Here is a 230686-nt window from a genome sequence, read left to right as displayed (position 1 = left end):
AAATCGAGAACTTCAATCAAAAGCAGCTGATCGATCTGTATGCCTGCGTGGAGTGCGGACGCTGTACCAGCGTGTGTCCCGCTGCCGGTACCGGAAAGATGTTATCGCCGATGGACCTGCTGGTGAAAATGCGGGACCACCTGACGGAAAAAGGGGCCGCCATCACCTCCCGCAGCCCGTGGATGCCGGCTTTTGCCTTCAGCGGGGCCAATGCGGCGTCAGAAGTGGCGGTGACGAAAGAAGAGGACGGGACCTACAACTACCCGGTTCAGCTGATCGGCGACGTGATTACCGAAGAGGAGCTGTGGGCTTGTACCACTTGTCGCAACTGTGAAGATGCCTGTCCGGTGTCCAACGAACATGTGGACAAAATCATCGACATGCGCCGCCACCTGGTGTTAACCCAAGGGAAGATGGAGGGGGAGGCCACCCGTACTTTCCAAAACATCGAGCGTCAGGGCAATCCCTGGGGGATCAGCCGCAAAGAGCGGGACAAATGGCGCGAAGGGCTGGATGACGAGGTGAAGGTGCCCACGGTGAAAGAGGAGAAAGATTTCGAGTATCTTCTTTTCGTCGGGTCGATGGGTTCCTACGACAACCGCAGTCAGAAAATCACCCGGGCATTGGCCCAGCTCCTGAACCATGCCGGCGTCAAATTCGCCATCTTGGGCAACAAGGAGAAAAACTCCGGGGATACCGCCCGCCGCATGGGGAATGAGTTCCTGTTCCAGCAGTTGGCGATGGATAATATCGCCCAGTTCCAAAAGTATAACGTGAAGAAGATCGTCACCATCGATCCTCACGCTTTCAACGTGTTTAAAAATGAGTACCCGGACATGGGGCTGGAAGATGTGGAAGTGTACCACCATACACAGCTGTTGGCCAAACTGGTGAAGGAAGGACGGATTACTCCGACCAAGGAAGTGAAGGAACGGGTCACTTATCATGACTCTTGTTATCTGGGCAGGTACAATGACGAGTACGATGCTCCCCGTTTCATCCTGCAGTCGATTCCCGGCATCGAACTGGTGGAGATGGACCGCAACCGGGAGAACGGGATGTGCTGCGGTGCTGGCGGCGGGATGATGTGGCTGGAAGAGCAGTCCGGGGTACGGGTGAACGTAGCCCGGACGGAGCAGGCCTTGGCTGTAAGTCCGAGCTTGATCGGAAGCGCTTGCCCGTACTGCTTGACCATGCTGAGTGATGGAACCAAAGCCAAAGAAGTGGAAGACGACGTAAAAACGATGGATGTGGCCGAAGTACTGGCGATGTCCGTGGATTTCAACAGCCAGTCGGAAACGGCGGCTGGCGTTCACTGAGCATTACCAAAACGTTGCTCCCCCCATGTGGAGAAGGTCTCTCCTGTGGGGGCTTCTTTTGTATTTAGGCCGATCGGTCTATTTTCCTTGGAATGCGGAAAACGCATTGAATCCCTTTCTCAGTGTGTGCTACTGTTGGATGGGGTGTACTCGTCACCCGGATTCCGCCCGGAGGTTTCCTTCCTTTTTTCCACGTTTTTAGTGATTTTCTTCTTTTCCCCATGCCTAGCTTGTCCGTATCAAGCGGGTATTTTTACCGGCCCACACGTTCATATATATCAATCAATCCAGCATAGGGGCGATACATCATGAGAGACTGCTATGAAGTGCTGGGTATTGGCCGGGATGCGTCACCGGATGAAGTGAAAAAAGCCTACCGAAAGTTGGTGCGCCAATATCATCCGGACGTAAACCAGTCTCCCGAAGCGGAGGAGAAACTGAAAGAAGTGCGTGCCGCGTACAAGGAGTACCTAAGCCAAACCCAGCCGGGAATGCTGATGGTGATGGATGAGGAAATGGCTGACAGCGATACTTCCTTTGATCCCGCCCAATTTTTTCACGGGAACAAGGGCAAGGGAAGCAGCGCTTACGAAGAAGAGATTCATGTCGATCCGTTTGAACAAGAGGAAACCGCTGAAACGATGGGAGACTCATCGGCCGGAGATCCTGCCGGGAGCTGGGATTGGGAAAAAGGAGAGAAACACCGGAAAGCGGAATTCCAGGCGGAATCGACGGAAACCTCCCCCTGGGGAGAACCGGTATGGATCAAAAGTGACGGTGCACGCGACAACGTCACACCTTTCGAAGACCGCGATATTCCGGTAGAGGAAGGATCACCCAAACGCCGCTCGGGATTTTGGACGGTTGCATTTTTTCTATTATTGGCAATATTTTCGGGGTGGGGAGCTTATCAATGGCTTTTTCCGTCGGATCAACTGATTTTGACGGATGGACAACGCGAGTGGATATTGAATCTCGATGACGTCGGATACGACGGGAACAATCCACAGACGATCGACCGGTTGCAATTAAACCAATGGTTGAATCAGGTGCGAGTACAAGTGGACAAGCCTGCACAAGATGCAAAAATGCCTCGCTTGGGTGACCCGATTCAGCCGGCCAAACCGGGAAAAGTAATGGATGTAACCCTCATTCAAGAAAAGTGGGTGCCCCAAGTCGCCCGCATTGCCAACAAGCCGCAGCGCATCCCGATGAAGGCCGATCGCCCGAATGTGACGGAGACCGATTTGAAACAGGTGGGGCAAAAGAAAATCAGCTCTTATACCACTTATTTTTCGTCTGATAATGCCCCCCGGGTCCACAATATCCGTTTGTCCGCCCAAGCATTGGACAAACGGGTCGTCAATCCGGGTGAAGTGTTCTCCTTTAATAAGACCGTAGGGAAGCGCTCCACCGCCAAAGGCTATCAAAAAGTGGATCGGTTGGTGGTCGGGGAATACAGTGACGGAGTGGGCGATGGCGTATCCCAAACCGCATCCACCCTTTTCAACAGTGTGGACGAGGCCGGACTCCAAGTGGTTTCCCGCTATGCGTACAGCAAACAAACCACCTATGTGCCCGAAAAACGGGATGCCGCTGTCGGCTGGAAGACGCCGGATTTTCAATTCCGCAATACATTGAAGGAGCCGATTCTCATCGAGGCCGAGGCGGGCGACCGATCGCTGACCGTCGCCATCTACTCCACGCCGGAAGCCCAACCGGTGACCAAACAGATTCCGGATGCACCCCAGGATGTGAAGGAAGAAGCGGGTGACTCGTCCGGGGCAACCGAAGAGCAATCCTCCGAGCCTGTGGATCATGGAGACACGGGGGCAGGAAGCCTATCCGGCAGCACAGGAGGGAGTAGCTCCAGCGGTACTGCCGGCGGGGAGGAAACCGGCGGCAGCAGTACAGGCGGCGAAACGACCGGTTCCAGCACCGGATCAGACAAACCGGATGAACAGACCTCAGGCGGAAGCACTTCGACCACCGGCGGGAGCACAGGATCTGCCAGCGACAGCGGTTCCACTACCGGTGGGAGTACGGGTAGCGACAGTACCACAGGTGACCCGAGCGGCACCGGGGACACAACCGGCAGCGATCAGACCAGTGGCGACGATTCCTCAACGAGCGATTCGACGACCGGGGGCAGTACCGCGGACAGTGCCAGCAGCGATACAGGTACAGCCGATGCCGCTGATGGAGATACCACCGGAACGGCCCATATATATTGGATATAAGAGCAATGCTGAAGCCCAGAGGTTAATGACAAAGTCCTGCGCCAAAAGGCGACAGGGCTTTGTTTCTTCCAGAAACAGAGAAAAATAAGTTTATAATATAACTGCGTGCTAAGAGGCTTCACAACAAGCGAAAGCGCTTTCCTCCCTGTTACATGCCCATCCAAGCACTGGATAGTTAACGCTGAAAACCCTTGTCATATCCGGGGTGAGCGGCGCTTTTACGATTGGTAGCCCTCTTAGATCAACAACGTTTCAAACTCGATCCGATGTACATAAAATGAGCGATCCTGACATGGTAGGAGAGGTATTTTCATAATTATACGATTTCCGGGCCATGCGGGTACAACTTCAAAGGATTTTCCGTTGTTATGGATTCCTGGGGGAATCCCTTGCTTGGAAACCGGATCAAAAATGTGAAAGCAGACGATGTATTGTTGACTTGATCGGACAGATGCATTTCTGATCGGTTCCGTCTTTACGACGGGACCAAAGAGGCCGTACAGGCTGTGGTATCCAGGATCGCGTGAGCCTTTATGCAATTAATGGATCATTCTAATCGGAAAGATTGGTATTTATCATACTTCCGAAGAAGTAGGAAATTCATAGTCGTTCCGTTCTATCGAGAAGGAGGACAATACGCAGGATGGTGGTCTTGATGGGGAGGATGTACTGCGAGAAGATGTTTTTGCAAAGGTTTTAAGGGGGACACATTGCATGATTGGATGACGGTAAGGGGAAAAGAGCGTGCCGGGAGTATGCCCGGGGCGCTTGGCAAACCGACGGCCTAACCTGAACACAGTAAGCTGTACCTATGGAGGCTATCAATGTGGAATGGATTGTTGGATGTTTAGGGGTGCTATCTACACTGGCCGGTGTTTTCGTCGGGGTGCGCGTTGCCGCGGTGGAACAGCGAAAAACGGAAGAGTACAAACGAAAAAAAGAAGCATTGGAAACGTTGTTTGAATTGTTGGTTCGCTGTATGAAACGTTCCTTTGCACCTGCGGAGGACTGGTACCGTGTACGGGCGGAATTGCAGCGGCTGGCTCGGGAAAAGAAAGCATTGGAACAGCGGGGCCTGGTGCCGGTGACAGAGGATGGGAAGGAAGGAGAGACCGACGCTTCCCCCGCTTTGGAAGAGCAGGAAGCGCGGATTCCTTTTTTACCTGACGGGAAAATGCTGGAGGAAGCCAAGCAACAGTTCGAGTATTGCGCCATGCGCGGGCATTTGAAACGAAAAAAAGAAATATACCAAGTGCTTCAACTGCTGGATCGGTATCGCCTGGGCGGACTGACGGATCCTCTGCAAGTGTTCGATGTGTACGGAGAGACGATGGAAAAGGTCCTATGGGAAAATCGGCCCGCTTATTCGCCGGAAGAGGTGAAGTGGGCCAAAGAACGGATGAAACAAGCGATCTATACCGTTAGACAGGAGATCGTGGAGTTGGAAGAGGAGTACCGTCCAGTATGGCCGCGAAAAAACCGACAACCCTTTTGAATCGAGGTACTCTGCCTGATCTTTCCTCTGTCAAGTAGACAAATAAAAAACAAGCTACTTTATGTTATAAACCACCTGAGCCCTTGGAGAACGAGACTCAGGTGGTTTATACGTGTTTGAAGTTCTGGGTCTTTCATCATCCGGTTCGCCCGCTTATCGCCGGGTGTTACTCCCTTAAACAATAGCCACTTTCTCCGGTAAGTAGGAAAAGCGGCGAATTTAAATACCATATATTTCAATGTAATGGTATACATCCAAATACATAAAATGTTCTTGCCATTCTGTTGATTGCAAGGTACGCTAATAGTTGAAGGCGCTTTCATTTTTTTTGCAAAAAAACTGAACGAGCGCTCGGTAGGAATCCGGGTAACGGCGGAGGTGCAACCACGTGAGCGAGACAGTGATTTTGGGAGGGGCGCGGACGCCCTTCGGCAAGTTTGGCGGCGGTTTGAAGGATTTGTCTGCGGCGGATTTGGGCGGGATTGCCATCCGCGCCGCGTTGGATCGTTCCGGTGTATCGGATGACCAGGTGCAGGAAGTGATCATGGGAATGGTGCTCCAGGGAGGAGCCGGCCAAATCCCTTCCCGGCAGGCAGCCCGGAAAGCGGGATTGCCCTGGGAAGTGCAGACGGAGACCATCAACAAGGTGTGTGCCTCCGGGATGCGGAGTGCGACGCTGGCGGATCAGGTGATCCAATCCGGGGGTGCCGATGTGGTAGTAGCTGGCGGAATGGAGAGCATGTCCAATGCTCCCTATATCCTAAAAAACGCTCGCTGGGGCCAGCGGATGGGCGATGGCCAGATGACGGACTTGATGATCCACGACGGTTTGTGGTGTGCTTTTGACGGTGTTCATATGGTGGTTCACGGAAGCAATACGGCAGCGGAGTACGGCGTTACCCGGGAAGAGCAGGACCGGTGGGCGCTGCGTAGTCATGAGCGGGCCATTGCTGCCATCGAATCCGGCAGGTTAGCGGAAGAAATCGTGCCTGTCACGGTCCGAGGGCGCAAAGGGGAGACGGTGGTGGATACGGATGAAGCCCCCAGGAAGGATACCAGCTATGACAAGCTGAGCACTTTGAAGCCGGTTTTCCTCAAAGACGGTACCATCACAGCCGGGAATGCACCGGGCGTGAACGACGGGGCTTGCGCGATGGTGCTCGCTTCGGCGGAGAAAGCCCGGGAGTTGGAAGTACTGCCCTTGGCACGGATCATCGGCCATGCGGCGATCGGTTTGGAAGCGAAGCATTTTCCGGTCACCCCGGCCTATGCGATTCAGAAATTGCTGAAAGAACAGGGATTGACCCTGGATCAGATCGATCTGTTTGAAGTAAATGAGGCGTTTGCTGCGGTCGCACTGTCCAATGGAAAAATCCTCGGATGGGATCCGGAGAAGGTGAATGTGAACGGTGGGGCTGTGGCCCTGGGACATCCCATCGGGGCCAGCGGTGCCCGTATCCTTCTCACCTTGGTGCATGAGCTGCGCCGCCGCGGCGGCGGTTTGGGGATTGCCGCCATTTGCAGCGGAGCTGCTCAGGGGGATGCCGTACTGGTACGCGTGGACTGATTTTGAAAGGAGGTGTGTCATGAGTATTCAACGATTTACTGTGATCGGTGCCGGCCAGATGGGAAGCGGGATTGCCCAGGTGGCGGCCCAGTCCGGTTTCGAGGTGCGGCTGCACGATGTGAAAGAAGAGCTGATCCGCAAAGGGCTGGCAGGGATCGAGAAGAATTTGAACCGCCAGGTCAGCAAGGAGCGGATCAGCGAAGCCGACAGGGACGGCGTTCTCAGCAGAATTCAACCGGCGGTAACGCTGGAGGAAGCGGCAAATGAGGCGGATATCGTCGTGGAGGCCGTGGTGGAAAACATGGAGGTGAAAACCTCGCTGTTCCGCCGATTGGATGGGATGTGCCCGACTCATGCGATTTTGGCCAGCAACACGTCCTCCCTGCCGATCACGGAGATTGCCGCGGCCACCCAACGGCCGGAGCAAGTAATCGGGATGCATTTTATGAATCCCGTACCCGTGATGAAGTTGGTGGAAGTGATCCGGGGTCTTGCAACCAGCGATGCCGTTTACAAGACGGTGGAAGAGTTGGCCCGCGCGATGGGCAAAACACCGGTGGAAGTGAACGATTTCCCCGGGTTTGTGTCCAACCGGGTGTTGATGCCGATGATTAACGAAGCCATCTACACCGTGTATGAGGGAGTGGCCACTCCGGAGGCGGTGGACGAAGTAATGAAGCTGGGAATGAACCACCCGATGGGTCCCCTGACGCTTGCTGATTTTATCGGGTTGGACACTTGCTTGTACATTATGGAGACCCTCTATGAAGGCTTCGGCGATTCCAAATACCGTCCGTGCCCACTGTTGCGTAAATACGTAAAAGCGGGATGGCTGGGCAAAAAGAGCGGCCGGGGCTTCTACGTCTACGAAAAATAAAAAAAAAAGCGGCGCTAATTTGTGCCGATTGGAGAGAAACCTGCATTTGTACGGAAGCCATAGAAAGAGAAAAAATTCCGATGATCCGAAAAGATACGAAGAGAGTGGGAATCCAAAAGAGTGACCCCCGGATCATCGGTAGCTATCCTCTTGCCCTGTGTTTTGAACGTGGCGGGTTTGTTTTTCCAGCGAGCCTATTTGCCATCGCCAAAGGGCGAGAGGGAAAAACACCGCCATAAACAAGAGAGAGAAGGACGGCAGCAGGAGGAGTGGAGAGATGAACTTTCGACTGACGGAAGAACAGGAGATGATGCGGAGGATGGTCCGGGATTTTTCCCGGACGGAAATTCCTCCCTTCTTGGAAGAAATGAACGAGCGGGATCGGTTCCCTCGGGAAATCATCCACAAAATGGGGGAACTGGGCTTGATGGGGATTCCGGTGCCTGAGGAATGGGGAGGAGCCGGCGGGGATTTCTTGTCCTATATCTTGGCGTTGGAGGAAATCTCCAAGGTGAGCGCCACCGTGGGAGTGATCCTGGCGGTGCATACTTCCGTAGGAACCTTCCCGATTCTGCGTTACGGAACAGAGGCACAAAAACAAAAATATGTGCCCAAACTGGCAAGCGGGACGTACTTGGCTGCTTTTGCCCTGACGGAACCCCATGCCGGTTCCGATGCGTCGCGGATTCGGACAATAGCCAAGCGGGACGGGGACAAATACCTCCTCAACGGCAGCAAAATGTTTATCACCAATGCGGGAGAGGCGGACATCTACGTCGCTTTTGCTGTGACGGATCCGGCGAAAGGGTCTAGGGGAATCTCCGCCTTTATCGTAGAGAAGGATACCCCCGGTCTGCATATCGGAAAAAAAGAGAAAAAAATGGGGTTGGGGGGATCCAGCACCTGTGAGCTGATCTTCGAGGGAGCGGAAGTACCGGCGGAAAATCTGCTGGGGGCAGAAGGACAGGGGTACGAAATCGCCTTGTCCAATCTGGCCGGCGGCCGTATCGGCATAGCCGCCCAGGCTTTGGGGATTGCTGCAGGTGCACTGGAACACGCTCGGAACTATGCCCGGGAACGGCATCAGTTCGGAAAGCCCATCGCTAAGCTGCAAGCGATCCAGTTCAAACTGGCGGATATGGCGACCCAGGTGGAAGCAGCCCGGCTGCTGGTCTACCGGGCGGCACACATGCGCCAGGAGGGCCACTCTTGCCGGAAAGAAGCGGCTATGGCCAAGATGGTCGCTTCGGATACGGCGATGAAGGTGGCGACGGAGGCCGTGCAGATCTTTGGAGGTTACGGCTATACTCGGGAGTATCCGGTGGAACGCCTGTTTCGGGATGCCAAGGTGACCCAGATTTACGAAGGGACCAACGAAATCCAGCGGATCGTGATTGCCCAGGAAATGCTGGATAGTTGAGACGGGTGGGTTGACCATTCAGCCATGGATCGACCTTGAGGGATTGGGCCTAAGGCGTGTCCGGTAATTCAAGCTTCTTCGATAAATGGGGAGGGTCGGTGTAATCGGCGAAGATCCTTTGCACTCACAGAGTACAAGTCTCGCCAAGGTCGCTCCGCTCCCTGGTCTTGCTATGCGCTTTTAGTAAGAGATCGGAGACACCGGACCGGACTCCCTGTAACAAATGATCAGATACGCCCTAGTGGAGGTCACGGGTAGCTGAGGTTTTGGGGTGTGACGACACTGAAGATGTCGCAACCGGCACCACGGGTGCGGCGCAACGTTTCCAAATGAGATCCTTTAACAGAAGGGCAAGAGAGAGGAAAATAGCGCCAAACCCTGGGACTGTGATAAAGAGAGGAGCGGTTACACCATGAACTTTCGCCTGAGCGAAGAACATGAGATGATGCGCAAGATGGTCCGGGACTTTGCGGAAAAAGAAGTGGCTCCGACTGCGGCGGAGCGGGATGAAAAGGAAGTCTTCGATCGGTCCATCTTCGATAAAATGGGAGAGCTGGGGATGACCGGGATTCCCTGGCCGGAGGAAGAAGGCGGCGTCGGTTCGGACTATCTGAGCTACGTCATCGCAGTGGAAGAGTTGTCCCGGGTGTGTGCCTCCACGGGGGTGACGTTGTCTGCCCATGTCTCCTTGGCGGGATGGCCGATCCATAAATTTGGCTCACCCGAACAAAAAGAAAGGTTTTTGAAGCCGATGGCGGAAGGGAAGAAGATGGGCGCTTACGGGCTGACGGAACCGGGTTCCGGTTCAGATGCTGCCGGAATGAAGACGACAGCTGTGCGGGATGGGGATTCCTATGTGCTGAACGGTAACAAAATTTTCATTACCAACGGCGGGGAAGCGGAGATTTACGTCGTCTTTGCCGTTACCGATCCGGGGAAAAAGCATCACGGGGTGACCGCTTTCATCGTGGAAAAAGACACACCGGGCTTTTCGATCGGCAAGAAGGAGAAAAAACTGGGCATCCGTTCTTCTCCGACCACGGAGATCATTTTTGAAGATTGCCGGGTGCCGGTTGAAAACCGTCTCGGTGAAGAAGGACAGGGATTCAAGATTGCGATGATGACCCTGGACGGCGGGCGCAACGGAATTGCTGCCCAAGCAGTAGGGATCGCCCAGGGAGCTTTGGATGCGGCTCGTCAGTATGCCAAGGACCGTCACCAGTTCGGAAAGCCCATCGCCAAGCTGCAAGCGATCCAGTTTAAACTGGCGGATATGGCGACCCAGGTGGAAGCAGCCCGTTTGCTGACCTATCAAGCGGCCTGGCTGGAGTCCAACGGCCTGCCCTATGGAAAAGCGTCAGCGATGGCCAAACTGTACGCCGGGGATGCGGCGATGAATGTCACCACCGAGGCGGTGCAAATCTTCGGCGGTTACGGCTATACCAGGGAATACCCCGTGGAACGCATGATGCGGGATGCCAAAATTACGCAGATCTATGAGGGGACCAACGAGATCCAACGCCTCGTCATCGCCAACCACCTCCTGAAAGAGAAAGAAACGGTCAAGAGCTGAAACATCACCCTGTTTCTTTTGCACGCGAATCAGAAGGGGATGCGATTACCTTAAACAGATGGAGCCGCATACAGCACCCGATACATGCTCAACGAGAGGGGGGGGACCATGGAATCATGGGTGGAAGCCATTCGCCGGGGTGAGCGCCGACGGATCGCTCGCGCCATTTCGTTGATCGAGAGCGCCAGGGAGGAAGACCGTTCCGATAAAGAAGCCTTGTTGGAAGCCCTTTATCCACATACGGGGAACGCTTGGCTGGTGGGAATCACCGGCTCGCCCGGCGCGGGGAAAAGCTCCCTGGTGGATCAGTTGGTCCAGCATGTCCGCCAGGCGGGCTGGACTGTGGGTATTCTTGCAGTGGATCCCACCAGCCCCTTTACCGGCGGTGCGTTACTGGGGGATCGGGTGCGGATGACCCGCCATGCACTGGATGACGGAGTCTTCATCCGCAGCATGGGTTCCCGGGGCAGCCTGGGCGGGCTTGCCCGTGCCGCCAAAGAAGCCGCCCGGGTGCTGGATGCCGCCGGATTTGATCTGGTGCTGGTGGAAACGGTGGGAGTTGGCCAGTCGGAAATCGATGTGATGCATACCGTAGATACCGTCGCTTTGGTATTGACGCCCGGCAGCGGAGATGCCGTACAGGTATTCAAAGCGGGCATCATGGAGATCGCCGATGTGTTTGTAGTCAACAAAGCGGACCTCCAAGGGGCGCAGAAATTGTTGCGGGAAGTGGAAGATCTGCTTCACGTGATCGAGGGACAATCCAGCTGGCTCCCCCCTGTGTTGACCACCGTGAGCAAGAACGGACAGGGGATCGGGTGTCTGTGGCAAGAGCTTTGTCGCCACCGGGATTTTTTGAAGCAGAGCGGGGAGTGGGAGGCGCAGCGCCAATACCGTTTGCTCCAGGAGGTTCGCGAGATGTTGGAGTCCCGGTTGCGGATGCGGCTGCTGGAGCGGATGGCCGCTCCCGATTTGCAGACAGATCTGGAACAGGTACGGGAGCGGAAGATGGCCCCCCATCAGGCGGTTAATAAGTGGTTGGATACGGTTTTTAAAGGGGGAGGATCCGTTTGAGCCGGCGTGTAAAGTCGATCCCGTCCATGGTGAAAAATCCCCGGCTCGTGGAACGGCGGAGACGGCAGATTGTGTTGGGAGCCTGCCGCCTGTTTATCGAGAAGGGGTTTCATAAAACTACCACCCGGGAGATTGCCAAAGCCTGCGGACTCAGTATCGGCACCATGTACGAGTATATTCAGAGCAAAGAAGATGTTTTGTATCTGGTGTGCGAGTACATCCACGATGAGCTGGAATCCCGGTTGAAAGAGGCCGTGGTGGATACGGATTCCGGAAGAGAAAGTTTGGCCAAAGCGGTCGCCCAGCATTTCCGCGTCATGGGTGAAATGAGTGATTACGTCCTTTTCATCTACCAGGAGACCAAATCCCTGCCGCAGGAAGCGATGCGGTACGTTCTCTCCAAAGAGGAAGAGATCACCGGCATCTTTGAGAAGATTCTGTGCAAAGGAATCCGGGACGGTACGCTGCGGTTGGATCCCTCGGCTGCCAAACTGATGGCCCACAACATCATGGTGATGGGCCAGATGTGGACCTTCCGCCGGTGGGCGCTCGCCAAACAATACAGCCTGGAGGAGTATACTCGGTATCAAACCGCTTGGTTGTTGCATGATTTGACAACGGAGGATACGGGAGGGAGAGAGAATGGATAAGGAAGTGTACCATCCCAAGCACCCGGTGCGCTTCGTGACGGCCGCCAGTCTGTTTGATGGGCATGATGCCTCGATCAACTTGTTCCGCCGCCTGTTGCAGGCGAGCGGGGTGGAAGTGATCCATCTGGGACACGACCGTTCGGTTGATTTGATCGTGGAGGCGGCCATTCAGGAGGATGTGCAGGGGATTGCCGTTTCATCCTATCAAGGCGGTCATATGGAGTTTTTCAAATATATGATCGACCGGCTGAAAGAAAAGGGAGCCGGCCATATCCGGGTGTTCGCCGGGGGCGGCGGGGTGATCGTTCCCCGGGAAATAAGGGAGCTGGAAGCTTACGGGGTGGCCAAAGTCTTTTCTCCGGAAGACGGCCGGCGTCTGGGGCTGCAAGGGATCATTAATCATATGGTCCAAGCCTGTGATTTCCCGACGGTGGAAAAGGTGACCTGGGAGCTGGACAAATTGGCCGAAGGGGATAGCCGTGCGATCGCCCGGCTGATTACCGTCGCGGAAAAAGGAGCGGCCGGGGAAGGGGCGCAGGAAGCTTCTGCCTCCCTGTTCACGGCGTTAGCGGAATCGGATCAGACGGAGCGTACCGTGCCTGTCGTCGGTTTAACTGGAACCGGGGGAGCGGGGAAGAGCTCCCTGACCGATGAGTTGGTCCGCCGTTTTCTGGAGGATTTTCCGGAGAAAAAAGTGGCGGTCCTCTCCATCGATCCTTCCAAGCAAAAAACCGGCGGGGCCTTACTGGGGGATCGGATCCGGATGAACGCCGTCCACCATCCCCGGGTATACATGCGCAGCCTGGCTACCCGCCGCACGCGGTCGGAGCTTTCCGGCGCGACAAAGGATGCCATCGCCGTGATGAAAAAAGCCGGGTATGACCTGGTGATCGTCGAAACCAGCGGGATTGGGCAGGGAGACGCCGATGTGGTGGAGGTCTGCGATTTCTCGATTTATGTGATGACCTCCGAGTTTGGGGCGCCTTCTCAGCTGGAAAAGATTGAGATGCTGGACTACGCCGACATGGTGGCTATCAACAAGTTTGACCGCAAGGGTTCTCAGGATGCCCTGCGGGACGTGAAAAAACAATACCGGCGAAACCACCAGCTCTTTGATGCAGCGGAAGAGGAGATTCCCGTTTTCGGCACCATGGCTAGCCGTTTCAATGATCCGGGAACCAACCGGTTTTACCGAGCCCTGATCGACCGACTCTCCGACAAGCTGAATCTAGGGTGGGAGTCGAGTATGGATGTGGAAGGGGAGCAGGTGGAAGTCCGTTCTATCATTCCGCCGGAGCGAACCCATTATCTCTGGGAGATCGCCAATACCGTGCGCCAATACCGCAAATATGTGCAAGAGCAGTCGGAAGCCGCACGGAAGCTGTTCCAGCTGGACGGAACACGGCAGCTCCTGGAGCAGGAATCCGATACCCCCGACGAGCTGGAAGTATTGGAGCAGACACGGAGGAAAATCGAGGCGAAGCTGGATTCGGAAAGCAAACAGCTGCTGGAAGAATGGCCAAAATTGAAAGAAGCTTACCGTCAGGATGAGCTGGTGGTCAAAGTGCGGGACAAGGAGATCCGTACGCCCCTCTTTACAGAAACACTCTCCGGCAACAAGATTCCCAAGGTGGCTCTACCCCGTTATCAAGACTGGGGTGAAATCCTGCGCTGGTGTTTGATGGAGAACGTCCCTGGGCGTTTCCCCTATACCGCCGGGGTATTTCCGCTGAAACGGGGAGACGAAGATCCCAAGCGCATGTTTGCCGGGGAAGGGACACCGGAGCGGACGAACCGCCGTTTCCATTATCTGTCCAAAGAAGAGCCAGCCAAGCGGCTGTCCACGGCTTTTGACAGTGTCACTCTCTATGGCCGGGACCCGGATACGCGGCCCGACATCTACGGGAAGGTGGGCGAGAGCGGGGTCAGCATCTGCACGTTGGAAGACATGAAAAAGCTGTACGCCGGATTTGATCTGTGTGCTCCCAATACCAGCGTTTCCATGACCATCAACGGGCCGGCCCCGATCATTTTGGCCATGTTCCTCAATACCGCCATCGATCAGCAAATGGATCGGTTCAGGGAAAGAGAGGGTCGGGAGCCGTCGCGGGAGGAAGAGGAAACCATTCGGGCCGACGCCTTGCGCCGGGTGCGGGGCACGGTGCAGGCGGATATTCTGAAAGAGGATCAGGGGCAGAATACCTGCATTTTCTCTACGGAATTTGCGCTGAAGATGATGGGCGATATCCAGGAGTACTTCATCCAAAACCAGGTGCGCAACTATTACTCTGTCAGCATCAGCGGCTACCACATCGCCGAAGCGGGAGCCAATCCCATCTCCCAGCTGGCCTTTACCTTGGCCAACGCCTTCACCTATGTGGAGTATTATCTAAGCCGCGGCATGGATGTGGACGACTTCGCGCCCAACCTATCCTTTTTCTTCAGCAACGGACTGGACGCGGAATACAGTGTGATCGGGCGGGTGGCCCGCCGCATCTGGGCAGTGGTGATGAAAAAGCTGTACGGCGCCAATGAACGGAGCCAAAAGCTGAAATATCACATCCAAACGTCGGGCCGGAGCCTCCACGCCCAGGAAGTGGACTTCAACGATATCCGTACCACGTTGCAGGCATTGATGGCGATTTACGACCAGTGCAACTCCCTTCATACCAATGCCTATGATGAAGCGATCACCACTCCGACGGAGGAATCCGTGCGCAGGGCGATGGCGATCCAGCTGATTATCACCAAGGAGCTGGGCCTGGCCAAGAATGAAAACCCCCTGCAGGGCGCCTTTATCATTGAGGAGCTGACTGATCTGGTGGAGGAAGCGGTGCTGGCGGAATTTGAGCGGATCAGCGAACGGGGCGGCGTGCTGGGGGCGATGGAAACCCAGTACCAGCGTGGTAAAATCCAGGAGGAATCCCTGTACTACGAAACCAAAAAGCACTCCGGAGAACTGCCCATCATCGGGGTAAACACTTTCCTGAATTCCCGGGCCGAGGAAAAGGAATACGAGCTGGAACTGACTCGGGCCACACCGGGAGAGAAGCGGGCCCAGATCCAAAACCTTCGCGATTTCCAGGAGCGAAACCGCGAGCAAGCGCAGAAAGCCTTGGCTCGTTTAAAGCAGGTCGCTCGGGAGAACGGCAACATCTTTGCTGAGTTGATGGAAACGGTGCGATACTGCAGTCTTGGTCAAATCACCGATGCGCTGTTTGAAGTGGGCGGGCAGTACCGGCGGAATATGTAAAGGAAGGGGGAGCAGACAATAGCCGCGGCAGCTTTCACTGGGAATTCCCCGCTGCCCATCGGGTCTATTGTTGACTTCCCCTTTTTTTTGGATAAAATAGACGTACGAAATCAATATGGACGAATAGGCCCACGAGGCTATTCCATATGGAAGGATGTGCCCGCAATGCCTCAAAATCTGGCTGAACAGTTTTCCCCTGAGGAAATCCGGGAGACCGCCATGGTGGATTTGGCTTTTCATATATTGAAGGAAAAAGGCGAACCGATGCAATACCGGAACATAATGGAAGAGGTAGCCCGTCTGAAAGGATTTACCGACGCAGAGATCCAGCATTATATTGCCCAACTGTACACCGAGATCAATATTGACGGCCGTTTTGTCTGTGTAGGCAAAGGCACCTGGGGCTTGAAGAGCTGGTACCCCACCGAACAGGCATCGGATTCCGCCGTGGCGCAAAATGTGAGAGACGACTATTTGGATGAGGATTTGGAAGAAGAAGAGCTGTTTGAAGATGACGCTAATTTCTCCGAAGAGAGCGAAGACGGCGAAGAAAGCTATGAAGAAGACTTCAACGGCTTTGAAAATGACGAGGATGTGGACGAACCGGAAGATGAGGAAGACTGATCTTGACAAACGGAGAGCCCGAGGATAAACTATTCCTTGGGCTAATTGTAGTTGATTCGGACAAGATTGTTCTCAGACAAGATTGTCTTCAGTTGAATAGTCTTTTCTAACCATAAAAGAAAAGTGCCCCCTTATTAGGGAGGCGCTTTTTCTAATTGGATTGAAAATGGGAAACATACATCTAGGAGGGGCGAGCCATGACCAAATTTATCTTTGTTACCGGCGGTGTCGTATCGTCCTTGGGGAAAGGAATCACGGCGGCTTCCCTGGGACGGCTGTTGAAAAATCGCGGCTTGTCGGTTACCATCCAAAAATTTGATCCATATATCAATGTGGACCCCGGCACGATGAGTCCATATCAGCATGGGGAAGTATTTGTCACGGATGATGGTGCGGAGACCGACCTGGACTTAGGCCATTACGAGCGGTTCATCGATATTAACTTGTCCAAGAACAGCAACGTAACCACAGGGAAAGTGTATTCCGCCGTCATCAACAAGGAGCGGCGCGGGGATTATCTCGGCGGTACCGTTCAAGTGATCCCCCACATCACCAATGAAATCAAGGACCGGGTCTTCCGGGCTGCCCGAGAAACCCATGCCGACGTGGTGATTACGGAAATCGGGGGTACCGTCGGCGACATTGAAAGCCTGCCGTTCCTGGAAGCGATCCGGCAGATCAAGAGCGATGTGGGCAGGGAGCATGTGATGTACATCCACTGCACACTGATCCCTGAGCTTTCCGCCACGGGTGAACTGAAGACCAAACCGACCCAGCACAGTGTCAAAGAGCTCCGTAGCATCGGGATTCAACCCAACGTGATCGTCTGTCGGACCGAACGGCCTTTGTCCGAAGAGATGAAGCAAAAGCTGGCTCTTTTCTGCGACATTGACCGGGAGGCTGTGATCGAAGCCCGGGATGCGGAAACCTTGTATGAAGTTCCGCTGATGATGCGGGATGAAGGGTTGGATGAAATCGTCGTCAAACATCTGGGCTTGGAGTGCGGCGAGGCCCGGATGGATGAATGGATTGCTCTGGTGGACAAAGTGAAAAACCTCAGCCACACCGTTAAAATTGCGATTGTCGGCAAATACGTGGCCTTGCGGGATGCCTACATGAGTGTGATGGAAGCACTCAACCATGCCGGCTTCGCCAATGATACGGAAGTGGACTTTCTCTGGGTCAATTCGGAGGATGTTCGGGAAGACAATGTGGATGAGCTTTTGAAGGATGCCGACGGCATTTTGGTGCCGGGAGGATTTGGCGATCGGGGTATCGAAGGCAAGATTACGGCCATTCGCTATGCCCGGGAAAAACAAATCCCTCTCCTGGGAATCTGCCTGGGTATGCAGCTTGCCTGTGTCGAAGGGGCCCGCAATGTTTTGGGGTTGGAAGGGGCCAACAGCTCCGAGATCGATCCGGAGACTCCCTATCCGCTGATCGACCTCCTGCCGGAACAGAAGGATATCGAGGACTTGGGCGGTACCATGCGTTTGGGTCTGTATCCTTGCAAACTGGAGCCGGGCACCAAAGCCCATGAAGCGTACCAGGACGATCTGGTCTACGAACGGCATCGCCACCGTTACGAATTTAACAATGAATATCGAGAACAAATGGCGGAAGCGGGATACGTCTTTTCCGGCACTTCCCCCGATGGACGTTTGGTGGAAATCGTGGAGCTGAAAAACCACCCCTGGTTTGTCTGCAGTCAGTTCCACCCGGAATTCACTTCCCGTCCCAACCGTCCGCAACCGCTGTTCCTTCACTTTGTGGCCGCCTCATTGAAAGCGAAGGTGGATGCCAGCCGGGTGTAACAGCCGACGGAGAATTCTCCGTCGGCTTTTTTATGGGGGCAGTGCAGGGAAAAAAATATCGAAATACGAATACATATAGGTAGATCCACTTTAGCGGATTGGCAGGTTTCACCGTCCTTCTGTCCGGCAAGGGAAAAGCGCTGAGGAGGAAAGGGGGAGCGAGGATGACGCAGTCGGAGAAAAAAGTGTTGGTGGTGGATGATCAATACGGTATCCGCGTATTGTTGAAAGAGGTTTTTTCGCGGGAAGGATTCTACGTTTATCAAGCCGCGAACGGTCGTGTAGCACTGGATATTATTCAGCGGGAAGAGCCGGACTTGATTTTGTTAGATATGAAGATGCCGGGTATGGATGGTTTGGAGTTGCTTCGACACATTCGTCAGCGGGAAGAGGCCACCGATACCAAAGTGATCATGATGACGGCTTACGGGGAATTGGATATCGTGGAAGAAGCGATAAAACTGGGGGCTTTGGCGCATTTTACGAAACCCTTCGACATTGAGGAGCTTCGATCAGAAGTGGTCAAGCAGCTGGTTTCTTAAAAAGTGATTTCAACATACATACTGGGTGCCATATAGGGATGAAAGGAGAATTCGCAGTGTCTGAACAAGCCGTTATGGAAGCAAAAATCCGGGTACGCATGAGCCAAGCGGATGCGCATTACGGCGGCAATCTGGTCGACGGAGCTCGGGTGTTGGCGCTGTTTGGCGATGTAGCCACGGAGTTGCTGATCCGGCATGACGGGGATGAAGGATTGTTTGTCGCTTATGATCAGGTGGAGTTCAAAGCCCCGGTTTATGCGGGGGACTATATCGAAGCAGTCGGCCGGTTGGAAAGGGTGGGCAAGACCTCCCGCGGGATGAGTTTTGCTGCCTATAAGGTGATCGAAGCAGCAGCGGATCCGGAGCATCCGTCCGCTGCCCGTGTGTTGGAGGAACCGCTGTTGGTTACACGCGCTTCGGGCACCTGCGTCGTGCCCAAAGAACGGCAGCGCGTCAAGCATGAAAGCTGAGTGCATCAAACGGATAAGCACATGGGGGTGCTGTATGGACAAGCTGATCATCACCGCTGCATTGGTTGGAGCGGAAGTAACAAAGGAGGAGACTCCCCACCTCCCTGTGACACCGGAAGAGATCGGCGAGGCAGCGGCGGAGGCATGCCGGGCCGGGGCATCCATTGCCCATATACACGTGCGGGACAAGGAGGGCCGTCCCAGTCAGGACCGGGATTTGTACGAAGTGGCCATCAACGAAATCCGCCGCCGGTGCGATATCATTATCCAGGTTTCTACCGGTGGTGCGGTAGGCATGACGGCGGATGAGCGGTTGCAACCCCTGAGCCTGCGTCCGGAGATGGCTACGCTGACGACGGGAACGGTTAATTTTGGTGCCGGTGTTTTCTATAACCCGCCATCGGATATCGAAACTTTTGCCCAACGGATGAAAGAGTATGGAGTGCGGCCTGAATTCGAAATTTTCGATGTAGGTATGGTAAATAACGCTTTGCATCTGGTAAAAAAAGGGCTGGTAAGCGGTCATCTTCACTTTGACTTTGTGATGGGTGTCCCGGGTGGGATTCCTGCTTCCGCTCAGAACTTGCTGCACCTGATCGCACTGCTGCCGCCGGAGGCGACTTGGACCGTAGCCGGCGTCGGACGATATCAGTTAACCATGTCTGCGTTGGGTGTGGCTCTCGGCGGCCATGTCCGGGTGGGTTTAGAGGACAATATCTATTACCGCAAAGGGGAGCTGGCGACCAATACGCAGCTGGTGGAGCGGGTGGTGCGCATCGCTCGGGAGTTGGACCGAGGGATCGCTTCGCCGGAAGAAGCCCGGCAGATACTGGGGATTTGCCACCCATCATAAACCAATTGATGGAATAGCCTACTTTTGGCAGAGAAAGTGGTATAATCAAAAATTGAATAAAATATTATTCCCCGGGAAAAGACATACCGAAGGTGCTTTTCCCATTTTCCTGTACCACCCTTCGACAGATTTGTCGACAGGTGGTATGATTTCAACTGAACACCCGAAAAAGATCCGCGCGTCTACATAAAGGGTCTTTTTTTGCGTGTAACTACCAACTCATCATGCATGGGAGGAAGGATTTATGCCTTTGGTACCGATGACCGATTTTCTGCCGCGAGCTAAAAAGGAAGGGTTTGCGGTAGGACAGTTCAACATGAACAACCTGGAATTTACTCAAGCGATCGCTGAAGCGGCGAAAGAGGAACAATCCCCTTTTATTTTTGGTGTGAGTGAAGGGGCCATGCGTTACATGGGGATCGAGTATGTGGTCGCCATGGCTGAAATCGCTGCGAAACAATCCGGTGTCCCGGTGGCCCTCCACTTGGATCATGGCAGCAGCTTCGAAGTGGTAATGAAATGTATCCAAGCCGGATTCTCTTCCGTGATGTTTGACGGTTCGCACTATCCTTTTGAAGAGAACATCCGCCTGACCAAAGAAGTGGTGAAAGCAGCTCATGCTGTGGGTGTTTCCGTGGAAGGCGAACTGGGCACGATCGGTGGTGTGGAAGACGATCTGGTAGTGGATGAAGCTTCCGCTGCGTTGGCAAAACCGGAGGAAGCGATCCGCTTTTGGGAAGAAACCAAAGTGGACGCCTTGGCCATTGCAGTGGGTACCGCTCACGGTATGTACAAAGGTGAACCGAAGATCCACTATGGTATCATCGAAGAGGTCAGCAAACAGGTAGAGGCCCCGATTGTGCTCCACGGTGGTTCCGGCGTGCCGGATGAAGCCATTCAAAAATCGATCTCCCTCGGTGTGGGTAAAATTAATGTGAACACGGAAAACCAAGTGGCTATGACCAATACGATCCGGGAAAAACTGAACGGCAATCCGGAAATGATTGACCCCCGCAAATATTTGGGACCGGGCCGGGAAGCTATCAAAGAAGTAGTCAAAGGAAAAATGCGTCTCTTCGGCAGCTCCAATAAGGCCTAAGGATTAGACACAAGGGTTGACGGATGCTTCGCATGCGAAGACCAGACACTGGAGGTGGACCGTTGTGAAGATTTTTATCGATACAGCGGATGTAAACGAAATACGCAAGGCCAATGAATTGGGCGTTGTGTCCGGTGTTACCACCAATCCCAGCCTGGTGGCCAAATCGGGACGCTCTTTTACAGAGGTGTTGAAGGAGATCGTCGACATTGTAGACGGCCCGGTCAGTGCTGAAGTGATGAGCGATGACGCTGAGGGGATGTTGAAAGAAGCGGAACCTCTGCTGGCCATCTCGGAACAGATCACCATCAAGGTACCGATGACCCTGGAAGGATTAAAGGCGGTCCATCGCTTTTCCCAACAGGGTGTCCCCACCAATGTGACCCTGGTTTTCTCTGCCAACCAGGCGCTCGTGGCTGCCCGGGCGGGTGCCGCTTATGTGAGCCCCTTCCTGGGAAGGCTAGATGATATTAATCACGACGGGATCCAGTTAATCGAGGATATTGCCCATATCTTCTCATTGCACGATATTGATACCCAAATCATCGCAGCTAGCGTACGTCATCCCTTGCATGTGACGCAGGCTGCATCCGCAGGAGCCCATATTGCCACCATGCCGTTTAAAGTGTTGGAGCAATTGGTGAAACATCCTTTGACCGACCAAGGGATTGAACGGTTTAAACGGGATTGGGAAGAAGCCCAAGGGCGGTAACCATTTTCACTCCATGATGAGGGATGCCCTTTTGTACCAGTGAGCAAAAGGGCTTCTCCTGTCTATTTTTAGCGGTTTCGTCCGGCATTTTTGCTCCTGTCATGACAGCGTTTCCTCGGGAAAACGGAAGGAATCTCCAAACCGCCAGCGAAGTTTGAATTTGGAAGAGTTGGGTGATGCTTCTCCAAAGACAGGTGACATGCCCGTTTTATGACATCCGGGCGAGGCGGAAAGGGAGAGAGGATACATGGAAAAGTTGATGGTAAAGGGCGGTCGCCCGCTAATGGGGCAAGTGGAGATCAGTGGGGCAAAAAACAGTGCTGTGGCGTTGATTCCTGCTACGCTGTTAGCCGACGACGGTCTGACGGTCATCGAGAACTTGCCTGCCATCCAGGATGTCCGGATTTATAAAGAGATCCTGGAGGATCTGGGGGCGAAGGTGGAGCATGCAGGAGATGAAATGACGGTCGATGCTTCTCAGCTGGAAAATGTGATGATGCCGAACGGTAAGGTGAAAAAATTGCGTGCCTCCTATTATTTGATGGGGGCTTTGCTTGGACGCTTCGGTGAAGCGGTCATCGGCTTGCCGGGAGGCTGTGACCTGGGTCCCCGCCCGATCGATCAGCATATCAAAGGCTTCGAGGCATTGGGGGCGCATGTAGCCCAGGAGGAAGGAGCGATCTGTCTTCGCGCCGCCCGGCTCCGCGGGGCGCGGATCTATCTGGATGTCGTCAGCGTCGGAGCTACCATCAATATCATGTTGGCCGCTGTTCGTGCCGAGGGGCAAACCGTGATTGAAAATGCCGCGAAGGAACCGGAGATCATCGATGTTGCCACGCTGTTAAGCTCGATGGGTGCCCGGATCACAGGTGCCGGAACGGATGTGATCCGGATTCAGGGAATGCCGCGCCTCTCCGGATGTCGGCATTCCATCATCCCGGACCGGATTGAAGCGGGTACCTATATGATTGCTGCCGCGGGAACCCGCGGCAGTATCACGCTGAACCAAGTGATCCCCAAGCACTTGGAACCGGTTAGCGCCAAGTTGCGGGAAATGGGTGCGATCATTCGGGAATCCGGTGAGTCAGTTTTGGTGCAGGGGACCGATTATTATCGAGGGGTGGACGTTAAAACGCTCCCTTATCCCGGTTTCCCGACCGATCTGCAACAACCTTTTACCGCCTTACTCACTGGAGCAGAGGGAACGAGCATGGTTACCGACAATATTTACTCCTCCCGTTTTCGCCATGTGGGCGAGCTGTGCCGAATGGGGGCAGACATCCGGGTGGATGGGCGCACGGCAGTGATTCGAGGGGCCACCCCCTTGTACGGTGCGGAAGTCAAAGCGACGGACTTGCGGGCAGCTGCGTCAATGGTGGTGGCAGGCCTGATGGCACGCGGCGTGACCGAAATGGCCGGTGTGGAACATATCGACCGCGGCTATGAACACTTGGAAGAAAAGCTGAAGCAGTTGGGTGCAGAAGTATGGCGGGAACACTCTTATCAACGGGTGTAACTCCTCCGTCTCCTCAAAACAGTGTAACATATCCTATAAATATGTTACTCTATTAGGGGGTTCATTCCTGTCGAATCATCATAATCTAGACAGTAACGAAAAGGATATAGCAGAATGATGAGGGGATGGAGGAGCTTTCATGGAAAGAAGTTTGACGATGGAACTGGTTCGCGTGACGGAAGCTGCGGCAGTAGCTTCCGGACGCTGGATGGGTTTCGGTAAAAAGGATGAAGCGGATGATGCCGCTACTACCGCGATGCGGAAAGTATTTGACACCATTCCCATGCGGGGTACCGTTGTCATCGGTGAAGGAGAGATGGATGAAGCTCCCATGTTGTATATCGGGGAGCGTCTGGGATTGGGCTATCTCCCGGAAGTGGATGTGGCCGTTGATCCGTTGGAAGGGACCAATATCGTGGCCAAAGGGTTGTGGAACGCCCTGTCCGTGGTGGCTGTTGCCGAACGGGGCAATCTGCTCCACGCTCCAGACATGTATATGGATAAGCTGGCGGTGGGCCCCGGTGCGGTCGGTCATGTGGACATCGATGCTCCGGTAAAAGACAATATTCATGCGGTTGCCAAAGCCTTGGGCAAAGATATCAATGACGTGGTGGTCACTGTTTTGGACCGTTCGCGCCATGCCAGACTGATCGAAGAGGTGCGGAGCATCGGTGCCCGCATCAAACTGATTCCCGACGGCGATGTAGCCGCCGCGATCAATACCGGCTTTCCGGATACCGGCGTCGATATCCTGATGGGCTCGGGGGGAGCGCCGGAGGGTGTACTGGCCGCTGTGGCGCTCAAGTGTCTGGGCGGGGAGATCCAGGGCCGGTTGATGCCGGAGGATGAGGTGCAGTTTGAACGCTGTCGCAAGATGGGGATATCCGATCCGAAAAAAGTGCTGCGCATGGATGATCTGGTCAAAGGAGACGATGCCATCTTTGCCGCTACCGGTGTGACGGATGGAGAGCTGTTGAAGGGTGTCCGCTATAAAGGCACGGAAGCCACCACTCATTCATTGGTCATGCGCGCCAAAACAGGCACCGTCCGCTTTATTGACGGAAAACACCGCTTGGAAAAGAAGCCCAACCTCGTCCTGGAATAACGGGGCGGGGTTTGGGATAGGATGGATGGGACAGTTGACATAGAAAAAGAGTGGTGAGATAGACGTATGGAGATGTCATTAAGCGGTTTAGAACATCTTCGGTTAACCGATTTATACAAATTGGCGAAAGAATACAATATTTCGTATTACAGTCAGATGAAGAAAAAGGAACTCATTTTTGCGATCTTGAAGGCCAAAGCGGAGAAGGACGGCCTAATGTTCATGGAGGGAGTACTGGATATTTTACCGGAAGGATACGGCTTTCTCCGGCCCATCAATTATCTCCCTTCCTCTGAAGATATCTATATCTCCGCTTCCCAGATTCGCCGCTTCGACCTTCGATCCGGCGATCTGGTTTCCGGAAAAGTTCGCCCGCCCAAAGAGAATGAGCGTTACTTCGGCCTCCTTCATGTGGAAGCAGTCAACGGTGAAGACCCCAACCTGGCGGCTGAACGATTGCATTTCCCCGCGCTGACCCCCCTGCACCCCCAGAAGCGTCTTACCTTGGAAACCGCTCCCGAGAAGCTTTCCACCCGTATTATGGATCTGGTGGCACCGGTCGGTTTAGGACAACGGGGACTGATCGTGGCCCAGCCCAAAGCGGGAAAGACCATGCTCTTGAAGGAAATTGCCAACAGCATCACCACCAATCACCCGGATATTGAGCTGTTTGTGCTGCTGATCGATGAGCGGCCGGAAGAAGTGACGGACATGCAGCGCTCCGTTAACGGGGAAGTGGTCAGCTCCACTTTTGATGAGATGCCGGAAAACCATATCAAAGTGGCCGAGTTGGTATTAGAGCGGGCACAGCGCCTGGTGGAACACAAAAAGGATGTCGTCATTCTTTTGGACAGCATTACCCGTCTGGCACGGGCGTATAACCTGGTCATTCCTCCGAGCGGACGCACGTTGTCGGGCGGGATAGACCCGGCGGCTTTTTACCGCCCCAAGCGCTTTTTCGGTTCTGCCCGCAACATTGAAGAAGGCGGCAGTCTTACCATTCTGGCCACTGCTTTGGTGGATACGGGTTCGCGGATGGATGATGTGATCTATGAAGAATTCAAGGGAACCGGCAACCTGGAGCTTCACTTGGATCGCCGCTTGTCTGAACGCCGGATCTTTCCGGCGATCGACATCCGCCGCTCCGGCACCCGGCGGGAGGAACTCCTCTTGTCCAAGTCGGAGTTGGAAAAGCTGTGGATGGTTCGCAAATCCCTCAATGACGGAGTCGAACACACAGAAGCTTTTCTGCGCAAATTGGCAGATACCAAAACCAATGCCGAGTTTTTGGATTCATTGGAAACGCCACAGAACCGCCGTTCGACCAATGCTTCCTGATTTTCGGCATAAGCTCTTGTCCCCTCGCATAACCATGGAGCAGAGGCGTTGGCTGGGTTGTGAGCCGGTTACGCTTTGCGATTCTTTATGTGAGGTGGTGTGATGCCGGGTAAAACCGCATTGGTCGCTTCTTCTTTGTCATTGTCTGCAACTTGGATGACAACGGGTTCCTATGATGCGGTGGCTGCAGAGCCGTTGACGGAACCCAAGGCCCCGGACTGGCCAAAAGAACAAGTGGCGCAAGAGGCATTGTATCAATATCTCAACCCCATTCATGCGGTAGCTGAAGGTAATCTGGCGGTCAAGACCGATGCCAAACCGCTGGAGTACCAAGTGAAGCCGGGAGACAGCTTGTTCAGCATCGCCGCCACTTACGGAGTGAAAGTAGAGAAACTAATCTCCGTCAATAAACTGAAAAATCCTTCTCTGATCCAGCCGGGGCAGAAGTTGAAAGTCCCGGTGAAGCTGAAACGAATCCGTGTCAAAGAGGGACAAACCTTGTCCGATATCGCCGAGGCGTTCCAAACGACGGTGGAAGCGTTGAAAAAGCTAAATCCGGATGTGGACTTTTCCGATGCGACCTATGTCGGTCAGCTGATTACGATTCCCCATCCCCTGACCGAGAAGCCCCGCATCCAACCGGCTCCCGCCAAATCCGGAGTGAAGTTGGCTTCGGCAGCGGAAGGAGCCGCTGACCGCGTGTATGCTTTCCATTGGCCGGTGACAGGAAGGATCACCAGTGGTTTTGGATGGCGTCATGGAAAAATGCATACCGGCATCGATATTTCCAACACACTGAGAGAACGCAACGTGATCCGGGCCGCATTGGACGGTGTCGTGGTACGGGCAGGATATGCAGGAGCTTACGGCAACTTGGTAATCGTGGACCATGGCAACGGCTGGACCACCTACTATGCGCATTTGAGCCGGGTCATCGTATCGAAAGGACAATCCCTGGGTACTGGTTCAGCGCTGGGCTTTATGGGAACTACGGGAAACTCGACCGGGGTTCATCTGCACTTTGAAGTAAGGCGAAACGACCAGCCGCTGAATCCTCTCACCATGCTCCCCTGAGGCAGGAACCGGACTTTTCTCATTTTCTTGTAAATGGAATGTCAGGACCTCGATTCCTCTTGCGGCAGAGAACAGAACATGCTATAATATCAAAGTGTTTGCATGGAACGTGCTCATGTACCCGGATGGAAAAGAGGTGAAGTATCGATGAAAGCGGCGATTCATCCCCAATACAAATTGACCACCGTCACCTGTGCGTGCGGCAATACCTTTGAAACGGGTTCGACCAAAGAAAACCTGCGTGTGGATATTTGCTCCGCATGCCATCCCTTTTTCACCGGCAAACAAAAATTGGTCAGCGCCGGTGGTCGTGTGGATCGATTCAAAAAGAAATACAACCTCTAATGTTCACATAGAGATTCAAAGACGTGACAGGCAAGCGGACTTTCGCTTGCCTGTTTCGCTTTTTTGGAGTACCTGCATCGGCTGGTTACTTGATCGTCAGGGTGGGCGTTTTTCCCGCTTCCATGGATGCACAGCTCTAATCAAAAAGATAAATAACCTTTCCATCGATGGGAAGGATGGCAGCCTTTGTGAGGAAGATGAATGTCTGGATAAAACTTACCGTTCGAATCCCCCGTGACCCTTCGATAAACCTGTTACAATCTTAAAATAGAAGGGTGTGGACGGGAGGAGAGACAACATTGCAACAACCCATGACTGTCGCACAGATATTAAAACGTCCTCATTTTCAACACGCCAAAGTAGTGGCAGGTGCCCAAGGGTTGGATCGACCGGTTCGCTGGGTGCATGTACTCGAAATTATGGACGGGTCCTCTTATGTTCATGGCCATGAATTGATCTTGATGACCGGTGTGGGATTGGGAAATGAAAAAGAGCTGAAACTGCAATTTGTCCGGGAGCTGGTGGAAAGCCAGGTCTCCGCTTTGTGTATCGAATTGATCCATCAATATGTCGAGCTGCCGGAAAAAATCAAGCAGTTTGCGGATGAACATCATTTTCCCATCATCGTTTTTGAAAAAGCCGTCTCCTTTATTGGGATTACCCAGGATATCCATGCTCTCTTAATCAACCGCCATCATCATCAACTGTTGGTTCTGGAACGGATATCCAACAAGTTTTTACAGTTGACTCTCCGCCCGAAAGGGGTTACCCAGATTTTGCAGTTGCTTCACAAAGAGACCGGGTGCCGCGTTTGGTTGAAAGATCATCTAGGGGAGGATATCGCTTACCCGGAAAAAAGCTCCCTGCCGGATCGATCTTCCCTGATTCGGCAGCCCATTGTGGCTTTGGATGTGAAAGTGGGCGATCTGTATGTGGAGTATGAGGGAGAACCGCCGGAAATGGTACGTTTAGTGTTGGATCGTGCTGCAACGGCGATGGCCCAGGAATTGCTGCGTCGGATTTCTTTGGAAGAAAGAAGGTTGCGAGACGGTCGGCAATGGGTGGATGATTTGTTGAACCGAGGCACCGCAGATGTTCCTGCCGTAATTACCGCAGGTGTATCTTCGGGCAACCGGATGGCGGTATGCGCCGTAGTATGCACCATTGCCGAGGACGATGCGGGTGCTGACGGCGATGTTTTGGAACAGGATGAGAATATTGCTGTTTTGCAGTGGGCCCGTACGGTTCCGCAGGTGTTTGAACCGTTGGGAATACGCTCTTGGCCCGCCAACCGGGAGAAAAAGCAAGTGATACTGTTGATGGATCAGTGTCCTTTGTCTTCTTCCCCTTTTATGGAACGTATCCGAAAAGGATTGGGCAGGTTATTTGAACGGTTGGGGGAAACACCGCCAGCAGTTCGTTTTCGGTGGCAAGCTGGCGTCAGCTATGAATTTGGAAATTTGAACCAAGCCCCCGAAGCCTGGCGCCAAGCTTCCTTAGCTCTTTCCATCCCGCATAATGCTTGTCATCCCGGTCACGGGGTGATCTGCTATGACGATCTTCAGTCCTGGCAGCTTTTTTTGCAAGTCCCGCCCGCCGCTTTGGCCGGATATGTCCAATCTCAATTGGGCTCCTTGCTGGCATATGATCGGAAACATGGAACGGAATTGGTCCGAACACTGGAAGCGTTCCTGGAAGCAGGACAGTCCAAGCAAAAAGCAGCGAAAGATTTGTTTATCCACCGTCAAACCCTTTATTACCGTCTGGAACAAATCACGTCCCTGCTCGGCGAAGGGTGGGAGTCTTCTCCCCGGCGTGTCGCTTTGGACATGGCATTGGCCGCCCATCGGTTCCTCGAGATCCGCGCTGCCTCTTTTTCGCCTCAAGATAAAGCAAACCCGACACCGGATCGGTAATATCCGGGTCGGGTTTTTATCGATGGGTTATGCGATCACATGGCCGAACATGGCTTTTTCAACAGGGACGTATTCCAACCCGAACGCATCGGCCACGCCCCTGCAGGTCACGTTTCCATTGGCCGTATTGACCCCTCGAAGCAGAGCCGAGTCCGTTTCCGGAGTCAATCCTCCGGAAGCCAGTTTTAATACATACGGCATGGTAACGTTGGTTAGGGCCAAAGTGGAAGTGCGGGGGACGGCTCCCGGCATATTGGCCACGGAGTAATGCACCACACCATTTACGGTATAAGTGGGATCGTCATGAGTCGTGGCCCGGTCGGCAGTTTCCACGCATCCTCCTTGGTCGACTGCTACATCCACCACGACGGAGCCCGGTTTCATTTGCGCAACCATATCCCGGGTGACAAGCTTGGGAGCACGGTTCCCCGGGATGAGGACTGCACCGATGACCAAGTTTGCATCGCGTACAGCCTGGCTGATATTGAAAGCATTGGACATCAGCGTTTTGACGCGACCGCCAAACTGGTCATCCAATTGACGCAGGCGTTGGATATTTACATCGATCATGGTTACATCAGCACCCAGACCCAGTGCCATCTTTGCAGCTTGCGTTCCGACCATGCCGCCGCCGATGATGGCGACACGGGCTGGCGGAACCCCCGGTACGCCGCCGAGAAGCACGCCGCTGCCGCCCTGGGGTTTTTCTAAGCAATGAACCCCTACCTGCACAGACATGCGTCCTGCTACTTCGCTCATCGGCGCAAGAAGCGGCAATGCGCCGTTTTCCAGCTGAACCGTTTCATATGCTACCGCTGTCATGCCGGATTGCACCAGGGCATCGGTCAACGGACGGTCCGCTGCCAGGTGCAGGTAAGTAAACAGGAGCAGATCCTTCCGGAAATACCGGTACTCTTCTTTCACAGGCTCTTTTACTTTTAATACCATGTCTGCTGCCCAAACATCTTCTACGGTTCCCACCCGGGCGCCGGCGCTGATATACTCTGCATCGGAAAAACCGCTCCCGATACCGGCATCTTTTTCAATGATCACCTCATGTCCGGCGGTTACCAGGGATTGTACTCCTGCCGGCGTAATCGCAACGCGAAATTCCCAGTTTTTTATCTCTTTCGGTACTCCGATTTTCATCATGGTTCCCCCTTGCCGTGATAAGCTATTTTTTTCAACTTATCAAATAAACCCATTTCTTTGCGTCGGACAAAGTGTATGAGAATTCCGGAGTGTTTTTGACACTGTTGGTGGGCTAATGAAACCTATTCCTCCCACAGGCTCTTAGTGTTACAATAATCGGCGTAAGTTTTAATACATAGGTAAGGGAAGAGAGGAATCATGAAAAAAGGGAGTCATTTTGATACACACGGGGACGGGTGGATTGAGGTGATTTGCGGCGGCATGTTTTCGGGGAAAAGTGAAGAGCTGATCCGGCGGATCCGCCGGGCCCGGATTGCCAAACAAAACGTGGCGGTGTTCAAGCCGAAGATTGATGACCGCTACCGGGCCGAGGCAGTCACCTCCCACAATGGGGTGTACACGGAATGCCAGACGATCACCCGTGCCCGGGAGATTCTTGATGAGGTGGCACCTGAGGTCCATGTGGTGGCTATTGACGAGGTGCAATTTTTGGATGAGGATATTATTGAGGTGGCGCAGCAGTTGGCAGACAGAGGTCTGCGCGTGATTTGCGCAGGATTGGATCAAGATTTCCGGGGACGTCCTTTCGGTCCGACCCCGATCTTAATGGCGGTAGCCGAATATGTGACCAAACTGCAAGCGATCTGTATCCAGTGCGGCAAGACTGCCAGCCGGACACAGCGCTTGATCGACGGCCGTCCGGCCAGCGAAGACGATCCGATCATTCAGGTGGGCGCATCGGAACATTATGAAGCCCGGTGCCGCCATTGTCACGAAGTTTCTAAACGGGAATCATTGACAAAAAACTTTTTGCCTTCTTGACGCACACTAGTGTCAGGGAGGTGTTTTTTTATGAGACGATTGTTGATCTGGTTCCTGCTTTTTACCATCTTCGGTTTGGGTTTGACCGCTTGCACGTCTCCTTTGGGAACGGATGAAGGACCCGAGTCAACCCATCCACAAGCTCAACAAAAGGGCAAATTCCGATTTCAAACGGATAATTACCGCTATATGACCGATGACGGACGACACGGCATCACCAACCGCAACCCCAACCTCCGGGTGGGTGAGTGGTCCCGCCCCTCCACCGGCGGAGATGAGCGCCGCATTCGCGAGAAGGTGAAGCAAATTAAGGGAGTGCGAGATGCCAAAGTCAGTATCACCGGCGGACATGCCGCGATACGGGTGATCCCGGATGCCGGTTTTCCTAAAGATAAGTATGAAGAGCTCCAAGAACACGTGCTTCGAGAAGCCACCTTCTTGATGCCGCGGTATGAAATTCGGGTTCGCGTGGGCATGAGCAAGTGGAATCCGATGCGTTTTTTCAATAAAGGAGCTTGAGTCTTGGATTTAAGCTAAAATAGAACACGAAAAAGCTCTTTCACCTGTTGCTCTCTCCCCGACGTTACAGATGCGATTCTATCCGCTCCAACATAGCGTGATTTTGGAGTGGAGCGATAAAAAGACGACTTGTGAGTGTGGACCGAGGCGCGAGCAAAAGAAAAGCCTGTTTGCGCCCATGCAAGTACTCACTGGGCATACGTGACGCCTTGATCGTGCTATGCTCGCTTATTGCCTCGGTCCCACTTCAAAGGGGGAGTCGTTCCTGTGTCCACCTTGTGAGATGCGCTCTCATCTCCGGAATACAGATGTTGTCAGCAGCCTCGGATGAATCTGGATTCCAACTTTTTTGTGTGCCTAGAAGTTTATCGACAAGCCGGCCAAGATGCCCAGCGTAATGTTATACGTGGCATGAACAACCATTGAGGTGGAGGTGTTATGCCGTTTTCGGATGACACCCAGAATCAAGCCCACCACAAACACAATCAGCGTCGACAAGCTGAGTCCGTAATTGCTGTGGACCAGAGCGAACAATAATGTAGTAAAGAACAGCCCGAAACGCGGTAACAAGGCTCCCCGGAAAATGGATTCTTCCCCCAATGCCGCTGCTAGGCCCAGAGTCAAAATACCCCAGACAGAACCGTACATGGGACCAATCAGCTGACGGGTCAGCTTTTCCACATGGGGATCGGTGGGAAAACCGAGCATTCGGGCGGCATTTTCCAACACCAGGGCAACCACGACCAGTATAAGTCCGGTACCGATGCCGACCAAGATCTGGCGGATATTGGGGCGGACGATTCCCAGCCGGTGCAACGCGCTTAAAAAATCGCGACGTGACAGCCAGCCGACACCAATCACAGCCAATAGGAAGAACGTTATTTGCTGGGCCCACATCGACGGCAACGGGTTGGATTCCTTCATGCCGGAGGTGAGATCCACCATTTTGTCCAGCCCGATCGCCACCATGGAAAAGAAATAGACTCCGATCAGCGTGGAAGAGGCCAGGGCGACAGTATGGACCCGGTTCTCCGGATCGATCGGAAGCAGGCGGGAAAGCGTCCGCCGAAAATAGGGGATCAACAAAAGCATCCCTAGTAGTGCAGGTATAGCCCAGCTCAGGCCCAACCGGGTCAGCAGGCCGTGATCCAGCTGGCCACCCGGTGGCAGAGGTGCCTGGGTTTCCGGCGGCAGAGGGATATGTTGCAAAAGGTTACCCAACAGGGTAAGCAGCACGCCGAACAGCATGAATCCTCCCAACACAAAGAGAAGAAGGGTATAAGTGGTAATAATGAACCCGCGGCCCCCTGTGGCTAATTTTGCTGTTCGTCGGCCTTCCGCGAGATTGCCGAGCCACAGAAGAAAAAGCAGGGGGACAAACTGCAATACGGTCAACAGCGCTTCGATGATGATCAACCCCCAATATTGGAAAAGTCATGGTAAGATGCCAAGAAAAAATGAATGCTATGGCTAATGATACCACATTTTACAGCAGTCCCGGAGAGGAAAAGGTCAACATTTCCAGTATTAAATGAGGGAGGTTTTTGACGAAGGGTCAGCCATAGCCTATAATAGATACGTTATGCAGGCTCGATAGAGGGGATCGCCATGATAATGCGGGATGGGAGTGATATGATGTGTTGGAGCGGTTGGAATCGATTCGTGAGCGTTACGAAGAATTGAATCGGTTGCTCAGTGACCCCGATGTAATCGGCGATTCAAATAAATTGCGGAAATACTCCAAAGAACAATCGGATCTGGAACCCAAATACCAGGCCTATATCGAATACAAAGAAGTGACGGAACAGCTGAAAGACGCGAAGGCGATGCTGGAAGAAGAGACCGATGCAGAGATGCTGTCCATGGTAAAGGCGGAAGTGGATGAACTCTCTCGGCGAAAAGAGGAGCTGGAAGAGAGAATCCGTATTTTGCTGTTGCCCAAGGATCCCAACGATGAGAAAAACGTCATCGTCGAAATTCGCGGAGCCGCCGGCGGCGAAGAAGCGGCACTGTTTGCCGCGGATCTGTATCGCATGTATACCCGGTATGCGGAACGGCAAGGGTGGAAAGCGGAGATTTTGGAAGCGAATACCACCGGGTTGGGCGGATTCAAAGAAGTGGTTTTTTCCGTCCAGGGACAGGGTGCTTACAGCAAATTGAAGTATGAAAGCGGCGCCCATCGGGTGCAGCGGGTTCCTACGACGGAGTCGGGAGGCCGGATTCACACATCTACGGCGACGGTGGCGGTCTTGCCGGAAGCAGAAGAGGTGGAAATCGAAGTCCAGGACAAGGATTTGCGGATCGATACCTTCTGTTCCAGCGGACCCGGCGGACAAAGTGTCAATACCACCAAATCGGCCGTGCGGATTACGCATTTGCCTACCGGGATCGTGGTATCCTGTCAGGATGAAAAATCCCAGATCAAGAACAAGGAGAAGGCGATGCGGGTACTCCGCGCACGTCTTTTGGATCAGAAGCAGCGGGAGGAGCAAGCCAAAATGGCTGATGCTCGCAAAACCCAGGTCGGAACGGGCGATCGCAGCGAACGCATCCGGACGTACAACTTTCCCCAAAGCCGGGTGACAGACCACCGGATCGGGTTGACACTGCACAAACTGGACATGGTTCTCGACGGAGAATTGGATGAAATCATCCATGCTCTCACTCTGGAGGAGCAGGCGGAACTTCTCAAGAAAGCCGAGTGAGTGCGGGGAGGCGACAAGGGTTGAATCCACAGGTGACAATCGGGGAAGCCTATCGGTGGGCTTCTTCTTTTTTGCAAAGGTTTCGAGGGGAAGACGCGGCCTTTGAAGCGGAGCTGTTGCTACGTTCCGTTTTGGGATGGGATCGTACCCGCCTGTTTACGCGGATGGATGAACCGATCCCCGCTCCGGCGCTGCAGCAGTTGAACGAGTGGTTGGAACTGCGCAAGAAGGACGTCCCGCTGCAATATATCCTCGGTGAACAGGAGTTTTACGGCCGTCCTTTTCATGTGAACCAGGGGGTATTGATTCCCCGCCCGGAGACGGAGATCCTGGTGGAAACTTTTTTGGAACTGGGAGATTCTTTGAAAAAAGAAGGGCTGGATGCGGTGGATGCAGGGACTGGTAGCGGTGCCATCGCGGTGACGGTGGCTCTGGAACGCCCGCACTGGCATGTTCACGCAGTCGACCGTTCTCCCGATGCGCTGAAAACCGCCCGAAAGAATGCCGAGCGTCTGGGTGCCGTCCGTTTGACCTGGCATCAGGGGGAGTGGTTGGCCCCCCTGATGCAACAAGGGATACAGGTGGATGGTTTGATCTCCAACCCGCCATATATTCCGAGCGGGGTGATTTCCACGCTGGATAAGCAGGTAAGGGAGTATGAGCCTCGTCTCGCCTTGGACGGCGGTGAAGACGGCCTGCACCCGTACCGCATCCTGCTGACTCAGTTGCCGCAAGTGCTGCGAACACCCGGTTTGGTCGCTTTTGAAGTGGGAGAAGGCCAGAGCCGGGATGTGGAAAACATGATGCGAAGTTTGCCGGCAAAAGTGGAAACCTTCATACGCCGGGATCTGGCGGGAATCGAGCGGGTCGTCGGGTGTATGGTGAAGAAATGGGTCTAATGTTTGTCAGAGGAATTTTTCCAGCAGAAAGTGCGTCAACCATGATTAATCCTACTGCAGCCTGTCCATACTGGTTGATATAGAAGGACAAGGAGGGCAATAATCATGGGTTTGCGCACTTATATTTTTTTTATTGCTGCTGCAATAGGACTGTCCGGTTTTATGACAATGGTGAACGGCACTTCTTCCTTCGGGGGAGATACGATGGTTACTGCGGCGTCCTCTCCGGCTGCCGCCGACGAAAAAATCCCGGATCAGGCAATTCGTCTGCGGATCTTGGCCAACAGTGACCATGTGAAAGACCAGTGGCTGAAACGGAAAGTACGGGATGCCGTTCTCGATGAAATGGGCAGTTGGGCGCATCGTCCTGCCAACATCCACGAGGCTCGTCGGCACGTCCGCTCTCATTTGCCGGAGTTTGAGAAAATCGCTAAAAAAACGATCCGAAGCCATGGATATGACTATCGTGTACAAGTGAAATTCGGCAAAGTGCCCTTTCCGACCAAATTGTACGGAAACCGTGTATATCCCGCGGGCGAGTACGAAGCTCTTTTGATCACCATCGGAGAAGGAAAGGGGGACAACTGGTGGTGCGTGCTTTTCCCTCCCCTCTGCTTTGTCGATATGAGCAACAGCGATGCAGTATCGGCAAAAGGTAGGGAGCAATCCGCCCCGACCCAGACGGCTGCTTTGAATCAAGCGATGGCCGCACCGGCGGGAGAGAAGCCAGAAACGTCTTTGAAACCGACACAACCGCAACAACAGAACCAAATGAAAGTCCGGTTTTTCTTCCTGGATTCATTGGAGGACTTTTTCTCCGAATTATTCGGATGAACAAAAAGACACCGCTCAGGTGTTTGAGGTTAATGACAAAGCCTATCTTCGGAAAAAGAGAGCACATCTCACAAGGAGCGATTTGAACGACGTACCTAGCGTTGATAAGTGGGACCAAGGCAAAAAAAGCGAGCATAGCACGATCTGGAACGAAAGCGACAAGGCGTGACTTGTGCCCTGTGGGTGCTTGTGCCCGTGGGTGCCATACAGGCTTTTCCTTTTGCTCGTGCCTTGGTCATCGCACTCACGGAGCGCAAGTCGTGCCTTTTGTTGTTCCGCTCCAAAGTCACGCTATGTTTCGGAGCGGAAAGTATCACATCTGTGACGTCGGAGAGGAAGCGACGGGCAGAAGAGCTTTTTGCTGAAACCAAGAGGTTTGTCATCAATCTGGACACCGCCCGGGCGTTCTTTTGTCGTAGCCGGATCTGTCGATGAACACCTGATCGGGCATCGATCCTTTGGGTGGAAAGGGTAGTCTCCTTGCTGTAATTTGCTTCTATAGGCTGTACGAACCTCTTTTCACTGTCTAAAATGGAATCATCCCTCTCGCAAGGAGTTGGACACCCCATGGCAGAGTGTAAAAAAGAATGGGAAGTCGAGATTGAAGATGGAGAACTGGAGATTGAGATCGGCGGAGTGGAAATCGAAATCGATGGGGATGGCATTGATTTTGAAGTAGGAGATGACTGAATCCGGCTTGTTACCCCTTGCCAACATCCGTGGATGGATAGATATCATGTAACAGCCTTCTGAAACAGAGGGCTTTTTTTATATCCACGGTACTATAACCGGATGGTTTCGCATATCTTTTCAAGGAGGACAAACCTTGGGGAGGTATGCCTATGTTTGCCATACGAAAAGCCTGTACGTCGGATGTGCCGGCCATCATGCATTTGTTGAAAGAAGCGGGGATGAATGAGCAAGGAGTGGACAAGCATCCGGAACACTTTCTGGTGGTGGAAGACCCCGGAAAGAGTCCGGTTCGGACAGTGGGAACCGTCGGGTTGGAAGTGCATGGCGATGTGGGCTTGCTCCGCTCCTTTGTATTGGATCAAACGTGTTGGAACGGAAAAACCAGCATGGAACTTTTACATGTGGTGTTCCAATTTGTTCGACAGATGGAGTTAACGGCTGTCTATCTGTTTGCCGGGATTGATCCGCGGGTCTTTGAGGCGTTTGGTTTCCAGGGCATCAGTCCGGATGAGCTGCCGGAGGCGATTCGGAACTCGGACCATGCCGTTCGCCTTGCCGGGTCCGGGAGTCCCATGGTGCTCCGGTTACGGGAGGAATCCATGTCCGGCTCGGGAAATGAGCATGAACCTCGGTCATCGCACCCATAGGGCATTTAGTCGTGCTTCGTGTCGCTACTTTCCACAGTCACGCTATAAATCTGTGCGGACAGGATCAGATCTGTGACTTTCGGAGAGGGAGCGACGGGTAAAAGCAACTTTATATCGGGTCAAAAGGTTTTGTCAACAAGCCTCCGATTCAAAGTTCCCCCGATGCGACAGACTAAAGGATCATCCGAGAATATGCTATGATGTTGGAGAAACGATGGGGAAGCGGGGGTAAGCAAGTTGGATCAGTTGGGTCAACCGTATCAAACGATCCGGTGGCATGTGGATCCCGAACAATCGGTGGATACACTGTCGCGGAATAAGGATATACATGAAGCTGCCCGGATGCTGCGGGAAGGGAAGCTGGTGGCGTTTCCTACGGAAACCGTGTACGGCTTGGGAGCCGATGCGGCCTCTCAAGAAGCAGTATCGGCTATTTATACAGCCAAGGGACGCCCCTCGGACAATCCGTTGATCATACATATCGGGGAGAAGGAGCAGCTATATACGTTAGCTGCCGAGGTTCCTCCCGCAGGGGAGGTGTTGATGCGCCGGTTTTGGCCGGGGCCGCTCACCTTGATCTTGCCTCATCGTGGGACGCTAGCTCCCAAGGTAACGGCGGGATTGGATACGGTCGGAGTCCGTATGCCGTCCCATCCCGTTTCCTTGGCATTGCTCCGAGTCTCGGGAGCTCCTGTGGCAGCGCCCAGTGCCAACCGCTCAGGCAAGCCCAGTCCCACGGATGCCGATCATGTGTGGCACGATTTGCAAGGACGGATTCACGGATTGGTGGACGGCGGGCCGACGGGTGTCGGCGTGGAATCCACCGTCGTGGATGTGACCGGTGAAGTTCCTCTGCTGTTGCGTCCGGGAGGAATCACCTGGGAGGAATTGCAGGAAGCGGTCGGGGAGGTGCAGGTGGACCCCGCGATCGTCCAAGAGGGGACGGCTCCCCGTTCTCCCGGCATGAAATACCGCCATTATGCACCCCAGGGAGAGATGTGGGTAGTGGTAGGGGAAGGAGCAGCCCAGATTCGCCGGGTACAGGCCTTGGCTGATGAGGCGCGAAGGCAGGGAAAAAAGGTCGGTATCTTCTCTACGGAGGAACACCGGGCTTACTACCAGGCAGATTGGGTGCTTCCCTGCGGCAGCAGGCAGGATCCTGCCAGTATCGCCCGGGAACTGTACAGGGGATTGCGCCGTTTTGATCAACTGGGGGCGGATACGATCGTGGCGGAAGGGTTTCCGCCGGAAGGACTTTTTCACTCGGTGATGAACCGATTGTCCAAAGCGGCGGAGGGCCGGGTCGTCCAGGCATGAGGCCAAGGAGACGAGACAAAAAGCGGCGCACCCCGCATTGTGCCGCGTCTCGTTGAATCTCTTGGAGCGGACAGTATAACTTCTGCGTCGGAGGAAAGGGAGCAATGGGCAAAAGAGTCGAAGCGATCATACAGGTTTGTCATTAATCTGAGGCTTCTGCGCAATGCAGAAGCCTTTTCATATGGCTGAACAACATCTACGACATCGAAGAGGGAGCGGCGGGCAGCAAAGTGTTTACTGTCTTGAAGAAGTTTGTCGTCAAGTCGAGCCTCCCCGTGGCGGGTTCTTTTTTGGGCCAGGCCCGCATACCTTGTCTAACGACGAGCAGATGCGGGGAGGAGTGGGAATGGAGCTTTCTCTGCCCCAGTGGGGCCAGCTGTTCACACTCGGGATGATCGCCATTGCACTGGGGATGGATGCCTTTTCCCTGGGGATCGGGATGGGCATGCGCGGTCTGCTCAAGCGTCAGATTGTGATTGTCAGCAGTGCGATCGGACTGTTCCATATGTTGATGCCTTTGCTGGGGATCGGAGTAGGCCGGTTTCTCAGTGTACATGTGGAGAATATCGCGGTGATGGTGGGGGGTGGTTTGCTCTGTTTTCTAGGAATCAACATGCTGGTCCATAGTATTCGGGGCGGTGAGGACCCAGTGGTGTTGGACGTCACCACGCTGTGGGGCGTATTGTTTTTTTCTCTGAGCGTCAGCTTAGACTCCCTTTCCGCGGGGCTTTCTTTGGGTTTGTTTGATGCCGATGTGATTCTCGCTGTACTGCTTTTTGGCATGATGGGTGGACTGATGGGGGGAATCGGAATGTGGCTGGGACGAAACATGGGAACTTGGATCGGCGTTTACGGGGAAGCAGTAGGAGGGCTTATTCTGCTGTTCCTCGGACTCCGGTTCATACTGTGAGGGTCCGTCGATGACTGAGGCGATCTGGTATAGCGCATTGTCCGGTTTCTCCACGTTTTTGGGTACCATGGTCGTGGTGTTTTGGGGCACTTTGTCTGCCCGCACGATCGCTCTTTCTCTCGGCCTATCATCTTCTGTTATGATGATGGTGGCTTATGTGGAATTGCTCCCTACCGCTGTGCAAGCCAGCCGGGGCTCCTTTTTCCATGTTGCTCTGGGTATGTCGTTGGCGCTCCTGTTGATGTACATCCTACATCAGGGATTTAGTCGGTTGCAGAACCGGACGGGCGTTGAAGTGGAGCAGGACCTGGGACGGCTGGGTTTGGTCTTGTCCGCAGCCGTCATCGCCCACAACGCTCCGGAAGGGGCGGCGATCGGAATCGGGTTTGGGGCGACGGAAGAGCTGGGAATCACATTGGCTGCAGCGATGGCCGTACACAATATTCCCGAAGGCGTCGGCATGGCGGCACCGATGATGGCAGCCGGGCGCTCTCGTTGGTTTGTGGTCGCTCTCAGTCTCTTGTCCGGAAGTGCTTTGCCTTTCGGAACTTGGGTGGGGATGAGGTACCTCCTATTTTCACCGGATGTGGTGGCGGTCGGATTGGTATTTGCCATGACGGCGATGATGTGGGTGGTGGCGATGGAAGTCGGACCTCGTGCATGGAAAATGGACCGCCGATTTGCTTGGATCGGGGCATTGTTGGGTATCTTGATGATGTACCTGTTACACGAGTTGCACTCTGGACACGGATGAACAAAAATAAAAGGAAGCCCTGGTTAAAAGTGGAGGGGGTGAACACACTGAAAAAGATCCTGTTTGTTTGTACCGGAAACACCTGTCGGAGCCCGATGGCGGAAGCACTGTTGCGCAAGCTGGCAGAAGAGGAGGGACTGGCTCTGGATGTTCGGTCGGCGGGTGTGGCGGCGGCTCCGGGCTCAGGTCCGGCTCAGCAAGCGGTGGATGTAATGAAGGAATGGGAGATTGACCATTCCGCACATCGATCCCAACCCATCTCTCCGGAATTGATTCAGTGGGCGGATGTGATTTTTACGATGACTTCAGGCCATCGCCAACTGTTGGCCCAGGCTTATCCGGAAGCGCTGGAAAAAGTGGTACCGTTAAAAGAATACGTCCATCGCGACCAGGAGTCGGAGGCGCTTCTGCAACAGCTGAACGAAGTGTTGACCGAGATCGAGATGCGCCGATCCATGATGAACGACCAGGCAGATAGGGAACAGGAGAAGAAACTGCGCCGAGAATTGGAGCAACTGAAGGAGCAGCGCGAAGCATTGAGCCGACAGCTGTTGGAACGGATACCGGAAGTGGATATACGGGATCCCTTCGGGGGTTCTGTGGAGGAGTACCGTGCCTGTGCGCAAGAGCTGGATCAGCTGTTGCGCCGGTTGGTGAAGATGTGGAAGAAGCAGGAAGAAAGGGGATAGGGGGAATCACACGGGAGGTATCTTCCTTCCACCTTTATTCCCACGGTACTTTCTTTTTTCTTTTACCTATTGGAGTATACTGATAGTGAGTACGGATACAGGGGGAACATCATGAAAGTTGTACTGGGATCGGATCACGGCGGGATCCATTTAAAAGAAGCGATCAAGTCGGTGCTGGAAGATATGCATATTCCTTTTGAAGATGTGGGCTGCGATTGTCCGGATTCGGTTGATTATCCCGATTATGCTCTGCCGGTAGCCAAACGTGTTGCCGATGGGGAATTTGACCGGGGAATCCTTATTTGCGGGACAGGACTCGGGATGTCCATCACTGCCAATAAAGTGCCGGGAATCCGCTGCGCTGTCGTGAGCGACGAATTTTCCGCCCAGATGAGCCGGGAGCACAACAATGCCAATGTATTGGCCTTGGGTGAACGGGTGATTGGTCCCGGGCTGGCGGAAAAAATCGTGCGCACATGGCTGACGACGGAGTTTGCCGGAGGCCGGCACGCGCGGCGTGTGGAGAAAATCCATGCAGTGGAAAAGGAGCACGGCAACCGATGACCGACGGTAACGCAAACATCCGGGAACAAACCTCCCGAGTGGTTCGAGAGCTCATGCAGGCCATGCCCCTTTCGGAAAGCCATGTGCTGGTAGTAGGGGTCAGTACCAGTGAAGTGGCGGGAGAGCGGATCGGTACGGCAGGCAGTGATTCAGTAGCGGCAGCCTTGTTTGCCGGTGTGATGGACGAGCAGCGAAAGTACGGATTCCACCTTGCGTTCCAGTGTTGTGAACATTTGAACCGTGCCCTGGTGGTCCGGCGCAGCACCGCAGAGCGCTTTGGATTGACGGAAGTCACCGTGGTGCCGGTACCCAAAGCCGGTGGAGCGATGGCTTCCTATGCTTTCCGCCACCTGGACGATGCGGTGATGGTGGAGTCCATTGCGGCAGATGCGGGTATCGATATCGGGGATACATTCATCGGGATGCATCTCAAGCCGGTCGCGGTTCCGGTGCGGCCGTCGATCCGGCAGATCGGACAAGCCCATGTTACCATGGCCAAAACACGTCCCAAGCTGATTGGCGGTGCCCGTGCCGTCTATGTGCTGGAAACAGAATGATACAGAACGATTTTCTCTTGGCTTTTTAATCGAAACGAAAAGAAAGAGAGGCTGCCGGTTTGTAAACGAACGAAAATAAAAATATATACGCAATCGTTCGGATATCAGGCGTTTGGAGCAGCTTTTCAATGAAAATAAAACGATATATCCAGAAAAAAGCGGTCGGGTTTCCCTTCCGCTTTTGTTACAATGGGGAATGAAGGCAGCGGAAAAGGAGGAAATCGATGTGCAACATGTAAGACAAACAGATCCCGAAGTGGCAGCAGCGATTAGTCAAGAATTAGGCCGGCAACAAGGAAAAATCGAACTCATTGCGTCAGAAAACTTCGTCAGCCGCGCTGTGATCGAAGCACTGGGTACAGTGCTGACGAACAAATACGCAGAAGGCTATCCTCACAAGCGCTATTATGGCGGCTGCGAATATGTGGACCAAGTGGAAGACCTGGCACGGGATCGGGCCAAACAGCTTTTCGGCGCAGAACACGCCAACGTACAGCCCCATTCCGGCGCTCAAGCCAATATGGCGGTCTATTTTGCCGTGTTGGAGCCGGGCGATACGGTTCTCGGCATGGATCTGGCCCATGGAGGTCACTTGACCCACGGTAGCCCGGTCAACTTCTCCGGCAAGCTGTACAATTTTGTTTCCTATGGGGTGGATGAGAAAAACCACCGCATCGATTATGACGTTGTACGGGAATTGGCTCTGAAGCACAAGCCGAAGCTGTTGGTAGCTGGAGCCAGCGCTTACCCCCGGACCATCGACTTCGCCCGCTTAAAAGAGATCGCCGATGAAGCCGGCTCTCTCTTCATGGTGGATATGGCCCACATCGCCGGTCTGGTGGCTACGGGGCATCACCCGAACCCGGTTCCTCACGCCGATTTTGTTACCACCACCACTCACAAGACCTTGCGCGGCCCCCGGGGCGGTATGATCCTCTGCAAAGAGAAGTACGCCAAACAGATCGACAAGTCCATCTTCCCCGGCATCCAGGGCGGTCCGCTGATGCATGTCATCGCCGCCAAGGCTGTGGCGTTCAAAGAAGCTTTGAGCGAAGATTTCAAGGCCTACTCCCAACAAGTGGTGGACAATGCCGCTCATCTGGCCGAATCCCTGACCGCGCGCGGATTCCAACTGATTTCCGGGGGTACGGACAACCACTTGATCCTGATCGACGTGCGCAACTTCAACCTGACCGGGAAGCAGGCGGAGCACTTGTTGGATGAGATCGGCATCACCGTGAACAAAAACGCCATCCCCTTCGATCCGGAAAGCCCCTTTGTCACCAGTGGAATCCGGATCGGCACCCCGGCGGTCACCTCGCGTAATATGGACCAAAAGGCGATGGAGGAAATCGCCGACATCATGGCATTGACGCTGAAAAATCCGGAAGACGAACAAGCCCAGCAACAAGCGCGGGAGCGCGTCGCTTCTCTTACCCGCACCTACCCGTTGTACGCGGACTTGGATGTGTAAAAGAATCGTACATGTGAAAACAGGCAGACTTGTCTCAGGCTGTTGACCCCAGGGGCCAACAGCCTGAGGCTGCTGATACCATCCGTTCAGAAGAAAAGAGCACGCTTTACAAGAAATGGCCTTTTGAACGACGTACCCAGCTTGGATAGGCAAGTAGAGAGCCATAGCACGACTTGGAAGCGAAGCAACTAAAGCGTGACGTGTCTTTGGGTGCTTTTGCCCGTGAGTACATATACCTTTTCCTTTGGGCTTGGGCTTCGGCGAGAATCATAGCTTGATGTCGGAGTGACGGGTAGGAAGAGCTTTTTGCTGGGTTAAGAGGTTTGTGATCTAGCATATTAGAGCTTCTTGATGGGAAAATAGGGAAAGGGGCATGGGGTCGAAGGAAGGTCATACATACTGCAAAACTCCCTCCAACTTCCTGATCGGCCGCATGGACAAACCAGTTAATGACCAGTACAATGTACAGGGAATTTGAAGGGAGTGACGGGAAATGGGAAACGTGTACGTGTTTGATCATCCGCTGATTCAGCACAAGATGACCTACATACGGGATAAAAACACCGGTACGAAAGAGTTTCGGGAGTTGGTCAATGAAGTAGCTGCACTGATGGCTTATGAAATTACCCGGGATATGCCTTTGGAGGAGATCACGGTGGAAACGCCGGTGGCCAAGGCCAAGTGCAAAGTGCTTTCCGGGAAGAAGCTCGGCCTGGTACCGATTCTTAGGGCGGGACTCGGTATGGTGGACGGGATTCTGGAGCTGATTCCCGCAGCCAAAGTGGGTCACATCGGACTGTATCGTGATCCGGAAACGCTGGAACCGGTGCAATACTACGCCAAAATGCCGTCGGACATCGGTGAACGGGATCTCATTGTGATCGACCCGATGTTGGCGACAGGCGGTTCCGCCTCCGAAGCGATTCGCATGATCAAGGAGATGGGCGCCCGCAATATCAAACTGATGTGCCTTATCGCCGCTCCAGAAGGCATCGAGCGGGTGCAAAAGGACCATGACGATGTGGATATCTTCGTCGCCGCGGTGGATGAAAAACTGGACGAGAAGAGCTATATCATTCCCGGCCTCGGCGATGCCGGCGACCGGCTCTTTGGTACACGGTAGGCCGTTCGAACACCCGGAAAAGATCAGCGCCGACGGCTTTTCCAACGGGAGATACAGCTGACTGTTATGCGTCTGCCGTACCGGCGATGCCTGATACGAACCGGGCGGGATTGCGACGCAAGGAAATGATGACGTTGCTAAAAAGGTTCAACAGGTGCATATGAATAGCTAGATGCCCCTCTGCCCAATCAGCGGCTTTTGAACGGTGTCGCAGTACTTCACAGTCACGCTATATTTTGGAGCGGACAGTTTGACTTCTGTGACGTCGGAAAGGGAGCGATGGGTAGAAGGGCTTTCTGCTTTATTTGCGAATGGTGCGCCAGGGAATACAAATCTCCTTCTATTACCAAACTATGAGTAAAAGGAATGATGGGTACCTTTTATCGGCAGTCTCCTCGTTTTACCCCGTCTAAAGAGAAGGGTTTAGTTGAGAAGCCGAACATCACGCGGGGGGTATGCTGAAAGTTCTAGGAACAGACAAGAAGTTTGTTCAGCAGGAGAAGTCTCTCGCGCTGCAGGATTTCCATTTGAACAAAAAAATACCAAGGAATTTCCATTCCGTGGCAACGCTCGGAATCCGGAAGAATCAAAGGAATCACGCTGTATTTCTTCGGGTTGCGAAAGGATTTGACGCTTCCTTTTGAATGAGATGAAAATTGTGACAGAGTGTTCAAATTCCATCCCGGGGTATGCGTTGACAACGATTTGGGGCTTCGGTAGTATGAAACGGGGAAGACTGATGGGTCACCGGCTCAGGTGTTGAGGGACGGTAGTTCCTCCGGATGGAAAGTTGGAAATCGCCGGTTGACGGGGGTGCCTTTTTGTGAACAAGCACACGGACAACCCTTGGAAAATGGCCGCTCTCATCAGTATGATGGGCTTGGAAGTCGTGCTGCTTACTGTGGCGGGCGCTTGGACCGGACGTTTCCTTGACGCCAAATGGCAGATGCACCCCGTTTTCCTTGCCTCGGGTGTGCTGTTGGGGTTGGTTGCCGGATTTGGCAGCGCCATATACACGCTGCGGTCGTTTGTCAAGTAATCGTTTTTTGGAAAGCGGTTCATGGATGTCCCCGAACACGGCATTTGTTAATAAAACATGTCGGCGTTGATAAGTCAACCCCTCGCCATCCCCCCAACCAACCGAAGGTCCATCAAGGAACCTAAAAGGGTGACAGTACATGATCGCTTTGGAGCGCAGGCGTTGGCGTGTCACAGTCCTCTCTCTGGTTTTTGTTGCCATTTTCTCCTTATTGTGGCTGTCAACTCCCTTTAAACCCTTCTTCGGCGGTTTGATTCTTGGTGCATTGGTAAGCCTTTACAATGTGATAAACATCGCCAAAAAGGTGCGTACCAACGGGGAAGCAGTGTTGTCGGGGAAAGGGAGAGGCGGGGGCACGGGGCTGATCTACCGCATAATGATGGTTGTCTTCTCCGTTATATTGGTGGCCCGATACCCAGCGTGGTTCGATTTTCGTTCCCTGCTGTTGGGATTACCGATCAGCTATGTGCTTCTTATCGCAGTTGAGTTTTGGAGTACCAGACGCAATGAGTAGAAAGGGGTGAACACGAAGAATGGAAGCGACGCCGAAGGTGGAATTTCTGGGGCTGACCTTTGACGTGACGGTGATGATCGGCACGCTTTTTACGGCAGTCGCGGTTTTCCTCCTCACTGTACTCGCGAGCCGCGGTTTGCAAATGCGTCCGGGGAAACTGCAGAATCTCGTGGAAATGATCATCGAGTTTGCTCGCGGAATTACCCGGATGACTCTGGATGCCAAAAATGCTGAGAGATATCTGGGTTTTGCCCTCACGCTCTTCTTATTCATCCTGATTGCCAACCAATTGGGGATTATCATGATGGTGTCGGCGGAAGTCCATCACCCGATTCCGGCGTTGGGCTTGACAGAGGATGTCTTGGAAAAGGTACACGGGCATGTCGGCTTGTTCAAATCGCCGACGGCGGATATCAACGTCACGGTGGCCATGGCGTTGGCGATTGCCCTGTATGCCCACTTCCTGGGTATCAAGAAAAGCCCGAAAGATTACCTGGCCCACTACTTCAAGCCGTTTAAATGGATGGTTTTTCTGCATCTGATCGATGAGGTTGCCAAGCCGACCACTCATGCTATGCGGCTTTGGGCCAACATTTTCGCAGGCGAGGTCATGATCTTGATCCTGCTGAAATTCGGAACCCCGTTGGTTTCCGGGGCACCTCTCCTGATCTGGATGGCATTCTCGCTGTTTGTGGGCGCCATTCAAGCATACATCTTCACAGTTCTGGCAACCGTTTATATATCCCAGAAAATATCAGATGAACATTGATTTTACACATTTAAAGGAGGATTCACTCAATGAGTATTCTTGCTGGTGGCATTATGATTGGTTTGGCAGCATTGGCTGCGGGTGTCGGTAACGGTCTTCTGTTCAGTCGTTATCTGGAAGGGATTACTCGTCAACCGGAAGCACGGGGCACCTTGTTTGGTCAGGCGATGATTACTCTCGGTCTGGTAGAAGCCCTGCCGATCATCTCCATTGCCTTCGGGATCTTGGTGCTGTTCAAGATCATTGGATGAGCTGTCGCATCCTGGCGGCGGGGGTCTGTTGAAACCCCGCCTTCGTTGCTGTTGATACCGCAGTGACAAGGAATCGAAGGGAGTGAAGCGCGCATGTTGGAGTTCACATGGGGGACAATGTTATTTCAACTGGGAGTCTTTATCGTCCTGATGTTCTTGGTGACCCGCTACGCCATGAAGCCCTTGCTGGGCGTAATGAAGCAGCGGCAGGACTATATCGACGAACAGATTTCCACAGCGGAGAAAAACCGTTCCCAAGCAGAGAAATTGGTTGCCGAGCAGCGCGAAGCGCTGGATCAAGCCCGCCAAGAAGCAAAAGAGATCGTGGATCGGGCCAAGGCTCAAAAAGAACGGGAAGCGGAAGAGATTATCAAACAAGCCCAAGAGCGGGCTGAACGCATGATTCAGGAAGCGACCGCCGAGATTGCTTCCGAGAAAGAAAAAGCGTTGAAGCAGCTGCGGGACGAAGTGGGCCACCTCTCGGTGCTCCTGGCTTCCAAGATGATGGAAAAAGAATTGGATGCCAAGGATCAATCCAAGCTGGTGGATCGCTATCTTGAGCAGGTAGGCGAATTGCAATGAGCCAAACGGTGGTAGCTAAACGGTATGCCAAAGCGTTATTCGAAGCTGCCCAGGAACGCCAACTCCTGGAGCAGGTGGAACGGGAATGGCGGGGGATCGCTGAGACATGGGCCGGATCGGAAGAATTGCGGGGTTGGTTGTCTCACCCCACCGTCAATCTGGACCAGAAAAAGCAAACCGTGAACCAATTATTCGGTGAACTGTCGGATATCAGCCGCAACCTCCTGTATCTGCTTTTGGACCGGGGTCGTGAAGCCATCATCGGCGAAATCTATGCCGAATATAAAGCGCTGGTTTTCGAAGCAAAGGGAATCGCTGAAGCGGAAGTGATTTCCGCCGCACCGCTTTCTCAAGAGGAGAAGCAAGCACTTTCCCAAGCCTTCGAACAACGGATCGGCAAAAAGCTGAACATCACCAATCGCGTGGATTCTGACCTGTTGGGCGGGGTGATCGTTCGGATCGGCGACCGGCTGTATGACGGCTGCCTGAGAGGCAAGCTGGCTCGTTTTCAAAAACAGTTGGCCAAAACCCATGTGGGATAGATTCGGACTGGAAGGATAGGGGTGAAAAGATGAGCATCAAGCCGGAAGAGATCAGTTCTCTTATTAAACAGCAAATTGAGCAATATCAAGATGACATCGAAGTAGTCGACGTCGGCACCGTGATCCAGGTCGGTGACGGGATTGCCCGCGTTCACGGCTTGAAAAATGTCATGGCCGGCGAGCTTCTCGAGTTTCACAACGGTGTGATGGGCCTGGCCCTCAACCTGGAAGAAGACCACGTCGGTGTGGTTATTCTCGGTCCTTATACCGAGATTCGGGAAGGCGACCAAGTCAAACGGACCGGCCGCATCATGGAGGTACCGGCAGGAGAGTCCCTCTTGGGCCGTGTGGTAAACCCGCTGGGTCAGCCGCTGGACGGTAAAGGACCCATCGAAACCGACACGTACCGTCCCATCGAATCGGAGGCTCCCGGCGTGATCGACCGGAAATCCGTGCATGAACCGATGCAAACGGGGATCAAAGCCATCGATTCCATGATTCCGATCGGTCGGGGTCAGCGGGAGCTGATCATCGGTGACCGGCAAACGGGGAAAACGACCATTGCCGTAGACACCATCATCAACCAAAAAGATCAGGACATGATCTGTATTTACGTCGCCATCGGTCAGAAGCAGTCCACCGTGGTCGGCGTGGTGGAGAAACTGCGGAAAGCAGGTGCGCTGGACTACACCATCGTCGTGGCCGCCAACGCATCCGACCCAGCTCCGCTCCTGTTCCTGGCGCCCTATGCCGGCTGCGCCATGGGCGAGCACTTCATGTACCAAGGCAAACACGTGCTGGTGGTGTATGACGATTTGTCCAAGCAGGCAGCCGCATACCGGGAGCTGTCCTTGCTGCTCCGTCGTCCGCCGGGCCGTGAAGCTTATCCCGGTGACGTTTTCTATCTGCACTCCCGCTTGCTGGAACGTGCAGCAAAACTCTCCGATGAAAAAGGCGGCGGCTCTCTGACCGCACTGCCCTTTATTGAAACCCAAGCCGGCGACGTGTCCGCCTACATTCCGACCAACGTGATCTCCATCACCGACGGCCAGATCTTCCTGGAGTCCGATCTGTTTTACTCCGGTGTGCGTCCGGCGGTAAACGTCGGGATCTCCGTTTCCCGTGTGGGTGGAGACGCGCAGATCAAGGCGATGAAAAAAGTGTCCGGAACCCTGAAGCTGGACTTGGCCCAGTATCGTGACCTGCAAGCTTTTGCCCAGTTCGGTTCCGACTTGGATAAAGCCACCCAGGCCAAATTGGCCCGCGGGGAGCGCCTTGTGGAAATCCTGAAACAGGATGAAGGCAAGCCGATGCCGGTGGAAAAACAAATAGTCTCGATCTATACCGCTACTCGCGGTTATCTGGATGACATCGCGGTGGAGGATATTCTCCGCTTTGAAAAAGAATTGCACGCTTTCATGGAAGCGGAGCATGCCGATGTGTACAAACAGATCCGCGAGAAGAAAGTGCTGGACGACGAAATCGAAGCCGGCATGAAAAAAGCCATCGAAGCGTTTAAGAAAACCTTTGCCCCTTCCAAATAACAACGTTTAGGATGAAACCAACGCCGCGGGACCTCTGTACCGGTCTGGGACACCGATGGACCGAATCACAGGGGACCGCGCCGCTGGACGAAAGGCGGTGAAGAATGCGTGCAAAACATGCGGGACATCAAGCGGCGGATTTCCTCTTTTCAAAATACGAAACAGATCACCAAAGCGATGGAAATGGTCGCCGCTGCCAATCTTCGCAAAGCCCAGCAGAAGGCGGAATCCGCCCGTCCTTATGCCGACAAGATGCGTGAGGTGATCGCCAGTGTGGCGGCAGGCACCCAAGGCATCCAGAACCCGATGCTGGTTTCCCGTCCGGTGAAAAAGACCGGTTATCTGGTAATCACTTCGGATCGGGGCTTGGCCGGCGGTTTCAACGCCAACCTGCTCCGCTCCCTGATCAAAACGATCCGGGAGAAACACAACAGCAGCGATGATTATGCCATTTTCGTGATCGGCCGCAAGGGACGGGATTTCCTGAAACGCCGCGGATATCCGATTATCGGGGAAGTGACCGGGCTGTCGGATTCCCCGGAATTCGCTGATATCAAAACCATCGCCAAGCAAGCGGTGGAACAGTACGCGAAGGAATACTACGATGAACTGTACTTGGTGTTCAACGAGTTTATCAATCCGGTAACACAGCGGCCCGTCGTAAAACAGCTGCTTCCCTTGAGCGATGTAACGGAACAAAAGGAGACCGGTACTCAAGCGCTGTATGAGTTTGAACCCTCTGCGGAGGAAGTGCTGGAAGCACTCCTGCCCCAGTATGCGGAAACCTTGATCTACAGTGCGGTGCTGGAATCCAAGGCGAGCGAGTTTGGCGCACGGATGTCGGCGATGGGCAGTGCCACCGACAACGCTACCGAAATGATCGCCAACCTGAGATTGCAATATAACCGGGCGCGCCAGGCCGCCATCACCCAGGAGATCGCTGAGATCGTCGGGGGAGCCAACGCCCTCTCCTAATCCGAGGGACCGGTTGAAACGATAAGCGAAAGACTTGAAGACTGAGGAGGGAAACGGATGAGCACCGGACGCGTCATTCAGGTGATGGGCCCTGTCGTGGATATTCAATTTGAACGGGGTCATTTGCCTGAGCTCAACAACGCGATCAAGATTGAATACAAAGCCCAATCCAGCAGTGAACAGGACATCAATCTCACCGTTGAAGCAGCGCTTCATCTGGGGGACAACATGGTGCGCTGTGTGGCCATGTCTTCCACCGACGGACTGGTTCGGGGAATGGAAGCTGTGGACACCGGCAAACCGATTTCCGTTCCCGTGGGCCGTGCTACCCTGGGACGGGTGTTCAACGTGCTGGGCGAACCGATCGATGAAGCCGGGGATGTGAAAGCGGAAGAGAAGTATTCCATTCACCGTCCGGCTCCGAAATTTGAAGACCAATCCACTCAGGAAGAAATCCTGGAAACCGGGATTAAGGTTGTAGATCTGCTCGCCCCTTACGCCAAGGGTGGTAAGATCGGCCTCTTCGGCGGTGCCGGTGTGGGGAAAACCGTGTTGATTCAGGAGCTGATTCACAACATCGCGCAAGAGCACGGCGGTCTCTCTGTATTCGCCGGTGTGGGTGAGCGGACCCGTGAAGGGAACGACCTCTACCACGAAATGAAAGACTCCGGCGTAATTGACAAAACCACGATGGTGTTCGGTCAGATGAACGAACCGCCGGGTGCCCGGATGCGGGTGGCCTTGACCGGTTTGACTATGGCGGAATATTTCCGTGATCAAGAAGGTCAAGACGTGCTCTTCTTCGTGGACAACATCTTCCGGTTCACCCAGGCCGGTTCCGAAGTGTCCGCGCTGTTGGGCCGTATGCCTTCTGCCGTGGGATACCAGCCGACCCTGGCTACCGAAATGGGTCAGCTACAGGAACGGATCACCTCTACCAAAAAAGGATCCGTTACCTCGATTCAAGCCATTTACGTGCCGGCGGACGACTATACCGACCCGGCTCCGGCAACCACTTTTGCTCACTTGGATGCTACCACCAACCTGGATCGTGCCTTGGCCGCGAAAGCTATTTTCCCGGCGGTGGATCCGCTGGCATCCACATCCCGGATCCTCTCCCCGGCTGTTGTGGGCGAAGAGCACTACAAAGTAGCCCGTGGTGTGCAGGAAGTGCTGCAACGCTACAAAGAGCTGCAGGACATCATCGCCATCCTGGGGATGGACGAATTGTCCGAGGAAGACAAGCAGACAGTGGCCCGTGCCCGCCGGATCGAAAAGTTCCTGGCACAACCTTTCCACGTGGCGGAGCAGTTCACCGGCATGAAAGGGAAATACGTACCGGTCAAAGAAACCGTGCGCAGCTTCAAAGAAATTCTGGAAGGCAAGCACGACGACCTGCCGGAAGATGCCTTCTACATGGTGGGCAACATCGACGAAGCCGTGGAAAAAGCGAAAACGCTCGTTTAATCCCGGCGTAGAAGGAGAGAGTGCCCGTGAGTACCATGCAATTGGATATCGTGACACCGGAGCGGACTGTGTACTCTGAACAAGTGGAGATGGTGATCGCTCGGGCCGCAGAAGGGGATATCGGGATCTTGCCCCATCACTCCCCCTTTGTCAGCCCGCTGAAGATTACAGCAGTTCGCGTCAAAAAGGACGGAAAAGAGTTTCTCGTCGCCATCAGCGGCGGCTTTATCGAAGTCCGCGGGGACAAAGTGACGATCTTGGCCGAAACAGCCGAACTTCCCCAGGACATTGATGTGGAACGGGCCGAGGCGGCCAAAGAGCGCGCCGAGAAGCGCCTGGCCGACAAGAAAAAAGAAGACATCGACTTCAAACGGGCGCAGCTGGCTTTGGACAAAGCCATCAACCGCATCAAAGTGGCCCGCTCCCGATAATATGCAGGATACAAACAGGCAGCTCTTCTCAGGCTGCCTGTTTCATTTTGATAGGATGTCATCCAGACGGGTGATTTTTTTGTACTTATAAACGATATATATTATAATTTAAATAATTCAATATGTAAGCGCTGTCATTTTCTTGGTTCTCTCTGATCATTTGTTATAGGGGGTCCGGTGTGGCCGTCTCCGATCTCACAAAAAGCGCAAAGGGTCTTCGCCGATCACCCCCGCCCCTTTTCATTAATCGAATCTTGAATTACCAGCCATGCTTAAAAGGGTGGGTAAATCAGGTATCTTTTGGTATAATCAAAAAGTAAGAGAAGCGGAACAATTTTTATAACTGCGGATGAGTTCCGGGTTATATCATGAGGTGTACAGATATTTACATTCACCCTTCCCTTTTGGGGCAAGGGCTCATGGTGCGCATTTCATTCGATGGGGTGACCGGGATGGAATACTGGGCAAATTACTCAATGACGGCGATCTTTTTTCTGTTGGGTTTGGCACTGCCCGCAGCTGCTTTTACCGTAGGGCGTTGGCTTCGGCCTCATCACCCGTCAGCGGCCAAAATAATCACATATGAAAGCGGTGTGGATCCTTTCGGCGATAGTCGGGTGCAGTTCCATGTCCGCTATTATTTGTTTGCGCTTCTGTTTGTCATTTTTGATGTGGAGACGGTCTTCCTGTACCCATGGGCTGTGGCTTATGACACCCTGCGGCAGGATGTCGGTCTGTTTGTCCTAGTTGAGATGTTGATTTTCGTGTTGTTCTTGTTCATTGGACTGATCTATGCCTGGAAAAAGAAGGTGTTGGAATGGAAGTGAACCTGGAATCCCTCGCAGTGGGAGAATATAAAGAGCTGGAACGCAATGTCTTCACCACGACGCTGGAGAATGTAAAAGCCTGGGCTCGTAGCAACTCCCTGTGGCCGATGACTTTCGGGCTGGCCTGCTGTGCCATCGAGATGATGGGAACCGGTGCGGCCCATTATGATTTGGATCGGTTTGGCACCATTTTCCGCGCTTCTCCCCGGCAATCCGATGTGATGATTGTGGCTGGGACCGTGACCAAAAAAATGGCCCCCTTGCTTCGGCGTCTCTATGATCAGATGCCCGAGCCCAAGTGGGTGATTGCCATGGGCTCCTGTGCCACGGCCGGCGGACCGTATGTGAAGTCCTACTCCGTCGTCAAAGGGGTGGATCAGATCGTGCCGGTGGACGTCTACATCCCCGGATGTCCACCCAATCCAGCGGCACTGATCTACGGGATCCACAAGCTGCAAGAAAAAATCCGCTATGAAGCCAAAACCGGGAAGAGGGTGACCGACACGTGACGGAGAAAGACCGGGAGAAGGAGAAACAGCATGAGACCCATCCGGGTGGGGAACCGGCCGGGAAAACGGAATCCCACAAGGGAGGGAATGACCGTTTTTTACGAGACAATCAGCCGGATGAGCAGAAAGGCGCGGTTCAGTCGCAAGGAAAGGGAGAAACCGATTCGGATACGGTTGATTCTTCCGATGTGAAACAGCCGGCGGATTCCGCTGCCAAAAAAGCCGCCGCTGCGGCCAAAGCAAAAGCGGCAGCTGCCGCCAAAGCCAAAGCCGCCGGAGCAGCCAAAGGGGGCAGTATCCCGGGGAGGGCATCCGCCAAAAAGAAGAAGGAGCCGCCGGAGCCGTCTCCTAAACAGCCTGTATTGGACCGGTGGGTTCGCATCATTCGGGGAGCCCTTGGTGAAGAGGCGGTGGAGGACGCGATGATCAACCGCCCCAATGGTCATCTCCCCACCCTTTTCATTTCCAAAGACCGCTGGTTGGAAGCGGCCCGTTTGCTCAAAGAGCACGAGGAATTGGCTTTTGATTATCTGCAAAATCTGGCCGGTGTCGACTATGAAGAGCATATGGAAGTTGTGTTTCATCTCTTTTCCATGCGCCATCGCCATGCGGTAGGCGTTCGCGTGAAAACGGAACGGGAAAATCCCGAAATTCCCTCGGTTACTTGCGTGTGGGCCGGTGCCGATTGGAACGAGCGGGAAGTCTACGATTTGTTGGGAATTCGCTTTACCGGACACCCCGACCTGCGACGCATCCTAATGCCGGATGATTGGGTGGGGCACCCGCTTCGTAAAGATTACGAACCTTTCGACGAGGGGGTTTGAACCGGATGCTCAGAACAGAAGAGATGCTACTCAATGTGGGTCCGCAGCACCCCAGTACCCACGGGGTGTTTCGCCTCGTCATTACCATTGATGGAGAAACGATCACAGAGGCAAAGCCGGTGGTCGGATATCTACATAGGGGTACGGAAAAACTGGCGGAAGATCTGACCTATACGCAGATCGTTCCCTATACCGATCGGATGGACTATTTGTCGGCGATGACCAACAATTATATCGTCGTCCATGCTGCGGAGACCTTGATGGAGGTGGAACTGCCGGAACGGGCAGAATTTTTGCGCGTCATCGTGATGGAGTTGAATCGGATTGCCAGCCACCTTGTCTGGTTTGGGACCTATCTGTTGGATATCGGGGCAATGAGTCCCTTTTTGTTGGCGTTTCGGGAGCGGGAGCAAATCCTGGATCTCTTCAACGACCTGTGCGGTGCCCGCTTGACCTACAATTACATGCGGATCGGCGGGGTGAAGTGGGATGTACCCGAGGGATGGCTGGATCAAGTCCGAGCGTTTATCTCTAACATGCGCGAAAAGCTGAAGGAGTACGAGGATTTGGTTGCCGGAAATGAGATTTTCCTGAACCGGACCCGGGGGATCGGGGTATACAGCGCGGATGAGGCGATCGATTACGGTTTGTCCGGTGTCAATCTGCGGGCTGCCGGAGTGGATTGGGATCTTCGTCGGGACCGCCCTTATTCGGTCTATGACCGGTTTGAATTTGATGTGCCGGTGGGCAAAAACGGGGATCTCTACGATAAGTTTACCTGCCGGATGGAGGAGATCCGCCAGTCCCTTCGGATTGTGGAACAAGCGGTGGATCAGTTCCCGGAAGGTCCGGTTATGGCCAAAGTGCCCCGTGTGATTCGAGTGCCTGAGGGGGAGGCATATGTACAGATGGAATCGCCTCGGGGGGAACTGGGCTGCTACCTGGTGAGCAGGGGCAAAGACAAACCGTATCGGCTGAAGTTCCGCCGGCCCTCCTTTTACAATCTGCAAATCTTGCCCCGTCTGCTGAAAGGGGAAAACGTGGCTAACCTGGTGGCTATCCTGGGAGGTATCGACATCGTGCTGGGGGAGGTAGATGCCTGATGCAGGCCTGGATGTGGCTCGGACCCGTCATCATGCTGTTTGTTGTGTTGGGATTTGTCACCCTGGCCATTTTGTTCGAGCGGAAAGTGATCGGCTGGATGCAGAGCCGGATCGGTCCCAATCGGGTGGGGCCCTGGGGCCTGTTTCAAACAGTGGCGGATGTGTTGAAGCTGCTGTTAAAGGAAGATATCGTTCCGCAAAAAGCGGATGAAACGCTGTTCAAGTTGGCGCCTGTGATCGCTTTTGTACCGGCTTTTGCTGTAGTGGCAGTCCTGCCTTTTACGGATTCGCTGGTATTTGCCGATATCGGCGTGGGGCTGCTCTACTTCATCGCTATTTCCAGCATCACCACCATCGGCATCTTGGCGGGGGGATGGGCTTCCAATAACAAATACGCCTTGATCGGGGCGATGCGTTCCGCCGCGCAAATGATCAGCTATGAAATTCCGCTGGTCATGGCATTAGTCGGGGTGATCATGGCTGCGGGAACCCTGAATCTGTCGGGGATCGTAGAGGCTCAAAAGGAGATGTGGTTCATCGTTCCCCAGTTTATCGGGTTCGTGGTTTTTTTCATCGCTTCGCTGGCGGAGTTGAACCGGACGCCCTTTGACCTGCCGGAAGCGGAGTCGGAGCTGGTGGCAGGGTATCACGTCGAGTATTCCGGCTTTCGGTTTGCTTTCTTCATGTTGGCGGAATATGTCTACGTTTTTGCCATGTCCGCATTGACCACGGTCTTGTTCCTGGGCGGATGGAACCCGCTTTTCGGGTTTACTTTTCTCCCCCCGTTGATCTGGTTTCTGCTGAAATTTTCCCTGATTGTATTCACCCTGATTTGGATTCGGGCCACCTTGCCCCGGATCCGGGTGGACCAACTGATGCAGCTGGGGTGGAAAGTGCTCTTGCCCCTGGCGCTGTTCAACATCTTTTTATCGGCGCTGTTAAAAGAGATTCCGGGGATCGGGTCCTACTACTAAACCGTCGTACAGAAGTTATTTCCCGGAAATGGAGGGAAAGCCATGCTGGGTCTTTTGAAAGGAATGGGTGTCACCCTGAAAAACATGACCAAGAAAAAAGTAACGTACAAATATCCCGATGAACCGGTCAAGATGCCGGAGCGATTTCGGGGTATTCAGCATTTTGATCCGGAGAAGTGCATCGTTTGTAACCAGTGTGCCCGGGTATGTCCCACGGACTGCATCACATTGACCGGCCGTAAGCATCCGGATCCCAACAAACGGGGAAAAATCATCGACACCTACGACATCAACTTCGAGATCTGCATTTTGTGTGATTTGTGCACGGAAGTGTGTCCGACGGAAGCGATCGTTATGACGCGCAATTTTGAGTTGGCCGCCTACAGCCGGGATGAATTGTTCAAAGATATGGAATGGCTGCATGACAATAACACCAAAATCCGGGGTGGGTCGCAGTGATGCAATGGAACGGAGAATTCCTCGCCTTTTTCCTGCTGTCGGTGATGGCCATCGGCGGAGCCGTGTTTATGATCCACTTCACCCGTGTCGTGCATATGGTGTTGGCGCTGGCTTTTACATTTTTAAGCATTGCCGGTATCTATGTGCTGCTCCATGCCGAGTTTGTGGCAGCCGTGCAGGTGCTGATCTATACGGGGGCCGTCTCCATCTTGATGCTGTTTGGGATCATGTTGACCAAACACCGCACCTCCGATCACTCCGACAGCCGCTCCCGCCATCAACTGCTCAGCTTTGTGGGAGTGGCGGCCTTTTTCGGCGTGATCATGTGGGTGATCTATCATACACCCTTTTCCGGCGGCAAGGCGGAGACAGCGAAATATACGGTCGCCAATCTGGGGGAGTGGGTGTTCAAGCAGTACGTGATTCCCTTTGAGTTGACTTCGGTCCTGTTGTTGGCCGCGCTGGTGGGGGCCGTTATTCTGGCGAAAAAGGAGCGGGATGCTTAATGCCGGTCACTTCTTATCTCGCTTTGGGCGCGATCTTGTTCAGTATCGGTTTGTACGGGGTACTGACTAAACGAAATGCGGTGATCGTTCTCTTTTCCATCGAGTTGATGCTGAATGCTGCCAACCTCAACCTGGTGGCTTTTTCCAAGTTTGGATTGCATCCTTCCCAGGTGGGGCAAGTGTTTTCGCTGTTTTCCATCACAGTGGCGGCAGCGGAAGCTGCAATCGGGATTGCCATCCTGTTTGCCTTATACCGCAATCGTGGCACGGTGGAAGCAGACCGGATGAATTCCCTGAAGGGATAAAGATTCCCCCGAGACGGTACGGGGCATGAAGCACAAGGATGCAAATGAGCTTGGACACATTCTACTGAAGGATGGGTGATTCCATGTTGGCAAATGCGTGGGTGATCCCCCTGCTTCCTTTGGCCGCCTTTGTTCTGCTGCTGGCGGGAGGACGAAGGTGGAAAGAAGGGGTTGCCGCTTGGGTAGGAAGTATCGCCGTGTTGGCTGCTTGTGTGTGGTCGTTGGGGGTACTGGCTGTCGTGCCGGGGGGAACGGGAAGAAAAATGGAGATTCCTTGGCTTTCCCTCGGAGACACGGTGATTACCATGGGAATGGAAGTCAACCGGTTGAATGCCTTGATGCTGTTGATTGTGAGCCTGGTCAGCTTTTTGGTGCACGTGTACTCCCGGGGATATATGCGGGGGGATGAACGATTTTCGGTGTTTTACGCCTATCTGGCCTTGTTCACCTTCTCCATGTTGGGTTTGGTGATCTCTCCCAACTTGCTGCAGTTTTATATTTTTTGGGAGTTGGTCGGCGTCTGCTCCTTCTTGTTGATCGGGTATTGGTATTACAAGCCGGAGGCAAAAGCGGCGGCCAAAAAAGCTTTTATCCTTACGCGGATTGGGGATGTCGGATTGTTTATCGCTGTCATCCTGGCGTTTTGGCATACCGGGACGTTGGAGATCAGCGGGGTGATCCAGGCGGTGCAGGACGGTAAAGTGGAAGCCGGGATCGTTACCCTGATCGCACTCCTTATCTTTGCCGGTGCGGTGGGAAAATCGGGTCAATTCCCCTTACATACTTGGCTGCCGGACGCGATGGAAGGTCCGACGCCGGTGAGTGCATTAATTCATGCCGCCACGATGGTGGCGGCCGGGGTTTATCTGGTAGCCCGCACCTTTCCGTTGTTTGAAGCTTCCCCGGTTGCCATGGATACCGTGGCCTATGTAGGGGCGTTCACGGCCCTGTTTGCGGCCAGCATCGGTCTGGTTCAAAACGATATCAAACGGGTGTTGGCCTATTCCACCGTCAGCCAGCTGGGGTACATGATGCTGGCGTTGGGATCGGCGGGTTATACGGCGGGCGTATTTCATCTGATGACCCATGCCTTTTTCAAAGCCCTCCTGTTCCTGGGAGCAGGCGCGGTGATCGTCGCCCTTCACCATGAGCAGGATATTCGCCGGATGGGAGGACTGTGGAATAGGCACAAAGGAGCAGGCGTTCTCTTTTTGATCGGATGCCTGGCCATCAGCGGGATTCCTCCCTTTTCCGGATTTTTTTCCAAGGAGGAAGTTCTCCTCTCCGCCTGGCAGGACGGGCGGTGGGGCGTCTTTGCGGTAGGGGTTTTGGCTTCCTTTTTCACCGCCTTCTACATGTTCCGTCTCTTTTTCCTGGTCTTTGCCGGGGAATACCGGGGCAAGGGGCAGCCGGGGCCCGTATCCTCCGGCATGATGTGGCCGATGGGGGTGTTGGCGGCACTTGCTCTGCTGGCAGGGTTTGCTGAGTTTCCGGGGGGATGGTTGAGTCATTGGCTGACAGAGGAAACGGGGATTCCCGCCGGCCATGGATCGGCCCCAGTTTGGCTGCCGCTGTTGACCGTGAGTATTGCCGCCGCAGGCATCGCATTGGCCTGGGGCATGTACGTCAAGCAGTCTGTCTCCCCTGAGCAATGGCGTGCACGAGCCCCTTGGGGGTATCGGGTGTTGCTCCATAAATACTATGTGGATGAAGGATATGCTGCGGTCATCGCTCTCCCTTACAAGGGGCTTTCGATCTTTTTGCGTGGATTTGACCGTTATGTGGTGGAAGGGCTGGTCCGGCTGGCAACGGCGGCGGTGCAGACGGCAGCCCGTGTCAGCACACGGTTGCAAAACGGCCAGGTGCAGACCTACGCTTTGATCAGCGTGATCGGGTTGGTTCTGTTGATGATCGGACTGGCTGCGGGGAGGTTGTTTTGATGGAGATGCTGCCGAGTTGGATCACATGGGCTCCATTGTTGGGTGTACTGGTGCTGTTGTGGATTCCCCGGGAGCGAACAGCGGCCATCCGATGGGTCGGCGTGCTGGCCACCCTTCCTTCGTTGGTATTGTCCTTGCTCCTTTACGTGTCTTTTGACACAGGGAAAGATGGCGTTCAGTTCGCCCATTCCTTACATTGGTTCTATTTGCCCGTGCTTGGAGAGAAATGGGACTTTCAGTACAGCATGGGCGTCGATGGTCTGTCCATGCCGCTAGTGGCCATTACCGGCGTGATCGTCACGTTGGCAGCGCTGGCTTCCCTCTACATTCGCCAGCGACAAAAGGGATACTTCCTCCTCTTTTTGCTGTTGGAAGTGGGGATGATGGGCGTTTTTTTGGCCCGCAACTTGTTTCTGTTCTTTCTCTTTTTTGAAATCACCTTGGTAGCCGCCTTCTTCCTTATTGGAATCTGGGGATATGTCAACCGGGAAAAAACGGCCATCCAGTTTCTGTTGTACAACGGGTTGGGATCGGCATGTATGCTGCTGGCTTTTATGGGCCTCTTGATCTTGTTCCGGTCCTTGGAACTTTCCCGACTCCATGAAGTAATGCATCATTCCGGCGCTCTGGCCCAGTTGTCCCAGTCCGGAGGCGATACGCTGCTGTGGGGGATTTTTATCGCCCTGGTGATCGCTTTTGGCATCAAGTTGCCCATATTCCCTTTCCATACCTGGATGCTGCGGGTTCACGCAGAGGCACCGCCTGCCGTAGTGATGATCCACTCCGGCGTTTTGCTGAAAATGGGCGCTTACGGGCTGATCCGCTTCGGGGTGGAGCTTTTTCCTGTGCAGACGCAGGCAGCGGCCGGGGTGTTGGCTTGGCTCGGTCTGGTCAATATCCTGTACGGGGCGGTGCTGGCCTTCTCCCAGCGGGACCTCAAACGGGTACTGGCCTATTCCAGCGTCAGTCACATGGGAATCATCCTACTCGGAATCGCTTCCCTCAATGTGTACGGATTGCAAGGGGCAGTCTTCCAGTCGGTTTCCCACGGGTTCATCTCAGCATTGCTCTTCTATTTCATCGCGGCACTCTATGAACGAACAGGAACAACGCAGATCGATCAGCTGGGCGGTTTGGCCAAACAAATGCCGGTGCTGTCGGGAATATTCCTGGCAGGCGGGATGGCGTTGTTGGGGCTGCCGGGCATGTCCGGCTTTGTCAGTGAATTCCTTGCCTTTCTCGGCTTGTTTGAAACCCGCCCGTGGGTGGCGGCTACAGGTACGCTGGGCCTGATCTTGGCGGCGGTTTATACCCTGCGTGCCGTGATGCAGACCACCTTCGGCCCCTTGCATGCGGGTCGGGAACGAGTGAAGGACAGCCGGTGGACAGAGGCCGTTCCCATGCTGGTGTTGCTCTTTTTCATCGTGTTGATCGGGGTGTATCCGGATGTGATTGGAAAGCCGATGCAACTCACCTTGCAAACCATAATATCCCGGATGGGAGGGTAGGCGATGGAGAAAGTACTCTTGGACTATGATTGGACCGTGATGGCACCGGAGATCATCATCGCTGCCGCGGCGGCCCTGCTTTCCCTGGCGGATCTCTTTCTCAGAGAGAATACGGACCGGCGTTTCTTCAGTTGGTTCAGTTTGGCGGCAGTGATTGCCGCAATCTTCTTTACAGTTTCCCGTTTCGGACAACAACCCTACGAGATTTTGGGAGATACGTACCGAGTAGATGATTTCGCCCTGGCATTCAAGACGGCGGTGCTGTCGGGAGTCGGGCTGGTATTCTTGCTGTCGGCGTGGGGGGTTCGGCAAGAGGAAATCCGGTTCAGGGGAGAATACGATTATCTCCTGTTGGCCGCTGCGCTGGGAGCCATGATCATGACCTCCTCGGCGGATCTGATTACGCTGTTTGTGGGGCTGGAGCTGTTGAGTATCTCCTCCTATATCCTGGCCGGCATTCACCGGGAACGGTATGCTTCCAACGAAGCGGCCTGGAAATACGTGGTGCAGGGAGGGGTTGCCTCCGCCTTTATTCTCTACGGGATGTCTTTCGTATACGGTCTGACGGGTTCCACCAACCTATATACGATCCAGCAGCGTTTGGTGGAAGCCTACCAAACCGGTTATGACGCTTTCGTTTTGTTATCTCTGTTCCTGATGCTGCTGGGCTTTGGTTTTAAAATCGCTTCCGCTCCGTTTCATATGTGGGTTCCGGACGTGTATCAAGGGGCACCAACCCCTGTCACTTCCTTTCTTGCTGTCGTTTCCAAAACAGCCGCCTTCGCCTTGGTCCTGCGGATTGTTTTGGTCGGCTATATCTTCTTGTACCAAATGCAGATCTGGCAGCAAGTGGTGGAACCAGTTCTGCTGGTGTTAGCCGGGTTATCGATGGTGATCGGCAACACGGCTGCGTTGCACCAGACCGACACCAAGCGTCTCCTGGCCTACTCCAGTGTAGCGCATGCGGGATATCTCCTGGTTCCGTTGTCCACGTTAGGGGCGGTTCTCTTTGAAAGTACCTTCTATTATCTGATCGCCTATCTCGTGATGACGATGGGTGCCTTTACGGTAGCCGCACTTCTCGAAAGGGAAGCCGGACACGGCAATATCAGCGGATTTGCTGGTCTGTCTCGCCGCTCGCCGGGGACGGCTGCTGCCATGACCGTATTCCTTCTTTCCTTGGCGGGGATTCCCGTAACCGCTGGCTTTTTCGGCAAGTTTTATATTTTGATGAACGCTCTGTCTACCCAGCACTTCTGGATTGCGGGAATTATGGTGGGAACCACGGTGATTTCCTATTATTACTACTTCGGAATTATCCGGCAGATGTACTTTCGGCCGCCCGCATCGAAGGATAGGATGCGTGTACCCATGGTACCGGCGTTACTCTTGGTGATCGGGATTCTGGGGACTGTGGGATTAGGTGTGGTTCCCGAGTGGGCGGTTCACTGGATCGGTGATTTGCAGTGGATGTCGGCGTTGACACCGCTTAACGCAGGTCCTCCCGGACCGTAACCCTTAAAGGCATCGCCGTTCTTCATCGAAAACCGTTGGTTTGATGAACAATCATAAAATAGGAAAGGCGACGTCGGAAATGAAGCGACGGGTAAAAGAACTTTCTCTGACAGGTTTGTCATGAAGCTGGAAGAAGAGTCTCTTTTGTTCCGTCGCTTTCAGCAGCATCATCCGTCTGGAGAGGTTTGAAACGATTCGGTCTCCTCACCTTCGCCGGCGCCAATACAAAAGCGAGCGGTGGTGCAGCCATTCCAGACAAGCAATCAAGAGGCCGGCAGTCAGTGCTCCGGAAGAATCCATATAATACAGCGGTAACAAAAATTGCAGTCCATACAGCACCAAAGCTGCGACAAAAAGGTCGATCAGTGCGGAGGTGGTCTGGCTGAAAGATTCCAGCAGCCGCTGATCCAGCCAGGTAACAATCGCTGCTAAAATCACGGAAGCGGCTAAAAGCTGTTCCCAGTTTTCAATGTTAATTTCCACCAGCAATGGATTCAGCACGATCAGCACGATGGCAATGGCTGTGAATTTCAAAGCAAAATGCACCCACATCTCCCATCAGCTCGCTTGTTTTGAAGTTTCCGTTTTAGTATGCCCGCGGGGAGGTGTTTCTATCTGACAAAAACTTGTGAAACCTTTTGCTTTCTGCCTGGTTTTACGTTAACATGGGAATATCGCGAACTACGCGAACTAATGGTTTAGGGAGTGCATAGCATGATGGATGGAGCGACAAGCTTCGGCGTCACTGCACTCGTCAACACATTTCTGTCATTATTGTGTATCGGGTTGAGTTGGTGGGTGTTGATGAACGTTCGGCTGGATGCTTTTTTGCGAGATCCGGACGGTATACAGGCGAAAGCATTGTACATCATTTTGTCCATCGTACTGGGACATGGGCTGGCTACGTTTCTGATCGATTATACGGGCTGGTCCCGTATGGTTGGAAACCTGTTCTAAAAACACGGACTCATCGTCATCAAACGGTATATCCTCTCTCTGAGCAGTTAACAATGGAGGAAAAGAGCGCAGGGAGAGGAAAATCATGTTTTTCAAATCCACGATTCATATGTGTCTGATGCTGTGCGTATCTTCTTTTTTAGTGGCATCTGCTCCATCTTCCCAGACAGAATCCTCGCTGATCCATGCCTTTGATGCGACCGGAGCCCGGGCGGAGCTCTATATGTTGCATTACGGGAGCCGGATGAACCAGCCGCAATCTTCTGATGCCATCCCTCAATGGGTGAACCGAATGGCTCACGAATGGGGGTTAAACCAACCGGTTCAAGTACCGGTGGTTGAAGGGAAGCGATGGAGTGCATCGGGCACATGGGAACGAAACCTCCAGGTGGAATTGACCGTTATCAACGATGAGCCTGACCAGCAACGGGTGTACCCTTATGTGTCCGTCAAAATCACCGGCAAAGGACATCCTGACGTCTCGTTGTTGAATGCCAAAAACCGTTTGAACCGTGAGCTGCAACGATTTCAGTTGAATAAAAGCACTCATTTTTCCATCCAAGGCAGTCTTTCGGTTCAGAAGGGGCAGTATTCCAAAAAAACCGCCTTGCTTCAAAAGGTATTAGGCGGTCTGCAAGCCCGTGAAGTGGAAGCGATGAAGACCGACCGGGTCATCAGCGTTTCTGCGTACACCCCCCGTTTGTCCGGGGGACTTCAAACGCGAGGCGGGACGATGAATGTCCAGGCAGCGGCCAAGGACGGCTATGACAATCAAAAGATCATCATCACCCTGGGTACCCCGATTATCACCATAGAATACTAGTGTACGCGGAGGGAAGAGTCTTGGAAAAGATCATCGTACGGGGTGGCAAGCGATTGAAAGGACGGGTGAAAGTCCACGGTGCCAAGAACGCCGTTCTGCCCATTATCGCTGCCTCCATCCTCGCGTCCCGTGGAGAGATCCTCATTCGTGAGGTACCTTTGCTGGAAGACGTAAAAACGATTTCGAAACTGCTCAACAGCCTGGGGGTGCCGGCTGAACTGGGTGAGGAGACAGTTCGGATCAACGCGGAACAAGTAGACAGCACAGAGGCACCTTACGACTTGGTCCGTAAAATGCGAGCATCCTTTTTGGTAATGGGTCCGCTTTTGGCCCGTAAAAAGCACGCGCGCATTCCGTTGCCCGGAGGCTGCGCGATCGGCAGCCGTCCCATCGACCAGCATTTGAAAGGGTTCGAAGCGATGGGAGCCGAATTTGAAATCGGACAGGGCTTTATTGAAGGGCGCGTTCCCGATCGGCTGCGCGGTGCCCGGATTTATCTGGACGTTGCCAGCGTTGGTGCTACGGAAAATATCATGATGGCCGCTGCATTGGCGGAAGGCCGCACGATCATCGAAAATGCGGCTTGCGAACCGGAGATCGTGGATCTGGCCAACTTCATCAACGCCATGGGCGGCAATGTGCGGGGGGCAGGCACCGACACCATCCGGATCGAAGGGGTCGATATTCTGCGCGGTACAGAATACAGCGTGATCCCCGACCGCATTGAAGCGGGAACTTACATGGTGGCGGCAGCGATCACCCGGGGCGAGGTGTTTGTGGAAGGAGCGATCACCGATCATCTGAACCCGCTGATCGCCAAGTTGCGGGAAATGGGCGTGCACGTCCTTGAAGGAGAGAACGGAGTTCATGTCCGGGCTGAAGGTTCGTTGAAACCGGTGGACGTCAAAACGCTCCCGTATCCTGGATTCCCGACAGATATGCAGTCCCAGATGATGGCCCTCTTGTTGACTGCCGATGGAAACAGTATGTTGACGGAGACCGTGTTTGAGAACCGCTTCATGCATGTGGAAGAGATGAAGCGCATGGGGGCCAAGATGAAAATCGACGGCCGCAGCGTACTTATCGAAGGAGGTCATCCCCTTTCCGGCGCCCAAGTAAAATCCACCGACTTGCGTGCAGGCGCTGCCCTGGTGCTGGCCGGACTGGTGGCCGAAGGCACCACGGAAGTGACCGAGTTGCGCCACATCGACCGGGGATATGTGGGCTTGGTGGAAAAAATGAAAGCGCTGGGTGCCGATATCGAGCGCGTAACCGTAGAAGAAGATGCTGAGAAGCCCAGTGTACAGCACTCATATGCTTAATAGATCCTATTTACAGGCACCGTCCTGAAGGACTGTTGAGGCTATACTTGATCAGAAAAAAAGAGAGCTCTTCTGCTGTGCTGGAAGAACTTTGTCATGAAGCTGATCGCCTGAAAGGGCGATCTTTTTTATTTTCTGTCGGTTCTAATCCTGTCTATTCCGATCATAGTTTGATAGGGAGGTTGTCCACCGATTGAGCTTTCACGGAGAGGCGGGGTTGCATGCATAAAGGATTGGTAATGGCGGCAACGGTCTTGATTTCCATCATGATGGCAGTGCCTGCGCTGTTGGTCAGTTTTCAAGCCGACGCCCCTGATAAGAAGCCGGCACGAAAGGAGGTATCCGGCATTCAGGATTATCCTGACCATCCGAAAGTCAAAGTGTATCTTACCAAAGAAAAACGGACGGAAGAAATACCCCTGGAATTGTACATTCGGGGGGTAGTGGCGGCAGAAATGCCCCATGATTTTCAACTGGAGGCACTCAAGGCACAAGCGATGGCTGCACGGACCTATATCGTGGATCGGTTGGCCAAGGGCAGTTTCTCAGACATGGCGAAAATGGGACCGGAAGCAAAAGGCGCTCAGGTAAGCGATACGGTGGTCCATCAGGTGTACGCCACTCCGAAACAGTTGAAAAAGGAGTGGGGCAAGGATTACAAAAAAAATCTGGCTCGGGTGGATCGGGCGGTTCGGGAAACACAGGGAAAAGTGATCCTTTATCAAGGCAAACCCATCTATGCTGCCTTCTTTTCGACCAGTAACGGATACACCGAAAACTCCGAAGACTATTTTCGACAGAAATACCCCTATTTAAGGAGTGTCCCTTCTCCGTGGGATCAAGCATCCCCTAAATTTAACGCTACGAAGACTTTGACGGTAAGTCGGTTTATTCAGGTGTTGGAGAGGTATACAGGCAAGCAGGTGGCAGTGGCGACAACAGCGGGAAGCAAATGGCTGCAAATCACTCGTCGGACGAGTGGAAGTCGTGTTGCACAGGTAAAAGTGGGGGATGAGCAATTTACCGGACGTCAAATCCGGGAGGCATTACAGTTGGCCTCCACGGATTTTACCTTGTCCCAAAACAAGGGGCGGCTCACTATCCATACCAAAGGATCCGGGCACGGGGTCGGCATGAGCCAGTGGGGAGCCAATTTGATGGCCAAACAAGGGAAAAGCTGGCAAGAGATCCTGCATCATTATTATAAGGGGGTAGAGTTTGGCGATATGGATCAGGTGTTGAAATAGTCCCTTAGCCATTACACAAAGCGCGAGGGGTTACAAACGCCAGGAAGGTTAGAACAGTGGATCTAAATTGCCCACAGGTTTTCCACAGTGATTGTGGATAACTTGTGGGCAATTTCTTGGTTCAGGTAAAATACTGAATCTCCGCTTGTGGAAAATAACGGCCGATTTCGGATTCCATATGATTTTGCAGTTGCTTCATTTGTTCTTCAGGGTAGACATACTTGGTTCTTCCATATCGGCCCCATTTTTTCTTTCATTTTTCTTCGTCCATCTCGAGCTTCGTTTTGGGATAACGTTCTTGATCACTCTTTTAGCAGCCTTTGTAAACCGATGGGTGATCAATTCAAAGGATAAGTCGGACCGAGCCCTCTGTAACAAATCATCATACAAACCTAGTTTGGCCTGTATGAAATCCAAAATATGCCCCCCGTTTTCTTAATCTATCAACAGAAATAAATGAAAGAGATTCAATTGGACAGACCACCGAAAAACATACGGCTTTCATGGATTGAAAAAATATGAAAAATGCCGAAAGGCGAGGTATAAAAGGGGTTGCCTCTGTCCACAATGGATGCTGAGGTGATAACCAAATGAAACCTGAAGAACCTAAAAATGTGAAAAATGTCGAGAAAATGCCGCGACTCAAGTGGAAGCGTCTCTTTGCGAAAAAGTGGTTTTTCCCGGCGGTATACATGGCGGCTGCAGCACTCATTCTAACCCTGGTGTGGTGGTATCAAAACGCCCAGGATCAAGGCGTTACCCAGCCGAAAACCGGGTTGGAAGAACTGAAGCAGGAGATTCTGCCCGCTGACGAAAAGCGAGAATCTATGATTTTGCCGACAGATGCCGGGGCTGAAGCCAAACAGACCATGGGCTATTATGAAGAAGCCGGTTCGGAGAAATCCAAAGAAGCCTCGCTGGTGAAATACGCCAACACCTATTGGCCCCATACCGGGATCGATTATGCCCGCAAAGACGGCAAAAGCTTTGAAGTCGTTGCTGCGATGAGCGGAAAAGTAATTCGCGTAGAAGAGAATCCGCTGAATGGCCAACAAGTGGAGATCCGTCATGACAATGGTTTGGTCACGGTGTACCAAAGCTTGGCTGATGTTCGTGTAAAAGAGGGGCAGAAAGTGGCCCAGGGCGATGTGATCGCCAAAGCCGGGAGCAATCAGTTTGAAAAAGAAGCTGGCGTTCACTTGCACTTTGAAGTCCGAAAGGGCGGAGAACCCGTCAACCCGGAAACATACCTGAAGCAAGCCCGCTGAAAAAGGCATATACTGAAAAAGCCCTTCCCCCTGAAAACGGGGGAAGGGTTTTTTCAATTGCTCTGTGAACGCCCAATCGGTGGACAACCTTCCTATTAAGAAAATAACGTTGCGAAAGGGTTTGGTAAATAAAGGATAAAACCTGTAAGGGCTCATTTTTTGGATTTGATGGGTTGGTTGGGGGCGAAGAAGCGCTTTTTTGGCTTGTCACGGCTTGTTAGATGAGAATAACCGTCAAAACGCCTCATATAATGTACCAGACATTAGGGAGAAGGAGGCGAAGGCCGTGCACGACTACATCAAAGAGCGAACGATCAAGATCGGACGCTACTTCGTGGAAACCCGAAATACCGTTCGCACCATCGCGAAAGAATTCGGGGTTTCCAAGAGCACGGTGCACAAAGATTTGACGGAACGATTACCGGAAATTAACTCCGAATTGGCCAATCAGGTCAAAGAGATTTTGGAATATCACAAATCGATTCGTCATCTTCGTGGGGGGGAAGCAACGAAAATCAAGTATAAGCGGCAAAAGCCGCATAAGGAAAAACGGCCGGTGGAGACAACCTGATTCGTCGCATGAAACGATGTACCTGTAAACCATCGGCCAACCGTTCAGCATTGTACTGAGAATATACATAAACCAGGGGTATCATATCCGGGGGACAACAGCGCTCATGTCTCAGGGCTGTGGTGTACGGCTGGCCTTTTGGGTGGAAGTTCCTTTCCACCTAGTTTCTTTTTAGGGAGTAGGCTTGGATTTTTTTTCAGACAACGTTTTCCTTTTTCAATTCCCGTTATCTAGTAGACTTCATTCAGGAGTTGCGATATATTCTATCTATAGAAAGAGTGCGTTTCCATAGGCAATCGTTCGATTATCAGCGTGCTCCTTTTTGAGGTGGACGAGCTGCCCCCGTTGAAAATTCCTGCATGGAGTGGATGCCTATGCAGCGGGAACAGAATGAACAACCGCGCGATGATTCCGAAATGACCTTGAACGACAGCGGCGGGTCTGATGAGGAGAAGCAGGAGGCGGTCACAATAGCCAAGCCAGCAGTGAAGGACGGCGTTGAGGACCTGCGCGGCGAGGAGAGGAAACAGACAGAAACCCTATCCGCAGATCAGGTGATACCAGACAAGTCCGGTGATGAGTCAGAAGCGCCGCACACAGAAGAGACACAGGTTGCCCAGAAGGAAAGCCCTTCTTCCCCTGATACAGCCAAAGAGCTTTCGGATAAAAGGAAACCTGCGGGTGAACTGAAATGGCATAAAAAGCAGTCTTTGCAGTCTTTGCCGGAAAACCAGAAGCCCCTGCCGGCTTCGGATCAGGATACGTCTGCTGCTGCGTTGGAAGCGGAAGTTCTTCTTGAGGAGAAGATGGAGGAAAGAGAGGAAGCGGAACCCGGTTCTTCCCGCCCTCTGTGGAAAAAAGGGCTGATCTACAGCTTGACCTGGTTGCCGCTCATTTGTTTGATTGCTTTGATTGCCGGACTGATTCTCGGTTACAGTATTATAGGAGACCAACCTATAGGGGATTTATTTACCCGGAACCTATGGGAGCATTTATACAATTTGATCTACGGGTAAGAAGACCCGTCTCCGCCGTAAACCTTCTCGGCAGGGCGGGGTCTTTCATGTTATCCGTCGTATCCAGCTTCGTACCGGGTATACTACCATCAGGACCGTAAGGAGGGACCCCGATGAATTTGCCCAATCTACTCACGCTGCTTCGTTTTGCACTCATACCTTTATATTTAGCATTATTCTTTTCGGAGTTGCCGGGGCGGATACAATGGGCTTTCGGGGTTCTCCTCTTGGCTGGGTTGACCGATGTCATCGACGGATATCTGGCAAGGAAACACCGTCAAGTGACGCAGCTGGGGATCATGTTGGATCCGCTGGCGGATAAGTTGATGATGTTGGCGGTCTTTTTATCCCTGTTTTTGACGAACCGCATCGGGATTGCGGCGGCTATCGCCATTATCCTCCGGGATGTAAGCATGATCGTGGCATCGGCGTTTTTCCACTTCCGGGGCAAAAAGACCGTGCCGGCCAATGCCATGGGGAAGCTGACGACGGTGTTGTATTATGTGGCATTGTTTTTGCTGATGTTTGACCATCCGGTGGCAGGCGAGTTTTTGTGGGGCGTCATCATTTTTTCCTTTTTGACGTCGCTGATTTATCTATTTCAATTTAAACTATTGAACGAGAAAACGATGTAAGCGGGATCCGTTTCGGAGGTGTCTTGGTTGGCAGAACGCAATATTATCCGTACTATGTTGGTGGAAACTCCGTCGATTCCCGGAAACTTGGGCCGGCTGGCGACCGCAATCGGCTTGGTCGGTGTAGATATCGGGGAAATCGAAACGGTTCAAGTTGGACCTACTTCCACCATGCGCAACATCACGATTCACTGTGAAAGCGAAGAACAACTCGAAGAAGCGGTACAAGCCATTCACGACTTGGACGGCGGCATTCGGCTTCATGCCGTTTCCGATGAAGTGCTGAAAGCCCATGAAGGCGGGAAAATCCAAATGAAAAGCCGGATGGATATCCGCTCTCTGGCTGATCTCCGCAGGGTGTATACTCCGGGTGTGGCCAACGTGTGCAAAGTGCTGGAAGAAGAGCCGGATAAAGCTTGGGTATATACCAGCATTGGCAACACCGTGGCGATTGTGACTGACGGGACGGCTATTCTCGGATTGGGGGATATCGGCCCGATCGCCGGCATGCCGGTCATGGAAGGCAAAGCGGCGCTTTTTGACCGGTTTGTTGGCATCAGCGGGGTTCCGATTCTGTTGGATACCAAAGACCCCGATGAAATTGTGGAAACCGTAAAGCATATCTCGCAAACCTTCGGCGGTGTCTTGCTGGAAGATATTGGATCTCCTCATTGTTTTGAAGTGGAAGAACGGTTGAAAAAAGAGCTAAAGATCCCCGTCATGCATGATGATCAGCACGGAACCGCCGTAGTGACGCTTGCAGCGGTCATTTCCGCATGCCGCAGTGCGGGAGTTGACCTGAAAGAAGCGGAAGTGGGACAGATTGGACTGGGGGCTGCCGGCCTGGCGATTTGCCGGATGTTTAAAGCTTACGGGGTAAAAGGTGTCTATGGTGCCGATCTGTCAGATGACGCCAAGGCGCGCTTGGCGGAATACGGCGGCACACCGGTGGATTCCCTCTCGGAATTGATGGAACAATGTGATATTGTGATCGCAACTACCGGTTGTCCTGGGTTGATCAAGCCGGAAATGGTCCGCAAAGGGCAAGTGATTTTGGCTTTGTCCAATCCGAAGCCGGAGATCCGGCCGGAAGAAGCGCTGAAAGCGGGGGCCGCCTATGCCGCTGACGGAAGATCTGTCAACAACGTCCTGGGCTTCCCGGGCATTTTCCGCGGAGTTTTGAATGCCCGGGCACGGGAAATTACCCACCCGATGCTGGTAGCAGCAGCTGAAGCGATCGCTAACAGTACGCGCCCGGGGGATCTGGTTCCCCATCCGCTGGATCCCCGTGTCCATGAAGCGGTAACCCAAGCGGTAGAACGGGTGGCTAGAGAAGAATCGGTCTAAAGTTCTTTTAGCCGGATTTTCCGTGGACATCAATCAGACACCGGAGGATTTCCTCCGGTGTCTTTTATTTGAACCCTCCGGTTCCTAGGTAACCGGGGGACGTTTTTTATTGTAATGCGCCCCCGTTGCTTTCATACGGGTTTTTGGGTGGAGTATACGGGATACTATGGTACAATCACGGAAACGGCACAATTGGATCTGCCCCACAACTCGACATTCTCGGATGATTATTGGAGAAGTGGGGTTTTTCTTCGGTTTTCGGTATAATGAAAACGGTGATTTGGAAAAGGAGATGACATCATGGAAATGGATATACGGGCGATCCAGGAAGTGATCCCCCACCGTACCCCTTTTTTGCTGGTGGATAAGATTGTGGAATGTGAGATGGGTAAACGGGCAGTGGGTATTAAAAATGTCACAATGAATGAACCTTTTTTTCAAGGCCACTTTCCAGACTATCCGGTCATGCCCGGGGTATTGATCGTAGAAGCGCTGGCACAGGTCGGAGCGGTAGCCGTATTGGGGCTGGAGGAGAACCGCGGGAAAATCGGCTTTTTTGCCGGGATCGACAAATTCCGTTTTCGGGGACAGGTTAAACCGGGAGATACGTTGACGCTGGAAGTAGAGATGCTTCGTTTGCGTGCATCCATGGGCAAAGGAAAAGCAGTGGCCCGCGTCGGTGACAAGGTGGTGGCAGAGGGCGAAATAATGTTTGCCATTGCTGATCCTGCAGAGTAGACATAAGTAGGGAAAGTGCCGTGAGGGGCGGAGATTTACATGAACAGGCGGACACACAGGTACAATATGACCCACAAGGGTAAACTGAAGAGGACACCGTTAAACAGCCCGATGGTCCAGGCTCCCGGATGTTGTTCTCTGCTATCTTCCGCTTCCATGTAACTTCCCGCCTTTCGCGCAGCTGATACATATAGTATCGGATGGGTGCCGGTCATTCATCCGCTCATCACGGGAATGTAAAGTTCCTGTAAACCTTTTGTAATCAACGGAACCATCCGCTTCATCGCACCGTTGTCATGTATCAGGACTTTTCATTGAATCGTATGCTTTAAAACCGGCAAAGGTGCCAGTTCAATTTTGAGATCGCAGGAGGGTTTGCGATGAAAGTGGTGACAGTGGTCGGTGCACGACCTCAATTTATCAAAGCGGCTCCTGTTTCCCGTGCACTGCGGAAACACGGAGAGGAAGTATTGGTTCATACCGGTCAACATTACGACCAAGCGATGTCGGATGTGTTTTTCGACGAATTAAAAATCCCGGCTCCGGATTACCATCTTGGAGTCGGTTCCAAATCCCACGGTGCCCAAACAGGAGAAATGTTGGCGAAAGTGGAAGAAGTGCTGATGAAAGAACAGCCGGATGCCTTGATGGTGTATGGGGATACCAACTCCACGCTCGCGGGGGCTTTGGCGGCGTCCAAGCTGCATATCCCGGTGGCTCATGTCGAAGCCGGTTTGCGCAGCTTTAATCGGCGGATGCCGGAAGAGATCAACCGGGTACTGACCGATCATGTTTCTTCCTGGCTCTTCTGTCCCACTGAAACCGCCGTGCGCCATTTGGCCAAAGAAGGTGTGACCCGGGGAGTTTACGTGACCGGCGATGTCATGGCGGATGCCGTCCAATTTAATCGGCAGCTGGCCGATCAACAATCAACGATCTTGGATGAATTGGGTTTGGAGAAAAAAGGGTATCTGTTAATTACTCTTCACCGGGCAGAAAATACAGATGATCCCCGAAGGTTGTCTCAAATCGTGTCTGCATTAAACGAGCTGGAAGTGCCGGCAGTGCTGCCGCTTCATCCTCGAACCAAAAACAAAATGAACCAACAGGGGTTGTCTTTTGATAATCCGCATCTCAAAGTGATCCAACCAGTGGGCTATTTGGATATGCTTCAATTGGAAGCCCATGCCCAAAAGATTTTGACCGACTCCGGCGGTGTGCAAAAAGAAGCCTTTTTGGTTCAAGTTCCTTGTATCACCATGCGGGACGAAACGGAATGGGTGGAGACGGTTGAGAAAGGGACCAATGTGTTGGTCGGTGCGGACAAAGATCAAATTCTCCACGCTGTTGCATCCTTCAACGTGGATTTCACCCAGGTGGAAGACGTGTTTGGTGATGGTCGGGCTGCCGACCGGATCGTAGACCACCTGTTGAACGAAGCTTGAGCGGAAGAAGGGAAGGATCACTTCCGCTGAAGTGTCTGGTCGAGCAGAGAGTTGCCGGCTTTGCGGCAAGCCGTTTTGCCATCGATCCCCACCGTTTGACAAAAGAGCAAGTGGGAAAACGGAGCCGCAAAAGCGCAGGGTCGATCGAAGAAGCGTTTGGATTTACATGCCATGCAGTGTGAGAAAAGAGCGTTTATTCTTGTGCGGCTTCCTTGATGACATTGAGATCAAAATAGAGGGAGACGGTTGGTTGCCATGAGCCTTCAAGTATTGGTGATTTCCCACATGTATCCCAACCCGGCGAATCCCATGTCAGGGATTTTTGTCCACAACCAGGTGAAAGCTTTGAAGGGGGAAGGGATTCAGTGCCGGGTCGTGTCACCCATTCCCCGCTTTCCCTTTTATCCAAAGTGGAAAGGATACCGCAACTTTCCCGCCAGCACCAAAATGGACAACATCTCGATCCGATATGTTCCCACCTGGATGTTTCCTGGGGGTATGTTTTTTTCCGCTTACGGCCGTCTTTATTACAACAGTCTGGTAAAGGAAATCACGGAAATTCGCAAAAGCTTCCCCTTCGACCTGATTCATTGTCATACGATTTTCCCCGATGGTTATGCAGGAACCAAACTGAAAGAGGTCTTCGATGTTCCTGTTGTCAGCACGATTCACGGTTCCGATATCCGTCTTTATCCCCAACGGAGCAAGGGGGTTTACATCCGAACGGAGACAGCGTTGCGCCTGAACGATCATGTTGTGACGGTAAGTGAACGGTTAAAGAGGGATGCCCAAGAGATTGTTGCCGGTGTGGAAGCTACCACCATTTACAACGGGTATGACCCCGACAAGTTTTATCCTACCTCCCGGGAGGAAGCGCGTACCAAGCTGGATCTGCCGTTGAAGGAAAAGGTGGTCTTGTTTGTCGGCAATCTGTATCCGGTCAAAGGTGTTCCCTATTTATTGGAGGCTTTTGCCCGTGTCGCCAAAGAAGATCCCGATTTCCACCTGTATCTAGTGGGAGACGGCCCGCTTCGGTCGGAGCTGAAGCGAAAGGCGAGGGAAACAGGGGTGGGTGACCGGATTCGTTTTATAGGCCGGCGTCCCCATGATGAGATTCCGGTATGGATCAATGCGAGTAACGTTGTGACACTGTCCAGTCTGAGTGAAGGATTGCCTTCTATTCTGCTGGAATCAATGGGTTGCGGCAAGCCGGTGGTTGCCACGGATGTGGGGGGCATTTCGGAGCTGTTGCAACACCAGAAAACGGGTTTTTTGGTCAAGCCGAAGGATTCCGAGGAGATGGCCCATTACTTGGGGATCATTCTTCGCAATGAGAACGGGATCGCTCGGGATATGGGGGAGCGGGCATATATCGAATCCGGCAGCCTGACATGGCAGCAGAATGCCAAGAGAATGCGCAAGCTATATGAAGAAGTGGTGGGTAAGGTAAAGTCAAAGCTAAAGAAAATATGAGATTTTGTTAAGACTCTCCTCAGGGGATACCCAAAACATTGCAGCTATGTTACATTGGAATCGAGTTTTGTAATCTTTGTGTAACATTTCCCTGCCGGCCGGTCGGCTGGCTGTTCATACAAAAGTTCGGAGCTGGAAGAAAAGAGGGACGATCGTTGATACGATACGGTATTGTCGGTTGTGGACATATTGCAAAAAAACACGTGGATGCCATTGCTGCCGTTAAAGGTGCAGAGTTGACGGCAGTGTGTGATAAGGATCCAGATCGCCTGGAGCCTTTTCTTCAAGAGGGAGTAGAAGGCTATACCGACCTGGCAGACATGTTGCAATCGGATCGGTTGGATGTCGTCAACATTTGCACACCCAGCGGGTTGCACCCGGCACTTACCATCCAAGCCGCAGAAGCGGGCAAACATGTCGTGGTGGAAAAGCCGATGGCATTAACACTGGAAGATGCGGATCGGATGATTGAAGCGTGCGAAAAGAATGGAGTGTTGCTGACGGTGGTTCACCCCAACCGCTTCCGTCCGGCGATGAAGGAGTTGCGCCGTAAGATGGAAGAAGGGGCGTTCGGCAAATTGAGCCATGCCAACGCCACCGTGCGTTGGAATCGAAATCAAGAATACTATGACCAGGCTCCCTGGCGGGGAACCCGAGCTCTCGACGGCGGGGTGCTGATGAACCAGGCGATTCACAACCTGGATTTGCTCCTGTGGATGATGGGAGAAGTGGAAGAGGTTTCTTCCTATCATGCCACCCGTCTGCGCAACATTGAATCTGAAGATACTTCGGTGTCCGTGTTGCGTTTTAAAAACGGAGCGCTGGGCGTGATCGAAGCGGCGGTCACCATCTATCCCCGCAACTTGGAAGAATCCCTGTCCGTGTTCGGTGAGAGTGGAACGGCAGTGATCGGCGGGCGTACCGCCAACTGGATCAAAACCTGGAACTTCGAAGGGGTCTCCGAAGAAGAAACGGAAAAAACCGTTCAACGTATCGAAGAGGACCCCTTTGGTGTGCCTGGACATCAATGCATCATTCAGGACATGACGGAAGCAGTGAAAGAAGGGCGCCAACCCGTGGTCAGCGGAGAGGACGGGCGGCGGGCACTGGCCTTGGTGATCGCTTGCCAGACGGCGGCGGAAACCGGGAAAGCCGTGAAGATGTCGGATCTGGAACGAAAAAGCAAGAAAGCGGGGGACCCTCAATGAAGCAGACACCTTTGTTGGATCTGAAAGCCCAATATGCCGGGATTAAAGAGGATGTGGAAAAAGCTGTATTGAACGTATTGGAAAGCGGCCGTTACATCCTGGGTCCGGAAGTGAAAGCGTTGGAGGAAGAAGTGGCTACCTTCAGCGATGCCCGGTATGGCATCGGTGTCGGAAACGGTACCGATGCACTGGTGCTGACCTTGGATGCTGCCGGGGTCGGACCGGGAGACGAAGTGATTACTTCCCCCTTCACTTTCTTTGCTACTGCCGAATCCGTATCCCGTTTGGGAGCCAAGCCGGTATTCGTCGATATCGACCCGAAAACGTTCAACCTGGATGTATCCCAAATCAAAGATAAAATCAACGAGCGGACCAAAGCGATTATCCCGGTGCATATCTTCGGCCAGCCGGCGGATATGGACGAAGTTATGGCTTTGGCTCAAGAACACAGCCTGTTCGTTCTGGAAGATGCGGCTCAGGCGATCGGTGCCGAGTACAAAGGGCGCAAAGTGGGCTCCCTGGGTCATGCGGCCACCTTTTCCTTTTTCCCGACCAAAAACCTGGGCGGATATGGAGACGGCGGGATGATCGTCACCGACGATCCCGAGCTGGACAGTAAGCTTCGCAGCCTGCGGGTCCACGGACGGAGTCCCAAGTCCAAGTATTATAACAGCCTGATCGGCTATAACAGCCGTCTGGATGAAATGCAGGCCGCCATCCTGCGGGTTAAGTTGAAACACCTGCAAAGCTGGAACGAAGCCCGGCGGAAACATGCCCGGCTCTATGATGAGCTGCTGAAAGATACGCCGGTGGTGACCCCCTTTGCCGCAGAGGACCGGAAGCACATTTACCACCTGTATATCATTCAGGCGGAAAACAAAGAAGGGCTGATGGAGCACCTCAAAAACAACGGGGTGGCTACCAACGCCTACTATCCGGTGCCGTTGCATCTGCAGGAAGTCTACCGGGATCTCGGATATCAAGAAGGCGATTTGCCGGTAGCGGAGGCCGCTTCCAAACGGACCATGGCCCTGCCGCTTTATCCGGAGCTTTCCGAAGAGATGATCCGACACATTGCCAACCTGGTAAAAGTCTTTTACCAATAAGTGAGGATGATGGATAGTGAGCATGGAAAATACTCTCGCAAAAATCAACGATAAATCGGCTGTGATCGGTGTTGTCGGTCTGGGTTATGTGGGTCTTCCCCTGGCCGTGGAAAAGGCGAAAGCCGGATATCGAGTCATTGGTTTCGATGTGCAACAAAAACGCGTCGACATGGTAAACGACGGGATCAACTACATCGGGGATGTGGTGGATGAGGAGCTGGCCGCGATCGTGAAAGCCGGCAAACTTAAAGCCACCACCGATTATTCTCACATCGAAGAAGTGGATGCCGTCGCCATTTGCGTACCGACGCCGCTGGATCTGTACCAACAGCCGGACACTTCCTATGTGGAGGCGTCCACCCGGGAAATCGCCAAACGGCTGCATCCCGGCATGCTGGTGGTTTTGGAAAGCACCACCTATCCCGGAACCACCGAAGAAGTGGTGAAACCGATCCTGGAAGAAACCGGACTGAAAACCGGCGAGGATTTCTATTTGGCTTTCTCCCCGGAGCGGGTGGACCCCGGCAACAAGGTGTATAACACGAAGAACACCCCCAAAGTGGTCGGCGGGATTACGCCTGCCTGTACCCGGGTGGCGGCAGCACTGTACCGCAACGTACTGGAAGGGGAAGTGTTTGAGGTATCTAGCCCGGCAGTGGCGGAAATGGAAAAAATTCTGGAGAACACCTTCCGCAATATCAACATCGCCCTTGCCAACGAGATGGCTATTCTTTGCAACAAGATGGGCATTGACGTGTGGGAAGTGATTGAAGCGGCCAAAACGAAACCCTATGGCTTTATGGCTTTCTACCCGGGGCCGGGTCTGGGTGGACACTGTATCCCGATCGACCCCTATTACCTCACCTGGAAAGCCCGGGAATACAAGTACCACACCCGCTTGATTGAACTGGCCGGGGAAATCAACAACTACATGCCGGAATTCGTGGTGGAGCGCACCATGAAGATTCTCAACCGTTACGGCAAAGCGATGAACGGGGCAAACGTGCTGATCTTGGGTGTCGCCTACAAGCGGGATATCGATGATATGCGCGAGTCGCCGGTGCTGGACATTATCCGGCAGCTGGAGAAGTACGGGGCCAACTTGACGGTGAACGATCCGCACATTCCTTCTTTCAAAGTGGACGGACGCACCTATGAGAGCGAAGAGTTAACGGCCGAACTTCTGGAAAAAGCAGATATCGTGCTCGTCACCACCGATCACACTGCCTACGACTATCAGCTGATTGCCAATAAGTCCAAAGTGATCTTTGATACGCGGAATGCACTGAAAGATGTGAAGGAAATCCGCGCCGATTACGAAAAGATTTGAGGGGTTTTCCATGAATCACGTGATTCATCCGACTGCGACCAAAGGCGTAAATGTATCGGTGGGCCATTTCTCCGTTATTGAAGAAGACGTCATTTTAGGCGATAATGTGACCATCGGAAACCATGTGACGATTCATGCCGGAACCCGTATCGGTTCCAACGTCACCATTTCCGACAACAGTGTGATCGGACGCTGGCCCAAGCCGGCCAAAACCAGCACGGTCAAAGTGGATGCCGAACTACCTCCCCTGGAGATCGGGGAAGGTTCCACCATCGGTTCTCAGGTGGTGCTCTACCGGGGCAGTCGACTGGGCCGTGACGTGCTGGTGGCGGACCAGGCGTTTATTCGGGAAAAGTGTTCGATCGGAGATGCTGTAGTCATCGGCCGGGGAGTTGCCGTAGAGAACCAAGTCCGAATCGGTTCCTACACCAAGATCCAAACCAATGCTTATATCACCGCATATACCACATTGGAGGATCATGTTTTTATCGCACCTGCGGTTACGACAACCAACGACAACTTCATGGGGCGCACAGAGGAACGCTTCCGCTATGTCAAAGGACCTCATGTAAAGACGGGGGCTCGGGTCGGCGGCGGAGCTGTTCTGCTTCCCGGTGTGACTGTTGCAGAAGAGAGCTTCATCGCCGCAGGTGCCGTAGTCAACCGGGATACGGAGCCGGCCCAAGTGTACGTCGGTGTTCCGGCACGGCTTTTACGACCGGTTCCCGAAAAGGAGCTGCGCCCCAAGTGAAAAGGTAAAGGGGCATTGTATGCTACAGAAAATCAAACAACTTTTCTCTGATTCCGCGGCCTTTGCGATCGCGATGATGGGAAACAAACTGGTCGCCCTTTTTCTGTTTCCCATCTACACCCGAAGCCTGGAACCTTCCCAGTTCGGGGATTGGGATATGACCAACACGATTGCAATGGTCGTCACCTATTTGTGTATACTGGGCACGGATACAGCATTGGCATTTTACTTTTTTGACGCCAAGGACGAAACCGACCGGCGCGCATATTTCACATCCTCCGTGTTGTTTCCCACGGCCATCAGCCTCATCTTTTTATTACTTGCTTTGCTTGCCGGCGCGCCTTTGGCGAATGTGCTCTATGAAAATCCGACCGGGTATGAAGCGCTGATCTTTTACGCGATGTTGACCATTGTCGCCAATGTGATCATTCAGCAAGTGTTGGCCTATGCGCGATTCAGCCGCCGCGTGTGGACCTTCAATATCGGGAGCATGGGCTACGTGATCGGCTCTTCCGTTCTAAGCATTTACTTTGTAGTTTATGAAGGGGCCGGTGTTGTCGGCATTTTTGTCGGCCAGGTCATTGGCCAATGGATCGTCGCTTTGATCCTGATGTGGATGTTCCGTAAAGAATTTACACGTCATATCACCCGTAAGCATATTACGGATCTTCTCCATTACGGAGCTCCCTTACTGCCGACTTTGTTGGCTTTTTGGGTGATGAACGCCCTGAGCCGTCCGATGATATACCATATGATTTCGCCAGAACAGGCAGGGATTTTTGGCGCAGCGGTCCGGTTGGCCAGTATGATCGCCCTGCTGACAGCCGCATTTCAGTTGGCGTGGCGCCCCTTCTCCATGTCGATCAAGGAGAGGGAAGATGCCCCTCGGATATACAGCTTGTTGGGACGTGCCTTTTTGGTGATCGGCACCTTCTTCATCATGGGACTGACCTTCATTATCGAGCCGCTGGTCAGGCTGATTACCGGTTCGCCCGAATATTTCGCGGCGTATCCCTACGTATGGATGCTGTCACTGGGCACAGTGCTGAACACGATGCACTTGATCGTCGGTGTGGGTCTTTTGATCCACAAACAAACCAAAACCATCTCCAAAACGTTCATGGTTGCATCGGTCCTTTACTTTATCGGGAACTTCATCCTTATCCCCGTGGTTGGAGTATGGGGCACAGCGGCCATGTCCGTCATCACGTATCTCTTCGTTTTCCTTTCGATTTATCGAAAAGCTCAAGCCGTATACACCGTTGATTTTCGGATGCGGTCGATGCTGAGCTATTTCGCACTGTATCTGGGATTGATGGTCGGCATTACATGGCTTCAGGTGAATGACTGGCAGGGATTGTGGTTCTACTATGTGATAGCAGTCATTGTATTGGTTACGGCTGTGTTTGTCACGGGACTGTTTGATTTCCGGTCTCTCGCCGTCATTCGCCAGCGGTTGCTCAAACCTGCACGAAAAAGGTGAGTGTCAATGAGTACTCTTCCTCTGCCGAGACAACAAAAACTGAATATGTTGTTCAATTTGATGGTGATTTTCGCCGTTTTGGGGCCAACGTTGGGAATCCCGATGCCGGGTTTTAAAATGACATTTTTCCGTCTGGCGTTTATCCTCCTGGCAGCAGGGTTGATTCTTCGCTGGGTGAATCAGCAGCGGCTGGAGTCCTTTCATATGTACCCCATACGGTGGTACACGGGCTTTTTCGCTTTCTGGGTTACCTATGCCGTACTGTCGTTGACCTGGGTGGTCAACATGGGAATGGGAATCAAGTATGTCGTTTTCCTGTTCACGATGCTCCTATTATGTCTTTCTTTTCCTTTCTTTGTAAAGTCGGAAAAGAACCTGGAGCAGACCAGCCAGGTCCTGTTCGGCGTGTTTTCCCTGATCGTTGTCTACGGTTTGATTGAAGCCGTTACTTTTTGGCACTTGCCCTCTTCCCGGTATTTCGGAAAAGACAGCGGAGATCCCACTTCCTTCTTCAGCAACCAGAACGACTTTGCTACGGCGATTACCTTGGGTCTCCCCTTTCTGGCAACGGCGATGTATATGATCCCGATGCGCAGGAAGCTGCGGACGACGGTATATATCATCGGCGTGATTGCCCTGTGTTGCTTGTTTGTGACCGGCTCCCGCAGCAACTCCGGTTTCGCCCTGCCGCTGGCGTTTTTCACCTGGTTGGCGATTCTCCCCTTCTCGGTGAAACGGGAAGACCTCAACCGAAAAAACGTGACAAAAGGTATTGTGTTGGTGCTGGTGGCGGCAGTCATCACCGTCGGTCTGACCTCGACACTGTTATCGGATAAAACCCGAAGCAAACTGGGAACGACCTTAGGGGTTATTCATGATTTGCGGCAGCCTTGGAATTTCCAAGAAGGTGGGCAACAACCCCAGGGTGAAGAAGAGCCGGCCTCCGGGGATAAAAGCATCGCGATCCGGAAGTACCTGATTATGAACGGCCTTCATTTCCTGCGGAACAGCCATTACATGGGAGTGGGCGCCGGAAACATCGAAGCCCTCATGAAAGGGGCCCCCGGTGTGGAAGGTAAGACCAACATGCACAATTGGTGGGCGGAAGTGCTCGTCAACTTCGGCGTTCCGATTTTTGTGATGTACATGGGGCTTTATTTCTGGCTGCTGTACCGCTTGTGGCGGTTGGCCAGTTTGAAGCGGTCACCCCAGATTTCGCCATGGATCCGGTGGGGAGCAGCTGCTTCCTTCATCTCCTTGATCGGATACTTCTTTGGCGGGATGTCACCCAGCACAGCGATTCATTTTACACCGATGTGGGTTGTTTACGGCTTTGCCCTGGCGGTGGTGGCTACGGGAGAGCGAGAAATCGGACGGAACCGAGAGGAATCATCGACAGCATGACGGAAACGGAAAGGGGACCGACGATGGCGGAGAAAGTAATGATAATGAGCTCCGTTCACATCTACAACGATTCGCGGATTTTGCACAAACAGGCGGTATCCCTCGCCCGTGCCGGTTATGATGTGGAGCTGCATGCGTTGGCGGATTTTGGAGAAAAGTGGATCCAGGGAGTGAAAGTGGTGGGGCTTCGGCCCCATCGTTCCAAGTGGGAGCGTCTGGTGAACGGGTGGCGGCTGTATCGCCGTGCCCTGTCAAGCGGAGCAGACCGCTTCCATTTTCATGATCCGGAGTTGCTCCCCTGGGGCTGGCTTCTCAAGCGGAAGACCCGTTCTTCGGTCATCTACGATGCCCATGAGGATCTGCCCAAGCAAATCCATACCAAACCCTGGATTCCGAAGCCCATGCGTTCCCCTTTGTCTAGGCTGGTACACCGGGTGGAGAAGGGGTTGGCCAAATCATTGTCGGCGGTGGTGACCGCCACCGAATCCATTGCCCGGCAATTTACGGATGCCGGTGTACGCAGGGTGGAAGTGATCAAAAATTACCCCTTACCGATGGAAGTGGAACCGGCCGGCGAGCGGGACGAGGTCAACCGGATCTTGTATGTGGGCGGTATCTCCTATTTGCGGGGATATAAAGAAATGATCGAGATGATGGATCATCTTCCAAAAGAGTTGGAGGCAGAGCTTCATCTCATCGGCCCCCTGCAGCACATCCGGGAAGAAGATCGTGATGAGGAGCGGTTGCGGGAGAAGAAGGTTTTCCTGCACGGCCGGATTCCGTTCGAGGAAGTTAAGGGGTGGCTGTCGAAAGGAAAGGTGGGGCTGGTTTGTCTCCATCCCATTGAAAACTACCGTGAGTCATTGCCGATTAAATTGTTTGAATATATGGCTGCCGGGCTGCCTGTCGTGGCCACCGATTTTCCGCTGTGGCGGGAAATCGTCACCGGGAGCGATTGCGGACTGATGACGGACCCGCTTAACCCCGAAGAGATGGCAGAGAAGGTGGCTCGGATCCTGCAAGATCCCGAACGACGTGAGGAAATGGCCGAGCATGGCCGCCGCGCTCATCGGGAAATCTACAACTGGCAAGTTGAGGAGAAAAAGCTGCTCCAGCTTTACCAGGAGTTATCAGGGGAATAAGGAAGTGAATCTGTTGCGTATCTGGATTGCTAACCACTATGCCGTTCCGCCGAATCTCGGAGGGATTACCCGACATTATGAACTGGCCCGGGAGTGGGTGGAGGAAGAGGGAGCGGAGGTTACGTTGTGGCTCTCTTCCTTTAACCATTCCCGACGCACCTTTGTGACGGACAAGGACAAACAGGAAATCGAGAAGGTTCCAGGTCTCCGGCTGCGGTGGCTGTGGTCGTTTCCGCATGCCCGGAACGATGCCCGACGGGTCATCAATATGGTTAGCTTTGCCGCTCTGTTTTTTCTCAAAGGCTTGTTTCAGGGGCGGCCGGATGTGCTGATCGCTTCCTCGCCGCATTTGTTGACCGGATTTTCCGGTTGGCTCCTGTCCAAATTGAAGCGTTGTCCGTTTGTATTCGAGGTGCGGGACTTGTGGCCCGATACGTTGATTAAGATGGACGGTTTGAAGAATCCGTGGGTGATTAAAGCGCTTACTTGGATGGAATCCTTCCTGTATCGTAAAGCGGATAAAATCGTCGTATTGACGGAATATCAACGGAAGTTCGTTCAACAGAAAGGGATTGATCCCGAAAAAATCAGTCTGATTCCCAACGGGATCGTTGTGGGATCATGGGAGCCGGACCCCTCTTTGAAATCGGAGTACCGGCGGTTGATGGGCGTGCCGGAGGATCATTACGTGGCTCTCTATGCCGGGGCTCACGGTCCGGCCAACGCATTGGAGTATGTGGTGAAGGCGGGGGAGCACCTGCCTGACGACATGTCCATCGTCCTGATCGGGGACGGTCCGGAAAAAGCCAAGTTGAGACGGATTGTGGAGGAAAAGGGTTTGACCAATGTCCGTCTCTTGGATCCGGTTCCGAAAGGGGAAGTCTACAACTACATTCAAGCAGCGGACGCTGGTATCATCTCTTTGGCCGACAATGAGATTTTCCGCGGTGCCCGACCCAACAAGCTGTTTGATTACATGTTTGTGGGCAAGCCCATTATTACCACGGTAGACGGAGAAGTTCGCGAGATTGTGGAAGAGAACCAAGTCGGCATCTTCAGCGGGGCCGAAAATCCGGAAGGTTTTGCCCGCGCGATGATACAGCTGAGGGATACTTCCCGGGAAGAGCTGGATGCTATTGCCCAACGGGGGCGCAATTATATCGACCGTGCCGGCGACCGGAAGAAGCTGGCCCATCAGTTGTATGACGAACTGACCTGGGTGGAAAAGAAAGCGGAAGTGGAAGCACAATAAAAACACCCCCTGTACTTCTGAGTACAGGGGGTGTTTTTTAGCGCCGGGTATTCATGCTGTCCAGTCGCAGATGGTGTTTCAGTTTATGTTGAATCCGTTGTTTCTCCTGTGGATCCACAACGAAATAGTAGATGCCGCCGATGGTGCGGTCAGTGCCATTGATGTGGAGGCTTTTCATCTGTTTGCGATCCATTTCCGAATAGATGCGTTGCAGTTGGATCATCTCGATGGGCGAAATGTCCGTCACCACGTTTTCTCCCACGTGCTTCAGGATATTGTCCAGTTTGGGAATGGCGTACACGGATGTGCCTTTTTCCAGGATGCCTTTGATCACTTGTTGTTGTCGGTCGTTGCGGCCGAAGTCCCCTCGAGGATCCACTTTCCGCATTTGGGCAAAGCCGAGGGCCTCGTCGCCGTTCAGGGTCATTTTGCCTTTTTGATATAGTTTCCCTCTGAATTCGAAAGTGAAGGGGACATGGACGGTGACGCCGCCCAGTTCATCCACGATCCGGCGGAATCCTTCCATGTTGACCTTGGCATAGTGATCGATCGGAATGTCCAGGAAGTTCTCTACCGTGCGGATGGTCAGATCGGTTCCGCCGTATGCGTAGGCGTGGTTGATCTTATCATATCCGTGACCCGGAATCTCCATATAGGTATCCCGGGGGATATTCATCATCTGCACGGTTTTTTCCTTGGGGTTGATGGTCATCACCATCAATGTATCGGAGCGGCCGGAGTCATGTTGCCGTTTGTCCACTCCCATCAACAGGATGGATACCGGCTCTTCGGATATATCCACCGCACTCGGCCGCTTGTCCGATTTTAGCCGTTCCGAAGGTTGATACGCTTTATTAATCGCATCATAGAGATGATATCCATAATATCCGATGATCCCCGCGCCGATGACGATCAGCGTGAGAAAGATCTTCAGCCACTTTGCCATAGAATATGAACCTCTCTTTCTTTCTTAAGCGTCTGTAATACCACAAAGATGGTTTATACCCGCATTCCGTCGAATTTAAAACAAAAAACAAAAATGGTTCAATATGACATCTCTATTGTAAAATGCCTTTGAGAAAAAAGATCAACCGTCAATTACTGTAAATGGATGGACTGCCATTTGAAATCCAGCATCATGTTTAATCAGATATCGAGAGGGAATGGGTTATTATAACAATAATAGTCCCGCTATCATCGTCTAAGGACTGGACAAAGGAGCATCCTATGGATATGAAGGTTGCAGAGTTATTCGTCCGTTCATTGGAGAACGAAGGGGTTCGCTGGATTTTCGGTGTTCCCGGTGAAGAAAATCTGGATTTGATCGATGCATTGCGCAACTCGTCTATTCAGTTTGTGGTGACCCGCCATGAGCAGGGGGCGGCGATGATGGCTTCCGCTGTGGGAAAGATAACGGGAATCCCCGGGGTTTGTCTGTCCACCTTGGGGCCTGGTGCCACCAACTTGGTGACGGGAGTGGCCAATGCGAACATGGATCACGCTCCTTTGGTAGCCATCTCCGGTCAGTCGGGGCTGGGCACGTTTCATAAGGAATCCCATCAATATCTGGACTTGGAGGCGTTGTTCCAACCGGTGGTAAAGTGGCGGACGACCATTCATCAACCGGAGAGCGTGCCGGAAATCATCCGTAAATCCTTCCGTACGGCAGCCAGTGAGAAGCCAGGAGCCGTACATATCAGCCTGCCGGAAGATGTGGCGGCGATGGAGGCCGATGGCCGGCCGCTTCCATGGAATGTGGTGTCCCAAGGTTTGGCCTCCCCTTCGGAAATGGAACAGGCCGTCCAGCAGGTAAACCGTGCTAAGACCCCGGTGATTTTGGCGGGCAACGGCGTATCCCGGGCCGGCGGGGAAGAGGGAATCCGGAAGCTGGCCGAGAAACTGCAGGCACCTGTGTTAGAGACATTCATGGGTAAAGGGTCTCTTCCCTGCTCCCATCCCTTGAGCCTGCCCATGGGTTTATATCCGGATGATCTCCCGCTGAATGCAGCACTCCGGGCGGACCTGATCATCGCTGTCGGGTATGACATGGTGGAAACTCCGCCCGAAATGTGGAATTCCAAGGGAGTACCTGTGGTTCATATCGACAGCCAGCAACCGGAAGTAGATGCCCATTATCCGGTGTCCGCCACTGTGGTGGGCGGCATCCCGTCCAATCTCCACCGATTGGCGGAAGCCGTGGAACCGAAAGAAAAAGATCCCTATTGGGAATCCCTGCATGAACGAATATGGAAGGAACTTCGTTCTGGAGAAAAGGACGACTCCTATCCGGTGAAACCGCAGCGGTTTTTGCTTGATTTAAGGGAAGTTATGAATCCGGAAGACCGTTTGTTGGTGGATGTAGGAGCCCATAAGGTATGGGCGGGGCGACTGTTTCCCTGCTATCATCCCCAGACCTGCTTCATCTCCAATGGACTGGCTTCCATGGGGATTGCGTTACCCGGTGCGATCGGAGTCAAACTGGCCGATCCCGGGAGAAAAGTGGCGGCATTGTGCGGCGATGGTGCCTTTCAGATGAATGTACAGGAGTTGGAGACGGCGGTTCGGTTGGAGTTGCCGATCGTGATTGTTGTATGGCGGGATGGAGGGTACGGTTTAATCGAATGGGAGCAAGAGGTACACTTTGGCCGCTCTGCTCATGTTCGATTTGGCAACCCGGATCTCGTCAAATTGGCAGAAGCTTACGGGGCTCGCGGATACAGGGTGGAACGCACAGAAGAGCTGCAGCCGCTACTGGAACGGGCGTTTAAACAGGACGGCCCCGTGGTCATCGATTGTCCGATAGACTACGGCGAAAACATGAAGCTGACGCAACGGTTGAGAGGACACGATAAACGCAGTTGATCAATTGTTGCGAGGGCCAATGGCCAACTTGATTTTTCTTTCGCGAAGATAGATTTTTGCCGCTTTCCCTATTCTAAGGGAGCTTTTTTTGCTGCCGAAGTTCACGGAACTGTCACATAAAAATGCGGAACATCCGAATGAACTGGTGTAGGGTGGAAAATGAGCAGCGGGAGAGGATTGGTAACCATACCCTCAACACAGGAAAAAGAGACTATTGTCGGTTGTCCTCTCATATAAATGGGAAGGTGAACGGCCATCGATACATTCATCTTCCGGACATCGGGCAAAAAGAAGGTTTTTTCCAATTGGACGGTCAGGGGAACCTAACAGGAGAGAATCGCGTTGAATGGATTGAACCCCGTAAAACGCCTTTCGTCGGATAAGGGGAATGCACAGGTAGGTTCCAACCGTTCTAGATGTTGAGAGAAGGATATATTGACGGGTGAAAGGGAGTTGTATGTACGATGAAAGTGCTGGTCACAGGTGGAGCAGGTTTTATCGGTTCACACATCGTCGACAAATTGATCGCTCGTGGAGACGACGTAGTCATTGTAGATAATCTCAGCACGGGAGATGAAAGCTACATTCACCCCGAAGCTTCATTTTACCGGATGAATATCGAAGACGAGCGGATTTTGGAAGTGTTTGAACGGGAGCGGCCCCAAGCAGTCATCCATCAGGCGGCTCAATCTGCGGTACCGGTTTCGGTGGAGGATCCGATCCGGGATGCACAGATCAATATCCAGGGCACCATCCGAGTGCTAGAAGGCTGCCGCCGTTACGGAGTGGAAAAGGTGGTCTACGCTTCTTCCGCGGCCGTCTACGGCAACCCGGAGTATTTACCCATCGATGAAAAGCACCCCGTCCGACCGCTTTCTCCCTACGGCATTTCCAAATATACGCCGGAACACTACTTGCATGCCTATCATGAATTGTACGGCTTGCGGTACACGATTTTTCGGTATGCCAATGTATACGGCATCCGTCAAGTAGCCAAAGGGGAAGGCGCCGTCATTTCCATATTCATCGACCGGTTGCTGAAGGGTGAGGATCTCATTATTTTCGGTGATGGAGAGCAAACGCGGGACTACATTTATGTAGATGACGTGGCAAACGCCAATGTGGCTGCTCTCAGTCAGGCGGACGGAGAAGTGCTCAACCTGGGTACCGGGAAAAGCACCAGTCTGAACGATTTGGTAAAAACCTTACAAGCCGTGAGCGGAAAAGAAATCCAGCCGGTATATGGAGAAGAGCGTCCGGGGGATATTAAGTACAGCTATTTTGACAATCGCCGGGCTTTGGAACGATTGGACTGGACACCTGCAGTCGGCCTGGAAACCGGACTGAAGCAAACATACGAATACTACAAAGAGTGTATGGGCAGATAGGTCTAACCGCTGACGGCCCGTTGATTGCTCTCCGTACTGCCTTCTCTTGTTTGTAACATGATTGTAAAGTGATTGTAAAATACGTTACAGGACCTATTGTAAAACGGCGGGTTCTGCAGTATACTTGGTACCAGTTGACGAGGAAGTCACGTGCTGGTACCGTAACATTCCCGTAAAAGACAGATCCGTCGGGAACGGAATTTTCCCGGCGACATACAACACACGACTTCAAAAACGGCAGGAGTGGTTTGCGGATGCAATCCAAAGCGGCTTACGAGAGAGATTCGCAAGCGCGCACGGAGGGGCTGTCACATCCTCGTACCACCGGTGCTTATCCGGTGTTTAAGCGGGTATTTGAAATCATTTTTTCCATCGCTCTTTTGCTCTTTACGCTTCCCGTGCTGATATTGACGGCGATTGCAATCAAGCTGGAGTCCAAAGGACCCGTTTTCTACAAACAGGAACGCGTCGGGTTGCAAGGAAAGAAATTTTACGTGATCAAGCTGCGGTCTATGCGGACGGATGCTGAGAAAAACGGTCCGCAATGGGCCTCCAAAGATGATCCGCGGGTGACTCGCGTCGGCAAGTTTATCCGTAAAACCCGGATTGACGAAGTGCCCCAACTGATCAATGTCCTCAAAGGGGATATGAGCCTCATCGGTCCGCGTCCGGAACGTGAGGTGTTCACGGAACAGTTTGCCAAAGAGATTCCCGGATTTAAGCAGCGTCTTTTGGTAAAACCGGGATTGACGGGATGGGCTCAGGTGAATGGCGGTTATGAAGCCACACCGGCTGAAAAGTTCTCCATGGACATGTATTACATCCGAAAACAATCCTTTGCCTTGGATATGAAAATCCTGTTCCGTACCGTGTGGGTTGTTCTAACGGGCAGCGGTGCGCGATGATGATCAATAAAATGGAAACAGAAAGGCTGCCAGCAAAAATGCCATCGGCAGCCTTTTTTGACGTATCCGGAAGCTGTTTATACCGATCTATCTAAACGGTCCACATAAGGATCAGAAGAACATGCGAAGGGTCAAATAAAAGAGCAGCCACAACGGTACGCTCATGAAGCTTGCGTTGAAAATGCCCAGCCAAAACGATTTTCCTACTGCTACGTAGTTCATAACGGGCACCTCCGAGTACCTCTTGGTGATACTTATTATACGGCAAAACCTTCGCTCATAGTGGTGAATCGGGCATTTGTAAAGGAAATGTAATGTCGGAGTAAAGTCGTCAAAATTTCGTAATATAGTGCAGATAGGGGATCATCCATCAACTACCATTGACGGATGTCCGCGGATCGTGTACGATGTGATATGAACATTTGAATACGGATAAGGAATTTCTCTTATCAAGAGTGGCGGAGGGACTGGCCCTATGAAGCCCGGCAACCGACCGCAGCAAGATTTGCGGTAAAGGTGCCAATTCCTGCAGGACTTTTGTTCTGGCAGATGAGAGAAGGATTGAAAACATCCATCCTTTCTGCATCTGCGGAAAGGATTTTTTATTTATTTTGAGGCGGTGAAAGCAATGATTCAGTTAAAGAGAGTTAGCAAAGTATACGATGCAGGAAAAAACGAGCAAGTCACCGCGTTGCAGGATATCAACTTCGAGGTGGAACGCGGGGAAATATACGGGATCATCGGCCGCAGCGGTGCCGGGAAGAGCACCCTGTTGCGATTGATCAACGGATTGGAGGCGCCTACCCAAGGCAGTGTGCGGGTAGACGGACAGGAGATCTCCCGCTTGGGTGAAAGAGAACTGCGGGAGGCCCGAAAAAAAATCGGAATGATCTTCCAGCATTTTAATCTGCTGTGGTCCCGTACGGTAGAAGATAACGTGGCCTTTCCCCTGGAAGTAGCGGGAAAATCGAAAGCGGAAATCAAGCAGAAGGTGGGAGAACTGCTGGAGCGAGTAGGGCTGGCCAATAAAGCCAAGGCTTATCCGGCACAGCTTTCCGGCGGTCAGAAGCAACGGGTCGGTATTGCCCGGGCGCTGGCCAATGACCCCCACGTTTTGCTGTGCGATGAAGCGACCTCCGCCCTGGATCCGGAAACCACACAGTCCATTTTGCGTCTGTTAAAGGAGATTAATCGCGATACCGGGATCACGACACTTCTTATTACCCACGAAATGAGTGTGGTGGAGGCGGTTTGTCGCCGGGTGGCGGTCATTGATAATGGACAAATTGTGGAAAGCGGGAAAGTGGATGAGATTTTCCGCAATCCGAAGCAAACCATCACACGCCAATTGATCCGTCAAACGCTGAAACGAGAGGAAGAGGCGACGGAAACCGGTACGGTGCTCCGGCTGACATTCCCCCGTTTGTCCGAGGGATTGGCCCGCATCGAAGAGGAAGCCGCGAAGCACGGGGTGTCGTTCCGGATTGTGCAAGCCGAAGGGACTGCCGATCATCAACATCCTCTGACTCTCCAGTTGACAGGAGATAATGAAAAAGTGCAGCAATCCGTTGAAGCGTTGAAACAAGCTGCGGAAGCAGAAGTGAAGGTGGTAGCCGATGTTTAATGAGGTGGATTGGAATCTGGTGACGCAAGCCACTTGGGAAACCGTCTATATGGTGGGGATCTCCACCTTTTTCACCGCGTTGTTCGGTATTCCCTTGGGCATCCTGTTAGTGATAACGGATCGGGGACACATTCTGGAGCTACCGTGGCTGCAAAAAGCGGTCGCCGCCGTGGTTAACTTTTTCCGGGCCGTACCCTTTATCGTGCTGGTATTATTCCTCTTTCCTCTTGCACAGTTGTTGGTTGGGACTTCATTGGGGCCGACCGCAGCTACGATTCCGCTGATCGCCGGTGCAGCACCCTTTTATGCACGGATGGTGGAAACGGCGCTGCGGGAAGTGGACAAAGGAGTGATCGAAGCAGCACGGGCCATGGGTACCACCCGGTTTGGGATAGTGACCAAGGTACTATTGCCTGAGTCAACTCCCGCCTTGATCTCCGGTTTGACCGTGACGTGTGTCACGCTGATCAGTTTTTCTGCTATGGCCGGTGTGGTCGGCGGCGGTGGATTGGGAGATGCCGCATTCCGGTTCGGTTTCCAATCCTTTAATGACGGCATGTTGTATGTTTGCGGCCTCTTGCTTATCATCTTGGTGCAAATCGTGCAATTGATCGGGGACTTTGTTTCCCGCCGATTGGATAAACGTTAATCAAAAGCTCCTTTCCTTTGGATTAAAAACTTATTAAACCGGGAGGAAAAAGAGACATGTGGAAAAAGATGATGACTCTCGTACTGGCGCTTGCGCTGGTATCGGTCACCGCGGCTTGCGGATCTGTCGGCAAAGATGAAAACACCATCACGGTGGGAGCCAGCCAAGTGCCTCATGCAGAAATACTGGAACATGTAAAACCTCAGCTGCAGAAAAAAGGTATTAACCTGCAGGTGAAAGTCTTTCAGGATTATGTTCTTCCGAACAAAGCGGTGGAAGAAGGTCAGCTGGATGCAAACTTCTTCCAGCATGTACCGTGGATGGAAGCGACCAATAAAGAGCGCGGTTGGCATCTTACCAAAGTGACCGGAGTACACATTGAGCCGATGGGGGCTTACTCCAAGAAAATCAAAAACATTTCGCAGTTGAAAAATGGCGCTACCGTGGCGCTCCCCAACGCGACCAGCGAAATTACCCGTGTCTTGCTGTTGCTGGATAAAGAAGGGTTGATCAAGCTGGACAACCGCAAAGGGGATAAATCCCTGAAGAACATCAAGTCCAACCCGAAAAAGCTGAAGTTCAAGCTGTTGGAAGCAGCGGCTTTGCCCCGGGTGCTGGATCAAGTGGACGTGGCCGTGATTAACACCAACTATGCCCTGCAGGCAAAGCTCAACCCCCAAAAGGACGCACTGATCCTGGAAGGGACGGACTCTCCTTATGTGAACGTGCTGGCGGTGAAAAAGGGCAATGAGAACAAAAAAGCGGTCAAAGAGCTGGCCAAAGCCCTCACTTCCAAAGAGACCCAAGAATTCATCAAGAAAAAATACAAAGGAGCCGTTGTTCCGGTCTCCGAATAACGACAAAAAAAGCCCGCACAATCAACGGTGCGGCCTTTTTTCTTTTTCTACATATTTGGTTTCCCCGAGTTTGACCCTGCCTTGGCCGCTGGTCCACTCCGCCACTTTCTCGACAAGGAGTTCCTCCTGGCCGACAGGCACCCAGATTTTCCAGGAAACTTTGTCCGTGAACTCCGGTGATTCCAGTACAAAGTTGAAGGAGCGCAGTTCATGTTCCACTTTGCCCACGGCGGGATAGTCAATAATCAGGGTTACTGCCCGGTGCAGCAGGCATTCCACTTCTTTGGCCGCTTGGATTCCGGCAGAAGCGGACTGGCTGTATGCACGGACGAGTCCGCCTGCTCCCAGCTTGATGCCGCCGAAATACCGGGTGACGACCACTACCGTATTGATCAGTTCCCGGGATTTGATCACTTCCAGGATCGGCCGTCCAGCTGTGCCTGCAGGTTCTCCGTCATCGGAGGAGCGCTGAATCTCTACCTCTTCTTTGACCACAAAAGCATAACAATTATGGGTGGCATTCCAGTGTTTTTTTTGAATCGATTCGACGAATTGCATGGCTGCCTGTTCCGTTTCTGCCCGATCCACATAAGCGATAAAACGGGAACGTTGAATGTGAATTTCCGTTTCGCCGTATCCTTTGACTGTGAAGTAGCGTGTTTCAGGGGGCATTGTACCACCTCCTTGTGGATGTTGTCGGATGCTGTATGAACAGCAAAGCATTACGCGTTTTGAGAACCTTTGTCGAATGCCTAGCCGCAAAACCCGCCATGCATTATCCTGAAATCACCAACGGACAAGCTGTCCGAAGGAGGACTGATTCGAAATGTTTATGATGTGGATTTCTCCATTATATCAAAACTGTTTTCAAGGCGGGGATCCAGGCGGGGCAACACTTCGAGAGGATCAAAAAGAGAAAAAGGTTCGCCGACGATCGGGGTTTCCAGTGATGATTCCTCCCCCCGAAAATCCCCAACATGTCGGGGAAGAGGGTGAGAAGGGGGAGGGAGCGGGAATCCTCTGTGCCGTCCGACGCGGACCGCCGATCTGACAGCATATAAAAAAACAGGAGCCTTGCTGAGGCCCCTGTTGAAATCAATAGGCTTGTCCTTGATCGGAAGTTTCCTGGGTACCGGTATCCGCAGTACTCATTCCGGATCCTTGATTATTTTCAGCGTCTTGAAGCTCTGTGTGCATCGGCTCGATCGGCTCTTTTTTCAGCTCGAGTTGTTTCCGTAAGATGTCGCTGAGGCGTTGACGTTCGGAATCGGGGATAAAGTAATACCAGAGGTCCAACCGTTTGTTTTCACCGTTGATTTGTACGTTCTGGATGTTCTTCTTGGGAATTTTTTTGTAGATGGATTGCAGTCTCGGGATATCTTTAGGATCGATTCCCAGTTGCAGGTTGTCGCCCACGGCCTTAATCAGTTCGTCCACCTTGCCGAGAGTGCTAAGACTCATCGCACGGTCCATGAGATTTGTCATCACTTCCCGTTGTCGTTCGTTACGTCCAGCGTCGCCCCGGGGATCCTGCTTCCGCATCCGCACGTAGGCCAGAGCTTCGTTCCCGTTTAAATGTTTCGGGCCCGGTTTGAACGGAATGACCTCTCCGCCGAAGTGTTGCTGCGAGAACGGGAATTTGACGTTGACGTCCACGCCGCCCAAGGCATCCACGACGTCGATAAAGCCTTGGAAGTTGACACGTACATAATAGTCCACCGGCACGTTCAGCAGGTGTTCTACGGTCAAAGCGGTGTTGGTAACGGGGCCAGGCCCTTTCGGGTTGACTTCCGGTTTCCCCCAGTATGCAGAGGCGTTGATCTTGGTTTTTTGATCCGTGTTGGCGATTTTTGTGTAGGTGTCCCGCGGGATACTGACCATTTTCACCGAGTTGGTGTGCGGGTTCACCGCCGCCAGAATCAACACATCCGGCCGCCAGTCACTGGAAGCTTTTCGGTTGTCGCTCCCGATCAGGAGAATGGTGAAGGGATCGTCCATGGTAACCGCCGTATCCCGCTTGCTCGATTTCCCCCGGTTCAGCGGGTCGTACGTGCCGGCTAAAGCCCCCCACACTTGATAAAAGAGATAACCGCCAATAATAAATACCGCCAGAATACTAAGGGTGATCACACGATACACCCATTTTCTTTTTTTCTTTTTTTTCTGCAAGCGTTTTGAACGACTCCACTCGATTTTTTCCATCCTGAAAACCCCACTTTTCCGTCCGTTCATCCGCATTTTTTTCAATCATACTATCATATGAGCACCCTCACAAGTGGAGGGTGCCAAATCGTTAAGGATTTTGTCACAAGGATGTGCAACGGTTAGTGCAAAGGATCTTTCTATAGTTCCAATTGTCGACGCAGGACACGGGAGACACGGAGTCTCTCCTTTTCTGTAACGAGAAAATAGTAATGTGGGTTCCATTGATCTGTTCCGTTAAGGTGAAGAGTTTCCACGCGCTCAGGGGGGACTTGGCGTATGGTTGCTACCAATTTCCACAACTCCGTAACTTTCATCGAGGTCTGCACGTGATCCATCACGATATGTAAAAGATCTCCCATCTTGAAAAGGGTGGACCAGTCCTTTGCCTGGTGCCACAAGCTTTGCATCACTTGCTGCTGACGGCGGTGGCGCTCAAAATCGGTGGTGCCGGTCCGATCCCGCACATAGGCCAATGCTTGCGCTCCATTCATGTGCATTTGTCCTTTGTGAAAATGTTGTCCTTTGTAGGAGAATGCGTGGTCTACATCGACATTCACACCGTCAAACAAGTCAATAATGGACCGGAATCCCTTCATATCGACCTTGACGTAATAGTGAACCGGGATCTGCAAAAAATCTTCTACAGTGCGCACAGTAGCGTTTACTCCGTCGCCGAGAGCGTAAGCGTGGTTGATCTTGTCCAAACGTACACGCCCGTCACCCAGATGGAGACGGGTTTTGGTGTCCCGGGGGATGTTCAGAATCGTGACGTGATGATCATCCGGACGAATGACAAGCAACATGAGGGCATCGGAGCGACCGGTGTCTTCTTTTCGTTTGTCGACTCCGATCAATAGGAGGGAAAATGGGGTTTGATAGGGGGAAGGAAGAGATGACTTGCGAAATATCGGGGTAGGGTTCGATGCTTTGTTGTTCCCGTGGGATGGCTGGTTATTCGTCGAATGAGGGGCAGCAATAACCCACCACCCGGTTGTAGCTGCCAACAGCCCGATCAGAAAAATGCCCGCCACTCGTTTCCACCGATTCATCATCTTTCCTCCTCTGGATCATACGTTCTGTTTTATAATGACCCGGTTTTCCGTCCCCTATTTAAATGTTTCGTGGTAATCTAAGGGTATCAATGCGAGAGGGTTGCGGATGGATGAAAAAATGGGTCTGCGGACTGTTGATTGTCATGGTGGTATGGAGTTTGTCGGGGTGCTCGTCGGATCCCCCTTTTCAACGGATCCCCGGATCGGAACAGAAGGCCGGAGACAAGACCAATTCGGCAACTGAGCGGGAGTGGGTGATTAAATGGAAGAGTCGGCCGGATCCGGATTTTTTGCGAAGTGTTCAAGTACTGCATGAAGCTCCTGATGTGTGAGTCCGGGGGAAGTATTCGCTTGTCTCCAGTCGTCAGGAATAAAAAAGGAGGCTCGGCAGAAATATACTTTCAACGCAACTTTCCAGCCTCAAGCGGATGATTATGAGAACAATGACTACCGTTGGAACGCTTATAAAACGGAGTTATTTCCCGGCTTCCATCTGGATAAGGAACGGAAAATCCGGATCGATGCACAGAAAGAAGCATCGTTGCGTTCGGTATTTTTTCTGTTGTACGATCGTCACTTGCGGGTATTGGATCAAGCCCGGTTATCCGGGAATCAAACCGCCGGTACATTGTCTATCCGGTTAAAGCCGGGAACGTATGTCTTACGGGTGCAAGGCCTGCCTGCCGCTGCGGCAGGTACATACCGGCTTTTGCTCCAATGAGAAGAGGGGATTGTTGGGAATCGGTCCACACCAGCAGATCGAAACTTGTCAACCCTCCCCTTTTCATGTATTCTTGAAAGGGATTTTTCCAATGTGACATCGATTTCGGCGCAGGGCCGAATGGGATACACGGAGGTCATCCATCTTCCTCGTGAGAGGCCTTTTTTGTATGGATATGATTGAAGCAAAGGGGGAACCACGATGTCGAACGCACGACGCAGTTTGTTTACTTCCGAATCAGTGACGGCGGGCCATCCCGACAAGATTTGCGACCAGATCTCCGATGCAGTGCTGGACGAGATCCTGTCCAAAGACCCCAACGCCCGGGTGGCTTGCGAAACCTCTGTCAATACCGGTTTGGTTTTGGTGGCCGGTGAGATTTCGACCAATTGTTATGTAGACATTCCCAAAATCGTACGGGATACGATCCGCGAGATCGGTTATACGCGCGCCAAGTACGGGTTTGACGCTGAAACATGTGCTGTGTTGACCTCGATTGACGAACAATCGCCGGATATTGCCCAAGGGGTGAACGAAGCCCTGGAAAAACGGGAAGGCAGTATGACTGAGGAGGAGATTGAGGCGATCGGCGCCGGGGACCAAGGTTTGATGTTCGGATTCGCCACCAACGAAACCCCCGAACTGATGCCGCTTCCGATTTACCTGGCCCACCGTTTGGCCCGCCGGCTGCACGAAGTCCGTGTGGATGGCACCTTGGAATACCTGCGCCCGGATGGCAAAACGCAGGTGACGGTGGAGTATGAAGAGGATCGTCCGGTTCGAATCGATACGATCGTTGTTTCCACTCAGCATGCGGAAGATATAACCCTGGACCAGATCAAAAAGGATATCCAAACCCATGTGATCGCTCCGGTGGTTCCCGAAGAGATGCTGGACGAGCATACCAAATACTTTATCAACCCGACCGGCCGCTTTGTCATCGGGGGTCCGATGGGGGATGCCGGATTGACCGGCCGCAAGATCATCGTGGACACTTATGGCGGATATGCCCGTCATGGCGGCGGTGCCTTCTCCGGAAAAGATCCGACCAAGGTGGACCGCTCTGCTGCCTATGCCGCCCGTTATGTGGCGAAAAACATCGTTGCGGCGGGATTGGCGGACAAGTGTGAAGTGCAGTTGGCTTATGCCATCGGTGTAGCTCAGCCGGTCTCCATCCGCATCGACACCTTCGGTACCGGCAAAGTGGAGGAAGAGCGGTTGGTGGAGCTGGTACGCAAACACTTCGATCTGCGCCCGGCAGGCATCATCCGCGAACTGGACCTGCGCCGTCCGATCTATCGCCAGACGGCGGCTTACGGGCACTTTGGCCGGAACGACCTGGATTTACCTTGGGAAAAAACGGATAAAGCAGATCTGTTGAGACAAGAAGCTGGTATTTGATCCATTCGTTAAACACTTCGTTTAGCACGGAGGCAGCTGACAAATCAATCTTTAAGAAAACAGAGAGCTCTTCTGCCCAGCCTTTGACGGACGTACAGCGAAAAAACGTGGGAGCGAGGCAACATGCGAGCCATACAATCTATTTCTTTGGCTCACACTCAAAGAGCACAAGTCGTGCTTTTTGTCACTCCGCTCCAAAAGTCACGCTATTTTTTTAAGCGGACAAAATCGTATCTGTACGTCGGAGAGGAAGCGATGGGTAGAAGAGCTTTTTGCTGTACATCAAGCTGTCGCACTGGACAAGCGAGGGAGGAGATTCTTCTATCGGGGCGTTACGACAAAAAATGCGGAAAAAGTTTTCCAATTTATACTATTCCGTGATAAAATAAGAAAAATCGATGGATAAAGGAAATGGTCGGAGGGAATCGTGTTGGGTGAGATGAACCCGTTTGTGCCATTTCAATCAAATGAGACCGTGCCGGCGCAACTCAAGCCGCGTCTCTTAATATCCCAATTGAGTTCTCGGCTGGACTCTCTTATCACTTCCGCCTTGCGTGCCTGCGGGTGCTTTCAGGTGGTGGGCAAAGACATCCATTGGGTTCAGTGGCGATCGTATTGCCGTATTTTGAAACCGGATGTCGCGATCGTGGGTGCGGCCTTTCCGGAAACCGGATGGGCGGAGCTGGAAGAGGAGATCCGAGAGGTGTCACAATCCACCCCCGTGATTCACTTGGGGGAGGCGTTGACCTGGATACAAGCTGAGAAGCTGTTGCGATGGGGAGTTTCCGGCGTGCTGTCAGAAGCGATGAGGCCGTATCATTTGTACGAGGCTGTTCGCTTGGTTCTTCAAAGTGGGCTTTATGTGCAGCCGGAATTGGTCAGCTCCTGGCTGTCAACGGTTTTTCGAGGGCAAGGAGAACCGGCTCTTGCAACGGGATCTGTCCTGCTGAATTTGACGGAGCGGGAAGCGGAAGTGCTGAAAATGATGAGCAGGGGCCATAACAATCGCGATATCGGCAAAGCCTTGTGCATCAGTGAGAAAACAGTGAAAAATCATGTAAGCAATATATTGACCAAACTGGGAGTTGGGGGCAGGGTACAGGCAGTGCTGCTTGCTTTAAAGGGGGGCTTGGTTTCTCTGGACAAGCCGGAAGAACCCCTTGACCCATAGATGCATATATTGTGGCAAAGGGGGATTGATGGCGATGGAACAGTGGTTGTTGATCCCGTGGGGGGTTGCGCTGTTTGTTGGCATTTTATTCCTTCTCCGGTTGCTGGGCTATACGGGGCTGTTCTTGTCTCAAAAAGAAGGGGAAACATTGATCGTATTGACCCAGAACAGTCAAGGATCGGTGGAATGGGTTGTGCGCTCGTTTTTCTTTTGGAATTGGCTGCGGGGCAAACGAAGTCGAATCATTTGTGTGGATGCCGGTTCTTCCGACGATACCTGTAAAATTTTGAGGCGATTGCAAGGGAAGTACCCGTTCCTGTTCCTTCAGGTTTCCGAGGAAAGGGAACTGGATGCTTTTGTGCATCGAGAGCAAAAAGAGAATGCGATGGTAGTGGATTTGCGATCCCTGCATAGTGGGGTGACCGGGTTGCAGGGATTATAAAATCAGAACATTCATATAAATGGTGGGACCGAGCAAGGATTATCCCTTTGCACCGGTCTCCTATTTTCGTACGCAGGAGGGGAAAGATGTGCGGGTTTTTACATACGAGGCGGCCGGGAGCCGGCGGATCTCCTTGCATTTGCCGACCGATCTGTATTTCTGGGAACAGTCGGGGCAGGAGATTAAACAGGTTCAAGTTTACTCTTCCATCGGACAAGCATGGCGCAAGCAGTCGGGTGGCAGAAGCCGGGGCGGAGGCGGGATGGGTGCCGCTATCCGGTTGGAGGAGGACATTCAGATACCGGCGGAACGGGAAGAACTTTCCCGAGGTTTGTGGCAAGTGCTGGAGGGGAGGGCATTGTTGTGGGAGGAGGTGTGCTTCTGGACGAAACAGTGGTGGGGGAGTTCAGTAGAGGAGGAAACATTGCGCTCGTTGCTGCAGATGATGTTGTTGCGGGAACAGGTCCGTATGCTGCCCGGAGTGCGAACACCAAGGGTGGCGTGGCATTGGCAATGCAACCGTTGCGGTGCAGCGGGGAACCGGTTGATGTCTACCCCCTGTGCCCGCTGCAATCAATTTTGTCTATTCTGTACCCACTGTACGATGTTGGGCAAGAGTCGTTCCTGCGTCCCGTTGTTTCTGTTCCGGCCGCGTCCGAAGGAAAATGTGCGTCGTTCCGTCACGATGCGCCTGCCGGTGCTGACGGGGGCACAGCAGGAAGCCGCTTGCCAGAGCGTTGATTTTGTCCGTAACGGGGTGTCGCGGTTTTTGTTGTGGGCGGTGACGGGTTCCGGTAAAACCGAAGTGTTGATGCCGGTGGTCCGCAGGGTGTTAGAGAGGGGCGGTCGCGTACTTTGGGCAGCTCCCCGCCGGGATGTAGTGGATGAGATCGCTGCCAGAATGGAGCGCGTGTTTCCGGAAGAAAAGCCCCTAGCGATCCATGGCGAGCGTTCTTGGGAAGAAAGAAAAAACCGGTTGGGTTCTCCGTTAGTGACGGCAACGGTGCAGCAAGCTTGGCGTTTTTACCGCCGTTTTGATTTAGTGGTAGTCGATGAAGCGGACGCTTATCCGTTGGCGGGAGACCGGACCCTGCAAATGGGGCTGGAACGGGCAACCGTGCGTGGCGGAACCCAGTGTTGGGTGACGGCGACTCCGTCTCCCCGGTGGAAAAAAGAAGCGGTTAAAGGGAAGCTTTCACTGGTCACATTGCCCTCCCGCTATCATGGATACCCTTTGCCAGTCCCCCGCTTGCTCCGGGTGGGGGGATTATGGCGGCGATTGGAGCGCGGCAAGCCGGTAGAACCCTTATCCTCCTTTTTTCACCGGGTATTGGATACGGACGGGCAGGCGCTGATTTTCATTCCCGGTACTTCGGATCCCCCTCGCCTGCTGAAATGGATACATCACACGGCTCCCGATATCGCTGCTCGGACTTGGGCGACAGCGACGGGAAAGGAGAAAGAGCGCAGAGATCGGGTGGAGGCATTTCGCAAGGGAGAAGTGCAATTTCTTATTGCGACGACGGTGTTGGAAAGAGGAGTAACTGTGCCGCGTTGCCATGTTGTGGTGGTTGGGGCGGATCATCCCGTGTTCGATTCGGCTTCGCTGATTCAGATGGCTGGCCGGGTGGGCCGGTCTCCGGTGTATCAAAAGGGACGGGTCCTCTTTTTGGCGGATGTTCACACGGAAGCTCAGAAAACGGCGGTAAGGGAAATAAAGGAACTCAATCACCGAGCTCGTCAGCGGGGTTTTCTCGTTGTTGATGAGGAGGAAAATGAGCATGTTCCTAGTGAGTGAGTTGTGGGACAAATGGTTCCGATCGCCGGAAGAGTGTCGGGTATGCGGTTCCCCCTTGGGTGGAGGTGTGTTTGCGGGTGAACCCCATCGGGTATGCAACGGTTGCTTGGAACGGCTGGAACCGATCTGCGGCGGGATTTGTCGACGGTGCGGAAGGCCGATGCGGACAGCAGGTGTATGCCGCGATTGCCTGCGCCGATCCCGGCGGGAGCTGGATGTCAACCGGGCTTGCTTCCGATATACGTCCTTTACCCGGGATTGCATTCATTTTTTGAAGTATCGCGGTCAGGAAACCTTGGCCCGCCCTTTTGGCAGCTTCCTGGCGGCTGCGGTAGAAGAGTGGAAGTGGCGGGGGGATCTTGTGACTTATGTGCCACTTCACCCGGAAAAGTACCGGGAACGGGGTTTCAATCAGGCGGAACTGTTGGCCCGGGAGATGGGACGGCGATTATGGATTCCCGTGAGGTCGTTGCTTATCCGTGTTCGGTCCACATCCCCGCAAAGCCGCCGCAACCGGAGCGAACGGATTCGGGAGCTGCAAGGGTCCTTCGCGTTATCGGATCTGGGGAAGCGCCTGCTTCGCACAAACCGGCGCATTTTAGTGGTGGATGACGTGTATACCACAGGGACGACGCTGAATGAATGTGCCAAGGTGCTGAAAGACGGGGGAGCGTCCCGAGTGGATTCGGTTACCGTGGCCCGGTAAACGGGTTTTGTTTACTGTGAAGCTTATCCCCGTCTTGAAGTCGAATGTATAAAACCCCGCCAAACGGGAAACAAAGGAGGATAGATATAGTAACCTCACTTACGAGTTTTTTGAGAAAAGGAGAGTTGCAAAATGAACAAGTCCCAATTGATCGACCGCGTGGCGGAAATGACGGGAAAAACAAAAAAAGAATCCACCCAAGTAGTGGAAGCAGTACTCGAAAGCATTGCTGAAGCGTTGCAAAAGGGAGAAAAAGTTTCCCTGATCGGCTTCGGCAACTTTGAAGTACGGGAACGTGCGGCCCGGACCGGACGCAATCCCCAAACCGGTGAATCCATTCAGATCCAGGCCAGCAAAGTTCCGGCCTTCAAACCGGGAAAACAGTTGAAAGAAGCTGTGAATTAAAAGGAAGCCGCCGCAGAGCGGCTTTTATTTTTAGAGGGATAAGAAAAAACCTTGCAAACGAACAGGTCCCGGTTGGATGTCACTGAAAACCGGGAAACTGTTCATTCACTACCGTACATGGACTCCCGATGGAATCCAAATCCCCCCATGGAGTCCTTTTTGTATATAGAGAAAATAATGTTTTATGTGGTTACAAAAATAGAATCCATCGAATGGTAGTTGGATTTAATTGACGACGGGCAGATTTCTCTTTAAGGCAGGAGTTCCTGGCGGGTTTATCGAATTATGTTATTGCATATAGCCGGGTAGGCAATTGCCTATTTTTTCAAAAGATTATAAATACATGAGAAGAAAAAGGAGCTGGTAAAAAGTTAGGATTGAATAAATATACATAAATAGTTATAATCATTGTTGGGTCAAATGGCGGTAAGTCCTGGATAATAGCCATATTTCAGCATGTCTTAAGGGGGAAAACAAAATGGCGAAGCAATCGCTGCGTATATTCATACTGCTTCTGGCGGCTGTCACTGTGTTGGCCGTGGGCTGTTCCCAGCAACAGGCGCAGGGGGGTGACCTTGTACAAGTGGGGACGGATGCGGCGTATCCGCCCTTTGAAAAGCAGGAAGGCAGCGGGAAGATCACCGGCTTTGACATTGAGGTGATGCAAGCCATCGCCAAGGCCGAAGGTTTTAAAGTGAACGTGCAGCATACCGGATGGGACCCGTTGTTTGAAGGGATCGACCGCGGTAAGATCGATGCAGGAATTTCCGCTGTGACGATTACCGATGCCCGGAAGAAAAAATACGATTTCTCGGATCCGTACTTTGAAGCGAAACAGTTGATCCTGGTGCCTGCGAATTCCAAGGCGAAAAGCCTGAAAGACCTGAAAGGGAAGCGGATCGGCGTACAGTCCGCTACCACCGGAGAGGTCGTAGTGCAAGAGGCTTTTGGAAAAACCTATCATGGCTTAAAAGGGTATGACGACACACCGGCGGCCATTGATGATTTGTCCAACGGCCGGGTGGATGCGGTTGTTGCCGATAACGGCGTAGTGTTGGAATATATGAAGAAATTGCCGAAAGGCAAATTTAAAACCATTGAAGATCCTTCCTTTAAACCCGAGTACTACGGCATATTCGTGAAGAAAGGGAACAAAGAAGTGCTGGACAAAATTAATTCCGGGTTGAAGAAAATCAAAAAAGACGGCACGTACGATAAGATTTACAAAAAGTACTTCGGTACAAAGAAATAAAGAGGGGGCGGGGGTGCACGGAGGGTGCACTCCCGACTTGTTCCAGGGGTTTTTCCATTTACCAGCAAAGTAACGGGTATTGGGAACGGACCTGCCTGTGGATAGTGTGGATAACCCTGTGAATAACTTGTCTGATTGTTGAAACTTGGAGCAAAAGGGGGCGCTGGAATGGACTGGTCCGTGATCGTAGAATACAAAAGCTATTTTATTACCGGCTTTATCAACACGATCATGCTGACTACCGTCGGGGTGTTGGTAGGAATGGTGATTGGCTTGGTGCTGGGTTTGATGAACCTGTCGGGGAAATGGTGGCTCCGGACTCCTGCCAAGGTGTACGTAGATATTTTTCGGGGTACACCGCTGTTATTGCAAATCTTGTTTATCCACTTTGCGGTGATCCCCACCATTTGGGAGTCGATGGGGATGATTCCGCCTAGCGCTCTCTTTTCGGGGTTTGTTGCTCTCTCTCTTAATGCGGGTGCATATATCGCAGAGATCTTTCGGGGCGGAATCCAGTCGGTGGACAAAGGGCAGATGGAAGCGGCCCGTTCTTTGGGGATGAGCCATGGCCAAGCGATGCGCTATGTCATTCTGCCTCAGGCCTTTAAACGGATGCTTCCGCCTCTGGGAAATGAGTTTATCGCCCTTTTGAAAGACTCGTCGCTGGTAGCGATTATCGCCGTATACGATATCACCTATGCTGCTTTTACCACAGCCAAAAACACGTGGGAACGGTGGGCCCCTTATCTGGTGGCGGCCGCGATGTACTATATCCTCACCTTCGTGTTGTCCCGGGTAGTGTTCTGGATGGAAGGGCGGCTCCGGACGGATGCTGAAAGGAGTGAGCAGCCATGATTCGCATTGAAAATCTGACCAAAAACTTTGGCAGTGTGGAAGTGTTGAAAGGGATCAATGCCCATATCCGGGAACGGGAGGTCGTCTCCATCATCGGTCCGAGTGGTTCCGGAAAAAGCACCTTCCTTCGCTGTATGAACTTGCTGGAGCCGGTTTCCGGCGGGAAAGTGATCGTAGACGGTCACGATTTGACCGACCCTAAGACCAACATCAACGAGGTCCGTACAGAAGTAGGGATGGTGTTTCAGCAGTTCAACCTGTTTCCCCATAAAAAAGTGATCGAAAACATCACCCTGGCCCCGATGAAAGTGCGCAAGCAGACAAAGGAAGCAGCAGAAGCGAAGGCGATGGAGCTGTTGAAAAAAGTCGGCTTGGCTGACAAGGCCCATGTATATCCCGAGCAGCTCTCCGGCGGGCAGATGCAACGGGTGGCCATCGCTCGGGCGCTGGCGATGAATCCTAAGGTGATCCTGTTCGATGAACCGACTTCTGCTTTGGATCCGGAAATGATCGGGGAAGTGTTGTCGGTCATGAAGTCCCTGGCCCAGGAAGGCATGACCATGGTGGTGGTGACCCACGAAATGGGGTTTGCCCGGGAAGTGTGCGACCGGGTGCTGTTTATGGACGGCGGCGTGATTGTCGAAGAGGGAGCGCCTGAGCAATTGTTTAAAAATCCCAAGCATGAGCGAACAAGAGCATTTTTGAGCAAAGTGTTGTAATAAAAAAATGCTTGGATGAATCCCCATATTTTCCTTGACTTTGCATTGTGATCAATGATATAGTTAGCTTGCATGAAAGAGGTCCGTTTGGCGTTTTCATGTGCATCAACTTATGAAGGGATTGTTATTATGCAAGGCAAAGTCAAGTGGTTCAACGCGGAAAAAGGTTACGGGTTCATTGAGCGCGACGGCGGCGAAGACGTATTCGTCCATTACTCCGCCATCCAAGAAGACGGCTTTAAAACGCTGGACGAAGGTCAATCGGTGGAGTTTGAGATCGTGGACGGGCCGCGTGGACCGCAGGCTGCTAATGTCACCAAAGCATAACTTTCCGAGAGCGGAATGTAAACCCTTCGGCTGTGAAGCCGGAGGGTTTTTAATATGTAACGGGAAACTTACCAACGGATTTTCCAGGGTCTAAGCAATTGATAGGGTGTCGATTTTTCTCGAGATGTCATTCGTTAGATAAAGAAATCATCAAATTTATGTAGAATGGATGATTTTTCTGTAAAGATTTCGAGAAAAAGATGCAGGAATTAATGTGGAATCAGGGAATACATAACAGTAGAAAGCGAAAAGGGGGATTCGCTTGTGGAATATTTTGTTCGCGGGAATAACATCGAAGTAACAGATGCGCTTCGAGATTATGTGGTCAAAAAGTTGAGCCGTCTGGAAAGATACTTTGACTCGCCGAAAGCAGAGGCTCACGTGGCCCTCAGCGTTTTTCGCGATGTTCACAAGGTAGAGGTGACCATTCCATTCCCCGCGTTGCTGGTTCGAGCGGAAGAGTCCAGTGAGAATATGTACGCCTCCGTCGACAATGTACTGGAGAAACTGGAGCGTCAAATCCGCAAGTACAAGACCAAAGTGAATCGCAAGTTCCGTCAGGACGGGAGCCTGCGCTCTCTGATGGAGAACGGAACCGCCCCAGATACCGATGTATCGGTGATGGATGATGAAGAGGAAGAAGAATTCCAAGTGGTCCGTACCAAGCGCTTCAACTTGAAGCCGATGGATCTGGAAGAGGCCATTTTGCAAATGGATCTGTTGGGACACAACTTTTATGTGTTCTCCAACGCCGAAACGGACCAAGTGAATGTGGTATACAAGCGGAAGGACGGCCGCTACGGTCTGATTGAGCCGGAGTGACGTTCAGAAAAATAAAATAAGGATACACCGAGCCGGAGGGAAACCTCCGGCTTTTCGACTTGGTGAAACTTCGCAGCTTTCGTGCCGAAAAAATGTCTGGTTTATTTTAGGTGAGGAAGAAGGAGTTCTGCTTCGAGTCTCGAACCTTTTGTGAAAAAAGTGAAAATCCCCGACGCTTTTTGTTAAACTAATAGATAGTACCTTTTATTGGACATTTCAAGCATGATGGTAGCTTGTTTGTATCATATAATCAGCAGGTTAGACACAATGACCTTCAGGAAAGGGTGAACGGCTCATGTTAAACATGTTGCGCAAGATCCTGCCGGATGCCAACGAACGCGAGCTGAAGCGATGCTATAAAATCGCGGATCAGATCGAATCGCTGGAACCGGAAATTTCCGCTCTCTCCGATGATGCACTGCGGGGGAAAACGGAAGAATTTCGCAACCGGTTGAAAAACGGCGAAGAGTTGGATGATCTGCTTCCGGAAGCTTATGCCGTTGTGCGGGAAGCGGCCAAACGTGTCCTGGGCATGCGGCACTTTTATGTGCAATTGGTCGGCGGGATCGTGCTTCATAACGGCGATATCGCCGAGATGAAGACCGGGGAAGGGAAAACCCTGGTTTCCACACTGCCTGCTTACCTCAACGCCTTGCCTGGCGAAGGGGTTCACATCGTGACGGTAAACGACTATCTGGCTCGGCGGGACCGGGAATGGATGGGGCAGGTCTTCGAGTTTCTGGGCCTGAAAGTGGGGCTCAACCTGCCCGGCATGGATCCGGACGAAAAACGGGAAGCCTATCAGGCGGATATCACTTTCGGAACCAACAATGAGTTTGGCTTCGATTATCTCCGGGATAACATGGTGCTTTATCCCGAACAGATCACCCAGCGCGAGCTCAATTTCGCCCTGGTGGACGAAGTGGACAGCATCCTGATCGATGAAGCCCGGACCCCGCTAATCATCAGCGGGCAAGCCAACAAGGCGACGGACCTCTACTACGCCGCGGACAAATTTGTGCGCCGTTTGCGCGAGGAAGAGGATTACACCGTCGACATCAAGACCAAAGCAGTGGCCCTGACGGAAAAAGGGGTCGACAAGGCCGAGTCTTTCTTTGGCATTGACAACTTATACGATGCGAAAAATATTACCTTGAACCATCATATCCAACAAGCATTGAAAGCCCATGTGGTGATGAAGCGGGATTCGGATTATGTGGTAAATGAAGACGGCGTCGTCATTGTAGACGAGTTTACCGGCCGCTTGATGCATGGACGCCGTTACAGCGACGGACTGCACCAGGCGATCGAGGCCAAAGAAGGGCTGCAGGTACAGCGGGAAAGCATGACGTTGGCCACGATCACCCTGCAAAATTATTTCCGTATGTACAAAAAGCTGGCGGGGATGACGGGGACGGCCAAGACTGAAGAAGAAGAATTCCGCAAGATTTACGGAATGAACGTAGTCCAGATTCCGACGCATAAGCCCATGCAGCGGGTGGATCACTCCGATGTCCTGTACAAAACAGAAGAGGCCAAGTTCCGCGCGGTGGTGGAGGAGATTGTGCAGCGCCATGCGACGGGACAGCCGATCCTGGTCGGTACGGTTTCCATCGAGAAATCGGAACTGCTGTCTAAAATGCTGAAACGGCGGGGTATTCCGCATCAAGTGTTGAACGCGAAAAATCACGCCAAAGAGGCGGAGATCATCGCCCAGGCCGGGCAGCGAGGAGCGGTCACCATCGCCACCAACATGGCCGGACGGGGAACCGACATCGTGTTGGGTGAAGGAGTGGACGAACTGGGCGGTCTGCATGTCATCGGTACGGAGCGCCATGAGAGCCGCCGTATCGATAACCAGCTCCGGGGTCGTTCGGGTCGTCAGGGAGATCCGGGTTCTTCCCAGTTCTACCTCTCCTTTGAGGATGATCTGATGCGCCGTTTCGGTTCGGAACGGATTCAAGGCATGATGGACAGCCTGGGTCTGGATGAAGATACTCCCATCGAAGGGCGCATGTTTACCAAAGCAGTCGCCAACGCCCAAAAACGGGTGGAAGGCAACAACTTCGATGCCCGCCGCTGGGTGTTGCAGTATGACGATGTGCTGAACCAACAACGGGAGATTATCTATAAACAGCGTCGGGAAGTGTTGAAAGGCGACAACATGAAAGAGATCGTCCTCAACATGGGCAAAGAACTGATTCAGTCCATGGTGGAGGCACATACGCCGGAAGACGAGCTTCCGGAAGAGTGGAACCTCGAAGCCATAGAGGATTACATTCATTCCACGATTTTGCCGGAAGACGCTGTGGATGAAGACGATCTGAAAAACAAAGAGCGTGAGGAAATCATCGAAACCCTGCAGGAGAGGCTGGTGGATTACTACAATCGGCGGGAAGCAGAGCTTGGTTCGGAGCGTCTGGAGGAATTCGCCAAAGTCGTGATCCTGCGCACGGTGGACCGGAAGTGGATGGACCACATCGACGCCATGGATCAGCTGCGCCAAGGCATTCATCTGCGTGCCTATGGTCAGACGGATCCCCTGCGGGAGTACCAGTTTGAAGGGCATGAGATGTTCCAGGAGATGATTCGGGAGATCCAGGAAGAGGTCGTCAAATATGTGATGAAATCGACGATTAGCGAGGATGAAGAGATCGAGCGGGAAGAGGTGGCTACCAATCAGACCGCTTCCTCCGGCGGTTCGCCCCATTCGGAAGAAAAGCAGCCCAAACGGCAACCGGTGCGTAAAGCGGAAAAAGTGGGACGGAACGATCCTTGCCCCTGCGGCAGCGGCAAGAAGTATAAGCAATGCTGCGGAAGTGCGGCTAAGACCGGGTAAGACCGAGAAGCAAGCGTTCCCCATTGTATGACCAAAAACAGAGGGGCACCGTTTTTCCGATCGAGATTCTTTGACATGAGTGAGACAGAGAAAGAGAAAGGCTGATGCCTGTTATCCTTTTGGAGGTGAGCGGGCAAACGATCTTTTGTGTAGGACGTCCCTTCCGCCTGCTTTTCCGGGTGTGAAGGGACTTCTCATGCTGGAAATGGACTCTCCACCTTTGTTAGAATGGAATTGTTCTGCTCGTGATTCGTGTGCTTGATTTGCCCGTGGCATAGTGCTGCGGGCCCCAAGCTGACACCGACAAACTTGCTGGAAAAGGGGAAATGAACATGACACTCGGCGAAATTCGTCAAGAGTTGAACAATACAGCCAAGCGATTGGTGGACATCAGGGGGTCTCTTTGACCTCGATCAGAAGAAATCCCGCATTGCTCAACTGGAAGAGCAGATGAGCGCACCCACCTTTTGGGATGATCAACAGGCTGCCCAAAAGGTGATCGATGAAAACAACCGCCTAAAAGAGACGGTCCAGTCCATGGAGGAATTGGAAGGGATCGTGGAGGAGCTTCAGGTGATGCTGGAGCTGGCCGCGGAAGAGGATGATGAATCCCTGCTGGCTGAGGCGGAAGAAACGCTGGCGGATCTTCGGAAAAAACTGGATGCCTTTGAGCTCAGCTTGCTTTTGAGTGAGCCCTACGATAAAAACAACGCGATCCTCGAGCTTCACCCCGGTGCCGGTGGGACCGAATCCCAAGATTGGGCATCCATTCTGCTGCGCATGTATACCCGGTGGGCGGAGAAAAAAGGGTACAAGGTGGAAACCTTGGATTACCTGCCTGGGGAGGAAGCCGGGGTCAAAAGTGTCACCCTGTTGATCAAGGGGCACAACGCCTACGGTTATCTGAAAGCGGAAAAAGGTGTGCACCGTCTGGTGCGGATCTCGCCCTTCGATGCTTCCGGCCGCCGCCACACTTCTTTTGTTTCCGCCAATGTGATGCCGGAGATTGAGGATGATGTGGATATTGAGATTCGGCCGGAAGATCTCAAGATTGACACTTACCGCTCCAGCGGTGCCGGCGGGCAGCACGTCAACACGACCGACTCTGCCGTAAGGATCACCCACTTACCCACCAATATCGTGGTGACCTGTCAATCGGAGCGTTCCCAGATCAAAAACCGGGAACGGGCGATGAAAATCCTGAAAGCCCGTCTATTGGAGCGCCGGTTGGAAGAAAAACAAAAAGAGCTGAACGAAATCAAAGGGGAGCAGACGGAAATCGGTTGGGGAAACCAAATCCGGTCCTACGTTTTCCACCCATACAGCCTGGTGAAAGATCACCGGACCCAAGTGGAAGTAGGGAACACCCAGGCCGTGGTGGACGGCGATCTGGATGTCTTTATCGAGGCCTACCTCCGCCAACAAGTGAACAAGAAGAATCAGAGCGAATGAGCAAAACCGCTTCCGCCAAACAAGGCGGAAGCAGTTTTATGTGGATCTTGTTAACGTAGTGATTCGCGACGGATACCGATACAATAATTGTAGCAAATTTCGCAAATATGGACGTTAATCAAGCGGACCAAAATGATGGGGAAAGAGAAAGGGGAGAGAGAGGGTGTGTCGAATATGCCATAATTTATACTATAATTGATTGAAAGGGAAATACGGAAGTTTATTTTTACAGGAGGATGGACCGATGAAGATCCTTTCCATCGAACCGACACCCAGCCCCAACTCGATGAAAGTAACCGTGGATGAGACGGCTAGCAAAGGGCGCACGTATACCCGTGAGAACCAGGAGGAAGCCCCCGGTATTATCCGGCGGTTGTTGTCGATCCAGGGGGTAAAAAGCGTCTTCCGTGTTGCCGATTTTCTGGCTGTAGAACGGAATCCGCGGGTGGATTGGCAACCGATACTGGCCCAAGTCCGGGAAGTTTTCGGAGAAGAGACACCATCTGCTGATCAAGAAAAGTCTTCCCCGGAAACGAAAGAAGCCTTTGGGGAAGTGAAAGTGTTTTTACAAACATTTCGTGGCTTGCCCATCCAGATCAAACTGGTTGTCGGCGATGAGGAAAAACGGATCGCTTTGCCGGACCGTTTTGCCGAAGCGGTCATGAAGGCGCAAACGGCTTCCCCCAACATGGTGATGGAAAGAAAGTGGGAAGACCGGGGATTGCGCTACGGGGATGTGGAACAGGTAGGGAAAGAGTCGGTGGAAGAGATCACTGCCGCTTACGATGATGAACGGCTGAAGGAATTGGTTCAGCAGGCGTTGGAGCAGGGAGCGGAACCGGTGTCTGCAACACGGCGTGTCCGTGTGACGCCGGAAATGATGGCCGATCCGGATTGGCGCAACCGCTATGCAGCTTTGGAACAAATGAATCCTACGCTGGAGGATCTGCCGGTGTTGCGGCAGGCGTTGGAGGATGAGAAAGCAGCGATTCGCCGCTTGGCAGTTGCCTATCTGGGTGGACTGGAAGATCCGGTGGTACTGCCCGACTTGTACAAAGCCTTGAAAGATCCTTCTGTCACCGTGCGGCGCACAGCAGGAGACTGCTTGTCGGATTTGGGCGATCCAAGGGCCATTCCCGCCATGGTCGAGGCATTGAAAGACTCCAGCAAGCTGGTGCGCTGGCGGGCGGCGATGTTTTTATATGAGGCGGGAGATGAGTCGGCTTTGCCTGCGCTGCGGGAAGCCGTGAATGATCCGGAATTCGAGGTGCGGATGCAGGTGATGATGGCCCTGAAACGAATCGAGAAGGGAGAAGAAGCAGGCGGCTCTGTCTGGCAGCAGATGACCCGGCGTAATGAGGAGCGGCCATGAAGCGGAGATTTCCCTCAAGTCACTTATAGCTTCATTCTATGTGCATATTTTTCTTTTAAAAGGGCAAGTGAAAGGGGAACCCTCTCTTTTTGTCGAATGAATAGGGTATGAGCTGTTGCTTATTTGCGATTGTGGATAGGAGAAACCCTGATCAAAGATATGGAGAGGTGACCCTGATGGAATGGAAGAACATCTCCTTGGAAAACGGGGACGGCTGGGCGCTGCTCACGATTCAGCGTCCCCAGGTGATGAATGCCCTCAATCGGGAAACGCTCGATGAACTGGAACAAGCTCTGGATCGGGTGGAGCAAAATGAAGAGGTTCGCGTTCTGGTTTTGACGGGAGCAGGAGAAAAAGCTTTTGTTGCAGGAGCCGACATTAAGGAATTGCGTCGGCTGGAATCGGCAACGGAGGCGGAAACCCTGGCCTGCAGGGGGCAGGCGCTTTTTTCCCGACTGGAGGAATTGGACAAACCCGTGATCATGGCTATTAACGGGTATGCCTTGGGAGGAGGCTGCGAATTGGCCATGAGCGGGGACATCCTGTTGGCATCGGAAAATGCCCGCTTTGGTCAGCCGGAAGTCAACCTGGGTATATTGCCTGGGTATGGCGGTACCCAACGGATGGCTCGCCTGTTGGGAAAAACGACGGCCAAGCACCTGTGTCTGACCGGGGAAATGATCGATGCAAAAGAGGCGCTGCGTTTGGGATTAGTGCAAAAAGTGGTGCCTGCAGAGGAGCTGCTGCCAGAAGCGAAGCGGTTGGCCTCGCTCTTGGCCGGCAAAGCACCGATTGCGATGAAGTATATCAAAAAAGCAGTCAATGAAGGAGCCGAAACGGATTTGCAACGGGGGTTGCGTTTGGAAGCTTCGTATTTTGGGGTTTCTTTTCACACCCAGGATCGCTTGGAAGGAATGGACGCGTTTTTGGAAAAGCGCAAACCGAATTTCCAAGGGAAATAATCGCTGCAGCCGGCTTCACAGTCGGCTGTTTTCTTGTTTTTGGTCTCATGATCCGACATGGAACGGGTTGGGAAAAGAAGTTGTCGTTTCCCGGGAAATAATGACCCCTGCATTCGACGAATGAGCGATCGTGTTTCATTATGACACCCATCACAGGACGACAGATGACAAAGTGTGCGTTTTGTCGTTTTGGCGGAGCTCGATGACGAACCAATAGAACAAAGCAACGTTACTTTTTTGCGGGAGGGATGACAATTGTCAGCAATGGTGTGGGCAGTTTTAGCGCTGGTGATCGTGGGTGTGGCTGTTTTTATGGTATTTCTGTCAAAGAGACGGGGCCGTGAAGTGGAAGAGTTGGAGAGGGTGTTTCAGGAACGGCATCATGCCCGGGGTAAAAGTGAAGAAGAACAGTATATTTCCCGGGAGCATATTCAAAAGCGCAAAGGGAACAAGGGGCGCATGGCGTTTACCAAAGAGGGGGACGAGGCAAAGAAAAGCCCGAGTGCAAGCGCGCCAAAAGAGGAGAACGATAGCGGCGAAAAGCCCAACGGTTATACACCTTCGTGGAAACGGGAAGAGAAAAAAGAGGATGAGTCCGGCGAAAAGATGACAGGTTCCTTCCGACATCCTTCATCGAAACCAACGGAAGCGGACCAAGGGCAGGAATATGACAAAGGTTCGTCGCCATTGTCTGAGGAACCTGAGGGGGAAACAAAAGCCTCTTCAGAATCGAAAGAACGACTCTCCCGCACCAATCGCATGAAATCGATGGGAAGCAAATCAGACGAAAAGAAAAGCGGCGGCCTGTTGGCTTCCCTGAAACCCGACAAAGGGGACGGCACTCAAGAGTCGGAGCCGACCCCCTCGGAAAAGCCCCGCCGCGTGCCGGTTGCTGAAGCGACAGAGTCCTGGAGCCTGCCGCCGCGGGGACAGAAAAAGAAAAGTTCCGGAGATAAGTAGGTTGGAGTGGTTGCAACGTATCGATTTCCGGAGTGTCGCGTCTCAGATGTCCAAAGATGCGCCTTCGAATAGTCAACCTTTTTTCATGGCAACCTAACCATGATTTTCTGTATGATAGGGTGGACAGCTTGTGGAGCAGGAAGGGAGGAGAAGAATTGGGCCGCAATCATTGGAAATGGTTGGTGACAGGTGTTGTTTCAATTGCTCTGTTGGCGGGATGTTCCCAGGGAGGTCAACAGTCTCAGGGGCCTTCTGCAGGTGAAGGAGATCCTCAAACGCTTTATAACAACAATTGTGCCAGTTGTCACGGACAAAATATGGAGGGGAGTATGGGGCCCAGCTTGAAACAGATCGGTGCCAAATATTCCGCCAAGGATATTGAGGCCATCATCCAAAATGGTCAAGGGCAGATGCCCGCACAAAACCAGGTATCGGACAAGGATCGAGCCAAACTGGCCAAGTGGTTGGCCAAGCATAAATAAGGAGCTGCAAAAATCGCAGCTTCTTTTTTTGTCTTTTTTTATGCGATGGATTGAATAAATATAAAATAATATGTATAATAATACGCAATCGGATTTCCGAAACGGGAGAGGAGAGAGATGAAAGCCATCATTATTGGAGCTACAGGGTATGGCAGCGCAGAATTGATTCGCTTGCTCTATCAACATCCCCATGCGGAGATCGGTGGATTGATTTCATCTTCCCAGGCGGGTGGAGAGCTGAAGGAAGTCTTTCCGCACTTGTCTCATTTGACTTTTACGTTGGAAGAGATGGATCCGGATCGGATTGCTGATATGGGGGAAGTTGTCTTTTTTGCCGCTCCTGCGGGGGTGAGCAGTGAATGGCTGCCCCGTTTGGCGGAGAAAGGGTTGACCTGCATCGATTTGGCGGGCGACTTCCGGTTGGAGCCGCAAGCCTATGCAGAGTGGTACGGAAAAACACCGCCACCATCTCCTTGGTTGGAACAAGCGGTGTATGGATTGAGTGAATGGCGGCGGCAGGAGATTGCCCGAGCCGATGTGATCGCCAACCCCGGGTGCTATCCGACTGCCGCATTGCTGGTCTTGATCCCCTTGCTGCGCTCGGGGGCAGTGGATACGGAAACGATCGTGATCGATGCCAAATCGGGTGTATCGGGTGCCGGGCGAGGGATGAAGCTGACAACACTGTTCTGTGAAGTGAACGAAAACCTCTCCCTTTATAAGGTGGGAACGCATCAACATACACCGGAGATTGAGCAACATGCGGCAGCCCTCTCCGGGCGGTCTCCCCGTGTGATGTTTACACCGCAATTGGTTCCGATGAACCGGGGGATCCTGGTAACCGTGTATGCCAGAGGGGTGGAAGGATGGAATCAAGAGCGGCTGACGGAAACCTTCCAGGAAGCTTATGAAGATGCCCCCTTTGTACGAATAAAAGAGCCGGGCAGTTGGCCCCGAACCAAAGACGTGCAAGGGAGCAATTTTTGTGATGTCGGTGTGTATTGGGACGATCGGACAGATACGGTAGTGGGAATGGCGGTAATCGATAATTTGATGAAAGGGGCCGCAGGGCAAGCGGTGCAAAACTTGAACTTGCGCATGGCCTGGCCGGAAACCGCCGGGCTGACAGGAACGCCGCTGTATCCATAAGAGTCGATGGGTCAAGAGGGATGACGATAGAGGACCTGAGTCGTACGGATCGATCCTTGCCGATAGCCGGGTAAATACAGAGAGAGGGAAGGGAGACAACCGATGCAACCGATGGGAACGGCTCAACCGTTAGGGGCGGAAAACGACTTGTATCAAACGGCAGCGACTCCGGATATTACTTCTCCCAAGGGGTTTACCGCAGGAGGTGTCCACTGCGGGATCAAACGCAAACGGAAGGACTTGGGGATTATCTTATGTGATGTTCCCGCTTCGGCGGCTGCCGTTTATACCACGAATGTTTTCCAAGCCCCGCCGTTGAAAGTGACACAGCAAAGTTTGGCGGTGGAAGGCAAACTGCAGGCTTTCCTATGCAACAGCGGAAACGCCAACGCATGTACAGGGGAGCAGGGACTGCTGGATGCTTTTCGGATGCGGGCGGAAACAGCGGCCTGTTTTGGGTTGGAAGAGCACCGGGTGGGAGTGGTATCCACGGGAGTCATCGGTGAATTGTTGCCGATGGACCGGATTTCCCAAGGGATATCCCATCTGGCGATCCAGACCGGAAAAGAGGGCCATGAAGATTTTTGCCGCTCCATCCTGACCACGGATACATGCATCAAAGCGGCAGAGGTATCCGTGGTGATCGACGGAAAGACCGTCCGGATTGCCGGGGCAGCCAAGGGATCCGGCATGATTCACCCCCATATGGCTACCATGTTGGCTTTTGTGACGACGGATGCCGTGATCGAGCCGCCGGTATTGCAGCAACTGTTGCGGGAGGTGACGGATGAAACCTACAACATGATCACCGTGGACGGGGATTGCAGCACCAACGACATGGTCGTCTCCATGGCCAGCGGACTGGCGGGTCACGCTCCGTTGACGCCAGAACACCCGGATTGGGCGGCATTTCGGGCCGGGTTTGCCCATGTGTCTCGCGAGCTGGCCAAAATGATCGCCCGGGATGGGGAAGGGGCGACCAAATTGGTGGAAGTGAAGGTGACCGGAGCTCCCGATGTGGTTACAGCCAAGCAGGCAGCCAAAGCCGTGGTCGGTTCCAGCCTGGTCAAAACGGCTGTGTTCGGTGCAGATACCAACTGGGGCCGGATCTTTTGCGCGTTGGGTTACAGTTCACCGCTGATCGATCCCGAGCACGTCGACCTTGCCGTCGGCCCGGTCCAGCTGGTCAAAGACAGCCAGAGTACCGGCGTAGATGAAGCTTTGGCCCGCCGTTATCTCGAGGAGGAGCATGTGCGGTTCCATGTTCACTTGAATCAGGGAGAGGCGGAAGCGACCGCATGGGGGTGTGATTTGACCTATGATTACGTCCAAATCAATGCATCCTACCGGACATAAAGCCCCGTCGCCATCGTCCGTCGTCGTTATCAAAGTAGGCGGCAGTGTGCTGGAGAAGCTCTCCGATACCTTTTTTCAGGAGTGTGTCCAGTTGTTGAACGTGGGCTGGTCCCCTGTCATCGTTCACGGCGGCGGCCCGGAAATCAATCGATTGCAGCAATGGGCGGGGGTGGAGCCGAAGTTTGTCGACGGTTTGCGCGTCACCGACGATGAGACGTTGGAATGGGTCGAAATGGTGCTGGCGGGTCGGATCAACAAGAAATTGGTCACTCTCCTGGAACAGGCAGGTGCGTCTGCAGTCGGTTTAAGCGGGGTGGATCGGGGGATGATTCGCGTGCGTCCTGCCGATGCCCGCCTCGGATGGGTCGGGGAAGTGACCCGGGTAGACCCGGAGCCGCTCCGCTTTCTCTTATCAATGGGCTGGATTCCCGTGGTGGGCTCCCTGGGAGTGGACGAAAAAGGGCAGCATTACAACGTTAACGCCGATACAGCGGCGGGAGCGGTGGCGGAAGCTCTCGGGGCGGAAAAAATGGTGATGGTGACGGATGTTTCGGGCATTCGACGGAATCGGAACGGTGCCGAGGAGTGGCTTTCCTGCCTCACGACAAAGGAGATCGACGACCTGATCCGCAGCGGGGATATCCACGGCGGCATGATTCCCAAGGTAAAAGCGGCGATGTCCGGACTGGGTGGATCGGTACGGGAAGTCATCATCACGTCGGGAACGGTGCCGGATTGCCTGAATGCCGTCTGGCAGCCGGATGGCGTCGGCACAGTGATCGTGAAGGAGGATGAGAGACATGGCACTCTTTCCCACCTATCTTCGTAACGGTATTCGTCCCCTACGCGGCAAGGGGGCTTGGCTGGAGGATGAACAAGGCCATGCGTATCTCGATTTTACCTCGGGCTTGGGCGTGACCAATCTGGGCCACGGCCATCCCCGGGTGCAGCAAGCGGTAGAGGAACAAGTGAGCCGATTATGGCACGTGTCCAATCTGTTTGAGGCACCCTGGCAGGAACAAGCGGCCCAGCTGTTGCAACATGCCGGCGGGCTGGAGCGGGTCTTTTTCTGCAACAGCGGAGCAGAAGCCAATGAAGCTGCCATCAAGCTCGCCCGGCGTCGTGCCCATCAACAAGGAATTGGCCAACCGGAAATCATCACCTTTACTTCTTCCTTTCACGGCAGGACGTTGGCGACTTTGACGGCCACGGGGCAGGAAAAAGTGAAAACGGATTGCGGCCCATATCCAGCGGGTTTTATATCGGTTCCCTTCAACGATCTCGCTGCTTTGGAGGCGGCGGTGAATGACCAGACCGCCGGCGTGATGCTGGAACTGGTGCAAGGAGAAGGGGGGCTGATCCCGGCGGAACCGGCTTTTGTGCAAGGGGTGGAGAAGCTGTGTCGGGAGAAAAACCTGCTGTTCATGGTCGATGAGGTGCAGACGGGGATCGGCCGCACCGGGCATCTGTTTGCCTATCAGGGATACGGCGTGAAACCGGATGTGGTCACGTTGGCCAAAGGACTGGGCAACGGTCTGCCGATCGGGGCCATGATGGGCAAAGAGGAGCTAGCGGAGTATTTCGGCCCCGGAAGCCATGCCAGTACCTTCGGAGGAAATCCGGTGTCCCTGGCGGCAGCGGCTGCCGTGCTGACGGAGATGAAAGAAGCCGATTGGCCCCGGTGGGCGGGATCCCTGGGGAAATGGATCAAAGAGCGTCTGCAGGAAGAACTGAGGGATCACCCCTGGGTGAAGGAGATTCGGGGGATGGGCTTGATGATCGGCGTTCAATTGGACCGTCCGGTGGCGGACTGGATAGTGAAGTCCCGGGAAAAAGGGTTGTTGGTACTGCAAGCGGGACCGGAAGTGCTTCGTTTGCTGCCGCCATTGATCATCAGGGAAAAGGAAGCAGAACAGGCAGTGGACATTTTGGTCAACGGTCTATGGGAGTTGCAGGAGGTGTCGTTGGATGAAAGCGTATCTGGTGTTTGAAGACGGAGAGGTGTTTCCGGGAGAGTGGATCGGTTCCCCCCGGGAAGTACCGGGAGAAGTCGTCTTTACCACCGGAATGACCGGTTATCAGGAGGTGGTGAGTGATCCTTCCTATGCAGGGCAAATCGTCACTTTTACCTATCCGTTGATCGGCAATTACAGTACAGTGCCCGGCGAGGAAGAGAGCGATGCTCCCCAATGTGCCGGGGTGGTGATGAGCGAGCTGTTTGAAGGGGATCCCCATCTGAAAACGTGGCTGGACCGGCACGGGGTTCCCGGCATTACCGGGGTGGACACTCGGTCCGTGGTGAAAAAAGTACGCACACAAGGAGCGGTACGAGGGGTGATTCGCTCGGTCCCCGAGCCGTGGTCAGCCGAGTGGCCGGATCCCCTGTCGCTGGAATGGGTACACCGCGTATCGGTGAAGGAGCCGGTCACTTATCAGGGGAAGAGCCCGGAGGCCCTTCACGTTGTGCTGGTGGATTTCGGGTATAAGAAGTCGATTCGGGAAGCATTGCTGGAAGCAGGCTGCCGGGTGACCGTTGTTCCGTACACGACGGATCCGGCAACATTGGCCGAGATGAAACCCGACGGCCTCCTGCTTTCCAACGGACCGGGGGACCCGAAGGCCTTGCTTCCCTTTTTGTCCGGTTGGCAGTCGCTGATCGGACAGATCCCCACCATGGGCATTTGTCTCGGCCACCAACTGTTGGCGTTGGCGCTCGGAGGCGATACCGAACGCTTACCCTTCGGTCATCGGGGCAGCAATCACCCGGTGAAGGAATTGACCACGGGCCGGGTGATGATCACTTCTCAAAACCACGGATATGCGGTCAAAGCCGATTCTCTCAACCCGAAAGAGTGGCAGATTACGCATAAAAATATAAACGACGGCTCCGTAGAGGGGATTATGCACCGGAATCTCCCGGTGACTGCCGTTCAGTTTCATCCCGAGGCCCATCCGGGTCCCTCTGATGCAGCGTTTTTGTTCGAACGGTTTGTGAAGCAAATGACGGAAGCAAAGGAGGTGGTGATGCATGGCTAAACAGTTGAAAAGTGTGCTGGTGATCGGATCGGGGCCGATCGTGATCGGTCAGGCGGCAGAATTTGACTACGCAGGGACGCAAGCTTGTCTGGCGTTGCGGGAGGAAGGTATCCGGGTCATCCTCGTCAACAACAACCCGGCGACGATCATGACGGATGAAGAAGTGGCCGACGTCGTCTATATGGAACCGCTGATCGCCGAAGTGCTGGAACGGGTGATCGAGAAAGAGCGCCCCGACGGGCTTTTGGCGACGATGGGCGGCCAAACGGGACTCAACTTGGCGGTGGAATTGTCCGAGCGAGGCGTACTGGAGCGTTTTGGTGTCACCTTGTTGGGCACTCCCATCGATACCATTCAGCGGGGGGAAGACCGGGAAGCCTTTAAGCAAATGATGGAGGAAATCGGCGAGCCGGTACCCTGGGGAAAAACGGTCTCCACTGTAGAAGAAGCCCTGGCTTTTGCCGAGGAAATCGGCTATCCCGTGGTTGTGCGTCCGGCCTACACCCTGGGCGGTTTTGGCGGCGGCACAGCGGAAACAGAGGCGGAACTGCGCCGGATCGCCCGGCAAGGGCTGACAGCCAGCCCCATCCGTCAGGTGCTGGTGGAACAAAGTATTCTCGGATGGAAAGAGCTGGAGTATGAAATGATGCGGGATGCGGCGGATACCTGTATCGCTGTCTGCAACATGGAAAACATCGATCCTGTCGGTACCCATACCGGCGACAGCATCGTCACCGCTCCTTCCCAGACACTCACCGATCGAATTCATCAAAAGCTGCGTACGACGGCTTGCAAAGTGATTCGCGCACTGCAGGTGGTTGGCGGATGCAACATCCAGTTTGCCGTGCATCCCGAAACCGGGGAGTACGTCATTATTGAAGTCAACCCCCGGGTGAGCCGCTCCAGTGCACTGGCCTCCAAGGCTACGGGCTATCCCATCGCCCGGATCGCGGCCAAACTGTCCATCGGATACACCTTGGACGAATGCCTCAACCCGGTGACGGGCCATACCTATGCCAGCTTTGAACCGGCGCTGGACTACGTGGTGGTGAAAATTCCGCGCTGGCCCTTTGACAAGTTTCCCTACGGAGATCGAAAGCTGGGCACCCGGATGAAAGCGACGGGTGAGGTGATGGCTCTCGGGCGCAACTTGGAGACGGCTTTGTACAAAGCGATCCGCTCCCTGGATACGGGAGTGTTCACCTTGGTTCAACCCAAAGACAGCCACCTCTCCGATTCGGAGTTGGAGGAACGGTTGTCCCGGCCCGATGATCGCCGCCTGTTTGCATTGGGGGAAGCTTTCCGGCGGGGGTGGAGCCTGGAGAAAGTGCAGTTGTTGACGGGAATTTCCCTCTATTATCTGCAAAAGATTAAAGGCATGGCCGCTTTGGAATCGGAACTGGCGAAGTGGACATGGGACACCGTGCCGGAAACCCTGCTCCATCAGGCCAAACAAAAAGGAGTGGCCGATGCCGCACTGGCCCGGATCTACGGGATCCTGGAAGCGGATGTGCGGAAGCGTTGGGAAGAGAAAGGATGGGCTCCTTCCTATAAATGGGTGGATACCTGCGCCGGAGAGTTTGAGGCGGATACGCCGTACTATTACTCCTCTTGGCAGGGGCGGGATGAAGTCCATGCAACGACAGAAGAACGCAAGGTGTTGGTGGTAGGTTCCGGTCCGATCCGGATCGGACAGGGGATCGAATTTGACTATTGCTCGGTTCATGCCGCCAAAGCATTGAAAAAGCAAGGGGTACACTCTGTGGTGGTCAATAACAACCCCGAAACTGTCAGCACCGACTATGCCACCGCCGACCGTCTCTACTTCGAGCCTTTAACGGTGGAAGACGTATCGGCTGTTGCCCGGAAGGAACAGGTGGACGGCATCATTGTCCAGTACGGCGGGCAAACGGGGGTGCGCTTGCTCAAAGGATTGGAGGAAGCGGGGCTGCCCATTTTGGGAACTTCCGCCGATACCGTGGATCAAGTGGAGGATCGGGAGCGTTTTTATGCGTTGCTGCAAGAACTGGACATCCCGCACATTCCGGGCAAAACGGCCATGAACGAACAGGAAGCGCTGCAGGCAGCGGAAGCATTGGGCTATCCCGTGCTGATCCGCCCTTCTTATGTGATCGGGGGACAAGGGATGCAAGTGGTGTATCATGCGGAGCAGCTGCGGGAAGTAATGGCCGCGTTCAATGATCATCCTCTGGGAGACGAAGTGTTTCCGCTTTTGCTGGACCGCTTTGTGGAAGGAACGGAAGTGGAAGTGGATGTCGTGACAGATGGGGTCGATATGGTAATCCCGTTGCTGATGCAACATATTGAGCGGGCGGGTGTCCATTCGGGAGACAGCTTGTCGATCCTGGGTGTTCCGGATCTGTCGCCATCCGAAAAGGAAACGCTGGCGGAGTACACGAAGCGAATTACCGGGGCCTTGGGGCACAGGGGAATCTTGAACATCCAGTTTGTGCTGGCCGAGGGTAAGGTGTATGTACTGGAGGTGAACCCTCGGGCATCCCGGACCGTGCCCATTATCAGCAAAGTGGCCGGGGTTCCGATGATTGAATGGGCGACCCGGGTCCAATTGGGTGAATCCCTCGCCTCCTTTGCTCCTGTGGGCCTGCTGGCTGAGACTGCCCGGTTCGCCGTCAAAGCCCCTGTCTTCTCCTCTCCCAAATTGCCGGGTGTCGACCCTGCCGTGGGACCGGAGATGAAATCGACCGGCGAAGTACTGGGATTGGGAGAATTGCTGGAAGAAGCCGTGGCCAAGGTGCTTCCATGGGCGGCTGGGGGTCCGCTTCCTCCTTTGGAACAGGGGACATCCGTGCTGTTTTCGGTTTCCGATGCGAAGAAAGAGGAATTGGCGGATTGGATTCCGGCATTGGCGAAGAATAAAGTCCGGCTATATGCAACACCGGGCACTGCTCGGGTGATTCGGGAAGCAACCGGAGCGCCCGTCGAGGTATTGACACCTGAAAACTGGACGACCTGGTTTCAGCAGGATATACCCAAGCTGGTGGTCAACATTCCCACCAAGGGCGGGGATATCCGGCGGGATGGGTACGCATTGCGGCAAGCCTGTCTGGATTGGCAGGTTCCCTGTTTCACCTCTCTGGATACGTTTCAGTGGATGATCCGTACGGAAGCATGGCGGGGGAAGAAAACTTTCTCGATTGCACCCTTAACGACACAACCAGAAAAGGAGGCGGTGACGCTGTGAGCGCCGAAACATTGGAAATCAAAGCGAACAGCAATGGGCTGAAAGCCGGCCACTGTCTGACTCTGGCGGACTTTTCCCCGCAGGAGATCGAATCGATACTGACGCTGGCCAAGCGGTTGAAGAAAAGTCAGGAAGAAGGGACACCCGAGCGCTTGCTGGAAGGGAAGACCCTGGCGATGATCTTTGATAAACCCTCCACGCGTACCCGGGTCTCCTTTGAAGCGGGCATGGTGCAGCTGGGCGGTGCCGCACTGGTTCTCCATCGCAATGAACTTCAGTTGGGCCGGGGAGAGAGTCTTGCCGATACCGCCCGCATCTTGTCAGGGTACGTGGATGGGGTGCTGATTCGTACCGGCGCCCATGCCATCGTGGAGGAATTGGCAGCACACGCCTCGATTCCGGTGATTAATGGTCTGACTGATGGTCACCACCCCTCCCAGGCATTGTCGGACCTTTTCACCTTGCAGGAGAAGAAAGGGAAGCTGAAAGGCTTGAAGCTGGCTTATGTGGGTGACGGCAATAACATGCTGCACTCCCTGCTCCAAGGAGCGGCAGCAACCGGCATGCATATCGTTGCCTCTGTTCCCGAAGGGTATGAACCGGCAGCGGATGTAGTGGCAGAAGCCCGCCAGCTGGCTCAGGAAACCGGAGCAAAAGTGGAGCTGACTCACAGCCCCAAAGAAGCCGTGACAGAGGCAGATGCCGTCTATACGGATGTTTGGGCCAGTATGGGCCAAGAAGAAGAAAAAGCGAAGCGGGAAAAAGACTTTACCGCATTTCAAGTGGATCAGGCATTGATGGCCCTAGCGAAGCCCGACGCCATTTTCATGCATTGCTTGCCGGCATACCGCGGGTTGGAGGTATCTGCCGAAGTGCTGGACGGCCCGCAATCCATTGTTTTCGAACAGGCGGCCAACCGGCTCCATGCTCAAAAGGCGCTCATGGTCACCTTGATGGGATAAGAGGCGGCAACAAAACCACTCCCTGTATGGGGGAGTGGTTTTGTATTTGGATCGCGTATTACGCCTCCGCTGAATCACGGGGCGTGAGCTTGGGCCCGCCGAGTTATTTAAGACCTGGCGTGTATGATTTTTCAAGAATACTGTCTGTCATACCCCCTCTTCGCCCTTCTGGTTCCCTTCCGCTTTTCTTCCATATAATGTGGCGTTTAATAATCCGCCCAAAAGCAGAATCATCGCCGAGAGATAAAACCAGATCATCAGTACGATGATGCTCCCCAGATTACCGTAGATCAGTGTGTAGTTGGCGAAGCTGACGTACCAGGAGAATCCGAGAGAGATCGCTTGCCAACCCACGGTGGCGAAGACAGCTCCCGGCAAAGCGTGCTTTCCTTTTACGCGGGTGTTGGGGGCGATAATGTACAGGCTGATAAAAACGGCGAACAGAAGCAGGCTGCTGAAGAGCCAGCGGGCGATGTTCCACTGGAGCAAAAAGACTGGAGGCAGTCCCAGCACGATGGCCACCGACCGTCCGATCACACTTCCGAAAACGGGGAAAAGAAGGGAAGTGACCACCCCGAAGATGATTCCGACGGTCAGCAACAACCCGATCCCCAGCTCTCGCAGCCATGGGCGGGGCTTGACCACTTCATAGGCATAATTCAGGGAGCGGACGACGGATTGGACACCCATAAAGGTGAGCCAGATGGTACCCGCCAAACTGATGGACAGGACATGGCCTCTGCGGTTGTTTAAAATGCTGTCCAGATTGGCCCGGATCAGTTCATAAGCGTTGGGAGGCGCATAGGGCTTGATGAGATTGAGTACCGTTTCCGAGGAAACGGGGAAGTATCCAAGCAAGGTAAAGACAACGACGAGAAACGGAAACATCGACATTAGAAAATAGTACGCTTGTTGGGCAGAAACATCATACAGCCGGTTCTCCCAAAATCGGATAAATAACGCTCGGATCACTTTCATCCTATCAAGGCTCCTGTTTAGGGGTTGATCATGGGGGGACATCATCCCCCGCCGGGGACTTCCGGATTTTGTTTTGCGTGTCCTCTTTTCATTGTGGGTTTTTTTATTAAATATAACCCGAGCTGGACGAGGGGACACTTTTATTTTTTGAGGAGGCCGGTATGTGCTTTCTTTGAGAGGGATACCGGCCTAATGTAAGGTTTTATTACATATCGGTTGCGATTTCGGGAGGTTGAACAGCGTTTTTGTTAAGTAAAATAACATAAAATACCGAATGAGACCGGAATAAGAACCGAGAGGGCGATGTAACCGCTTTATTTGTGTTAATTAACTTTACATATTATTTGTGCGGAGACAGAATTGTCTGTATAGTAATACTTAACAAAAGCGAATACGGAAGGGGATGCGGGTGAACGGCAAAAAACTTCCCGGATGGTTTGTGGCCGTAGAAATCCTCATCCTGTTCCTGTTGTTTCTCATGGGAGACGCGATCGTACGTTTGTTGCACTTGCCGGTCCCGCCCGCGCTGTTGGGGATGGGAATCCTCTTCTTCCTGCTGGCGACGGGTATTGTGCAGCCGCATCGATTGGAGGTTTCCAGCCGTTTCTTTGTCCGTCATCTCGTGTTGCTGTTGCTGCCGGCAATCGTTGGAGTCGTCCGGTTGGGATCTGTTTTGGAGAAAGAGGGATGGAAGCTGGGATTTATCCTGGTGATCAGTACGTTAGCGGTTTTGTTATCAACGGCGGGGATCGCCCGCCTGACAAAAAAAGAGGGGGATGAATGATGTCGGTCGGCCAAACCCTGTCACTTTTGGTGTTGACGCTGTTGTCTTATTGGGCGGGCTGTCGACTTCACCGGTGTGTCCCCCATGTGTTGATGAGTCCCGTGTTTACCAGCACCCTGCTGGTAATCGGAGCTCTGTACTTGACCCATACCGATTACCAAACCTATCAGGTGGCCAATCAGCCGCTGTCTTGGCTTCTCGGACCGGCGCAGGTGGCCATGGCACTGCCCCTGTTTAAGGGTTGGACCCTATTGAAGAAACATGTCTCTTCCGTACTGACCGTCGTTTTTGCCGGTACGAGCTCAGGGGTGCTGACGGCTGCCCTGGCGGGAAAGCTCCTTCATCTCAGTTCGGAAACAACCCTTTCCTTAATCCCGAAGTCTGCAACCACACCTATCGCCATGGTAACCTCCCAGTCTCTGGGGGGGACTCCGGAACTGACAGCGATTTTCGCCGTATTGACGGGGATTATCGGGGTGGCGGCAGGTCCTGTCTTTCTCCGATGGATGGGTGTACAAAGCCGCCTGTTGAAGGGGTTGGCCCTCGGTACAGCCGGCCAGATGTTGGGGGCGGCCCGCGCTTCCAAGTGGGGGGATGCCGCTGCTGCGATGGGCATTGTAGGGATGAGTCTGACGGCGATGTTGATCGGCTTGGTTACTCCTTATCTGTTGCCGATTCTTTTATGAACGAAAAAGAGGAGGAATATAACGATGAGAATCAAAAAGACGGTTACCGTTCCCGTCAAGCTGGATATCCGGGAGATTATCCGTTTCGTAGAGATTGCCCGTTCGTTTTCCTGTCACATCATGATCTGCCACGGTAAAAGTACAGTGAACGGAAAAGGGTTGCTGGGGTTGATCTCCTTCTTTTTCGGATTGGAGGAAGGAGAGCGGCTGGTATTGACGGCTGCCGGTCCGGACTCTGAGCAGGCCTTGGAGAAATTAGGAGGTTTCTTTTACACTGTTCCAAAACAGGAAGGGCTGTCTTACGTGGAGGCCTCAAGGTAGAAAAAAGCTTCCAACTTACTGACAATCCCGTTCCGTCCGTAGTAGAATAGGCTCTATATTGCTATTTCGGATGGAGGAACCAGCGATGAACGAAGCAACAGATTTTCAATCCACTTGGGCGGATCGGGGTCGTCTGTTGATCTCTTGTCCGGACCGTCCGGGCATTGTGGCCGCAGTCTCTCGCTTTTTGTACGAGCAAGGGGCTAACATTGTCCAGTCGGACCAGCACACCACCGATCCGGAAGGCGGCCGCTTTTTTATGCGGGTCGAATTTCAGGTGGACCATCTGCCTGACCGGGAACAAGAGCTGAAGCGAGCGTTTCAGCACACGGCGGATACCTTCCAGATGGAATGGCGGATGACGCTGGCTGCGCGGAAGAAGCGGCTGGCTCTCTTTGTATCCAAAGAGGATCATTGTTTGCAGGAACTGTTGTGGCGGTGGCGGATCGGGGAGCTTCACGCGGACATCGCCATGGTGATCAGCAATCATCGGGATTTGGAGCCGGCAGTGGCGCCCTTTGGCATTCCTTATCACCATGTACCGGTGAACAAAGAGACCCGGTTGGAAGCGGAAGTGAAGCATTTGGAGCTGATGAAAGACAAAGTGGATGCCGTGGTGCTGGCCCGATATATGCAGATTATCCCCTCTCGCACCATCCAGGCATATCAAAACCGGATTATCAACATCCACCATTCCTTCCTGCCGGCTTTCGTGGGTGCAAAACCGTATCATCAGGCCCATGAGCGCGGGGTAAAAATTATCGGAGCGACGGCCCACTATGTGACGGAAGAGCTGGACCAAGGCCCCATCATCGAGCAGGATGTGCAGCGCGTCGACCATCGCTGCCGAGTGGAAGACCTGAAACGGATCGGTCGGGATGTGGAACGGTTGGTGTTGGCCAAAGCTGTCAACTGGCATCTGAATGATCAGGTTCTGGTTCATGGAAACAAGACCGTTGTGTTTCGATAACGGAAATGTTTTCCCGGGAATTCGCTGAGAGATGAGCTTTTCGCACAGGGGGTCGGAAGGAAGACACCCTGCGGTGGTTATTGGCCATATCCGAACTAACACAAAGGGCGTGGCTCGGGGGCGGTTTAGGGAGGGTCTTCCTGCCTAGGCCCAAAGACAGCCTGAGTCCTTGCGAAAATGCTACTCTCAGTCGATTGTGGCGAGGGATTGGAAGGCGGTACAATAAGATCAACGAGCCGACAGGCCTTATCCATATATTCATCCCTCGTTTCACCCGAGAGAAAAACCCAAGATAAAAAAACCGTCCGTGACGGTCTCAACTTTCATCCAGACACCGACAAGGTGTCTTTTTTTTATTCAAAGTCATCATCAGCTTCCGTTTCCATCGCTTCCGCCATTCAACCGATTGTAATCAGGAGCGAAACCCGAACAATCCGATGATTTCCATATACGCAAAAAACCATGCATCAAATAAACGTCCAAGCAAGGGATCGTTTTTTTTCTAAATAGGGGGTGGACTTTTTATGCATGGTGACTGTATAATAATTCACAAGGATGAATTTTTATAAAGAGGTGCGTTCAACATGAGCAAAGGGAAAATCGTGCTGGCCTATTCCGGCGGCTTGGATACATCGGTAGCGATTCAATGGTTGAAGGAAAACTACGGATATGATGTAGTGGCGGTCGCTCTGGATGTGGGCGAAGGGAAAGACCTGGATTTCGTGAAGGAAAAGGCGCTCAAAGTAGGAGCCGTGAAATCCCTGGTTGTCGATGCCCGTGAGTGGTTTGCTCAGCATTACCTGATGCCGGCGTTGAAGGCCAACGCCATGTATGAGGGCAAATATCCGCTGGTGTCGGCGCTGTCCCGTCCGTTGATTTCCCAAGTGCTGGTCAAGGTGGCAGAGGAAGAAGGCGCCGTGGCGGTGGCTCACGGGTGCACCGGTAAAGGAAACGACCAGGTGCGCTTTGAGCTGGCAGTCAAAGCACTGAACCCGAACCTGCAAGTAGTGGCTCCGGTTCGGGAGTGGGCCATGTCGCGGGATGAAGAGATCGCCTATGCCAAGCAGCACGGTATTCCTGTGCCGGTGGACCTCGACAATCCCTACAGTATCGATCAAAACCTGTGGGGCAGAAGCTGTGAGTGCGGCGTACTGGAAGATCCGTGGGCAACACCGCCGGCAGGCGCCTACGAGTGGACGGCACCTTTGGCGGATACCCCGGACACGCCCGAGGAAATGGAAATCACCTTTGAAAAAGGCGTGCCGGTAGCAGTGAACGGAGAGAAGATGGAACTGAAGGACCTTATCTCCCACCTGAACCAAGTGGCCGGCAAGCATGGTGTGGGCCGGATTGACCATGTGGAAAACCGTCTGGTCGGGATTAAGTCCCGGGAAGTATATGAGTGTCCGGCGGCCATCACCCTGATCACTGCTCACAAAGAGCTGGAGTTTTTGACCCACATACGGGAAATCTCCCAGTTTAAGCCGGTCATAGAACAGAAGTGGGCGCAGCTGGTGTATGACGGGTTGTGGTTCTCCCCGCTGAAAAAAGCGCTGGATGCTTTTGTGGATCAGACTCAGGAAAAAGTGACGGGAACGGTGCGTGTCACCCTGTTCAAAGGACATTGCACGGTAACGGGAAGAAAGTCCGATTACTCCCTGTACAACGAGAGCTTGGCCACTTACACGCCGGATGACACCTTCAACCATGAATCGGCGGTTGGATTTATCAAGCTGTGGGGATTGCCCACGGAAGTGTACGCTACGGTGAACGGAAGTGAGGAGGACGAACATGAAACTCTGGGGCGGACGTTTTACAAAGCCAACCAACCAACTGGTTGAAGAATATACGGCCTCCATCGGTTTTGACAAAAAGCTGGCGGAAGAAGACATCCGGGGGAGCCTCGCCCATGTACGAATGCTGGGAAAGTGCGGTATTTTACCCATGGAGGATGTTCAGGCGATCGAGAAAGGTTTGCTCATCGTCCGGGAAAGAATCCGTTCCGGGCAAGCGGAGTTCTCCGTAGCCTTGGAAGATATCCATATGAATATCGAGAAGATGCTGACCGACGAGATCGGTCCGGTCGGCGGCAAGCTGCATACCGGACGGAGCCGGAATGATCAGGTATCTATTGATATGCACCTATACGTACGGGCGCATACAGTGGAAATGGTGCAAGGTTTGACCGAGCTGCGACAAGCCCTGGTGGAGAAGGCGGAGGAGCATATTGATACGATTTTGCCGGGGTATACACATCTGCAACGGGCTCAGCCCGTCCGCTTTGCTCATCATCTGCTGGCCTATGTGGATATGTTCGGCCGGGATGTGGAACGGCTCATCGACAGCTACAAGCGGGTGAACACCATGCCCCTCGGTTCCGGGGCCATCGCGGGGACCACGTTCCCCATCGATCGGGAGATGGTGGCGGAGGAACTCGGTTTCGATCGCATGTATGACAACAGTATGGATGCGGTAAGCGATCGGGACTTCCTGGTCGAGTTCCTCAACCATGCTTCTCTCATCATGATGCACTTGTCCCGGTTGTCTGAGGAACTGATTCTGTGGTCCAGTGAAGAGTTCGGCTATATTGAGCTGGATGATGCCTTTTGTACCGGAAGCAGCATGATGCCCCAGAAGAAAAACCCGGATGTTCCCGAGTTGATCCGGGGTAAAACGGGCCGGGTGATGGGCCATTGGGTGGCGCTCATGACTACGCTGAAGGCGCTCCCCCTGACCTATAACAAAGACATGCAGGAGGACAAAGAGGGGGTTTTCGATACGGTGGAAACCCTGACCGGTGCGTTGGCTTTGACGGTTCCGATGATCCGGGAGATGAAGGTGAAGGCGGATGTGATGAAGCGAAATGCCGAGAAGGGATTTACCAATGCGACCGACCTGGCGGACTACTTGGTAACCAAAGGTGTTCCTTTCCGCCAAGCCCATGAAATCGTGGGGCGTCTGGTACTTCATTGTATCGGGGAAGGAAAAGGATTGCTCGACCTCACCCTAGAAGAGCTCCAATCCTTTTCACCCGAGATCGACGTGGACATCTTTGACAAACTTCAGGTGGAAAGTGTTGCCGATGCGCGAAATACCCGCGGCGGCACTTCAAAAAAACAAATTTGTCATGTATTGGACAAGAAAAAAGGAGAAATTAATGAAACCTTCGCCTGGATTAGGTCCGTTAAAGTGTAATGGACCAGACCGGCACTGCCCTGCTCGGCATGGTCTGAGCAGGGTTTCTCTTGTTGTCATTTGTCGACATTCTATGAATCTCTCTGGGAAAATTCCGGGGAGATGATATAATAGAAAAGAACGCTGGCTTAAAAAAGGAAAAATTTGACCAAAGCACTTATTTTTTCGTTCGTTTGCTTTCATTCATCGACTTCTTGTGGAAATCCACACTGGCATACGAAGGTGATATTGTGATCGAAATGCACGATGTCTACAAAGTGTACAAAAACGGTGTAAAAGCCCTGAACGGCATCAATGTCAAGATCGATCAGGGTGAATTTGTTTATGTCGTCGGTCCCAGCGGTGCAGGGAAAAGTACGTTCATCAAGCTGATGTACCGGGAAGAAAAACCGACCCACGGCGTGATCCTTATCAACGGAGTGAACGTCAAACGGGTACGGGACTGGAAAATTCCCTACCTGCGCCGGAATATCGGTGTCGTTTTCCAAGACTATAAACTGTTGCCCAATATGACGGCATATGAAAATGTCGCCTTTGCCATGGAAGCCGTCGAAGCGCCCAAACGGAAGATCAAGCGCCGGGTGCACGAGATGCTGGAGCTGGTCGGCTTGTACGACCGGATGAATGCGTATCCGTCCCAGCTCTCCGGCGGTGAGCAGCAGCGGGTGTCCATCGCACGGGCGATGGTGAACAACCCCAGCTTTCTGATTGCCGACGAGCCTACGGGAAACCTCGACCCCGAAAACTCCTGGGACATCATGTATTTGCTCGAGGAGATCAACTCTCGCGGAACCACCGTCGTAATGGCCACGCACAACAAAGAGATTGTAAACACCATGCGCAAGCGGGTGATCGCCGTCGAACAAGGTGTCATTGTCCGTGACGAGGAGCAGGGGGAGTATGGTTATGAAGATTGATACAATGATTCGTCACACGCGAGAAGCGATCAACAGTTTGAGGCGAAACACGTGGATGGTATTCGCTGCTTGCAGTGCCGTAGCGGTGACGCTTCTGATTTTTGGGATCTTTCTGGTGTTTGCGTTCAATATCAACTACCTCGCATCGGAGTTGGACAAGCAGGTAGCCATCCGGGCATCTGTCAGCGTGTCGGCTACCGATGATGATATTGACCAGCTGAAGGGGCAGCTTGAAAAAGAGCCGGAAGTAAAAAAAGTGACCTTCGTTCCGAAAGAAGAAGGCTTGAAACAGATGAAGGCCCAATGGGGTGATGATGCCCACTTCCTGTCCGGGCTGGAGGAAGACAATCCCCTGCCGGATACCTTCGTCATTGAAGCAAAAAATCCGCAGCAAACGGAACGATTGGCCAAGAAGATCGACCAAAATTACAGGCTTATCGACCATACGGAATATGGTGAAGGGGTGACGGACAAGCTGTTGGGCCTGTCCAGCTGGGTACGTAATATGGTGTTAGTGTTCGGGCTGGGTCTGGCAGCTTTGGCCGCCTTCCTCATCTCCAATACCATCAAGCTGACCATTTTTGCCCGTCGCCGGGAGATCGAGATCATGCGGTTGGTGGGTGCCAGCAACTGGTTTATCCGGTGGCCGTTCTTCATCGAAGGCGGGGTCATCGGGATTTTGGGAGCTATCGTTCCCGTGACGGTCGTGTTGGTCGGATACAACGCCGTTGTGAACATCTTGGAAGCCAACAATGCGTACAGCTTTTTCAAACTGATGGGTATGTGGCCGCTCTCCTTCTACGTGGCGGGTTTGACAACATTGTTAGGCGTGATGATCGGTGTCTGGGGCAGTCTCATATCCATCCGTCGATTCCTGCGTGTATGATGAAACGCCCGATCAGCGGGTGATGACAGGAGGAGGATGGAGTGAAAAGAAAGATCTGGGCGGGGGTAACGGTTCTGTCGCTGTGGATGGCCGGTTTTTCCCCCGCCATCTCTTTTGCCGATGCGTTGGATGATCAGCGGGAGCGGGTGAAGAAAAGGGACAAGGAGATCCAGCGGCTCGAAAAGGAAAAGCAAGCGACGCTGGAAGAGAAGGAAGCCGCTTTTGCCGAATTGAGCCGGATGAAGGGTGAGCTGGAGAAGCTCAACCAAAGTGTGTACGATACTGGGGAAAAATTGAAGCGCAAAAAGGAACAGCTGCTCAACAAGGAGCGGCAGATCCGGCAGCAGCGGATTTTGTTTAACGACCGGATCCGCACATTGTATCAACAGGGTGAAATGTTTTATCTCGATACGTTGTTGCAAGCGGACTCCTTCAGTGATTTCCTGAGTCGGCTGGAGTTTATCCGGCTGATCACGAAGCGGGACAAGATCCTGATACAGAACTATAAAACGGATCAAAAGTTCCTTGCCGAGGAGAAGAAGGAGATCGAAGTCCTTTTGCAAGAAGAGAAGGAAAAGGCGGAAAAGGCAGAAAAGATCCACGCTCGTTTAACCAAAGAGTATGCCGAATATGAAAAGGATTTGTCTGCCTTGAAAGCGAAGCAAAAGGACCTGGAGGCAGCTAACAACGAGGAGAAGCGTCGGATTCGGGATTTTCTGCGTAAACAGGCAGCAGCGGAAGCCCGAAAAGAGAAGGCTTCTGAGGATGTGGATCACGCCGGCGGCAAATTTTATTGGCCGGTCACCGGAGCCAGAATGACCGACGGTTACGGCATGCGCTATCATCCTGTTCGCAAGCAGTACCGGATGCACACAGGGATCGATCTTGCCGGATCGATGGGTACCCCCATCCATGCTGCGGAAGACGGGACCGTGATCGAATCCCGGCCAGCCAAGGGATATGGTTATATCGTGATCATCTCTCACGGGGGCGGACTGGCTACCCTTTATGCACACATGTATCCCCAGGACGTATCGGTGAAAGTGGGGCAAAAGGTATCCCGCGGTCAAACGATTGCGCGGATCGGCAACAACGGCTGGTCTACGGGACCCCATCTTCACGTGGAAGTATTGAAAAACGGCAATCACACCGACCCCATACCGTACTTCAAGTGATCTTGAATAAAAGTTCTGACCATGAAAGGCAGGAGGCCAATGTCCGTTCCCCTCGGGGAGCACATTGGCCTCTGTCCCATTTCCCTTTCTTGTGAAACGGGGAGATCTTTGCTAGAGTGAAAGCGTATAATAACGTTGTCCCTTTTCACATATAAATAAGATCAATGGCTAAATATGATCAATTGCACAAAACGAGACAAATTACCCGTCGGGATTAGACACAAGCGGATCGGTCATCGCGATGGGGCAGACGGACCAAAGGTGGTGTATATATGTATCTGCGCGGAAGAACCGCTGCATTATTAGTCGTGTTGTCCGTCGTGCTGAGCAGTGTGACCACGGCGATGGTGGTAGGAAACGGCGGTCTTTTATCGATCGTGACGGGGTCGTCCCCCTTGTTGACGGGAGCCCTGCCTCCGGCTGAAGACGCACAAGGCCTGGAGGACAACATGGACAAACTGAAACAGGCGTATGCCTTGATCAAAGGACGCTATATCCATGGCGTATCGGATCAGAAGCTGGTGGACGGGGCCATCCATGGAATGGTGGAAGCCTTGGATGACCCTTACTCCGCTTATATGGATAAAAAGACGGCGGAACAGTTCCATTCCACCCTGGAGTCCTCCTTCCAGGGGATCGGTGCAGAAGTCACGCTGAAAAACGGCCGGGTGACCATTGTATCGCCGTTTAAGGACTCTCCGGCGGAAAAAGCCGGGCTTCGCCCCGACGACCAGATCATAAAAGTGAACGGAAAAAGTCTGGAAGGGATGAGCCTGAACGAAGCGGTATCCAAAATCAAAGGACCGAAGGGTTCCAAAGCCCACCTGCAAGTGGTTCGGCCCGGACATGATTCGATTATGAAAATCACGGTGATCCGGGACGAGATCCCGATTGAGACGGTGCGAAGCAAGATGTTGGAGGGGAAAGTTGGCAAGATCGAAATCACCCAGTTCTCCACCGATACCGCCAAAGATTTTGAAAAAGCCCTGAATAAGCTGGAAGACCAAGGGATGAAAGGTCTCGTCATCGACGTTCGGGGGAACCCGGGCGGACTGCTGCCATCGGTCCTAAAAATCTCGGAACAACTGGTGCCCCACAAGAAAACGATCATGATGACGGAAGATAAAGCCGGTAACCGGTTAAAATACCAATCCAAACTGGAAGGCAAAAAGCCGTACCCGATTGTAGTGGTGACAGATAAGGGCAGTGCCAGCGCTTCGGAAATTCTGGCTGCCGCTCTGAAGGAGTCCGGAGGGTATCCGGTCGTGGGGCAGCAAAGCTTCGGAAAAGGAACGGTTCAGACGGCGGAAGACTTCGCCGACGGCAGCAACATCAAGCTGACCATGGCCAAATGGCTGACACCCAAAGGAAACTGGATCCACAAAAAGGGTGTGACGCCGGATGTGAAAGTGAAGCTTCCGGATTATTACAAAGCCACTCCGCCGCAAGCGGAAAAACCCCTGAAAAGGGATATGGCTTCCGATGACGTGCGGAATTTGCAGCTGGTCCTGGATGCTATCGGCTTCCGAACCGACCGGAAAGACGGGTACTTCAGCGCCCAGACGGAAACGGCAGTCAAGGCATTCCAGAAAACGAACAACTTGCCCGTCACCGGCGTAGTGGACAAAAAGACCGCTATGAAGCTGCAGGAGAAATTCCTCTCCACGCTTCGCAAACCGGAAAGCGATCTGCAACTGCGGGTGGCTATCGAGACGCTGAAAAAGAACATGAAGTAATGCAGGAAGTTGGTTTCCCTTGTCGAAGATGAAACCCACGACATACCGTGCCGTGGGTTTCACTTTTGTGTTTTCCTGATCAGGAGGGATCAGATTGGAGTTTGCTCTGGCATTATGGAAAATGCCTTTGGAGTCCTGGAAGCTGCTTTTGGTACACCCGTTTTGGCTGGCAGCGGTGATTCTCGTCGCCTGGCAGGTTGGATGGAAAAGCCTGCGGGAACATATGCGGTTCGGTAAGCATCTCCATCCGCCGACTCCCTTGTTGTTGCGCATATTGGCAGAAGGGGCCGTCGCCGGGTTGCTGTTATCCTGGGGATTTTCTTTCATCAGTCTGCCGTTTCGTTTGGTGGATGTGGCCTGGTTATGGGTGGTTACATTGTGCCTGGCGTGTTTCCGATTGCGCTTTGCCTGTCTTTCGTATGCCGTCGGTTTGATCAGTCTGCTCAGTCTGGTCATACGGGAGCTGCCCGCTGGAACGCTTTCCGGCACAGGAGAGTTGCTGGCCGGCCTGCTTCGGGAATATCCGGTGCTGAATTGGCTGTGGCTGGTAGCGCTCCTGCATATGGTAGAGTGGCTGTTGGTTCGGATCGATGGCGAAGCGGGAAGCACCCCGGTGGTCGCAAAAGATGTGAACGGCCAGCGGGTGGGGGGTTACCTGTGGTGCAAAATCTGGCCCATCCCCATGGTCGTGCAGACAGCGGCCGGTTGGCTGCCGCTTCCCGTCTTGACGGGATACTCCCGTCTCAACTTGTCTCGGCAGCCCTTGCAGCAAAAGCGGCGCTCGTCTTCCTTCGTATTTTTCTACGCCCTGACCTTGGCCGTGCTTACCGGGGTGTCGATGGTTTGGAAGCCCGGCGTATGGTTGGCCGCCGGTTACTGCCTCGCCGGGCACGAAGCGATTCATGTGATAGGCCGGTTTCGTGAACGGCACCGCACCCCTCTCTATGCAAAAGTGGAGCAAGGGCTGAAAGTATGGGCCGTACTTCCTCATACCCCTGCAGAGGAAATGGGATGGAAGCCGGGGGAAACAGTTTTGCGGGTCAATGGAGCGGAGGTGTCGACACTGGAAGAGTTGCGGGAAAGCCTGGACAAGTCTCCCGCCTTTTGCAAAATGGAGGGACTGGATGTCCACGGGGAAGCCAAATTGGCCCAGCGCTCCATGTATGAAGGGGACCCGCCTCATCTCGGCATTGTGGCAGCCCCCGAACCCGGTCCGGTGAAGCGATGGTGCCGCACTTCCAAGGAGGAAAAAGCGGAGGAAGCGGTATAGGCAAGATGGACGGTCTTGCACCGGAACAAAAAACGATCGGTGGCACTCCAATGTGACACCGATCGTTCTTGTTTCAGGGCTTTTCTGTCTTGGCAATTTCCTTCACCAGCATTTCCTTGATCTTGTTTCCTTCTCCCATGACGGCCACCCGGGGGGCTGAAAGCTTTTGCCTCAACTTCCTCCAGCATGACATAGGAAATAATAATCACGATATCGCCAGGTGAACCAGGCGTGCAGCTGCTCCGTTTAAACAGATGACCCCGCTGCCTCGGGGTCCGGAGATGACATATGTTTCCAAACGGGCCCATTATTGTTGTTCACGATCTGAACCTTTTCGTTGGGAGAATATTTACTTTTTCCATGATCTCCTCGTCAATGGTGACACTCCCCACATAGTTCAGGTTCGATTCCGTCACTGTCGCCCGGTGGATCTTTGATTTCATCACCGTCAAAAGCATTATTTCACCTTCTTCTTAGGATGGGTGCGTTTATATTTCTTTAAAATGTAATTGCGTGTACTGATGATGTTGGCATACATTTCCTTGTTTTTTAACTCTTTGAACATTTTTCGGAACATAGGGGATGAATTCATTTCAATAAACCACAAATTCCCATCATTATCGACAGCCATATCCAGAGCCAAAATTCGTAAGTCAAAATAAGATCCAAGCGCGAGAGAAATTCGTTGAGCCAGATCACCCAGCTTCATCGTCAGATCGACAATATTCACATGCCCATTATCTTTCAGTGCTTGGTCTAACGGCAGGACTTTGGCTCCTCTGATATGGTTGGTTACAATCTGGTCCTTTTTTGCCACTCGAGCCAACCATCCAGAGATTTGCCATCTTTCCCCCGGTTTATGCATTAAGATCCGTAGATCAAAGGGTGACCCATCGAAAGTGGCCAAATCAATTCCTTGTTGGACAATATATTTTTTGTTCGGGTTGATCTCATTTACGACTTCTTTCATCACTTCTTTCAAAGAGCAGGTTTTTACATCTTCTTTGTAGCTGTAGCGAAGTTCATAGAATGACTTCTCCCGGAACTGAGCCCATTGCTGTGGAGTGCTTTTAACCCGGATGATTTGGTTCCCTTTGTGGTTAGAATTCGGTTTAATAAAAACTACTGGATAAGCTTTTAGCATATCCTCCAATGCTGTGACAGAAAACCAAAGGGTTTTCGGAACATAAGAGGAGAGCCAGGGATCCTTCAGGAGCACTTTGTTGTATTTCATTTTATTGGAGACATACTTTTGAACAGCCAACCAAAACCCTCCTTCTCTATGAAATTTACATCCCGACTGGTGCTGACCCACACTACTGATACATCGCTTCAATATACTTCTGAGTGTGAAGGACTTTCTGGTACATTTGCTTGTTCCCGAAATCCTTAAACAACCGTCGCACAACCGGATTTGTGTTCGCTTCGATGAACCATACTTTACCTTTTTTATCGACCGCCATATCCACCCCTAAGACCCGCATCCCATAATAGGATCCAAGTGTGTGAGAGATTTGATGCGCCAAGTTGGCCAATTCCCTGGATATTTCCGTTTCATTCAGCTTGTTTGCTGCCAGCACCTTTCCCAACGGAACCAATTTTCCTCCTTTCGACCAATTTGTAACGGCTTTGTTGTTTGTGGATACTCTGGCCAACCAGCCGGAAAGCTTCCATTTATAACTACCAAATCTATTCACTCCTTCTATTATGTTTGTTTACAATATATATATATGAAGCTTTCTACTATTGTGTGCTCACAGTTGAGTGAGAGATTAAAAAAGGCGGATTTGCCGTCGGATCCTTTCCGATTCCATATCGCCATGGACACCTTTGCTTAAGCTAACAGCTCTACCTGCCTTTGCCATTCGGGAATTCTGGGCACAAAAAAAACGGCTACAAGAGCCGTTAGAGAAATGAATCAAAGGGATTCCAAATAAACCGAGAAGACCCCTTTGTTAAATGAGACGCCATCATGAAGTGGTTTACCCACATCGATGGGGATGGGCTTCGACTGGGGGGATAGACGACGAAGGTGTTGACCCCGATGGCCTGACCGAATAGATTGATCAGGGGATCTCCTGCTTCCGGGGGTGATGGAGTGTCCGGATAACGTGAACCGTCGCTCCCGTAACCAAGTTACCTTTTAATCGTTGGTATCCAATGATTGAGCTTCAAGAACCTTCTCGGATCCTGGTAGGTCGTCAAACCAACTCGCGTTTTCCGGAAGGTCGAAAACCATGAATTTACCGTAGAAGTCCGGGTTCCTAGCCTGATGGTACTTGAGGTAAATCTTGTCGCCCTCCACCGCGAGAATTTCGATCTTACCAGACGAATGGCTCATCGAGTAACGGACCCGCTTGCCGAGACCGGAGGTGCGGGCTTTGGCCTGTTCGATCACTTCGTAGGCTTTCCGGAAAGTGAGAACGAAGCCGGCGTTACCGGCCACAGGGCGGTTTTGGAAAAAGTAATAGGGAGTCACTCCGGCCCAAGATAGCTTGTTAAGGAGTTCGGCTAATACTTCTGGATCGTCGTTAATCCCCTTCAACACCGGGGTCTGGTTGACCAGGACGACTCCGGCTCGCTGCAGTGCGTCGATCGCCCGATAAGCCTGATCTGTCAGCTCCCGTGGGTGGTTAAAGTGAGCCATGACATGAATCCTTGAATCGGGCAGGGAATATTCCGACAGTGTCTCTATCAGTTCTTTATCCTCGTAAATCCGCATCGGATTGAAAGCAGGCAGTTTGGTCCCGAAGCGGATGATTTTTACATGGGGAATTTCCCTTAATCTTTCTAAAATCCCCCGAATTTTCCGTGTAGCCAGGATCAGGGAGTCGCCCCCGGTGAGGAGAACGTTGTTGATTTGTGGGTTTTTCCGGATATATTCAACACCTGGAGCCACATCTAGGGATGCTTCATGGATGTCGTTTCGAAAGAGACGTTTTCTGAAGCAGAAGCGACAGTAAGCTCCACACACTTCTGAGACTACGAGCAAGGCGGTCGTGTCATATTTGTGCTGACATCCGGGCGCGACATAGTTGATGTGTTCGTCTGAAGCATCCCACTTTCCATACTCATCTAGTTCAGCTTCGTTGGGGATAATCAGTTTATAAATGGGGTCGTTTGGATCATTCCAGTTGATCAGAGAGAGATAGTAGTTATTTAACCGAAAAACAAATTTGTCCGTAATTTGGGTTAGTTTTTCTCGCTTTTCTTCCGGGATCTCCTGTATCTTTCTGATATCAGTGATGTAACTAGGCAACACCATGGAATCACCCTCCAGTTATTTTTTCATCAACACCATAGATGGTACTAGGATAATGATTGGAAGGTTAAAAATATACTGCCTATTACAGGGTGTTCAAGTGAAAATCACAGTCCAAAGCGGTGACTTCTCTAAATGCCTATCTCAATTGGCTGGTTCAGACAGGATGGCTACCCTCCTCCCTATTTGTGTCACTACAATCGGTTCGAGGTGTTTGCGTATGTCCGCATTCTTGGAATTGCAACGTTCTTCCGCTTCCACGATGATAAAGCACTTCCGGAAGTGGGTAAGATGTGCATTGAAATGGGTTCCTTGAATACTTTTTCGGTCCCGTGAGATGTTTTTAACACTACATCATATATATTTTCACCTTGCCATCTTCCTCATCTTCTTAATTTTTCGATACAGGGTTCTGTCGGGTAGCTTTCCAAAATTCCCCTTTGTCAGCGGTTCAATATTTACTTCGTAAATCCAAACCCTGCTCTTGGTGTCGATTCCCATGTCCACAGCGAACTCTTTCAGATTTGGATACATTCGACTCACATTGTTGACGGCTTCAACAGCACATTTTTCCAATATCTTAATCATTTTTTCTTTTTTTCTTCTGGAATAATTCAAATGTCGGAAAAAAAGTTTCTCAACAGACGTCGGAGTACCGCCCAAATGAGATGTAGTCACAACACTACCCCGTTCCCCCAACCTTCCACAAATCCCACAAACTTTCCATTTACCATGGATTCTTACTAAATGGCAACGTAGATCAAAGTGTCGTCCATCCTTTGTCACACTGTCAATAGCTTGTTGGATGATATATCTTTTGTCTTTTATCATATGGTTCACTTTTGTCCAAATATACTTGTGATTCACATATTTGCTGCGGGATCCGGACCTTATTTTAAAACGGTTACCTTTTAATCTCTCAACCCGCAGCACTCCCCTGGATTTCCTTCCCCGATCCGGTTTAAGGTAGACCTTGCTATGTTTCTTTATCATCTGTTTAAACGACTTTTTATAAAACAGCTCCGTTTCCGGAATATGGACGGAGACCTCGGGAGTGTGAAGAAGCTGGTAAGCTACTGCCAGCTTGCTTTTTACGTGGTGTTTTTTAATAGACATGATATCACCTTTCAAACGATCAAATATTTAGCTTCAATATATCTTTGATACCAGGAATGTCGATTAACCGACCGAAACAGGAAAAAGCCCCCACAATGTTGACCGATTCACGTAAGGCAGGAATACTGTCACCGTTGGATTGTTGAGCGTTGCTGGGTGGATGGATCACTACCGTCGGTTTTCGATTGAGTATAAACGCTGAAGTAAAAAGAAAGATTTAGGATAAACTTCATTGAGACTCACGAGATCTGTAGTAGGGTATCTTGTTTCATAGGATGCTCCTTTGTGTTACGTGTTTTGAAGTTGGCCCTTCAAAATGATTGTTCACGAAGGAGCTTCTTTTTTTCAATCATTGGCTAATCGACAGGCCCGATTTGATAGAGCTTATCATTTATTTTATTTCTCAAAGCCACACGCGGAAGGGCTGAAGTGAAAGGCTACCGTACCGGAAAATACGAATGGTACGATCACACATCCGATAGCTGTATCCGGTATTTCCGTCAGAACTAGAACAATCCCATATACTCCCGGACTCTAAGGTCCGGGAGTTTTCTCCAAAGCTGTGAGTCCTGCAGAAAACACCCTACCTCAGTCATGATTGGAACCCGGAAAGGTGCTTGGCATATTCCATTGGATTGCGGAAAGCTTGGTCGATGGTTTTCCTGTCAAAGGATTTATATAGCGAATCCTTCGCCGGTTTGGCATTGGATTCAATGAAATAGATATTCTCCGATGCGTCCAGACCAAAGTCGATTCCCATTTCTCCGAAAGGCCCGTATATATCTTCAATCCTGCGGTAGATCAGGGTCAGAAATCGATGGATTTTCCCTTCCAGTTTATCCGAATAATGTTTACCGTGAGCTTTTATAAACTCATCCAAACGTACAATATTGGACCCCGTCCGTGAACTGGTGATGGGAGATCCTTCTTTTCCCAAGCGAACCGCTATGGAGTTGATCTCCAACTCCCCTTTTCCGTTCCTTTGTACAGTGGCGCGCATATCTACGTTTCCATTATCCACCTTAACCAGTTGGATGCCCTGTTGCATAATAATTTTATCATCCCCAAAAAAATTAACGGCTTTTTTATTCACTCTTTGCAGAGAGAATGAATGACCGGTCTTCAGTTTATTCCTGTATACACTGTATTTGTACTTCGGTCCTTCTGACTCCAATCGCATAATTCGGGTCCCCATACTGCCGACGGTGGCTTTCAAGTAGATGACGGGGTGTTTCTTCAGCATTTTCTTCAAATAAAAAGGTTTGTATTTGTGGGTTTCCGGCAGATAATCTTTGACGTCTTTATAACGATTCAACTGGCGGAATAAATCCCATTTGTCAAAATAATGAACCGCATTTACTTTGGCAATCTTCATCTCCGCCATCTTCTTTCTGGCCCGGACATGTCGTTCATATTTCCGGTAAGCTCTTCCGCTAGCCCGGTCATAAAGAACATCGGGAAAAGGAAACATCCGTTTCTCCCATTTTTGGGATGCAGGATTGAAAACGGTCCCCTTGACCATTTTTTTATTCCACAGCAGGTCCCGGACACTGAAATGGTACAGAATTGTTCCCGCTTTAACGCTCGCCTTCAAGATCTCCGAGGTACGGAAGGAAGCGTCCTGCTGATTTAACTGGCGGATATGTTCCCGGCTGGTGAACACTCCGATCAAGGGCCCCAATTGCAGGATTTTACCGACCTTTACGTAACATTCCGTCCCGTTGAACAAACCGCTTTCTGATAGGAGATCTTCGGACAACAGAATCTTTTTGTCGGATGAGTGCTGGATTACTCCTATCGGTGTTTCCCACTTCCCCACTTTCAGCCTGATCTCCGAAGATGGATTCAATTGGCTAAAACATGGGTCGGGTAGGGAAACAGTTTTCTGGGAACCCTTCAATAATCCAACTTGTATTGGGTAAACTGACTTTTTCCCCATAGACTAAAATCCCATCCTTCCTGTGACGTTGATTTACCCTATGCTCCTTTCTTATCAATTGCTTGGACTTTGGTTGCTAACCAGTGCAGTGGAATCGATTAAAAAAAAAATCCGCAGATGACATCGTCTTTTGCGGATCGGTGTTCCTCCTAAAACCGCCGGATCGGTTTTTAAAAAATCAGGCTTTCCAAGTAAAGATACGAGCCGGGACCTCTTCCGTTCCCTTTCAATAAATTAATAATAATTACGATAGTAAGGGGTTCTTTAATGAAGAAAACAACGAAATTAAAAGAGATTATTCAATCGAATGATCCAGAATTTATCATGGAAGCTCATAACGGGATATCTGCAAAAATCGTGGAAGAGACTGGGTTTAAAGGGATTTGGGCCAGCGGTCTCACCATCTCCGCAAGCTTGGGTGTCAGAGATAATAATGAAGCTTCCTGGACACAAGTACTGGATGTATTAGAGTTTATGAGTGACGCCACCTCCATTCCCATCTTGCTGGATGGAGATACGGGATACGGAAACTTCAATAACGCCCGGCGTCTGGTTAAAAAATTAGAGCAACGAAATATAGCAGGTGTTTGTATTGAAGATAAACTCTTTCCCAAAACCAACTCCTTTATTAACGGAGAAGCCCAACCTCTTGCCGATATAGAGGAGTTTTGCGGCAAGATCAAAGCGATGAAAGACACCCAACAGGATGATGACTTCATTGTAGTCACGAGAGTGGAAGCTTTCATTGCGGGCTGGGGTCTAAAGGAAACGTTACGAAGGGCGGAGGCATACCGACGAGCAGGTGCAGATGCTATCCTGATCCACAGCAAACGGTCGGACATCACGGAAATTGAGGCATTTATGAAAGAATGGAATGGCAGGCATCCCGTGGTCATCGTACCGACCAAATATTATTCCATTCCGACGGACCGGTTTAAGGAGTTGGGGATCCAGCTCGTCATCTGGGCCAACCACAATATGAGGGCATCCATCGTTGCAATGAAAAACATATCAAGACAAGTCTATCGGGAGAAAAACCTGATGAATGTGGAAGGCAAGGTGGCAACCATCGAGGAAATCTTCCGTCTCCAACAAGCGGAAGAGCTAGAGGCGGCGGAAAAGAAATACCTTCCTGGCAAAAAGAAGATGGAGTGATGACGATGCTGGATACCAAAGCATTTGGAGAAGAGCTGAAACATTTGGGTTTTTCGTTTTACAGTGGAGTTCCGTGCTCTTTTCTGAATAACCTGATCAACTATGCCATTAACAAATGCAAATATGTCGCGGCGGCAAATGAAGGCGATGCCGTGGCCATCGCATCCGGGGTCTGGCTGACGGGGAGAAAATCTGTGGTTCTGATGCAAAATTCAGGACTAACCAACGCAGTTTCTCCCTTGGTTTCCCTCAACTACCCCTTTCAGATTCCGGTCCTCGGTTTTGTCAGCCTCCGCGGGGAACCAGGTGCCCCCGATGAACCACAGCATGAACTGATGGGGCAAATCACCACGCAAATGCTGGATCTCATGCAAGTGAAATGGCAGTATTTGCAGGCCGATCTAAAAAAGGCAAAACAACAGCTATTGCAGGCCGATCAATGGATTGCAAAGAACCGCCCTTTCTTTTTTGTCGTAAAAAAAGGAACGTTTACTGATGAACCCCTGCAAAAACAAACACATCCCCAACATGTAAACCGTATCAAAAGCATAAAAAAGGAAGCGATCACGGAACAGATTCCCCAACGGTATGAAGCCCTTCGCAGGATCAGCACATGGAAAAAGAGCAACACTGTCCTGATTGCCACAACCGGAAAGACAGGTCGGGAATTGTATGAAATCGAAGATGCCCCAAATCACCTATACATGGTGGGTTCCATGGGATGTGCCGGTTCCCTCGGGCTCGGCATGGCGCTGACCGGGAAGGATCTGGAGATCGTTGTGATCGACGGGGACGGTTCTTTGCTCATGCGCATGGGGAGTCTAGCCACCAACGGTTCTTACAACCCGCACAACATGCTCCACATCCTGCTCGATAACCAGGCACACGACTCGACAGGAGGGCAAAGCACGGTATCACATAATACCGATTTCGTGGAGATCGCCGCTTCCTGCGGTTACACGAAATCTATTTACATTCACAACCTAGAAGAGTTGCATACTGCCATGCGTGAATGGAGACAAAGCGGCGGGCTGACCTTTCTGTACATGAGGATTTCCAAAGGTTCCCGGAAGCAACTGGGCCGCCCCAAGATCAAACCCTATGAAGTGAAAGAGCGGTTGCAGACATTTATTAAAAACAACTCCCGTGATTAACGGAAGGGGAAATCCCATGGGAAAAATCAAGAGGAACATCCTATTGACTCCCGGCCCCGCCACCACGACAGACACCGTCAAATACGCTCAAGTGGTACCTGATATCTGCCCACGGGAACTGGAGTTTGGCCGCCTGATGGAATACGTGTCCACGGAGCTGACACGTCTGGTGGCCGATCCGCGGGAATATACCACCGTATTGTTCGGTGGATCGGGAACGGCAGCGGTCGAATCCATCATAAGCTCCGTAGTGAATGAAGATTACTTGCTTATCCTTAACAATGGTGCATACGGTAAACGGATGTGCGAAATTGCTGAAGCCTATGGAATCAACTACATCGCATTTGAAAGTCCTCCTGATAAGTCCGTCAACTTAACCGCCCTCGAAAAACAGATTCAAACCTCTTCTCACAATATCTCCCATCTCGCCGTCGTCCATCATGAGACGACCACCGGTCTGCTAAACGATATTGGATCGATTGGACAACTGTGCAAGAAACACCGGATCGATCTGATCGTGGATGCCATGAGTTCTTTTGCGGCTATTCCGATCCAAAAGAAGGCGATGAATATCAGCTTTATGGCTGCAAGTGCCAACAAAATCCTTCAAGGGATGGCGGGGGTCTCATTCGTGATCGCGGAACGGAGCAAATTGGATGACTTGCGGCACAAGAAACCACGAAATTACTACTTAAATCTTTATGCACAATATCAGTATTTCTCAAAAACCCGTCAAATGCGTTTTACCCCGCCCGTCCAAACCCTGTACGCTCTTAAACAAGCTATTGTGGAGCTGAAGCTGGAGGGAGTGCAAGGAAGATATCAACGGTACGCAAAGTCTTGGGAAACGTTGATCAAGGGACTTTCCCGGCTTGGACTGGAATATCTTGTCCCGAAGCAGTATCATTCCAAACTCATCACGGCCATCCTCGAACCGGATTGTGCTGGATACGATTTCAATGACATGCATGACTACTTTTACAGCCGAAATATCACGATTTACCCTGGTAAACTCGTGGGCTCAAAAACCTTCAGAATCGCCAATATCGGCGATATCACCCATGAAGATATCGAAAGGTTTCTGAAATTGTTGGAAAGTTACCTAAATACCATCCATTATGTTCCGAAAGGTGGATAGCACATGAGTCGGGATATGAGAAAAAACAAATGGTTGAGATATTCATTTATGGCTGAGGATGACCGGTTAACGCCGTATCTCCCGAAAACAAAACTTTTTTCCCGTCGATCGTTACGGAAAATGATCGATAAATACAAACAGGTGATTCTGAAACCTGTGATCGGGCACCGTGGATTTGGCGTGATTTTGGTGTCGTCATCCGGAAACAAACGCTATAAAGTCCACACCGAGGATAAAAAGAAAAAGATTCGGGGATTCCGAAAGACGTATCGGTATCTCAAAAAGTTGATCAACTCCCGACCATATATGGTTCAGCAACGGATTCATCTTGCCAAAGTCGGTAATCGCCCCTTTGATATACGGGTGATGGTCCAACGCAAAAAGAAATCCGATTCATGGAGAGTGACGGGGAAAGTGGCCAAAGTAGCGGGAGAAGGGTACATCGTCACTAACAATAAAAGGAGCAAAGGGACCCTGCTAGAGGTTAAAACTGCGATCCAAAAATCTTCGCTGAAAGATCTTTCCGAAAGTGCCATCCTTTCTGAAATCGACAGGGTCGCTTTGCTGTCCGCCAAGATTTTAACCCTACGATACCCCAACCATCGCAATTACGGGTTGGACGTGGGAGTGGATCAGAACGGGCATATTTGGATCATCGAAGCAAATCGGCTCCCCATGACATCCCATTTCCGCAAATTGAAAGACCAAACGATGTATCGTCGTATCATGAAATATAAAAAAGGTTAAGGCCGGAGTGCTAGCCTGTTTCGATGATTCATATTTAGGAAGAAGTCAAGATGTTGTTTAAGAGCAGGGAGGCCCGCCATAGTCCTTTTCTTGTGTGGCGACAGCGAGCGGGAAAACCCAGCCCTTTCGGTCCGCCCGAAGGTACGTAGTCCGTAGTCGGAATGAGTCGCAGACAAACTCTATCCTCGGAAAAAGCAAGCTCTTCTATTTCGCAACAGGTAGAAGAGCTTTTTTGTGCAAAAAATAACACGCGGCTCAAAGAACGGATGTTCTCTTTATATTGCCAGGTTATGTTATAATGGATAAAGTGACGAAACAGAGGTGATTACCATGGGCGAAGCGTTGTTTCGTTTGGAATCGGATTATGAGCCCAAGGGGGATCAACCCAAGGCGATTGAAGCTTTGACCCGGGGAGTGCTGGAAGGGAAAAAGCATCAAACGCTTTTGGGTGCGACGGGAACGGGGAAAACCTTTTCCATCGCCCACACGATCGCCCGGGTGGGCAAGCCCACGCTGGTGATGGCCCCCAACAAGACGCTGGCCGCGCAGTTGTGCGGGGAGTTAAAAGAGTTCTTTCCCCACAACGCGGTGGAGTATTTTGTAAGCTACTACGATTACTATCAACCGGAGGCCTATGTGCCACAAACGGATACGTATATCGAAAAAGATGCATCAATCAACGACGAGATTGACAAGCTGCGCCACTCGGCGACCAGTGCGCTGTTTGAGCGGAAGGACGTGATCATCGTCGCCAGTGTGTCCTGTATTTACGGCTTGGGTTCCCCTGACGAATACCGGGAGCAGGTGGTTTCCCTGCGCGTTGGGATGGAAAAGGATCGCAATGCCGTGCTGCGGGATCTGGTGGATATCCAATATGAACGAAACGACATCAACTTCGTCCGGGGTACCTTTCGGGTGCGGGGAGATGTATTGGAGATTTTCCCTGCTTCCCGCAGTGAACAGGCGATCCGGGTGGAGTTTTTCGGGGATGAAATCGACCGGATTCGAGAAATTGATGTGGTAACCGGGGAAGTTCTGGGAGATCGTGAGCATGTCGCCATTTTCCCCGCCTCTCACTATGTCACCCGGGAAGCGGTCATGCGCCGGGCGCTGAAGGATATCGAGGAGGAGCTGGATGCCCGGTTGAAAGAGCTACATGATCAGGGCAAGCTTTTGGAAGCCCAGCGTCTGGAGCAGCGTACCCGTTACGATATGGAAATGATGCGGGAAGTGGGCTTCTGCTCCGGGATTGAGAACTACTCCCGCCACCTGGTAGGGAAGAAGCCGGGTGAGGCACCGTATACCTTGTTGGATTATTTCCCGAAGGACTACCTTCTCATCGTGGATGAGTCCCACGTCACCATTCCGCAGATCGGCGGCATGTACAAGGGAGATCGCTCCCGCAAGGAAATGCTGGTGGAACACGGTTTTCGCCTGCCGTCGGCGATGGACAACCGGCCGCTCAAGTTTGAGGAATTTGAGGAGCGGGTACATCAAGCGATCTATGTGTCGGCGACGCCGGGTCCATATGAGCTGGAAAAATGTCCGGAAGTGGTGGAGCAGATCATCCGCCCGACGGGATTGGTGGATCCCCGGATTCATGTCCGGCCCATTCAGGGGCAGATCGACGATTTGATCAGCGAAGTGCAGAAGCGGATCGAGCGGGATGAACGGACCCTGGTGACGACGCTGACCAAGAAAATGGCCGAGGACTTGACGGATTATCTGAAAGAGATGGGCATCAAGGTGCAGTATCTCCACTCGGATATCAAAACCATCGAGCGGATGCAGATTCTCCGGAGCCTGCGCCTGGGTGAGTTTGATGTGCTAGTGGGAATCAACCTCTTGCGGGAGGGACTGGACTTGCCGGAAGTCTCTCTGGTTGCCATCTTGGATGCGGATAAGGAAGGTTTCCTGCGGGCGGAACGCTCTTTGATTCAGACCATCGGACGGGCGGCTCGAAACGCCAACGGAGAAGTGATCATGTACGCCGACAACATGACGGACTCGATGAAGAAAGCTATCGAGGAGACGGAACGGCGTCGGGCCATCCAGATGGCTTACAACGAACAGCACGGCATCACTCCGCAAACGATCCGGAAAAAGGTGCGGGACGTCATCGAAGCCACCAAGGCAGCAGAAGAGCCTGCCGAGTATCAAGCAGCGCCGGATTTGGCCAAAATGGGAAAGAAAGAGCGTCGCAAGCTGATCGAAAAACTGGAGAAAGAAATGAAGCAAGCGGCTCGCGACCTGCATTTCGAACGCGCCGCCGAGTTGCGTGACATGATTATGGAACTGAAAGCGGAGGGAGCTTGATACCCGTGTCGCAGGAAAACATTGTGATTCGAGGAGCTCGGGTCCACAACTTAAAAAATATTGATGTCACCATTCCCCGGGATCAGTTTGTCGTCTTGACGGGATTGTCCGGATCGGGTAAGTCCTCCCTTGCCTTTGACACAATTTACGCCGAGGGACAGCGCCGCTATGTGGAATCCCTCTCCGCCTATGCCCGCCAATTTCTCGGACAGATGGACAAACCGGACGTAGACTCCATCGACGGCTTATCTCCCGCGATTTCCATCGATCAGAAAACGACCAGCCGCAACCCCCGCTCCACCGTGGGGACGGTAACGGAGATCTATGACTACCTTCGGCTGTTGTTTGCCCGGGTGGGTAGGCCTCACTGCCCCAAACACGGGACCGAAATCTCCTCCCAGACAGTCACCCAGATGGCGGATCGGGTGCTGGAGCTGCCGGAGCGAACCCGGATCCAGATCCTGGCGCCCATGGTAAGCGGACGAAAAGGGGAGCATGTGAAACTGCTGGAGGACATCACCAAACAGGGCTTTGTCCGTGTTCGGGTGGACGGAGAGATCCGGGATCTCTCTGAAGAAATCCGACTTGAGAAAAACAAAAAGCACACCATTGAAGTGGTCGTAGACCGGATCGTTGTGAAGCCGGGGATTGAAACCCGGCTTACCGATTCCTTGGAAACGGCCCTCAATCTGGCCGATGGCAAAGTGGTGGTCGACGTGATTGACGGGGAGGAGATGCTGTTCAGCCAAAATCTGGCTTGTCCCGAATGCGGCTTTTCCATCGAGGAGCTCTCCCCGCGGATGTTTTCCTTCAACAGTCCTTACGGAGCTTGCCCGGACTGTGACGGGCTGGGGGCGCGGATGGAAGTGGATCCCGAGCTGGTCATTCCCGACAAAACCAAAACGCTGCGGGAAGGCGCCATCGAGCCTTGGGTGGGCAAATCCAGCAACTATTATCCCTCCCTGTTGGAGTCCGCCTGTACCCACTACGACATTGACATGGACACGCCGGTGAAAGAGCTTTCCAAAAAAGAGCTGGATATCCTGTTGAAAGGAACGGGAGAGCGGATTCCCTTCCGCTATGAAAACGACCTGGGACAGTTAAAAGAGATCACCATCCGTTTTGAAGGGGTGATCAAAAATCTGGAGCGCCGCTATCGGGAAACCGGATCCGACACCATTCGAGAGCAAATTGAAAACTACATGAGCAACAAGGCCTGCCCCACCTGCGGTGGAGCCCGGCTGCGACCGGAAACCTTGAGTGTCCTGGTCGGCGGCAAAAATATCGCCTATGTGACGGGTTTGTCCATCCAGGAAGCGAAAGACTTCTTCGCAGATCTGGAATTGACGGAGAAAGAGATGACCATCGCCCGGGGAATTTTGAAGGAAATCCAAAGCCGCCTCGGTTTCTTGGTCAATGTGGGGCTTAACTATCTTACCTTGAACCGGTCCGCCGGAACCCTGTCCGGGGGAGAGGCCCAGCGGATTCGACTTGCTACCCAGATCGGCTCCAAGCTGATGGGTGTGCTCTATATTCTGGACGAGCCCAGCATCGGGCTGCACCAGCGGGACAACACCCGGCTGATCCGTACGCTGGAGCAGATGCGGGATCTCGGCAATACCTTGATCGTGGTGGAGCACGACGAGGATACGATGCTGGCCGCCGATTACATCATCGACATCGGCCCCGGAGCGGGCACCCACGGGGGAGAAGTGGTGGCCCAGGGCACACCGGAGGAAGTGATGAAGATGGAACACTCCCTCACCGGACAGTACCTCTCCGGCCGCAAATTCATCCCCTTGCCGGCCGAGCGGCGGGAGCCCAACGGCAAATGGGTGGAGATCCGAGGCGCTCGGGAACACAACCTGAAAAACGTCGATGTAAAGGTTCCCCTGGGCGTTTTCACCTGTGTGACCGGGGTTTCCGGCTCCGGCAAAAGTACGTTGATCAACGAGATTCTCCACAAGGCTTTGGCCCGGCAGCTGAACAAGTCCAAGTGGATCCCCGGCGCCCACGATAAAATCGAGGGGCTGGAACACCTGGACAAAGTGATCGACATCGACCAGTCCCCCATCGGTCGGACGCCCCGGTCCAACCCGGCTACGTACACCGGAGTGTTCGACGATATCCGGGATGTCTTCGCCTCCACTCCGGAAGCCAAGGTACGGGGCTACAAAAAAGGGCGTTTCTCTTTTAACGTCAAGGGCGGCCGCTGTGAAGCCTGCCGCGGGGACGGGATCATCAAGATCGAAATGCACTTTCTGCCCGATGTGTACGTGCCCTGTGAAGAGTGCAAGGGGAAACGGTACAACCGGGAAACGCTGGAGATCAAGTACAAAGGGAAGACTATTTCCGACGTACTGGACATGCGGGTGGAAGAGGCACTGGAGTTTTTCAAAAACATCCCCCGTATCAAGCGGAAGCTGCAGACCATCTATGACGTGGGTCTGGGTTACATCCGCCTCGGGCAGCCGGCTACCACGCTTTCCGGCGGGGAAGCCCAGCGGGTGAAGCTGGCTTCCGAGCTGTACAAGCGAAGCAATGGACGCACCTTGTACATCCTCGATGAGCCCACTACCGGGCTGCACATCGACGATATCGCCCGACTGCTCCAGGTGTTGCAGCGCCTGGTGGAGAACGGCGATTCCGTCCTGGTGATCGAGCACAACCTGGACGTGATCAAAACCGCCGATTACATCATCGACTTGGGTCCCGAAGGCGGCGACGGGGGCGGTACCATCGTCGCTGCCGGCACGCCGGAAGAAGTGGCGGAAGTAAAAGCTTCCCACACCGGCCGCTACCTGAAGCCGATCCTGGAACGCGACCGGGAGCGGATGGAAACCTACTACGACAACCTGGCCAAACAAGTCTCCAATCAGTGAAGGGAAAAGGAAGCCCCCGTCAGCAGGAAAGCCGACGGGGGTTGTTTTAGTCGGATAACAAACGGTGCATTTATTGTCCTCCTTTAAAAATGGAATGAAGAAGAAGAGCCACATTTTGTTTTGTATCATGTAAAATAGGCAATGTACAGATAGTTCGCTCAAAAGGGGGCAACCACATGTTTGAGCATACGGTGGAAACCGATAAAAGCGTGGATGAAGCGGTGCGAGCTTTGGAGCAATCTTTGGCCAACCATAAGTTTGGCGTGCTGTGGAAACTGGACATTCCTACCAAGTTGATGGAAAAAGGAATTCAGCTGGATCAGGAATATGTGGTGTTGGAAGTTTGCAACCCCGACGTGGCCAAGAAGGTGCTGAGCCGCAACCAAAAAGCCGGCTACTTTCTTCCCTGCAAAGTGGTGGTCTACAAGGAGAAGGAAACGGGTAAAACCCATATCGGTCTCACCCTCCCCACTGCCCTCCTGGCATTGACGGGGGATGAGGGATTGAAGCCGGTGGCGGAAGACGTGGAAGCCACGATGATCCGGGCGATCGAAGAAGCGAAATAACGGTGGGGGAGGAAAAGCGGAGTGCCGAAAGGGCTCCGCTTTTTGTAATGAAAGAGGAAAGGAAGAGTTCTTCATCACCGCCCCCATCTACGAGAAGTGGGAAAGTGAGCCGGTATGAACAGAGCGGATAGCTTTCCAGCCGTTACAACGGTTGAAAAAAGTATACCAAGGTGGAGCCGGATATTTGGTCAACCCGGCATGGAATGGACGCGCATGAAACGGTAGTCAGCCCCGTCATCGAATGATTAAAACGGCCCCAATGATCACTCCATGGGGCCTTGTTTATTACAACGGCTCGTTGGGCGTATCCATCGGCAGGTCGCTGGTGACCCCGTAGCGGGAGAAATAGACCTCCAACCGTTCCTGCCAGTCACTGCGGGTTCCCTCTTCCAGCAGTTCCAGTGTTTTGTCCGCGTTGATGCTGTCTTTTAAAAACTCATTTTCAATGATGCTCCGCACGACATCCCTTGGACCTACTTCTTTCTTTTCCGGAACGGGGTAGTCATAGAGGTCCAGCAGGGTATTCATCACATCCTCATAGATGCTGTCCAAGCCGTCCTCTTTTTCCAGAAAATCATCCATATCGAAGCTTTCCAGGTCGTTGATGTTTTCTTCTACTTTATATAAAACACCCAGCAGACGGCGGGCGATCTCTTTTTTTACCACGCTTATGCACCTCCGGTTGATGGGTCTGGCGATTCGATCATCTTTCGATTGTATTCCCCGAGACATGGAAAAGCAAGCGGTTAGGAATTTCTACGGCAATAAAAGATCTGCCAGGGTACAAAGAATGAACAAATTGTTCATAGAGTGGTCAAGTTGTTCATCTGTTTAAACAGTTTCCATAAAAAAAGCAAACACGGTCCGATGGGCAAAAGAGTCGAAGCTATCATAAAGGTTAGTCATCAATCTGAATATATATACTGGTATGATTTTTGCTCTTCATTGAAAACGACTGGCCAACATGGCTTTGACTAAGGAGGGAAATGGTTTATGACGACGGTTGTAGATGTCAAACCTACGGTTAGCGAATTTTTGACGGGGAAGAAAAAGATGTTCATCGGTGGCCAATGGGTTGAATCGGAATCAGGTAAGACGTTTGACACGCCAAATCCGGCTACCGGTGAAACGTTGGCTACGGTTTACGAGGCAGATGCCCGGGATGTGGACAAAGCCGTAAAGGCAGCCCGAAAGGCGTTCGACGAAGGCCCGTGGTCGAAGATGGCCGCCTCACAGCGGAGCCGGTTAATCTACAAACTGGCCGATCTATGGAAGAGCATCAGGAAGAACTGGCCCAGCTTGATACCCTCGACAACGGCAAGCCGATTCGTGAAACAACGAAAGCCGACGTACCGCTTGCCATCGAACATTTCCGTTATTATGCTGGCTGGGCGACTAAAATCGTCGGGCAAACCATCCCGGTCGGTGGACCGTTCTTCAACTACACGCGACATGAGCCGGTAGGTGTCGTCGGTCAGATCATTCCGTGGAATTTTCCGCTGTTGATGGCGGCATGGAAATTAGGTGCCGCGTTGGCTACGGGCTGTACGGTGGTATTAAAACCGGCCGAGCAAACCCCGTTGTCGGCTTTGTATTTGGCCCAGTTGGCCCAGGAAGCGGGATTCCCAGAAGGCGTCATTAATGTGATCCCCGGTTTCGGTGAAACAGCTGGCCAACCGCTGGTCGAGCATCCCGACGTTGACAAGATAGCGTTTACCGGCTCCACCGAAGTCGGCCGACTGATCATGCGCAAAGCAGCCGATAAGGTAAAAAACGTCACCCTGGAACTAGGCGGTAAATCGCCAAACATCATACTGCCGGATGCAGACATGTCTCGCTCTATACCAGGCGCATTGACCGGTGTCATGTTTAATCAAGGCCAGGTATGTTGTGCCGGTTCTCGTGTATTCATCCACAAAAAGGTATATGACAATGTAGTGGCCGACCTGGCATCCCATGCTCAAAAAATTCGCCTAGGTACGGGACTGGATCCCGAAACGGAAATGGGTCCGCTTGTTTCTGAAGAGCAACTAAAACGCGTAACCGGCTACATTGAAAGAGGTACAAAAGAAGGGGCTGAAATCGTCACCGGAGGCTTGCGTTCTCGTGACGAAGGGTATTTTGTGTCGCCAACTGTCTTCTCTGCGGTCGATGATGAAATGACGATCGCTAAGGAAGAAATTTTCGGTCCTGTGGTTGCAGCTATGCCTTATGAAGATTTGGACGATCTTATCGAACGCGCCAACAAAACCATTTACGGTCTAGCTGCAGGTGTCTGGACAGAAAACGTTAAGAGAGCCCATTATATCGCCAACAAACTCAAAGCCGGCACCGTCTGGGTCAACTGCTACAACGCCTTTGATGCAGCTTCTCCCTTCGGGGGATACAAGCAGTCCGGCATCGGACGCGAGTGCGGTTCCTACGCACTGAACAACTACACGGAAGTCAAAAGTGTCTGGGTGAACTTAAACTAGGACCGAACTTCACGCTGGTACAGCGAGATGGTGAAGTGTGTGTTCGTATTTTTCGACTAATGAAATTGTCAATCATTCCTTTTGAAAGGGGATATGTTTGATGAGAGCGGCACGTATCATTGAACACAAAAAACCTCTGAACATTCAAGATTTGCCCGATCCCCAACCGGGTCCCGAGGACGCAGTTATTCGGATCGAAGCTTGCGGGGTTTGTCGGAGTGACTGGCATGCCTGGCAAGGGGATTGGTCTTGGATCGGTTTGTCTCCCGAGCTTCCGATTACACCGGGTCACGAGTTTGGCGGGATCGTTGAGGAAGTTGGAAAAGGGGTAAAATCATATCGACCGGGCGATCGCGTAACTGTTCCGTTTCATTCAGGTTGCGGCCAATGTGAGTATTGTTTAAAAGGGGTACCGAACTTATGTAAAAATCTTGAGATTTTTGGTTTGGTATCGGGTCTGGACGGCGGGTATGCAGAATATGTTCTGGTTCGAAATGCGGATTTCAATTTAGTACGTCTTCCTGAAAATGTGGACAGTTTGACGGCTGCCGCAGTGGGTTGCCGTTTTATGACGGGTTATCACGGTGTTGCACGGGGTCAGGTTCAACCGGGTGATTGGGTGGCCGTTCAAGGAGCGGGTGGCGTCGGCCTTTCTGCCATTCAAGTCGCAAATACCCTTGGGGCTCAAGTGATCGCTGTCGATATTGACGAACAAAAACTCGAAACGGCCAAACGGGAAGGTGCTGTTGCAACCGTTAACGCCAAGAATGAAAACGTCCCCGAAGCAATTCAAGAAATTACAAAAGGCGGTGCACACGTCGGACTGGATGCGCTGGGCATTAAGGATACAGTTCTCAACTCGGTCCTGTCTCTGCGAAAAGGTGGCCGTCATGTACAGGTCGGACTTACCACGGCGGAAGAAGGCGGTTTTGTGTCTCTGCCCGTTGATCTCATTACAGCGTTTGAAATTGAGTTTGTCGGCAGTATCGGCAACCCGCATCCGAACTACCGCGGCCTGTTAGATTTGGTTGCGTCCGGCCGACTTAATCCCAAAAGATTGGTTGAGCGCGAAGTCGGCTTGGTTGATGTCAACGAAGTGTTCGACAATATGACACAATATAAAACGAAAGGCTTTAATGTTATAACGAAATTTAGCTGATTGCTAGAAAGACCTCTGCGGGATGTGTTTCCCTGCAGAGGTCTTTCTTTTAGCGAAGATCGTATTGTTTCAGCCGCTTATACAGCGTGCCGCGGGAGATACCCATGATTCGAGCCGTTTTTGAGATATTGTACTTCGTTGATTGCAAAAGCCTGAGGATATATTCACGTTCCTCGTTCGATATTTCTTTTCCCATAGACGCGTTGAAAGAGGGATCGGTCGAGCAGAGCTCGTCTTCCAAAAGGAATGGCGGCAAATGTTTTAACTCGATTACGGAACTTTCGGTAAATACCAAAGCATACTCAACCGTATTTTTCAGTTCACGTACATTGCCGGGCCAATCGTAACGTTCCAATCTTTCGATTGTTTCTGGTGCAAGGATGTGGGTTGTCTCCACATTTTTCTTTTTTTCAAATTTCCGCATAAAGTACTCGGCCAGAACCGGAATGTCCTCTTTTCGTTCTCTGAGCGGCGGGACAGTAAATGAAATGGTGTTTAATCGATAATAGAGGTCGGAACGGAACGTTCCTTCATGAACCGCTTCCCGTACATTTTTGTTTGTAGCAGCAATTAAGCGAACGTCCACTGAGCGCAATTTTTGTTCCCCGATACGTGTCACCTGTTTTTCTTGCAAGACACGAAGGAGCATCGATTGGGTCGAAAGGGGGAGTTCACCAATCTCATCCAAGAAGAGGGTACCGCCGTCCGCGCATTCGAACAGCCCTGCTTTTCCTTCTTTCAATCCGCCAGTGAACGTCCCTTTGCCGTATCCGAACAACTCACTAGCGGTAAGATCGTGATTTAGTGAAGCACAATTCACTGGAATAAACGGTTTGTCTTTACGGAAACTGTTTTCATGAATAAACTGGGCAAGCACTTCTTTTCCAGTACCGCTTTCACCTGTCAACAAAATCGTTATATCCTGGCTAGCCGCTTTCTTCACTTTTTGAAGCATGGCCAGCCATCCGCGGGACCTCCCGACAACACCTTGGGCAGACAGGATGTCTGCCCAAGGTGTTGTCAAATCGTTTGAGCTTTTATCTGTATTCATCGCATGGGTTTTCATAGTGTGAGAGAGGTGAATCGCAGGTGTTTGAAACACGGCGCCGATCAAAAGATGATCAAAATATACGGGTAGGATTTTTCCAATAGGTTGTCCAGGCAAAAAAGGAAGGGATTCTTCGCTAGGCGTTGTTTTTGTCGAATATTTTGTTTCTAAATGACTAAAATAATTGTCCCAGTCAAAGTCCTTTCTAATCCCGGCTTTTGCACGGTTTAGGTTATCCATATGATTACGTCGAACAACATTGCCCTCGCGATCGATCACAAAAACTCTGTCGTATTGTATATGCTTGTCCCATTCCAAGAATGCATTTTCCAATCGGGCAATTTTGAGTCGGTACTGATAATACAACTCTGTCTCAATGTTTTTAGCCAACATGTTTGTCAGGATCAATCCGTTGTCAGGGAAATCTTCCGTGAAAGTGGTGAAATCTAGAGCTCCCAGCACTTGACCGGTAACGGGATGCCAAATGGGAACGCCTACACAGGAAAATGGTTGCCAAGGTTCACAATAGTGTTCCGCATCGTAAATGGTTACGGGTGTCTTTGACGCAAGCGAAGTACCGATGGCGTTCGTTCCACAGATCGTCTCACTCCAATTTCCCCCAGGTATAAAATTTACCGATTCCAAACCCTCATACAATCGACCGTTCGCTTGGAGGTAAATAATTTGCCCGGAATGATCGGATAGGGCAACAGCATATTTGTCATCCAGGTTAGTCTGTATATTCGGTGAAATCGATTGAAATGCCTGACCAATAGCTTTTGATTTTTGCAACTGAATGAGCTTTTGTTTTGAAAGCGTTTTTGGTGCCCGGGGCAACAAAGGGTTAACTTGATGCTTTGAACTTCGCATCCATGATTCGGCAATCGGATTACGGATCTCTGACGAGATTTCTTTTGTTGCCATAAAGCGATCCCTTGCATTGATCCGTTCCCAGTACATGCCAACCCTCCCTAGAATAATGTCGCGTAGACCCCAAAGTTTGAGATGAGATTCTGGTAGCGGTCGGGAGACCCTCCCTGAGACCTTGTTCTCGGTCTTGAGAGTGTAGCCCCGACTTGCTTTACGAATCAGCTGGATGTTGGAGGGGTTTACACCCTGTCTTCCAATCTCACTAGGTGGTGATTGCAAGGCTCTGTGGGTCCTGTATGCGCTTACACTATACTATAATATGAAAATTGTCATTTTGTTAACCAATTTTGACCATTTAGTATTGACAGTGTACACTAAGCAAATCAAACCGCACAGGAAGCAAAAGGAGGAGTTGTTTCCCGATCCATGCATCCTGTTCCAAAGGAACATCCCCCCGTAACGGGGGATTATTTTCGCGGAAAAGTGCCTTGCCTACCTGTATTGCGTAGGAATGGATACAGGCTCCTTTTTCTTTTGCGGCTGTCTTTTGACCAGCCACAAGCCGACAAAGATAATGAGTCCCCCGAAGATCTGTTGCAGATGTACTTGTTCGCCGATGACGAGGGCGGCTGTCCAGACTGCAACCAACGGGATCAGGTACATGTAGACCATTACTTTGGTCGCACCGGTGCGGCTGATGCCGACATACCAGGCTACCAGCCCGTAGACCGTGACCAGTAGAATGGAGTACCCGAGGGAGAACCATGCTTCTGCAGTTACTCGTTCCCAAACGATTCCCGGAAAGGTCCAAGCACTTGCTCCCAACAGGGAGACGGCACCGACGACAGAGGACCAGGCAGTGACCCGCAAAGCGGAATACTTTGTAAGCAGGGGTTGAGCCAGAATCGGGTACCAGCCGAATGCCACGGATGCGATCAACCCGATCAGGTTCCCCAGCCACTCATGGGGATAAAGTTGAGCCTGATGATTTCCGCCAAACAACAGCACCACGGCCGCGCCGGCAAATGCGATGAGGGAACCTGCCTGTACGCGCACAGAAAAGCGTTCTTGCCCGGCCAATACGGCAAAAATGCCGGTAAAAATGGGAGATATGGAGATCAACAGGGAAGCGTTGGTGGCGGAGGTGTAGTGAACGGATATCATGAACAAGGTTTGGTACAAACTGATGCCGACAGTTCCCACCACCAGCAAGCGTTTGAGATCGGTGCGTTCCATCTTGATACTCCCTTCCCACAACAGCGTGAGGCCGAGCAGGATGGGAGCGGAGACGAGGAAGCGCAGAGCATTGAACTGCAGGGAGGTCAAATAGGTCAACCCGTATTTGCCCACGGTATAATTGGCACCCCACACCAAAACCACGCCCAGCAGCATCAGTTCCGTAGACCATTTTTTCAATGGGAACGCCTCCGTTTGATACAAAATAGGCTGTTGACGTCCCGTTGTCAGCAGCCTCATGATTTGAAGAGTACCACGCATGTTTTTTTGTTTGCAGGGAGAAATACCTCCCTTTTACTCTTTCGACCGTTCCACCGCGTGACCGCCAAATTCATTTCGCAGCGCGGCTACCACTTTGCCGTGGAAGGTATCCTCTTCCAAAGAGCGGTAGCGCATCATCAGAGACAAGGCGATGACCGGTGCGTTGGCTTTCAGGTCGAGAGCCGTTTCCACGGTCCATTTGCCTTCGCCGGAGGAGTGCATCACGCCGCGAATGCTTTCCAGTTTGGGATCTTTTGAAAAAGCGGACTGAGTCAGTTCCATAAGCCAGCTGCGAATGACCGAGCCATTGGACCAGACTTTGGCGGTTTTCTCGTAATCGAAGTCAAACTCGCTTTTTTCCAGAACTTCAAATCCTTCGGCGATGGCCTGCATCATCCCGTATTCAATCCCGTTGTGGACCATTTTGAGGAAGTGGCCGCTGCCGCTTTTCCCGGCGTAATAGTATCCATCCGGAACTGCGAGGTCGCGGAACAGGGGTTCCAGAAGCTTAAAGCATTCGGCATCGCCGCCGATCATGAAGCAAGCGCCGTGACGGGCACCGGAGGTGCCGCCGGAAGTGCCGACATCCATGAAATGAAGTCCCCGTTCTCTCAAGCGTGCGGCCCGTTTCATCGAATCTTTATAATGGGAATTCCCTCCATCGATCACGATATCGTCAGGAGACAGGAGAGGGAGGAGAGATTCCAGCACCTGTTCCGTCGCGTCGCCGGCGGGCACCATCAACCAGAGGATGCGCGGCGTTTCCAGGGAGCGGACCAGCTCTTCCAGCTGAAATGCCGGTGCAGCTCCCCTTTCTGCTAACTGTTTCGCCGCTTCCGGGTTTGCGTCATATACGGCGACCTCATGGCCATGGTTCAACAGGTTGAGAACCAGGTTGGCCCCCATCTTTCCAAGTCCGATCATTCCCAGTTTCACATGGTTCATCTCCTTTAGCATCAGGGCCGTCGCTGCTTATCCGTTATGGATCTGCAAACCGGCCAAAGCTTCCATTTCTGATTCGGTTTTTTCATACAAGCGTTGAAAGGATGAGTACAGTTTCCGGTAGACTCTTACATGTTCCGCTGCGGGCTGGATCTGCTGACGGATGGCGATCCAGCGTTTCACTTCCTGAATATCCTCCCAGTAACCTAAAGCAACCAAGGCCAGCGCTGCTGCTCCCATAGCGGAGGCCTCCTCTACTTCCGGAAGCAACACGTTTTGTTCGAAGACGTCGGCCATCATCTGCAGGGCCAGAGGATAGCGTGCCATCCCGCCGGAAACCAGCACTCGTCCGGAAGGTCCTGTAAGCTCCTCCAATACAGTATAAATCGCATAGAGATTCATGACCATGCCTTCCAGCATGGCTCGAATCATATGGGACTTGCCGTGGTGCAGGCTTAGCCCGAACCAAGCACCGCGGGCTTTATCATTCCAATGAGGGGCCCGCTCTCCGGTCAAATAGGGAAGGCAGACCACCCCTTCTGCTCCGGCAGGAACGCGTGCGGCCATTTCAATCAGTGGCGCGTAGGGATCTGTGCCGTTTTCCGACTCCTGACTGCCCAGTTCCCGGCGCAGCCAGCGGAGCAGGATGCCTCCATTGTTGGCGGGACCTCCGATCACCCAGTGTCGTTCCGTCAGAGCGTAGCAAAAGGTGCGACCATGCATATCGGTAACCGGTTGATTCACCACTTGACGGAGGGCACCGCTTGTCCCCACGGTGACGGCGGTCTCACCAGGGGAGATCGCCCCTGTTCCCAGGTTGGCCAAGACGCCGTCTCCCGCGCCTATCACCCAGGGTGTATCCGCAGACAAACCCATGGAATGGGCGAGGTCCGGGTCCATCCCTCGCAGCACATGGGTCGTCGGGACCGGCTGTCCCAATTGCTCCCGCCGAATACCGGCCTGTGCCAGGGCTTCCTCATCCCATTCCAAAGAAGATAACGAAAACAATCCGGTTCCGGAAGCAATGGAAAAATCGACGACTTCTTCCTGAAAAAGACGGTAAAGAATGTATTCTTTGATCGAGACAAAGGTAGCCGCTTGGGCAAAGGTTTCCGGTTCTTGCTCCCTGAGCCACATCAACTTGGGCAGGACGGACATCGGGTGAAGGGGTGTACCCGTTCGTCGGTACAGAGCATGTCCATCTTTCCCATGCTTTAAGCGGTTCACTTGGTTCGCGCTCCGGTTGTCCGCCCAGGTGATTAGGCGGGTTAAGGGACGTTTGTGCTGATCCAGTGCCAGAACCGAGTGCATCGCGGAGCTGAAACCCACTCCGATGATGCGTTTCCCCTGTTCAATCGCATCATGAACGGTGCTACGCATACCGGTGATGACGGCTTGCAGGATGGCTTCCGGATCTTGTTCCGCCCGGTTCGGACGGGGTTGAACCAAGGGGTATCCCTCGCTGTGAGCGGCAACCACCTGTCCTTGGCTATCGAAGGCGACGGCTTTTGTAGAAGTGGTTCCGATATCGAGCCCGATGATGACGTCTTGTTCCTGCATGTGCCGCCCTCCTCTAAAATACATTACTAATATTATAGTGGAAACCACACCAACGCCCAAGGAGAGAATGGTTTATTCATCCTCTAAAACGGATATGGTTTCAAGGGAGTCGGTTACAATAGTAAAGATCTTATCCGAGGAGGAAGAGTCATGGGTTGGATTGTCAAACTCCTGCTAAACGGATTGGCCGTTTTTCTCGTCGCCCAGTTGATTCCGCAAATTGAAGTGGAGAGCTTTGGTACGGCGTTGTTGGTGGCGGTCGTGTTGGCGCTGATCAATACGTTTATCCGGCCGGTGTTGGTCTTTTTCACGTTGCCGATCAATTTCCTAACGCTGGGGTTGTTTACGTTTGTGATCAACGCTTTGCTGTTTTGGGGCACCAGCGCCTTGGTTGAAGGGTTTGAGGTTCACGGTTTTATGGGGGCGCTGCTGGGCTCCATCGTCGTCAGCTTGATTTCCTGGGTCTTGAACGGCATCTGGAAAGGGATCCGGGATTAACAATCCTTAGGAAGCGGGAAACGGCGGGATGCACCCCGCCGTTTTTGTTTTACAGTGTCCTTTTTGAATAGCCTATAATGAAACCAAAGACACCTAAAACAAACGAAAGGCGGATAGGATGATCCCGCAACGGTTACAACAATGGATCCGTTCGTTGGAAGAGGCATTGAACTTGACAGTGGAAGTGGAAAAGCCATCTGCCCCGAAGGATACAACGGAAGGGTTACCCGTGGAGGTGGACGGGACGGTTTATACCCTTCGTCTGCCAGAAGAATTGTCTCCCAGAGAAGAGCGGCTGATTCGGTTGCTGTTAACAGAATGGGAAGAAAAACGGCACCATACGCTGTCGCCCGCCACCTCGGCCCAGCGGCAACTGGTCGACTGGCTGCTCAACGGCGAGACGGCTTCTCCGCCGGCTGTAGTTTCCCAGTGGGATTGGTCGGCAAAGGTGCCCTTGTACATCGCTCTCCCCACGGGCTCCGATGATGAAAACCAGGGGCTGGCAGAGGCGATTAACGGATATTTTGACGGACAAGCAGGGTTGTTTTCATTGGGCCCCACAGAAATGCTGGTCACCGTGCCGATGGAGCTGATCGGCGGGGAAGAAGTGGGCCGGGAAGCGCTGTGCGAAGGAGCACAAGGGCTGGCGGATATGTTGATCAGTGAGGCGGGGCAGGATGTAACTCTCTGTATCCATACGCCGTTAGCCTCGGCAGAGGAACTTCCCGGTGCGCTGCATGTCTTGCGTGACACATACCGTGTGGGAAACCTGTTTTATCCCCGCAGAAGGGTCCATGCCAGCTGGCAGTATTCATTGGAACGGTTGTTGGTAGCATTGCCGGAAACGGATGCTCAAGCTTATCTCGCTTGTCTGGCGCCCGTTCCCTTTTGGGAGGATAGGGACTTGCGGGAGACGGTGGAGGCGTTTCTCGAGCAAAACCTGAATATCAGTGAGACGGCCCGGCAGTTGTATATCCATCGCAATACGTTGATTTATCGTTTGGACCGGCTGAAAAAAGAAACCGGACTGGACGTGCGCCGGTTGGACGATGCGCTAAAGGTGCGGCTCGCTCTGTTGTTGAGAAGGCGATTAGCCGGAAAGGAAGGATAATCCCCTCGGTTTTGTTCAATCTGCTAAAAAAAGTGCCGCATATTTTGTGCCCGCTGTACATGGCGTGTTTTCGGACCATTGCGCTACAATGAAGACAACCACAGCATGAAAGGGGTTTCATTCATGGCACAGGTACGTCTCAACCATATCTACAAAAAATACGGCGATGTGACAGCTGTGAAGGACTTTGATCTGGATATTCAGGATCAGGAGTTTTTGGTGCTGGTCGGTCCTTCCGGCTGCGGGAAATCTACCACACTGCGAATGATCGCGGGATTGGAAGAAATCTCCGATGGAGAGCTGTATATCGGAGACCGGCTGGTGAACGACGTGCCGCCGAAAGATCGGGACATCGCAATGGTGTTTCAGTCCTACGCTTTATATCCCCATATGAACGTATATCAGAATATGGCCTTTGGTCTGAAATTGCGGAAATTTAAAAAGGACGAGATCGATAAACGCGTGCGGGAAGCGGCCAAAATTCTGGACATCGAGCATTTGTTGGACCGGAAGCCGAAAGCGTTGTCCGGCGGTCAGCGGCAGCGCGTGGCCCTGGGACGGGCCATTGTGCGGGAGCCGCAAGTGTTCCTGATGGACGAACCGCTTTCCAACTTGGATGCCAAATTGCGGGTGCAGATGCGCACGGAGATCAGCAAGCTGCACCAGCGTCTGAAAACCACAGTCGTGTATGTGACCCACGATCAGACGGAAGCGATGACGATGGGCGACCGGATTGTTGTGATGAAAGACGGGGTGATCCAGCAGGCCGCCACCCCGACGGAGATCTATCAGCATCCCGCCAACGTGTTTGTCGCTGGATTCATCGGCTCTCCGTCGATGAACTTCATTCAGGGGCAACTTTCGGAAGAAGGCGGAGACGTGCTCTTCCAGGGTACGGGGCTCAAAGTCAAGCTGCCGCAAGGGCGGGCCAAATCACTGCGTGAAAAAGGGTATGTCGGGAAAGAAGTGATCTTCGGTATTCGTCCAGAGGACATTCACGATGAACAGCTTTTCATCGAATCATCTCCCGACAGCGTCATCCATGCCAAAGTGGAAGTGGCGGAAAACATGGGTTCCGAGATGTACCTCTATCTGAGCGGAATCGCCGACAAATGGGTGACCGCCCGGGTCAACGCCCGTTCCCAATTTGGTGCCGGAGCCGAAGTGAAGCTGGCATTGGATATGAACAAAGTGCACATCTTTGACAAAGAGACCGAAAAAGCGGTATTCTAATCGGAAATAGGGGGTGGCTGTGCTCACGGCCGCCCCTTTCCTGCACGATCTGAAAAAGGAGAATCGGATTTGGGTAATCACGTGACGGTGCAAGATCTCATCAAACAATTTGATCTGGAATTACTGACCGGGGAAGAAGGCCTCAACCGCCGGTTGACAGTGAGTGATTTGTATCGACCGGGGTTGGAATTGGCCGGCTTTTTCACCTATTATCCGGCGGAGCGGCTGCAGATGTTGGGCCGGACCGAGCTGGATTTCATCTCCCACCTTCCCCAGAAACAACGGCAACAGCGATTGGAGCGGCTCTGTCATGAAAAAACCCCGTGTTTCTGCATCACCCGGGAGCAGGAGGTTCCCACGGAGCTCCAAGCCAAAGCGAAAGACAAAGGGATCCCCATCCTGCGCACCGCCATGTCCACCACCCGCTTTGGCAGCAAAGTGACAAATTTTTTGGAGCGGCGTTTGGCCCCTACCACGACGATGCATGGGGTCTTGGTGGATGTATACGGTGTGGGTGTACTAATTACCGGATCCAGCGGAATCGGAAAAAGCGAAACGGCATTGGAGCTGGTGAAGCGGGGGCACCGCCTCGTGGCCGATGACGCGGTGGAAATCCGGCAGGAGGAAGAGGAGCGCCTGGTAGGCCATGCGCCCGAGCTTATCCGATATCTGCTGGAAATTAGGGGCCTTGGTATCATCAATGTGATGACTTTGTTTGGAGCAGGGGCCGTCCGGGAGTTTAAGCGCATTTCTCTGGTGATTCACCTGGAAGCCTGGAAGGAAGATCGGCAATATGACCGCTTGGGCCTGGATGAAGAACGGATCAAGATTATCGATACGGAAGTGCCCAAGCTGACAGTGCCGGTCCGCCCCGGACGAAACCTTGCGGTGATCATCGAAGTGGCGGCGATGAATCTTCGCCTGAAACGAATGGGCTACAATGCGGCCCACAGCTTTGCGGAAAAGTTAAGCCAGAGCATTGAAGAATTCGACGATTGGGATTGAGGAGCCGGCGCGTATAGGCGCAGGCTTTTTTGTTGAGAAACCAATCCTTTTCGAGAATCGTTTAGTGTACAAACGGGGAGATTGGTGAAGAAGATGGCGTATACCAGTCGCTATTTTCATTTATCCGTCAGCTAGGGTAAAATGGAAGCAGTCTGATGGACCGATACATAGTACACAAGGAGGAGCCAATGGCATGGTTTTTGCACAGGTGATCGATCCTGTTGCGCTTTCCTTGGGCCCTGTCCAAATCCACTGGTACGGGGTAATCATGGGAACAGCGGCCTTATTGGGTTTGTGGGTCGCTATTCTGGAAGGCAAAAAGCACGGTTTGGACAGTGAACTGTTTTTGGACATGATGATCTGGGTGATCCCCGCGGCCATCGTGGGAGCGCGGTTATACTACGTCGGCTTTGAGTGGGATTATTACGCTCGCCACCCCGAGGATATCATCGCGGTGTGGAAAGGCGGGCTGGCTATTCACGGCGGTTTGATCGGGGCCCTGATCGCCGGCGCGGTGTTTGTGAGAAAACGCGGAGTCCCCTTTTTGCAGATAGCGGATATTGTGGCTCCCAGCATCATTTTGGGACAAGCGATCGGGCGCTGGGGCAACTTTATCAACCAAGAAGCCCATGGCGGGGAAGTGACGCGGGAATTTCTCGAAGGGTTGCACCTGCCGGGGTGGCTGATCGACCAGATGAACATCCAGGGCGTTTATTATCATCCCACTTTTTTGTATGAGTCGCTGTGGAACTTGGCAGGGGTGGCGATCTTGCTTCTGCTTCGCAAATGGAACCCCCGTCGCGGTGAAATTTTCTTCAGCTATCTGATCTGGTATTCCATGGGCCGGTTCTTTATCGAAGGGTTGCGTACCGACAGTCTCACCTTTGACGGCCCGGGCTGGCTCGCAAGCCTGCTCAATACGCTGTGGTCTCCGATGCGGATCTTGTTTGAGCCGGGGATGATGATGGACGGCAATATCCGGATCGCCCAGTTGATGAGTTTTCTGCTGGTTATCTTCGGGATTGCGATGATCGTTATTCGCCGGGTGCGCGGACAAGCGAAGGAACCCTATTTGGAAACCAAGGACAGCGTTGCAGGTTGATAGCAATCGGGCTCCCCTCTGTTCCCGAGCGGGAGCTTCTTTTTTATCCATGCTTTTAGAGGGATAGAAAAGTCTTTTGTCGAAAAAGAGCTAGGCGGGTGATCGCATTTGAAGTACCGCACCGTACTGTTTGATTTGGATGGGACGCTTTTGGATACCAATGATTTGATACTGGCTTCATTTATGTATACATTGGAACATCATTGTCCTGGACGTTACACGGAAAAAGACGTTCTGGCCTGCATGGGGGAACCTTTGTATGAGCAGATGAAACGCTTCGGCGGGGAAGAGCAGGCGGAGGCCATGGTGAAAACCTACCGGGAGCACAATATCGCCCACCATGATGATTACGTTCAAGCCTTTCCCGGTGTAATCAAAACGGTTCGCCGGTTGAAAGAGGAAGGAGTCACCATGGGAATCGTCTCCAATAAACAGCGTGTAACGGTGGAAATGGGGTTGGACTTGACCGGATTGACGCCTTTTATGTCGACGGTCGTCTGCTTTGGGGATACACCGGCTCCCAAGCCGGACCCGGCGCCGGTCAAACTGGCACTGGATCAATTGCAGGCGGAGCCCGATTCTGCGCTGATGGTGGGAGACAGCAAATTCGACATCCTGGCAGCCCAAGCCGCCGGGGTTGACTCGGCAGCAGTGGCTTGGAGTCTTCATGCCGACGATTCTCTGCGAGCGCTTTCACCTGATTACGTACTGGATACGATGGGAGATCTCTTGACTGTTTTGGATGTGGGCCGCCAACGAGAGGGGGACAGCGATGAGAAGAACCGAACGGTATCCCGTTAAGGGAAGCAACTCTTTGTGGCAAGTATACAGCACGGTTCCTTTTTGGCGTACGATTAAAAATGCCGTCGTAATCCAATTGGCACGGTACAATCCCTCCTTCCGCTTGAAAAATTGGATGTATCGCCGCTTGTTGGGGATCACCATCGGAGAGAAGTCGGCCATCGCCATGATGGTGATGATGGACGTGCTGCACCCGCAACGGATTTATATCGGAGATAACTCCATCCTCGGCTATAATACCACTGTGTTGACGCATGAATATCTGGTAGAGGAATACCGTCTGGGTGATGTACGGATTGGGAACAATGTGATGGTCGGTGCCAACAGCACCATCCTGCCGGGAGTGACCATCGGAGATCATGCGGTAGTAGGAGCCGGATCGCTGGTCAATGCCGATGTACCGCCGTATGCTTTTGTCGCCGGCTGCCCCGCACGGATCATCCGGTATTTAAACGAAGAAAAAGAAGCTACACCGCCGGAACAAGAAGGGTGATCAGGATGTCGACGGTGTTTGATGGGAGCTGCTGACAGAGTCCATGAGAGAGCACATCGCACAAGGAGCGGCCTTTGAGCGGCTTTCTCAGCTTGGATAAGTAGGACCGAGGCAAAAAGCGAGAGGAGCAAAGCGATAAGGCGTGTCTGTTCATTCAAGCTTCTTCGATAAATGGGGAGGGTCGGTGTGATCGCGAAGATCCTTTGCGCTTATTGCAAGAGATCGGAGACGGTCACACCGGACCGGCCACCTATAACAAAGGATCAGACAAACCCTAAGGCGTGACGTGTGCCCTGTGGGTGTACAAGCAATTTTCTTTGTTTCGCGCTCGGTCATCGAACCCACTGGGTATTTCATCGTGCTTTGTGTCGCTTTCCTCCACAGTTACGCTCTATTTCGGAGCGGACAGTATCCCAGGTAGAGGGGGACGGGTAGAAGAGCTTTTTGCGGTGTTCAAGAGAGATTTGTCATCCAATGAATCTCAGCAATTAGGCTGGGCTTTTTCTTTTTTTCATGGAACTTCAAGTTTCAACTTATTGCCATCAAAGCCGATTGACGGCGGGAGAGAGGGATTTATACAATAAATATGATCCATTGGAAATGCGTGAACAGTGTGTAAGGAGGAAAGAGATGCCGCGATCACCTCAACAAAATCAGGCGATACGGGAGAAACGGATTCAACAGATCCTGGAGGCGACATTAAAAGTCTACCGGGAGCGTGGCTATCATCGGGCGGAAATCGGTGAAATTGCCCGCGTCGCTGGTTTGGGGCGTGGACTTATCTACTATTATTTTAAAGATAAGCAAGATGTTTTTTTAACTTTGATCCGTCGCTCCCTGGAAGAATGGAAACGGTATGCCGAAGCAATCCTGCAGTTGGACCTCCCGGCAGGGGAACGCTTGAAGATGTATCTCAAAGAGTTTTGTCATTTGTGTTTGGAATATCCGGACATGACCTATTTTCATCAATCGGTCACTCGGGATTTGAACATTATTTTTCCGGATCAAGTAGAAGAAGTGATGGGATATTATGAAGAGGGGATGTGGAAGCCTGTTCGCCGGGTGATTCGGGAAGGCGTTGAATCGGGAGAACTCAGGGAGATTTCACCCGATATGGCCGAACGGGTATTTTTTAGTGTCGTGATGGGCGCTTTTGCACCGGATTACACGATTGCCGAAAATCAGGTGGATGACCTGGTGGAAGCAGCACTGTACGGATTGATTCCCGAAAGGAAATGAAAGCCCAATAGGTTTCGTATCACATGAACCAGTCGCAGATGGGAGCAGTCCCAATTCTGCGGCTGGTTTTTTGGTGTGAAACGGAGCGGACAGACTCACCATCTGTGCCGTCGGTACTTTTGTTGGTTTCAAGAAGCTGAGAGTTAGGGGTTTACAGTGGATAGGTATGAACTCCTTATTTTTGGTGACATTAACCATATGACAAAAAAAAGAAGGACGAACCAGACGTGTTTCAAAAATTTTTTCAGCGTAAAAGAAGAGGAGGCGACAGAGACGGCGTTCCATGCCGATCCGCCTCTCATCATCTTGAGAAAAATGTTTCTTATATTGAACAGGCACTGTTTCCTTCGGATGATGTGAAAAAGCGGGCCCTATCTTTTCAGGGGAGGAAAGGGATACTCCTCTATATCGAGTCACTGACGGATCAAAAAGTGATCCAGAAAAATATCATCGAACCGCTCACCCGGAATCACAGTGACGAACTGGACCATTTATTCACTTCCGTGGAGTTAAAGAGAGAAAACGACTTGGAAAAGGGCATTGCCGCTTTGCTCAAAGGCATGTGCCTTTATTTTCTGGATGGGCATAAGGATTTCCTCGTCATAGGAGCAAAGGCTTCTTACGTTCGGGATATATCCGAACCTGAGAACGAGTACGTGGTCCGCGGACCCCACAACGGGTTTGTAGAGGACTTGACTCACAACCTGTATGCTGTCCGAAAGTTGATGGAAAGTCCTAACTTGCGAGTCCGGTATATGCATATCGGAAGAGTCACCCAGACAAAGGTGGCCATTCTTTATCTGCAGGATGTGGCCAATCCCCGACTGATCAAGGAAGTGGAACGGCGGCTAAAGGACATCTCTGCCGATATGTTGATGTCCCCTGGATTTATCCAAGAGTTTATGGAGGACAAAACTTTTTCCCCGTTTCCGCAGATATTAATTACAGAGCGTCCGGACCGGACTGTATCCAACCTCATGGATGGCCGGGTGGCTATCATGGCTGACGGGGATCCGACTGCCTTGATTGTACCGGTGACCTTGTTCGCCTTTTACCAATCAGTCGATGACTATCACAGCCGCTGGATGGTGGGATCGTTCGTCAGGATGATCCGGTTGTTGAGTTTTTTAGTCGCCTTTCAGCTGCCGGCTTTCTATATCGCCACGGTCTCTTTCCACCCGGAAATTCTGCCGGTAGACCTGGTTTTCAGACTCCAAGGCAGCATATCACATGTTCCCTTTCCCCCGTTGCTTGAAGTGATATTCTTGGAATTGATTTTTGAGTTGCTGCGAGAATCAGGGATTCGCCTGCCGAGCCGGGTTGGCCAGACCATCGGCATTGTCGGCGGTTTGGTGATCGGCGATGCGATCGTCCGGACGGGATTGGTCTCTTATCCGACGACGATCGTGGTTGCCCTGACGGCGATTGCTTCCTTTGTCGTTCCGTCGAACGAAATGAGCGGGGCGGTTCGCTTCCTCCGGTTTCCGTTGATGTTTTTTGCGGCCATGTATGGATATTACGGAATTTCCTTCGGATTGATGATGATTTCTATGCACTTGTGCAAACTGGAATCTTTTGGAACCCCCTACCTGGCTCCCTTAGCTCCCCTGCGGTTGAAGGATATGAAGGACACGTTTCTCCGTTTCCCGATTTGGACGTTGAGCCAACGTCCTCATGATCCGCATCCGAAGCGGATGACGCAGGAAACCGTTTCAAGGAGTTGGAAGCGCCGTGACCAGCGAAAAAAGTAGCATTTCCCCAGTGCAAATGGCCTTGTTTATCATCCAGACTCAAATAGGGGTGGGGATTCTGTCCCTTCCCTCCAAGGTGCATATGATTGCCAAAGGCGGGGGTTGGATTTCCGTATTGATCTCCGGTATTGTGGTACAAGTCCTCATTTTTATCATGTGGGCCTTGATGAAACGCTTCCCTAATTCTACGGTCTATGAGATCAGCTCCCAGATCTTCGGTAATTTCCTCGGGAAAGTAGTCAACTTCGCCTATACGGGTTACTTTATTACCGTCGGCGTATTCGTTATGGTGTCCTTCAGCGATGTTCTCAACCGGTGGATGTTGCCGAAAACCCCCAGGTGGGCGGTTCTGGTCCTAATGGTAGTGGCCGGTATATACTTGGCTAGGGGAAATATAAGGATGATGGCGCGGTATTATGTGTTGACTTCTTTCCTCATCCTTCTCTTGATACTTCTGGTAACTTATGGTTTTGTCGATGTCGACTTCACACTGATGTTTCCGATTCAGGAAGCCGGCTGGGGGAATATCGTGAAAGCTTCCAAAGATACGTTTACGGCCATGTATGGCTTTGAAATGCTGCTTTTGATTTATCCCTTCGTTGAAGGAAAAAGCAGGGGAAAATTAAAGGCTGCGTTTTTTGCCAACCTATTTGTTACTCTTTCTTATACCTTTACTGTATTCATTTGCTTGATCGCATTTAATCCGGAACAGCTTCGATTGATTTCTGAACCGGTCTTGTATTTGATCCGACGTTATCAGTTGTATATGGTCCACCGTCCCGATTTAATCTTCATAAACATTTGGGCGACGACGATCATCGTCACGGCAGCAAGTTACTATTATGCCGCTGCCACTGGGCTGGCCTCTCTCTTCGGCAGCCGTAACCACAGCAAATGGGTCCCTTATGCTGTGCTCTGTTGCTTTGTAGTCTCCCTCATCCCCCAAACTTCGAGTGGAATGGTCAAATTAAGCAAATTTGTCGATATAGCGGCGTATGTTTTTTTGCACGGGTTGCCTTTGATGTTGTTGGTGCTTTCTTACTTGTTAAAAAAGAAGGAGCGTGGAACAGCATGAAAAAAGGAATCGCTTGGATCTCTCTCTTTTCTATGCTCCTCTTTCTGCCGGGATGTTGGGATCAGGATGATTTAAAAGAGGCTCGGTTGGTTATTCTATATTCGATGGATCGGACTTCAGAGGGGAAGATCGAACAAACGGCAGCCATCCGGGAAGTGGAACCGGGGGAGCAGCAAAGAATCGTAGACGAAATACATTCTGCGGTCGGACTTACTGAAAGGGATTCGGTAAATCAGTTAAGAAAGAAAACCGCGGGCCGTGTTCGCCATTATGATGATCTGGTGTACCTGATCGGAAAATCCTTGGCCACGTCCGATATTTATCCTTTGCTGGATGTTTTGTACCGGGATCCAAAAACAGCGGTCTACGCCAAGATGGCGATTGTGGACGGAAAGGCACAAGATATCTTTCGAATCAAAAAGACGGGGACATTTTTCATTGGTCAATACCTGTTCGAAGTACTTAAAAATGCGGAGAATTTCAGTATCATTTCTTCGCCGAACACCGTTGAATCGACTTTTTCGAAGATGTTGGATCCGGGGAAAGATTTCATGATCCCCCTTGTCAAAAAAACGGGAGAAAGAGAGGTTCAAGTTACAGGAGTTGCGATGTTCCACGGTCACCGCATGACTGGAAGACTTCATCACGATCAAGCGGTTTTATTTAACTTGCTCTCGGGTCGATACGGTAAGGAGACCCGGTTTGCACGAAAGGTTCACCCCGGCAACCCCGACAATCCAGCCAATTATATCGTTATCCAGATCAATCGGGTGAAGCGCAAGTTCAAGGTGGCAACCCGGCCCGATGGGAAGGTGGATGTCCAACTCCACGCGAAACTACGGGCGATAGCGATGGAATATCCCCGAAATGAGCTGGAAAATGAAAAAAAAATAAAAAAGCTGAATAAAACCCTCTCGAACATGTTGACGCGGGAGTCCAAGGAAGTGATCCAAAAAATGCAGCGAGCCCGCTGCGATGCCTTCGGGGTAGGTCGACAGCTGATTGCCTTTCATCCGGAAGTGTGGAAGCGAAAGAAATGGTCAAAAGATTATCCCAAGGTTCGATTCCATACCAAAGTGGAAGTGGAGATTATGGGAGACGACCTTCTGAAATAAAGAGGGAGAGGTTTGTGATCAAGCTGGCCGCTCAAAAAAGAGCGGCTTTTTTATCTGTTTGGCCCTGGAAGCAAGGATTTATGTTCCAGCGTGGCGAAAAATAAAAAAATGTTCGATACAGGTAGGTTAAATGAGCAGGGCATGTTCTCCTATACAGGTTAACGTCATCATCATGAGGAGGGTTCGGATTGTTTTGCAAACGCCTGTCCCAGCTCCGCAAACGGTCCAATCTGACGCAGGAACAGTTAGCGAAGGAGCTGGGCATCTCCCGGGGGTCCTTGTCGATGTATGAGATCGGCAAGCGGGAACCTGATTTTTTGACACTGCAGAAGGTGGCCCACTTTTTTTCAGTCACCTCAGATTTTTTGATCGGTCTGTCTGATGATCCCCACGGATATGGCTCGCTGCCGCCGTTGTACCGTGAATTGACGGAAATAACGGAAGAGGAGATCGATTATCTGCGGGAAAGTTTAGAGGCTTACAGGAAAGTCAAGCAAAAATGGGAATAGAGAATGGGTCATATAAAAACGCCCACCAATCAGGTGGGCGTGAGGCTTCCTATGGATTATGTGTCGAGGCCGACGGCTTCCTGGATGGAATGGAGACCATCCCGCTCCATCAGCCGGATTAGCTCACGGTTGATCGATTTGACAATGCTCGGACCGCGGTAGATCATTCCCGTATACACCTGTACGAGAGTGGCACCGGCCCGGATCGTGGCATAGGCGTCTTCGCCCGTGAAAATGCCTCCGACACCGATGATGGGAACCCGGCCTTCTGTGGAACGGTACAGGTGCCGAATCACTTCGACAGCCCGTTCGCGCAGAGGACGGCCGCTCAGGCCGCCCGTTTCCTGTTGATGGGCGCTTTTCAGGCCATCCCGGGCAAGGGTGGTATTGACGGCGATCAATCCATCAATCCCCAGTCCCAAACCGATTTGAACAATTTCATTCAGTTGCTCATCTGTCAGATCCGGAGCCACTTTGAGAAAGACGGGTCGAACTTCCCCCGTTTCTTCCCGCATCACTTCCCGTTCCCCCAAAACGTCTGACAACAGCCGGTACAGTGCCTCTGTGTGCTGCAGGTCCCGCAGTCCCGCCGTATTGGGTGAGCTGACATTGACGACGAAATAATCTCCATGCCGATAAAGAGCCCGAAGCCCCATACGGTAATCGGCTGCTGCCTGTTCCTGAGGCGTATGCTTGTTTTTTCCCAGGTTGACGCCGATGGGGATATTGGGGCGGGGCAGGTCGCTAAAATGGGCGCCCGCCTGGATCACCCCGCTGTTGTTAAAGCCCATACGGTTAATCAAGGCTTCATCTTCCGGCAGACGGTAAAGCCGCGGCTGGGGATTGCCGGGTTGGGGACGCGGAGTCAAAGTGCCTACTTCCACAAAACCGAATCCCAGCGCGGCTAAGGCGGGATACACCCGGGCATGCTTGTCGAACCCGGCCGCCAATCCCACCGGGTTGTCAAAGTTCATCTGGCAACAGGAGACGGCCAATCGCGGGTCTTTCCAATCATATGCTCGATGCATCAACCAGAGCAGAGCGGATGAGTGTTGGACGGCTTCCAACCCTTTCACGGTCCACTCATGGGCTTTTTCCGGATCCAAACGAAATAACCATTTCTTTATCCATGCATACACGTCGGGTAATTCCTTTCACAAACTATCAATCTTGTTTCTTTCACGTAGCATATCATATTTTTTCGGGGGTGTCTCTTATCCGATTTATGAAATGCGTATGGCTTGAAAACCCTGTTATGTGATAGGATTTAAAGCAATAATATTAAAAAAGGAATGGAATTGATCGAATACATAGAGTAATCCCAAGGAGTTGAAAAATATGGCGGCAGACGCGAATTTCATCGTAACTACGTATCGGGTGGAAGGCGCTACCGATCTGGAAAAAAAGGCCAAAAGCATCGCGGTGGGCTTGACCGTGGGGACTTGGACGGAATTGCCCGCGGACAAACAGAAAACGATGGCGCCACATTTGGGTCAAGTCGTGGATGTGAAAGAGCTTCCCCCGGCGGCGGACGGTACTCCCCGCGGGGAGATTACGGTGGGATATCCCGTAATCAACGTCCTCCCGGATATCCCTGCTTTGCTGACCACCGTTTTCGGCAAATTGTCGATGGACGGTTCCATTAAGTTGGTGGATGTGGACTTGCCGGAAGCATTTGAGGCGCAGTTGCCCGGACCCCGATTCGGTGTGGAAGGGGTGCGGGAGCGGCTGGGTGTGGAAGGCCGTCCGCTTCTGATGAGCATATTTAAGCAGTGTATCGGGATGTCCCTTGAAGAGTTGAAAGAGGCCTATCAAGCCCAGATCGACGGCGGAGTGGATCTGGTGAAGGATGATGAGATCTTCTTTGCCGATGAGCAGGCACCGGCTGTGGAACGGGTGAAAACTTTTGCAGCGCTGAATCGGGAACGGGAAGAACAGACTGGAGTCAAAACGCTCTATGCCGTCAACTTGACGGGGCCTGTGGATCAGTTGGTGGATCGGGCTCGAAGGCTGGTGGAAGCGGGAGCTTCCTGCCTGCTTCTCAATGTCCTCCCCTATGGTTTTGACATCTTGCACCGGCTGGCGGCGCATCCGGAAATATCGGTTCCGATCATGGCCCATCCGGCTTTTGCGGGAGCGGTCTACAGCTCGCCGAATCACGGATTGTCTGCACCCTTGCTCCTGGGCAAGTTGATGCGGTGGGCAGGGGCGGATATGGTGCTTTATCCTTCCCCCTATGGATCGGTAGCGATGCCTCGGGAGGAGGCTTTGGGTGTGGCGGAACACCTGCGGTCGGAGCAGCCGCATCACCGCCGGGCATTGCCGGGACCGGCCGCGGGGATTCATCCCGGATTGGTGCCGGTGTTGTACCGGGACTTTGGAACCGATGTACTGGTAAACGCCGGCGGAGGCATTCACGGACATCCTCAGGGCTCCACTGCCGGTGGAAAAGCATTTATTGCTGCCATCGATGCCGTGACGGAAGGCCGCTCGTTAGAGGAAGCGGCGGCGGACCATCCGGAGCTTCGGACAGCCATAGAAAAGTGGGGAGTGCTCGTCCATTGAACCAAGCGACTGCGCTCCAACGTCCGGTGATTTTTTGCGACTTTGATGGCACGATCACGGTGAACGACAACATCATCCGGATACTTAAACACTTTGACCCGCCGGGGTGGAAGGCGATCAAGGACGATATCCTGACTCAGCGGGTGAGCATTCGGGAAGGAGTGGGGCGTCTCTTTTCCCTGTTGCCTGCCTCCCGTTGCGAGGAAATCGTTCGTTATGCCGTGGACAGCGTCGAGATCCGCCCCGGGTTTGGGGAGTTTCTCCGGTTTTGCCGGGAGGAGGGGATCCGCTTTTTGGTGACCAGCGGGGGAATCGACTTTTTTGTCTATCCCATTTTGAAACCTTTCGGTATTTCCGAGGCGGATATCTATTGCAACGGGAGTGATTTCAGCGGGGAGCAGATTCGGATTACTTGGCCCCATCCGTGTGACGCAGATTGCCCGCAAGGAAATTGCGGGATGTGTAAGACGAGGGTGTTGCGCTCCTATCCGAACAGCCGGACGAAAATCGTGATCGGTGACAGTATTACCGACTTGGCGGCCGCCAAGATGGCCGATTTGGTCATCGCGCGGGATCTGCTGTTGAAGAAATGTCAGGACTTGCATCTTCCACATCGTCCCTTTACGACGTTTACCGATGTGATCGAGATATTGAAATCGGAGTTTTTGCTGACAGGGGGGAATTCCCGGTGACGTCAATGCTGAACTATTCCAAAGTGGATGTTTCCCTGGAGAAAATGCAGGCCGTCTTTGATCAGTTGCGGGAGGTCAAAGAGGTATTTGCCGGTCGAGGGTGGTTTCCCGCCACTTCCGGCAACCTCTCCCTTCGGGTGGAGGGAGAAAACGGAGATACCCTGGTGGCGGTGACCGCCAGCGGAAAAGACAAGGCGATTCATACCCCGGAAGATTTTCTGGTGGTGGATCTGGAAGGGAAGCCGACTTTGCCGACCCATCTGAAGCCTTCGGCGGAAACGTTGGTTCACACAGCTCTTTACCGCAAATGGAGCGATTGCCGGGCGGTGTTTCACGTACATACGGTGGCTAATAACCTGGTGTCGGATCGGTGCTTTGAAGCAGGAGGGGTCACCTTTGCCCGCCATGAGCTGATAAAAGCGTTGGGGGTTTGGGATGAAGGAGCCTCGATTACCGTTCCCATCGTAGAAAATGATGCCGATATTCGCCGGTTGGCCCATGCGGTAGAAAAAGCAGCCGGCGCCCGTGTTCCGGGTGTTCTCATCCGCAACCACGGTATTTACGTATGGGGAGACAGCGCCTTTTCTGCCAAGCGGCATTTGGAAGCTTTCGAGTTTTTGTTTGCATATCAGGTTCAGCAATGGATGCTGGAACACAGGCGATGAGGGACCTGCAAGGGGAAGACAGGAAAAAGCCGACCTTGCAGTCGAGAGGCTGCTGACAAAGTTTCTCGGAATGTGCACGAACTCAGCGACAAGAGAGGAGACGAGACAAAAAGCGGCGCATAGCACGACCTGGGAGCTTGCGACCAAGGCGTGACGTGTGCCCTGTGGGTGCTTGTACTTTTTGAGTGCACTTTCGCATTGTGCCGCGTCTCGTTGAATCACTTGGAGCGGACAGTATAACTTCTGCGTCGGAGGAAAGGGAGCAATGGGCAAAAGAGTCGAAGCGATTATAAAGGTTTGTCATCAAGCTGCCGGCCCTGCGGTCGAAATATATTCATTATGGCGGCCCGTGATGTAACCAGGGGATCACGGCAGGCAATAATTGCAAAGAAAAAGGTGAAGGAAAGGGGATCAGCATGGCACAGATTCATATTCGCAATACAGGGGAACGTTTGGCAGGCGAGGCGGAGGTGCGCGATTTTCTGGAACGCCAAGAGGTGCTGTATGAGCACTGGGATCCGGAAAAGCTGCCGGAATCCTTACAGGAGAAATTCAATCTGACGGACGAGGAGAAAGAAGAAATCCTGCGGACGTATGAAGAGGAGATCCGTTCATTGGCCCAGCGGCGCGGATATGTGCAATGGGATATCGTTTCCCTGTCCGAGGAGACCCCCAACTTGGATGAGCTGCTCAAGAAGTTTGAAAATGTCCACACCCATACCGAAGATGAGGTGCGGGCGATTACGGCAGGCAACGGTATTTTCACCATCAAGGGGGATGAGGAAACGGGTTATTTTGACGTAGAACTGTCCGCCGGAGACGTGATCTCCGTCCCGGAAAACACACCCCATTTCTTTACGTTGATGGAGAATCGCCGGGTAGTTGCCGTGCGGCTGTTTATCGATCCTTCCGGCTGGGTGGCCCATCCATATCAGGATCCGGCTTTTGTCAAGGAATCATCTCGCATGAAGTGATTAAAGGGGGTACCGATGATGGGGGAGGCTTATCAGGCACTGAACGAACAGACCGCGGTGAATTACGCACGCCGATTGGAAGGAGTGTTTCCGGAAGAAGCGGTGCTGGAAAATCGGGAAATCGGCGATGGGAATTTGAATCTGGTTTTTCATATCGTCGATCCTGCGTCGGGCCGGAGTGTCATCATCAAGCAGGCGTTGCCTTACGCCCGGGTGGTGGGCGAGTCCTGGCCGCTGACGCTGGACCGGGCGCGAATTGAAGGAGAAGCGCTCCAACTTTACAACCAGTGGGCACCGGGATTGGTTCCCAAGGTGTTTGCCAGTGACAGGGAGCAGGCGTTGACCGTGATGGAGGATTTATCCGATCATATCATTCTGCGAAAAGGGATGATCGGGCGCACCCGCTACCCCCGGCTGGCGGAGGATATGGCTGCTTTTTTGGCCCGAACTCTCTTTTTCAGTTCGGAGTATGCACTGACTCCGGCGGAGAAAAAAGCGCGTGTCCGCCAATTTATCAATCCGGAAATGTGTGATATTACCGAAAAATTGGTGTTTACCGATCCTTATTATGATGCGGAAACCAACTCTTTCAACCCTTTGATCCGGGAAGAAGTGGAGTCCATTTGGAAGAACGAGGGTTTGAAGCGGGAAGTGGCTCAGCTGAAGGAAGCGTTTATGGCTCGGGCACAGGCGCTCCTGCACGGGGATTTGCATACGGGGTCGATCATGGTTACCGCTGAAAGCACCAAGGTGATTGATCCGGAATTCGCTTTTTACGGGCCGATGGGCTTTGACGTGGGGGCATTGTGGGCCAACTTCTTCCTTTCCTATGTCTCCCAGGAGGGACATCCGGGGGATGCGGAAGAAATACGATCCTACCGGGAATGGATCAGGGACACGGCTGAAGCGATGTGGACTGGATTTGAGTCCCGCTTCCGGGCATTGTGGCAAGAGCACGTGACGGATCCGATGTGGACCGCTCCCGGCTTTTTGGATGATGTGATACACCAGGTGCTGCAGGATGCGGCGGGTTTCGCCGGATGCAAGATGATGCGCCGGGTGATCGGTTTGGCGCCGGTGGCGGATCTGGAGTCGCTCGAGGATGCGTCGGAACGGGCCAAAGCGGAAAAGCTGGCATTGGAAGTAGGGAAGGCCTTGGTATTGCGACGGCGAAATCTGCACAGCGCAGAGGATGTACTCCGTCTGGTTTGTTCCATCGCCTCCAAACAGGAGGTGCAAGCATGACCCAGCCGGTATGGACCCCGCCGCATCCTCTTTCCCTCGAGTGGAAGGGGGATTATTTGGCGCTGTTGGATCAGCGCCGTCTGCCCGCGGAAAAAGTGGTTCTCCAGATCACCACAGCGGAAGAAGTGCGAGAGGCCATCGTTCACTTGGCTGTGCGGGGAGCTCCCGCCATCGGGATTGCGGCGGTGTACGGTTTGTATCTGGGAATGCGCAACTTTCAAGATGGGGAAGAGGACGCTTTTTGGCAGGAGCTTCCCCGGTTGGTCGACGATCTCAATGCCGCTCGTCCGACAGCGGTCAACCTCTCTTGGGCGTTGAAACGGACAGCGGCGAAAGTGGAAACCCTGCGCAGCCGATCAGTAGAAGAACTAAAAGCGGCGATTCTGGCTGAGGCACGGGCCATTCACCGGGAAGATGCCGAGGTCTGCCGCCGGATCGGTGAATATGCATTAACGTTGTTGAAAGACGGCATGGGCATCCTGACCCATTGCAATGCCGGCGGTCTGGCTACGGCAGCTTACGGCACGGCCTTGGCTCCGATGTATCTGGCCCATGAACGGGGCTGGAAGCTGAAAGTGTATGCGGATGAGACGCGGCCCGTGTTGCAAGGGTCTCGGCTGACGGCGTTTGAGTTGCAACAGGCGGGCTTGGATGTGACACTGATCTGTGACAACATGGCTGGAGCAGTAATGAAAGAAGGCAAAGTGCAAGTTGTGATCGTGGGGACGGACCGGGTGGCTGCCAACGGGGACGTTGCCAACAAAATCGGCACGTACAGTGTGGCAGTATTGGCCAAAGCTCACGGTATTCCCTTTTACGTGGCTGCTCCCACATCCTCCATCGATCTCGGCACCCCGACGGGAGCGGAGATTCCCATTGAAGAAAGGGCGGCAGAAGAGATCACCTGCGGGTTTGGCAAAGCGACCGCCCCGGAGGGAGTCCAGGTATACAATCCTGCCTTTGATGTCACCCCGGCGGAATACGTCACGGCCATCATCACCGAGAATGGCATCGTTGACCCGCGGGATAAAGAAGGGCTGCGCCGGGTCGTTCTTCATAAACAGACTATAGCGGAAAAATGATCGTGAAATCTCAGTAAATATGAACGCCCGCCGTTGCAGCGGGCTTATTCCTCATGGGTATAATCATGCCAACCAGCCGATCAACAGACACAACGCTCCCAGTGCGGCCAGTTCCAACCCGGCACTGCGGTCGCGAATGCGAAGAAAAATACCGCCGATCCCCATGGCGATCCCGATATACGTGAAAAAATTCCCCCATTGCTCCATCGTGTTCTCCTCCTCAACCTTTCTCCTTTTCTAAAGGGAAAGTGTATCACGTCTTTATAACCTATTCCCCCGGATGTTTCATCCTTTTCATTGTACTTGAGAAAAGAACCGGTGCCATAGCCCTCTCGGGCTAAGGCGTGTCTGGTAAATTAAGCTTTTTCGATAGATGGTAGGGTCGGTGTGGTCGGTGAAGATCCTTTGCACTCACAGAGTACAAGTCTCGCCAAGGTCGCTCCGCTCCCTGATCTCGCTATGCGCTTTTTGTAAGAGATCGGAGACGCTCACACCGGACCGGCTCCCCTGTAACAAAGGATCAGACAAACCTTAGGCTCCCATTTATATATTCGAGGCGGTGCGTTTTTTTTTGAGTATAATGAAGGGGCGGAAACGGAGTGAGACGAGTGAAATTGCCTTTTGCAACACAAAATGAAGGAAAAATCAAGGAATCGAAACGGGTATTGTCCCAGTACGGAATTGAAGTCGTTCCCATTGCCTTGGACATCTCCGAACCGGATGCGGGCTCCATCGAACATGTGACACGGGAGAAGCTGCGTCAAGTGCGGGGAATGGGAGTGGACCGGGCGATGGTGGATGATGCAGGCATCTTTTTTGCTGCTTATCATCAGTTTCCGGGTGTGCTGTCCAAGCGTGTGTTTCAGGGGATCGGCTATCGGGGAGTGATGAAGCTGCTCGCCGGCGAGACACGACAAGCTTGGTTTGAAGGCGGCATCGGATTATTGTGGGACGGGGAGGAAGTCTTTTTCTCCGCCCGGACGAGGGGGCGGCTACTGGAATCTTTGCCCGCCGGCGTGACACCGGACCCGGGTTTTCCTTTCGACGCGCTCTTTGTGCCGGAAGGAGAGCATCGCACGTTGGCAGAGATGCTCCCTGCAGAACGGGAACGCTTCTCTTACCGGGTGGTAGCATTGAAAGAACTGGCGGAATGGCTTCGCCGGCGTGAGGGCTCCGGAAATTCTTAAGAAGAAGAGCCGACCGCTGTCACATCACTGCAAGGTTGCGAGTCTTTGCACAGTATCTGTTGAGAACCATAGGATCGCCGCGTTGACGATTTCTGGGGGCAATGTTACACTACTAGGAAAAACCGGTTCCTTTAGTTCATTAGCAGACTAAAGTATTTTTAAGGTTCAGGGAGTGGACAAAATCATGGCGAAGCCGCGAGAGTTTGAAAAACCGACGGGTGTTCGCGATTTCCCCCCGCGTGTGGCCGAAAAGAAGCGGGCCGTGGAAGAGCGTGTGCGGGTATGCTTCGAGCGCTGGGGGTATCGGGAAGTGATCACCCCAACTTTGGAATATTTTGAGACAGTGGGCGGTGCGAGCGCCATTGAGGAACATAAATTGTTCAAGCTGTTGGATCGGGACGGACAAACCTTGGTGCTGCGGCCGGACCAAACCGCTCCGATTGCTCGGGTGGTTGCCTCCATGCTTAGGGAGGAGCCGTTGCCGTTGCGCCTCTATTACCATGCCAATGTGTTCCGTGCCCAGGAAAACGAAGCGGGACGCAATGCAGAGTTTTACCAATCCGGTGTGGAGCTGGTGGGAGATGCTTCACCTGAAGCGGATGCGGAAGTGGTCGCTTTGGCGATGGAGGCGCTGCAAGCTTGCGAGATTGAGCCCCTGCAAATCGTTGTGGGACATATCGGGCTGCTGGATGGTCTGCTGAGTGAACGCCTGACGGATCGTTCCCAGGCCGCTCTGTTGAAAGAGAGCCTGGGACAGCGCAATTTTGTGGCTTATCGAAACCAAGTGCGCCGTTTCCAGCTGCCGAAAGAAGATGAAGAAAATCTGCTCTCCCTGCTCCGAATTCGGGGAAACCGGGAGCAGCTGACGGTATTGCGGGATCTGGCCCATACCGGCCGGACACGGGAAGCCGTCAGCCACTTGGAAGCGATGTGGGACGCTTTGGAGGATATGGGCGCAGCCGGACATGTGGTACTGGACCTGAGTCTGGTTGGCAGCCTGGATTACTATACGGGCATCTACTTTGAAGGGTACGGTTCCGCCAAAGGGGCCTACCTGGTGAGCGGCGGCCGCTATGACCGGTTGCTGGAGCAGTTTGACCGGCCCACCCCGGCGACGGGATTCGGTCTGAAAACAGATCGGCTGATGGAAGCGAGCCCCTCTTTTGATCGGGAAGGGGAACGGATCGCGCTGGCCTACTCTCCGAAGGCCCGGGAAGAAGCCTTCCGGGAAGCGCGGCGTCTGCGGGAGGCGGGACAGGCTGTCTTTTTGTACCGGTTCAAGGAAGGAGAAACCGCCGTACCCGCAGCGATGCGAAAGTCCTTTGACCGCGTGTTGGAGGTAAAGGAGGATGGACATGTCCGCATTTGACACCTTGACCATAGCCATGCCCAAGGGACGGATCTTTGGTGAAGCGACGGAGTTGTTGCGTCAGGCGGGAGTGCCTTTGCCCGCGGATGTGTCGGAAGACTCCCGCAAACTCACGGTTTCCGCCCCGGAAGCCGGGCTCTCTTTTTTGTTGGTGAAGCCCGTCGATGTTCCCACTTACGTGGAGCACGGGGTGGCCGATCTGGGCGTGGTCGGAAAAGATGTATTGCTGGAAGAAGCGCGGGATGTGTATGAGCTGTTGGACCTCGGAATCAGCCCTTGTCATATGGCGGTGGCGGGTCTGCCGGATTGGTCGCCGGTATTGCATCCCAAGGTGGCTACCAAGTACCCGCGTATTGCGGACCGGTACTTCCGGGAGCAGGGGCAGCAAGTGGAAGTGATTAAGCTGAACGGTTCGGTGGAGCTGGCCCCCTTGATCGGACTGGCCGACCGGATCGTGGATATCGTATCCACCGGACGAACACTGAAGGAAAACGGATTGACAGAATTGGAGCATATCACAGATATCACCTCCCGTCTGATTGCCAACCGGGCCAGCTACCGGCTGAAGAGCGGACGCATCCAGGATCTGTATGAAAAATTGGCCTCTGTCGTGGAGAAAGGGGAACCCGTATGATCAGCATCGTGAACCCTGGAGAGTTGGCTACCCGTCGGGAAGTGGAATCCGGCAGCAACGAGCAAGAACAAGCGGTCAAAGAAATCCTGGCTGCCGTTCGAGCGGAAGGGGATGCGGCCGTCCGGCGGTTAACCGAGCGCTTTGACGGGGCACGGTTGGCGTCTTGGGATGTGACGGAGGCGGAATTTGAAGCGGCTTACCAAGCCGTGTCGCCGGAATTTGTGGAAGCCCTCCGTCAGGCGGCAGCCCGCATTCGCCGTTATCATGAAAAGCAAAAGCGGCAGTCCTGGATGGAACCGGAACCAGACGGTACGGTGCTGGGGCAGTTGATTCGTCCGTTGGAGCGGGTGGGAGTTTATGTACCCGGCGGTCGGGCGGCCTATCCTTCCTCCGTGTTGATGAATGCGTTGCCTGCAAGCGTAGCGGGAGTGAAGGAAGTGGTGATGGTGACCCCGCCCCGACCGGATGGCTCCATTTACCCGCCGACCTTGGTGGCGGCGAAGGAAGCAGGTGTGGATCGGGTGTTGAAAATGGGCGGCGCCCAGGCGGTAGCTGCCTTGGCTTACGGTACCGAAACGGTCCCGGCGGTGGATAAGATTGTCGGCCCCGGTAACGTGTATGTGGCCATAGCCAAGCGGCTCGTCTATGGCCGGGTGGACATCGATATGGTAGCAGGACCCAGCGAGATCGTCGTGGTGGCGGATGAGACGGCCAAACCCGCCCATGTGGCAGCCGATCTGCTGTCCCAAGCGGAACATGATCCGATGGCCTCTGCTGTGCTGATCACGCCTTCTTCGGTGTTGGCGGAGATAGTGGCCCTGGAGCTGGAACAGCAGTGCAGCCGGTTGGAACGGAAAGAGATTGCAGCTGCCTCTTTAAGGGATCATGGAGCGATCTGCATCACGCAGGATATGCCGGAAGCATTGGCTGTCGCCAATCGCTTGGCTCCCGAACACTTGGAGCTGATCGTGGCCGATCCCTGGCACTGGCTGGGACGGGTAAAAAACGCCGGTGCTGTATTTCTCGGCCCGTACAGCCCGGAGCCGGTGGGCGACTATTTCGCAGGGCCCAACCATGTCTTGCCGACGAACGGCACGGCCCGCTTTTTCTCACCCCTGTCGGTGGACGATTTTATCAAAAAGACGAGCCTGATCTCCTACAGTCGGGAAGCCCTCCTGCGGGACGGCCCCCAGGTGATGCGGCTGGCGGAAGCGGAAGGGCTGGGCGCCCATGCTGCTTCGATTGGCGTTCGTCTGGAAGAAGAGGAGGAAAACGATGGCTGAACGGACGGCAACCATTCAACGTCAAACGAAAGAAACCAGCATCTCTTTGACCCTGAACCTGGACGGATCCGGGGAAACCCGTCTTTCCACCGAAGTTCCTTTTTTGGAACATATGTTGGATTTGTTTGCGAAACACGGTTTGTTTGATCTGACAGTGGAGGCGGACGGAGATATTGAGATTGACGACCACCACACGGTGGAAGATATCGCGATTTGCCTGGGGACCGCAATCCGCCAAGCCCTGGGCGATAAAAAAGGTATCCGCCGCTACGGTCAAGCCTGGGTACCGATGGATGAATCGCTGGGCCAAGTGGTGTTGGATTTGTCCAACCGGCCCCACCTGGAGTTTCGAGCGGATTTTCCCCATGCGACTGTAGGCCGTTTTGACACGGAACTCGTCCATGAATTTTTTTGGAAACTGGCCTTGGAAGCGCGGATGAACCTGCACGTGATTCTTCATTACGGGCGAAATACTCATCACATGATCGAGTCTTTGTATAAAGCTCTGGGTCGGGCGCTGGACGAAGCGGTCCAGATTGACCCCCGGGTAAAAAGTGTTCCGTCTTCCAAAGGGGTGTTGTAGCGTGATCGCGATCATCGATTACGGCATGGGCAATTTGTATAGTGTCAGCCAAACGCTGAAGCGGATGGGCCATCCGGTTCGCGTCACCTCCGATCCGGAAGTGATTCGGGCTGCGGACGGTGTGATTTTGCCGGGGGTGGGTGCTTTCGGCGACGCGATGATGGAGCTGAAACAGCGCGGACTGGAAAACGTCATCAAAGAGGAAGCCCGCAGCGGCAAACCGCTGCTGGGTATTTGCCTCGGCATGCAGCTTCTTTTTACCAGCAGTGAGGAGTACGGCTACCACCAGGGGCTCAATCTGCTCCCCGGCCATGTCGTCCGTTTTGAAGGGGATTACAACATTCCCCACATGGGTTGGAATGAGTTGCGCTTTACCGGGCCGCACCCGTTGTTCAAAGGAGTGGAAGAAGGCTTTGTCTATTTCGTCCATTCCTATCATGTACAGGCGGACAACCGGGAGGATGTACTGGCGGTGACCGATTATCATCAGCCGGTAACGGCCATTGTCGGCCACAACAACTTGTACGGCATGCAGTTCCACCCCGAGAAGAGCGGGGAAGTGGGCGTACAGTTGTTGGAGCGGTTTGCGCAACTTTGTAAAGGAAAGGTGGGCTGCAAATGAGTTTCACCCTTTATCCGGCGATTGATCTCCGGGGAGGACAGTGTGTCCGATTGTTCCAGGGAGATTACGACGCGGAAACGGTATACGGTGACCCGGTCGAAGCGGCCCGGCGCTGGGTGACGGCGGGAGCCGAGTGGCTGCACGTGGTGGACCTGGATGCGGCCAAAACTGGAGAGCCGGTCAACTTGCCTGTGATCAAAGAGATTGCGGTTGCGCTGGACGTGCCCGTGCAGGTAGGGGGCGGCGTCCGTAATATGGAACGGCTGAAAGCTTTGCTGGAACTGGGTGTGAGCCGTGTGGTAATCGGCTCTGCCGCCATCGATGATCCGGACTTTGTCAAGCAGGCGCTGGCTCAATACGGCGACCGCATCGCCCTGGGACTGGATGCCCGGGACGGCCGGGTGGCGACCCATGGTTGGCTGGATGTGTCCGAAGTGTTGGCGGAGAACCTAGCCAAAGAAATGGTTCGCTATGGCGCGGAAACCTTTATTTTTACGGATATTTCCCGCGATGGCACACTGACTGGCCCCAATATACCGGCTGTCCGTTCCTTGGCCCGGGCGTGCGGAAAAGAAGTGATCGCTTCCGGGGGCGTCCGCAATATCCACAACTTGGTGGAGCTGGCCAAGCATCGGGAAGAAGGGGTTAGCGGGGCGATCGTCGGAAAGGCCCTGTACACCGGTGATGTGGATCTGGCGGAGGCCCTCCGTACGCTGAAGGAGGGAAGCGCATCATGATTACCAAGCGGATTATTCCCTGTCTCGATGTGAAAGACGGCCGAGTCGTCAAAGGGGTTTCCTTTGTCAATCTGCGGGATGCGGGCGACCCGGTGGAGCTGGCTTCCGTTTATGACCAAGCCGGTGCGGACGAGCTGGTTTTTCTGGACATCTCCGCTTCTGTCGAGGGACGGAAAACCATGGTAGAAGTGGTGCGGGAAGCTGCCGGCACCCTGACCATTCCCTTTACAGTAGGCGGGGGTATCGGTTCGGTGGAGGATATGTTTGCTCTCCTGCGGGCCGGAGCGGACAAAGTTTCTATTAACACTTCGGCTATCCGTCAACCGGAGCTGGTGGAAGCAGGTGCCCGCCGCTTCGGCAGTCAGTGTATCGTGGTGGCGATCGATGCCCGCTTTGATGAAGAGGAAAAAGAGTGGTTCGTCTATACCCATGGCGGCCGCAAACGGACCGATTGGAAGGCCGTCGATTGGGCGAAGCGGGCGGTGGAGCTGGGAGCCGGAGAGATCCTACTGACCAGTATGGATCAGGACGGACAAAAGAACGGCTTTGATCTGGAGCTGACCCGCCGCGTCGCTTCCCAAGTGCGTGTGCCGGTGATTGCTTCCGGGGGAGCCGGTGCTGCGGAGCATTTCCTGGACGTGTTCACCCAGACGCCGGCGGAAGCGGCATTGGCCGCCTCCATTTTTCACTATCGGGAGGTTCCCGTGGAAGAAGTGAAGCAATTTTTGTATGATCAGGGGGTGCATGTCCGATGGAAATCCGCATCGACCCGGCAGAAGTAACCTTTGACGATAAGGGATTGGTTCCGGCGATCGTGCAGGATGCGGTGAGCAAAGAGGTGCTCACCCTGGCCTATATGAATGAAGAATCCCTCCAGAAAACCCTCGAAACAGGGGAAACCTGGTTTTGGAGCCGCTCCCGCCAGGAGCTGTGGCATAAGGGAGCCACTTCCGGCAACACGCAAAAAGTGGTCTCCATCGCTCTCGACTGTGACCGGGATGCGGTGTTGGTACAGGTGCAGCCCAAAGGTCCGGCCTGCCACACGGGAGAATACACCTGTTTTCATTACCATGCGGGTGAAGAAGGAGAAAGGGCCGGTGAAGATCCCTTTACCATCATCCGACAGTTGGAATCCCTGATCGCGGAACGGGAGGCGAAGCGGCCGGAAGGCTCCTACACGACGTATCTCTTTGACCAGGGGCTGGATAAAATTTTGAAAAAGGTGGGAGAGGAAGCGGCAGAAGTGATCATTGCCGCCAAAAACCGTTCCCATGAAGAGTTGACCTATGAGACGGCAGACCTTCTGTTTCACCTGTTGGTCCTGCTTCGTGAATCCCGGTTGCCGCTGGACCGGGTATTGGCCGAACTGGATGGCCGTCATGGAAAATAATCGATCCATTGCGAGTTCAAACCCCTGCTGATGAAGAGCAGGGGTTTAAAGTGTAAAGGGGAAAAGAAATCTTCTGTAGAGAGGTTTTTTATCGATAGGCTGTTAAACCCTCGGCTTTAGCTATTAGGATATAAGGCGCTGGGAGGGTGTGATGCCTCTCGCAAGTCCGTCAATGTGACGGTAGAGTTGAAATCAAAGCCCGCGACCAACAGTCTAGCTTTCTCCTTTTCTTGCTATAGAGAGGCGGCAATCGTACAATAAAAGAAATTGTGGAATGAATATCCGATCATCGAGAGTGATACGCGGTACGAATTCATCCGTTGGAGGGATCTCATGAATTCCAAAGGCTTTATGCTGTTTTCCGGCATGTCCAATCCGGACCTGACCGATCGTATCGCATCTTATTTGGGAGTGACTGCGGGGAAGGTTCGGATCAGCCGGTTCAAAAGCGGCGAGATTTATATTCATTATGAAGAAAGCATCCGTAACGCCGATGTGTATATCGTTCAATCCCTGTCCCATCCAGTCAATGAACATTTGATGGAGCTCCTCTTCATGGTGGATGCGGCTCGCCGCGCTTCTGCCCGCAGCATCAACGCCGTCATCCCTTACTTCGGATATGCACGACAGGAAAAAAAGGATGCCCCTCGGGAGCCGATTTCCGCCAAGGTAGTCGCTGACCTGCTTCAAACCGTCGGAGTGAACCGGGTGATTACCCTCGATCTTCATGCACCGGCCATTCAGGGATTTTTCAATATCCCGGTGGATCATTTAACCGCGCTGGACTACTTTACCGAATACTTGAAGGCGAAAAACCTTCCGAACCCCGTCGTGGTATCTCCGGATGCCGGACGGGCCAAGACCGCGGAGAAGCTGGCTACCTATCTGGATACTCCTTTTGCGATCATGATGAAGAAGCGGCCCGCCCACAACGAGGCGAGCATTACCCATATCGTTGGGGAAGTGGAAGGGCATACCCCGATCGTCATCGAAGATATTATCGATACCGGAGGAACGATCATCAGTGTGATTGAAGGGCTGTTGGAAAAGGGAGCCGATGATGCCTTCGTGTGTACCACCCATCCCGTTTTTTCGGGGAATGCGGTGGACAAGCTGAACCATCCAGGCATCCGGGAAGTGGTGATCACGGATTCGATCCAGGTGGACCTTGACCGATTGCCGCAAAAATTTCACGTTTTGTCTGTAGCCACTCTGTTGGGAAAAGCGATCCGTCTGATAGAAAAAGGAGGCTCCATCAGTACCTTGTTCCGTGCAGGAATGTAACGTTTCGATAATATATGGTATAATTTTTGCAAACTATGCCTTCGGCCTCGAACCCCTGAACAGGGTGGGGAAGTATATGAAAAAACAACAAGCGAGTATAAACAACCGTTCCAAAGAACGAAAAGTGGTTCGGCTTCGCATGGATGCCGGCTTCTTTTTTGAGCGCGCCATTCGTTCTTTGGACCGTCATCATTATGAAAAAGCTTTGAAATATTTTCGCCTGGCAGTGGAGAAGGAGCCGGGTAATCCGGTGAATCAGTGCAACTTGGCCGGAATCCTGTCGGAAATGGGGCACTACGAGGAGTCCAATGAAGTCTTGCAGACCGTGCTCCAAGACGTGGATCCGGATTTGTACGAGTGCTATTTCTATATGGCAAATAACGCCGCTAACATGGAAGAGTTTGAGCAGGCGGAAGAGTATTTGATCCGATACTTGGAGGAAGAACCCGACGGGGAATTTGCCCGCGAGGCGGAAGAGATGTTGCAAATGTTGGGTTGGGAATTGGGTCGAAAACCCCGTCGCCCCGGTTTTTCTCCTCGTCACGGATGGCTGAAAAAACATGAAGAAGCCCGTGTATTGATGGAACAAGGGCAGTTTTTGCAAGCTATTCAGCTGCTGAAAGAGCTGACGGAGGAACATCCGGATTTTATGGCCGCTATGAACAATTTGGCCTTGGCCTATTATTATACCGGTGACATTTCCAGTGCTCACGATATGATTCAAAAGGTGTTGGACAAGGAGCCGGATAACATCCATGCATGGTGCAATCTGGCGGTGCTGTACCAGCATCAGGGAGAACTGGCTGCACGGGATCGACTGGTCAAACGGTTGAAGCAGTGGATTCCTTTGCATGTGGAGCATCTGTACAAACTGGGCACTACGATGGGGGTACTCGGGGAGCACGAAACAGCTTATCAGTGCTTCTGCCGGTTGTTGCGCCTGGAGCCGAACCCGGAGCCGAGTCTCTACCATTATGTTGCCGTGGCGGCGAGCAACACCGGCCGATTGAACCAGGCGAAAAAATACTGGCGGTTGGCGCAAGAGGCGGACCCGCAATCGGAAGTTCCCGTTTTTTATCTGAATCAGTTGGAACAGTGGGCGCACCGCTTTGGCAAGGCCCGTCCAACGATCAGTTATCACTATCAGCTTCCGTTTGAGGAACAGCTATTACAGCTTACCTCCAATAACAAGCTGCTGCCCCAGCAAATTAAAGAAAACCCATTGATGCGCTCTTCATTTTTCTGGGCCCTCCATCACGGAGATCGTGAGACGAAGCTTCAAGTGCTTCAGGTCTTCCAGTGGATTTTTGACGACGAAGTAGAAAAGACATTGCGGGAGTTTATCTGCAAAGAGGAGGAAGAAGACGAACTGAAGCGGACGGCTTTATTCGTCTTGGAGCGCATGGGTGCTCCCAAGCCGTATAAAGCCCGTCTGGGCGGTCAGGAGGTCACCTTCCGTGCCGAGACAACGAAAGTAGTCCCGGCTTGGCTGAAAACCTGGCAGCGGGTGTTGGAGTGTTGCCTTCAAAGCATGCAAGGCCGGTATGAGGATACACACCTGAATGATGCCAAGGTGGTCTGGGCTGAATTTCTCAACAGTAAACACCCTGATTTGCCTCAAGTGCGCAAAGTGGAGGGTTGGGCTGCCGCGTTGGAGTATGTGGTAGCCAAAATGCATGGTCTATCCATCACGCAAGCGATAGTGGCGCGTAAACATGATGTTGCGGTTTCTACAGTAGGCCGCCATGTCCGAGAGCTGGAGAGCGTGATTAAAAAGTGACGGGGTGCTATGAAGCTGACTCAGCGATCTGAGGCGATTGGATGCAAGCGGTTTTGACGAGGTAGTTGCCGAAGGAAACCATGTAGTGGAGTTCGTGGCCAGCTGATGTGTGGATTATAAAAAAAAGTAGATGCCTTCTCAACCGATTTGGACGGTAAATACGGCCAAACCTTTCCATTTGCGTGTGCTGGATGTCGACGACGATCAATGTGGCGGAGCAATACGATGTAAAAGGCGTTCCCACCTTTCTCGTGTTTCAAAATGGGCAAGAAACCGGGCGTCTGAAGAGCAAGGAGACTAAAACCCAAGAGCAGATTGACTCTTTCCGACAGCTGACGGAGTAACCATGAGGTTCTTTTGCACAGTTCCCGAGACTGCGGAAAAGTCTATCTTCAAGAAAGAAGAGAGCCCATCTTACAAGAGCGACTTTGGAAGGACGTATTAGCAAAAAAAATGTGGGACCGAGGCAAACAAGGGCCATAGCGCGACCTGGAACAGAGTGGCCCAGGCGTGATGTGGTGCCCGTGGGTGCTTGAGCCCGTGGGAGCATGCAATGATTTCCTTTCGCTCATGCCTCGGTCATCGTTTTTTAAGCGGACGGTTTGACATCTGTGACGTCGAAAAGGGGGCTTTTTTTGTGTCCAAAAAATTTGCCGTCAAGCTGGATTTTTTTATGTTTACTCCGGGGATATTACCGGGTAACCAAATAAGGGTAGTTCGAAGTAACTAATCATAATCCGAACTCGTTATACATAATAGTGAATCTTGGGGTGGGATGGATCCGCATTCGCCCCTTGACGAGAGCAACGACAAAAATTACAATAACACCTGGAAGGCATTCCATTATTTAACAAAATCTTAACAAATGGAGAAGATAGCACCATGCCGAAGCAAGATCATCATTCCCGACTGTTTTCCGATGACATTTCGGCGCTGATCATTCCAAAAGAAAAGGTTGTCACGGTGGAACTGGACTGGACGTTGGAAAGAGCATTGCTGGTGTTGACGCGAAAAGGATATGCATCCGTCCCCGTCATCGATCCGAAAGGACGGGTAGAAGGGGTGATCAGTAAAACCAACATTTTGGATTTCATGCTGACCCGCGATGATTTTCAGTTTGCGAAGTTGTCCCAGTTCCGGGTGCGGGATGCCATGAACCAAAATCACTCGGGGATTTTGCCCAACTCCATCTTCTCGTTTGCTTTTGAAGTATTGATCGATCGGCCCTATATTCCGGTGATCGATACCGAAAGTCGTTTTATCGGGATATTGACACGCAAAATCCTGATGGAGAAAGTAACGGAATACTTTCAACAGGAGTTTATTGAGACGCTGACGATCGAGCAAAACGGATAACCTATGCAGGATATTGACGTTATATTCCGGGTGCGCAGGATAAAAAGTTGCAGAAAGAATTGGTTGTCATTCACCCATTCGGTATAATAAAAAGCCTCCTTTCGAGAATATTCGGAATCGGCGGGTTGACCGGCCCGCCTTTTTTGTGCCTTTTCACATAGAAAGGCAGCTGAGAGAGGTGAAATACATGCAGCGAGTAGCCAACTGTATCTTGTACAACAAAGGCAATGTGTTGCTTTTGCAAAAACCTCGGCGCGGGTGGTGGGTGGCTCCCGGAGGAAAAATGGAGCCGTTGGAGACGGTACTGGAAGCGGTGATTCGGGAGTTTCGCGAGGAAACGGGGCTGACCTTGGTCCAGCCGCAGCTTAGGGGCATCTTTACCATGTGCGTAAAGAACGGGGAACAACTGGTCAAAGAATGGATGATGTTTACCTTTGAAGCCCGGAAGTATGAGGGGAGTTTGCTGAGTTCTTCAGCGGAAGGGAAATTGGGGTGGCATCCGTTGGAAGCGGTTTCTTCCCTTCCGTCATCACCGATGGACCATGCGATTTTCGATCATTTGCTTTATCTTCCCGGTTTATTTGTCGGCCGGTTGGAATACAACGAAAAGGAGGAGTTGTTAAATATATCTATGCATCCTCCGGCGGTTTCCAGTTCGCTTCCCAGTTGACGTTGACAATGACATACAGTATAGTCATAGCGGAGTGGAAGAGAATCGGGTAGAGCGTAATGTAATAAGGAATCGTTTTCAACAGAGGGGAGCCGGAGATGAATAAGCGATACATCGGGATTGATTTAGGTGGAACCAGCATGAAACTCGGGATCGTCGATGCCGACGGCCAGCTTCTTTATCAAATGGAAAAGCCCACTCAGCCGGAAGAGGGGGCGGATCAGGGGCTGCGCCGTATAGCCGCCTATTCCCGGGAACTGGCAGAAGTAACCCGTACTCCGTGGGAACAAGTAGGCGGTCTCGGTATCGGTCTTCCGGGTTTTTTGGATATCCCTAACGGTGTTGTCGTGAAACTGACCAATGTTCCTTGGTCCAATGTACCCGTTAAAGAGCGGCTGGAATCAGCGTTGAAGATTCCCGTGGCGATCGACAATGATGCCAACGTCGCTGCTCTCGGCGAAGCTTGGAGCGGAGCGGGTGCCGGCTTGGATGATCTCATCTGTGTTACACTGGGAACCGGCGTGGGCGGCGGCGTGATAACCCATGGCCGTTTGGTGCACGGGGTTTCCGGATTAGCCGGCGAAATCGGGCACATCCGGGTAGAGGAAAACGGTGCACTTTGTGGATGCGGACAACGGGGATGTGTGGAAACCATTTCTTCGGCAACAGGCATTGTCCGCCTGGCCCGGGAAGCGGAGGCAGCCGGAAGGGAGACAAGCCTGGCCCCGCTGATTCATGACAGCCGGCTGACAGCCAAAGATGTATTCGCAGCTGCCGAGCGAGGAGACGCTGTTGCTTTGGAAGTGGTACGCAAAGCGGCGGATGCGCTGGCGCGTGTGTTGGCGATTTTGTCTGTTGTGAATAACCCTGCCCGGTTTATTATCGGCGGTGGTGTTTCCAAAGCAGGGGAGACCCTGTTTAATCCCCTTCGCGCGGCTTATGCCGAGCACGCTCTCGCCCATTCGGCCAAAGGGGTGGAGATTGTGGCAGCCCAACTGGGTAATGATGCTGGAATCATCGGTGCAGCTGGATTAACGGCGGATAGAGAAAAATGAGGCAGAATATCATATAATAAGTTGGAATAGGAAGCGGGTGATGATATGGATTCCAAAAAAGTCAACCTTGTTGTCATCACCGGTATGTCCGGCGCGGGGAAAACTGTGGCCATGCAAAGTTTGGAGGATCTGGGCTTCTTCTGCATCGACAACCTTCCGCCTGTATTGCTTCCCAAGCTGGCGGAGTTGTTGGAGCAGTCCAGCAACCAATTGCAGAAAGCGGCCCTTGTGATCGATCTCCGGGGACGGGAGTTTTTCTCGGCGTTGTTTGAGTCCTTGGGTATGCTGGAAAAGAACCATGGCTTTCATTACCAAATATTATATTTGGATGCCAATGATCAGACGCTAGTTCGCCGGTACAAGGAAACTCGCCGCCGTCATCCTCTTTCGCCGGATGGGACACCTTTGGACGGGATTCGTCTCGAACGGGGTTTGCTGGAGGAGATTAAAGGGCGGGCTCATTACATCATTGATACCAGCCAGCTGAAACCGGCGCAGCTTAAAGAAAAAATTGCTTCCCGGTTCAGTCAGGAAGACCAGTCCCGGCTCTCTATCACCTTTCAATCCTTCGGGTTTAAATACGGGGTGCCGATCGATGCCGATTTGGTCTTCGATGTACGTTTTCTGCCCAACCCCCATTATGTGGAGTCACTGAAGCCGCACACCGGCAAGGATGCGGACGTATATGAATACGTGATGAAATGGGCAGAGACCAAGCAATTCTTGAAGAAATTGGTGGATCTGTTTTCCTTCCTGATCCCGCATTATCATCGGGAGGGGAAAACCAATTTGGTTGTCGGTATCGGCTGCACAGGCGGCAAACACCGCTCCGTTGCCATCGCCGAATTTTTGAACCAAAAATTTCAGGAAACAGAACAAACCCGCGTGGCCCATCGAGACATCGAGAAGAACAGATAGAGCGACGAGGTGTCACCTATGAAAAAAAGTGATGTAGCAGGTTATAGCCGCCCGCGCCTGGTAGTTATCGGGGGGGGGACCGGTTTGGCGGTGATGTTGCGGGGATTGAAGGAGTTGCCTGTGGATATTACGGCGATCGTGACAGTAGCCGATGACGGAGGCAGTTCTGGACGACTCCGAAGCGACCTGCAAATGCCGCCTCCGGGAGATGTTCGTAACGTGCTCATCGCCTTGGCGGATACAGAACCTCTGCTGGAAAAGGTATTTCAGTACCGGTTTGAAAACGGAGATGGATTAGCCGGCCACAACCTCGGGAACTTGATGATTGCAGCTTTAAAGGATATTACCGGTGATTTTAACCATGCTATTCAAGAGATGAGCCGGGTGCTGGCCGTTCGCGGAAGGGTTCTCCCCGCCAGTGAAAACGAAGTGGTACTCAGCGCGGAAATGTGCGACGGCACCATTGTGCAGGGGGAATCCAGCATTCCCAAATCAGGAAAGCGCATTCGCCGGGTGTTTTTACAAACCCCGGAGCCGAAAGCGCTGGATGAGGCGCTGGCGGCCATTGCCGAAGCCGACGGGATCGTTTTGGGTCCAGGGAGTTTGTATACCAGCATCTTGCCCAATCTGTTGGTGAAAGGGATGGCGGACGCGGTTCGTGCATCTGCCGCCTTAAAGATTTATGTGTGCAATGTGATGACCCAACCGGGAGAAACGGACGGGTATACGGCAGCGGATCATGTGGAAGCTGTCCACCGGCATATCGGCCCCCGTTTCTTCGATGCAGTTATCGTTAATAATGAACTGCCCACTCCTACCGTACAACAGAAGTATGCGGAAGAAGGAGCGGAACCGGTATTGCCGGACATTGAACGCTTGCGGAGGTACGGTTGTGAAGTCGTTGCTGCCAATTTGCTGCAGTTCCGAACCGTACTGCGCCACGATGCCGCCAAGCTGAGCCGGCTGATCGTTCAGTTGGTTCAGGGGCGGAAGCGTCGCCGTCAAAGCGGATGAGGGAAGTGATGTCATATGTCCTTTGCCTCCGCCACCAAGCATGAACTGACGCGGATCGAAGGGCCTGCCTGTTGTCAGCGGGCGGAGTTGTCTGCATTGGTCCGTATGAACGGATCGATCCAGATTAACAGCGGCCCGTTGAGCCTGGACGTAACCACGGAGAACAATGCGATTGCACGCCGAACCTTTTCTTTGATCAAGCAGTTGTACGATCTGCAACCGGAAGTGATGGTACGGAAAAAGGTGCGGCTGAAAAAAAACAACGCGTATGTGGTACGCCTCAGGACCCAGGCGGAAGCGATTTTACGGGATTTGCATATTTTGGGGGACGGGCTGGAACGGATCCCCGGAATTGCCCGGCCTTTCCGAGAAAATGAGTGTTGCCGTCGAGCATACCTAAGGGGAGCTTTTTTAGCGGGAGGATCTGTCAACAATCCGGACAGTGCTTCCTACCACTTGGAAATCGTCTCTACTTACGAGGATCACAGCGAAGCACTTCGGCAACTTTTGAACCACTATCATTTGAACGCCAAATGGATTGAGCGGAAAAAAGGCTTTGTCGTCTATCTCAAGGAAGGGGATAAAATCGGCGAGTTCCTCAATATCATCGGGGCTCACCAGACCCTTTTCAAATTTGAGGACGTACGCATCATGAAAGATATGCGTAACTCCGTCAACCGTTTGGTTAACTGTGAAACAGCCAACTTGAACAAGACGATTCAAGCAGCCATGCGCCAAGTGGAGAATATCCGGCTGATCGACCGGGAGCTGGGACTGGATCAATTGCCCGAACGCTTGCGGGAAGTGGCGGAAACTCGTCTTCGTTATCCGGATGTCTCATTGACGGAACTAGGGCAGCTGCTCCCGGGCGGCGAGGTGAGCAAATCTGCCGTCAACCACCGTTTGCGTAAACTGGATGAAATCGCGAACAAGTTGAAAAGTACGTCTGCCCCCTAAAACATGCGGACGTTTGATATCAGTAAAACCCTGGGAGGGATTTGAGATGGCTGAAAAACGAGTAACTGTCCAATTGAAAGCCGGGCTTCACGCCCGTCCCGCCGCGATGTTTGTACAGGAAGCCAATAAGTTTGCTGCGGAAGTGTTCGTCTCCAAAGAAAACAAAAAAGTGAACGCCAAGAGCATCATGGGCATTATGAGCCTGGCCGTCTCTTCCGGAACGGAAATCGTCATTTCCGCGGAAGGCCCTGATGCGGAAGAAGCGGTGGAAGCGTTGGCTGCCATCGTCAGCAAAGAAGAAATATCCTGAAACGAATACACCGCTTCAGCCGTTGCCTTATGGCAGCGGCTGTTACTTTTTTCGGATGACGATAAATAGTTAAATCCGTTATACTGGGGCAATACTCATAGCGTGCGATGAATGAATCGCATGACTGAATACAGCCTTTTATGGAGAATACAGATCCAACATCAATCAGTCGTGGGGGATTTAACATGGAACATCATTCTGTTTTATCACTGATGATCGTCGTGATCGTCGCTTTTGTTATTCCCATCGCGCTGCACCGCTTGCGGTGGAACGCCATTCCCGTTGTGGTGGCGGAGATTGCCGCCGGCTTGGTGCTGGGAAAGAGCGGTTTGCAAATCATCCAACAGGATCAACTGTTGGAACTGTTATCGATGCTCGGGATTATCTATCTGATGTTTTTAACCGGTTTGGAAGTGGACTTTGAACTGATACAAAAAAGCCGCAATCAAAAAGGGTCGGCCAACCCGCTGACAATCAGCCTGTTGGGGTTCGGCGGTATCTTTGTTTTGTCTTTTTTGCTGGCCTGGGTATTCAGTCTGTTTGGGATCGTGGAAGATGCGTTCTTTATGACATTGATCATCTCAACGATTTCGGTAAGTGTCACGCTGCCGGTCTTAAAAGATAAAGGCCTTTTGGAGGTACCGCTGGGGCAATCCATTCTATTGACCGCAGTGATTGCCGACTTTATTACCATGATCCTGCTTGCGGTGTATGTCGCTTTTAAGAAGTCTTCCGAAGGTGTCATGAGCACGCTTTTGTTGTTGCTGTTCTTTGTCGTGTTTTTCGTTGTTTATCGCCTGATCCAGATAATGAAGCCCCGTAAGTTGGCTGAGAAAATCCAAAAGGAGACGATCTCTATCTCCACCCGTGGTGTCTTCGCCTTGATCCTTTTTTTTGTCGCCCTTTCGGAAGGGGTGGGAGCGGAAAATATCCTGGGTGCATTCCTGGCCGGCGTGATCGTCTCATTGTTGTCGCCGAAAAGAGAGTTTGTACGGCAATTGAATGCTTTTGGTTTCGGTTTTCTGATCCCGATTTTCTTTGTAATGGTAGGTGCGAAGCTGGATCTGATCGGCTTGTTGAAAGATCCTCTGGCTTTGGTACTCTTTCCCGTCATGCTGTTCGCCTTTTTTTTGTCGAAGGTGCCGGTGTGGCCGGTATTCCGCCGGTATTTCGACAGGAATGAGTCCATCGGTTCCGTCACCATCCTCGGGTCCACGTTGAGCTTGGTGATTGCCGCATCAGCGGTGGGGATGGATATGGGGATTATCAGCAATACCACCAATACCGCTTTGGTGTTGGCTGCTGTCGTAACCGTGCTGATATCGCCGGTGATCTTTCAGCGCTTGGTACCGGATCGCGAGAAAGATACTGTATCCAGTGTGGCCTTGGTCGGCTTCAATGCGATCACGTTGAAGCTGGCTCACGATTTGCATCACGACGGGTATGATGTTTACCTGTTCGGATCCGACAAAAGCAACCTGGAACCGGTAAACCAGCGTCCTTACGATGTGGTGGAATTGGAATCCAACGAGTTGGCTGTATTGGAACGTCATGAGGTATTTACCAAGGATATCGTAGTTGCTTTCACCAATGACGACGAACGCAACTTTGACATCGCCAAAAAAGCGGAAGAGCAAGGGGTCAACCAAATTATCGCACGGGTCGAAGAGAAACCGGCGCTGCCGGAAGACAGTCGGATTCAAGTGGTATCCACCTTTTTCTCCAACATGACTTTGGTAAAGGCGATGATTGAGTATCCTTCCGTGATTAACCTGGTAACCACTGAAGGACATTTACAAGAGATTCCCATGCTCAATGATCGCTATCACGACCGTCGTCTGCGGGATCTCAACATCCTGGGAGATTCTTTGGTGCTTCGGGTTTTGCGGGAGAATGAGGTGATCGTTCCTCATGGAGATACTGTAGTACAACTGGGCGATCGGCTGATCGTAAGCGATACGCCGGAGCATGCCCGCCGCCTCCGCCGAATTTTGAGCGGTTAAAACCGAGCCGCCCTGCAAGTCAGGGCGGCTGTTTTTTCCGCAAAAAAAAAAGCGACACCCAGCAAAGGTGCCTAAACAAATCCGTTAGAAAAAAATGAAATTGGCGGATTTATTGTAACATGGCCTCGATGGTTTTGGCAATACTTAGGTGAAATTAATAGTAAAATGAGGAAAAAAGGATGAGGGGTTCGTAGAGAGAACGGGATGGTCACTTTTCATCCGTATGGGCAATAAGATGGAATGTGCCGGGCATATGGTGATCCGTAGCGGGAGAAAAGGAAAAAGGGGATGAGGCGATTATGAGTCGGGGGTTGGATTCGTACAATCGAAAGCGACTTGCTACCTCGAATATACTAGATGAATGGTTTATGTGGCGGACAATCCGTAAAATAGGCTGGCCTTTGGTTCCTTTTAACGGGGGGTGGAATACACCGCTTCTCTGGCGAGGAGTGCAACAATTTTTCGAAGCCCCATACTGGATTCCCGGATGGGGACTCTATGGCGGAGCAGGGAACATTCAGCCTCCCGTCGGGCTGCCGGGAACGCCTTTTTTTGCTCCGCAATATTCGACGGGGGAAAGGGGGATGGATTTCTTCAGCGAAACTGGCGAACCGTTTGGCGGTGTGGGAGGGCTCATTGACGAGTGGTGATCTTTGGGGGGACGGGGGAACCCGGAAGTCCGATCGGACCGTTCGGGCCGTTGGAGCCATCCCAGCCGGTAGGGCTGATTCCCCCGCCGATGTCATAAACAACGGGAGCCCGCCGATAGGCGGGCTTGTTGGATGATGGGTGGAATAGGGGACTTCCTTTTAGCGATGACGCAATGCACTGACGGCATTCACATAGCCAAAACCGGATTCTGCATCATAACCGGTTTTGTAGATGTCCTCGGAAGACTGCTGAATGATGGACTTTACTTGGGACGGGCTGAGCTGGTTTTTACCGTGCTTGGCGATGATCACTCCAGCGACGCCGGCCACTTTGGGTGCCGCCATTGATGTGCCGGCATAGCGGGCGTAACCATGTCCGATCACGTTTCCTTGCTGATCCACCACTGGTACAGTACTCAGGCACAAATAGCTGGGATCCCGTCCGGTTTTGGTGATCGGATCGTAATGGGGGCCGAGGTCACCGCCCGGAGCCATCACATCGATCTTCCCATTGCCGTAGTTGGAGTAGAAGGTGCGCTGCTTGCTTTTATTGCCGGCCGCCACCCGAATCAGCAGGTTGCTGGCGGGGTCCCGTTTGGTTGCGCCGTTTTCATCGAAAAGATACCGGCTTAGCTGTCCGGGTTTGGAGATGTCGGCATTGGCGTTTCCAGCAGAGCCCACAATAGTCACCCCTTTATTGTGGGCATAGGCGATGGCCTTTTTGAACAGATTGATATCGGCGGTGATGTCAGAAGTATCCCGGTTGGGGTCTTGTAGGAACAGATAGTCACCGAGACTCATATTGATGACATCGTAATCTTGGTCTGCAGCGTATCGAATGGCATCCACGATCCACGAAGTGGGGGCGCCGCCATCCTTAGGGAACACCTTGAGGCTGGCGATTCCCAATTCGGGACCGATGCCTAGCACGTTCCCGTTGGCTGCGATGGAGCCTGCCACATGGCTGCCGTGGCCTTCCACATCCTGTGGGGATTCACCCGGCACAAAGGATTTGGCTTCCACGATGTTCGCCTTTAAATCCGGGTGTTCCATGTCGATTCCTGTATCGATGACGGCTACGACCACATTTTTGCTGCCTTTGCCGCCGGGGAGCTGATAACTTTGTCCGTCTTGGGTCACTTGCTTGATATCCCACTGATATTGCTCATACAACGGGTGTTCCGTATTCCCTTCAAGGGGTTCTTTGGCGATCGTCCCTTTCTGATAAAGCACCAGCTCTTCATTGGCGTTGGCCACTTCCGTCTCTTGGCGGATATTCTCCAAGAAACGGGTGTCACCGGAAGCAGCTTCGATGTAGCCCAGGGCTTCATCGGCCTTGAGAACTTTGCCGTTCGCTTTTTCCACGAGTGATCGGGCATTGCTCGGCAGATAGTCTCCTTTGAAGTTGATGAGGTACGTTTTTTGAGGTGCTGCCTTAACGACGGGCACCGCTCCGCCCATGAAGACGGATACGGCCAAAACGGCCGCTGCAACCCAACCCGCGACTTTGTTCATCCGTCCACCCCCTTGTTATCGTTGACTCGGTTGAGAACCGGATCGTATAAAGATTTGGACATCTGGATATAAAATCCTGCTGTGTCCGATCTTTTTAAAGCCCGTTAACGCCCGTCAAACCAACCCTTATGCTTAAACCATGCAAACATGGCCGTACCAATGAAGGCCATGATTCCTAGCACGGCAAAATAACCATACCGCCAATGAAGCTCCGGCATGTATTGAAAGTTCATGCCGTAGATACCGGCGATCAAACTCAGCGGCATAAAGATCGTGGTAATCATCGTCAGGGTCATCATGATGGCGTTCATTCGGTAAGAGTTGACCGAAAGGTAGCTGTCGCGGATGTCGGCGGTGATTTCCCGATTCATCTGCAATATGTGGGCCAATTTCTCCAAGTGATCGTAAATATCCTTGTAGTACGCCTTGTTTTCTTTGTTTTGGTTGAAACGTTCCGACTGAAGAATCCGGTAGGACAGATCCCGCATCGATATGACCGTGTGGTGCAATTTCAGCAACTGTCCCCGCAACTGAAACAGGTGGTTCATTAGGTTGGGGCTGGAGGTTCCCGGCGGCAGGTCATCGATCTGGCTGAGCTGATCTTCCAGGTCAGAGACAAGGGGAAAGTAGCCGTCCACCAATTGGTCTATGATATGATGAGCGACGCGATTCGCATCGCCGTCTGCTGCACGGGGATCCTGGGCTAAACGCTCAAACGCTTGGTCTAACTCCCGAACTTCTGACTTGTGAAAGGAAACCACGAAACGATCCCCGACAAACAAGTTTACTTCCTTTGGTTGCAATCGATGATCGAGAGCATGTAGCACCAAAAAGGCGTAATCCGTATAATGATCCAATTTGGGACGCTGCAAAAAATTGAGGCAGTCTTCGATCGCCAGTGGGTGAAAATGAAAATATGTCTCCAACAAGGGGGCTTCTTCTTTGGTCGGTTGGTTAAAATCCACCCAATACCAACGGTAATCGGACAGGTCCAACTGTTCCAGAGGACCGCCCTCTCGAATCTGTCCTTGTTGATCTACAGCCAACATTCGAATCATGATTTCATCCTCCTTCACCATTAAGCTACCCAAAAAACCGGAAAAGACAGGCATAAAGCCTGTCTTTCGGGAGTGATGGGTGGGCTTGGGTTTATCATCGTTCCGGTAACGGTGTCGATTGTTGCGTAGAAGTTGCAATAATAAACGAATCCAACATGAAATCGGTGCGAAAACAGCCGGAACACGGTGTCCGCCGCTGCATGCCGGGATTGCTTCCTTCGATGTTGGTAAAACAGAATCACTCATCCTCGGTGCGTGATTGAGGCCGGAAGCCCAACAATGCTGCTCCCACCAGAAGCATTTGTGCTCCCAGTGACATCCAAACCGGGGAGGGAGCAGCCGTATCCGGCATCGGTCCGCCTTCCTGTTTGCCGCTGTTGAAATGGAAGAAAGAGCCGGACTCTTCGGTGCCGGAGGGAGCGGTTCCCTTTTCACCGCCGTTCAGGATTTTTCCGCCGTCGCTTTTGTCACCGTTTACAGTATCCAGAGCCTGTTTTTTCAGTTCCTTGGCTTTGGAGGCAATTCCACAATCCTGAAGCGGAACACGGTTGTCCATTCCTTGCGTCGGCTTTTTGGCGGTGAAATTGTAACAGGTGTTCACATCCACCGCACGTTCTCCGTCTTTTCCGTAGAATACGGCGATCAGTTGATAATTGCGCCCGGGAACCAAATCGTCATATTTGGCTGTGAATTGATTCAATTGGGCATTTTCAGGAGAGGCTTGCTCATCGCTTCCGTTGAGGGTGATGATCCAGGTTCCCCGGGGACTTTTGGACGGATTCATCTTCACTTGGACGTAGTGCTTGCCGCCTTTGGTAAAGTATTCACCTTGCAGTTGGGGTTCCTGGAGTTTTTCCGTGGGTAATGCTTTGTCCGTTGTTTCAGATACTTTGTCTGTCGTTTGAGTGATGGTGTCAGTGGTTTCGGCATGGGCGATCGGTGCCACCGTGAATACAAACAGGCACATCAACACTGCGAGTGCGGCAGATCTCAACTTCCTCGATCCTCCTTGTGGTCGCCCATCCCTCACTCGAGCTCAGATTACCACAATGACGGTCATGGTGGCAATGTAGTTTGTGTAAATGTGCCAAGCCATTGGCAATACCTGGGCTTCCTTGGAAGTTTAACGGAAAAACCGGCCTAGTACCGCCAAAAATAAAATGGCAGCAACGACCATTATTACCCAAAAAAGGATGCGTTCTTGCCGATCCGATCGCTTCATTCAGCATACTCCTCGGACAAATGTTGGGGAGAGAAAAGGAATTTGAACATAAAGTGTAGAATACATTAGTACTATTTCCGAACAAGGATTACGACTTTCTTCTTATTTTTGGGTGGGCAAGAGATTCAAAGGATGCAAAGCTTTGGGGCATTTATTTTCCGTCTATTTTGAAAGCGAATACATGAATAAGACATCGGAATTTGAATGTCGGGCTGTTTATTTATTAGGAGACGGAAGTTAGATTTACCCACACTAATTATAAACGGTAAACCAGTTTCGTGATCCGTTGCTTTGTGAACAAAGAGAGAACATTTCGCTTCTTGTCGTCGGTTGGAAGGTCATTTTGATGAAAGGGGAGAGTGTGGAATGGAAAAGCAAAAGCTAATGAACACACCAAAAACCCGTGAGCTGGCCGTCTCTTTGTCTTCAGCCGAGCCCCCGGAAGATTATGCCGTGCCCTTGGCGATTGGAGTTGTGACGGTGGCCCTATTGGTAACTGCTTCGGTGATCTGGATCCCGACGTTTTTTTGATGCTTCCATAAAATAAACCACCGCCTTCGTTGGAAAGCGGTGGTTTTGCATTGCGTTCATTATGCCTTTTTCGGCGGAACGGTGATAATCTTGTCGATCAGCCCGTAGTCCTTGGCTTCCTCTGCAGTCATGAAGAAATCGCGGTCGGTGTCCTGCTGGATTTTTTCCAGCGGTTGACCTGTTTGCTCGGAGAGGATTTTGTTCAACTTATCCCGCATCCGCAGAATCCGTTTGGCGCTGATTTCGATGTCGGTTGCTTGGCCTTGTGCACCGCCCAGCGGTTGGTGAATCATCACTTCGCTGTTGGGCAGAGCCAGACGCTTCCCGGGAGTACCGGAAGAGAGCAGAAAAGCTCCCATGGATGCGGCCATACCGATACAGATCGTCTGGATGTCGCATTTGGCATGCTGCATCGTGTCATAGATGGCGAAGCCGGCAGAGATGGATCCGCCGGGGGAGTTGATGTACAGTTGAATGTCTTTGTCCGGGTCTTCAGCGGACAAAAACAAAATCTGAGCCACGACCGTGTTGGCTACTGCATCGTTGATCTCACTGCCCAAGAAAATAATACGGTCTTTTAACAAGCGGGAGTAGATATCGTAGGAGCGTTCACCGCGATTCGTCTGTTCGACGACGTAAGGGATCAGATTCATCCTTGTTCCTCCTCATCGGATGGATCGTGCTTCGATTCCATCATAACCCAAAAGGTCAAGTTTGATCAAACGAAATGTGCAGAAAAACAAAAAATAGCAGCCGAAGCGGCTGCTGTTGTGGTGCGCCTACCAGGATTCGAACCTGGGCACCTGGTTCCGGAGACCAGTGCTCTATCCCCTGAGCTATAGGCGCATAATCCATATCGTTGATCGCGACAAAAATTATTATAGCGAAGACGAATCAAAAAGGCAAGGGTTTTGTCGAATTCGATCTTGTCGGATTATTGTGCACCCGCCCGTTTACAGCAACCGGGATCGTATGGAATTTTACTGGAATTCCGGTACAGTACGGAACAGAATTCCTGTCTTTATGATACAATGGTGTCGGTATGTATATCACTTGTTTTCCCACATTCATGCCGATTTAACCCTCTTGCATAGGCGATAAATGCACATCAATCGATGCAGGAGGAACATATACTGTGAACATCGCGGAGGTGATAAATCATGGCTCTATCGATGGGCTACGGCCTGATGCAGGAACAGCGAATGAAACTAGTGATGACTCCCGAATTGCGTCAGGCGATTGAGATTCTGCAATACTCCGCAACAGACCTGTTACAGTATATTCAGGAACAGGTGATGGAAAATCCGGTGTTGGAAATGGAAGAGTCCGGGGCTGACACCAAAACAGATTCTCCTGTATCCTCTGTGGAGGAAAATATGTTGGATTGGACCCGCTATCTCAGGGATTATCAGTGGAACGGTACGTCCGTAGGGAAGGGAGAAGAGAAAGACAACCCAGTGGAGCGGCTGGCGACCTCGACGGAATCCTTGGGGGAGGTGCTGGAAGCCCAACTGCGTCTGCTTGATTTGGATAGCCGAACACGGGAAGTCTGTTCATATATCATTGGGAACTTGGATGAACACGGGTATGTAACAGTGAAGTCCGACCAAATATGTAAGCGGTTCCAATTGGGTCGAGAGGAACTGGAACAGTGCTTTCACCTGGTTCATTCGTTGGATCCCGCCGGTGTCGGGGCCCGCTCCTTGTCCGAATGCCTTCGGATCCAATTGTCCAGGGAGGACGAACCGGACGAATTGGCCTTGCGGCTGGTGGAAAGTTGTTTGACCGATGTAGCGGAAGGGCGGTTGAAAAAAGTCGCTCGAAAACTGGATGTCAGCGTGGCAGAGGTGCAGCAGTCGCTGGATCGTATCAAAAGGCTCAATCCTCGCCCGGGTCTTTTGTACAGCGGTGAAAATCCTCGCTATGTCGTGCCGGATGTAACAGTGGAGTGGGTCAACGAGGACTTCGTCATTTTGGTCAATGACGGATATATCCCGCGCCTGGGCATCAGCCGGCATTATGAATCCATCTTGCGTCGCCAGGATGAAAACGCACGACAGGCAGCCGGTTATATCAAGGATCGGATGCAGTCTGCCCTGTGGCTGATGAAAAGCATCGAACAGCGCAAGCAGACGCTGTACCGGGTAACCGAGGCAATTCTACAGGAACAGCGGCCCTTCTTTGAGCACGGCACTTCTCATCTCAAACCGCTTACGCTGAAACAGGTGGCGGAATCCCTGGATCTGCACGAATCCACGGTGAGTCGGGCGACCCAGCATAAATATTTGCAAACACCGCGGGGACTGTTCCCTTACCGTTTCTTCTTCCCCTCCGGGGTGTCCACACAAGCCGGAGGCAATACGTCTGCACGGAGCGTCAAGGAACGTATTGCCAAAATGGTTGCAGAGGAAGATAAATGTCGTCCTCTTTCCGATCAGATGATCGCGAACCGTTTGAAGGAGGAAGGGGTGAAGATCTCCCGCCGAACCGTGGCCAAGTACCGGGAGGAATTGGGGATCGCCGCTTCCAAGGTGCGTAAACGGTATGAGGAGTAAAGCAGGTATGCTATCAGTTACAGTTACCGGTGACGGGTTGTTCCCTTTAACGCTGGCAGAAGAGCGTGCAGGAAGGCGATTGAAATAAGCTGAAGCCTTTTGCTTAAGCAGCGGCTTTTAACGGAACTCAGTGGTAAGCGAGAAATCGAAACCATATGACCTGTAAGCAAAGCGACTAGGGAGCGACGCGTGCCTTATGGGTGCGCTTTATACCCACAGGGCATCGATCGGTCCTCAGTCGCGCTGTATTTGTGAGCGAACCGGATGAACTCAGCTCCGGAGGAGGGGCGACGGGCAAAAGAGTCGAATCATCCTAGTTGTGGCAGAGTTTCTTGCTCTGTCTCGGATTTTTCCGTTTAACCGAAACGGTTGTGTGGAAACCTATCCTGTGTAAAGAGATCGTAAAAATTTCGCACGGCAAAATCTGGAGCGGGCGGTTGAATACAAGTGAAAAGCGTATAGTCTCGGGTTGAATGAGGGCAGTCTGCATGGATAGTTGCCCCTTGCCAAAATCAAGGTTATCCGCTATGATCATGGTGATTCAACCTTCTTCTTTTTTTTTCACCGTTGCGGGACGGATTTTGCTACATGGGACATAATTTGTCCCGGAGGAAACCATGAAACCGATATTGGACTTACAGAAACAGTTGTTGCCGGATTTATTGGATGTGATGCGCAAGCGGTATGAAATTTTGCGTCACCTCCAACTGATGCAGCCGGTAGGGCGGCGGAGCTTAGCCTCGGCTTTGGGGACCACGGAACGCATTTTGCGGGGGGAAGTGGATTTCCTCAAGGAACAGGGGTTGGTTCGGACCGACCCGGTAGGGATGAGCTTAACCATGCAAGGGGATACCCTGGTGGCGGATATGGAACCCTTGATCAAGGAGTTGTTCGGGTTTACCGATCTGGAAAAACAGCTGGCCCGGATGTTGAATTTGCAAAAAGTGATTGTGGTTCCAGGGGATTCAGACCGCTCCGATTGGGTAAAAAAAGAAATGGGAAAAGCAGGAGCCCGTTTATTGAAGCAATTAGCCCATCCCCGCCAGGTGGTGGCTGTCGCCGGAGGTACTACAGTGGCATCTGTAGCTCAGATGATGACCGCCACTGCGGGCCTGCGGGAAACGACGTTTGTCCCTGCCCGCGGGGGGTTGGGGGAGACGGTGGAGTTGGAAGCCAACTATATCGCTTCTCTTATGGCGCAAAAATCAGGAGGAAAGTACCGGCTGATGCACGTCCCGGATCAGTTGAGTGACGAAGCCTATCACACGCTGATCAGGGAGCCCCACATCCAAGAGATGTTGGAAATCCTGCGGTCCGCCCGCATCGTGGTGCATGGTGTGGGTGATGCCCAAACCATGGCCAAACGGCGCAAATCCTCTCCCGACTTGTTGGAAAAGTTGAAGGAGAAGGGAGCGGTGGGGGAAGCTTTTGGATACTATTTTAATGCTGAAGGGGAAATCGTCCACCGCGGACACAGTATCGGGCTGAGTCTAGAGGATCTTCAGTCGGTTGAGACCATCATTGCTGTGGCGGGAGGCTCCAGTAAAGCCAAAGCAGTGGCGGCGGTCGGACCCGTCGCCCGCCCGGATATCCTGATTACGGATGAAGCAGCAGCCCGTACCATCCTGCTCGATCTGGCAACAGCCAACACACCATGAACTTCATGATCTGGAGGTTATACTTATGGCAACCAAAGTAGCGATTAACGGTTTTGGACGGATTGGACGCGCAGTTTTCCGCATTGCGATGAACAACCCGGAAGTGGATGTCGTCGCCATTAACGACCTGACCGATGCCAACACGCTGGCACACCTGCTGAAATACGACTCCGTGCACGGCAAACTGGATGCAGAAGTGAAAGCAACCGCCAATGGTTTGTCCGTCAACGGCAAAGAAATCCGAGTGCTGGCTGAGCGCGATCCGGCTCAACTGCCCTGGGGCGACCTCGGCATTGACGTGGTAGTAGAATCCACCGGTCGTTTCACCAAAAAAGAAGACGCTGAAAAACATCGCCAAGCCGGCGCCAAAAAAGTAATCATCTCCGCACCGGCTACAAACGAAGACCTGACTGTTGTGATGGGTGTGAACCATGAAAGCTATGACCCGGCTTCCCATCACGTGATCTCCAACGCTTCCTGCACCACCAACTGCTTGGCTCCGGTGGCTAAAGTGCTGCATGAGCAATTCGGCGTGCGCCGCGGCCTGATGACCACTGTGCACTCCTACACCAACGACCAGCAGCTGCTCGACCTGCCGCACAAAGATATGCGCCGGGCCCGTGCTGCCGCTGAATCCATCATCCCGACCACCACGGGTGCGGCCAAAGCTGTGTCCAAAGTGCTGCCTGAGCTGGAAGGCAAGCTGAACGGCTTTGCTATGCGCGTGCCGACCCCGAACGTGTCCGTAGTGGACTTTGTAGCTGAGCTGGATAAAGAAGTAACGGTGGATGAAATCAACACCGCCCTGCGTCAAGCTGCCGAAGGCAAGCTGAAAGGCGTGCTGGGTTACACCGAAGAACCGCTGGTATCTAAAGACTTCAACGGTGACCCGCACTCCTCTTATGTGGATGCCCTGTCCACCATGATCCAAGACGGCAACATGGTGAAAGTGGTCTCCTGGTACGACAATGAATGGGGCTTCTCCAACCGTGTGGTTGACTTGATCCAATTCATTGCCAAGAAAGGCCTCTAAGTCTAGAATAAAGGGGAAAGTAAAGAGGAGAGTTTCTCTCCTCTTTCTCATGCCGAGGAGGACCGATCCATGAACAAAATGTCGATCAAAGATGTGGATGTTCGCGGTAAACGGGTCTTTTGCCGAGTCGATTTCAATGTCCCGTTGGAAAACGGCAACATCACTAATGACAAACGGATTCGCGCGGCTCTGCCGACGATCCAATACCTGTCCGAACAAGGTGCCAAGGTGATTCTCGCCAGCCACCTGGGCCGTCCCAAAGGTGAAGTAGTGGAAGAGCTTCGGCTGACTCCCGTGGCGGAGCGTCTGAGCGAACTATTGGGCAAACCGGTAGCCAAAGCCGATGAAGCCGTCGGCGAAGCGGTGGAACAAAAAGTGGCCGCTCTGAAAGACGGCGACGTACTGCTTTTGGAAAACGTGCGCTTTTACCCGGGTGAGGAGAAAAATGATCCGGGACTGGCCAAGTCCTTTGCTAAACTGGCCGACCTGTATGTGAATGATGCCTTCGGTGCGGCTCACCGTGCCCATGCTTCTACTGCAGGGATTGCGGAGTATTTGCCGGCAGTGGCCGGTTTCCTGATGCAGAAAGAGCTGGACACACTGGGCAAAGCGTTGGAAGCGCCGGAGCGTCCGTTTACAGCCATTATCGGCGGTGCCAAGGTAAAAGATAAAATCGGCGTGATTGAAAACCTGTTGGACAAAGTGGACAACCTGCTGATCGGCGGTGGTTTGTCCTACACGTTCCTGAAAGCCAAAGGCTTTGAGATCGGAAAATCGCTTCTGGAGCCAGAGAAAATCGATCTGGCCAAGGAGTTCATGAAAAAAGCGGAAGAAAAAGGTGTCAAACTGTTGCTGCCGGTTGATGTGGTGGCAGCCGCAGACTTTGCGCCGGATGCACGCAGCGAAGTGGTGGATGCCGAAGCGATCCCGGAAGACTTGGAAGGGATGGATGCCGGACCGAAGACGCGCGAACTGTTTGCGGATGTCATCAAGAACTCCAAGCTGGTGATCTGGAACGGACCGATGGGCGTTTTTGAATTTGACCGTTTTGCAGAGGGGACCTTTGCTGTAGCCAAGGCCATGGCGGAAGCGGATGCCATCACCATCGTGGGCGGCGGAGATTCCGCTGCGGCGATCAGCAAAGCGGGTCTTGCCGATAAGGTAGACCACGTATCCACCGGCGGCGGTGCTTCCCTGGAGCTGATGGAAGGGAAAATCCTTCCCGGCGTTGCTGCGTTGAACGATAAATAAGCAGTCCGGTATGGAGCACGGGCAAAAGAAGGGAAAGCTAAGACCCCCATTTGAGGACTGCGGGATGAAAGCTTTACTTTGCAACAAAAGATGGAACGTGGCGGGGGATGTTCATTCTGATGAAGAAGAGAAGAATGCCACCGCCACACTCCATGATGTGTTTTTTCGAGAGTGATTGAGCTCAACGACAGGCGGTGATTGACTTGCGCACACCTATCATTGCAGGCAACTGGAAAATGCATAAAACCGTGAATGAAGCACTGGATTATTTCGCCTCCTTTAAAGGGGCAGCCAAGGAAGGCGTGGAAATCGTCCTTTGTGTGCCTTTCCCGGCTTTGTACCCCTTGGCAAAAGAAGCGAAGGGCACCGGCATCGGCATCGGTGCGCAAAACATGCATTTTGAAGAAGCAGGTGCTTTTACCGGTGAAGTAAGCCCGGGAATGCTAACTTCCCTGGGAGTTGAATATGTCATCCTGGGGCACTCTGAGCGGCGGACTTTATTTGGCGAAACGGACGAAGCCGTAAACCAAAAAGTGCAGGCTGCGGTAAAACACGGCCTCACCCCGATCATCTGTGTCGGTGAAACCCTGGAAGAGCGGGAGGAAGACCGCACCCGGGAAATCGTGCGGGATCAAGTGGTAAAAGCCATCTCCGGATTCCGTTCCGAAGAAGTGAAAAAGATGGTGCTGGCTTATGAACCGGTTTGGGCCATCGGCAGCGGCAAGGCTTCCACTGCGGAAGATGCCCAGGAAGTCATCCAGTTCATCCGCAACGTTGTAGCTGACCAGTATGACCAACAAGTGGCCAATGAAATCCGCATCCAATACGGCGGCAGCGTGAAACCGAACAACATCGACTCGTTTCTGGCACAGCCGGACATCGATGGTGCTCTGGTCGGCGGTGCCAGCCTAGATCCGGAATCCTTCGGTCAATTGGTTGCGGCTGCCGCACAACGGGGGGATTCCAAGTGAGCCGCAAAAAACCGGTAGCACTCATCATTCTGGACGGCTTTGCTCTGCGGGAAGAAACCCACGGCAATGCCGTCGCCCAAGCGAACAAGCCCAATTTTGACAGTCTGTGGGAAAAGTATCCGCATACCACTCTGCAAGCTTCCGGAGAGGCGGTGGGTCTGCCCGACGGCCAAATGGGCAACTCCGAAGTGGGACACCTTAACATCGGTGCCGGCCGGGTGGTATACCAGGACTTGACCCGCGTCACCAAGTCCATCGAAGAGGGTTCCTTCTTCGAGAATGAAACTTTCCAGGGCGCCATCCGCCATGTAAAGGAAAAGGGGAGCAAACTCCATTTGTACGGATTGCTCTCGGACGGCGGCGTACACAGCCATATTAAGCACCTCTTTGCCCTGCTGGATCTGGCAGCCAAAGAAAACGTCAAAGATGTATTCATTCACGCCTTCCTGGATGGCCGGGATGTGGCCCCGGATTCCGGCGTGAAATATATCCGGCAACTGCAGGACAAAATCGCGGAAGTGGGCGTCGGACGGATCGCCACGGTACAAGGGCGCTACTATGCAATGGACCGGGATCAGCGCTGGGAGCGTACGGAAAAGGCCTACCGGGCCATGGTTTACGGAGATGGTCCCAAGTATACTGATCCGGTACAAGCCGTTAAGGAATCCTATGAAAAGAGTGTTTACGACGAATTTGTATTGCCCACGGTCATCATCGATAAGAATGAACAGCCTGTGGGTCTGATCGAAGATGACGATGCCGTCATTTTCTACAATTTCCGTCCGGATCGGGCCATCCAGATCTCCCTGGCCTTTACCAACGATGATTTCCGCGGATTTGACCGGGGACCCAAAAAACCGAACAACTTGTACTATGTCTGTCTGACCAAGTTCAGTGAATCGGTGGACGGGTATGTGGCGTACAAGCCGACGGATTTGGATAATACTTTCGGTGAAGTGGTATCTCAAAACAACCTGAAACAGCTTCGCATCGCCGAGACGGAGAAGTATCCGCATGTGACTTTCTTCTTCAGCGGCGGTCGGGAAGAGCCGTTCCCCGGAGAGGAGCGGATCCTCATCCATTCGCCCAAAGTGGCCACTTACGACCTGAAGCCGGAGATGAGCGCCTATGAAGTGACCGACGCTCTGGTAAAAGAGATTGAGGCGGAGAAGCACGATGTGATCATCCTCAACTTTGCCAACCCGGACATGGTGGGCCACTCCGGTAAACTGGAACCGACCATCCAAGCGGTGGAAGCGGTGGATGAATGCCTGGGCAAAGTGGTGAACGCCATTCTGTCCAAAGGCGGTGTCGCCGTCATTACCGCAGACCACGGCAACGCCGATATGGTTCTCGATAAAAACAACAACCCGGTTACGTCTCACACCACCTTCCCTGTGCCGTTTATCGTCACTGACGAAAACGTAAAGTTGCGGGAAGGCGGCATTTTGGCAGATATCGCTCCCACCCTCATCAAACTGCTGGGTGTGGAACAGCCCAAAGAAATGACTGGAAAATCCATCGTAGTTTAATGATCAATCACAAGATCCGAGGAGGAAAACAGAGATGACCATCATTCAAGAGGTTTACGGCCGCGAAGTATTGGACTCCCGGGGCAACCCGACCGTGGAAGTGGAAGTCGTATTGGAATCCGGCGCTGTTGGCCGCGCGATCGTTCCCTCCGGTGCGTCCACAGGTGCTCACGAAGCTGTCGAACTGCGTGACGGTGACAAAGAGCGCTACATGGGCAAAGGTGTACTGAAAGCCGTGCAAAACGTGAATGAAGCCATCGCTCCGGAAATCGAGGGGATGGATGCCCTGGACCAAGCAGCCATCGACAAAGCGATGATTGCCCTCGATGGCACTCCCAACAAAGGGAAACTGGGTGCCAACGCAATCCTGGGCGTATCCATGGCTGTGGCTCGCGCTGCTGCTGAAGCATTGGGCGTGCCGCTCTATACCTACCTTGGCGGATTCAACTCTAAAGTGCTGCCCGTGCCGATGATGAACATTCTGAACGGCGGGGAACACGCCGATAACAACGTGGATATCCAGGAATTCATGGTGATGCCCGTTGGCGCCGACTCCTTCCGTGAAGGTCTGCGCATGGGTGCGGAAGTATTTCACAACCTGAAAAAAGTGTTGAGCGAAAAAGGACTCTCCACTTCAGTGGGTGATGAAGGAGGCTTTGCTCCAAACCTCTCCTCCAACGAAGAAGCCCTGCAAACGATCGTTGAAGCCATTCAGCGTGCCGGATATGAGCCGGGCAAAGATGTTGTGCTGGCTCTGGACGTGGCTTCCACTGAGCTGTTTAAAGACGGCAAATATCATTTCGCCGGCGAAGGCGTCACCCGCACCGCTGATGAAATGATCGACTTTTACGCTGAACTGACGGAAAAGTATCCGATTATCTCCATCGAAGACGGCCTGGCCGAAGACGATTGGGATGGTTGGAAGAAACTGACCGAGCGTTTGGGGAACAAGGTGCAATTGGTGGGTGACGACCTGTTTGTAACCAACACCGAGCGCCTGTCCCAAGGGATCGAGCAAGGCGTGGGCAACTCCATCCTGGTGAAAGTGAACCAAATCGGAACCCTGACCGAGACCTTCGACGCCATTGAAATGGCTAAAAAAGCCGGCTACACCGCCGTGATCTCTCACCGTTCCGGCGAAACCGAAGATACCACCATCGCCGATATCGCCGTCGCTACCGGTGCCGGCCAAATCAAAACCGGTGCCCCGTCCCGTACCGACCGTGTGGCCAAGTACAACCAACTGCTTCGCATCGAAGAAGCTCTGCTGGACAGTGCCCAATTCCCGGGTAAAGCAGCTTTCTATAATCTGCGTGGATAAACGCACGGAAAAACCCGTCTCCCGTTGGAGGGAGGCGGTTTTTTTTAGGCGCCACCGGGAATCCTCCCCATTTCAATAAGGTCGAGCGTCGTTCGAGGGGGGTTGTCCCCTCGCAAGACCGATAATCCTTGTAGACGATCAGACTATATGTTAAAGAGAATCGCATGAAATATAGCCGAATACCACCACTATTGCTATCCTATATGTATGGGAAAAGAAAACATCAAGCATGCGAGAACCTGTGTCTATAACGTCCATTATCATATCGTTTGGTCCCAAATATCGTAGAAGGATCATGTCCATGTATTTGCTTCCGCTTATCCAAAATTGGCTCCCTCGTACATAGTCAAGATGCTAAAAGGAATTTCCGCACGAAAATGTTTCATAAAATTTCCCCATCTAAAACAGAAACTTTGGGGAGAACATCTTTGGAACAGTAGTTTCTATATCGAGACCATCGGCTCCATTTCGGAAGATACCATCCGAAGGTTTATCGAAAACCAACAGAAAGGGGGGGAACTGATGCTTCGTACCTACAAATTCCGGTTATATCCAAAGCCAGAACAACAGGAAAGGATCGACTTCACCCTGGAACGGTGCCGATTGTTGTATAACCGTTTGCTCGATGAACGGATTCACGCATACCGAACGGAAGCAAAAACCTTGTCGTATTATGAGCAGAAGAAGACACTCCCCGCTCGGAAAAAGGCCATTCCGCCATTAAAGGAAATTTACTCCCAAGTGCTGCAACATGTAGTTGAGCGAGTGGACAAAGCATACAAAGCTTTTTACCGGCGCGTACAGAATGGAGAGAAATCCGGCTTTCCCCGGTTTAAAGAAAAGAACCGCTACCGTAGCTTCACTTATCCGCAAAGCGGATTTGCCGTGGAGGGAAATATTTGAAGCTGTCCAAAATCGGAGAGGTTCGAATCCGCCTGCACCGACAGATCAACGGGACCATCAAGACCTGTACCATCGTCAGGAAAAACGGGAGGTACTACGCTTGCCTCGCCGCAGAGCTTGACCTGCAACCTTTACCGAAAACAGGGAAGGAAGTCGGTGTGGATCTGGGAATCAAGCACTTGGCTGTCACATCTGATGAGCAGTTTTTTGCCTCCCCACACTACTTGCGTAGATCGGAGCGGAGGCTTAAACAGTTGCAACGGCTTGTATCCAGAAAGAAAAAAGGTTCCCATCGCAGGCAAAAGGCGGTTCGCCTCCTTGCCAACAGGCATGAAAAAATCGCCAATCAGAGGAAGGATTACGCGCATCGGATCAGTCATGTGCTGGTTAAGCGATATGATTTGATCGCCTTTGAAGATCTGAACGTGCAGGGAATGACAAAGAATCATCACGTACCGAAAAGCATTGTGGATGCGGGATGGAGGCAACACGACTTACAAGGCTGAGAGGAAGGTCAAGCGTGTGGTCCAGGTCAACCCCCATCAAACCAGCCAACGATGCGCTAGCTGTGGTGAGATCGTCAAAAAAACATTGGCCGAACGGGTCCATCGTTGCCCTTTTTGTGGCTATGAACAGGATCGGGATGTCAATGCGGCCATAAACATTCTGCAACTCGCAAGACAAAAAGTTTCTAAAAACTCAATTAGGCCAGGAACTGGCCTTCGTGGAGAGTACGGCAGTAGTCGGCTCGATGAAACGAGAAGCTCACCATTTCAATGGCGAGAGGTTCACGTGCTTTTATGAGTTCCTTTGACTGGGTATATTATTGAAAAGCCCTTGCCGTTGTGGTACATTAACACCAGTGAAATTTGCCTGCATACTCCGTATCAGGAGGTGGAAGGAATGGAACTGGCAGCAAAAATTCTGCTGGGAATCGTCAGTGTGGCCTTAATCCTTGTGGTACTGCTTCAATCCGGGAAAAGCCCGGGGTTGTCCGGCGCGATTGGCGGCGGAGCGGAGCATTTGATGGGTAAAACCAAAGCGCGGGGCATCGATGCACTGCTGAATAAAGTGACGGTCGTATTAGCGATATTGTTTATGGGATTGACGTTGTTGGTGGGATACTTCCTCAAGTAACGTTCCCGTAAAGAATGGTTGCCTATAAACAGCAGGGGATGCCCGGCTGTTTTTTTTATCGGATAGAAAGGGGGAGGGAGATGCGGGGCTATTTGCTGATTCACGGTTTTGCCGGAACCCCTGCCGATTTGGAGGCGGTGGCAGGGCTGATCAAGGAATACGGGGGTGCTGTGGCATGTCCGCTGTTGCCGGGTCACGGGGGTGACCGGGATTTGATGCGGAAAGCCGGGTGGAAAGATTGGGTGGCTGCTTCGGAACAAAGTTTGCTGGAGTTGAGCAGCCGCTGTTCCAAGGTTACCGTCATCGGATTCTCCATGGGAGCCATCATCGGTGCGCTGTTGGGTGTGAAGTATTCGCTGGATCGGCTGGTATTGATGAGTCCGCCGGTGTTGTATACTAATCCGCCGGAACTGGTAAAAGGAGCCAGTGAAGCGTTTCGCGGGCGAATGGGTGATAATCCGGAAGCAACGGAATATTTGAAGGAATATTTTCGGCGGTTGTTTCGTGCACCTGTGCGCTCCCTCAACGAGCTTCACCGTTTGATTAAAACAGCCCAGCCGGCCTTTGACCGATTGCAGGTTCCTACCTTGATTATGCAAGGGGAGCGAGATGACCTGGCCCATCCCAAAGGAGCCAAAATGTTGTACAAACGGATCCCTGCCAAAGAGAAAAAGCTGGTCATGCTTCCCAATTCCCGTCATCTGATCTGTAACGACTGCGAACGAGACGTGTTGCTTCAGGAAGTGCATCAGTTTTTGAACTTATCTTAATGGGTTTTAGTCTTGACAAAAGGTCGGTTCTATGCTAAATTACTTTGTGTCTGGTGATGACAGCGGAGGGGAACCACCCGTTCCCATACCGAACACGGAAGTTAAGCCCTCCAGCGCCGATGGTACTGAGGGGGAGACCCCTTGGGAGAGTAGGACGTTGCCAGGCAAAAAAGCAGCTCATCATGAGCTGCTTTTTTTGTTGCTTTTTGCATGCCAAGGGAAGTTTCTTCCTATGTACGATGGATCTGTGATAAGGTAAGCATGAGCAGATGTTCCTGTGGAGATCGGTTGAAACGGGTTGAAAAAGGGCGTATGGGTAAAAAATAAGAAAGAACAAGCGCCCCCGGGTCAATCGATGGATGGAAAAGCAATTCAGCAGGACGGGAGGCGAAGATCCCATGAAAATACAGCGTCGTTCGCCGGATCCTTTTTTTTATGAGGGCGGGGATACCGCCGTTCTATTGGTGCATGGATTTACCGGAACGCCATCGGAATTGCTCCCTTTGGGACAATACCTGAGAGACGAGGGATATACCGTATACGCACCGCTTTTGGCCGGACACGGAACATCTCCGGAAGAGATGGAGTGCACCACCTGGAAAGATTGGTGGAAGAGTACACTGGACGCCTATGAGCGGCTGAAACAGGAAGGGGTTCAACAGATTGTGGCAGCGGGGCTGTCCATGGGCGGTGCCTTGGTGTTGAATTTGGCCCGAACGGTACCACTGAATGGAGTGATTCCGATGTGTGCTCCCATTTGGCTTAAGGATAAACGGAGTCACCTGGTGGATGTGATCCGTCACGTCAAACCGTATGTGCCGCGCCGGGGAACAAAACCTGCGCACATCGAGGAGCATTTGGTGCCTTATGATAAAACACCCCTCAAATGCGTCTCCAGCCTGCGCCGGTTGATCCGTCACGTCCGTTCCCATTTGGGCGAAGTGGAAGTCCCGGCTCTGATCATTCAGGCCGAGCAGGACGAGACTGTGGTACCCAAAAGCGCGGTTCATATTTATAACGCCATCGCTTCAAAAGAGAAGCGGATCAGTTGGTACCCCAAATCGTCTCATATTATCACCTTGGATAAAGAACGGAAAAAACTGTTCCAAGAAGTGGCTCATTTTGTGCGGCGGATCAGCGGTGCGGCAGAAGAGAAAAAGGCCGATGCACCCGCCGGCGGCGTTTGAGCAGCTTGTTGGATCCATCGGTGACGTAACAGAGAAAGGAGCGTACACATGCTCGAGGAAAAAGAGATATTAGAGTTTATGCTCAAGCGGGCATATAAACCGATGACGGCAGAAGAATTGCAGCATACTTTTCAGCTGGATCTGACGGAGGAGCAGGATCACTTCCGTCGACTGCTGAACCGGTTGGAGGAAGAGGGGAAGATCGTTCGGACCCGGGCAAACCGTTATGGAGTGCCTCAGCGGATGAACCTGGTGCGGGGCCGCTTGCAAGGGCATCCCAAGGGGTTCGGCTTTGTTATTCCCGACCCGGACATGCCCTTGGAATCGGATATCTATGTGCAAGTCAATGACATGAACGGAGCCATGGATGGAGATACCGTGCTGGCACGGGTTCATAAAGGGCAGGAGGAAGGGAAGCGTCCGGAAGGAGAAGTGGTCCGGATTGTGAAGCGGGGGCGGAAACAAATCGTCGGTACATATGCGGCTTCCAAACATTTTGGCTTTGTTGTTCCCGACGATAAACGTCTCCCTGGCGACATTTTTATCCCCAAAGGAGACACGGGCGGTGCCAAGGAAGGACAAAAAGTGGTGGTGGAAATCGTTCACTATCCGGATGGGCGAAAGAGCGCTGAAGGGCGAGTCATCGAAGTGCTGGGGCACAAAGATGATCCCGGTGTGGATATCTTGTCCATCATCCGCAAATACCAGCTGCCGGAGTCTTTTCCGGAAGAAGTGATCCGGGAAGCGGAAGCAATACCCGACACCATCAGTGAGGAAGATCTCAAAGGCCGCCGCGACCTTCGTGATCGGCGGATGGTCACGATCGATGGAGAAGACGCCAAAGACCTGGATGATGCCGTTTCCGTGGAACGTCTACCGAACGGAAATGTCCGCCTCGGGGTGCATATCGCCGACGTGAGCTATTACGTCAAAGAAGGAAGCGCGCTGGACCGGGAAGCCTACAACCGGGGAACCAGCGTTTACCTTGTAGACCGGGTGATCCCGATGTTGCCGCCGCGGCTTTCCAACGGCATTTGCAGTTTGAACCCGCAGGTGAACCGGTTGACTATGACCTGTGACATGGAGCTGAATGAAAAGGGACAGGTCGTAAAGCACGAGATTTACCCCAGTGTTATTTGTACCAATGAACGAATGACGTACAACGCGGTCAAACGGATCCTTGTGGATAAAGATCCGGAACTCATCGAGCGCTATCAGCCCTTGGTGGAGGACTTCCGCCTGATGGAGGAGATTGCCGGGAAGCTCCGAACCGGACGTTTCCATCGGGGAGCGATTGACTTCAACTTTCCCGAAGCCAAGATCAAAGTAGACGAAACAGGGAAACCCGTCGATATCATCAAACGTCCCCGGACTATCGCGGAGATGATTATCGAGGAGTTTATGTTGAAGGCGAACGAAACGGTTTCCGAACATTTTACCCGGGCCAAGGTGCCGTTTGTTTACCGCATTCACGAACACCCCGACCCGGATAAACTGCAGTCCTTTTTTGAGTTTATCACCCTCTTCGGCTATACCGCCAAAGGAAAAGCGGACAACATTAAGCCGCGGGTTTTGCAGCGCCTGTTGAAGAAAATCGCCGGAAAGCCGGAAGAAACGGTGATCAGTACGGTGATGCTTCGCTCCATGCAGCAAGCGAAGTATTCGCCGGAGTGTCTGGGTCACTTCGGACTGGCAGCCGCCTTTTACTCCCATTTTACTTCTCCGATCCGGCGGTACCCCGATTTGATGATTCACCGGATTATCCGGGAAGTGATCGATAATCGCGGGAAGCTTTCTCCCGAACGAAAAGCGGAGATCGCCGACTATCTCCCTGAAGCGACAAAACATGCTTCCGAGCGGGAACGGATCGCTGTCGATGCGGAGCGGGAGACGGATGATCTGAAAAAAGCGGAGTATATGCAGGACAAAGTGGGCGAGGTCTTTGAAGGGATTATCAGCAGCGTTACCTCCTTCGGTGTGTTTGTGGAGCTGGAGAATACGATCGAAGGCATGGTTCACGTCAGCTATATGACCGACGACTACTACCAGTACGATGAAGGCAGCTACAGCCTGATCGGGGAGCGGACCGGCAACAGCTACAACATCGGTGACCAGGTCAAGGTACGTGTCATCGGGGTCAATATCGACGAGCACAAAGTGGATTTCGAGTTGGTGGAAGGCCCTGCAAAAAAGAAAAAGCGCAGTCGGAAAAAAGGAAATACCAACAGCCGCAAAGGAAAAGCCGTCGCTTCGTTTAAAAAGGGCAAAAAGCAACAAAAGCAGCACAAGCCCAAGAAAAAGAAGCGAAAGAAGCGTTGAGAAAGGGAGGTGTGGCCGTTTTCCCTGAAAAACGATGCCACACCCGACCTGAATCAGTGGCTTTGTCACGGGAATCCACACCTCCTTGACGCTTGACCGCCTCCCTTGATATACTATAAAATACGATTTTTTACCTGCGGGAGATGGGTCAAGATGCCGAAAAACGGGGTTAAAGTGATCGCACGCAACAAAAAAGCCCTCCATGAGTACCATGTCGAAGACACCTATGAAGCCGGCATCGTGCTTACCGGAACGGAGATCAAGTCGATCCGGCAGGGACGGGTTAATCTGAAGGACAGTTACGCCCGCATCGACAACGGGGAAGTTTTCCTCTTGAACATGCACATCAGTCCCTTTGAGCAGGGCAACCGGTTTAACCATGATCCGACTCGGACCCGGAAACTGTTGTTGCACAAAGAAGAGATTAATAAGCTGATCGGTCTGACCCAGCAAAAAGGGTTTACCCTGGTACCCCTGGATGTGCACCTCAAAAACGGCTTTGCCAAAGTGCAGCTGGCCCTGGCCAAGGGGAAGAAGCTTCACGATAAACGGCAAACGATCGCCAAGCGGGATGCCGATCGGGAGATCCGCCGTCAGATGAAGGAACGGATGCGGCAATAGGATTCGACATTTTACTAGCAAAATTTGCGATTCTCCTCTTTACAGCAGGAAAAGCTGATGATATAATAAGTAATCGATGGCGCTTGAGACCTCATCGAAACCCGGGGGCGTTCTGGGATTCGACGGGGACAGATCGAGCGTCGGTAGCGAGCCGAGGGGCTGCGTCCTTCGTAAAAAACGCGGATGGCCAAATGTAACTGGCAAACAAGAAAACTACGCTCTGGCTGCTTAATTTAACCAGCCAGGATCCGTTTGCGTCATCGCCCGTGTGGCGTAAACGGGTCTCATAACCTTAGCGGGCTAGTCTGACCGAGTCGCTGTCGACGGTCAGGCGAAATCAAGACAGCTAGTTCGACGGAGCGCCTGTCACTGGGCAGTCCGCCGAGCGAAACTCTAATACAGTGACTGCGCTCGGAGAAGCCGGCGTGGCGATGTCTTCGGACAGCGGTTCGACTCCGCTCGCCTCCACCAAAACCACAACCTAATATCGTGCTGATGTAGCTCAGTTGGCAGAGCACTTCACTCGTAATGAAGGGGTCGGGGGTTCGAATCCCTCCATCAGCACCATTTGATAAAGAAGAACAGGATTGAACCTGTTCTTCTTTTATTTGTATTCGATGTTGACCTCAATAACCGGTCGTTAGGACTGTTCGTGAGCGTCTAGCGTGATACTCCTAATAGCTTCTTAACACTTAGTGAACTGTATATACTTGAAAACTCTCCAAGCATTCTGTTAAGTTCCTGTTCATATCGGAGGTCTTCATCACTTGGCTTGTTTCTTTCATGCGTCTTTCCATAGTCATTTCTTGCGTTCACTATATCGTTTACTATGAGATCACATGCATACATTTTTGGATTTTGCGTTCCTTGTTGTAAACATTTTACTTATTAAGGAGTAAGAACCAGATGGTATGGCGCACCTTTTTATAAATTGCTGCCTTAACGTTATTTGATGCCGGTTTTTTCTTTTGAATTGAACAGAAGCCCCTTGTTCATACTAATACCCAAGATTGCGTTAAAAAAAAGAACCTGTCCACGGCTCGACAAGGAGGAGCAAACTACCATTGGCTGAAAAGGGAGATAACAAAAAAAGGAGATTTTCGATAAAAAGAAGGTCAAAACAAAGATTGCATAAAGATGATGTTACCGTTATTGATACTGAAGTCGCAAAAAAGGCTGTTGTCGCAACAGCGCTTGGTAATGCCATGGAATGGTTTGACTTCGGCATTTATTCTTATTTGGCTGTAACGATTGGCAAAGTATTTTTCCCTGAAATGTCCGGGCCCGTGCAATTAATTTATACGTTTGCCACATTTGCTGCCGCCTTTATTGTCCGTCCAATCGGCGGTTTGTTTTTTGGGATGTTAGGCGATCGATTGGGACGCAAAAGAGTCTTGGCGATGACTTTAATATTGATGGCGATTGCTACCTTAAGCATCGGATTGATTCCGAGTTATGCAGCGATCGGTTCGACGGCTACCATATTATTGCTTATCGCTAGATTGGTTCAGGGTTTTTCAACAGGCGGAGAGTATGCAGGCGCAATGACTTTTATAGCCGAATCGACGCCGGACAAGAAGCGGGGTGTTATGGCAAGCGGGTTAGAAGTGGGCACCCTGGTAGGATTTATTGCGGGATCCGGTATCGTCACCTTGATCACGTATATTTTAGGATCGGAAAAAATGGTGGATTGGGGCTGGCGAATTCCATTTTTGATCTCCGCGCCTCTTGGTATCATCGGCTTTTACTTGCGCAGTCGTTTAGAAGAAACACCCGCTTTTGAAGCCATGGAAAAAGCGAAAACGAATGAAAATAAACAGGTGTCTATGAAGGACATTCTCGTCAATCATTGGAAACCTTTGCTTATTGGTATGATTTTGGTTTTCTTTTATAACGTTGTTGATTACATGATTTTGTCTTATATGCCTTCGCATTTAAGCGCCGTACTTGGTTATGGGGAAACGAAAGGGCTGCTATTAATCATCATCGTTATGTTTATTATGCTGCCGATTGTCTTGGCGATGGGTTATTTTAGTGACCGTATTGGCAATAAACGAATTGTTCAAGGCGGTTTAATCGGATTAATATTTTTATCGATTCCATCGTTTTTAATGATCGGAACCGGGAATACTTGGCTGGTATTTTTAGGGTTGATGATATTGGCCGTCTTTTTGGCTTCCTTTCAAGGAACAATGCCGTCGTTATTGCCTTCTTTGTTCTTTACTGAAGTGAGATATGGGGCTCTGGCCATTACGTATAATATATCGGCTTCATTGTTTGGCGGGACGACACCGTTGGTTGTGGCTTGGTTGATCAAGTTAACGAATTCCCGGTTGGTACCAGCTTATTATCTTATTTTTGCTTCCCTTATCGGCATTTTTGTAGTGACGTATTTTGTCAAAGAAACCTCGGGCAAACCACTTCGTGGATCACCGCCAGCGGTTGAAGAGAAACATGAAATACAGGACGTTCTAGAAGAGCCTGAAGAAGCCTTATGGTGGAAAGAAGAAAAAAATAAAATCGATGAGCAAATAGACGAACCAGACGATAAAAATTGACAGGGCGGCTGGTGTTTTTGTACAAGCATTGGCTGTCTATGTTGCGTATCGGGCACTAAAAAAGAAGTAACCCGCCCCTAGGGTGAAGGTACGCGGGTTACTTCGCCGTACTGTGGCCGCCTGTCTGCGGCAGCTACCCGGCGGTAGGGTGCCCTCCCTACCGCCGTTACTATTTCTATCCACAGGATAGCACAGATATGCGTTTGCAGTCTAGTTTGAGGTTATATAGGGGGAATACCAGCGAAGTTGTCATAGGGGCGAAGGAGATTCCATAAAAATCCTACATACTGGGCTGCTTGCTTCCCTTGAAGACTTTCATAATAACCGTTTGAAACCTTTATGTAGCGGAAGTAACTGATTATGATTTTGTCTTCCCTTCAGGATTACGATATGGAAATAATGTGTGCAAATCTGGGATATAACGTCCAGTGGTTACATCGTGAAAAATCTCACTCAGCGCCCATTTTGGTAAGCCTTCCCCTTCGTTTTCCAGGTCATAGTCATCGCCCGCAGGATCGGAAAATCGTGAGAGAGCAGAGTTATAAGCCATCCTCGCTATCCAATACGCAAAGACTCCAATTTCTTTTGGGGAAATACCCGCATCAAGCATCGATTGAAGGATATGGCGGTATTCGCAATGTCGGTATTTAAGTTGAGCCTCAATCCAGTTTTCAGGTCTGTGAAGATAAGCATCCAATTCATCCTGAAGAGGTCTGAGAAAGCGAAAAGCCGCCAAAAAAGCCCAATTCTTATCATTCAACTCTTGATCAGCCCAATACTCAGGGTCAGGTACACCAAAATCATGAAGAATATTGATCAACGTTTTTTTATCGAATGTTGATGCCATATTTAACTCCTTCCTTGCGATAAATTTTCACACACTATACCATATCCATTTCTTTCATTCTAGGAGTTTCAAAGCAGATGGCGTCGCGATTTTGATTTCCCTCTGATATTAGGCTGGGACTTCTCCGGAGTGATCACTGAGGTGGGGAAGGGTGTAACCCAATATAGAATTGGAGACACCGTTTTTGGAATGCACGACCTGACCAAAAACGAAAAGCTATTTTGTATTAAAACCTGGTGGAAGGCTGATGACTATTGCCGGCTCCCCGGATGCTGTCTTAGCAAAACGATACTCTGTCCATGTTCATCCTGTGGAGGTTGAGCCCAACGGTAAACACATGAAAGGGATTTCAACTTTACTCGAAAACAGAAAAGTTTGTCCTGGCGTAGAACAACAATATCGTTTAGATGATATTCAGAAAGCCCATAAAGCGAGTGAGTCTAGGCACCTTCGCGGAAAGATTGGTATCATAGTTAAGTAATAGTAAAGGTACAGCATCGATCGTTCATTTGGCGTCACAAACAAGTGGCGCTTTTTTCATTCAACGGTTTCCAGGCTCAGCGTAGGATTTTTTAAATGGTTCCCAAGGTGAAGGGAGTGTCACGGCTTTGTTACGGATACAAAAAAACACCTCCCATGCTAAGGAGGTGCTCAAAAGAAAAATGAACGTGTGCAAGGAAGATTGCGGAGAGGAGTAGGCCATTTATTTATGTTTTGGGCACACGCGTTAGGAGGCATTGCACATTGGCAAGCCCCCTCATGCGTGCGTATCGGAGACCCTGGAGCCTCTCGGTCTACTTTGCGTGGAGAGGGGCTGCTCGGTTTTTTATTAAATAAAGAGGTCCAGTACCATGATCAAGGGCAGCGCCACGACAGCCAGGATCGTTTCCATGGCGGTCCAGGTGTACAGCGTCTGTTTGACCGACATCCCGAAATACTCTTTGATCATCCAGAAGCCGGAGTCGTTGACATGGGACAGGATCAAAGCACCCGCTCCAGAGGCCAGGACCAACAATTCCCGACTGACTCCGGGCACCGCCTCGGCGATGGGAGCGACGATCCCTGCTGCGGTCAGCATCGACACCGTGGCCGAACCCGTGGCGACTCGGATCAGGGCGGCCACCAACCATGCCAGCAGGATGGGGGAGACGTTGGTGTGGGAGGCCAGGCCGGAGATGTAGTCCCCGATGCCAGAATCCTTAATCACTTGGCTGAAAGCGCCGCCGCCGCCGATAACCAACAGGATGCTGGCCACCGGTCCGAGGCACTCGTTGGTGAATTTCAGGATCGTATCCCGATCCATACCCCGAAAATAGCCGAAACTGAAGAAAGAGTAGACGGTAGCGATGAGCAGGGCGACTACGGGGTCCCCGACAAATTTCAACACCTGTGCCGATGTGCTGTTCTCAGACAGAAACAGACCGGCAAAGGTGGACAGGAGCATCAGCAGCACCGGAAGCAGGATCGTAAACATGGAGGTGAAAAACCCGGGCAGCTCTTTCTTTTCCTCCGATGCGGAGAACTGTTTGGCGATGTCCTTCGGTGGATCGGCCGGGATTCGCTTGCTGATCCATTTCCCGTAAAGCGGACCGGCGATGATCGCCGCCGGCAGCCCGACGATGATGGACAGAAGGATCGTCAGGCCGACATCGGCCTTGTAAATACCAACGGCGGCCATGGCTGCTGGGTGGGGCGGGACCAGACCGTGAACGATGGACAGTCCCGCCACCAGCGGGATCCCTATCATGATCAGGGACATGCCGGTACGCTGAGCGATAGTAAACACCAAGGGAATCAACAGGACGAAGCCAACTTGGAAAAAGACCGGAATCCCCACGATAAAGGCGACGAACATCATGGCCCAGTGCACATTTTTTTCACCGAACCTCTCGATCAGGGTCCGGGCGATTCTCTCTGCTCCGCCTGATTCGGCCATCAGTTTGCCCAGCATTGTTCCCAAGCCCAACACGATACCGATAAAGCCGAGGGTGTTACCTAACCCGGTCTGAATGGACTTGGATATGTCACCAAGGGGCATTCCTGTTGCCAATCCCAGACCTACGGCTGTAATAATCAGGCTGACGAAGGGGTTTACCCTTAACCAAGTGATCAATAACAACAATACGACGATTGCAGCCAACGTAAGGACGATAGGCATCTTTGTTTCACTCCTTGTATTTTTTTAGAACCGCCCGTCTCTCTGAAATTGGGCGATGATATCAAATTCGCTGGAGAGTTTTTGGTAGAGTCGTTCATACATGTAATACAAGTTCAAGTAGATCTCCGAGTTGGATGGAATCGGTTGATGCCGGTGTTTGATCCGGATCCAATCCTTTACCTCAGACAGGGTGTCGATTTCCCCCAATGCCAGCATGGCAAGTGCTGCTGCCCCAAAAGAGGAGGCCT

At 52.4% G+C, this 230686-nt stretch carries 215 protein-coding genes, 2 tRNA genes, 1 rRNA gene, 1 other RNA gene, 6 pseudogenes and 1 riboswitch (2 of these 226 running past the window's edge); of the genes and pseudogenes, 194 read left to right on the top strand and 31 right to left on the bottom strand.

The genetic code is table 11. The annotated features are described in order from the left end of the window. The 23 genes from IEW70_RS01645 to IEW70_RS01535 all read left to right on the top strand — a co-directional run. Positions 1-1319, top strand: the 3' portion of a protein-coding gene (locus tag IEW70_RS01645) for a (Fe-S)-binding protein (protein ID WP_373285897.1). The gene continues 808 nt to the left of window position 1, outside the view; 1319 of the gene's 2127 nt are visible here — the last part of the coding sequence; the start codon falls outside the window, past its left edge; the stop codon is at positions 1317-1319. 308 nt (positions 1320-1627) lie between these two features. Continuing rightward, positions 1628-3559: a VanW family protein gene (locus tag IEW70_RS18250; protein WP_188646181.1), complete on the top strand. Its 1932-nt coding sequence runs from the start codon at positions 1628-1630 to the stop codon at positions 3557-3559. Between the two features lie 826 nt (positions 3560-4385). After that, positions 4386-5054, top strand: a complete 669-nt coding sequence (locus IEW70_RS01635) for a hypothetical protein (RefSeq protein ID WP_188646180.1) — start codon at positions 4386-4388, stop codon at positions 5052-5054. A gap of 388 nt (positions 5055-5442) precedes the next feature. Then, entirely contained in the window at positions 5443-6621 is a 1179-nt protein-coding gene (locus IEW70_RS01630; protein WP_188646179.1) for an acetyl-CoA C-acetyltransferase, read from the top strand. 19 nt (positions 6622-6640) lie between these two features. Then, positions 6641-7498, top strand: coding sequence for a 3-hydroxybutyryl-CoA dehydrogenase (locus IEW70_RS01625; RefSeq protein ID WP_188646178.1), 858 nt, complete (start codon positions 6641-6643; stop codon positions 7496-7498). Between the two features lie 277 nt (positions 7499-7775). Further along, complete coding sequence (locus tag IEW70_RS01620) at positions 7776-8918, top strand: acyl-CoA dehydrogenase (protein WP_188646177.1); 1143 nt, start codon at positions 7776-7778, stop codon at positions 8916-8918. Positions 8919-9330: 412 nt separating this feature from the next. Beyond that, positions 9331-10491, top strand: a complete 1161-nt coding sequence (locus IEW70_RS01615) for an acyl-CoA dehydrogenase (protein WP_188646176.1) — start codon at positions 9331-9333, stop codon at positions 10489-10491. Positions 10492-10599: 108 nt separating this feature from the next. Beyond that, on the top strand, positions 10600-11565 hold the full coding sequence (gene meaB, locus IEW70_RS01610; RefSeq protein ID WP_188646175.1) for a methylmalonyl Co-A mutase-associated GTPase MeaB: 966 nt from the start codon (positions 10600-10602) through the stop codon (positions 11563-11565). Further along, positions 11562-12215, top strand: coding sequence for a TetR/AcrR family transcriptional regulator (locus tag IEW70_RS01605; protein ID WP_188646174.1), 654 nt, complete (start codon positions 11562-11564; stop codon positions 12213-12215). Before meaB ends, IEW70_RS01605 begins: the two co-directional genes overlap by 4 nt. Next, entirely contained in the window at positions 12208-15468 is a 3261-nt protein-coding gene (icmF, locus tag IEW70_RS01600; protein ID WP_188646173.1) for a fused isobutyryl-CoA mutase/GTPase IcmF, read from the top strand. Before IEW70_RS01605 ends, icmF begins: the two co-directional genes overlap by 8 nt. Positions 15469-15633: 165 nt before the next feature. Continuing rightward, positions 15634-16092 (top strand): DNA-directed RNA polymerase subunit delta, encoded by a 459-nt coding sequence (rpoE, locus tag IEW70_RS01595; RefSeq protein WP_188646172.1) that lies wholly within the window; start codon positions 15634-15636, stop codon positions 16090-16092. Positions 16093-16289: 197 nt separating this feature from the next. Continuing rightward, complete coding sequence (pyrG, locus tag IEW70_RS01590) at positions 16290-17906, top strand: CTP synthase (RefSeq protein WP_188646171.1); 1617 nt, start codon at positions 16290-16292, stop codon at positions 17904-17906. A gap of 164 nt (positions 17907-18070) precedes the next feature. Next, the gene (locus IEW70_RS01585) at positions 18071-18448 is read left to right on the top strand and encodes a response regulator (RefSeq protein ID WP_188646170.1); all 378 of its coding nucleotides are present in this window, start codon (positions 18071-18073) and stop codon (positions 18446-18448) included. A 56-nt stretch (positions 18449-18504) separates the two neighbouring features. Continuing rightward, a complete protein-coding gene (gene kal, locus IEW70_RS01580; protein WP_229751728.1) occupies positions 18505-18918 on the top strand; it encodes a 3-aminobutyryl-CoA ammonia lyase in 414 nt (137 codons plus the stop codon). A 34-nt stretch (positions 18919-18952) separates the two neighbouring features. Then, entirely contained in the window at positions 18953-19771 is an 819-nt protein-coding gene (gene kce, locus IEW70_RS01575; RefSeq protein ID WP_188646169.1) for a 3-keto-5-aminohexanoate cleavage enzyme, read from the top strand. Positions 19772-20015: 244 nt separating this feature from the next. After that, the gene (fba, locus tag IEW70_RS01570) at positions 20016-20870 is read left to right on the top strand and encodes a class II fructose-1,6-bisphosphate aldolase (RefSeq protein ID WP_188646168.1); all 855 of its coding nucleotides are present in this window, start codon (positions 20016-20018) and stop codon (positions 20868-20870) included. Positions 20871-20934: 64 nt separating this feature from the next. Next, positions 20935-21582: a fructose-6-phosphate aldolase gene (gene fsa, locus IEW70_RS01565; RefSeq protein WP_188646167.1), complete on the top strand. Its 648-nt coding sequence runs from the start codon at positions 20935-20937 to the stop codon at positions 21580-21582. Positions 21583-21829: 247 nt separating this feature from the next. Next, positions 21830-23098, top strand: coding sequence for a UDP-N-acetylglucosamine 1-carboxyvinyltransferase (murA, locus tag IEW70_RS01560; RefSeq protein ID WP_188646166.1), 1269 nt, complete (start codon positions 21830-21832; stop codon positions 23096-23098). 139 nt (positions 23099-23237) lie between these two features. Next, complete coding sequence (gene glpX / locus IEW70_RS01555) at positions 23238-24203, top strand: class II fructose-bisphosphatase (RefSeq protein WP_188646165.1); 966 nt, start codon at positions 23238-23240, stop codon at positions 24201-24203. Between the two features lie 72 nt (positions 24204-24275). Further along, entirely contained in the window at positions 24276-25541 is a 1266-nt protein-coding gene (gene rho / locus IEW70_RS01550) for a transcription termination factor Rho (protein ID WP_188646297.1), read from the top strand. A gap of 102 nt (positions 25542-25643) precedes the next feature. Continuing rightward, positions 25644-26615 carry a M23 family metallopeptidase gene (locus tag IEW70_RS01545; protein WP_188646164.1) on the top strand — a complete coding sequence of 324 codons (972 nt, stop codon included), beginning with the start codon at positions 25644-25646 and terminating at the stop codon, positions 26613-26615. Positions 26616-26762: 147 nt separating this feature from the next. Then, positions 26763-26960, top strand: coding sequence for a 50S ribosomal protein L31 (gene rpmE, locus IEW70_RS01540; RefSeq protein WP_188646163.1), 198 nt, complete (start codon positions 26763-26765; stop codon positions 26958-26960). A 299-nt stretch (positions 26961-27259) separates the two neighbouring features. Further along, positions 27260-28876: a PucR family transcriptional regulator gene (locus IEW70_RS01535; RefSeq protein WP_188646162.1), complete on the top strand. Its 1617-nt coding sequence runs from the start codon at positions 27260-27262 to the stop codon at positions 28874-28876. A gap of 27 nt (positions 28877-28903) precedes the next feature. Here the strand turns inward: IEW70_RS01535 and ald are convergent, their stop codons facing one another. Next, entirely contained in the window at positions 28904-30025 is a 1122-nt protein-coding gene (gene ald / locus IEW70_RS01530; protein ID WP_188646161.1) for an alanine dehydrogenase, read from the bottom strand. A 201-nt stretch (positions 30026-30226) separates the two neighbouring features. Between ald and IEW70_RS01525 the strand changes: the two genes are divergently transcribed. Together IEW70_RS01525 and IEW70_RS01520 are read left to right on the top strand one after the other, a co-directional pair. Continuing rightward, on the top strand, positions 30227-30850 hold the full coding sequence (locus tag IEW70_RS01525) for a thymidine kinase (RefSeq protein ID WP_188646160.1): 624 nt from the start codon (positions 30227-30229) through the stop codon (positions 30848-30850). A 30-nt stretch (positions 30851-30880) separates the two neighbouring features. After that, positions 30881-31369 (top strand): Asp23/Gls24 family envelope stress response protein, encoded by a 489-nt coding sequence (locus IEW70_RS01520; protein ID WP_188646159.1) that lies wholly within the window; start codon positions 30881-30883, stop codon positions 31367-31369. 357 nt (positions 31370-31726) lie between these two features. Here the strand turns inward: IEW70_RS01520 and IEW70_RS01515 are convergent, their stop codons facing one another. Then, positions 31727-32785 carry a CPBP family intramembrane glutamic endopeptidase gene (locus IEW70_RS01515; RefSeq protein ID WP_188646158.1) on the bottom strand — a complete coding sequence of 353 codons (1059 nt, stop codon included), beginning with the start codon at positions 32783-32785 and terminating at the stop codon, positions 31727-31729. A 221-nt stretch (positions 32786-33006) separates the two neighbouring features. On the opposite strand from IEW70_RS01515, the gene prfA reads away from it, so the two are divergent. The 34 genes from prfA to IEW70_RS01350 all read left to right on the top strand — a co-directional run bounded on the left by prfA (position 33007) and on the right by IEW70_RS01350 (position 63119). Continuing rightward, positions 33007-34074, top strand: a complete 1068-nt coding sequence (prfA, locus tag IEW70_RS01510) for a peptide chain release factor 1 (protein WP_188646157.1) — start codon at positions 33007-33009, stop codon at positions 34072-34074. 20 nt (positions 34075-34094) lie between these two features. After that, positions 34095-34973, top strand: a complete 879-nt coding sequence (prmC, locus tag IEW70_RS01505; protein WP_188646156.1) for a peptide chain release factor N(5)-glutamine methyltransferase — start codon at positions 34095-34097, stop codon at positions 34971-34973. Between the two features lie 105 nt (positions 34974-35078). Next, positions 35079-35807 carry a stage II sporulation protein R gene (gene spoIIR, locus IEW70_RS01500; RefSeq protein ID WP_229751725.1) on the top strand — a complete coding sequence of 243 codons (729 nt, stop codon included), beginning with the start codon at positions 35079-35081 and terminating at the stop codon, positions 35805-35807. Between the two features lie 567 nt (positions 35808-36374). Next, positions 36375-36497, top strand: a complete 123-nt coding sequence (locus tag IEW70_RS18030; RefSeq protein WP_268234808.1) for a hypothetical protein — start codon at positions 36375-36377, stop codon at positions 36495-36497. A gap of 152 nt (positions 36498-36649) precedes the next feature. Beyond that, positions 36650-37147, top strand: a complete 498-nt coding sequence (locus IEW70_RS01495) for a GNAT family N-acetyltransferase (RefSeq protein WP_188646155.1) — start codon at positions 36650-36652, stop codon at positions 37145-37147. A gap of 246 nt (positions 37148-37393) precedes the next feature. Further along, positions 37394-38464 (top strand): L-threonylcarbamoyladenylate synthase, encoded by a 1071-nt coding sequence (locus IEW70_RS01490; protein ID WP_373285896.1) that lies wholly within the window; start codon positions 37394-37396, stop codon positions 38462-38464. Between the two features lie 346 nt (positions 38465-38810). Continuing rightward, the gene (locus tag IEW70_RS01485) at positions 38811-39374 is read left to right on the top strand and encodes a manganese efflux pump MntP (protein ID WP_188646154.1); all 564 of its coding nucleotides are present in this window, start codon (positions 38811-38813) and stop codon (positions 39372-39374) included. Positions 39375-39384: 10 nt separating this feature from the next. Continuing rightward, positions 39385-40128, top strand: a complete 744-nt coding sequence (locus tag IEW70_RS01480; protein WP_188646153.1) for a ZIP family metal transporter — start codon at positions 39385-39387, stop codon at positions 40126-40128. Between the two features lie 38 nt (positions 40129-40166). Beyond that, positions 40167-40817: a low molecular weight protein arginine phosphatase gene (locus IEW70_RS01475; RefSeq protein ID WP_188646152.1), complete on the top strand. Its 651-nt coding sequence runs from the start codon at positions 40167-40169 to the stop codon at positions 40815-40817. Between the two features lie 111 nt (positions 40818-40928). Beyond that, the gene (gene rpiB, locus IEW70_RS01470; protein ID WP_188646151.1) at positions 40929-41381 is read left to right on the top strand and encodes a ribose 5-phosphate isomerase B; all 453 of its coding nucleotides are present in this window, start codon (positions 40929-40931) and stop codon (positions 41379-41381) included. Further along, complete coding sequence (locus tag IEW70_RS01465; RefSeq protein ID WP_188646150.1) at positions 41378-41938, top strand: TIGR01440 family protein; 561 nt, start codon at positions 41378-41380, stop codon at positions 41936-41938. The genes rpiB and IEW70_RS01465 overlap by 4 nt, the downstream gene beginning before the upstream one ends. A gap of 196 nt (positions 41939-42134) precedes the next feature. Next, complete coding sequence (gene glyA, locus IEW70_RS01460; protein ID WP_308423112.1) at positions 42135-43412, top strand: serine hydroxymethyltransferase; 1278 nt, start codon at positions 42135-42137, stop codon at positions 43410-43412. A gap of 493 nt (positions 43413-43905) precedes the next feature. After that, complete coding sequence (gene upp, locus IEW70_RS01455) at positions 43906-44535, top strand: uracil phosphoribosyltransferase (RefSeq protein WP_188646148.1); 630 nt, start codon at positions 43906-43908, stop codon at positions 44533-44535. 823 nt (positions 44536-45358) lie between these two features. Then, entirely contained in the window at positions 45359-45574 is a 216-nt protein-coding gene (locus IEW70_RS01450; RefSeq protein ID WP_188646147.1) for an AtpZ/AtpI family protein, read from the top strand. A gap of 139 nt (positions 45575-45713) precedes the next feature. Then, entirely contained in the window at positions 45714-46088 is a 375-nt protein-coding gene (locus IEW70_RS01445) for an ATP synthase subunit I (protein ID WP_188646146.1), read from the top strand. A 19-nt stretch (positions 46089-46107) separates the two neighbouring features. Further along, positions 46108-46857 carry a F0F1 ATP synthase subunit A gene (atpB, locus tag IEW70_RS01440; protein ID WP_188646145.1) on the top strand — a complete coding sequence of 250 codons (750 nt, stop codon included), beginning with the start codon at positions 46108-46110 and terminating at the stop codon, positions 46855-46857. Between the two features lie 29 nt (positions 46858-46886). After that, on the top strand, positions 46887-47108 hold the full coding sequence (gene atpE, locus IEW70_RS01435) for a F0F1 ATP synthase subunit C (protein WP_188646144.1): 222 nt from the start codon (positions 46887-46889) through the stop codon (positions 47106-47108). 93 nt (positions 47109-47201) lie between these two features. Beyond that, positions 47202-47690 (top strand): F0F1 ATP synthase subunit B, encoded by a 489-nt coding sequence (gene atpF, locus IEW70_RS01430; RefSeq protein WP_188646143.1) that lies wholly within the window; start codon positions 47202-47204, stop codon positions 47688-47690. Next, positions 47687-48232, top strand: coding sequence for a F0F1 ATP synthase subunit delta (locus IEW70_RS01425; protein ID WP_188646142.1), 546 nt, complete (start codon positions 47687-47689; stop codon positions 48230-48232). The genes atpF and IEW70_RS01425 overlap by 4 nt, the downstream gene beginning before the upstream one ends. 29 nt (positions 48233-48261) lie before the next feature. Continuing rightward, positions 48262-49776, top strand: a complete 1515-nt coding sequence (gene atpA, locus IEW70_RS01420) for a F0F1 ATP synthase subunit alpha (RefSeq protein WP_188646141.1) — start codon at positions 48262-48264, stop codon at positions 49774-49776. A gap of 117 nt (positions 49777-49893) precedes the next feature. Continuing rightward, complete coding sequence (gene atpG / locus IEW70_RS01415) at positions 49894-50751, top strand: ATP synthase F1 subunit gamma (RefSeq protein WP_308423116.1); 858 nt, start codon at positions 49894-49896, stop codon at positions 50749-50751. Between the two features lie 57 nt (positions 50752-50808). After that, a complete protein-coding gene (gene atpD / locus IEW70_RS01410) occupies positions 50809-52218 on the top strand; it encodes a F0F1 ATP synthase subunit beta (RefSeq protein WP_188646139.1) in 1410 nt (469 codons plus the stop codon). Between the two features lie 26 nt (positions 52219-52244). Then, a complete protein-coding gene (locus IEW70_RS01405) occupies positions 52245-52649 on the top strand; it encodes a F0F1 ATP synthase subunit epsilon (protein ID WP_188646138.1) in 405 nt (134 codons plus the stop codon). A gap of 452 nt (positions 52650-53101) precedes the next feature. Next, entirely contained in the window at positions 53102-53476 is a 375-nt protein-coding gene (locus IEW70_RS01400) for an NADH-quinone oxidoreductase subunit A (RefSeq protein ID WP_188646294.1), read from the top strand. Continuing rightward, positions 53467-53985, top strand: a complete 519-nt coding sequence (locus IEW70_RS01395) for a NuoB/complex I 20 kDa subunit family protein (RefSeq protein ID WP_188646137.1) — start codon at positions 53467-53469, stop codon at positions 53983-53985. Before IEW70_RS01400 ends, IEW70_RS01395 begins: the two co-directional genes overlap by 10 nt. Continuing rightward, entirely contained in the window at positions 53982-54809 is an 828-nt protein-coding gene (locus IEW70_RS01390; protein WP_229751723.1) for an NADH-quinone oxidoreductase subunit C, read from the top strand. The genes IEW70_RS01395 and IEW70_RS01390 overlap by 4 nt, the downstream gene beginning before the upstream one ends. Positions 54810-54814: 5 nt before the next feature. After that, the gene (locus tag IEW70_RS01385; protein ID WP_188646136.1) at positions 54815-55912 is read left to right on the top strand and encodes an NADH-quinone oxidoreductase subunit D; all 1098 of its coding nucleotides are present in this window, start codon (positions 54815-54817) and stop codon (positions 55910-55912) included. Further along, a complete protein-coding gene (gene nuoH / locus IEW70_RS01380) occupies positions 55912-56886 on the top strand; it encodes an NADH-quinone oxidoreductase subunit NuoH (protein ID WP_188646135.1) in 975 nt (324 codons plus the stop codon). Before IEW70_RS01385 ends, nuoH begins: the two co-directional genes overlap by 1 nt. 42 nt (positions 56887-56928) lie before the next feature. After that, complete coding sequence (nuoI, locus tag IEW70_RS01375) at positions 56929-57345, top strand: NADH-quinone oxidoreductase subunit NuoI (protein WP_188646134.1); 417 nt, start codon at positions 56929-56931, stop codon at positions 57343-57345. Further along, complete coding sequence (locus tag IEW70_RS01370) at positions 57345-57851, top strand: NADH-quinone oxidoreductase subunit J (RefSeq protein ID WP_188646133.1); 507 nt, start codon at positions 57345-57347, stop codon at positions 57849-57851. Before nuoI ends, IEW70_RS01370 begins: the two co-directional genes overlap by 1 nt. Continuing rightward, positions 57851-58156 carry an NADH-quinone oxidoreductase subunit NuoK gene (gene nuoK, locus IEW70_RS01365; protein WP_188646132.1) on the top strand — a complete coding sequence of 102 codons (306 nt, stop codon included), beginning with the start codon at positions 57851-57853 and terminating at the stop codon, positions 58154-58156. The genes IEW70_RS01370 and nuoK overlap by 1 nt, the downstream gene beginning before the upstream one ends. A gap of 83 nt (positions 58157-58239) precedes the next feature. Further along, on the top strand, positions 58240-60096 hold the full coding sequence (gene nuoL, locus IEW70_RS01360; protein ID WP_188646131.1) for an NADH-quinone oxidoreductase subunit L: 1857 nt from the start codon (positions 58240-58242) through the stop codon (positions 60094-60096). Continuing rightward, positions 60096-61604 carry a complex I subunit 4 family protein gene (locus tag IEW70_RS01355; protein WP_229751722.1) on the top strand — a complete coding sequence of 503 codons (1509 nt, stop codon included), beginning with the start codon at positions 60096-60098 and terminating at the stop codon, positions 61602-61604. Before nuoL ends, IEW70_RS01355 begins: the two co-directional genes overlap by 1 nt. 3 nt (positions 61605-61607) lie before the next feature. Further along, positions 61608-63119, top strand: a complete 1512-nt coding sequence (locus tag IEW70_RS01350) for an NADH-quinone oxidoreductase subunit N (protein ID WP_188646129.1) — start codon at positions 61608-61610, stop codon at positions 63117-63119. 204 nt (positions 63120-63323) lie between these two features. Here the strand turns inward: IEW70_RS01350 and IEW70_RS01345 are convergent, their stop codons facing one another. Beyond that, the gene (locus tag IEW70_RS01345; RefSeq protein ID WP_188646128.1) at positions 63324-63665 is read right to left on the bottom strand and encodes a DUF2512 family protein; all 342 of its coding nucleotides are present in this window, start codon (positions 63663-63665) and stop codon (positions 63324-63326) included. A gap of 168 nt (positions 63666-63833) precedes the next feature. Between IEW70_RS01345 and IEW70_RS01340 the strand changes: the two genes are divergently transcribed. From IEW70_RS01340 to spoIID, 4 genes are all read left to right on the top strand, one after another. After that, a complete protein-coding gene (locus IEW70_RS01340; protein ID WP_229751720.1) occupies positions 63834-64076 on the top strand; it encodes a DUF1146 domain-containing protein in 243 nt (80 codons plus the stop codon). Between the two features lie 85 nt (positions 64077-64161). Continuing rightward, on the top strand, positions 64162-64899 hold the full coding sequence (locus tag IEW70_RS01335) for a YwmB family TATA-box binding protein (RefSeq protein WP_188646127.1): 738 nt from the start codon (positions 64162-64164) through the stop codon (positions 64897-64899). A 20-nt stretch (positions 64900-64919) separates the two neighbouring features. Beyond that, entirely contained in the window at positions 64920-66221 is a 1302-nt protein-coding gene (gene murA, locus IEW70_RS01330) for a UDP-N-acetylglucosamine 1-carboxyvinyltransferase (RefSeq protein ID WP_188646126.1), read from the top strand. Between the two features lie 221 nt (positions 66222-66442). Continuing rightward, positions 66443-67468 (top strand): stage II sporulation protein D, encoded by a 1026-nt coding sequence (gene spoIID / locus IEW70_RS01325; protein ID WP_188646125.1) that lies wholly within the window; start codon positions 66443-66445, stop codon positions 67466-67468. A 121-nt stretch (positions 67469-67589) separates the two neighbouring features. Here spoIID and IEW70_RS17685 read toward each other — a convergent pair. Further along, positions 67590-67828: pseudogene (locus tag IEW70_RS17685) on the bottom strand (spore photoproduct lyase family protein); the annotation flags it as partial. A gap of 230 nt (positions 67829-68058) precedes the next feature. On the opposite strand from IEW70_RS17685, the gene IEW70_RS01320 reads away from it, so the two are divergent. The 6 genes from IEW70_RS01320 (at position 68059) to fabZ (ending at position 73043) form a co-directional block, all read left to right on the top strand. Then, a complete protein-coding gene (locus IEW70_RS01320) occupies positions 68059-68736 on the top strand; it encodes a M23 family metallopeptidase (RefSeq protein ID WP_188646124.1) in 678 nt (225 codons plus the stop codon). Between the two features lie 286 nt (positions 68737-69022). After that, a complete protein-coding gene (gene spoIIID, locus IEW70_RS01315) occupies positions 69023-69307 on the top strand; it encodes a sporulation transcriptional regulator SpoIIID (protein ID WP_188646123.1) in 285 nt (94 codons plus the stop codon). A gap of 374 nt (positions 69308-69681) precedes the next feature. Then, entirely contained in the window at positions 69682-70323 is a 642-nt protein-coding gene (locus tag IEW70_RS01310; protein WP_188646122.1) for a DNA-directed RNA polymerase subunit beta, read from the top strand. Between the two features lie 113 nt (positions 70324-70436). Then, positions 70437-70958 carry a CDP-diacylglycerol--glycerol-3-phosphate 3-phosphatidyltransferase gene (gene pgsA / locus IEW70_RS01305; RefSeq protein ID WP_188646121.1) on the top strand — a complete coding sequence of 174 codons (522 nt, stop codon included), beginning with the start codon at positions 70437-70439 and terminating at the stop codon, positions 70956-70958. Between the two features lie 54 nt (positions 70959-71012). Then, positions 71013-72305: an NAD-dependent malic enzyme gene (locus tag IEW70_RS01300; protein WP_373285895.1), complete on the top strand. Its 1293-nt coding sequence runs from the start codon at positions 71013-71015 to the stop codon at positions 72303-72305. Between the two features lie 300 nt (positions 72306-72605). Continuing rightward, positions 72606-73043, top strand: a complete 438-nt coding sequence (gene fabZ / locus IEW70_RS01295) for a 3-hydroxyacyl-ACP dehydratase FabZ (RefSeq protein ID WP_188646119.1) — start codon at positions 72606-72608, stop codon at positions 73041-73043. Positions 73044-73078: 35 nt separating this feature from the next. Here fabZ and IEW70_RS18025 read toward each other — a convergent pair whose 3' ends face one another. Further along, the gene (locus IEW70_RS18025; protein WP_268234807.1) at positions 73079-73201 is read right to left on the bottom strand and encodes a hypothetical protein; all 123 of its coding nucleotides are present in this window, start codon (positions 73199-73201) and stop codon (positions 73079-73081) included. Positions 73202-73423: 222 nt separating this feature from the next. On the opposite strand from IEW70_RS18025, the gene wecB reads away from it, so the two are divergent. From wecB to IEW70_RS01245, 10 genes are all read left to right on the top strand, one after another. Further along, positions 73424-74488: a non-hydrolyzing UDP-N-acetylglucosamine 2-epimerase gene (gene wecB, locus IEW70_RS01290; RefSeq protein ID WP_188646118.1), complete on the top strand. Its 1065-nt coding sequence runs from the start codon at positions 73424-73426 to the stop codon at positions 74486-74488. Between the two features lie 255 nt (positions 74489-74743). Beyond that, a complete protein-coding gene (locus IEW70_RS01285; protein ID WP_188646117.1) occupies positions 74744-75961 on the top strand; it encodes a glycosyltransferase family 4 protein in 1218 nt (405 codons plus the stop codon). 155 nt (positions 75962-76116) lie between these two features. Beyond that, positions 76117-77169 carry a Gfo/Idh/MocA family protein gene (locus tag IEW70_RS01280; RefSeq protein WP_188646116.1) on the top strand — a complete coding sequence of 351 codons (1053 nt, stop codon included), beginning with the start codon at positions 76117-76119 and terminating at the stop codon, positions 77167-77169. Beyond that, a complete protein-coding gene (locus IEW70_RS01275; protein WP_188646115.1) occupies positions 77166-78275 on the top strand; it encodes a DegT/DnrJ/EryC1/StrS family aminotransferase in 1110 nt (369 codons plus the stop codon). Before IEW70_RS01280 ends, IEW70_RS01275 begins: the two co-directional genes overlap by 4 nt. 22 nt (positions 78276-78297) lie before the next feature. Next, complete coding sequence (locus IEW70_RS01270; protein ID WP_188646291.1) at positions 78298-79605, top strand: nucleotide sugar dehydrogenase; 1308 nt, start codon at positions 78298-78300, stop codon at positions 79603-79605. Between the two features lie 10 nt (positions 79606-79615). Further along, positions 79616-80356, top strand: coding sequence for an acyltransferase (locus tag IEW70_RS01265; protein ID WP_188646114.1), 741 nt, complete (start codon positions 79616-79618; stop codon positions 80354-80356). 19 nt (positions 80357-80375) lie between these two features. Beyond that, complete coding sequence (locus tag IEW70_RS01260; protein WP_188646113.1) at positions 80376-81839, top strand: lipopolysaccharide biosynthesis protein; 1464 nt, start codon at positions 80376-80378, stop codon at positions 81837-81839. 6 nt (positions 81840-81845) lie between these two features. Further along, positions 81846-83243, top strand: coding sequence for an O-antigen ligase family protein (locus IEW70_RS01255; RefSeq protein WP_188646112.1), 1398 nt, complete (start codon positions 81846-81848; stop codon positions 83241-83243). Between the two features lie 23 nt (positions 83244-83266). After that, the gene (locus tag IEW70_RS01250; RefSeq protein WP_188646111.1) at positions 83267-84385 is read left to right on the top strand and encodes a glycosyltransferase family 4 protein; all 1119 of its coding nucleotides are present in this window, start codon (positions 83267-83269) and stop codon (positions 84383-84385) included. Positions 84386-84389: 4 nt separating this feature from the next. Continuing rightward, positions 84390-85637: a glycosyltransferase family 4 protein gene (locus IEW70_RS01245; protein WP_188646110.1), complete on the top strand. Its 1248-nt coding sequence runs from the start codon at positions 84390-84392 to the stop codon at positions 85635-85637. Positions 85638-85674: 37 nt separating this feature from the next. On the opposite strand, the gene IEW70_RS01240 is transcribed toward IEW70_RS01245, so the two are convergent. Then, positions 85675-86583 carry an LCP family glycopolymer transferase gene (locus IEW70_RS01240; RefSeq protein WP_188646109.1) on the bottom strand — a complete coding sequence of 303 codons (909 nt, stop codon included), beginning with the start codon at positions 86581-86583 and terminating at the stop codon, positions 85675-85677. Between the two features lie 281 nt (positions 86584-86864). On the opposite strand from IEW70_RS01240, the gene IEW70_RS01235 reads away from it, so the two are divergent. The 6 genes from IEW70_RS01235 to IEW70_RS01210 all read left to right on the top strand — a co-directional run bounded on the left by IEW70_RS01235 (position 86865) and on the right by IEW70_RS01210 (position 93922). Then, positions 86865-88499, top strand: coding sequence for an acetolactate synthase large subunit (locus tag IEW70_RS01235; RefSeq protein ID WP_229751718.1), 1635 nt, complete (start codon positions 86865-86867; stop codon positions 88497-88499). Positions 88500-88963: 464 nt separating this feature from the next. Continuing rightward, entirely contained in the window at positions 88964-89887 is a 924-nt protein-coding gene (locus tag IEW70_RS01230; protein ID WP_188646107.1) for an SDR family oxidoreductase, read from the top strand. Between the two features lie 254 nt (positions 89888-90141). Further along, entirely contained in the window at positions 90142-90792 is a 651-nt protein-coding gene (locus IEW70_RS01225) for a sugar transferase (protein ID WP_188646106.1), read from the top strand. 443 nt (positions 90793-91235) lie between these two features. Next, positions 91236-91348, top strand: a riboswitch (SAM riboswitch). Between the two features lie 72 nt (positions 91349-91420). Then, entirely contained in the window at positions 91421-92416 is a 996-nt protein-coding gene (locus IEW70_RS01220; RefSeq protein WP_188646105.1) for a methionine ABC transporter ATP-binding protein, read from the top strand. Then, entirely contained in the window at positions 92409-93065 is a 657-nt protein-coding gene (locus tag IEW70_RS01215) for a methionine ABC transporter permease (protein ID WP_188646104.1), read from the top strand. The genes IEW70_RS01220 and IEW70_RS01215 overlap by 8 nt, the downstream gene beginning before the upstream one ends. Positions 93066-93121: 56 nt before the next feature. Then, the gene (locus IEW70_RS01210) at positions 93122-93922 is read left to right on the top strand and encodes a MetQ/NlpA family ABC transporter substrate-binding protein (RefSeq protein ID WP_188646103.1); all 801 of its coding nucleotides are present in this window, start codon (positions 93122-93124) and stop codon (positions 93920-93922) included. A gap of 21 nt (positions 93923-93943) precedes the next feature. Here IEW70_RS01210 and IEW70_RS01205 read toward each other — a convergent pair whose 3' ends face one another. Next, the gene (locus IEW70_RS01205) at positions 93944-94594 is read right to left on the bottom strand and encodes a YigZ family protein (protein ID WP_188646102.1); all 651 of its coding nucleotides are present in this window, start codon (positions 94592-94594) and stop codon (positions 93944-93946) included. A gap of 154 nt (positions 94595-94748) precedes the next feature. Between IEW70_RS01205 and IEW70_RS01200 the strand changes: the two genes are divergently transcribed. Continuing rightward, entirely contained in the window at positions 94749-94973 is a 225-nt protein-coding gene (locus tag IEW70_RS01200; RefSeq protein WP_188646101.1) for a hypothetical protein, read from the top strand. Positions 94974-95017: 44 nt separating this feature from the next. Here the strand turns inward: IEW70_RS01200 and IEW70_RS01195 are convergent, their stop codons facing one another. After that, a complete protein-coding gene (locus IEW70_RS01195; RefSeq protein ID WP_188646100.1) occupies positions 95018-96124 on the bottom strand; it encodes an LCP family glycopolymer transferase in 1107 nt (368 codons plus the stop codon). Between the two features lie 140 nt (positions 96125-96264). Further along, positions 96265-97176 carry an LCP family protein gene (locus IEW70_RS01190; protein WP_188646099.1) on the bottom strand — a complete coding sequence of 304 codons (912 nt, stop codon included), beginning with the start codon at positions 97174-97176 and terminating at the stop codon, positions 96265-96267. 113 nt (positions 97177-97289) lie between these two features. On the opposite strand from IEW70_RS01190, the gene IEW70_RS01185 reads away from it, so the two are divergent. From IEW70_RS01185 to argF, 26 genes are all read left to right on the top strand, one after another. Continuing rightward, positions 97290-97511 (top strand): hypothetical protein, encoded by a 222-nt coding sequence (locus IEW70_RS01185; protein WP_188646098.1) that lies wholly within the window; start codon positions 97290-97292, stop codon positions 97509-97511. Further along, positions 97508-97900, top strand: coding sequence for a hypothetical protein (locus IEW70_RS01180; RefSeq protein ID WP_188646097.1), 393 nt, complete (start codon positions 97508-97510; stop codon positions 97898-97900). Before IEW70_RS01185 ends, IEW70_RS01180 begins: the two co-directional genes overlap by 4 nt. Before the next feature lie 201 nt (positions 97901-98101). Continuing rightward, entirely contained in the window at positions 98102-99301 is a 1200-nt protein-coding gene (metK, locus tag IEW70_RS01175; protein WP_188646096.1) for a methionine adenosyltransferase, read from the top strand. 439 nt (positions 99302-99740) lie between these two features. Continuing rightward, positions 99741-100472, top strand: a complete 732-nt coding sequence (locus tag IEW70_RS01170; RefSeq protein ID WP_229751752.1) for a response regulator transcription factor — start codon at positions 99741-99743, stop codon at positions 100470-100472. 34 nt (positions 100473-100506) lie between these two features. After that, positions 100507-100914, top strand: coding sequence for a hypothetical protein (locus tag IEW70_RS01165; RefSeq protein WP_188646094.1), 408 nt, complete (start codon positions 100507-100509; stop codon positions 100912-100914). A gap of 88 nt (positions 100915-101002) precedes the next feature. After that, positions 101003-102712: a helicase-related protein gene (locus IEW70_RS01160; protein WP_188646093.1), complete on the top strand. Its 1710-nt coding sequence runs from the start codon at positions 101003-101005 to the stop codon at positions 102710-102712. Then, the gene (locus IEW70_RS01155) at positions 102696-103418 is read left to right on the top strand and encodes a ComFC family protein (RefSeq protein WP_188646092.1); all 723 of its coding nucleotides are present in this window, start codon (positions 102696-102698) and stop codon (positions 103416-103418) included. The genes IEW70_RS01160 and IEW70_RS01155 overlap by 17 nt, the downstream gene beginning before the upstream one ends. Before the next feature lie 132 nt (positions 103419-103550). Continuing rightward, positions 103551-103823 (top strand): non-specific DNA-binding protein Hbs, encoded by a 273-nt coding sequence (gene hbs / locus IEW70_RS01150; protein ID WP_188646091.1) that lies wholly within the window; start codon positions 103551-103553, stop codon positions 103821-103823. 478 nt (positions 103824-104301) lie between these two features. After that, positions 104302-105075, top strand: a complete 774-nt coding sequence (locus IEW70_RS01145) for a basic amino acid ABC transporter substrate-binding protein (RefSeq protein WP_188646090.1) — start codon at positions 104302-104304, stop codon at positions 105073-105075. 168 nt (positions 105076-105243) lie between these two features. Continuing rightward, positions 105244-105930, top strand: a complete 687-nt coding sequence (locus tag IEW70_RS01140) for an amino acid ABC transporter permease (RefSeq protein ID WP_188646089.1) — start codon at positions 105244-105246, stop codon at positions 105928-105930. After that, positions 105927-106649 carry an amino acid ABC transporter ATP-binding protein gene (locus tag IEW70_RS01135; protein ID WP_188646088.1) on the top strand — a complete coding sequence of 241 codons (723 nt, stop codon included), beginning with the start codon at positions 105927-105929 and terminating at the stop codon, positions 106647-106649. Before IEW70_RS01140 ends, IEW70_RS01135 begins: the two co-directional genes overlap by 4 nt. Positions 106650-106778: 129 nt before the next feature. Further along, positions 106779-106976, top strand: a complete 198-nt coding sequence (locus IEW70_RS01130; RefSeq protein WP_188646087.1) for a cold shock domain-containing protein — start codon at positions 106779-106781, stop codon at positions 106974-106976. 264 nt (positions 106977-107240) lie between these two features. Then, positions 107241-107798, top strand: a complete 558-nt coding sequence (hpf, locus tag IEW70_RS01125; RefSeq protein WP_188646086.1) for a ribosome hibernation-promoting factor, HPF/YfiA family — start codon at positions 107241-107243, stop codon at positions 107796-107798. A 295-nt stretch (positions 107799-108093) separates the two neighbouring features. Continuing rightward, a complete protein-coding gene (gene secA, locus IEW70_RS01120; protein ID WP_188646085.1) occupies positions 108094-110637 on the top strand; it encodes a preprotein translocase subunit SecA in 2544 nt (847 codons plus the stop codon). A gap of 332 nt (positions 110638-110969) precedes the next feature. Then, positions 110970-112089, top strand: a protein-coding gene (gene prfB / locus IEW70_RS01115; protein WP_188646084.1) for a peptide chain release factor 2 whose coding sequence is annotated in 2 segments (ribosomal slippage) — positions 110970-111041 and positions 111043-112089 — 1119 coding nt in all. Because the reading frame shifts where the segments join, the coding sequence is not laid out codon by codon here. Positions 112090-112333: 244 nt separating this feature from the next. After that, complete coding sequence (locus IEW70_RS01110; protein ID WP_188646083.1) at positions 112334-113461, top strand: conserved virulence factor C family protein; 1128 nt, start codon at positions 112334-112336, stop codon at positions 113459-113461. Positions 113462-113637: 176 nt separating this feature from the next. Then, complete coding sequence (locus tag IEW70_RS01105; RefSeq protein ID WP_188646082.1) at positions 113638-114423, top strand: enoyl-CoA hydratase-related protein; 786 nt, start codon at positions 113638-113640, stop codon at positions 114421-114423. Positions 114424-114678: 255 nt separating this feature from the next. Further along, positions 114679-115383, top strand: coding sequence for a hypothetical protein (locus IEW70_RS01100; RefSeq protein WP_188646081.1), 705 nt, complete (start codon positions 114679-114681; stop codon positions 115381-115383). Positions 115384-115538: 155 nt separating this feature from the next. Continuing rightward, complete coding sequence (locus tag IEW70_RS01095; protein ID WP_229751717.1) at positions 115539-115865, top strand: c-type cytochrome; 327 nt, start codon at positions 115539-115541, stop codon at positions 115863-115865. A gap of 117 nt (positions 115866-115982) precedes the next feature. Continuing rightward, positions 115983-117014 carry an N-acetyl-gamma-glutamyl-phosphate reductase gene (gene argC / locus IEW70_RS01090; RefSeq protein WP_188646079.1) on the top strand — a complete coding sequence of 344 codons (1032 nt, stop codon included), beginning with the start codon at positions 115983-115985 and terminating at the stop codon, positions 117012-117014. Positions 117015-117125: 111 nt separating this feature from the next. Beyond that, positions 117126-118370 carry a bifunctional glutamate N-acetyltransferase/amino-acid acetyltransferase ArgJ gene (gene argJ, locus IEW70_RS01085; RefSeq protein WP_188646290.1) on the top strand — a complete coding sequence of 415 codons (1245 nt, stop codon included), beginning with the start codon at positions 117126-117128 and terminating at the stop codon, positions 118368-118370. Beyond that, a complete protein-coding gene (gene argB, locus IEW70_RS01080; RefSeq protein ID WP_229751716.1) occupies positions 118333-119199 on the top strand; it encodes an acetylglutamate kinase in 867 nt (288 codons plus the stop codon). Before argJ ends, argB begins: the two co-directional genes overlap by 38 nt. Continuing rightward, complete coding sequence (argD, locus tag IEW70_RS01075; protein ID WP_188646078.1) at positions 119171-120361, top strand: acetylornithine transaminase; 1191 nt, start codon at positions 119171-119173, stop codon at positions 120359-120361. The genes argB and argD overlap by 29 nt, the downstream gene beginning before the upstream one ends. Beyond that, the gene (locus IEW70_RS01070; protein ID WP_188646077.1) at positions 120339-121406 is read left to right on the top strand and encodes a carbamoyl phosphate synthase small subunit; all 1068 of its coding nucleotides are present in this window, start codon (positions 120339-120341) and stop codon (positions 121404-121406) included. The genes argD and IEW70_RS01070 overlap by 23 nt, the downstream gene beginning before the upstream one ends. Further along, on the top strand, positions 121399-124629 hold the full coding sequence (gene carB / locus IEW70_RS01065) for a carbamoyl-phosphate synthase (glutamine-hydrolyzing) large subunit (protein ID WP_188646076.1): 3231 nt from the start codon (positions 121399-121401) through the stop codon (positions 124627-124629). Before IEW70_RS01070 ends, carB begins: the two co-directional genes overlap by 8 nt. Continuing rightward, on the top strand, positions 124626-125591 hold the full coding sequence (argF, locus tag IEW70_RS01060; protein ID WP_229751715.1) for an ornithine carbamoyltransferase: 966 nt from the start codon (positions 124626-124628) through the stop codon (positions 125589-125591). The genes carB and argF overlap by 4 nt, the downstream gene beginning before the upstream one ends. A gap of 147 nt (positions 125592-125738) precedes the next feature. On the opposite strand, the gene IEW70_RS01055 is transcribed toward argF, so the two are convergent. After that, positions 125739-126569, bottom strand: coding sequence for a YihY/virulence factor BrkB family protein (locus IEW70_RS01055; protein ID WP_188646075.1), 831 nt, complete (start codon positions 126567-126569; stop codon positions 125739-125741). Between the two features lie 409 nt (positions 126570-126978). Between IEW70_RS01055 and IEW70_RS01050 the strand changes: the two genes are divergently transcribed. From IEW70_RS01050 to IEW70_RS01000, 11 genes are all read left to right on the top strand, one after another. Continuing rightward, positions 126979-127353, top strand: coding sequence for a CidA/LrgA family protein (locus tag IEW70_RS01050; protein ID WP_188646074.1), 375 nt, complete (start codon positions 126979-126981; stop codon positions 127351-127353). Further along, positions 127353-128039: an LrgB family protein gene (locus IEW70_RS01045; protein ID WP_188646073.1), complete on the top strand. Its 687-nt coding sequence runs from the start codon at positions 127353-127355 to the stop codon at positions 128037-128039. The genes IEW70_RS01050 and IEW70_RS01045 overlap by 1 nt, the downstream gene beginning before the upstream one ends. Before the next feature lie 24 nt (positions 128040-128063). Next, positions 128064-128360, top strand: a complete 297-nt coding sequence (locus IEW70_RS01040; RefSeq protein ID WP_188646072.1) for an HPr family phosphocarrier protein — start codon at positions 128064-128066, stop codon at positions 128358-128360. A 70-nt stretch (positions 128361-128430) separates the two neighbouring features. Beyond that, positions 128431-129330 (top strand): formyltetrahydrofolate deformylase, encoded by a 900-nt coding sequence (gene purU / locus IEW70_RS01035; RefSeq protein ID WP_373285894.1) that lies wholly within the window; start codon positions 128431-128433, stop codon positions 129328-129330. Between the two features lie 584 nt (positions 129331-129914). Then, complete coding sequence (locus IEW70_RS01030; RefSeq protein WP_188646070.1) at positions 129915-131171, top strand: argininosuccinate synthase; 1257 nt, start codon at positions 129915-129917, stop codon at positions 131169-131171. Then, positions 131122-132525, top strand: a complete 1404-nt coding sequence (argH, locus tag IEW70_RS01025; protein WP_188646069.1) for an argininosuccinate lyase — start codon at positions 131122-131124, stop codon at positions 132523-132525. Before IEW70_RS01030 ends, argH begins: the two co-directional genes overlap by 50 nt. A gap of 230 nt (positions 132526-132755) precedes the next feature. Further along, the gene (gene ftsE, locus IEW70_RS01020) at positions 132756-133442 is read left to right on the top strand and encodes a cell division ATP-binding protein FtsE (protein ID WP_188646068.1); all 687 of its coding nucleotides are present in this window, start codon (positions 132756-132758) and stop codon (positions 133440-133442) included. Then, positions 133432-134328 carry a permease-like cell division protein FtsX gene (gene ftsX, locus IEW70_RS01015; protein ID WP_188646067.1) on the top strand — a complete coding sequence of 299 codons (897 nt, stop codon included), beginning with the start codon at positions 133432-133434 and terminating at the stop codon, positions 134326-134328. The genes ftsE and ftsX overlap by 11 nt, the downstream gene beginning before the upstream one ends. Positions 134329-134369: 41 nt before the next feature. Next, on the top strand, positions 134370-135503 hold the full coding sequence (locus IEW70_RS01010; protein WP_188646066.1) for a murein hydrolase activator EnvC family protein: 1134 nt from the start codon (positions 134370-134372) through the stop codon (positions 135501-135503). 272 nt (positions 135504-135775) lie between these two features. Beyond that, positions 135776-137239: a S41 family peptidase gene (locus tag IEW70_RS01005; RefSeq protein WP_188646065.1), complete on the top strand. Its 1464-nt coding sequence runs from the start codon at positions 135776-135778 to the stop codon at positions 137237-137239. 94 nt (positions 137240-137333) lie between these two features. Further along, positions 137334-138509: a hypothetical protein gene (locus tag IEW70_RS01000; RefSeq protein ID WP_188646064.1), complete on the top strand. Its 1176-nt coding sequence runs from the start codon at positions 137334-137336 to the stop codon at positions 138507-138509. 73 nt (positions 138510-138582) lie between these two features. Here the strand turns inward: IEW70_RS01000 and panD are convergent. From panD to IEW70_RS00970, 6 genes and pseudogenes are all read right to left on the bottom strand, one after another. Then, positions 138583-138967: pseudogene (gene panD, locus IEW70_RS00995) on the bottom strand (aspartate 1-decarboxylase). Further along, on the bottom strand, positions 138967-139773 hold the full coding sequence (locus IEW70_RS00990; protein WP_229751713.1) for a YheC/YheD family protein: 807 nt from the start codon (positions 139771-139773) through the stop codon (positions 138967-138969). The pseudogene panD and the gene IEW70_RS00990 overlap by 1 nt, the downstream one beginning before the upstream one ends. A gap of 52 nt (positions 139774-139825) precedes the next feature. After that, positions 139826-140206, bottom strand: a complete 381-nt coding sequence (locus tag IEW70_RS00985) for a YheC/YheD family protein (protein WP_373285884.1) — start codon at positions 140204-140206, stop codon at positions 139826-139828. 446 nt (positions 140207-140652) lie between these two features. After that, positions 140653-141774, bottom strand: a complete 1122-nt coding sequence (locus IEW70_RS00980) for a KamA family radical SAM protein (RefSeq protein ID WP_188646062.1) — start codon at positions 141772-141774, stop codon at positions 140653-140655. A 363-nt stretch (positions 141775-142137) separates the two neighbouring features. After that, positions 142138-142887, bottom strand: coding sequence for a YheC/YheD family protein (locus IEW70_RS00975; protein WP_188646061.1), 750 nt, complete (start codon positions 142885-142887; stop codon positions 142138-142140). Positions 142888-143479: 592 nt separating this feature from the next. Beyond that, positions 143480-144706, bottom strand: coding sequence for a YheC/YheD family endospore coat-associated protein (locus IEW70_RS00970; RefSeq protein WP_188646060.1), 1227 nt, complete (start codon positions 144704-144706; stop codon positions 143480-143482). 387 nt (positions 144707-145093) lie between these two features. On the opposite strand from IEW70_RS00970, the gene aepX reads away from it, so the two are divergent. The 7 genes from aepX (at position 145094) to IEW70_RS00935 (ending at position 154784) form a co-directional block, all read left to right on the top strand. Then, positions 145094-145981, top strand: coding sequence for a phosphoenolpyruvate mutase (aepX, locus tag IEW70_RS00965; protein WP_188646059.1), 888 nt, complete (start codon positions 145094-145096; stop codon positions 145979-145981). A 5-nt stretch (positions 145982-145986) separates the two neighbouring features. Next, positions 145987-147135, top strand: a complete 1149-nt coding sequence (aepY, locus tag IEW70_RS00960; RefSeq protein WP_188646058.1) for a phosphonopyruvate decarboxylase — start codon at positions 145987-145989, stop codon at positions 147133-147135. Between the two features lie 16 nt (positions 147136-147151). Continuing rightward, the gene (locus IEW70_RS00955; protein ID WP_188646057.1) at positions 147152-148273 is read left to right on the top strand and encodes a 2-aminoethylphosphonate aminotransferase; all 1122 of its coding nucleotides are present in this window, start codon (positions 147152-147154) and stop codon (positions 148271-148273) included. Positions 148274-148276: 3 nt separating this feature from the next. Further along, on the top strand, positions 148277-149020 hold the full coding sequence (locus IEW70_RS00950; RefSeq protein WP_229751712.1) for a YheC/YheD family protein: 744 nt from the start codon (positions 148277-148279) through the stop codon (positions 149018-149020). Positions 149021-149350: 330 nt separating this feature from the next. Next, positions 149351-151336 (top strand): excinuclease ABC subunit UvrB, encoded by a 1986-nt coding sequence (gene uvrB / locus IEW70_RS00945; RefSeq protein ID WP_188646056.1) that lies wholly within the window; start codon positions 149351-149353, stop codon positions 151334-151336. A gap of 5 nt (positions 151337-151341) precedes the next feature. Then, positions 151342-154218: an excinuclease ABC subunit UvrA gene (gene uvrA / locus IEW70_RS00940; protein ID WP_188646055.1), complete on the top strand. Its 2877-nt coding sequence runs from the start codon at positions 151342-151344 to the stop codon at positions 154216-154218. Positions 154219-154394: 176 nt separating this feature from the next. Continuing rightward, positions 154395-154784 (top strand): DUF302 domain-containing protein, encoded by a 390-nt coding sequence (locus IEW70_RS00935; RefSeq protein WP_188646054.1) that lies wholly within the window; start codon positions 154395-154397, stop codon positions 154782-154784. 285 nt (positions 154785-155069) lie between these two features. On the opposite strand, the gene IEW70_RS00930 is transcribed toward IEW70_RS00935, so the two are convergent. Further along, complete coding sequence (locus tag IEW70_RS00930) at positions 155070-155450, bottom strand: hypothetical protein (protein ID WP_188646053.1); 381 nt, start codon at positions 155448-155450, stop codon at positions 155070-155072. Positions 155451-155837: 387 nt separating this feature from the next. Between IEW70_RS00930 and IEW70_RS00925 the strand changes: the two are divergent. Continuing rightward, positions 155838-157258: pseudogene (locus IEW70_RS00925) on the top strand (aldehyde dehydrogenase family protein). A gap of 100 nt (positions 157259-157358) precedes the next feature. After that, positions 157359-158417, top strand: a complete 1059-nt coding sequence (locus tag IEW70_RS00920; protein WP_188646052.1) for a zinc-dependent alcohol dehydrogenase family protein — start codon at positions 157359-157361, stop codon at positions 158415-158417. A 49-nt stretch (positions 158418-158466) separates the two neighbouring features. On the opposite strand, the gene IEW70_RS00915 is transcribed toward IEW70_RS00920, so the two are convergent. The 4 genes from IEW70_RS00915 to IEW70_RS00900 all read right to left on the bottom strand — a co-directional run bounded on the left by IEW70_RS00915 (position 158467) and on the right by IEW70_RS00900 (position 164334). Next, positions 158467-160425, bottom strand: a complete 1959-nt coding sequence (locus IEW70_RS00915) for a sigma-54-dependent Fis family transcriptional regulator (protein WP_188646051.1) — start codon at positions 160423-160425, stop codon at positions 158467-158469. Between the two features lie 402 nt (positions 160426-160827). Next, the gene (locus IEW70_RS00910) at positions 160828-161751 is read right to left on the bottom strand and encodes a DMT family transporter (RefSeq protein WP_188646050.1); all 924 of its coding nucleotides are present in this window, start codon (positions 161749-161751) and stop codon (positions 160828-160830) included. Between the two features lie 114 nt (positions 161752-161865). Then, a complete protein-coding gene (gene gnd, locus IEW70_RS00905) occupies positions 161866-162789 on the bottom strand; it encodes a phosphogluconate dehydrogenase (NAD(+)-dependent, decarboxylating) (protein WP_188646049.1) in 924 nt (307 codons plus the stop codon). Between the two features lie 15 nt (positions 162790-162804). Further along, positions 162805-164334: a gluconokinase gene (locus IEW70_RS00900; RefSeq protein ID WP_188646048.1), complete on the bottom strand. Its 1530-nt coding sequence runs from the start codon at positions 164332-164334 to the stop codon at positions 162805-162807. Between the two features lie 150 nt (positions 164335-164484). On the opposite strand from IEW70_RS00900, the gene IEW70_RS00895 reads away from it, so the two are divergent. The 12 genes from IEW70_RS00895 to IEW70_RS00840 all read left to right on the top strand — a co-directional run bounded on the left by IEW70_RS00895 (position 164485) and on the right by IEW70_RS00840 (position 176266). Continuing rightward, entirely contained in the window at positions 164485-164832 is a 348-nt protein-coding gene (locus IEW70_RS00895; RefSeq protein WP_188646047.1) for a phage holin family protein, read from the top strand. A 118-nt stretch (positions 164833-164950) separates the two neighbouring features. Next, a complete protein-coding gene (locus IEW70_RS00890; RefSeq protein WP_188646046.1) occupies positions 164951-165943 on the top strand; it encodes a PucR family transcriptional regulator in 993 nt (330 codons plus the stop codon). 123 nt (positions 165944-166066) lie between these two features. Further along, positions 166067-167176, top strand: a complete 1110-nt coding sequence (locus IEW70_RS00885) for an ABC transporter ATP-binding protein (protein WP_188646045.1) — start codon at positions 166067-166069, stop codon at positions 167174-167176. Positions 167177-167245: 69 nt separating this feature from the next. Then, entirely contained in the window at positions 167246-168181 is a 936-nt protein-coding gene (gene hprK, locus IEW70_RS00880) for an HPr(Ser) kinase/phosphatase (protein WP_188646044.1), read from the top strand. A 193-nt stretch (positions 168182-168374) separates the two neighbouring features. After that, a complete protein-coding gene (gene lgt, locus IEW70_RS00875) occupies positions 168375-169283 on the top strand; it encodes a prolipoprotein diacylglyceryl transferase (protein ID WP_188646043.1) in 909 nt (302 codons plus the stop codon). Between the two features lie 108 nt (positions 169284-169391). Then, positions 169392-170084, top strand: a complete 693-nt coding sequence (ppaX, locus tag IEW70_RS00870; RefSeq protein ID WP_188646042.1) for a pyrophosphatase PpaX — start codon at positions 169392-169394, stop codon at positions 170082-170084. After that, the gene (locus IEW70_RS00865) at positions 170056-170577 is read left to right on the top strand and encodes an acyltransferase (protein ID WP_188646041.1); all 522 of its coding nucleotides are present in this window, start codon (positions 170056-170058) and stop codon (positions 170575-170577) included. Before ppaX ends, IEW70_RS00865 begins: the two co-directional genes overlap by 29 nt. Positions 170578-171207: 630 nt before the next feature. Continuing rightward, positions 171208-171816, top strand: coding sequence for a TetR/AcrR family transcriptional regulator (locus IEW70_RS00860; RefSeq protein ID WP_188646040.1), 609 nt, complete (start codon positions 171208-171210; stop codon positions 171814-171816). A 326-nt stretch (positions 171817-172142) separates the two neighbouring features. Beyond that, positions 172143-173567: a spore germination protein gene (locus IEW70_RS00855; RefSeq protein ID WP_229751748.1), complete on the top strand. Its 1425-nt coding sequence runs from the start codon at positions 172143-172145 to the stop codon at positions 173565-173567. Then, positions 173548-174642 (top strand): GerAB/ArcD/ProY family transporter, encoded by a 1095-nt coding sequence (locus IEW70_RS00850; RefSeq protein ID WP_188646038.1) that lies wholly within the window; start codon positions 173548-173550, stop codon positions 174640-174642. The genes IEW70_RS00855 and IEW70_RS00850 overlap by 20 nt, the downstream gene beginning before the upstream one ends. Further along, a complete protein-coding gene (locus IEW70_RS00845; protein WP_188646037.1) occupies positions 174639-175757 on the top strand; it encodes a Ger(x)C family spore germination protein in 1119 nt (372 codons plus the stop codon). The genes IEW70_RS00850 and IEW70_RS00845 overlap by 4 nt, the downstream gene beginning before the upstream one ends. 188 nt (positions 175758-175945) lie before the next feature. Continuing rightward, positions 175946-176266: a helix-turn-helix domain-containing protein gene (locus IEW70_RS00840; protein ID WP_188646036.1), complete on the top strand. Its 321-nt coding sequence runs from the start codon at positions 175946-175948 to the stop codon at positions 176264-176266. 56 nt (positions 176267-176322) lie between these two features. Here IEW70_RS00840 and IEW70_RS00835 read toward each other — a convergent pair whose 3' ends face one another. Next, positions 176323-177405, bottom strand: coding sequence for a quinone-dependent dihydroorotate dehydrogenase (locus IEW70_RS00835; protein ID WP_188646035.1), 1083 nt, complete (start codon positions 177403-177405; stop codon positions 176323-176325). A 199-nt stretch (positions 177406-177604) separates the two neighbouring features. Between IEW70_RS00835 and IEW70_RS00830 the strand changes: the two genes are divergently transcribed. The 6 genes from IEW70_RS00830 (at position 177605) to mtnA (ending at position 183489) form a co-directional block, all read left to right on the top strand. After that, positions 177605-178831 (top strand): 2,3-diketo-5-methylthiopentyl-1-phosphate enolase, encoded by a 1227-nt coding sequence (locus IEW70_RS00830; protein WP_188646034.1) that lies wholly within the window; start codon positions 177605-177607, stop codon positions 178829-178831. Then, entirely contained in the window at positions 178828-179523 is a 696-nt protein-coding gene (locus IEW70_RS00825) for a 2-hydroxy-3-keto-5-methylthiopentenyl-1-phosphate phosphatase (protein ID WP_188646033.1), read from the top strand. Before IEW70_RS00830 ends, IEW70_RS00825 begins: the two co-directional genes overlap by 4 nt. Before the next feature lie 5 nt (positions 179524-179528). Then, entirely contained in the window at positions 179529-180188 is a 660-nt protein-coding gene (gene mtnB / locus IEW70_RS00820; RefSeq protein ID WP_188646285.1) for a methylthioribulose 1-phosphate dehydratase, read from the top strand. 416 nt (positions 180189-180604) lie between these two features. Beyond that, positions 180605-181162 (top strand): acireductone dioxygenase, encoded by a 558-nt coding sequence (gene mtnD, locus IEW70_RS00815; protein WP_188646032.1) that lies wholly within the window; start codon positions 180605-180607, stop codon positions 181160-181162. A gap of 18 nt (positions 181163-181180) precedes the next feature. After that, on the top strand, positions 181181-182407 hold the full coding sequence (gene mtnK, locus IEW70_RS00810; RefSeq protein ID WP_188646031.1) for an S-methyl-5-thioribose kinase: 1227 nt from the start codon (positions 181181-181183) through the stop codon (positions 182405-182407). Further along, positions 182404-183489, top strand: a complete 1086-nt coding sequence (gene mtnA, locus IEW70_RS00805; RefSeq protein ID WP_188646030.1) for an S-methyl-5-thioribose-1-phosphate isomerase — start codon at positions 182404-182406, stop codon at positions 183487-183489. The genes mtnK and mtnA overlap by 4 nt, the downstream gene beginning before the upstream one ends. Positions 183490-183552: 63 nt before the next feature. On the opposite strand, the gene IEW70_RS00800 is transcribed toward mtnA, so the two are convergent. Continuing rightward, positions 183553-183696, bottom strand: a complete 144-nt coding sequence (locus tag IEW70_RS00800) for a hypothetical protein (protein WP_188646029.1) — start codon at positions 183694-183696, stop codon at positions 183553-183555. A gap of 392 nt (positions 183697-184088) precedes the next feature. On the opposite strand from IEW70_RS00800, the gene IEW70_RS00795 reads away from it, so the two are divergent. The 21 genes from IEW70_RS00795 (at position 184089) to IEW70_RS00695 (ending at position 203291) form a co-directional block, all read left to right on the top strand. Further along, positions 184089-184676, top strand: a complete 588-nt coding sequence (locus IEW70_RS00795; protein WP_188646028.1) for a non-canonical purine NTP pyrophosphatase — start codon at positions 184089-184091, stop codon at positions 184674-184676. Between the two features lie 184 nt (positions 184677-184860). Then, positions 184861-186045 (top strand): ATP phosphoribosyltransferase regulatory subunit, encoded by a 1185-nt coding sequence (locus IEW70_RS00790; RefSeq protein ID WP_188646027.1) that lies wholly within the window; start codon positions 184861-184863, stop codon positions 186043-186045. After that, entirely contained in the window at positions 186032-186679 is a 648-nt protein-coding gene (gene hisG, locus IEW70_RS00785) for an ATP phosphoribosyltransferase (protein ID WP_188646026.1), read from the top strand. Before IEW70_RS00790 ends, hisG begins: the two co-directional genes overlap by 14 nt. Beyond that, on the top strand, positions 186679-187962 hold the full coding sequence (gene hisD, locus IEW70_RS00780; protein ID WP_373285893.1) for a histidinol dehydrogenase: 1284 nt from the start codon (positions 186679-186681) through the stop codon (positions 187960-187962). The genes hisG and hisD overlap by 1 nt, the downstream gene beginning before the upstream one ends. Further along, positions 187955-188545, top strand: a complete 591-nt coding sequence (hisB, locus tag IEW70_RS00775) for an imidazoleglycerol-phosphate dehydratase HisB (RefSeq protein WP_188646024.1) — start codon at positions 187955-187957, stop codon at positions 188543-188545. The genes hisD and hisB overlap by 8 nt, the downstream gene beginning before the upstream one ends. 1 nt (position 188546) lies before the next feature. Continuing rightward, positions 188547-189167, top strand: a complete 621-nt coding sequence (hisH, locus tag IEW70_RS00770) for an imidazole glycerol phosphate synthase subunit HisH (protein WP_188646023.1) — start codon at positions 188547-188549, stop codon at positions 189165-189167. Continuing rightward, on the top strand, positions 189164-189904 hold the full coding sequence (gene hisA, locus IEW70_RS00765; protein ID WP_188646022.1) for a 1-(5-phosphoribosyl)-5-[(5-phosphoribosylamino)methylideneamino]imidazole-4-carboxamide isomerase: 741 nt from the start codon (positions 189164-189166) through the stop codon (positions 189902-189904). Before hisH ends, hisA begins: the two co-directional genes overlap by 4 nt. Continuing rightward, positions 189901-190686: an imidazole glycerol phosphate synthase subunit HisF gene (gene hisF, locus IEW70_RS00760; protein ID WP_188646021.1), complete on the top strand. Its 786-nt coding sequence runs from the start codon at positions 189901-189903 to the stop codon at positions 190684-190686. Before hisA ends, hisF begins: the two co-directional genes overlap by 4 nt. Next, entirely contained in the window at positions 190656-191294 is a 639-nt protein-coding gene (gene hisIE, locus IEW70_RS00755) for a bifunctional phosphoribosyl-AMP cyclohydrolase/phosphoribosyl-ATP diphosphatase HisIE (protein WP_188646020.1), read from the top strand. Before hisF ends, hisIE begins: the two co-directional genes overlap by 31 nt. A 333-nt stretch (positions 191295-191627) precedes the next feature. After that, positions 191628-192578, top strand: a complete 951-nt coding sequence (locus tag IEW70_RS00750) for a ribose-phosphate diphosphokinase (RefSeq protein WP_188646019.1) — start codon at positions 191628-191630, stop codon at positions 192576-192578. A 76-nt stretch (positions 192579-192654) separates the two neighbouring features. Beyond that, on the top strand, positions 192655-194358 hold the full coding sequence (locus IEW70_RS00745) for a tetratricopeptide repeat protein (RefSeq protein ID WP_188646018.1): 1704 nt from the start codon (positions 192655-192657) through the stop codon (positions 194356-194358). A 191-nt stretch (positions 194359-194549) separates the two neighbouring features. After that, on the top strand, positions 194550-194702 hold the full coding sequence (locus IEW70_RS00740; RefSeq protein ID WP_188646017.1) for a thioredoxin family protein: 153 nt from the start codon (positions 194550-194552) through the stop codon (positions 194700-194702). A 538-nt stretch (positions 194703-195240) separates the two neighbouring features. Continuing rightward, positions 195241-195714, top strand: coding sequence for a CBS domain-containing protein (locus IEW70_RS00735; protein ID WP_188646016.1), 474 nt, complete (start codon positions 195241-195243; stop codon positions 195712-195714). A gap of 187 nt (positions 195715-195901) precedes the next feature. Further along, the gene (locus IEW70_RS00730; RefSeq protein WP_188646015.1) at positions 195902-196384 is read left to right on the top strand and encodes an 8-oxo-dGTP diphosphatase; all 483 of its coding nucleotides are present in this window, start codon (positions 195902-195904) and stop codon (positions 196382-196384) included. A 98-nt stretch (positions 196385-196482) separates the two neighbouring features. Then, positions 196483-197439, top strand: a complete 957-nt coding sequence (locus IEW70_RS00725; protein ID WP_188646014.1) for an ROK family glucokinase — start codon at positions 196483-196485, stop codon at positions 197437-197439. A gap of 45 nt (positions 197440-197484) precedes the next feature. Continuing rightward, positions 197485-198357, top strand: coding sequence for an RNase adapter RapZ (gene rapZ, locus IEW70_RS00720; protein ID WP_188646013.1), 873 nt, complete (start codon positions 197485-197487; stop codon positions 198355-198357). A gap of 18 nt (positions 198358-198375) precedes the next feature. Then, on the top strand, positions 198376-199371 hold the full coding sequence (gene mgfK / locus IEW70_RS00715; RefSeq protein ID WP_188646012.1) for a gluconeogenesis morphogenetic factor MgfK: 996 nt from the start codon (positions 198376-198378) through the stop codon (positions 199369-199371). Between the two features lie 15 nt (positions 199372-199386). Next, positions 199387-200328: a DNA-binding protein WhiA gene (whiA, locus tag IEW70_RS00710; RefSeq protein WP_188646011.1), complete on the top strand. Its 942-nt coding sequence runs from the start codon at positions 199387-199389 to the stop codon at positions 200326-200328. Positions 200329-200374: 46 nt separating this feature from the next. Then, positions 200375-200638, top strand: a complete 264-nt coding sequence (locus IEW70_RS00705) for an HPr family phosphocarrier protein (protein ID WP_188646010.1) — start codon at positions 200375-200377, stop codon at positions 200636-200638. A 185-nt stretch (positions 200639-200823) separates the two neighbouring features. Beyond that, positions 200824-202641, top strand: coding sequence for a monovalent cation:proton antiporter family protein (locus IEW70_RS00700; RefSeq protein WP_188646009.1), 1818 nt, complete (start codon positions 200824-200826; stop codon positions 202639-202641). 368 nt (positions 202642-203009) lie between these two features. Beyond that, positions 203010-203291, top strand: coding sequence for a hypothetical protein (locus tag IEW70_RS00695; protein WP_188646008.1), 282 nt, complete (start codon positions 203010-203012; stop codon positions 203289-203291). 159 nt (positions 203292-203450) lie between these two features. Here IEW70_RS00695 and IEW70_RS00690 read toward each other — a convergent pair whose 3' ends face one another. The 3 genes from IEW70_RS00690 to IEW70_RS00680 all read right to left on the bottom strand — a co-directional run bounded on the left by IEW70_RS00690 (position 203451) and on the right by IEW70_RS00680 (position 206858). Next, complete coding sequence (locus IEW70_RS00690; protein ID WP_188646007.1) at positions 203451-204806, bottom strand: S8 family serine peptidase; 1356 nt, start codon at positions 204804-204806, stop codon at positions 203451-203453. A gap of 104 nt (positions 204807-204910) precedes the next feature. After that, on the bottom strand, positions 204911-205864 hold the full coding sequence (gene corA / locus IEW70_RS00685; RefSeq protein WP_188646006.1) for a magnesium/cobalt transporter CorA: 954 nt from the start codon (positions 205862-205864) through the stop codon (positions 204911-204913). Between the two features lie 238 nt (positions 205865-206102). Beyond that, positions 206103-206858: a hypothetical protein gene (locus IEW70_RS00680; protein ID WP_188646005.1), complete on the bottom strand. Its 756-nt coding sequence runs from the start codon at positions 206856-206858 to the stop codon at positions 206103-206105. A gap of 594 nt (positions 206859-207452) precedes the next feature. Between IEW70_RS00680 and IEW70_RS00675 the strand changes: the two genes are divergently transcribed. Further along, positions 207453-207617, top strand: a complete 165-nt coding sequence (locus IEW70_RS00675; protein WP_188646004.1) for a hypothetical protein — start codon at positions 207453-207455, stop codon at positions 207615-207617. A 59-nt stretch (positions 207618-207676) separates the two neighbouring features. On the opposite strand, the gene clpP is transcribed toward IEW70_RS00675, so the two are convergent. Then, positions 207677-208270, bottom strand: a complete 594-nt coding sequence (gene clpP, locus IEW70_RS00670) for an ATP-dependent Clp endopeptidase proteolytic subunit ClpP (RefSeq protein WP_188646003.1) — start codon at positions 208268-208270, stop codon at positions 207677-207679. A 118-nt stretch (positions 208271-208388) separates the two neighbouring features. Beyond that, a tRNA-Arg gene (locus IEW70_RS00665) sits at positions 208389-208463 on the bottom strand. A gap of 314 nt (positions 208464-208777) precedes the next feature. On the opposite strand from IEW70_RS00665, the gene rpoN reads away from it, so the two are divergent. From rpoN to IEW70_RS00565, 20 genes and pseudogenes are all read left to right on the top strand, one after another. After that, positions 208778-210172: an RNA polymerase factor sigma-54 gene (gene rpoN / locus IEW70_RS00660; RefSeq protein WP_188646002.1), complete on the top strand. Its 1395-nt coding sequence runs from the start codon at positions 208778-208780 to the stop codon at positions 210170-210172. Positions 210173-210789: 617 nt separating this feature from the next. Next, a complete protein-coding gene (locus IEW70_RS00655; RefSeq protein WP_188646001.1) occupies positions 210790-211830 on the top strand; it encodes a sugar-binding transcriptional regulator in 1041 nt (346 codons plus the stop codon). A gap of 25 nt (positions 211831-211855) precedes the next feature. Continuing rightward, the gene (gap, locus tag IEW70_RS00650; RefSeq protein ID WP_188646000.1) at positions 211856-212863 is read left to right on the top strand and encodes a type I glyceraldehyde-3-phosphate dehydrogenase; all 1008 of its coding nucleotides are present in this window, start codon (positions 211856-211858) and stop codon (positions 212861-212863) included. 69 nt (positions 212864-212932) lie between these two features. Beyond that, entirely contained in the window at positions 212933-214114 is a 1182-nt protein-coding gene (locus tag IEW70_RS00645; protein WP_188645999.1) for a phosphoglycerate kinase, read from the top strand. 203 nt (positions 214115-214317) lie between these two features. Continuing rightward, positions 214318-215085 (top strand): triose-phosphate isomerase, encoded by a 768-nt coding sequence (gene tpiA, locus IEW70_RS00640; RefSeq protein ID WP_188645998.1) that lies wholly within the window; start codon positions 214318-214320, stop codon positions 215083-215085. Beyond that, complete coding sequence (gpmI, locus tag IEW70_RS00635) at positions 215082-216617, top strand: 2,3-bisphosphoglycerate-independent phosphoglycerate mutase (RefSeq protein ID WP_188645997.1); 1536 nt, start codon at positions 215082-215084, stop codon at positions 216615-216617. The genes tpiA and gpmI overlap by 4 nt, the downstream gene beginning before the upstream one ends. Positions 216618-216651: 34 nt before the next feature. After that, entirely contained in the window at positions 216652-217938 is a 1287-nt protein-coding gene (gene eno / locus IEW70_RS00630) for a phosphopyruvate hydratase (RefSeq protein WP_188645996.1), read from the top strand. 300 nt (positions 217939-218238) lie between these two features. Beyond that, positions 218239-218430 (top strand): annotated as a pseudogene (gene tnpA / locus IEW70_RS18340) (IS200/IS605 family transposase); the annotation flags it as partial. Between the two features lie 30 nt (positions 218431-218460). After that, complete coding sequence (locus IEW70_RS00620) at positions 218461-218841, top strand: RNA-guided endonuclease InsQ/TnpB family protein (protein WP_188646284.1); 381 nt, start codon at positions 218461-218463, stop codon at positions 218839-218841. Continuing rightward, the gene (locus IEW70_RS00615; protein WP_188645995.1) at positions 218838-219347 is read left to right on the top strand and encodes an RNA-guided endonuclease TnpB family protein; all 510 of its coding nucleotides are present in this window, start codon (positions 218838-218840) and stop codon (positions 219345-219347) included. The genes IEW70_RS00620 and IEW70_RS00615 overlap by 4 nt, the downstream gene beginning before the upstream one ends. Further along, positions 219313-219645: a zinc ribbon domain-containing protein gene (locus IEW70_RS18335; RefSeq protein WP_373285883.1), complete on the top strand. Its 333-nt coding sequence runs from the start codon at positions 219313-219315 to the stop codon at positions 219643-219645. The genes IEW70_RS00615 and IEW70_RS18335 overlap by 35 nt, the downstream gene beginning before the upstream one ends. A gap of 99 nt (positions 219646-219744) precedes the next feature. Continuing rightward, positions 219745-219978: a preprotein translocase subunit SecG gene (secG, locus tag IEW70_RS00605; RefSeq protein ID WP_188645993.1), complete on the top strand. Its 234-nt coding sequence runs from the start codon at positions 219745-219747 to the stop codon at positions 219976-219978. Positions 219979-220058: 80 nt separating this feature from the next. Beyond that, positions 220059-220748 (top strand): alpha/beta hydrolase, encoded by a 690-nt coding sequence (locus IEW70_RS00600; protein ID WP_188645992.1) that lies wholly within the window; start codon positions 220059-220061, stop codon positions 220746-220748. A 49-nt stretch (positions 220749-220797) separates the two neighbouring features. Continuing rightward, a 5S ribosomal RNA gene (gene rrf, locus IEW70_RS00595) occupies positions 220798-220914 on the top strand. 232 nt (positions 220915-221146) lie between these two features. Then, a complete protein-coding gene (locus IEW70_RS00590; protein ID WP_188645991.1) occupies positions 221147-221935 on the top strand; it encodes an alpha/beta hydrolase in 789 nt (262 codons plus the stop codon). A 48-nt stretch (positions 221936-221983) separates the two neighbouring features. Next, positions 221984-224254 (top strand): ribonuclease R, encoded by a 2271-nt coding sequence (rnr, locus tag IEW70_RS00585; RefSeq protein WP_188645990.1) that lies wholly within the window; start codon positions 221984-221986, stop codon positions 224252-224254. Between the two features lie 153 nt (positions 224255-224407). Further along, complete coding sequence (smpB, locus tag IEW70_RS00580; RefSeq protein ID WP_188645989.1) at positions 224408-224875, top strand: SsrA-binding protein SmpB; 468 nt, start codon at positions 224408-224410, stop codon at positions 224873-224875. Positions 224876-224978: 103 nt separating this feature from the next. Continuing rightward, positions 224979-225346, top strand: a transfer-messenger RNA (tmRNA) gene (gene ssrA, locus IEW70_RS00575). Between the two features lie 20 nt (positions 225347-225366). Continuing rightward, a tRNA-Thr gene (locus IEW70_RS00570) sits at positions 225367-225442 on the top strand. Between the two features lie 497 nt (positions 225443-225939). Then, entirely contained in the window at positions 225940-227433 is a 1494-nt protein-coding gene (locus IEW70_RS00565) for an MFS transporter (protein ID WP_229751709.1), read from the top strand. Between the two features lie 358 nt (positions 227434-227791). On the opposite strand, the gene IEW70_RS00560 is transcribed toward IEW70_RS00565, so the two are convergent. Beyond that, positions 227792-228280 (bottom strand): hypothetical protein, encoded by a 489-nt coding sequence (locus IEW70_RS00560; RefSeq protein ID WP_188645988.1) that lies wholly within the window; start codon positions 228278-228280, stop codon positions 227792-227794. Positions 228281-228409: 129 nt separating this feature from the next. On the opposite strand from IEW70_RS00560, the pseudogene IEW70_RS18330 reads away from it, so the two are divergent. Both IEW70_RS18330 and IEW70_RS00550 read left to right on the top strand, forming a co-directional pair. Then, positions 228410-228487 (top strand): annotated as a pseudogene (locus tag IEW70_RS18330) (hypothetical protein); the annotation flags it as partial. Between the two features lie 19 nt (positions 228488-228506). Further along, a pseudogene (locus tag IEW70_RS00550) lies at positions 228507-228761 on the top strand (zinc-binding dehydrogenase); the annotation flags it as partial. Between the two features lie 348 nt (positions 228762-229109). Here the strand turns inward: IEW70_RS00550 and IEW70_RS00545 are convergent. Further along, positions 229110-230438 (bottom strand): GntP family permease, encoded by a 1329-nt coding sequence (locus IEW70_RS00545; protein WP_188645986.1) that lies wholly within the window; start codon positions 230436-230438, stop codon positions 229110-229112. A 24-nt stretch (positions 230439-230462) separates the two neighbouring features. Beyond that, positions 230463-230686 carry the end of a gluconokinase gene (gene gntK / locus IEW70_RS00540; RefSeq protein ID WP_188645985.1) on the bottom strand. It continues 1321 nt past the right edge of the window, so the window shows 224 of its 1545 coding nt (coding positions 1322-1545); the start codon falls outside the window, past its right edge; its stop codon occupies positions 230463-230465.

The sequence above is a fragment of the Marinithermofilum abyssi genome (assembly GCF_014641195.1).
Lineage (GTDB): Bacteria > Bacillota > Bacilli > Thermoactinomycetales > DSM-45169 > Marinithermofilum > Marinithermofilum abyssi.
This window is presented reverse-complemented; position numbering and strand designations above follow the sequence as displayed.

Excerpts from the sequence above, each read along its gene's own strand:
- IEW70_RS01340 (WP_229751720.1), top strand. The coding sequence starts at position 63,834 with ATGATGGATGGAGCGACAAGCTTCGGCGTCACTGCACTCGTCAACACA.
- IEW70_RS00730 (WP_188646015.1), top strand. The coding sequence starts at position 195,902 with ATGCAGCGAGTAGCCAACTGTATCTTGTACAACAAAGGCAATGTGTTG.
- glpX (WP_188646165.1), top strand. The coding sequence starts at position 23,238 with ATGGAAAGAAGTTTGACGATGGAACTGGTTCGCGTGACGGAAGCTGCG.
- carB (WP_188646076.1), top strand. The coding sequence starts at position 121,399 with ATGGCTAAACAGTTGAAAAGTGTGCTGGTGATCGGATCGGGGCCGATC.
- IEW70_RS01260 (WP_188646113.1), top strand. The coding sequence starts at position 80,376 with ATGCTACAGAAAATCAAACAACTTTTCTCTGATTCCGCGGCCTTTGCG.
- IEW70_RS01135 (WP_188646088.1), top strand. The coding sequence starts at position 105,927 with ATGATTCGCATTGAAAATCTGACCAAAAACTTTGGCAGTGTGGAAGTG.
- rnr (WP_188645990.1), top strand. The coding sequence starts at position 221,984 with ATGCTCGAGGAAAAAGAGATATTAGAGTTTATGCTCAAGCGGGCATAT.
- IEW70_RS01615 (WP_188646176.1), top strand. The coding sequence starts at position 9,331 with ATGAACTTTCGCCTGAGCGAAGAACATGAGATGATGCGCAAGATGGTC.
- IEW70_RS00845 (WP_188646037.1), top strand. The coding sequence starts at position 174,639 with ATGAAAAAAGGAATCGCTTGGATCTCTCTCTTTTCTATGCTCCTCTTT.
- fabZ (WP_188646119.1), top strand. The coding sequence starts at position 72,606 with ATGGAAATGGATATACGGGCGATCCAGGAAGTGATCCCCCACCGTACC.
- spoIID (WP_188646125.1), top strand. The coding sequence starts at position 66,443 with ATGCATAAAGGATTGGTAATGGCGGCAACGGTCTTGATTTCCATCATG.
- IEW70_RS00860 (WP_188646040.1), top strand. The coding sequence starts at position 171,208 with ATGCCGCGATCACCTCAACAAAATCAGGCGATACGGGAGAAACGGATT.
- fba (WP_188646168.1), top strand. The coding sequence starts at position 20,016 with ATGCCTTTGGTACCGATGACCGATTTTCTGCCGCGAGCTAAAAAGGAA.
- IEW70_RS00830 (WP_188646034.1), top strand. The coding sequence starts at position 177,605 with ATGGCGGCAGACGCGAATTTCATCGTAACTACGTATCGGGTGGAAGGC.
- mtnB (WP_188646285.1), top strand. The coding sequence starts at position 179,529 with ATGCTGAACTATTCCAAAGTGGATGTTTCCCTGGAGAAAATGCAGGCC.
- IEW70_RS00735 (WP_188646016.1), top strand. The coding sequence starts at position 195,241 with ATGCCGAAGCAAGATCATCATTCCCGACTGTTTTCCGATGACATTTCG.
- murA (WP_188646166.1), top strand. The coding sequence starts at position 21,830 with ATGGAAAAGTTGATGGTAAAGGGCGGTCGCCCGCTAATGGGGCAAGTG.
- IEW70_RS00745 (WP_188646018.1), top strand. The coding sequence starts at position 192,655 with ATGAAAAAACAACAAGCGAGTATAAACAACCGTTCCAAAGAACGAAAA.
- argB (WP_229751716.1), top strand. The coding sequence starts at position 118,333 with ATGATTACGTCCAAATCAATGCATCCTACCGGACATAAAGCCCCGTCG.
- IEW70_RS01425 (WP_188646142.1), top strand. The coding sequence starts at position 47,687 with ATGAGCCAAACGGTGGTAGCTAAACGGTATGCCAAAGCGTTATTCGAA.
- IEW70_RS00590 (WP_188645991.1), top strand. The coding sequence starts at position 221,147 with ATGAAAATACAGCGTCGTTCGCCGGATCCTTTTTTTTATGAGGGCGGG.
- smpB (WP_188645989.1), top strand. The coding sequence starts at position 224,408 with ATGCCGAAAAACGGGGTTAAAGTGATCGCACGCAACAAAAAAGCCCTC.
- spoIIR (WP_229751725.1), top strand. The coding sequence starts at position 35,079 with ATGGGTTTGCGCACTTATATTTTTTTTATTGCTGCTGCAATAGGACTG.
- aepX (WP_188646059.1), top strand. The coding sequence starts at position 145,094 with ATGAAGAAAACAACGAAATTAAAAGAGATTATTCAATCGAATGATCCA.
- ald (WP_188646161.1), bottom strand. The coding sequence starts at position 30,025 with ATGAAAATCGGAGTACCGAAAGAGATAAAAAACTGGGAATTTCGCGTT.
- wecB (WP_188646118.1), top strand. The coding sequence starts at position 73,424 with ATGAAAGTGGTGACAGTGGTCGGTGCACGACCTCAATTTATCAAAGCG.
- IEW70_RS01230 (WP_188646107.1), top strand. The coding sequence starts at position 88,964 with ATGAAAGTGCTGGTCACAGGTGGAGCAGGTTTTATCGGTTCACACATC.
- clpP (WP_188646003.1), bottom strand. The coding sequence starts at position 208,270 with ATGAATCTGATCCCTTACGTCGTCGAACAGACGAATCGCGGTGAACGC.
- IEW70_RS00895 (WP_188646047.1), top strand. The coding sequence starts at position 164,485 with ATGGGTTGGATTGTCAAACTCCTGCTAAACGGATTGGCCGTTTTTCTC.
- atpG (WP_308423116.1), top strand. The coding sequence starts at position 49,894 with ATGCGGGACATCAAGCGGCGGATTTCCTCTTTTCAAAATACGAAACAG.
- IEW70_RS01520 (WP_188646159.1), top strand. The coding sequence starts at position 30,881 with ATGAGACGATTGTTGATCTGGTTCCTGCTTTTTACCATCTTCGGTTTG.
- IEW70_RS00975 (WP_188646061.1), bottom strand. The coding sequence starts at position 142,887 with ATGTCTATTAAAAAACACCACGTAAAAAGCAAGCTGGCAGTAGCTTAC.
- atpF (WP_188646143.1), top strand. The coding sequence starts at position 47,202 with ATGTTGGAGTTCACATGGGGGACAATGTTATTTCAACTGGGAGTCTTT.
- IEW70_RS00560 (WP_188645988.1), bottom strand. The coding sequence starts at position 228,280 with ATGGCATCAACATTCGATAAAAAAACGTTGATCAATATTCTTCATGAT.
- upp (WP_188646148.1), top strand. The coding sequence starts at position 43,906 with ATGGGAAACGTGTACGTGTTTGATCATCCGCTGATTCAGCACAAGATG.
- hbs (WP_188646091.1), top strand. The coding sequence starts at position 103,551 with ATGAACAAGTCCCAATTGATCGACCGCGTGGCGGAAATGACGGGAAAA.
- nuoH (WP_188646135.1), top strand. The coding sequence starts at position 55,912 with ATGCAGGCCTGGATGTGGCTCGGACCCGTCATCATGCTGTTTGTTGTG.
- IEW70_RS01300 (WP_373285895.1), top strand. The coding sequence starts at position 71,013 with ATGTTGGTGGAAACTCCGTCGATTCCCGGAAACTTGGGCCGGCTGGCG.
- IEW70_RS01320 (WP_188646124.1), top strand. The coding sequence starts at position 68,059 with ATGAAACCTGAAGAACCTAAAAATGTGAAAAATGTCGAGAAAATGCCG.
- hisIE (WP_188646020.1), top strand. The coding sequence starts at position 190,656 with ATGGAAATCCGCATCGACCCGGCAGAAGTAACCTTTGACGATAAGGGA.
- icmF (WP_188646173.1), top strand. The coding sequence starts at position 12,208 with ATGGATAAGGAAGTGTACCATCCCAAGCACCCGGTGCGCTTCGTGACG.
- IEW70_RS01620 (WP_188646177.1), top strand. The coding sequence starts at position 7,776 with ATGAACTTTCGACTGACGGAAGAACAGGAGATGATGCGGAGGATGGTC.
- pyrG (WP_188646171.1), top strand. The coding sequence starts at position 16,290 with ATGACCAAATTTATCTTTGTTACCGGCGGTGTCGTATCGTCCTTGGGG.
- IEW70_RS01485 (WP_188646154.1), top strand. The coding sequence starts at position 38,811 with ATGGAGCTTTCTCTGCCCCAGTGGGGCCAGCTGTTCACACTCGGGATG.
- IEW70_RS01370 (WP_188646133.1), top strand. The coding sequence starts at position 57,345 with ATGCAATGGAACGGAGAATTCCTCGCCTTTTTCCTGCTGTCGGTGATG.
- IEW70_RS00920 (WP_188646052.1), top strand. The coding sequence starts at position 157,359 with ATGAGAGCGGCACGTATCATTGAACACAAAAAACCTCTGAACATTCAA.
- argC (WP_188646079.1), top strand. The coding sequence starts at position 115,983 with ATGAAAGCCATCATTATTGGAGCTACAGGGTATGGCAGCGCAGAATTG.
- IEW70_RS00950 (WP_229751712.1), top strand. The coding sequence starts at position 148,277 with ATGAGTCGGGATATGAGAAAAAACAAATGGTTGAGATATTCATTTATG.
- IEW70_RS01185 (WP_188646098.1), top strand. The coding sequence starts at position 97,290 with ATGAAAAAATGGGTCTGCGGACTGTTGATTGTCATGGTGGTATGGAGT.
- IEW70_RS01190 (WP_188646099.1), bottom strand. The coding sequence starts at position 97,176 with ATGAATCGGTGGAAACGAGTGGCGGGCATTTTTCTGATCGGGCTGTTG.
- rpoN (WP_188646002.1), top strand. The coding sequence starts at position 208,778 with ATGGCTCTATCGATGGGCTACGGCCTGATGCAGGAACAGCGAATGAAA.
- IEW70_RS01625 (WP_188646178.1), top strand. The coding sequence starts at position 6,641 with ATGAGTATTCAACGATTTACTGTGATCGGTGCCGGCCAGATGGGAAGC.
- corA (WP_188646006.1), bottom strand. The coding sequence starts at position 205,864 with ATGATTCGAATGTTGGCTGTAGATCAACAAGGACAGATTCGAGAGGGC.
- IEW70_RS01285 (WP_188646117.1), top strand. The coding sequence starts at position 74,744 with ATGAGCCTTCAAGTATTGGTGATTTCCCACATGTATCCCAACCCGGCG.
- IEW70_RS18250 (WP_188646181.1), top strand. The coding sequence starts at position 1,628 with ATGAGAGACTGCTATGAAGTGCTGGGTATTGGCCGGGATGCGTCACCG.
- purU (WP_373285894.1), top strand. The coding sequence starts at position 128,431 with ATGGAGGAACCAGCGATGAACGAAGCAACAGATTTTCAATCCACTTGG.
- IEW70_RS01155 (WP_188646092.1), top strand. The coding sequence starts at position 102,696 with ATGTTCCTAGTGAGTGAGTTGTGGGACAAATGGTTCCGATCGCCGGAA.
- IEW70_RS00545 (WP_188645986.1), bottom strand. The coding sequence starts at position 230,438 with ATGCCTATCGTCCTTACGTTGGCTGCAATCGTCGTATTGTTGTTATTG.
- IEW70_RS01195 (WP_188646100.1), bottom strand. The coding sequence starts at position 96,124 with ATGGAAAAAATCGAGTGGAGTCGTTCAAAACGCTTGCAGAAAAAAAAG.
- IEW70_RS01250 (WP_188646111.1), top strand. The coding sequence starts at position 83,267 with ATGGCGGAGAAAGTAATGATAATGAGCTCCGTTCACATCTACAACGAT.
- IEW70_RS01395 (WP_188646137.1), top strand. The coding sequence starts at position 53,467 with ATGGAAGTGAACCTGGAATCCCTCGCAGTGGGAGAATATAAAGAGCTG.
- IEW70_RS01220 (WP_188646105.1), top strand. The coding sequence starts at position 91,421 with ATGATTCAGTTAAAGAGAGTTAGCAAAGTATACGATGCAGGAAAAAAC.
- IEW70_RS00915 (WP_188646051.1), bottom strand. The coding sequence starts at position 160,425 with ATGTACTGGGAACGGATCAATGCAAGGGATCGCTTTATGGCAACAAAA.
- IEW70_RS00800 (WP_188646029.1), bottom strand. The coding sequence starts at position 183,696 with ATGGAGCAATGGGGGAATTTTTTCACGTATATCGGGATCGCCATGGGG.
- IEW70_RS01355 (WP_229751722.1), top strand. The coding sequence starts at position 60,096 with ATGGAGATGCTGCCGAGTTGGATCACATGGGCTCCATTGTTGGGTGTA.
- IEW70_RS01145 (WP_188646090.1), top strand. The coding sequence starts at position 104,302 with ATGGCGAAGCAATCGCTGCGTATATTCATACTGCTTCTGGCGGCTGTC.
- IEW70_RS00645 (WP_188645999.1), top strand. The coding sequence starts at position 212,933 with ATGAACAAAATGTCGATCAAAGATGTGGATGTTCGCGGTAAACGGGTC.
- IEW70_RS01400 (WP_188646294.1), top strand. The coding sequence starts at position 53,102 with ATGGAATACTGGGCAAATTACTCAATGACGGCGATCTTTTTTCTGTTG.
- IEW70_RS01445 (WP_188646146.1), top strand. The coding sequence starts at position 45,714 with ATGATCGCTTTGGAGCGCAGGCGTTGGCGTGTCACAGTCCTCTCTCTG.
- rpiB (WP_188646151.1), top strand. The coding sequence starts at position 40,929 with ATGAAAGTTGTACTGGGATCGGATCACGGCGGGATCCATTTAAAAGAA.
- IEW70_RS00935 (WP_188646054.1), top strand. The coding sequence starts at position 154,395 with ATGTTTGAGCATACGGTGGAAACCGATAAAAGCGTGGATGAAGCGGTG.
- IEW70_RS01265 (WP_188646114.1), top strand. The coding sequence starts at position 79,616 with ATGAATCACGTGATTCATCCGACTGCGACCAAAGGCGTAAATGTATCG.
- IEW70_RS01005 (WP_188646065.1), top strand. The coding sequence starts at position 135,776 with ATGTATCTGCGCGGAAGAACCGCTGCATTATTAGTCGTGTTGTCCGTC.
- atpB (WP_188646145.1), top strand. The coding sequence starts at position 46,108 with ATGGAAGCGACGCCGAAGGTGGAATTTCTGGGGCTGACCTTTGACGTG.
- secG (WP_188645993.1), top strand. The coding sequence starts at position 219,745 with ATGGAACTGGCAGCAAAAATTCTGCTGGGAATCGTCAGTGTGGCCTTA.
- rapZ (WP_188646013.1), top strand. The coding sequence starts at position 197,485 with ATGGATTCCAAAAAAGTCAACCTTGTTGTCATCACCGGTATGTCCGGC.
- uvrB (WP_188646056.1), top strand. The coding sequence starts at position 149,351 with ATGGGCGAAGCGTTGTTTCGTTTGGAATCGGATTATGAGCCCAAGGGG.
- IEW70_RS01165 (WP_188646094.1), top strand. The coding sequence starts at position 100,507 with ATGGAACAGTGGTTGTTGATCCCGTGGGGGGTTGCGCTGTTTGTTGGC.
- IEW70_RS00690 (WP_188646007.1), bottom strand. The coding sequence starts at position 204,806 with ATGAACAAAGTCGCGGGTTGGGTTGCAGCGGCCGTTTTGGCCGTATCC.
- rpoE (WP_188646172.1), top strand. The coding sequence starts at position 15,634 with ATGCCTCAAAATCTGGCTGAACAGTTTTCCCCTGAGGAAATCCGGGAG.
- nuoK (WP_188646132.1), top strand. The coding sequence starts at position 57,851 with ATGCCGGTCACTTCTTATCTCGCTTTGGGCGCGATCTTGTTCAGTATC.
- glyA (WP_308423112.1), top strand. The coding sequence starts at position 42,135 with ATGAAGGCAGCGGAAAAGGAGGAAATCGATGTGCAACATGTAAGACAA.
- IEW70_RS01525 (WP_188646160.1), top strand. The coding sequence starts at position 30,227 with ATGAAAAAAGGGAGTCATTTTGATACACACGGGGACGGGTGGATTGAG.
- IEW70_RS00980 (WP_188646062.1), bottom strand. The coding sequence starts at position 141,774 with ATGGTGTTGCCTAGTTACATCACTGATATCAGAAAGATACAGGAGATC.
- IEW70_RS01480 (WP_188646153.1), top strand. The coding sequence starts at position 39,385 with ATGACTGAGGCGATCTGGTATAGCGCATTGTCCGGTTTCTCCACGTTT.
- lgt (WP_188646043.1), top strand. The coding sequence starts at position 168,375 with ATGGTTTTTGCACAGGTGATCGATCCTGTTGCGCTTTCCTTGGGCCCT.
- IEW70_RS01200 (WP_188646101.1), top strand. The coding sequence starts at position 94,749 with ATGTTTATGATGTGGATTTCTCCATTATATCAAAACTGTTTTCAAGGC.
- nuoI (WP_188646134.1), top strand. The coding sequence starts at position 56,929 with ATGCTGGGTCTTTTGAAAGGAATGGGTGTCACCCTGAAAAACATGACC.
- atpD (WP_188646139.1), top strand. The coding sequence starts at position 50,809 with ATGAGCACCGGACGCGTCATTCAGGTGATGGGCCCTGTCGTGGATATT.
- nuoL (WP_188646131.1), top strand. The coding sequence starts at position 58,240 with ATGTTGGCAAATGCGTGGGTGATCCCCCTGCTTCCTTTGGCCGCCTTT.
- IEW70_RS00890 (WP_188646046.1), top strand. The coding sequence starts at position 164,951 with ATGATCCCGCAACGGTTACAACAATGGATCCGTTCGTTGGAAGAGGCA.
- secA (WP_188646085.1), top strand. The coding sequence starts at position 108,094 with ATGTTAAACATGTTGCGCAAGATCCTGCCGGATGCCAACGAACGCGAG.
- IEW70_RS00865 (WP_188646041.1), top strand. The coding sequence starts at position 170,056 with ATGAGAAGAACCGAACGGTATCCCGTTAAGGGAAGCAACTCTTTGTGG.
- IEW70_RS01545 (WP_188646164.1), top strand. The coding sequence starts at position 25,644 with ATGCCGGGTAAAACCGCATTGGTCGCTTCTTCTTTGTCATTGTCTGCA.
- eno (WP_188645996.1), top strand. The coding sequence starts at position 216,652 with ATGACCATCATTCAAGAGGTTTACGGCCGCGAAGTATTGGACTCCCGG.
- atpE (WP_188646144.1), top strand. The coding sequence starts at position 46,887 with ATGAGTATTCTTGCTGGTGGCATTATGATTGGTTTGGCAGCATTGGCT.
- IEW70_RS01310 (WP_188646122.1), top strand. The coding sequence starts at position 69,682 with ATGCAGCGGGAACAGAATGAACAACCGCGCGATGATTCCGAAATGACC.
- rpmE (WP_188646163.1), top strand. The coding sequence starts at position 26,763 with ATGAAAGCGGCGATTCATCCCCAATACAAATTGACCACCGTCACCTGT.
- kce (WP_188646169.1), top strand. The coding sequence starts at position 18,953 with ATGGACAAGCTGATCATCACCGCTGCATTGGTTGGAGCGGAAGTAACA.
- IEW70_RS00620 (WP_188646284.1), top strand. The coding sequence starts at position 218,461 with ATGCTTCGTACCTACAAATTCCGGTTATATCCAAAGCCAGAACAACAG.
- IEW70_RS00885 (WP_188646045.1), top strand. The coding sequence starts at position 166,067 with ATGGCACAGGTACGTCTCAACCATATCTACAAAAAATACGGCGATGTG.
- pgsA (WP_188646121.1), top strand. The coding sequence starts at position 70,437 with ATGAATTTGCCCAATCTACTCACGCTGCTTCGTTTTGCACTCATACCT.
- IEW70_RS00600 (WP_188645992.1), top strand. The coding sequence starts at position 220,059 with ATGCGGGGCTATTTGCTGATTCACGGTTTTGCCGGAACCCCTGCCGAT.
- IEW70_RS01045 (WP_188646073.1), top strand. The coding sequence starts at position 127,353 with ATGTCGGTCGGCCAAACCCTGTCACTTTTGGTGTTGACGCTGTTGTCT.
- hisF (WP_188646021.1), top strand. The coding sequence starts at position 189,901 with ATGATTACCAAGCGGATTATTCCCTGTCTCGATGTGAAAGACGGCCGA.
- IEW70_RS00750 (WP_188646019.1), top strand. The coding sequence starts at position 191,628 with ATGAATTCCAAAGGCTTTATGCTGTTTTCCGGCATGTCCAATCCGGAC.
- IEW70_RS01465 (WP_188646150.1), top strand. The coding sequence starts at position 41,378 with ATGACCGACGGTAACGCAAACATCCGGGAACAAACCTCCCGAGTGGTT.
- IEW70_RS00955 (WP_188646057.1), top strand. The coding sequence starts at position 147,152 with ATGGGAAAAATCAAGAGGAACATCCTATTGACTCCCGGCCCCGCCACC.
- IEW70_RS00700 (WP_188646009.1), top strand. The coding sequence starts at position 200,824 with ATGGAACATCATTCTGTTTTATCACTGATGATCGTCGTGATCGTCGCT.
- mtnD (WP_188646032.1), top strand. The coding sequence starts at position 180,605 with ATGGCACAGATTCATATTCGCAATACAGGGGAACGTTTGGCAGGCGAG.
- mtnA (WP_188646030.1), top strand. The coding sequence starts at position 182,404 with ATGACCCAGCCGGTATGGACCCCGCCGCATCCTCTTTCCCTCGAGTGG.
- IEW70_RS01255 (WP_188646112.1), top strand. The coding sequence starts at position 81,846 with ATGAGTACTCTTCCTCTGCCGAGACAACAAAAACTGAATATGTTGTTC.
- IEW70_RS01270 (WP_188646291.1), top strand. The coding sequence starts at position 78,298 with ATGGAAAATACTCTCGCAAAAATCAACGATAAATCGGCTGTGATCGGT.
- IEW70_RS01495 (WP_188646155.1), top strand. The coding sequence starts at position 36,650 with ATGTTTGCCATACGAAAAGCCTGTACGTCGGATGTGCCGGCCATCATG.
- ftsX (WP_188646067.1), top strand. The coding sequence starts at position 133,432 with ATGAAGATTGATACAATGATTCGTCACACGCGAGAAGCGATCAACAGT.
- IEW70_RS01385 (WP_188646136.1), top strand. The coding sequence starts at position 54,815 with ATGCTCAGAACAGAAGAGATGCTACTCAATGTGGGTCCGCAGCACCCC.
- argH (WP_188646069.1), top strand. The coding sequence starts at position 131,122 with ATGAAACTCTGGGGCGGACGTTTTACAAAGCCAACCAACCAACTGGTT.
- IEW70_RS01350 (WP_188646129.1), top strand. The coding sequence starts at position 61,608 with ATGGAGAAAGTACTCTTGGACTATGATTGGACCGTGATGGCACCGGAG.
- IEW70_RS01235 (WP_229751718.1), top strand. The coding sequence starts at position 86,865 with ATGGATATGAAGGTTGCAGAGTTATTCGTCCGTTCATTGGAGAACGAA.
- IEW70_RS00725 (WP_188646014.1), top strand. The coding sequence starts at position 196,483 with ATGAATAAGCGATACATCGGGATTGATTTAGGTGGAACCAGCATGAAA.
- whiA (WP_188646011.1), top strand. The coding sequence starts at position 199,387 with ATGTCCTTTGCCTCCGCCACCAAGCATGAACTGACGCGGATCGAAGGG.
- IEW70_RS01070 (WP_188646077.1), top strand. The coding sequence starts at position 120,339 with ATGAAAGCGTATCTGGTGTTTGAAGACGGAGAGGTGTTTCCGGGAGAG.
- mtnK (WP_188646031.1), top strand. The coding sequence starts at position 181,181 with ATGGGGGAGGCTTATCAGGCACTGAACGAACAGACCGCGGTGAATTAC.
- meaB (WP_188646175.1), top strand. The coding sequence starts at position 10,600 with ATGGAATCATGGGTGGAAGCCATTCGCCGGGGTGAGCGCCGACGGATC.
- hisA (WP_188646022.1), top strand. The coding sequence starts at position 189,164 with ATGAGTTTCACCCTTTATCCGGCGATTGATCTCCGGGGAGGACAGTGT.
- IEW70_RS01275 (WP_188646115.1), top strand. The coding sequence starts at position 77,166 with ATGAAGCAGACACCTTTGTTGGATCTGAAAGCCCAATATGCCGGGATT.
- IEW70_RS01240 (WP_188646109.1), bottom strand. The coding sequence starts at position 86,583 with ATGGCAAAGTGGCTGAAGATCTTTCTCACGCTGATCGTCATCGGCGCG.
- metK (WP_188646096.1), top strand. The coding sequence starts at position 98,102 with ATGTCGAACGCACGACGCAGTTTGTTTACTTCCGAATCAGTGACGGCG.
- IEW70_RS18030 (WP_268234808.1), top strand. The coding sequence starts at position 36,375 with ATGGCAGAGTGTAAAAAAGAATGGGAAGTCGAGATTGAAGATGGAGAA.
- IEW70_RS00740 (WP_188646017.1), top strand. The coding sequence starts at position 194,550 with ATGTCGACGACGATCAATGTGGCGGAGCAATACGATGTAAAAGGCGTT.
- IEW70_RS18025 (WP_268234807.1), bottom strand. The coding sequence starts at position 73,201 with ATGGAAGCGGAAGATAGCAGAGAACAACATCCGGGAGCCTGGACCATC.
- IEW70_RS01585 (WP_188646170.1), top strand. The coding sequence starts at position 18,071 with ATGACGCAGTCGGAGAAAAAAGTGTTGGTGGTGGATGATCAATACGGT.
- IEW70_RS00655 (WP_188646001.1), top strand. The coding sequence starts at position 210,790 with ATGAAACCGATATTGGACTTACAGAAACAGTTGTTGCCGGATTTATTG.
- IEW70_RS01055 (WP_188646075.1), bottom strand. The coding sequence starts at position 126,569 with ATGAAAGTGATCCGAGCGTTATTTATCCGATTTTGGGAGAACCGGCTG.
- atpA (WP_188646141.1), top strand. The coding sequence starts at position 48,262 with ATGAGCATCAAGCCGGAAGAGATCAGTTCTCTTATTAAACAGCAAATT.
- IEW70_RS00900 (WP_188646048.1), bottom strand. The coding sequence starts at position 164,334 with ATGCAGGAACAAGACGTCATCATCGGGCTCGATATCGGAACCACTTCT.
- IEW70_RS18335 (WP_373285883.1), top strand. The coding sequence starts at position 219,313 with ATGCGGGATGGAGGCAACACGACTTACAAGGCTGAGAGGAAGGTCAAG.
- gnd (WP_188646049.1), bottom strand. The coding sequence starts at position 162,789 with ATGCTAAAGGAGATGAACCATGTGAAACTGGGAATGATCGGACTTGGA.
- IEW70_RS01040 (WP_188646072.1), top strand. The coding sequence starts at position 128,064 with ATGAGAATCAAAAAGACGGTTACCGTTCCCGTCAAGCTGGATATCCGG.
- argD (WP_188646078.1), top strand. The coding sequence starts at position 119,171 with ATGGCACTCTTTCCCACCTATCTTCGTAACGGTATTCGTCCCCTACGC.
- IEW70_RS01110 (WP_188646083.1), top strand. The coding sequence starts at position 112,334 with ATGAAGATCCTTTCCATCGAACCGACACCCAGCCCCAACTCGATGAAA.
- IEW70_RS00790 (WP_188646027.1), top strand. The coding sequence starts at position 184,861 with ATGGCGAAGCCGCGAGAGTTTGAAAAACCGACGGGTGTTCGCGATTTC.
- IEW70_RS00675 (WP_188646004.1), top strand. The coding sequence starts at position 207,453 with ATGGAAAAGCAAAAGCTAATGAACACACCAAAAACCCGTGAGCTGGCC.
- IEW70_RS01215 (WP_188646104.1), top strand. The coding sequence starts at position 92,409 with ATGTTTAATGAGGTGGATTGGAATCTGGTGACGCAAGCCACTTGGGAA.
- IEW70_RS01335 (WP_188646127.1), top strand. The coding sequence starts at position 64,162 with ATGTTTTTCAAATCCACGATTCATATGTGTCTGATGCTGTGCGTATCT.
- IEW70_RS01210 (WP_188646103.1), top strand. The coding sequence starts at position 93,122 with ATGTGGAAAAAGATGATGACTCTCGTACTGGCGCTTGCGCTGGTATCG.
- IEW70_RS01030 (WP_188646070.1), top strand. The coding sequence starts at position 129,915 with ATGAGCAAAGGGAAAATCGTGCTGGCCTATTCCGGCGGCTTGGATACA.
- gap (WP_188646000.1), top strand. The coding sequence starts at position 211,856 with ATGGCAACCAAAGTAGCGATTAACGGTTTTGGACGGATTGGACGCGCA.
- hisG (WP_188646026.1), top strand. The coding sequence starts at position 186,032 with ATGTCCGCATTTGACACCTTGACCATAGCCATGCCCAAGGGACGGATC.
- IEW70_RS00705 (WP_188646010.1), top strand. The coding sequence starts at position 200,375 with ATGGCTGAAAAACGAGTAACTGTCCAATTGAAAGCCGGGCTTCACGCC.
- argJ (WP_188646290.1), top strand. The coding sequence starts at position 117,126 with ATGGGAACGGCTCAACCGTTAGGGGCGGAAAACGACTTGTATCAAACG.
- IEW70_RS01130 (WP_188646087.1), top strand. The coding sequence starts at position 106,779 with ATGCAAGGCAAAGTCAAGTGGTTCAACGCGGAAAAAGGTTACGGGTTC.
- IEW70_RS01105 (WP_188646082.1), top strand. The coding sequence starts at position 113,638 with ATGGAATGGAAGAACATCTCCTTGGAAAACGGGGACGGCTGGGCGCTG.
- IEW70_RS00695 (WP_188646008.1), top strand. The coding sequence starts at position 203,010 with ATGTGGCGGACAATCCGTAAAATAGGCTGGCCTTTGGTTCCTTTTAAC.
- IEW70_RS01205 (WP_188646102.1), bottom strand. The coding sequence starts at position 94,594 with ATGCCCCCTGAAACACGCTACTTCACAGTCAAAGGATACGGCGAAACG.
- IEW70_RS01140 (WP_188646089.1), top strand. The coding sequence starts at position 105,244 with ATGGACTGGTCCGTGATCGTAGAATACAAAAGCTATTTTATTACCGGC.
- IEW70_RS01225 (WP_188646106.1), top strand. The coding sequence starts at position 90,142 with ATGCAATCCAAAGCGGCTTACGAGAGAGATTCGCAAGCGCGCACGGAG.
- rho (WP_188646297.1), top strand. The coding sequence starts at position 24,276 with ATGTCATTAAGCGGTTTAGAACATCTTCGGTTAACCGATTTATACAAA.
- aepY (WP_188646058.1), top strand. The coding sequence starts at position 145,987 with ATGCTGGATACCAAAGCATTTGGAGAAGAGCTGAAACATTTGGGTTTT.
- mgfK (WP_188646012.1), top strand. The coding sequence starts at position 198,376 with ATGAAAAAAAGTGATGTAGCAGGTTATAGCCGCCCGCGCCTGGTAGTT.
- IEW70_RS01170 (WP_229751752.1), top strand. The coding sequence starts at position 99,741 with ATGAACCCGTTTGTGCCATTTCAATCAAATGAGACCGTGCCGGCGCAA.
- hisB (WP_188646024.1), top strand. The coding sequence starts at position 187,955 with ATGGCTGAACGGACGGCAACCATTCAACGTCAAACGAAAGAAACCAGC.